Source organism: Bradyrhizobium sp. R2.2-H (assembly GCF_004346455.1).
GTDB classification, from domain to species: Bacteria; Pseudomonadota; Alphaproteobacteria; order Rhizobiales; family Xanthobacteraceae; genus Bradyrhizobium; species Bradyrhizobium diversitatis.
The window spans coordinates 110461-334090 of sequence record NZ_SMBR01000004.1 but is presented as its reverse complement, the minus strand read 5'-3'; the positions used below and the strand labels follow the sequence as shown (position 1 = coordinate 334090).

At 64.8% G+C, this 223630-nt stretch carries 222 protein-coding genes, 2 tRNA genes, 3 pseudogenes and 1 riboswitch (1 of these 228 cut by a window edge); of the genes and pseudogenes, 111 read left to right on the top strand and 116 right to left on the bottom strand.

Translation table 11 applies throughout. The features are described 5' to 3' along the window. Window positions 1-603, bottom strand: partial view of a 16S rRNA (uracil(1498)-N(3))-methyltransferase gene (locus EDE08_RS12565; RefSeq protein WP_131869143.1) — the 5' portion only. 153 nt of this gene lie to the left of the window's left edge; only the first 603 of its 756 coding nucleotides appear in the window; the start codon lies at window positions 601-603; its stop codon lies beyond the left edge, outside the window. A gap of 209 nt (window positions 604-812) precedes the next feature. Here EDE08_RS12565 and EDE08_RS12560 point away from each other — a divergent pair, with 209 nt between their 5' ends. Further along, entirely contained in the window at window positions 813-1475 is a 663-nt protein-coding gene (locus EDE08_RS12560) for a hypothetical protein (protein ID WP_131869144.1), read from the top strand. A gap of 142 nt (window positions 1476-1617) precedes the next feature. Continuing rightward, on the top strand, window positions 1618-2574 hold the full coding sequence (gene ubiA / locus EDE08_RS12555) for a 4-hydroxybenzoate octaprenyltransferase (protein WP_131869145.1): 957 nt from the start codon (window positions 1618-1620) through the stop codon (window positions 2572-2574). A gap of 100 nt (window positions 2575-2674) precedes the next feature. Here ubiA and EDE08_RS12550 read toward each other — a convergent pair whose 3' ends face one another. Further along, window positions 2675-3193, bottom strand: coding sequence for a DUF6101 family protein (locus EDE08_RS12550; protein ID WP_131869146.1), 519 nt, complete (start codon window positions 3191-3193; stop codon window positions 2675-2677). 264 nt (window positions 3194-3457) lie between these two features. Between EDE08_RS12550 and EDE08_RS12545 the strand changes: the two genes are divergently transcribed. The 6 genes from EDE08_RS12545 to lpxK all read left to right on the top strand — a co-directional run bounded on the left by EDE08_RS12545 (window position 3458) and on the right by lpxK (window position 9190). Further along, window positions 3458-4840, top strand: coding sequence for a TldD/PmbA family protein (locus EDE08_RS12545; protein ID WP_207912974.1), 1383 nt, complete (start codon window positions 3458-3460; stop codon window positions 4838-4840). Window positions 4841-5046: 206 nt separating this feature from the next. Then, window positions 5047-5853, top strand: a complete 807-nt coding sequence (locus EDE08_RS12540) for a 3'(2'),5'-bisphosphate nucleotidase CysQ (protein ID WP_131869148.1) — start codon at window positions 5047-5049, stop codon at window positions 5851-5853. Window positions 5854-5913: 60 nt separating this feature from the next. Next, window positions 5914-6156, top strand: a complete 243-nt coding sequence (locus EDE08_RS12535; protein ID WP_028179575.1) for a DUF4170 domain-containing protein — start codon at window positions 5914-5916, stop codon at window positions 6154-6156. Further along, a complete protein-coding gene (locus EDE08_RS12530; RefSeq protein ID WP_131869149.1) occupies window positions 6153-6872 on the top strand; it encodes a lysophospholipid acyltransferase family protein in 720 nt (239 codons plus the stop codon). The genes EDE08_RS12535 and EDE08_RS12530 overlap by 4 nt, the downstream gene beginning before the upstream one ends. After that, the gene (locus EDE08_RS12525) at window positions 6865-8181 is read left to right on the top strand and encodes a 3-deoxy-D-manno-octulosonic acid transferase (protein WP_131869150.1); all 1317 of its coding nucleotides are present in this window, start codon (window positions 6865-6867) and stop codon (window positions 8179-8181) included. The genes EDE08_RS12530 and EDE08_RS12525 overlap by 8 nt, the downstream gene beginning before the upstream one ends. Continuing rightward, window positions 8174-9190, top strand: a complete 1017-nt coding sequence (gene lpxK, locus EDE08_RS12520; protein WP_131869151.1) for a tetraacyldisaccharide 4'-kinase — start codon at window positions 8174-8176, stop codon at window positions 9188-9190. The genes EDE08_RS12525 and lpxK overlap by 8 nt, the downstream gene beginning before the upstream one ends. Before the next feature lie 202 nt (window positions 9191-9392). On the opposite strand, the gene EDE08_RS12515 is transcribed toward lpxK, so the two are convergent. Beyond that, entirely contained in the window at window positions 9393-9590 is a 198-nt protein-coding gene (locus EDE08_RS12515) for a hypothetical protein (protein WP_131869152.1), read from the bottom strand. Window positions 9591-9783: 193 nt separating this feature from the next. Here EDE08_RS12515 and EDE08_RS12510 point away from each other — a divergent pair, with 193 nt between their 5' ends. Continuing rightward, a complete protein-coding gene (locus EDE08_RS12510) occupies window positions 9784-10239 on the top strand; it encodes a hypothetical protein (protein ID WP_502700592.1) in 456 nt (151 codons plus the stop codon). Window positions 10240-10255: 16 nt separating this feature from the next. Here EDE08_RS12510 and EDE08_RS12505 read toward each other — a convergent pair whose 3' ends face one another. Beyond that, the gene (locus EDE08_RS12505; RefSeq protein WP_131869153.1) at window positions 10256-10483 is read right to left on the bottom strand and encodes a DUF2093 domain-containing protein; all 228 of its coding nucleotides are present in this window, start codon (window positions 10481-10483) and stop codon (window positions 10256-10258) included. A gap of 196 nt (window positions 10484-10679) precedes the next feature. Between EDE08_RS12505 and EDE08_RS12500 the strand changes: the two genes are divergently transcribed. After that, the gene (locus EDE08_RS12500) at window positions 10680-11468 is read left to right on the top strand and encodes a dienelactone hydrolase family protein (protein ID WP_165935889.1); all 789 of its coding nucleotides are present in this window, start codon (window positions 10680-10682) and stop codon (window positions 11466-11468) included. Between the two features lie 200 nt (window positions 11469-11668). Next, window positions 11669-11818, top strand: coding sequence for a hypothetical protein (locus tag EDE08_RS12495; RefSeq protein ID WP_131869154.1), 150 nt, complete (start codon window positions 11669-11671; stop codon window positions 11816-11818). Between the two features lie 185 nt (window positions 11819-12003). Here the strand turns inward: EDE08_RS12495 and xseA are convergent, their stop codons facing one another. After that, complete coding sequence (gene xseA, locus EDE08_RS12485) at window positions 12004-13626, bottom strand: exodeoxyribonuclease VII large subunit (RefSeq protein WP_165935921.1); 1623 nt, start codon at window positions 13624-13626, stop codon at window positions 12004-12006. Window positions 13627-13801: 175 nt separating this feature from the next. Between xseA and EDE08_RS12480 the strand changes: the two genes are divergently transcribed. The 5 genes from EDE08_RS12480 (at window position 13802) to EDE08_RS12460 (ending at window position 17741) form a co-directional block, all read left to right on the top strand. Further along, entirely contained in the window at window positions 13802-14602 is an 801-nt protein-coding gene (locus EDE08_RS12480; RefSeq protein ID WP_207912972.1) for an acetoacetate decarboxylase family protein, read from the top strand. A 149-nt stretch (window positions 14603-14751) separates the two neighbouring features. Continuing rightward, window positions 14752-15927, top strand: coding sequence for an ABC transporter substrate-binding protein (locus tag EDE08_RS12475; RefSeq protein WP_131869424.1), 1176 nt, complete (start codon window positions 14752-14754; stop codon window positions 15925-15927). After that, window positions 15924-16682 (top strand): SDR family NAD(P)-dependent oxidoreductase, encoded by a 759-nt coding sequence (locus EDE08_RS12470; protein WP_131869156.1) that lies wholly within the window; start codon window positions 15924-15926, stop codon window positions 16680-16682. Before EDE08_RS12475 ends, EDE08_RS12470 begins: the two co-directional genes overlap by 4 nt. A gap of 155 nt (window positions 16683-16837) precedes the next feature. Beyond that, window positions 16838-17419, top strand: a complete 582-nt coding sequence (locus EDE08_RS12465; RefSeq protein WP_131869157.1) for a DUF1349 domain-containing protein — start codon at window positions 16838-16840, stop codon at window positions 17417-17419. A gap of 133 nt (window positions 17420-17552) precedes the next feature. Continuing rightward, complete coding sequence (locus EDE08_RS12460) at window positions 17553-17741, top strand: hypothetical protein (RefSeq protein ID WP_131869158.1); 189 nt, start codon at window positions 17553-17555, stop codon at window positions 17739-17741. Between the two features lie 250 nt (window positions 17742-17991). Here EDE08_RS12460 and EDE08_RS12455 read toward each other — a convergent pair whose 3' ends face one another. After that, the gene (locus EDE08_RS12455; RefSeq protein ID WP_131869159.1) at window positions 17992-18756 is read right to left on the bottom strand and encodes an IclR family transcriptional regulator; all 765 of its coding nucleotides are present in this window, start codon (window positions 18754-18756) and stop codon (window positions 17992-17994) included. A gap of 101 nt (window positions 18757-18857) precedes the next feature. Between EDE08_RS12455 and EDE08_RS12450 the strand changes: the two are divergent. Then, window positions 18858-19144, top strand: a pseudogene (locus tag EDE08_RS12450) (transcriptional regulator); the annotation flags it as partial. Window positions 19145-19412: 268 nt separating this feature from the next. On the opposite strand, the gene EDE08_RS12445 reads toward EDE08_RS12450, so the two are convergent. Continuing rightward, window positions 19413-23333 (bottom strand): PIN domain-containing protein, encoded by a 3921-nt coding sequence (locus EDE08_RS12445; protein WP_131869160.1) that lies wholly within the window; start codon window positions 23331-23333, stop codon window positions 19413-19415. A 313-nt stretch (window positions 23334-23646) separates the two neighbouring features. Between EDE08_RS12445 and purD the strand changes: the two genes are divergently transcribed. Then, window positions 23647-24930, top strand: coding sequence for a phosphoribosylamine--glycine ligase (gene purD, locus EDE08_RS12440; protein ID WP_131869161.1), 1284 nt, complete (start codon window positions 23647-23649; stop codon window positions 24928-24930). A 205-nt stretch (window positions 24931-25135) separates the two neighbouring features. Next, complete coding sequence (locus EDE08_RS12435) at window positions 25136-26038, top strand: alpha/beta fold hydrolase (RefSeq protein WP_131869162.1); 903 nt, start codon at window positions 25136-25138, stop codon at window positions 26036-26038. Window positions 26039-26183: 145 nt separating this feature from the next. On the opposite strand, the gene EDE08_RS12425 is transcribed toward EDE08_RS12435, so the two are convergent. Continuing rightward, window positions 26184-26642 carry a nucleoside deaminase gene (locus tag EDE08_RS12425; protein WP_131869425.1) on the bottom strand — a complete coding sequence of 153 codons (459 nt, stop codon included), beginning with the start codon at window positions 26640-26642 and terminating at the stop codon, window positions 26184-26186. A gap of 122 nt (window positions 26643-26764) precedes the next feature. Between EDE08_RS12425 and EDE08_RS12420 the strand changes: the two genes are divergently transcribed. Together EDE08_RS12420 and rsmD are read left to right on the top strand one after the other, a co-directional pair. Then, window positions 26765-28804 (top strand): pseudouridine synthase, encoded by a 2040-nt coding sequence (locus EDE08_RS12420; protein WP_165935888.1) that lies wholly within the window; start codon window positions 26765-26767, stop codon window positions 28802-28804. Between the two features lie 174 nt (window positions 28805-28978). Beyond that, entirely contained in the window at window positions 28979-29536 is a 558-nt protein-coding gene (gene rsmD, locus EDE08_RS12415) for a 16S rRNA (guanine(966)-N(2))-methyltransferase RsmD (protein ID WP_131869164.1), read from the top strand. Window positions 29537-29618: 82 nt separating this feature from the next. Here rsmD and mutL read toward each other — a convergent pair whose 3' ends face one another. Next, the gene (gene mutL / locus EDE08_RS12410; RefSeq protein ID WP_131869165.1) at window positions 29619-31430 is read right to left on the bottom strand and encodes a DNA mismatch repair endonuclease MutL; all 1812 of its coding nucleotides are present in this window, start codon (window positions 31428-31430) and stop codon (window positions 29619-29621) included. 247 nt (window positions 31431-31677) lie between these two features. Here mutL and EDE08_RS12405 point away from each other — a divergent pair, with 247 nt between their 5' ends. Continuing rightward, window positions 31678-31995: a ribbon-helix-helix domain-containing protein gene (locus EDE08_RS12405; RefSeq protein WP_131869166.1), complete on the top strand. Its 318-nt coding sequence runs from the start codon at window positions 31678-31680 to the stop codon at window positions 31993-31995. Between the two features lie 208 nt (window positions 31996-32203). Here the strand turns inward: EDE08_RS12405 and EDE08_RS12400 are convergent, their stop codons facing one another. From EDE08_RS12400 to EDE08_RS12385, 4 genes are read right to left on the bottom strand one after another with little or no spacing between them, the layout of a single operon-like run. Further along, a complete protein-coding gene (locus EDE08_RS12400) occupies window positions 32204-33772 on the bottom strand; it encodes a GMC family oxidoreductase (protein ID WP_131869167.1) in 1569 nt (522 codons plus the stop codon). 31 nt (window positions 33773-33803) lie between these two features. Continuing rightward, window positions 33804-34352, bottom strand: a complete 549-nt coding sequence (locus tag EDE08_RS12395) for a gluconate 2-dehydrogenase subunit 3 family protein (RefSeq protein ID WP_131869168.1) — start codon at window positions 34350-34352, stop codon at window positions 33804-33806. A 35-nt stretch (window positions 34353-34387) separates the two neighbouring features. Further along, window positions 34388-34783, bottom strand: coding sequence for a VOC family protein (locus tag EDE08_RS12390; RefSeq protein WP_124160355.1), 396 nt, complete (start codon window positions 34781-34783; stop codon window positions 34388-34390). Further along, complete coding sequence (locus EDE08_RS12385) at window positions 34784-35170, bottom strand: c-type cytochrome (protein ID WP_165935920.1); 387 nt, start codon at window positions 35168-35170, stop codon at window positions 34784-34786. Window positions 35171-35480: 310 nt separating this feature from the next. Between EDE08_RS12385 and EDE08_RS12380 the strand changes: the two genes are divergently transcribed. Continuing rightward, window positions 35481-35789, top strand: coding sequence for a hypothetical protein (locus EDE08_RS12380; protein WP_131869170.1), 309 nt, complete (start codon window positions 35481-35483; stop codon window positions 35787-35789). A 62-nt stretch (window positions 35790-35851) separates the two neighbouring features. Here EDE08_RS12380 and arfB read toward each other — a convergent pair whose 3' ends face one another. From arfB to ileS, 6 genes are all read right to left on the bottom strand, one after another. Then, a complete protein-coding gene (gene arfB, locus EDE08_RS12375) occupies window positions 35852-36268 on the bottom strand; it encodes an alternative ribosome rescue aminoacyl-tRNA hydrolase ArfB (RefSeq protein WP_028176613.1) in 417 nt (138 codons plus the stop codon). 118 nt (window positions 36269-36386) lie between these two features. Then, window positions 36387-37751, bottom strand: a complete 1365-nt coding sequence (locus EDE08_RS12370) for a M16 family metallopeptidase (RefSeq protein ID WP_165935887.1) — start codon at window positions 37749-37751, stop codon at window positions 36387-36389. Continuing rightward, window positions 37748-39142, bottom strand: a complete 1395-nt coding sequence (locus EDE08_RS12365; protein ID WP_502700591.1) for a M16 family metallopeptidase — start codon at window positions 39140-39142, stop codon at window positions 37748-37750. The genes EDE08_RS12370 and EDE08_RS12365 overlap by 4 nt, the downstream gene beginning before the upstream one ends. 190 nt (window positions 39143-39332) lie before the next feature. Then, on the bottom strand, window positions 39333-40058 hold the full coding sequence (locus EDE08_RS12360; protein ID WP_131869172.1) for a hypothetical protein: 726 nt from the start codon (window positions 40056-40058) through the stop codon (window positions 39333-39335). A 96-nt stretch (window positions 40059-40154) separates the two neighbouring features. Next, on the bottom strand, window positions 40155-40649 hold the full coding sequence (gene lspA, locus EDE08_RS12355) for a signal peptidase II (protein WP_028176617.1): 495 nt from the start codon (window positions 40647-40649) through the stop codon (window positions 40155-40157). A gap of 10 nt (window positions 40650-40659) precedes the next feature. Next, the gene (gene ileS / locus EDE08_RS12350) at window positions 40660-43668 is read right to left on the bottom strand and encodes an isoleucine--tRNA ligase (protein WP_131869173.1); all 3009 of its coding nucleotides are present in this window, start codon (window positions 43666-43668) and stop codon (window positions 40660-40662) included. 254 nt (window positions 43669-43922) lie between these two features. Between ileS and EDE08_RS12345 the strand changes: the two genes are divergently transcribed. Together EDE08_RS12345 and EDE08_RS12340 are read left to right on the top strand one after the other, a co-directional pair. Then, window positions 43923-44270, top strand: a complete 348-nt coding sequence (locus EDE08_RS12345) for an MbcA/ParS/Xre antitoxin family protein (RefSeq protein WP_131869174.1) — start codon at window positions 43923-43925, stop codon at window positions 44268-44270. 9 nt (window positions 44271-44279) lie between these two features. Continuing rightward, window positions 44280-44720 (top strand): RES family NAD+ phosphorylase, encoded by a 441-nt coding sequence (locus tag EDE08_RS12340; RefSeq protein ID WP_131869175.1) that lies wholly within the window; start codon window positions 44280-44282, stop codon window positions 44718-44720. A 9-nt stretch (window positions 44721-44729) separates the two neighbouring features. On the opposite strand, the gene EDE08_RS12335 is transcribed toward EDE08_RS12340, so the two are convergent. Beyond that, entirely contained in the window at window positions 44730-45701 is a 972-nt protein-coding gene (locus tag EDE08_RS12335) for a bifunctional riboflavin kinase/FAD synthetase (protein ID WP_131869176.1), read from the bottom strand. Between the two features lie 230 nt (window positions 45702-45931). On the opposite strand from EDE08_RS12335, the gene EDE08_RS12330 reads away from it, so the two are divergent. Beyond that, a complete protein-coding gene (locus EDE08_RS12330) occupies window positions 45932-46327 on the top strand; it encodes a response regulator (protein ID WP_008567674.1) in 396 nt (131 codons plus the stop codon). A 139-nt stretch (window positions 46328-46466) separates the two neighbouring features. Here the strand turns inward: EDE08_RS12330 and EDE08_RS12325 are convergent, their stop codons facing one another. Both EDE08_RS12325 and EDE08_RS12320 read right to left on the bottom strand, forming a co-directional pair. Continuing rightward, window positions 46467-47321, bottom strand: coding sequence for a TIGR01459 family HAD-type hydrolase (locus tag EDE08_RS12325; RefSeq protein ID WP_131869177.1), 855 nt, complete (start codon window positions 47319-47321; stop codon window positions 46467-46469). Window positions 47322-47336: 15 nt separating this feature from the next. Further along, window positions 47337-48803 (bottom strand): EAL domain-containing protein, encoded by a 1467-nt coding sequence (locus EDE08_RS12320; RefSeq protein ID WP_131869178.1) that lies wholly within the window; start codon window positions 48801-48803, stop codon window positions 47337-47339. Window positions 48804-49076: 273 nt separating this feature from the next. Between EDE08_RS12320 and EDE08_RS12315 the strand changes: the two genes are divergently transcribed. Next, complete coding sequence (locus tag EDE08_RS12315; RefSeq protein ID WP_131869179.1) at window positions 49077-49916, top strand: class I SAM-dependent methyltransferase; 840 nt, start codon at window positions 49077-49079, stop codon at window positions 49914-49916. Between the two features lie 43 nt (window positions 49917-49959). On the opposite strand, the gene EDE08_RS12310 is transcribed toward EDE08_RS12315, so the two are convergent. From EDE08_RS12310 to uvrC, 7 genes are all read right to left on the bottom strand, one after another. Then, the gene (locus tag EDE08_RS12310; protein ID WP_131869180.1) at window positions 49960-51090 is read right to left on the bottom strand and encodes a YihY/virulence factor BrkB family protein; all 1131 of its coding nucleotides are present in this window, start codon (window positions 51088-51090) and stop codon (window positions 49960-49962) included. Next, window positions 51090-51707, bottom strand: a complete 618-nt coding sequence (locus tag EDE08_RS12305) for a phage holin family protein (RefSeq protein ID WP_131869181.1) — start codon at window positions 51705-51707, stop codon at window positions 51090-51092. The genes EDE08_RS12310 and EDE08_RS12305 overlap by 1 nt, the downstream gene beginning before the upstream one ends. Window positions 51708-51798: 91 nt before the next feature. Beyond that, window positions 51799-52758 (bottom strand): 50S ribosomal protein L3 N(5)-glutamine methyltransferase, encoded by a 960-nt coding sequence (gene prmB / locus EDE08_RS12300; RefSeq protein WP_131869182.1) that lies wholly within the window; start codon window positions 52756-52758, stop codon window positions 51799-51801. Continuing rightward, window positions 52758-53225: a molybdenum cofactor biosynthesis protein MoaE gene (locus tag EDE08_RS12295; protein ID WP_131869183.1), complete on the bottom strand. Its 468-nt coding sequence runs from the start codon at window positions 53223-53225 to the stop codon at window positions 52758-52760. The genes prmB and EDE08_RS12295 overlap by 1 nt, the downstream gene beginning before the upstream one ends. A gap of 4 nt (window positions 53226-53229) precedes the next feature. Further along, entirely contained in the window at window positions 53230-53481 is a 252-nt protein-coding gene (gene moaD, locus EDE08_RS12290; protein WP_131869184.1) for a molybdopterin converting factor subunit 1, read from the bottom strand. After that, window positions 53478-54095: a CDP-diacylglycerol--glycerol-3-phosphate 3-phosphatidyltransferase gene (gene pgsA / locus EDE08_RS12285; protein ID WP_028176628.1), complete on the bottom strand. Its 618-nt coding sequence runs from the start codon at window positions 54093-54095 to the stop codon at window positions 53478-53480. The genes moaD and pgsA overlap by 4 nt, the downstream gene beginning before the upstream one ends. A gap of 125 nt (window positions 54096-54220) precedes the next feature. Continuing rightward, window positions 54221-56308 carry an excinuclease ABC subunit UvrC gene (gene uvrC, locus EDE08_RS12280; protein ID WP_131869185.1) on the bottom strand — a complete coding sequence of 696 codons (2088 nt, stop codon included), beginning with the start codon at window positions 56306-56308 and terminating at the stop codon, window positions 54221-54223. Window positions 56309-56542: 234 nt separating this feature from the next. On the opposite strand from uvrC, the gene EDE08_RS12275 reads away from it, so the two are divergent. Further along, window positions 56543-57166 carry an outer membrane protein gene (locus EDE08_RS12275; protein ID WP_165935886.1) on the top strand — a complete coding sequence of 208 codons (624 nt, stop codon included), beginning with the start codon at window positions 56543-56545 and terminating at the stop codon, window positions 57164-57166. Between the two features lie 70 nt (window positions 57167-57236). Here the strand turns inward: EDE08_RS12275 and EDE08_RS12270 are convergent, their stop codons facing one another. The 4 genes from EDE08_RS12270 to EDE08_RS12255 all read right to left on the bottom strand — a co-directional run bounded on the left by EDE08_RS12270 (window position 57237) and on the right by EDE08_RS12255 (window position 60008). Continuing rightward, window positions 57237-57452 carry a cold-shock protein gene (locus EDE08_RS12270; RefSeq protein ID WP_028176631.1) on the bottom strand — a complete coding sequence of 72 codons (216 nt, stop codon included), beginning with the start codon at window positions 57450-57452 and terminating at the stop codon, window positions 57237-57239. Between the two features lie 264 nt (window positions 57453-57716). Beyond that, window positions 57717-58577, bottom strand: coding sequence for a 23S rRNA (adenine(2030)-N(6))-methyltransferase RlmJ (locus EDE08_RS12265; protein ID WP_131869187.1), 861 nt, complete (start codon window positions 58575-58577; stop codon window positions 57717-57719). A gap of 156 nt (window positions 58578-58733) precedes the next feature. Further along, window positions 58734-59426 (bottom strand): ribonuclease T2 family protein, encoded by a 693-nt coding sequence (locus EDE08_RS12260; protein ID WP_131869188.1) that lies wholly within the window; start codon window positions 59424-59426, stop codon window positions 58734-58736. 120 nt (window positions 59427-59546) lie between these two features. Beyond that, on the bottom strand, window positions 59547-60008 hold the full coding sequence (locus EDE08_RS12255) for a hypothetical protein (RefSeq protein ID WP_165935885.1): 462 nt from the start codon (window positions 60006-60008) through the stop codon (window positions 59547-59549). A 184-nt stretch (window positions 60009-60192) separates the two neighbouring features. On the opposite strand from EDE08_RS12255, the gene EDE08_RS12250 reads away from it, so the two are divergent. Beyond that, window positions 60193-60486 (top strand): hypothetical protein, encoded by a 294-nt coding sequence (locus tag EDE08_RS12250; protein ID WP_131869190.1) that lies wholly within the window; start codon window positions 60193-60195, stop codon window positions 60484-60486. A gap of 44 nt (window positions 60487-60530) precedes the next feature. Next, window positions 60531-61061: a DUF3617 domain-containing protein gene (locus tag EDE08_RS12245; protein ID WP_131869191.1), complete on the top strand. Its 531-nt coding sequence runs from the start codon at window positions 60531-60533 to the stop codon at window positions 61059-61061. 106 nt (window positions 61062-61167) lie between these two features. Here the strand turns inward: EDE08_RS12245 and EDE08_RS12240 are convergent, their stop codons facing one another. From EDE08_RS12240 to EDE08_RS12225, 4 genes are all read right to left on the bottom strand, one after another. Beyond that, window positions 61168-61797 (bottom strand): hypothetical protein, encoded by a 630-nt coding sequence (locus tag EDE08_RS12240; protein ID WP_131869192.1) that lies wholly within the window; start codon window positions 61795-61797, stop codon window positions 61168-61170. Between the two features lie 85 nt (window positions 61798-61882). Next, window positions 61883-63271, bottom strand: a complete 1389-nt coding sequence (locus EDE08_RS12235; protein WP_131869193.1) for an ATP-binding protein — start codon at window positions 63269-63271, stop codon at window positions 61883-61885. Between the two features lie 24 nt (window positions 63272-63295). Continuing rightward, window positions 63296-64027, bottom strand: a complete 732-nt coding sequence (locus EDE08_RS12230; protein ID WP_131869194.1) for a response regulator — start codon at window positions 64025-64027, stop codon at window positions 63296-63298. Then, complete coding sequence (locus tag EDE08_RS12225; protein ID WP_245524777.1) at window positions 64024-64563, bottom strand: MarR family winged helix-turn-helix transcriptional regulator; 540 nt, start codon at window positions 64561-64563, stop codon at window positions 64024-64026. Before EDE08_RS12225 ends, EDE08_RS12230 begins: the two co-directional genes overlap by 4 nt. 338 nt (window positions 64564-64901) lie before the next feature. Here EDE08_RS12225 and EDE08_RS12220 point away from each other — a divergent pair, with 338 nt between their 5' ends. The 5 genes and pseudogenes from EDE08_RS12220 to EDE08_RS12200 all read left to right on the top strand — a co-directional run bounded on the left by EDE08_RS12220 (window position 64902) and on the right by EDE08_RS12200 (window position 69113). Next, a complete protein-coding gene (locus tag EDE08_RS12220) occupies window positions 64902-65984 on the top strand; it encodes a branched-chain amino acid aminotransferase (RefSeq protein WP_131869196.1) in 1083 nt (360 codons plus the stop codon). 131 nt (window positions 65985-66115) lie between these two features. Next, the gene (locus EDE08_RS12215) at window positions 66116-66640 is read left to right on the top strand and encodes a YegJ family protein (RefSeq protein WP_131869197.1); all 525 of its coding nucleotides are present in this window, start codon (window positions 66116-66118) and stop codon (window positions 66638-66640) included. Window positions 66641-66689: 49 nt separating this feature from the next. Beyond that, window positions 66690-68195 carry a histidine--tRNA ligase gene (gene hisS / locus EDE08_RS12210; RefSeq protein ID WP_131869198.1) on the top strand — a complete coding sequence of 502 codons (1506 nt, stop codon included), beginning with the start codon at window positions 66690-66692 and terminating at the stop codon, window positions 68193-68195. A gap of 123 nt (window positions 68196-68318) precedes the next feature. Continuing rightward, window positions 68319-68525: pseudogene (locus EDE08_RS12205) on the top strand (tautomerase family protein); the annotation flags it as partial. A gap of 195 nt (window positions 68526-68720) precedes the next feature. Then, window positions 68721-69113 carry a thioesterase family protein gene (locus EDE08_RS12200; RefSeq protein ID WP_131869199.1) on the top strand — a complete coding sequence of 131 codons (393 nt, stop codon included), beginning with the start codon at window positions 68721-68723 and terminating at the stop codon, window positions 69111-69113. Window positions 69114-69125: 12 nt separating this feature from the next. Here the strand turns inward: EDE08_RS12200 and proC are convergent, their stop codons facing one another. Together proC and EDE08_RS12190 are read right to left on the bottom strand one after the other, a co-directional pair. After that, a complete protein-coding gene (proC, locus tag EDE08_RS12195; protein ID WP_207912992.1) occupies window positions 69126-69998 on the bottom strand; it encodes a pyrroline-5-carboxylate reductase in 873 nt (290 codons plus the stop codon). Window positions 69999-70155: 157 nt separating this feature from the next. Continuing rightward, the gene (locus EDE08_RS12190; RefSeq protein ID WP_131869201.1) at window positions 70156-70656 is read right to left on the bottom strand and encodes a type III secretion system chaperone family protein; all 501 of its coding nucleotides are present in this window, start codon (window positions 70654-70656) and stop codon (window positions 70156-70158) included. A 434-nt stretch (window positions 70657-71090) separates the two neighbouring features. Then, window positions 71091-71262, top strand: a riboswitch (FMN riboswitch). 76 nt (window positions 71263-71338) lie between these two features. Here EDE08_RS12190 and EDE08_RS12185 point away from each other — a divergent pair. Next, window positions 71339-71902, top strand: a complete 564-nt coding sequence (locus EDE08_RS12185) for a 6,7-dimethyl-8-ribityllumazine synthase (RefSeq protein ID WP_131869202.1) — start codon at window positions 71339-71341, stop codon at window positions 71900-71902. Between the two features lie 114 nt (window positions 71903-72016). Here the strand turns inward: EDE08_RS12185 and EDE08_RS12180 are convergent, their stop codons facing one another. The 5 genes from EDE08_RS12180 to lgt all read right to left on the bottom strand — a co-directional run bounded on the left by EDE08_RS12180 (window position 72017) and on the right by lgt (window position 76719). Further along, the gene (locus tag EDE08_RS12180; RefSeq protein ID WP_165935883.1) at window positions 72017-72970 is read right to left on the bottom strand and encodes a ribose-phosphate pyrophosphokinase; all 954 of its coding nucleotides are present in this window, start codon (window positions 72968-72970) and stop codon (window positions 72017-72019) included. A 194-nt stretch (window positions 72971-73164) separates the two neighbouring features. Continuing rightward, the gene (locus EDE08_RS12175) at window positions 73165-73785 is read right to left on the bottom strand and encodes a hypothetical protein (RefSeq protein ID WP_131869204.1); all 621 of its coding nucleotides are present in this window, start codon (window positions 73783-73785) and stop codon (window positions 73165-73167) included. 185 nt (window positions 73786-73970) lie between these two features. After that, complete coding sequence (pgeF, locus tag EDE08_RS12170) at window positions 73971-74738, bottom strand: peptidoglycan editing factor PgeF (RefSeq protein WP_131869205.1); 768 nt, start codon at window positions 74736-74738, stop codon at window positions 73971-73973. After that, complete coding sequence (locus EDE08_RS12165) at window positions 74735-75853, bottom strand: class I SAM-dependent methyltransferase (protein ID WP_131869206.1); 1119 nt, start codon at window positions 75851-75853, stop codon at window positions 74735-74737. Before EDE08_RS12165 ends, pgeF begins: the two co-directional genes overlap by 4 nt. A 20-nt stretch (window positions 75854-75873) precedes the next feature. Beyond that, on the bottom strand, window positions 75874-76719 hold the full coding sequence (gene lgt / locus EDE08_RS12160) for a prolipoprotein diacylglyceryl transferase (protein ID WP_131869207.1): 846 nt from the start codon (window positions 76717-76719) through the stop codon (window positions 75874-75876). 198 nt (window positions 76720-76917) lie between these two features. On the opposite strand from lgt, the gene EDE08_RS12155 reads away from it, so the two are divergent. From EDE08_RS12155 to ychF, 4 genes are all read left to right on the top strand, one after another. Then, window positions 76918-77169 (top strand): accessory factor UbiK family protein, encoded by a 252-nt coding sequence (locus EDE08_RS12155; protein WP_007596812.1) that lies wholly within the window; start codon window positions 76918-76920, stop codon window positions 77167-77169. A gap of 326 nt (window positions 77170-77495) precedes the next feature. Further along, the gene (locus EDE08_RS12150; protein WP_131869208.1) at window positions 77496-78206 is read left to right on the top strand and encodes a 50S ribosomal protein L25/general stress protein Ctc; all 711 of its coding nucleotides are present in this window, start codon (window positions 77496-77498) and stop codon (window positions 78204-78206) included. Between the two features lie 58 nt (window positions 78207-78264). Further along, window positions 78265-78870: an aminoacyl-tRNA hydrolase gene (pth, locus tag EDE08_RS12145; RefSeq protein WP_131869209.1), complete on the top strand. Its 606-nt coding sequence runs from the start codon at window positions 78265-78267 to the stop codon at window positions 78868-78870. 121 nt (window positions 78871-78991) lie between these two features. Beyond that, the gene (gene ychF, locus EDE08_RS12140; protein ID WP_131869210.1) at window positions 78992-80089 is read left to right on the top strand and encodes a redox-regulated ATPase YchF; all 1098 of its coding nucleotides are present in this window, start codon (window positions 78992-78994) and stop codon (window positions 80087-80089) included. Between the two features lie 117 nt (window positions 80090-80206). Here ychF and EDE08_RS12135 read toward each other — a convergent pair whose 3' ends face one another. After that, entirely contained in the window at window positions 80207-80503 is a 297-nt protein-coding gene (locus tag EDE08_RS12135; protein ID WP_028176656.1) for a DUF4282 domain-containing protein, read from the bottom strand. 156 nt (window positions 80504-80659) lie between these two features. Here EDE08_RS12135 and EDE08_RS12130 point away from each other — a divergent pair, with 156 nt between their 5' ends. The 3 genes from EDE08_RS12130 to EDE08_RS38400 all read left to right on the top strand — a co-directional run bounded on the left by EDE08_RS12130 (window position 80660) and on the right by EDE08_RS38400 (window position 81937). Continuing rightward, complete coding sequence (locus EDE08_RS12130) at window positions 80660-81112, top strand: MaoC family dehydratase (RefSeq protein WP_131869211.1); 453 nt, start codon at window positions 80660-80662, stop codon at window positions 81110-81112. After that, on the top strand, window positions 81112-81594 hold the full coding sequence (locus EDE08_RS12125; protein ID WP_131869212.1) for a MaoC family dehydratase: 483 nt from the start codon (window positions 81112-81114) through the stop codon (window positions 81592-81594). Before EDE08_RS12130 ends, EDE08_RS12125 begins: the two co-directional genes overlap by 1 nt. 196 nt (window positions 81595-81790) lie before the next feature. Continuing rightward, the gene (locus EDE08_RS38400) at window positions 81791-81937 is read left to right on the top strand and encodes a hypothetical protein (RefSeq protein ID WP_164934669.1); all 147 of its coding nucleotides are present in this window, start codon (window positions 81791-81793) and stop codon (window positions 81935-81937) included. A gap of 139 nt (window positions 81938-82076) precedes the next feature. Here EDE08_RS38400 and EDE08_RS38395 read toward each other — a convergent pair whose 3' ends face one another. The 9 genes from EDE08_RS38395 to EDE08_RS12085 form a co-directional block, all read right to left on the bottom strand. Then, a complete protein-coding gene (locus EDE08_RS38395; protein WP_165935882.1) occupies window positions 82077-82214 on the bottom strand; it encodes a hypothetical protein in 138 nt (45 codons plus the stop codon). A gap of 425 nt (window positions 82215-82639) precedes the next feature. After that, complete coding sequence (locus EDE08_RS12120) at window positions 82640-83062, bottom strand: hypothetical protein (RefSeq protein WP_131869213.1); 423 nt, start codon at window positions 83060-83062, stop codon at window positions 82640-82642. Between the two features lie 357 nt (window positions 83063-83419). Then, window positions 83420-84331 (bottom strand): hypothetical protein, encoded by a 912-nt coding sequence (locus EDE08_RS12115; protein ID WP_131869427.1) that lies wholly within the window; start codon window positions 84329-84331, stop codon window positions 83420-83422. A gap of 370 nt (window positions 84332-84701) precedes the next feature. Beyond that, complete coding sequence (locus EDE08_RS12110; RefSeq protein WP_131869214.1) at window positions 84702-85142, bottom strand: nuclear transport factor 2 family protein; 441 nt, start codon at window positions 85140-85142, stop codon at window positions 84702-84704. Between the two features lie 236 nt (window positions 85143-85378). Then, on the bottom strand, window positions 85379-85825 hold the full coding sequence (locus EDE08_RS12105) for a nuclear transport factor 2 family protein (protein WP_131869215.1): 447 nt from the start codon (window positions 85823-85825) through the stop codon (window positions 85379-85381). 478 nt (window positions 85826-86303) lie between these two features. After that, window positions 86304-89276, bottom strand: coding sequence for an excinuclease ABC subunit UvrB (gene uvrB, locus EDE08_RS12100; RefSeq protein WP_131869216.1), 2973 nt, complete (start codon window positions 89274-89276; stop codon window positions 86304-86306). A gap of 94 nt (window positions 89277-89370) precedes the next feature. Continuing rightward, entirely contained in the window at window positions 89371-89598 is a 228-nt protein-coding gene (locus tag EDE08_RS12095; RefSeq protein ID WP_131869217.1) for a hypothetical protein, read from the bottom strand. Window positions 89599-89652: 54 nt separating this feature from the next. Further along, window positions 89653-89877, bottom strand: coding sequence for a hypothetical protein (locus tag EDE08_RS12090; RefSeq protein WP_028176666.1), 225 nt, complete (start codon window positions 89875-89877; stop codon window positions 89653-89655). Between the two features lie 114 nt (window positions 89878-89991). Then, window positions 89992-90906 carry a LysR substrate-binding domain-containing protein gene (locus EDE08_RS12085; RefSeq protein WP_061877455.1) on the bottom strand — a complete coding sequence of 305 codons (915 nt, stop codon included), beginning with the start codon at window positions 90904-90906 and terminating at the stop codon, window positions 89992-89994. A gap of 318 nt (window positions 90907-91224) precedes the next feature. Here EDE08_RS12085 and EDE08_RS12080 point away from each other — a divergent pair, with 318 nt between their 5' ends. The 3 genes and pseudogenes from EDE08_RS12080 to EDE08_RS12070 all read left to right on the top strand — a co-directional run bounded on the left by EDE08_RS12080 (window position 91225) and on the right by EDE08_RS12070 (window position 93105). After that, window positions 91225-92004, top strand: a complete 780-nt coding sequence (locus EDE08_RS12080) for a sulfite exporter TauE/SafE family protein (RefSeq protein WP_131869218.1) — start codon at window positions 91225-91227, stop codon at window positions 92002-92004. Further along, window positions 92001-92231: a hypothetical protein gene (locus EDE08_RS12075; protein ID WP_131869219.1), complete on the top strand. Its 231-nt coding sequence runs from the start codon at window positions 92001-92003 to the stop codon at window positions 92229-92231. Before EDE08_RS12080 ends, EDE08_RS12075 begins: the two co-directional genes overlap by 4 nt. Window positions 92232-92405: 174 nt before the next feature. Next, window positions 92406-93105, top strand: a pseudogene (locus EDE08_RS12070) (glutathione S-transferase family protein). Between the two features lie 31 nt (window positions 93106-93136). Here EDE08_RS12070 and EDE08_RS12065 read toward each other — a convergent pair. The 3 genes from EDE08_RS12065 to EDE08_RS39070 all read right to left on the bottom strand — a co-directional run bounded on the left by EDE08_RS12065 (window position 93137) and on the right by EDE08_RS39070 (window position 94655). Continuing rightward, on the bottom strand, window positions 93137-93622 hold the full coding sequence (locus EDE08_RS12065; RefSeq protein WP_131869220.1) for a hypothetical protein: 486 nt from the start codon (window positions 93620-93622) through the stop codon (window positions 93137-93139). Continuing rightward, window positions 93619-94215, bottom strand: coding sequence for a hypothetical protein (locus EDE08_RS12060; RefSeq protein ID WP_131869221.1), 597 nt, complete (start codon window positions 94213-94215; stop codon window positions 93619-93621). Before EDE08_RS12060 ends, EDE08_RS12065 begins: the two co-directional genes overlap by 4 nt. A 209-nt stretch (window positions 94216-94424) precedes the next feature. Then, on the bottom strand, window positions 94425-94655 hold the full coding sequence (locus EDE08_RS39070) for a cysteine-rich CWC family protein (RefSeq protein WP_131869222.1): 231 nt from the start codon (window positions 94653-94655) through the stop codon (window positions 94425-94427). Between the two features lie 113 nt (window positions 94656-94768). Here EDE08_RS39070 and EDE08_RS12050 point away from each other — a divergent pair, with 113 nt between their 5' ends. From EDE08_RS12050 to hmuQ, 4 genes are all read left to right on the top strand, one after another. Next, on the top strand, window positions 94769-96325 hold the full coding sequence (locus EDE08_RS12050; RefSeq protein ID WP_131869223.1) for a DUF1800 domain-containing protein: 1557 nt from the start codon (window positions 94769-94771) through the stop codon (window positions 96323-96325). Between the two features lie 2 nt (window positions 96326-96327). Further along, entirely contained in the window at window positions 96328-97545 is a 1218-nt protein-coding gene (locus EDE08_RS12045; RefSeq protein WP_165935881.1) for a DUF1501 domain-containing protein, read from the top strand. A gap of 257 nt (window positions 97546-97802) precedes the next feature. Then, complete coding sequence (locus tag EDE08_RS12040) at window positions 97803-98162, top strand: endonuclease domain-containing protein (protein WP_131869225.1); 360 nt, start codon at window positions 97803-97805, stop codon at window positions 98160-98162. A gap of 273 nt (window positions 98163-98435) precedes the next feature. Then, window positions 98436-98759, top strand: a complete 324-nt coding sequence (hmuQ, locus tag EDE08_RS12035; RefSeq protein WP_024340421.1) for a heme-degrading protein HmuQ — start codon at window positions 98436-98438, stop codon at window positions 98757-98759. A gap of 13 nt (window positions 98760-98772) precedes the next feature. Here hmuQ and EDE08_RS12030 read toward each other — a convergent pair whose 3' ends face one another. From EDE08_RS12030 to EDE08_RS12010, 6 genes are all read right to left on the bottom strand, one after another. Continuing rightward, entirely contained in the window at window positions 98773-99714 is a 942-nt protein-coding gene (locus EDE08_RS12030) for an aldo/keto reductase (protein ID WP_131869226.1), read from the bottom strand. 257 nt (window positions 99715-99971) lie between these two features. After that, window positions 99972-100427, bottom strand: coding sequence for a GNAT family N-acetyltransferase (locus tag EDE08_RS12025; protein WP_131869227.1), 456 nt, complete (start codon window positions 100425-100427; stop codon window positions 99972-99974). 72 nt (window positions 100428-100499) lie between these two features. Then, window positions 100500-101312, bottom strand: coding sequence for a PAS-domain containing protein (locus tag EDE08_RS12020; protein WP_131869228.1), 813 nt, complete (start codon window positions 101310-101312; stop codon window positions 100500-100502). A gap of 128 nt (window positions 101313-101440) precedes the next feature. After that, the gene (locus tag EDE08_RS12015) at window positions 101441-101599 is read right to left on the bottom strand and encodes a hypothetical protein (protein ID WP_035672192.1); all 159 of its coding nucleotides are present in this window, start codon (window positions 101597-101599) and stop codon (window positions 101441-101443) included. A gap of 73 nt (window positions 101600-101672) precedes the next feature. Continuing rightward, entirely contained in the window at window positions 101673-101849 is a 177-nt protein-coding gene (locus EDE08_RS38390; RefSeq protein WP_162832045.1) for a hypothetical protein, read from the bottom strand. 153 nt (window positions 101850-102002) lie between these two features. Beyond that, window positions 102003-102653, bottom strand: coding sequence for a glutathione S-transferase family protein (locus tag EDE08_RS12010; protein WP_131869229.1), 651 nt, complete (start codon window positions 102651-102653; stop codon window positions 102003-102005). A gap of 64 nt (window positions 102654-102717) precedes the next feature. Here EDE08_RS12010 and EDE08_RS12005 point away from each other — a divergent pair, with 64 nt between their 5' ends. The 8 genes from EDE08_RS12005 (at window position 102718) to EDE08_RS11970 (ending at window position 111463) form a co-directional block, all read left to right on the top strand. Further along, window positions 102718-103152: a hypothetical protein gene (locus EDE08_RS12005; protein WP_165935880.1), complete on the top strand. Its 435-nt coding sequence runs from the start codon at window positions 102718-102720 to the stop codon at window positions 103150-103152. Window positions 103153-103218: 66 nt separating this feature from the next. After that, window positions 103219-104421: a pyridoxal phosphate-dependent aminotransferase gene (locus EDE08_RS12000; RefSeq protein ID WP_131869230.1), complete on the top strand. Its 1203-nt coding sequence runs from the start codon at window positions 103219-103221 to the stop codon at window positions 104419-104421. A gap of 175 nt (window positions 104422-104596) precedes the next feature. Next, window positions 104597-105076 carry a DUF992 domain-containing protein gene (locus EDE08_RS11995; protein WP_131869231.1) on the top strand — a complete coding sequence of 160 codons (480 nt, stop codon included), beginning with the start codon at window positions 104597-104599 and terminating at the stop codon, window positions 105074-105076. A 291-nt stretch (window positions 105077-105367) separates the two neighbouring features. Then, window positions 105368-107416 carry an elongation factor G gene (locus EDE08_RS11990; RefSeq protein WP_131869232.1) on the top strand — a complete coding sequence of 683 codons (2049 nt, stop codon included), beginning with the start codon at window positions 105368-105370 and terminating at the stop codon, window positions 107414-107416. Between the two features lie 340 nt (window positions 107417-107756). After that, window positions 107757-108029 (top strand): helix-turn-helix domain-containing protein, encoded by a 273-nt coding sequence (locus tag EDE08_RS11985; RefSeq protein WP_131869233.1) that lies wholly within the window; start codon window positions 107757-107759, stop codon window positions 108027-108029. A 93-nt stretch (window positions 108030-108122) separates the two neighbouring features. Further along, window positions 108123-109865 (top strand): SulP family inorganic anion transporter, encoded by a 1743-nt coding sequence (locus EDE08_RS11980; protein ID WP_131869234.1) that lies wholly within the window; start codon window positions 108123-108125, stop codon window positions 109863-109865. A gap of 66 nt (window positions 109866-109931) precedes the next feature. Continuing rightward, window positions 109932-110771, top strand: a complete 840-nt coding sequence (locus EDE08_RS11975; RefSeq protein ID WP_131869235.1) for a shikimate dehydrogenase — start codon at window positions 109932-109934, stop codon at window positions 110769-110771. A gap of 65 nt (window positions 110772-110836) precedes the next feature. Then, window positions 110837-111463 carry a hypothetical protein gene (locus tag EDE08_RS11970; protein WP_165935879.1) on the top strand — a complete coding sequence of 209 codons (627 nt, stop codon included), beginning with the start codon at window positions 110837-110839 and terminating at the stop codon, window positions 111461-111463. 257 nt (window positions 111464-111720) lie between these two features. On the opposite strand, the gene EDE08_RS11965 is transcribed toward EDE08_RS11970, so the two are convergent. Beyond that, the gene (locus EDE08_RS11965) at window positions 111721-112857 is read right to left on the bottom strand and encodes an alpha-hydroxy acid oxidase (protein WP_131869236.1); all 1137 of its coding nucleotides are present in this window, start codon (window positions 112855-112857) and stop codon (window positions 111721-111723) included. A gap of 114 nt (window positions 112858-112971) precedes the next feature. On the opposite strand from EDE08_RS11965, the gene EDE08_RS38385 reads away from it, so the two are divergent. From EDE08_RS38385 to serA, 10 genes are all read left to right on the top strand, one after another. After that, window positions 112972-113139, top strand: coding sequence for a hypothetical protein (locus EDE08_RS38385; protein ID WP_165935878.1), 168 nt, complete (start codon window positions 112972-112974; stop codon window positions 113137-113139). 224 nt (window positions 113140-113363) lie between these two features. Continuing rightward, entirely contained in the window at window positions 113364-114707 is a 1344-nt protein-coding gene (gene glmM / locus EDE08_RS11960) for a phosphoglucosamine mutase (protein ID WP_028180072.1), read from the top strand. A 287-nt stretch (window positions 114708-114994) separates the two neighbouring features. After that, window positions 114995-116245 carry an MFS transporter gene (locus EDE08_RS11955; protein ID WP_165935877.1) on the top strand — a complete coding sequence of 417 codons (1251 nt, stop codon included), beginning with the start codon at window positions 114995-114997 and terminating at the stop codon, window positions 116243-116245. Between the two features lie 226 nt (window positions 116246-116471). Continuing rightward, a complete protein-coding gene (locus EDE08_RS11950) occupies window positions 116472-117302 on the top strand; it encodes an outer membrane protein (RefSeq protein WP_131869237.1) in 831 nt (276 codons plus the stop codon). Between the two features lie 167 nt (window positions 117303-117469). Then, window positions 117470-118357: an outer membrane protein gene (locus EDE08_RS11945; RefSeq protein ID WP_131869238.1), complete on the top strand. Its 888-nt coding sequence runs from the start codon at window positions 117470-117472 to the stop codon at window positions 118355-118357. A gap of 69 nt (window positions 118358-118426) precedes the next feature. Next, window positions 118427-119017, top strand: coding sequence for a glutathione S-transferase family protein (locus EDE08_RS11940; RefSeq protein ID WP_131869239.1), 591 nt, complete (start codon window positions 118427-118429; stop codon window positions 119015-119017). A gap of 18 nt (window positions 119018-119035) precedes the next feature. Beyond that, window positions 119036-119500, top strand: coding sequence for a GNAT family N-acetyltransferase (locus EDE08_RS11935; protein WP_131869240.1), 465 nt, complete (start codon window positions 119036-119038; stop codon window positions 119498-119500). A 265-nt stretch (window positions 119501-119765) separates the two neighbouring features. After that, complete coding sequence (locus tag EDE08_RS11930; protein ID WP_245524776.1) at window positions 119766-119957, top strand: hypothetical protein; 192 nt, start codon at window positions 119766-119768, stop codon at window positions 119955-119957. 79 nt (window positions 119958-120036) lie between these two features. Continuing rightward, a complete protein-coding gene (locus EDE08_RS11925; RefSeq protein WP_131869242.1) occupies window positions 120037-121209 on the top strand; it encodes a phosphoserine transaminase in 1173 nt (390 codons plus the stop codon). 219 nt (window positions 121210-121428) lie between these two features. Continuing rightward, window positions 121429-123018 carry a phosphoglycerate dehydrogenase gene (gene serA / locus EDE08_RS11920; RefSeq protein WP_131869243.1) on the top strand — a complete coding sequence of 530 codons (1590 nt, stop codon included), beginning with the start codon at window positions 121429-121431 and terminating at the stop codon, window positions 123016-123018. A gap of 187 nt (window positions 123019-123205) precedes the next feature. Here the strand turns inward: serA and EDE08_RS11915 are convergent, their stop codons facing one another. Further along, window positions 123206-124384 (bottom strand): hypothetical protein, encoded by a 1179-nt coding sequence (locus EDE08_RS11915; protein WP_131869244.1) that lies wholly within the window; start codon window positions 124382-124384, stop codon window positions 123206-123208. Between the two features lie 51 nt (window positions 124385-124435). Here EDE08_RS11915 and EDE08_RS11910 point away from each other — a divergent pair, with 51 nt between their 5' ends. Continuing rightward, entirely contained in the window at window positions 124436-125425 is a 990-nt protein-coding gene (locus tag EDE08_RS11910; protein WP_349627648.1) for a LysR family transcriptional regulator, read from the top strand. A 203-nt stretch (window positions 125426-125628) separates the two neighbouring features. After that, window positions 125629-126801 (top strand): thiolase family protein, encoded by a 1173-nt coding sequence (locus EDE08_RS11905; RefSeq protein ID WP_131869245.1) that lies wholly within the window; start codon window positions 125629-125631, stop codon window positions 126799-126801. A 67-nt stretch (window positions 126802-126868) separates the two neighbouring features. Here EDE08_RS11905 and EDE08_RS11900 read toward each other — a convergent pair whose 3' ends face one another. Beyond that, on the bottom strand, window positions 126869-127849 hold the full coding sequence (locus EDE08_RS11900) for a LysR family transcriptional regulator (protein WP_131869246.1): 981 nt from the start codon (window positions 127847-127849) through the stop codon (window positions 126869-126871). 173 nt (window positions 127850-128022) lie between these two features. Between EDE08_RS11900 and EDE08_RS11895 the strand changes: the two genes are divergently transcribed. Further along, on the top strand, window positions 128023-128502 hold the full coding sequence (locus tag EDE08_RS11895) for a YybH family protein (RefSeq protein ID WP_245524775.1): 480 nt from the start codon (window positions 128023-128025) through the stop codon (window positions 128500-128502). A gap of 5 nt (window positions 128503-128507) precedes the next feature. On the opposite strand, the gene EDE08_RS11890 is transcribed toward EDE08_RS11895, so the two are convergent. Next, on the bottom strand, window positions 128508-132011 hold the full coding sequence (locus EDE08_RS11890) for a PAS domain-containing sensor histidine kinase (RefSeq protein ID WP_131869247.1): 3504 nt from the start codon (window positions 132009-132011) through the stop codon (window positions 128508-128510). Window positions 132012-132696: 685 nt separating this feature from the next. Here EDE08_RS11890 and EDE08_RS11885 point away from each other — a divergent pair. The 4 genes from EDE08_RS11885 (at window position 132697) to EDE08_RS39380 (ending at window position 135689) form a co-directional block, all read left to right on the top strand. Continuing rightward, window positions 132697-133131, top strand: coding sequence for a phasin (locus tag EDE08_RS11885; RefSeq protein WP_131869248.1), 435 nt, complete (start codon window positions 132697-132699; stop codon window positions 133129-133131). Between the two features lie 430 nt (window positions 133132-133561). Next, window positions 133562-133638: transfer RNA gene (locus EDE08_RS11875), tRNA-His, on the top strand. A gap of 1010 nt (window positions 133639-134648) precedes the next feature. Beyond that, complete coding sequence (gene tenA / locus EDE08_RS11870) at window positions 134649-135323, top strand: thiaminase II (RefSeq protein WP_131869250.1); 675 nt, start codon at window positions 134649-134651, stop codon at window positions 135321-135323. Between the two features lie 231 nt (window positions 135324-135554). After that, window positions 135555-135689, top strand: a complete 135-nt coding sequence (locus EDE08_RS39380) for a hypothetical protein (RefSeq protein WP_256456200.1) — start codon at window positions 135555-135557, stop codon at window positions 135687-135689. 116 nt (window positions 135690-135805) lie between these two features. On the opposite strand, the gene EDE08_RS11865 is transcribed toward EDE08_RS39380, so the two are convergent. The 3 genes from EDE08_RS11865 to EDE08_RS11855 all read right to left on the bottom strand — a co-directional run bounded on the left by EDE08_RS11865 (window position 135806) and on the right by EDE08_RS11855 (window position 138920). Further along, the gene (locus EDE08_RS11865; protein WP_131869251.1) at window positions 135806-136210 is read right to left on the bottom strand and encodes a nuclear transport factor 2 family protein; all 405 of its coding nucleotides are present in this window, start codon (window positions 136208-136210) and stop codon (window positions 135806-135808) included. Between the two features lie 617 nt (window positions 136211-136827). Then, window positions 136828-137751 (bottom strand): HpcH/HpaI aldolase/citrate lyase family protein, encoded by a 924-nt coding sequence (locus EDE08_RS11860; RefSeq protein ID WP_131869252.1) that lies wholly within the window; start codon window positions 137749-137751, stop codon window positions 136828-136830. 2 nt (window positions 137752-137753) lie between these two features. Then, complete coding sequence (locus EDE08_RS11855) at window positions 137754-138920, bottom strand: CaiB/BaiF CoA transferase family protein (RefSeq protein WP_131869253.1); 1167 nt, start codon at window positions 138918-138920, stop codon at window positions 137754-137756. A 529-nt stretch (window positions 138921-139449) separates the two neighbouring features. Between EDE08_RS11855 and EDE08_RS11850 the strand changes: the two genes are divergently transcribed. Together EDE08_RS11850 and EDE08_RS11845 are read left to right on the top strand one after the other, a co-directional pair. Then, window positions 139450-139785, top strand: coding sequence for a hypothetical protein (locus EDE08_RS11850; RefSeq protein WP_131869254.1), 336 nt, complete (start codon window positions 139450-139452; stop codon window positions 139783-139785). A gap of 339 nt (window positions 139786-140124) precedes the next feature. Further along, entirely contained in the window at window positions 140125-140802 is a 678-nt protein-coding gene (locus tag EDE08_RS11845; RefSeq protein ID WP_061880428.1) for an AAA family ATPase, read from the top strand. 77 nt (window positions 140803-140879) lie between these two features. Here EDE08_RS11845 and EDE08_RS11840 read toward each other — a convergent pair whose 3' ends face one another. The 5 genes from EDE08_RS11840 to trxB form a co-directional block, all read right to left on the bottom strand. After that, entirely contained in the window at window positions 140880-141026 is a 147-nt protein-coding gene (locus EDE08_RS11840) for a hypothetical protein (protein ID WP_162131096.1), read from the bottom strand. Window positions 141027-141154: 128 nt separating this feature from the next. Then, entirely contained in the window at window positions 141155-141304 is a 150-nt protein-coding gene (locus tag EDE08_RS38380; RefSeq protein WP_165935876.1) for a hypothetical protein, read from the bottom strand. A 170-nt stretch (window positions 141305-141474) separates the two neighbouring features. Further along, window positions 141475-142383 carry a 4-hydroxy-tetrahydrodipicolinate synthase family protein gene (locus tag EDE08_RS11835; protein ID WP_165935875.1) on the bottom strand — a complete coding sequence of 303 codons (909 nt, stop codon included), beginning with the start codon at window positions 142381-142383 and terminating at the stop codon, window positions 141475-141477. Window positions 142384-142825: 442 nt separating this feature from the next. Then, window positions 142826-143749, bottom strand: a complete 924-nt coding sequence (locus EDE08_RS11830) for a LysR family transcriptional regulator (RefSeq protein ID WP_028178742.1) — start codon at window positions 143747-143749, stop codon at window positions 142826-142828. 4 nt (window positions 143750-143753) lie between these two features. Continuing rightward, window positions 143754-144719 (bottom strand): thioredoxin-disulfide reductase, encoded by a 966-nt coding sequence (gene trxB / locus EDE08_RS11825; RefSeq protein ID WP_131869256.1) that lies wholly within the window; start codon window positions 144717-144719, stop codon window positions 143754-143756. 266 nt (window positions 144720-144985) lie between these two features. Here trxB and EDE08_RS11820 point away from each other — a divergent pair, with 266 nt between their 5' ends. After that, window positions 144986-145465, top strand: coding sequence for an Lrp/AsnC family transcriptional regulator (locus tag EDE08_RS11820; protein ID WP_028178740.1), 480 nt, complete (start codon window positions 144986-144988; stop codon window positions 145463-145465). 150 nt (window positions 145466-145615) lie between these two features. On the opposite strand, the gene greA is transcribed toward EDE08_RS11820, so the two are convergent. The 3 genes from greA to EDE08_RS11805 form a co-directional block, all read right to left on the bottom strand. Next, complete coding sequence (gene greA / locus EDE08_RS11815; protein WP_035710309.1) at window positions 145616-146089, bottom strand: transcription elongation factor GreA; 474 nt, start codon at window positions 146087-146089, stop codon at window positions 145616-145618. Window positions 146090-146303: 214 nt separating this feature from the next. Beyond that, a complete protein-coding gene (carB, locus tag EDE08_RS11810) occupies window positions 146304-149768 on the bottom strand; it encodes a carbamoyl-phosphate synthase large subunit (RefSeq protein WP_131869257.1) in 3465 nt (1154 codons plus the stop codon). A gap of 415 nt (window positions 149769-150183) precedes the next feature. Further along, window positions 150184-150885 carry a class I SAM-dependent methyltransferase gene (locus EDE08_RS11805; protein WP_131869258.1) on the bottom strand — a complete coding sequence of 234 codons (702 nt, stop codon included), beginning with the start codon at window positions 150883-150885 and terminating at the stop codon, window positions 150184-150186. 105 nt (window positions 150886-150990) lie between these two features. Between EDE08_RS11805 and EDE08_RS11800 the strand changes: the two genes are divergently transcribed. Further along, complete coding sequence (locus EDE08_RS11800; RefSeq protein WP_028178735.1) at window positions 150991-151512, top strand: Dps family protein; 522 nt, start codon at window positions 150991-150993, stop codon at window positions 151510-151512. Window positions 151513-151633: 121 nt separating this feature from the next. Here the strand turns inward: EDE08_RS11800 and EDE08_RS11795 are convergent, their stop codons facing one another. After that, window positions 151634-152155, bottom strand: coding sequence for a cupin domain-containing protein (locus tag EDE08_RS11795; RefSeq protein WP_165935874.1), 522 nt, complete (start codon window positions 152153-152155; stop codon window positions 151634-151636). Between the two features lie 146 nt (window positions 152156-152301). On the opposite strand from EDE08_RS11795, the gene EDE08_RS11790 reads away from it, so the two are divergent. Beyond that, window positions 152302-152517, top strand: a complete 216-nt coding sequence (locus tag EDE08_RS11790; RefSeq protein ID WP_131869260.1) for a hypothetical protein — start codon at window positions 152302-152304, stop codon at window positions 152515-152517. 38 nt (window positions 152518-152555) lie between these two features. Here the strand turns inward: EDE08_RS11790 and carA are convergent, their stop codons facing one another. After that, window positions 152556-153746: a glutamine-hydrolyzing carbamoyl-phosphate synthase small subunit gene (gene carA, locus EDE08_RS11785; protein WP_131869261.1), complete on the bottom strand. Its 1191-nt coding sequence runs from the start codon at window positions 153744-153746 to the stop codon at window positions 152556-152558. Window positions 153747-153892: 146 nt separating this feature from the next. On the opposite strand from carA, the gene EDE08_RS11780 reads away from it, so the two are divergent. From EDE08_RS11780 to EDE08_RS11750, 7 genes are all read left to right on the top strand, one after another. After that, window positions 153893-154603 carry an alpha/beta fold hydrolase gene (locus EDE08_RS11780; protein ID WP_131869262.1) on the top strand — a complete coding sequence of 237 codons (711 nt, stop codon included), beginning with the start codon at window positions 153893-153895 and terminating at the stop codon, window positions 154601-154603. A gap of 51 nt (window positions 154604-154654) precedes the next feature. Beyond that, window positions 154655-155110 (top strand): GatB/YqeY domain-containing protein, encoded by a 456-nt coding sequence (locus tag EDE08_RS11775; RefSeq protein ID WP_131869263.1) that lies wholly within the window; start codon window positions 154655-154657, stop codon window positions 155108-155110. A 126-nt stretch (window positions 155111-155236) separates the two neighbouring features. Next, window positions 155237-156373, top strand: coding sequence for an epoxide hydrolase family protein (locus tag EDE08_RS11770; protein WP_131869264.1), 1137 nt, complete (start codon window positions 155237-155239; stop codon window positions 156371-156373). A 129-nt stretch (window positions 156374-156502) separates the two neighbouring features. Next, a complete protein-coding gene (locus EDE08_RS11765) occupies window positions 156503-158113 on the top strand; it encodes an acyl-CoA synthetase (RefSeq protein ID WP_165935918.1) in 1611 nt (536 codons plus the stop codon). Window positions 158114-158122: 9 nt separating this feature from the next. Beyond that, complete coding sequence (locus EDE08_RS11760; RefSeq protein WP_131869265.1) at window positions 158123-158590, top strand: MarR family transcriptional regulator; 468 nt, start codon at window positions 158123-158125, stop codon at window positions 158588-158590. A 189-nt stretch (window positions 158591-158779) separates the two neighbouring features. After that, a complete protein-coding gene (locus EDE08_RS11755) occupies window positions 158780-159031 on the top strand; it encodes a hypothetical protein (protein ID WP_245524774.1) in 252 nt (83 codons plus the stop codon). 2 nt (window positions 159032-159033) lie between these two features. After that, window positions 159034-159477: a hypothetical protein gene (locus tag EDE08_RS11750; protein ID WP_131869266.1), complete on the top strand. Its 444-nt coding sequence runs from the start codon at window positions 159034-159036 to the stop codon at window positions 159475-159477. A 1-nt stretch (window position 159478) separates the two neighbouring features. Here EDE08_RS11750 and EDE08_RS11745 read toward each other — a convergent pair whose 3' ends face one another. Next, complete coding sequence (locus tag EDE08_RS11745) at window positions 159479-161710, bottom strand: ATP-binding protein (RefSeq protein WP_131869267.1); 2232 nt, start codon at window positions 161708-161710, stop codon at window positions 159479-159481. 240 nt (window positions 161711-161950) lie between these two features. Here EDE08_RS11745 and EDE08_RS11740 point away from each other — a divergent pair, with 240 nt between their 5' ends. After that, window positions 161951-162724, top strand: a complete 774-nt coding sequence (locus EDE08_RS11740; protein ID WP_131869268.1) for a DUF2189 domain-containing protein — start codon at window positions 161951-161953, stop codon at window positions 162722-162724. 99 nt (window positions 162725-162823) lie between these two features. On the opposite strand, the gene EDE08_RS11735 is transcribed toward EDE08_RS11740, so the two are convergent. Next, on the bottom strand, window positions 162824-163630 hold the full coding sequence (locus tag EDE08_RS11735) for a transglutaminase-like domain-containing protein (RefSeq protein ID WP_131869269.1): 807 nt from the start codon (window positions 163628-163630) through the stop codon (window positions 162824-162826). Between the two features lie 380 nt (window positions 163631-164010). On the opposite strand from EDE08_RS11735, the gene EDE08_RS38375 reads away from it, so the two are divergent. Continuing rightward, window positions 164011-164187 carry a hypothetical protein gene (locus EDE08_RS38375; RefSeq protein ID WP_165935873.1) on the top strand — a complete coding sequence of 59 codons (177 nt, stop codon included), beginning with the start codon at window positions 164011-164013 and terminating at the stop codon, window positions 164185-164187. Window positions 164188-164205: 18 nt separating this feature from the next. On the opposite strand, the gene EDE08_RS11730 is transcribed toward EDE08_RS38375, so the two are convergent. After that, window positions 164206-164718: an SRPBCC family protein gene (locus EDE08_RS11730; RefSeq protein ID WP_131869270.1), complete on the bottom strand. Its 513-nt coding sequence runs from the start codon at window positions 164716-164718 to the stop codon at window positions 164206-164208. Between the two features lie 28 nt (window positions 164719-164746). Continuing rightward, complete coding sequence (locus tag EDE08_RS11725) at window positions 164747-165061, bottom strand: ArsR/SmtB family transcription factor (RefSeq protein ID WP_131869271.1); 315 nt, start codon at window positions 165059-165061, stop codon at window positions 164747-164749. Between the two features lie 148 nt (window positions 165062-165209). On the opposite strand from EDE08_RS11725, the gene EDE08_RS11720 reads away from it, so the two are divergent. Further along, complete coding sequence (locus EDE08_RS11720) at window positions 165210-165830, top strand: LysE family translocator (RefSeq protein ID WP_082822079.1); 621 nt, start codon at window positions 165210-165212, stop codon at window positions 165828-165830. A 3-nt stretch (window positions 165831-165833) separates the two neighbouring features. Here EDE08_RS11720 and EDE08_RS11715 read toward each other — a convergent pair whose 3' ends face one another. Next, window positions 165834-166637, bottom strand: a complete 804-nt coding sequence (locus tag EDE08_RS11715) for an N-formylglutamate amidohydrolase (protein WP_131869272.1) — start codon at window positions 166635-166637, stop codon at window positions 165834-165836. A 76-nt stretch (window positions 166638-166713) separates the two neighbouring features. Here EDE08_RS11715 and EDE08_RS11710 point away from each other — a divergent pair, with 76 nt between their 5' ends. Beyond that, entirely contained in the window at window positions 166714-167163 is a 450-nt protein-coding gene (locus EDE08_RS11710) for a gamma-glutamylcyclotransferase family protein (RefSeq protein WP_131869273.1), read from the top strand. On the opposite strand, the gene EDE08_RS11705 is transcribed toward EDE08_RS11710, so the two are convergent. The 3 genes from EDE08_RS11705 to EDE08_RS11695 form a co-directional block, all read right to left on the bottom strand. After that, window positions 167109-167672, bottom strand: coding sequence for a chlorite dismutase family protein (locus EDE08_RS11705; protein WP_131869274.1), 564 nt, complete (start codon window positions 167670-167672; stop codon window positions 167109-167111). The genes EDE08_RS11710 and EDE08_RS11705 overlap by 55 nt on opposite strands. Before the next feature lie 86 nt (window positions 167673-167758). Beyond that, the gene (locus tag EDE08_RS11700; RefSeq protein ID WP_245524773.1) at window positions 167759-167998 is read right to left on the bottom strand and encodes a BrnA antitoxin family protein; all 240 of its coding nucleotides are present in this window, start codon (window positions 167996-167998) and stop codon (window positions 167759-167761) included. Between the two features lie 19 nt (window positions 167999-168017). After that, window positions 168018-168335 (bottom strand): BrnT family toxin, encoded by a 318-nt coding sequence (locus tag EDE08_RS11695; RefSeq protein WP_131869276.1) that lies wholly within the window; start codon window positions 168333-168335, stop codon window positions 168018-168020. 159 nt (window positions 168336-168494) lie between these two features. Between EDE08_RS11695 and dnaG the strand changes: the two genes are divergently transcribed. Beyond that, window positions 168495-170531, top strand: a complete 2037-nt coding sequence (gene dnaG, locus EDE08_RS11690) for a DNA primase (RefSeq protein ID WP_131869277.1) — start codon at window positions 168495-168497, stop codon at window positions 170529-170531. A 372-nt stretch (window positions 170532-170903) separates the two neighbouring features. Next, the gene (gene rpoD / locus EDE08_RS11685) at window positions 170904-173048 is read left to right on the top strand and encodes an RNA polymerase sigma factor RpoD (protein ID WP_131869278.1); all 2145 of its coding nucleotides are present in this window, start codon (window positions 170904-170906) and stop codon (window positions 173046-173048) included. A gap of 124 nt (window positions 173049-173172) precedes the next feature. On the opposite strand, the gene EDE08_RS11680 is transcribed toward rpoD, so the two are convergent. The 4 genes from EDE08_RS11680 to EDE08_RS11665 all read right to left on the bottom strand — a co-directional run bounded on the left by EDE08_RS11680 (window position 173173) and on the right by EDE08_RS11665 (window position 178481). Continuing rightward, on the bottom strand, window positions 173173-176430 hold the full coding sequence (locus tag EDE08_RS11680) for a hypothetical protein (RefSeq protein WP_131869279.1): 3258 nt from the start codon (window positions 176428-176430) through the stop codon (window positions 173173-173175). A 311-nt stretch (window positions 176431-176741) separates the two neighbouring features. After that, complete coding sequence (locus tag EDE08_RS11675) at window positions 176742-176978, bottom strand: hypothetical protein (protein ID WP_131869280.1); 237 nt, start codon at window positions 176976-176978, stop codon at window positions 176742-176744. Window positions 176979-177496: 518 nt separating this feature from the next. Beyond that, window positions 177497-177850: a hypothetical protein gene (locus tag EDE08_RS11670; RefSeq protein WP_502700589.1), complete on the bottom strand. Its 354-nt coding sequence runs from the start codon at window positions 177848-177850 to the stop codon at window positions 177497-177499. A gap of 100 nt (window positions 177851-177950) precedes the next feature. Then, window positions 177951-178481: a hypothetical protein gene (locus EDE08_RS11665; RefSeq protein WP_131869281.1), complete on the bottom strand. Its 531-nt coding sequence runs from the start codon at window positions 178479-178481 to the stop codon at window positions 177951-177953. Window positions 178482-178641: 160 nt separating this feature from the next. Here EDE08_RS11665 and EDE08_RS11660 point away from each other — a divergent pair, with 160 nt between their 5' ends. Continuing rightward, a complete protein-coding gene (locus EDE08_RS11660; RefSeq protein WP_131869282.1) occupies window positions 178642-179445 on the top strand; it encodes a lytic murein transglycosylase in 804 nt (267 codons plus the stop codon). A 146-nt stretch (window positions 179446-179591) separates the two neighbouring features. Here EDE08_RS11660 and EDE08_RS11655 read toward each other — a convergent pair whose 3' ends face one another. Then, entirely contained in the window at window positions 179592-180428 is an 837-nt protein-coding gene (locus tag EDE08_RS11655; RefSeq protein WP_131869283.1) for an SDR family NAD(P)-dependent oxidoreductase, read from the bottom strand. A 123-nt stretch (window positions 180429-180551) separates the two neighbouring features. On the opposite strand from EDE08_RS11655, the gene EDE08_RS11650 reads away from it, so the two are divergent. The 4 genes from EDE08_RS11650 (at window position 180552) to EDE08_RS11635 (ending at window position 184446) form a co-directional block, all read left to right on the top strand. After that, window positions 180552-180926: a response regulator gene (locus EDE08_RS11650; protein ID WP_131869284.1), complete on the top strand. Its 375-nt coding sequence runs from the start codon at window positions 180552-180554 to the stop codon at window positions 180924-180926. Window positions 180927-180982: 56 nt separating this feature from the next. Further along, window positions 180983-181594 carry a LysE family translocator gene (locus tag EDE08_RS11645; RefSeq protein WP_131869285.1) on the top strand — a complete coding sequence of 204 codons (612 nt, stop codon included), beginning with the start codon at window positions 180983-180985 and terminating at the stop codon, window positions 181592-181594. Between the two features lie 880 nt (window positions 181595-182474). Further along, window positions 182475-183683, top strand: a complete 1209-nt coding sequence (locus EDE08_RS11640) for a GGDEF domain-containing protein (protein WP_131869286.1) — start codon at window positions 182475-182477, stop codon at window positions 183681-183683. A gap of 136 nt (window positions 183684-183819) precedes the next feature. Next, on the top strand, window positions 183820-184446 hold the full coding sequence (locus EDE08_RS11635; RefSeq protein ID WP_207912968.1) for a peptidoglycan recognition protein family protein: 627 nt from the start codon (window positions 183820-183822) through the stop codon (window positions 184444-184446). Between the two features lie 279 nt (window positions 184447-184725). Here the strand turns inward: EDE08_RS11635 and rpoH are convergent, their stop codons facing one another. Beyond that, window positions 184726-185625, bottom strand: a complete 900-nt coding sequence (rpoH, locus tag EDE08_RS11630; protein ID WP_061880464.1) for an RNA polymerase sigma factor RpoH — start codon at window positions 185623-185625, stop codon at window positions 184726-184728. Window positions 185626-185844: 219 nt separating this feature from the next. Beyond that, complete coding sequence (locus EDE08_RS11625; protein ID WP_131869287.1) at window positions 185845-186852, bottom strand: RluA family pseudouridine synthase; 1008 nt, start codon at window positions 186850-186852, stop codon at window positions 185845-185847. On the opposite strand from EDE08_RS11625, the gene EDE08_RS11620 reads away from it, so the two are divergent. Next, window positions 186851-187195: a hypothetical protein gene (locus tag EDE08_RS11620; protein WP_028178477.1), complete on the top strand. Its 345-nt coding sequence runs from the start codon at window positions 186851-186853 to the stop codon at window positions 187193-187195. The two genes, EDE08_RS11625 and EDE08_RS11620, sit on opposite strands and share 2 nt — an antisense overlap. Window positions 187196-187252: 57 nt before the next feature. Continuing rightward, a tRNA-Glu gene (locus EDE08_RS11615) sits at window positions 187253-187327 on the top strand. A 135-nt stretch (window positions 187328-187462) separates the two neighbouring features. Here EDE08_RS11615 and EDE08_RS11610 read toward each other — a convergent pair. The 7 genes from EDE08_RS11610 to EDE08_RS11575 all read right to left on the bottom strand — a co-directional run bounded on the left by EDE08_RS11610 (window position 187463) and on the right by EDE08_RS11575 (window position 194776). Then, complete coding sequence (locus tag EDE08_RS11610; RefSeq protein ID WP_131869288.1) at window positions 187463-188971, bottom strand: sensor histidine kinase; 1509 nt, start codon at window positions 188969-188971, stop codon at window positions 187463-187465. After that, window positions 188968-189687 carry a response regulator gene (locus tag EDE08_RS11605; RefSeq protein ID WP_131869289.1) on the bottom strand — a complete coding sequence of 240 codons (720 nt, stop codon included), beginning with the start codon at window positions 189685-189687 and terminating at the stop codon, window positions 188968-188970. The genes EDE08_RS11610 and EDE08_RS11605 overlap by 4 nt, the downstream gene beginning before the upstream one ends. Before the next feature lie 892 nt (window positions 189688-190579). Beyond that, complete coding sequence (locus EDE08_RS11600; RefSeq protein ID WP_165935872.1) at window positions 190580-191533, bottom strand: alpha/beta hydrolase; 954 nt, start codon at window positions 191531-191533, stop codon at window positions 190580-190582. A gap of 310 nt (window positions 191534-191843) precedes the next feature. Beyond that, on the bottom strand, window positions 191844-192155 hold the full coding sequence (locus EDE08_RS11595; protein ID WP_349627649.1) for a hypothetical protein: 312 nt from the start codon (window positions 192153-192155) through the stop codon (window positions 191844-191846). 11 nt (window positions 192156-192166) lie between these two features. Next, window positions 192167-192664 carry a GNAT family N-acetyltransferase gene (locus tag EDE08_RS11590; RefSeq protein WP_131869291.1) on the bottom strand — a complete coding sequence of 166 codons (498 nt, stop codon included), beginning with the start codon at window positions 192662-192664 and terminating at the stop codon, window positions 192167-192169. 3 nt (window positions 192665-192667) lie between these two features. After that, the gene (locus tag EDE08_RS11585; RefSeq protein WP_502700596.1) at window positions 192668-193027 is read right to left on the bottom strand and encodes a type II toxin-antitoxin system TacA family antitoxin; all 360 of its coding nucleotides are present in this window, start codon (window positions 193025-193027) and stop codon (window positions 192668-192670) included. A gap of 747 nt (window positions 193028-193774) precedes the next feature. After that, complete coding sequence (locus EDE08_RS11575; protein ID WP_245524772.1) at window positions 193775-194776, bottom strand: hypothetical protein; 1002 nt, start codon at window positions 194774-194776, stop codon at window positions 193775-193777. A gap of 530 nt (window positions 194777-195306) precedes the next feature. Between EDE08_RS11575 and EDE08_RS11570 the strand changes: the two genes are divergently transcribed. Together EDE08_RS11570 and EDE08_RS11565 are read left to right on the top strand one after the other, a co-directional pair. Continuing rightward, window positions 195307-196797 carry an amidohydrolase family protein gene (locus tag EDE08_RS11570; RefSeq protein ID WP_165935871.1) on the top strand — a complete coding sequence of 497 codons (1491 nt, stop codon included), beginning with the start codon at window positions 195307-195309 and terminating at the stop codon, window positions 196795-196797. A gap of 3 nt (window positions 196798-196800) precedes the next feature. Beyond that, window positions 196801-197730 (top strand): CobW family GTP-binding protein, encoded by a 930-nt coding sequence (locus EDE08_RS11565; RefSeq protein ID WP_131869293.1) that lies wholly within the window; start codon window positions 196801-196803, stop codon window positions 197728-197730. Window positions 197731-197838: 108 nt separating this feature from the next. Here the strand turns inward: EDE08_RS11565 and EDE08_RS11560 are convergent, their stop codons facing one another. From EDE08_RS11560 to EDE08_RS11525, 8 genes are all read right to left on the bottom strand, one after another. Beyond that, a complete protein-coding gene (locus EDE08_RS11560) occupies window positions 197839-198207 on the bottom strand; it encodes a hypothetical protein (RefSeq protein ID WP_131869294.1) in 369 nt (122 codons plus the stop codon). A 238-nt stretch (window positions 198208-198445) separates the two neighbouring features. Next, on the bottom strand, window positions 198446-198919 hold the full coding sequence (locus tag EDE08_RS11555; RefSeq protein ID WP_131869295.1) for a hypothetical protein: 474 nt from the start codon (window positions 198917-198919) through the stop codon (window positions 198446-198448). A 12-nt stretch (window positions 198920-198931) separates the two neighbouring features. Beyond that, window positions 198932-199432: a hypothetical protein gene (locus EDE08_RS11550; protein ID WP_131869296.1), complete on the bottom strand. Its 501-nt coding sequence runs from the start codon at window positions 199430-199432 to the stop codon at window positions 198932-198934. A gap of 188 nt (window positions 199433-199620) precedes the next feature. Further along, window positions 199621-200520 carry a polysaccharide deacetylase family protein gene (locus EDE08_RS11545; protein ID WP_131869297.1) on the bottom strand — a complete coding sequence of 300 codons (900 nt, stop codon included), beginning with the start codon at window positions 200518-200520 and terminating at the stop codon, window positions 199621-199623. Window positions 200521-200522: 2 nt separating this feature from the next. After that, complete coding sequence (locus EDE08_RS11540) at window positions 200523-201332, bottom strand: ABC transporter permease (protein WP_131869298.1); 810 nt, start codon at window positions 201330-201332, stop codon at window positions 200523-200525. Then, complete coding sequence (locus EDE08_RS11535) at window positions 201322-202179, bottom strand: ABC transporter permease (protein ID WP_131869299.1); 858 nt, start codon at window positions 202177-202179, stop codon at window positions 201322-201324. The genes EDE08_RS11540 and EDE08_RS11535 overlap by 11 nt, the downstream gene beginning before the upstream one ends. Then, window positions 202180-203229, bottom strand: coding sequence for an ABC transporter substrate-binding protein (locus tag EDE08_RS11530; RefSeq protein WP_131869300.1), 1050 nt, complete (start codon window positions 203227-203229; stop codon window positions 202180-202182). A 1-nt stretch (window position 203230) separates the two neighbouring features. Further along, a complete protein-coding gene (locus tag EDE08_RS11525) occupies window positions 203231-204352 on the bottom strand; it encodes an ABC transporter ATP-binding protein (protein ID WP_131869301.1) in 1122 nt (373 codons plus the stop codon). Window positions 204353-204552: 200 nt separating this feature from the next. Between EDE08_RS11525 and EDE08_RS11520 the strand changes: the two genes are divergently transcribed. From EDE08_RS11520 to EDE08_RS11500, 5 genes are all read left to right on the top strand, one after another. Next, a complete protein-coding gene (locus EDE08_RS11520) occupies window positions 204553-205323 on the top strand; it encodes a GntR family transcriptional regulator (RefSeq protein WP_131869302.1) in 771 nt (256 codons plus the stop codon). Window position 205324: 1 nt separating this feature from the next. After that, entirely contained in the window at window positions 205325-205981 is a 657-nt protein-coding gene (locus EDE08_RS11515) for an aspartate/glutamate racemase family protein (protein ID WP_131869303.1), read from the top strand. A gap of 148 nt (window positions 205982-206129) precedes the next feature. Then, window positions 206130-207851, top strand: coding sequence for an AMP-binding protein (locus tag EDE08_RS11510; RefSeq protein WP_131869304.1), 1722 nt, complete (start codon window positions 206130-206132; stop codon window positions 207849-207851). Between the two features lie 12 nt (window positions 207852-207863). After that, window positions 207864-211169 carry an acetyl-CoA carboxylase family protein gene (locus tag EDE08_RS11505; protein WP_165935870.1) on the top strand — a complete coding sequence of 1102 codons (3306 nt, stop codon included), beginning with the start codon at window positions 207864-207866 and terminating at the stop codon, window positions 211167-211169. Between the two features lie 249 nt (window positions 211170-211418). Continuing rightward, a complete protein-coding gene (locus EDE08_RS11500; RefSeq protein WP_165935869.1) occupies window positions 211419-213293 on the top strand; it encodes a sigma-54-dependent Fis family transcriptional regulator in 1875 nt (624 codons plus the stop codon). Window positions 213294-213367: 74 nt separating this feature from the next. Here the strand turns inward: EDE08_RS11500 and EDE08_RS11495 are convergent, their stop codons facing one another. After that, window positions 213368-213922 (bottom strand): flavin reductase family protein, encoded by a 555-nt coding sequence (locus EDE08_RS11495; RefSeq protein ID WP_131869307.1) that lies wholly within the window; start codon window positions 213920-213922, stop codon window positions 213368-213370. 57 nt (window positions 213923-213979) lie between these two features. Then, window positions 213980-215077, bottom strand: a complete 1098-nt coding sequence (locus EDE08_RS11490; RefSeq protein ID WP_131869435.1) for an LLM class flavin-dependent oxidoreductase — start codon at window positions 215075-215077, stop codon at window positions 213980-213982. Between the two features lie 217 nt (window positions 215078-215294). Here EDE08_RS11490 and EDE08_RS11485 point away from each other — a divergent pair, with 217 nt between their 5' ends. From EDE08_RS11485 to poxB, 3 genes are all read left to right on the top strand, one after another. Continuing rightward, on the top strand, window positions 215295-216221 hold the full coding sequence (locus tag EDE08_RS11485; RefSeq protein ID WP_131869308.1) for a 2-dehydro-3-deoxygalactonokinase: 927 nt from the start codon (window positions 215295-215297) through the stop codon (window positions 216219-216221). 1 nt (window position 216222) lies between these two features. Then, the gene (locus EDE08_RS11480) at window positions 216223-216849 is read left to right on the top strand and encodes a 2-dehydro-3-deoxy-6-phosphogalactonate aldolase (protein WP_131869309.1); all 627 of its coding nucleotides are present in this window, start codon (window positions 216223-216225) and stop codon (window positions 216847-216849) included. Window positions 216850-216963: 114 nt separating this feature from the next. After that, window positions 216964-218700: a ubiquinone-dependent pyruvate dehydrogenase gene (gene poxB, locus EDE08_RS11475; protein WP_131869310.1), complete on the top strand. Its 1737-nt coding sequence runs from the start codon at window positions 216964-216966 to the stop codon at window positions 218698-218700. A gap of 64 nt (window positions 218701-218764) precedes the next feature. Here the strand turns inward: poxB and EDE08_RS11470 are convergent, their stop codons facing one another. Together EDE08_RS11470 and EDE08_RS11465 are read right to left on the bottom strand one after the other, a co-directional pair. Then, on the bottom strand, window positions 218765-219130 hold the full coding sequence (locus tag EDE08_RS11470; protein WP_165935868.1) for a hypothetical protein: 366 nt from the start codon (window positions 219128-219130) through the stop codon (window positions 218765-218767). 69 nt (window positions 219131-219199) lie between these two features. Next, the gene (locus EDE08_RS11465) at window positions 219200-220108 is read right to left on the bottom strand and encodes a PaaI family thioesterase (RefSeq protein WP_131869311.1); all 909 of its coding nucleotides are present in this window, start codon (window positions 220106-220108) and stop codon (window positions 219200-219202) included. A gap of 144 nt (window positions 220109-220252) precedes the next feature. Between EDE08_RS11465 and EDE08_RS11460 the strand changes: the two genes are divergently transcribed. Continuing rightward, window positions 220253-220573 carry a hypothetical protein gene (locus tag EDE08_RS11460; RefSeq protein ID WP_061878930.1) on the top strand — a complete coding sequence of 107 codons (321 nt, stop codon included), beginning with the start codon at window positions 220253-220255 and terminating at the stop codon, window positions 220571-220573. 166 nt (window positions 220574-220739) lie between these two features. Here the strand turns inward: EDE08_RS11460 and EDE08_RS11455 are convergent, their stop codons facing one another. Both EDE08_RS11455 and atzD read right to left on the bottom strand, forming a co-directional pair. Next, the gene (locus tag EDE08_RS11455; RefSeq protein WP_165935867.1) at window positions 220740-222209 is read right to left on the bottom strand and encodes an amidase; all 1470 of its coding nucleotides are present in this window, start codon (window positions 222207-222209) and stop codon (window positions 220740-220742) included. A gap of 129 nt (window positions 222210-222338) precedes the next feature. Next, on the bottom strand, window positions 222339-223451 hold the full coding sequence (gene atzD / locus EDE08_RS11450) for a cyanuric acid amidohydrolase (RefSeq protein ID WP_131869312.1): 1113 nt from the start codon (window positions 223449-223451) through the stop codon (window positions 222339-222341). Between the last annotated feature and the right edge of the window lie 179 nt (window positions 223452-223630).

The window sequence follows — 223630 nt, the reverse complement described above, 5'->3', positions numbered from 1 at the left end:
GCCGCCTTCGGGGCCGATCAGCACGTCAATACCTCCGCCGGCCTCACAGGTGTCTTGCAGGCTCTGAACGGGGTCCTGGACCTCCGCCGCCTCATCGCAGAAGATCAGCAACCGGCCCGCGGCGCGCTGGCTCAAAAAGCGCTCCAGCGGCACCGGCTCGGCAACGGTGGCGATGCTGAGGATGCCGCATTGCTCGGCCGCCTCGACCACGTTGGCGCGCATCCGCTCGGTATTGACCCGGGAGGCCTGGGTAAACCGTGTCAGGACCGGCTGCAGGGCGGCGGCGCCCATCTCGATCGCCTTCTGCACCATGTAATCCAGCCGGGCATGCTTGAGCGGCGCGAAGACGTAAGTGAGGTCGGGTAGTCGGTCCTGGGGCCGGGTCTGCTGGAGGATCACGAGGCCCTCCGGCCGCTTGCGGCCTTCGATCGCCGCCTGCCACTCGCCGTCACGGCCGTTGAAGGCCAGGACTTCGGCCCCCGCGGCAAGACGCAGCACGTTGCCGAGATAGTTGCTCTGGTCGCGGTCGAGCGGCACCCTGGCGTCCTGGACGAGGACGGCATCGACGAACAGGCGGGGGGCGCGAAAATCGTGGGAGGGCATCGTCAGAAGTCCGATTTGCCGCCGTTCTTAACCGAAACCAGTAGTTTTGGGGGTAAATATCGCCGGATTGGTGCGTCCCAGCGCCGCGCTCTTGCCCTATTCCACGGGTTGTTAAGGGCCGGCGGGAATCGTAGAAAAGCGAACACGCTGGTCGCGCTTCAATTGGGAAGACGCCGCCCCCGTAAGCTCCTGCCGGAGAGACCGCCTTCATGATCCGTCGTCTGATGGTTCCGATCACTGCCGCCATGGTCGCCATGGGTGCCGCGGGCGCCCAAGCGCAAAGCGCCTTCCCGGCGCCGCTGCCCGGCCAGGCTGCTACCAGCTCCCCCTTTCCGCCCGTGAACGGCTCGGCACCCGTCGCCTCCGTCGGCACGACGCCGCAATCGTCGTTTCCGGTGAACGGCGCCGCCCCGGTCGGCGGTGCCGGCGCCTTCAGCGCGGCTCCGCCGACGCAAGCCGGTCCCGGCGAGGACTGCATGAAGGCGTTCATGCCCCTGCGCGAAGAAGCCGAGAAGCGCGGCAAGCTGATCAAGGCGGCGAGCGACCGTCACGCGCCGCCGGACGAGGCCTGCAAGCTGATTCGCAATTTCAGCCAGGCCGAGACCAAGATGATCAAGTACATCGAGACCCACGCCGCCAAATGCGGAATCCCGGCGCAGGTCGGCGCGCAGATGAAGGACGGTCACAAGAACACAGAGGCGATGGCGGCGAAGGTCTGCAACGTCGCGCTGCAGATGCAGCAGCAACAGGCGCGTCCGGCCGGCCCGTCCCTGAGCGAGGTACTCGGTTCGGGCTCTGCGCCCGAGGTCAATGCCGGCAAGAAGGGCGGCAGCACCTTCGATACGCTCAACGGCAACGTCCTGACCCGATGATACACCTGCCGCCGATTTGAAGTTCCTACGATGCTTGCCGCGCTATCCTCATAGGAACTTCAAGTCGATAAGCGGCACGTGAATTATGGTTTTCTTGCTAGTGCCCTTGTAGTTTTCGAAGTTCGTACCGGAACACGCCGCGATGGAATACGAACTTCGAAAACTGGGCACTGGCACATCCGCCCGCGTTGCCGATTCCACCGGCAACTGGGTCGATACGCTCGCGCCGCATTGGGCGCGGCCTTACCTGCGCCTATCCCGCTTCGACCGTCCGATCGGCTCCTGGCTTCTCCTGATGCCATGCTGGTGGTCGGCGGCGCTCGCCGCCGGCATGGCGCATGACGTCCGCGGCCTGCCGCTCACCATCGTGCTGTTCTTCATCGGCGCCTTCGTGATGCGCGGGGCGGGCTGCACGTGGAACGACATCACCGACCGCGATCTCGACGACAAGGTCGAGCGCACGCGCTCGCGGCCGTTGCCGTCAGGGCAGGTGACCACGAAGCAGGCGCTGGCCTTCCTGGTCGCGCAGGCGCTGATCGGTCTCCTGGTGCTGCTGCAGTTCAACCGCTTCGCGATCGCGACCGGCATCGCCTCGCTTCTGATCGTCGCGATCTATCCCTTCATGAAGCGCATCACCTGGTGGCCGCAGATCGTGCTCGGGCTCGCCTTCTCATGGGGCGCCTTGATGGGATTTGCCGTCACGTTCGGACACATCGACGTCACCGCGCTCGTGCTCTATGCCGGCGCGATTTCCTGGGTGATCGGTTATGACACGATCTACGCGCATCAGGATGCCGAGGACGACGCGCTGATCGGCATCAAGTCGACCGCGCGCCTGTTCGGCGCGCACACGCACCAGGCGCTGATCCTGTTCTACGGGCTCGCGGTGATGTTGATCGGCATCGCGCTGGCCTCTGCCGATGTGCGCTGGCCGGCCTGGCTTGGGCTCGTGGCCTTCGCCCTGCATCTGGCCTCGCAGATCGTGCGCCTGAAGATCGAAGATCCCGGACTGTGTCTGCGCCTGTTCAAGTCGAACAGGGATGCTGGCCTGCTGCTTTTTGCGGGATTGCTGGTCGACGCGGTGATGCGAGCCGCGTAGGTCTCGTAGGGTGGATTAGCGAAGCGTAATCCACCTCTTCTGTTGCCGCGGAAATATAAGAGGTGGGTTACGCCTTCGGCTAACCCACCCTACGGCACCTTCAATTCCGCGCGATGATCTCGCGCTCGCCGTTATGAACGGTGAGTTCGCGCGTCATCGCAACGCGCCGGCGCATCAGGAATTTCGGGCGGCGGGCGCGGATCGCGTTGGCACGGCGACGGCGCGGCGCGGGCTTGCGGGCGCCTTCGTCGAGCTGCGGCAGCGCGAAGAGCTCGCTCCAGATCGCCCAGGCTTGCGCGATCTCGTCGGCATCGGCGCCGACCAGCAGCGGAATGGACAGCGAGGGATCGCGATGCACGAGGACGAGCGTCTGCACTTCGTCATTGCCGCGCAAGGCGACGCCGGTGAAGTCGGCAACGCGCACGTTGATCGCCATCTGCATGCCGCGGACGGCACGGCGCAGCACGACACGCTCGCGATGAAGCTCGATCTGCCTGACATGTCCGTCGGCGCGCGGGTCATGCGCATCGAAGCGGACCGGAAGGGAAAGGGGGTCGAGCCGCAAGGAGCGGCTCGACCCGGCGGGAGTGATCCCGCATGTTGCTGTTTGACGCCTCACGGCTTTAGTTCTCCCCGCCGGGATTATGTTCCCGGTCGATGCGAGGACCTTAGCGCGGCCCTTTCCGAAACCGCTTAAGAAGCCTGGTTAACCCACCGTCACCGCTGCTCATGATTGACAAGACCTTGGCGCGCATGATTGACGAGACGTTGCGCCGAAGTTGCGAATCTGAGCTTTTGGCAGGCTGAAAATGCTTGAAGTCCGCGCCGTCAGGGCACATCTGTGGGTTCCGGTCCCGAACCCCGCCCCAACAGGATTTCGTTCGTGAACTCTTCACCAAGCTCGACGACCACCCATCGCGACCTGTTCGATCAGTCCGCGCTCTCCGATCTCGCGCAGCGGCTGGTCGAGGCGGCGAGGCGCGCCGGTGCGGATGCGGCCGATGCGGTCGCGGTGCGCGGCGTCTCGCAAGGCGTCGAGGTCCGCGACGGCCGTGTCGAGGAATCCGAGCGGTCGGAGGGCGACGATGTCGGCCTGCGGGTGCTGGTCGGCCAGCGCCAGGCGGTGGTCTCGACCAACGACGTCAGCGGTGATGCCGTGACCAAGCTTGCCGAACGCGCGGTCGCGATGGCACGCGTGGCGCCCGACGACAAATATGTCGGCCTTGCCGATCCCGCCCTGCTCGCGCGCGATTTCCCCGATCTCGACCTGCTCGATCCCGATGTGCCGGCGACCGCCGAGCTCGAGCGCCGCGCGCTCGCGGCCGAAGCTGCGGCGCTCGGCGTGAAGGGTGTGACCAAGTCCGGCGGCGCGTCGGCTTCCGCCGGCATCGGCGGCATGGTGCTCGTGACTTCGACCGGCTTCCACGGCTCTTACCTCCGCTCCAGCCAGGGCATTTCCGCCACCGCCATATCGGGCGAAGGCACCGGCATGGAGCGCGATTACGACTTCACCTCGGCGCCGCACGGCGCCGATCTGTTGTCGCCGGAGACGGTCGGCCGTTCCGCCGGAGAGCGCACCGTGGCGCGCTACAATCCGCGCAAGGTCGAGACCTGCAAGGTGCCGGTCGTGTTCGATCCGCGCGTCGCGGGCTCGCTGGTCGGCCACCTCGTCGGCGCCATCAACGGCGCCTCGATCGCGCGCAAGACCAGCTTCCTGAAGGACAGGCTCGGCCAGCAGCTCTTCGCCAAGAACATCCGCATCATCGACGATCCCTTGCGCAAGCGCGGCCTGCGCTCGCAGACCTTCGATGCCGAGGGCGTCGCGGTGAAGAGGATCGCGCTGGTCGACGACGGCGTGCTGACGACCTGGCTGCTCGATTGCGCCACCGCGCGCGAGCTCGGCCTCGCCACCACCGGCCATGCCCATCGCGGCGTCTCCTCCTCGCCGTCGCCCGGGCCGTACAATCTGCATCTCGAGCCCGGAACGCCGACTCCTGCTGAATTGATCTCGGATATCAAACAGGGCTTCTACGTCACCGATTTGATCGGCTCCGGCGTCAACGGCGTCACCGGCGATTACAGCCGCGGCGCCTCCGGTTTCTGGATCGAGAACGGCGAGATCACCTATCCCGTCAGCGAAGTCACGATCGCCGGGCATCTCTTCGAGATCTTCAAGTCGATGCAGCCCGCAAACAATCTCGAGTTCCGCTATGGCATCAATGCGCCGACGGTGCGCATCGAGGGTTTGACGCTTGGCGGACGCTGATCGAGCAGAGGCGAGTTGGCCCACCTCTCCCGTAGGGAGAGGTCGGATCGCATCGCAAGATGCGATCCGGGTGAGGGGTTACTCTCTCTCGTGGGACCTGCGCCCCCTCACCCGATTTGCACTCGACGATGCTTCGCATCGCGAGGAGCAAATCGACCTCTCCCCGATGGGGAGAGGTGGTCCTCGCATGCGGCTCGGTTGACCCGATGACGCCTGTTCTCGACGAAACCATCCTGGCCCGCGACGCGGCGCTGCTGAAGGACACGGTGCGGGAGGCGGGCGCGCTCGCGCAGTCGATGTTTCGCACCGAGCTGAGGAAGTGGACCAAGGGCGCGTCCTCGCCGGTGTCGGAGGCCGACATCGCGGTCAACGATCTCCTCGAAGCGCGCCTGCGCGCGGCGACCCCGGACTATGGCTGGCTGTCGGAGGAGAGCGCCGACGATGCGGCACGGCTGTCACGGCGGCTGACATGGATCGTCGATCCCATCGACGGCACGCGCAACTATCTGGGCGGTCATGACGAGTGGTGCGTCAGCGTGGCGCTGGTGGAGGACGCCTCGCCCGTTCTCGCCGCGGTGTTTGCACCGGCGAGCGACGAGTTCTTCTTCGCGGTGCGCGGCCAGGGCACGACGCTCAACGACAAGCCGGTGCGGGCGACGTCCGGATCCGAGCTCGACTTCGCCCGCGTCGCCGGCCCGAAGCCTCTGGTCGAGCGGCTGAAGCCGTCACTCGGCGAGATCAAGCTGCATCGGCGAATCGGCTCGCTGGCGCTGCGGCTGTGCCGGGTGGCCCATGGCGCGCTGGATGCGGCTTTTGCGGGGGGCAACAGCCATGATTGGGACCTTGCGGCGGCCGATTTGATCGTGCAGGAAGCGGATGGTAGGATGAGCGACCTCTCCGGAGAACCCATCCTCTATAACCGCCGGGAAGTGGCGCACGGAGTGCTGGTGGCAGCGGGACGCGATCGTCATGCGGGCATTGTCGCGCATTTTCGCAACCGTCCCTTGGCCTGAAGCGCTTCGTCGTGCTTGTCGGACACTGCTTTGCCGGGCAGCCCGCTAGGAACAGAACTCATGCCAGATAGTGCCCCGCAACAACTGCTCCACCTCGTCATCGGCGGCGAACTCGTCGATCTCGAGCACAACATCTTCAAGAATCTGGATGACGTCGACATCGTCGGTCTCTATCCGAACTATGCCGCCGCCCACGCCGCCTGGCGGGCCAAGGCGCAGAGCACGGTCGACAACGCACAGATGCGCTATTTCATCGTCCATCTCCACCGGCTGCTCGACCCGAATCAAGAACCGGCGCGTTGAAAAGACTGCTTCGCAATACGCTGCGAAGCAGCTGGTTTCAGCGTGCCGTCGGGGTCCTGGCGGCCGAATATCTGCGCCTGGTCTGGCGGACCAACAAATTCACGTTGGATCCCTCGGACGTCTATGGACGCGTCGAGCCGCAGCTCCCCGCGATCTTCGCGTTCTGGCACGGCCAGCATTTCCTGACGCCCTTCATCAAGAATCAGGACAAGGCCTCCTATCGGGCCAAGGTCCTGATCTCGCGCCATCGCGACGGCGAGTTCAATGCGATTACGGCCGAACGGCTCGGCATCGGCACCATCCGCGGCTCCGGCGACCACGGCGGGGCGTTCCATCGCAAGGGGGGTGTGGGCGCCTTCAAGGAAATGGTGCGGACGCTCCAGGCCGGTTGTAATGTCGCGTTGACCGCCGATGTCCCCAAGCGCTCGCGCGTGGCGGGGCTCGGCATTATCATGCTGGCACGGGAATCGGGACGGCCGATCATGCCTTTCGCGATGGCGACCAGCCGCTTCGTCCGGCTCAAGAACTGGGACCGCACCACCATCAATCTGCCGTTCGGGCGCGGCGCATTGGTCGGCATCAAGGAAATCCACGTTCCCGCAGATGCCGACGCCGCCGCGATGGAGGCGTTGCGGCAGGAGCTGGAAGACACGTTGAACGAAGCGACCCGCCGCGCCTACGCCCAACTCGGCCGTCCGGGACCGGAAGATGCCTAAGTCGCTGCCCATTGCGCTGCCGATCACGCTGCGGATGTATCGGCGCCTGGCCTCCGGCCTGGTGCCGCTTGCGCCTGCACTGATCAAGCGGCGGCTGAAGCAGGGTAAGGAGGATCCCGCCCGCGTCGGTGAGCGGCGGGGGCTGTCCCGCGACGTGCGGCCGCATGGCCCGCTGGTCTGGATTCACGGCGCCAGCGTCGGCGAAGTGCTGGCCGCGGCGGCGCTGATCGGGCGCCTGCGCGATCTCAATCTGCGCATCCTGCTCACCTCGGGCACCGTCACCTCGGCGGCGGTGGCGGCAAAGCGCTTTCCGCCTGACGTGATCCATCAATACATACCGTATGACTCTCCGCGCTATGTCGCGCGTTTCCTCGATCACTGGAAGCCGTCGCTGGCGCTGTTCATCGAATCCGACCTGTGGCCGAACCTGATCCTCGCCGGCGCGGCGCGCCGGGTGCCGATGGTGCTGATCAATGGACGGATGTCGCCGCGCTCCTTCCCGCGCTGGCGGCGCATGCACGGCACCATCTCGGCGCTGTTGTCGCGGTTCGACATCTGTCTTGCGCAGTCGAAGACTGATGCCGAGCGCTTTTCCGCGCTCGGCGGCCGCGACGTCGTCACCACGGGCAATCTCAAGCTGGACGTGCCGGCGCCGCCGGCCGATCCCGCAAAGCTCGAACGGCTGATGGCGATGACGCGCGGGCGTCCGATCATCGTGGCGGCCTCGACCCATCCGGGCGAGGACGAGATGCTGATCGCCGCGCATCGCAGCCTCTCCGGTTTCTTCCCGCAGCTTCTCACCGTGATCGTGCCGCGGCATCCGGATCGCGGCTCCGCGATCGCAGGCCTGGTCACGTCCTCCGGCCTGAAGCCCGGCTTACGCTCGCGCGAGGAACTGCCGACGGCCACGACCGACGTCTATGTTGCCGACACCATGGGCGAGCTCGGCCTGTTCTATCGTCTCTCGCCGATCGTGTTCATGGGCGGATCGCTGATCCACCATGGCGGCCAGAATCCGATCGAGGCGATCAAGCTCGGCGCGGCGATCGTCCACGGTCCGCACGTCTTCAACTTCGCCGACGTCTATGAAGCGCTCGACGGCAGCGGCGGAGCGCGCCAGGCCGATACGCAGGAGGCGCTGGTCAAGCAGCTCGGCCTGCTCCTGGCCGAGCCGATGGTGCGCGACAAGATGCAACGCGCCGGCTCAGGCGTGGTCGAGCAGCTCGGCGGTGCGCTCGATCGCACCATGACCGCGCTCGAGCCGTATCTGCTGCAGTTGCGGATCGAGATGGGGGCTGCGAATGCGTGAGCCGGCCTTCTGGTACCGGCCACACTCCCCGCTATCGCATGTCCTCTTTCCGCTGGGTGCGCTCTACGGCGCCGTCACCGCATGGCGCATGCAGCGCGACGGCGTGGACGCGGGCCTTCCCGTGATCTGCGTCGGCAACTACCATGTCGGCGGCGCCGGCAAGACGCCGACCGTGCTGGCGCTGACGAAGCTGCTTCGCGAGCTCGGCGAGACGCCGGTCGTGCTCAGCCGCGGCTATGGCGGACGGCTGAAGGGTCCGGTGATGGTGGACCGCGCCCGTCATACCGCGGCCGACGTCGGCGACGAGCCCCTGATGATGGCGCGCGACGTCCCGGTCGCAGTCGCGCGCGACCGACTCGACGGCGTCGCGCTGGCGAAATCGCAGGGCGCCACCGTGATCCTGATGGATGACGGTTTCCAGAACCCGCGCCTTCTGAAGGACGCGTCGCTGATCGTGATCGACAGCGAGCGCGGCCTTGGCAACGGCCAGGTGTTTCCCGCGGGCCCCCTGCGCGCGCCGCTGCAGGCGCAACTCGCGCGCACCGACGCGCTGGTGCTGATCGGCGATGGCCGTGCCGCCAACGATGTCGCGGCCGAGCTTGCCAAGCGCGACAAGCCGGAGCTGCGGGCCCGCCTTAAGCCGGTTGCGGCCTCGCTCGCGCAGCTGTCCGGCAAGCGGGTCTTCGCGTTCGCCGGCATCGGCGACCCCGAGCGCTTCTTTCGCACCCTGCGCGCCAGCGGCATCGCGGTCGCGCGCACGCGCGCTTTCGCCGACCACCACTTGTTTTCGGAAGGCGAGATCGCGGCGCTCGCAGCGGATGCCCAGCGCGAGCAGCTCACGCTGGTGACGACCGAGAAAGACCTTGCACGCCTGCGCGGCCGCGCGGACGTGCCCGAGGGCATCGTGCCGTTCGCCGTTCAACTCGAGTTCGACGAGCCGGCAAAGCTGCGGCAATTGATCAGCGATCATCTCTACAGGGCGCGCGAGCGCAGATTTTCCAGGCGCTGATCTCGTAGGTCTCGTAGGTCTCGTAGGGTGGGTTAGCTCTGCGACTGCGCGAAGCGAAGTCGCAGGGCGTAACCCACCGACTTCGTCCCGCATTCGCCGATGCATGGTGGGTTACACTGAGCAGATGCGCTTCGCACATCTGCCCAGCCAACCCACCCTACGGCACCTGCCATGCGGGAGTGATCGCCGGTCTTGGGCCGCTTCAGTTCGGCATGCCCTGACCGGTCTTGCGGTGTGCGTCCGCTCCCTCATCGTCGCCCTGCTTCGAAGGATGATGATCCGCTTCGAGAGTTTCGGAGCGTTGAGCTGCGATCAGAAGCTGTTTGCGCATCTCGGCGAGACGGGCGCGGCAATATTCACGATAGAGCAGGTCCAGTATGGCGGGCATGATCACCCCCATCGTTTGACTCTCAATTTACAGAAATTCCACCGCGAATTTTCGCGATGATCATAGCGCGTCAGATGGCTCTTCGATATGAGCCCGTTCACAGACCGTGCCAATTCCGAAGCTCGATGGATGTTGGTGGAATTGATCGCTGCGCGCAAAATGGAACAGGGCTGATGACCTGACATGCACTTTAGCAGCGATCTGTTTGGCCGAGACTTCATCGAACAACTTGAGGGTGCCGAACGGCAAAGAAAAATCCAACCGCAGCGTGCGTCTTCTCGGTCCTGCAGGTCATTCAGGCCGCATTCATCGCAAGACTTCTATCGGTTCGGACGATCGGGAGAATGCGATGAAATTGCCGTTTGCGACTGTCGCCGCCAGCCTCGTGTGTCTGATCATTGCGCCTGTGTTTGCTGCGCAAGCGGCGCCGTCCGCTGCTCCGGCAGAGACGGTGCCGGTTCCCGCCACCAAGCGGGTCACGTGCCTGGCTACGACGCAAAGCCTGAAGGGACAGGACAGGCGCGACCAGCTGCAGCTCTGTATGGCGCAGGCGCGGGTCGATTGTCTGAAGCAGGCGATCGATCAGAAAATCGTCGGAGAGGCCCGGAAGGATTTCATCAAGACCTGCGCAGGCTCGTCGGATGGCACGGCGCAGCGATAGCCGCGCGCCGCGGACGTTACGCCTGCGGCTTCAGCGCGCCGGGGAAGTGCCGCTGCAGCACCGCGGCGGGGGTGGCGTAGGCCTCCTGCAGATCCACGCTCCAGTACTTCAACTCGTCGAGCGGGATCCGCGTGTCGGTGATCGCGCAGCGCACGAAGGTCCCCGGCGAGATCACGCGGAAATCGCCGTCGAGATACTGCACCTGCGCTTCGCCATGGCCCGAGGGGCCGAACTTGTTCAGCACGGTCGAAAGTCTCCGTGGAAGGCCCCTCCCAGGAAGAACCCTGGAGGGCGCGATGTGTTGGCTTGAATGTAGCATAGATAGGGGTGGCTTGTCCGCCCGTCAAACCCACCGGTTCGTGATGTTTTACCGCCGTTTCTGCGTGATAAGGCTTCGAGCGAAGGATCGCTGGTTCCGGCATCTTCTCCGGCAGAGTCCGATGCGCTTTCGACTGACCGCCCTGTTCCTGGCGCTGCTGATATCGGCCGCGCACGCCGCGACGGCGCCGCAGCCGGTCGACATTCCGCTCGCGTCCGGGGTCCTCCATGCGCAGCTCTACAAGCCCGACGGCGCTGGCCCGTTTCCGACCGTGATCGCGCTGCATGGCTGCGGCGGCCTCGGTGGCCATTCCGATCCGGTGCTGCCGCGCTATCGGGATTGGGCCGAGCGCCTGCTCAGGGCGGGCAATGCCGTGCTGCTGCCGGACAGCTACGGCTCGCGCGACCTCGGGCCGCAATGCCGCGTCAGGGAGATGCATGTCAAGGCGCGGCGCGATCGCGTCGCCGATATCGCGGCCTCACGCGCCTGGCTGATGAAGCAGGCCTGGGTGGCGCACGACCGCGTCAGCCTGATCGGCTGGGCCAACGGCGCGAGCGCACTGCTCTGGGCGGTGCGCCCGCAGAGCGCAGCGCGCGATCTCACCCCGGATTTCCGCGCCGCGATCGCGTTCTATCCGGATTGCCGGATCTCGGCGGGTCTGGGGTGGAGCACGCGGGTCCCGACGCTGGTGCTGATCGGCGCCGATGACGACGTGTCGTCGCCGCCGGCCTGCCGCCAGATGGTGGACGGCGCGCGCGGCCGCAGCGCGCTCGCGCGCATCGTGGTCTATCCCGGCGCCGATCACGATTTCGACCGCGCCGGCACGCAGCTGCACGCAGCAGCCGAGCATACGGACGCCGAGGCCCGCGCGGCCTCGCAGAAGGACGTTGCGCAATGGCTGGCGCGGTGAGGCGGATGAGCGGGCCTGCCGCGCCGCAGCTCGGTAGAGCGAAGGCGGGGCCGCCCGAGGAACAAATGGGGCGGGCAGCCCCGCATCGACCACCGCCCTGCACGGAGTATGGCCGACCGTTACTCTACGGACCCATGCCGCGCCGGTTTCAGCTGTGACCGTGCCATCTTTCGACCACGATAGCGGCTAAACGAATTCACATGCGCAACCGCATCGTCCTCTTCGCCGCCGCCCTGATCGTCTTCACCGTGGCGATCTTCCTGTTCGAAGCCCGCGCCGGCGCGCCAATGCTGGCGCCGGATCATTGCGGCTTCTGGACCACGATCGACGCGGGATTGTCCTGCCGCTGAGAGCCGGTGTCGGTCACCAAAACCTCGACCGTCGTCCCGGCGAAGGCCGGGACCCATACCGCGTGATCTATCAATTGCGGGCGGTCGGAGTACCGAACGACGAGTCTTCGCCAAACTCCTTCCTGTGGTTATGGGTCCCGGCCTTCGCCGGGACGACACCGAGCGAGAGGCACCGTCCTCGCTTCTCAGAACAAACTGCCCTGATCCACCTTCTTGGCCACGCGCTTCGGTGCCGGCTTCGTCTCCTGCGCGGCCGGCTTGGGTTGCGGTGGCGCGCGCGTTGCGGCGGGGTCCGCGCGATCCGCATCCGCCGTCGCGCCGACGCGGCCATCGGCGAATTCGATCTCGACGCGCGCGCCGGGGCCGATCGCCTCCGCCGCATGCACGGGATGCCCCGCCTCGTCGCGCACCAGCGCAAAGCCGCGCGCGAGCACGCTGCGGTAGGACAGCGCGGACAGCAGCTTGCCGCTGTTCTCGACCCTTGTGTCGAGCCGGTGCAGCAGCGTCGCCAGTGCGCGTTCTGCGCGTTCAGCCAGGCGATGGGTGCGCTCGCGCTGGCGCGCAATCGCGTTGCGCTGGGCCTGCGCGTTGGAGAGCTTCGAGGCGCGCAGCCGCACCTCCAGCCCGGCAAAGCGGTCGCGCCGCCGCCGCAGCAGCGAGCGCGCGGAGAGACCAAGCCGCTCGCCGCACACGGTGAGGCGGTGATCGGCCTGCGCGATCTGGCCGTGCAGCACCCGCAGCGTCAGCTTCGAACTTGCCGCAGTGAACCGGCGGAAATGCGCATGCGTGTTGGCCTTGAGGCAGCGGGGTAGCGAAGCGCCCGCCGAATCCAGCCGCTGCCGCGGAATCGCGAGCAGATCGCCGGCCGCCGGCAGGGCGCGCGCGGCGGCGCGCAGCTCGCTGCGGCGGCTCTCCTGGGCGCGCTGCCAATAGGCGCGGGTGCGCCGGCCGAGATCGGCGACCTCGACGAACAGTTCGCTGCGCACCGGCACCGCCATCTCGGCCGCCGCCGTCGGCGTCGGCGCGCGCTTGTCGGCGACGAAGTCGATCAGCGTGATGTCGGTCTCGTGCCCCACCGCCGAGATCAGCGGGATCATGCTCTCGGCCGCCGCGCGCACCACGATCTCCTCGTTGAACGACCAGAGATCCTCCAGCGAGCCGCCGCCGCGCGCGACGATCAGGACGTCGGGGCGCGGAATCTTGCCGCCCGGGGCAATCGCGTTGAAGCCGCGGATCGCGGCCGCGACCTGCTCGGCCGAGCCGTCGCCCTGCACCTTCACCGGCCACACCAGCACGCGGCGGGGGAAGCGGTCCTCCAGCCGGTGCAGGATGTCGCGGATCACGGCGCCGGTCGGCGAGGTCACGACGCCGATCACCTCCGGAAGCCAGGGCAAGAGCTGCTTGCGCGCCTCGTCGAACAGCCCTTCGGCGGCGAGCTTCTTCTTGCGCTCCTCCATCAGCGCCATCAGCGCGCCGATGCCGGCCGGCTCCAGCACCTCGATCACGATCTGGTATTTCGAGGAGCCCGGATAGGTCGTGAGCTTGCCGGTGGCGATCACCTCGAGCCCCTCCTGGGGCTTGAAGCGCATCCGGGAGTGCACGCCCTTCCAGATCACCGCCTCGATCTTGGCGCTCTCGTCCTTGAGCGCGAAATAGCAATGGCCGGAGGAGTGCGCGCCGCGAAAGCCGGATATCTCGCCGCGGACCCGGACATGGCCAAAGGCATCCTCGACCGTCCGCTTCAGGGACTGCGAGAGCTCGGAAACGGTGAATTCGGGGGCGTTGAGCAGTGGTTCCGCAGGCGGCATCGGCAAACGATTCGGCATGTTGGGGTCGAGCCCGACGTTAGGGATTTTCGCAAGCCAGCGCCAATCGATTCGGCGAGACGTGGAACCAGTCCCGTCGAGGGCTGCTTGACTCGCCCGTGCTTTCATATATGAAAGTTAAAAATCATATATGAACTCAAAGGAGGAAGCGGACCCGATGACCGTGGCCGATCCCGACGATCCAGCTCGACGCATGTTTGCGCAGTACCGGCTCAAGCCGAACAGCGGGGTCAATCCGCCCTATTCACCGGCCTATCCCGTGGAGTGGGGCTGCACCTTGCGGACCGTCGAGATCATGACCCGCGTCGCGCCGGGCAAGGTCGCCGCCCTGCTGGCCGACACGCCGTTCGAGATCGCCAGCGATCGCGTCGCCTTCCGCTTCATGCGTTCGCCCGGCCACTCCCTGGCCGTGCACGCGGGCGAGATGTTCGATCTGATGATCTCCGTGCCTGTCCGGTACAAGGGGCTGTTCACCGAGACGCATATCTTCATGTATTGCAGCGATCCCATGGGGATCTGTGCCGGACGCGAGGTGTTCGGCTACACCAAGAAGGACGCCCATTACGCCTTCGACGAGCATCCGGACGGCTCGATCACCGGGTGGGTCCGGCGCCGCGGAATTCCACTCGCCGATTTCGCCTTCACACCGGATGCATCCGCACCCGTCGTCCGCATCGTTGATGGCGACGAGCTGCCGGCCGGCGAAATCCATGTGCGTCGTTTGCCGCATCCCGAGCGCCTCGGCATCGCCTATGCGGACATCGCCTATCGCCGCACGCCGTTGAAATACTCCAAGCCGGTGCCGGGCCGTGCCGCGATGACGCTGCACGCCAGCGAGTACGATCCGATCGTCGAGCTCGAGCCAGAAATCCTCGGCGCGCATTTCATGGTGTCGGAGGTCTATGGCGGCGGATTCGAGGTCGAGGACCGGCGGCTCATCGAGCGGCTCATTCCCTGACGACAAGATCAGCCTGCGCGCGATGTACGTGCGGGCGGCGAATACCGGGAAGAAACACGCGCGAGGCAAAGGAGGGATTCGACATGGAAGGACGATTTCGGGTGAGCCGCCGCCGGCTGCTGGCCGGCGCCGGCGGATTTGCTTTGGGCATGACGGGACTCGGGGCGCGGGCGCAGGAGGCAAAGCCGCTTCGCATCGGCGTGCTGACGGACATGTCCAGCCTCTATGCCGATGTCACCGGTCCGGGCTCGCTGCTGGCGGCAAAAATGGCGGTCGAGGATTTCCAGGCTTCGGGTCCGAAGATGACCCGGCCGATCGAGATCATCAGCGGCGACCACATGAACAAGGCCGATCTCGGCGCCAACATCGCGCGCGAATGGATCGATCGGCAGAGTGTCGACGTGATCGTCGATGCGCCGAATTCGGCCGTCGCCCTCGCGGTCCGCAACGTCGTGCAGCAGAACAACAAGACTCTGCTGGTCTCCGGCGCCTCGTCGTCGGACCTGACCGGCAAGTCCTGCTCGCCCAATCTCGTGCACTGGACCTACGATACCTACGCGCTGTCGTCCGGTGTCGCGCGCGCTGTCGTCGAGAGCGGGGGCAAGAGCTGGTTCCTGCTCACCGCCGACTACGCCTTCGGCCATGCCATGGAAGGCGACATCAAGAACGTCGTGCAGAAATTCGGCGGCAAGGTTCTCGGCGGGGTCCGCACGCCGATCAACACGCAAGACTTCTCTTCCTTCCTGTTGCAGGCCCAGTCGTCGAAGGCGGAAATCATCGCGTTGATCAATGCCGGCGGCGATACCATCAACTCCATCAAGCAGGCGGTCGAGTTCGGCATTCCGCAGGGCGGCCAGCGCGTGGTGGCGACGGTGCTGTATCTCAGCGACGTGCATTCGCTCGGCTTGAAGATTGCGCAAGGGCTTCAGTTCACCGAATCCTTCTACTGGGATCTAAATGACGACACGCGCGCCTGGACGAAGCGGTTCGCGCCGCGCAACAACGGCCGCTATCCGACCGCGCTGCATGCGGGCGCCTATGCCACGACGCTGCACTACCTCAAAGCCGTCGACGCGCTCGGCGCCTCCAGCGACGGCAAGGCCGTGGTCGAGCAGATGAAGAAGCTGCCGACCGATGATCCGCTGTTCGGCAAGGGCAGCGTGCGCGCCGACGGTCGCAAGCTGCACAACATGTACCTGTTCGAGGTGAAAAAGCCCGAGGAATCAAAGCAGCCCTGGGACTACTACAAGCTGGTCAAGACCATCGCGCCATCAGAGGCCTGGCGGCCTCTGGCGGACGGCGGCTGCGAGTTCCTGAAGTCGTGACCGGGAGTGACCGGCCGCCGGTCGCGCTGGTCACCGGCGGCGGGGGCGATATCGGACGCGCCATTGCGCTGAGGCTGGCGCGGATGAGCGCTGCGGTCGCGATCGTCGATCGCGACGAAGCGGCTGCGCGCGCCACTGCGCAGCTGGTCGAGGAGGCCGGCGCGAGGGCGCTCGCCATCCGCGCAGATGTCTCGCTCGCGCAGGATACGATCGCCTTCGTCGAGGCGGCCGAAGCACGTCTGGGGCCGATCGGCATCTTCGCCAACAACGCGGGCATCGAGGGCGTCGTCGCTCCTCTTCACGAATACCCCGACGAAACCTTCGATCAATTGCTGCAGGTGAACGTCAAGGGCGTGTTCCTCGGCCTCAAGCACGTGATCGCCAGGATGATGCAGCGCGGGACTGGCGCAATCATCAACACCGCATCGACCTCAGCGATCCGGGGGCGCGCAGGCCTCGCCGGCTATGTCGCCTCCAAGCACGCCGTTCTCGGGCTGACACGCACGGCGGCGCTCGATGTCGCCGGGACCAGGATCAGGGTCAACGCCGTTCTGCCCGGACCGGTCGAGTCGCGCATGATCCGGGAACTGGAAGGCCAGGCGCGTGACACCGCCATTGCGTTGCGCCGAAACGTTGCGACCGCGCATGGGCGGCCGCAGGATGTCGCGAACGTCGTCGCTTTTCTCGCCTCCGACGAGGCTGCCCACGTGAATGGTGCCGCCTGGGTCGTGGACGGCGGGATGACGCTGGGCTAGGGCGTGCGCTCATTGAAACAATGTCGGCCTCCAGAGGGACGGCCGGAAGTCTCCTGATCGGCCAAGCATTGCCGCTTGTGACCCAAGGCGGACCTGAGGGCGGACAGCCGAGTTGTGCTCAGGAGGTGCACTGGCGTTCAAATGGAGCATGAGGAATGTTTGGCAAGTCTGGCGGCGTCTGGTTGAACGAGCCGAGAAAGTGGTCCGAAAAGGATAACTACCTCGGGCTGGAAACAGACCAGGCCACCGATTTTTGGCGCGAAACTCATTACGGCTTTATCCGCGATAGCGGACACTTCCTCGCTTTTCAGGCGGGAGACGCGTTCACGGCCGAACTTCGCGTCCGAAGTCATTTCAAAGCGCTCTACGATCAAGCGGGCCTGATGGTGCGTATAGATGAACGGCACTGGCTAAAGGCCGGAATAGAGTTTTCGGACGGGCGTGCCATGCTGTCCAGCGTGCTGACGGCCGGGCAATCGGACTGGGCAACAGCCCCCTATGAGCACGACCCCAGTGACTTTCGACTGCGCGTCACGATTGCGGATGGCGTCCTTCGCTTGCAGGCATCCAGCGATGGAAAGATATGGCCTCTGATGCGGCTTGCGCCATTCGCCAGGAACTCCTCCTATCTTGTTGGACCGATGGCCTGCACGCCGGAGCGGTCCGGACTGGAAGTCGTTTTTTCCGATTTCCGGCTGGCGCCGCCGCTCGGCAAGGAGCTTCATGATCTTGGGTGAGGAGCACCGGTCCAGGAGCGTCAACGGAACTGGGAACAATGCTTCGGCGATCCGATTGGAACGTGGATACGTCCAATCCGGGATAGACCCAGCGAGCTTCCTGGGAGGCGTCTTGATCAGGGAGGAGCCACCAATGGATGAGGAACGGAAATCATCAAAGGCAGGCGAACGGGCCGCCGAAGGCTTGCGTGAAGCGACGTCCAAGGAAGAAGCGAAGAACGAGAGCAGGATGGGGCACGATCTGGCCAAGGGCGCCGATCGTTTCGAAGAGCGCTCGAAAAGCTCCGATGGAAAGAGCGCAGAAGAGAAACAAAAAGGCTGAAGGCAGCCGAGCACGACGGGTAGATCTGCCCGCGCATCGCGCGCGCGGTTTGGCTTCGGCTGAAGCGATTGCGGCGGGCTCGGTGCAACCTCTCCCGCTTGCGGGAGAGGTCGCGCAACGCGCGGGTGAGGGCTTTCTCCTCTAGGGGGCTATCCCATCGCGAAAACACCCTCTCCCCAGCCCTCTCCCGCAAGCGGGAGAGGGAGTGCACCTCCATCGTTGCAGCAATGGAGCCTGATCCCAACATTCGTCAGGCAACGCCGCCGATCTTCTCGGAGACGATCCTGGCCGCGCTGCGCAGCTCGGCGGCGATGGTGCTGGCTTCCGCGGCTGGAATTTGATCCTGCCGCACCAGCGGGACGGTCATCGCGGCCACAGCACGGCCGGAAGCTTCGATGATCGGGCAGCTATAGGCCAGGATGCGCGTATAGCCGTCGTCGTTGGAGAAGTTTCCGCCCTCCGCCGAGATGCGGTCGAGCGCCGCAAGCGCCTTTTTCGTGCTTATCCGGTCGTTGGTCGCGATGACCTGCGCCAGCTCCTCGCGCCGGCCCTCGAGCTGGAAGGCCGCCAGGACCTTCGCCGACGCGTATTGCTGGGTGAGCGGAAACACCGCGCCGACCTTGACCGACCAGCCCATCAGCCATTCCGGCTCGATCCGGGCGATCACCATGAACTGCTCGCCGTGCAGCACCGTGAGATGACAGGACAGCTGCACACGGGAGGCGAGCTGCTCCATCACCGGCAGCGCCGCCTTCAACAGCCGCTCGGTCGGCGGGAATTGCGAGGCGATCCGGAACAGTTTTAGCGTCAACGTGTATTCGCCGGTCGCGGGGTCGCGCGCCACATAGCCCCGCCGCTCCAGCGCCACCAGCATCCGGAAGATCTCGCTGACCGAGCGCCCGACGCGTTCGGCGAGCTGCTTCTGGCTCATGCCGCGCGCCGCGCCCGCCAGCGCCTCCAGAAGGTCCAGCCCCTTTTCCAGGGCGGGCGCGCCCGGCTGCGGCTTCTCAGTCATTCCTAGGCCTTGTTGGATCAGCGCTTTGCGAGCGCACGGGGGAAATGCGATCCCGTGTAGCCGATTGCTCGCACGGCGAAAAGTCGATCGCCGGCAAGCGCCTGGCCGAGCTCGATGAGATCATCCACCAGCCGCTGCAATTGAAGATCATGGCGGCCCTCGGCGCACTGCCGGCGGTATCAGGCCTCGAAATTCGCCGTCTGAAGAAACCGGCGCAACCGACGGCAATCTCTGAGCACATATCGAGACGCTGGCGCGGGCCGGTTATGTCGCAGTGGACAAGGCGCTCGTGGGGAAGAAGCCGCAGACCACGGTGGCGGCCACGGCCGCTAGCTACGGCGCGTTTGCGCGGCATGTGGCGACGTTGCAGGAGATTATCGCCGGGGAAGCAGGTTTGGCCTCCGCCGTCATTCCGGGGCGCGCCCTCTTGGGCGCGAGCCCGGAATCCATTCCACCGCCGACGTTGCCGCTCAATGGATTCCGGGTTCGCGCTGCGCCCGCCTCGGAATGACAGCGAAAGAGCAACGACGGAATCGCGGCGACAGTGCACTAAATGGTACCAACTGATCGTCTGGATTTTGAGATTAGTGCACTGTCACCGTATTCCAACGTTAACCGCGATCCGTCGGCGGTTTTGCGGGCTCTTCAGCAGGCTGCTAGCGCTTCCGTGCTCGCCGTTCTTGCGGAACCAAAGCAGGCAACAAGAAATGCCCTTCCAGCCAATCGATCACGTAATTTGAGATCGACGGCTTCGATCCACGCCAAGGGTCTCCCTGCACGAATGTAGACATAATCGCCGACACGTCGTCAGACGATCTCTCAGCAATCAGTTGCTCAAGAAGGTACCCCAGAGCAGCTTGTTTCAATACCCACGGCAATTTTTCATTGCGCCAGATTTCAATGCTAGCTCCGAGGGCAACTTGGGTATGCGAGGCTAAGTCTGCCTTTTTGCCACCAAGACGCGATGCCAATTTTTTGAATGCGGCGGGAACGGCGAGATCATTCACGCCGTTCAGGGAAGAAGCTAACAAGTCTTGGCTAATCGAAATAAATTCAAGTCCTGAATCGATAAGTTGGACGATGGCGGCGAGGTATTCGTCTTGGGTAATAATTTTGAGGCTCAATGCTCGCATCAAGACGGGTTGCAACCACGTCCCCGGAACCTGAAAATCGAGTTGTGCGAGCTGGCGCAACAACTGATCTTCGCAGACAAGCAATCTGCCGCTGCCCTGCGCGGCACGGAGATCGTCTAAAAATCCGGCTCCGAATTGAGCTATCAGTGGCCGCCAATTCGGGGACAAGTCCGTCTTACCTTCAGCGGGCAGTATGGTGGCGTTTTGCTCAATCCAAGCGCGGTCCGCTTCTGCGACTTCGAGGGCCTGTGTCTTTTCCTCCGGTGTTATTTCGGTTCGGTAGTATTGACCATGGCGGAATGAGATCGACATATCCGCCTCGTTAAGGCGCTCGCGAAGTTCATGCGTTCGACGCTGATAGTGAAGGGCGGTCCGAGCGACAATGCCGATCGGCCCGCACACTGCGGCAACGATCTTTTCAAGGCCGAGGCGTCTTATGATGTGGAGGGTCGCCAAATCGACAACGCAACCCCGTGCAGCATTGTTATTGATCGCCGCAAAGGCCGTTGCCCGCTCCAGGTGGGTGCCGTCGCAAGAGCGGATACGTATTCCGGAGCCTGCGATGCCAACCAAAGCTTCGATCGGGTCGCAGCCAAGCGCCCTTCCGGCGAGGGCAAGCGGGAGCGTGCCTGCTTCGTAAAGTTTGTTCACCTCTTCAATGGCATCATGCCGATCTCGTACTTTAGATAGCATCGGCTCAAGCCCGCCATCCTTCCCAAAATCGACTTTGACCCGTTGGAGTCCGCGCATTTCGGGGAAGCGGTTGCCGAAATTTTCAAGGAGATCGTGCAACGCATGGAGCTGCTTCGGCTTGATCCATGCAATCTTGCCTTGCGATGAGTCAGGCATAACGATTCCGTCATCCTTACTCTTTCCGGCAAGTAGGGCGGCGACCCTATGGTCTGGTGCGATATGTTGGGGCGTCGGTCGAAGCCCGGAATCTGCTTCGATGATAAAGACGGACTTCGTACCATCGTCCAGTTCTAGTCCCACCGCCATGTCAGGGCCGACTTTCGCGGGAACTATTTCCATTCCGCGTGAGTGACCGGGCCGAAGGAAAAGGCCGACATAGCCCATTGCGACCGTCTGGCTGTTGGGATTGTCTAGGAGGGTCTTGTAACCGAGCTTATGTGCCTCGCGCCAATCTGCAAAATCATCCATGAATTGCGCGAGCTTCATGAAGTCCTCTGGTTCCCCCTTGAAGGCTGACCACGGCTTCGCTGTTTCAATCCGAAGTTCTTTGAGATTGTTTTGCCTGAACAGCGCAGCAAGCAAAAGCAGATGCAATTCAAGATCGGTGGGATCAGAGGCAAGGAACGCGCGGATCAGTTTCTCCGCAACCGGAATGTTGCCGGACCGGCTTTCCAAGGCGATGCGTGATTTCCGGTAAAATGCCTGTTGCCCGACCGCAGCAGGAACTTGGTCGAGAATTTCACGCGCTAAGACGCGGCGATCGGAATTGATTGCAGCACCCAGGAGCGCCCGAAGGGCGGGCGAGTCGATCTGCCGTGAAGTCACCTCGTTAAGCAACTCTGCAATATCGTCGAACCTTTGAGCGGAAGCTAACGCTTCTGCGATAATAAATCGGGTTGGAAAGTCCGTGTTGCTGTCAACGAGCGCCAGAGCCTCATCGAGAGCCGTCTCCGCATCGGCGTCACCTTGTGCCCGGCGCACGCGGAATAGAGCCAACGGACCTTGCGGATGCGCTGGTAAGGCAGCTTTTAGCCGTAGCGCCTCGTCTTTGGCGTCCTCATAGCGACCCTGCTTAACGAACGTCTCGATCACGACCAGAGCTGCGGGCACGATGTCGTTGATGCGGCCGAATGTCGCCCGATCCGCGAGGATCTCCCGCGCAGCGCCCGGGTCCACCTCAGCATACAGGTCCGCGCGAATGATTTTACTCATCGGGCTATCGTCGAGCTTCTCAGCAAGCTCGCGCGCCTTGTCGCGCTGACCGTTCCGCCGATACAGCATTATGCGGTTGTGACGCGATTCATTGCCGTCGAGCCCGCTTGCTATCGCTGCGTCGAGCAACTCTGCTGCGCGCTTGACCTCGCCCAAGAGACTCCATGCCAACGCGGCGTTATGCGCACAAACGGCCTTGGCAGGCGTTTCTTTCCCGGTCGAGGTACGGTAGGCCGCTTCGAGCGTTTCTGCTGCGGCCGTTAGCTCGGCTTGCGATGGCGTAACGGCGGACCGCACCCCGACGCCACCGGGATCGACGTTTTGAAAAGATTGAACGACGGCTTCGGCATGTAGAATCTTGATGCCCTCATCGTTTGGGAATGCCTTAACTGCTTCGGCGACGGCGTTAGGCCAGCGGCCATCTTGCGCTTCTCGTAACAGCGCTACGCGAATGGCATGAGCCTGCGGACTGCTTTTCGCCTGTTCTGGCAGCGTATTCCATACCGCCTCGACGTCTTCATTCTGAGCAAGAGCCTGTAACCGCTGCTGCCCGATTTCTGGATGATCCGGATGGGCGGCGATTGCGACAACTGCCGCCGCGTGTGCTTCGATCTTACGCCCTTTTATGAGTAGAGCAGCAATTTTGTTCGAGATGCCTCCGGGATCGGACGGATCAATCTCTGCGGCTTGAAGAAGCCAGTCCGCTGCGTCCTCGTATTCGCCTAGATTGAAATGTGCTGCGCCGATATTAGCCACAATGCGATAGCGAATGCGCGTTGACGCAGTCGCCCAAACTCTTTCCTTCATCCTCATCAACAAACCGAGCGCCGTGCGTGGTTTGTCGGCGCGTATCAGGTCGTCGCGGTATCCGTCAATCTGGCTGTCAAACTCTGCATCAAGGGCGTCGTTGCTGCTCGATTTGTCGCTGGCGATCGATGGAAGCAGAGCCGTGATGCTGGCAATTTGCGCTTCGAGTCCTGCGATCCTACCAAGCGTCGCATCGCCGGTCTGTTGAATTAGGCGCTGCGTTTCACGGTTAGCGTCCAGTATCTTTCCGGTAAATGGCGTTGCGTCCGGATGGAATATCTCGATCGCTTGCGGAAAGAGGTTGATCTCCTGTTGAACTCGATCCCAACCCCAGACCTGAATTGAAAGTGCCCGCCCTTTGGCTCGAAGCTCCACTTCTAAAAGCCGCGCGGCCTTTTGAATGGTTGCATCGGTTTGAACCGTCGTTATGAGAATGAATTCATCAAGGCTCGGAACAAACTTGCCGGTCTTCTCGACCTCGTCGCGCAGTTCCTTTTCGGTGACCTTTTTGCCGTAGTCGCCATTCTTGCCTTTGCATTGCACGCCGACGAGGGGACCAGCCCCGCCGCCGCGTCTTCCGAAGATGTCGACGCCGTGCTGGCGCTGACCTGATGTTCCGTTGTTCTGCACAGCAGGATCATTTAGCGATAGCTGAAAGAGCAATCGCGCGTTGCGCTCAAAGGCCTGCCAGTCAGCGGGTGGCGATATGGATACGGAAGTATGATCAGTCATGAATAGGACCGTGAGGGGCAAATCGGCGCGTCTCCCACGGAGGGGGTAATAAGGAGAGACCGGCGCCCTAGTATATAGTGCACGGACCAACTCGTTCAGCGGGAAGAGAATTACTCAACATCTTTGCGGCTTTAAGCAGGGGAAACCGGATTGCAGGGATTCCCTTTGAGCGTTGAGGCAATCAAGATGGACGATTGGGCCGTTTGCGCTCCGAAACACCGCGTCGGGCATCGCGTGCTTGAAGACCCCCTTGAGCCCCACCCCGATTCGTGCGACCTCCGCCCCCAGCAAAACCCCTCATCCTGAGCCCCTGATGCACATTCTCCTGCTCGGTTCCGGCGGCCGCGAACATGCCCTGGCGTGGAAGATCGCGGCCTCTCCCCTGGTCACCAAATTCTGGTGCGCGCCCGGCAATGCCGGCATCGCCAGGGAGGCGGAATGCGTGGCGCTGGATGTCGCCGACCACGCCGCGGTGATCGATTTCTGCAAGACGAACGCGGTCGAGCTGGTGGTGGTCGGGCCGGAGACGCCGCTGGCGGCCGGCATCGTCGATGATCTCACAGCTAGCGGCATCAAGGCGTTCGGGCCGAGCAAGATTGCCGCGCAGCTCGAAAGCTCCAAGGGGTTCACCAAGGCGCTGTGCACCGAGTTCGGCATTCCGACCGGCGCCTACCAGCGCTTCACCAACGCCAATGATGCGCTCGCCTATGTGCAGAGCCAGGGCGCGCCGATCGTGGTGAAGGCCGACGGCCTTGCCGCCGGCAAGGGCGTCGTCGTCGCCAAGACGGTGCGCGAGGCCGAGGACGCCATCGCCATGATGTTCGAGGGCGCGTTCGGCGAGGCCGGCGCCGAGGTCGTGATCGAGGAGTTTCTGCCGGGCCGCGAGATCAGCTTTTTCGCGCTGTGCGACGGCGAGACCGCCATTCCGCTGGCCTCCGCGCAGGACCACAAGCGCGTGTTCGACCACGACGTCGGCCCGAACACCGGCGGCATGGGCGCCTATTCGCCGACGCCGCTGGTGACGCCTCAGGTCCATGACGCGATCATGGCGAAGATCATTTTGCCGACGGTGGCGGGCATGAAGCAGCGCGGCACGCCGTTCCGCGGCATTCTCTATGCCGGCATCATGCTGACGACGCAGGGGCCGAAACTGTTCGAGTTCAACGTGCGCTTCGGCGATCCCGAGTGCCAGGTGCTGATGCTGCGCATGATGAGCGACATCGTGCCGGCCTTCCTTGCGGCCTGCGACGGGCAGCTGAAGAATTTCGATCTGCGCTGGCATCCGGACTCCGCGCTCACCGTGGTGATGGCGGCGAAGGGCTATCCCGGCGACTACCAGAAGGGCACGCGCATCGAGGGGCTGGACGAAGCCGCCAAGGTCGAGGCGGTCGAGATCTTCCACGCCGGCACGATCGCGAAGGACGGCGCCATCCTCGCCAATGGCGGCCGCGTGCTCAATGTCTGCGCGCTCGGCAAGACCGTGACCGAGGCGCAGAAGCGCGCCTACCAGGCCGTCGACCGCATCGATTGGCCCGAAGGCTTCTGCCGCCGCGACATCGGCTGGCAGGCGGTGGAGGCCGAGAAAGCCGGGAATTAGCTCGTCATCGCGGACGGCGCGCAAAGCGCGCCGAGCGAGGAAATCGCGGTTTGTGTCACCACCCCGCCACATCCGCATTCCAGAATATGTAACGCTCTGTTGGGGTTAGCAGCTCCCGCAAATAATACCGCTACTGTGCATGGGGTTGTTTTCGACGTTTTGTTTGTCGAGCGGCCCCGCGACCGACCAACAAGGATGCAAGAAGATGTCCGATCTCGCCGACCTCTATCCGGGCTTTGCCGCCGAATGGATCGATACCGCCTTCGGCCGCATCTTCGCCCGCGTCGGCGGCAAGGGCCCGCCGCTGCTGCTGCTGCACGGCTTCTCCGAGACGCATGTGATGTGGCACCAGGTGGCGCCTGAGCTTGCCGAGCACTTCACGCTGATCATCGCCGACCTGCCGGGCTACGGCTGGTCCGACATGCCCGCGAGCGATGCGCTGCACATGCCCTACAGCAAGCGCGCCATGGCGAAAGCCATGGTCGAGGCGATGGAGCGGCTCGGCCATGTGCATTTCGCGCTCGCCGGCCACGACCGCGGCGGCCGCGTCTCCTATCGCCTCGCGCTCGATCATCCCGGCCGGCTGTCGAAGCTCGCCGTGCTCGATATCCTGCCGACCTATAATTACTGGGAGCGGATCAACCGCGCCTATGCCCTGAAGATCTATCACTGGACCTTCCTGGCGCAGCCCTATCCGCTGCCGGAGACGCTGATTTCGAGCAATGGCGAGTTCTTCCTGCGCTTCAAGATGGCGAGCCAGACCAAGTCGAAGACGCTGGACGCCATCGACCCGCGCGCGCTCGAACACTACCTCGCCCCGTTCCGCGATCCCGCCCGGGTGCATGCGATGTGCGAGGACTACCGCGCCGGCGCCTATTTCGACTACGACCTCGACAAGGCCGATTTCGAGGCCGGCAAGAAGATCACGATCCCGATGCTGGCGCTGTGGGGCAATGCCGGCATCGCCCAGGCCGCCGCGACGCCGCTGGACACGTGGAAGCAATGGGCGACCAATTTGGACGGCATGCCCGTGGATTCCGGGCACTTCCTGACCGAGGAGAATCCGGAGGTGACAGCGAGGGCGCTGCGCGAGTTCTTCGCGGCTTAGGCATCGCCGTCCGCCACACACTCAACTGTCATCGTCCGCGAAGGCGGACGATCCAGTACTCCGAGGCGGTTGTGGTTGAACCGACGGGCCGCGGCGTACTGGATGCCCCGCCTTCGCGGGGCATGACAGGTGAGGGTGCAGGCACCTACCTCCGCTCCCGGAAGAACTCCTTGAGCAGCCGCGCCGCCTCGCTCTCGCCGACGCCGGAGTAGACGTCCGGTGCGTGGTGGCAGGTCGGCGAGGCAAAGAAGCGCACGCCGGATTCCACCGCGCCGCCCTTGGGATCGGCGGCGCCGTAATAGAGCCGCCTGATCCTTGCAAAGGAGATCGCGCCCGCACACATGGTGCAGGGCTCCAGCGTCACGTAGAGGTCGCAGTCGACGAGGCGCTCGCTGCCGATCTTCGCGGCGGCCTCGCGCAGCGCGATGATCTCGGCATGGGCGGTCGGATCATGGTCGGTCAGCGTCCGGTTGGCGGCGGTGGCGATGACCTCGTAATCGCGGACCACCACGCATCCGATCGGAACTTCGCCCGATTTTCCGGCGTTTTCGGCCGTCAGAAGCGCCAAATCCATGAAAGAAGGGGCTTTCAAGCCTCGTATCATCGCCAGAAACCTGCTACTAGCTCCGCCTTCAGCAAGAGTGGATACCGATTTTGCCTGAGCATGCGGCTCGCAGCGAGCGCGCGCAATGCTCATCGCGCTACCCCCCTTAGGTGAGATTATTCATGCCTCGCGACAGCGACAAAGACAACGATTCCCGCGGCCGGCGAGGCCCGGCAAGGGGAGGCCCGCCGAAGGGCCGGTCCGGCAAGCCGCGTGGCCCCGAGAAGAAGTTCGCCAAGCGCAGCCCTGAGGGCCGGGGCGCTGCCCGCCCGCCCCGTGGCGACCGCGACAGCCGTCCGCCTCGCGCCGACCGCGGGGATCGCCCGTTCCGCCGCCGCGAGGAGGGCGATGCCCCGCGCCGCGATTTCAGTGACCGTCCGAAATTCAAGCGTGACGACCGTGGCGGCGAGCAGCGCAGCTTCAAGCCGCGCGGCGACCGCCCGTTTTCCGACCGCTCCTCGCGCGACGGCGAGAAGCGGCCGTTCAAGCCGCGCGGTGATCGACCGTCCTATGGCCGCGACGATTCCCGTCCGGCCGGTCGTTCCGGCGAGAGGAAGTTCGGCGAGAAGCGGCCCTATGCGCCGCGTGGCGATCGTCCGGAGCGCAAGTTCGAGGGCGAGCGGAAGTTTTCGCGAGGCGGACCGGATCGCAGCGACCGCCCGCGCGATCGCGGCGAGCGCAGCGATTCAAAGCCCTGGCAGAAGCGCGACGCGGCTTCGCGCGGCGATCGGCCGCCGCGCAAGGATTTCGGCGGCCGTGACCGCAGCCAGGAGAAGCCCTGGCAAAAGCGCGACGATCGGCAAGGCGGCGAGGACCGTCCGCGCTTCTCGCGTTCGCGCGACGATCGCGCGCCGGGCGATCGTCCGTTCCGCGAGCGGCCCAAGTTCGATCGGCCGCGCGAGGATCGCCCGAAATTCGATCGGCCTCGTCGTGATGCCGAGGGCGAGCGCGGTGGGCGCGGCGGCGATCGCCCGAAATTCAACCGTCCACGCGAGCGCTCCGAGGGCCGCTCCGACTGGCACGAGCATCCGCGCAGCGAAGGCCGTTTCGGCGATCGTCCGCGCCGCGAAAACGAGGATGAGAGCAGGATTTTCGAGAAGCGCCCCGCCTTCGGCGGCCGCGGCGCCTATCGCCAGCGCGATCGCGATTTCGAGGGACGGCCGCGTCGCGAAGACGCGCCGAAGCCGAAGAAGGCCGGCGAGCGCATCGCAAAGGTGCTGGCGCGCGCGGGCCTTGCCTCGCGCCGCGATGCCGAGGAGATGGTCACGCAGGGCCGCGTCACGGTCAACGGCCGCGTGATCAACTCGCCGGCGCTCGATGTCACCAAGAACGACGTCGTCATGGTCGACGGCAAGCCGTTGCCGGAGCGCGAGCGCACGCGGCTGTTCCTCTATCACAAGCCGCGCGGCCTGATGACGACGCACGACGACCCCGAGGGACGTCCGACCGTGTTCGACAATCTGCCCGAAGGCCTGCCGCGGCTGATCAGCGTCGGCCGGCTTGACTTCAACACCGAAGGCTTGCTCCTGCTCACCAATGACGGCGGCCTCGCCCGCACGCTCGAGCTGCCCGACACCGGTTGGCTGCGCCGCTATCGCGTCCGCGCCCATGGCGACGTCACCCAGGCGCAGCTCGACGAGCTCAAGAACGGCATCGAGGTCGAGGGCGTCAAGTATGGTCCGATCGAGGCGACACTCGAGCGCGACCAGGGCGCCAATGTCTGGCTGGTGTTCGCAATCCGCGAAGGCAAGAACCGCGAGGTGCGCAATGTCTGCGCCCATCTCGGGCTCGAGGTGAACAGGCTGATCCGCGTCTCCTACGGCCCGTTCCAGCTCGGCGAGATTCCTGAAGGTCAAGTCGAGGAGGTCCGCTCGCGCGTGCTGCGCGAGCAGCTCGGCGACAAGGTGATCGAGAAGTCGGGCGCGCAGTTTGACGTACCGCAGAAATCGTCTGCGGCCGATGACGATGCGCCCCGCGAGAGCAAGCCCGCCAACAAGCGCGCCGTGATCAACGACCGCAAGGGCCGCCGCGTGCTGGTGCAGCGCACCGGCAGCGAGGAGGCGCGCGAGCGCAACGAGATGGACGCGAGCGGCTACGGCCCGCCACGCCGTCCCAAGCGCGGCTATCACGGCAAGCGCGACCTGACGCCGCGGGAGGACTGAGGTGCGGTGCGCTTCGTCACGGTGCACCCTCTCGTTCCCTCCCCCCATGTGGGGGAGGGTTAGGGAGGGGGGTATCCCACGGGAGGTCGTCGCTTGTGGCACCCCCTTCCCCAACCCTTCCCCACAAGGGGGAAGGGAGCGCACCTTCCGTGCCGCAAACATGCGGGTCTCATAATGCGCGTCGTCGGCGGTCGTTTGAAGGGGCGCAATCTGGCCTCACCGTCCTCGCGCGACATCCGCCCCACGGCGGACCGGTTGCGCGAGTCCGTGTTCAACATCCTCGTCCATGCTTACGACGATCCGATTGCGGACGCGCGCGTGCTCGATCTCTTCGCCGGCACCGGCGCGCTCGGCATCGAGGCATCCTCACGTGGGGCGAAGTTCACGCTGTTCGTCGACAACGGCGCCGAGGCGCGTGCGCTGCTCCGCAACAACGTCGAGGCACTCGGCCTCGGTGGTGTCACCAAGGTCTATCGCCGCGATGCCACCGATCTCGGCCCTGCGCATCCCGTCGAGCCGTTCTCGCTGGTGTTCCTCGATCCGCCCTATGGCAAGGGATTGGCGGAGAAGGCGCTCGCGAGCCTGCGCGACGGCGGTTGGCTGACGCCGGGCGCGCTGCTGGTGGTGGAGGAGGCGAAGGCCGCGCAGTTCGTGACGCCGGAAGGATACGAGGAGCTGGAGCGGCGGGCTTATGACGATACGGAGTTTGTGCTTCTGCGTAGGGCGGATTAGCGAAGCGTAATCCGCCATTGTCTCTCACGGCGGAAGCAGAAGAGGTGGATTACGCCTTCGGCTAATCCACCCTACGGCACCATCACCTCCGCCCGAACAGCTTCTCCACGTCACTCAGCTTCAGCTCCACATACGTCGGCCGGCCGTGATTGCACTGGCCGGAGTTCGGCGTCTCCTCCATCTCGCGGAGCAGCGCGTTCATCTCCTCCGGTCTGAGCCTGCGGCCGGCGCGCACCGAGCCGTGGCAGGCCATGGTGGCGGCGACGTGCATCAGGCGGCGCTCCAGCGGCAGCGCCTCGTCCCACTCGGCCATGTGCTCGGAGAGGTCGCGCAAGAGTCCGCCGGCATTGGTCTTGCCGAGCAGCGACGGCGTCTCGCGCACCGCGACTGCGCCGGGGCCGAAGGATTCGATGGCGAGGCCGAACGAGGCCAGCTCGTCGCTGCGCTCCAGCAGGCGCTCGACGGTCGCCTCGTCCATCTCGACGATCTCGGGGATCAGGAGGATCTGCCGCTGCACGCCGTTCGCTGCCAGCGAGGCCTTCAGCCGCTCGTAGACGATGCGCTCATGCGCGGCGTGCTGGTCGACGATGATCAGGCCGTCGCGGGTCTGCGAGACGATGTAGGTTTCGTGGATCTGCGTGCGCGCTGCGCCCAGCGGGCGATCGATGAGGTCGCCGGTTGGCTGCGATTCGAACCGCACGTCCGCGCTGGGCGCGCCGACATCGAATGCAGCCTGCACGCGCTCGGCGAAGGCGGGGGCGGCGGCGCCTTGGAAGGACGGCATCGGCGCGGCGGGGGCGGCTGGCGAGGCCCGCCAGTCCCAGCTAGCGGGACGCGGCGTGAAGGCAGGCCGGAATGAGGACAATGCGCTCTCGCTGCTGTTGGCGGCGGTGCGCCGGCCCTCGCGCGCGAGGGCCTCCTTCAGCCCGTGCACGATCAATGCGCGCACTAGGCCGGCGTTGCGGAATCGCACCTCGGTCTTCGCCGGATGCACGTTGGCATCGACCTCGCGCGGATCGAGCGTGACGAACAGCGCCAGCACCGGGTGACGATCGCGCGGCAGGTAGTCGGAATAGGCGGCGCGCACCGCCCCCAGGATCAGCTTGTCGCGGACCGGCCGGCCGTTGACGAAGAGATACTGCCCGAGCGCGTTGGCCTTGGTCAGCGCCGGCGCCGCCGCATAGCCGTCGACCACGACGCCCTCGCGCTCGGCATGAACCTCGATGGCGTGGCTGCGGAATTCGGCTCCCAGAATATCGCCGAGCCGCGTCAGCCGTCCGGCGGCGCCGGGCAGGGCGGCGGCCCAGGTCACCGGCGCGCGCTCCTCGCCCGCGAGTGTGAAGGCAACGTCGGGCCGGGCCATGGCGAGGCGCCGCACGACCTCGCGGATAGCTTCCGCCTCGGTGCGGTCGGTCTTCAAGAACTTCAGTCGCGCCGGCGTCGCGTAGAAGAGGTCGCCAACCTCGACGCGGGTGCCGTGGGCCAGCGCCGCCGGCATGATCTCGGACTTCGCGCCGCCCTCGACGGTGAGGGCCCAGGCATGCGGTTCGCTGGCATGCCGCGTGGTAATCGAGAGACGCGCCACTGAGCCGATCGAGGGCAGCGCCTCGCCGCGGAACCCGAGGGTGCGGATCTGGAGCAGGTCCTCGTCGTCGAGCTTGGAGGTGGCGTGGCGCTCGACCGCGAGCGAGAGATCCTTAGCGGTCATGCCGCTGCCATCATCGGTGATGCCGATCCGCCGCCGCCCGCCGCCATCGGTGAAGACGTCGATCCGGCTCGCGCCGGCATCAATGGCGTTCTCGACCAGCTCCTTGACCACGCTCGCGGGACGTTCGACCACTTCGCCGGCGGCGATGCGGTTGACGACCTGTTCGGGCAATTGGCGGACGGGCATGAATTCGATCGGGCTCGGTCTTGGATTCGCTGATGGTCTATTCTAGGCCGTGTTGCGTCAAAAGCATGCGTTGGGCAACAGCCGCGTGACGGGCTGGGGAAGAAGACCCTCTATCACATTGAAGACATTGGACGTTCGGGACAGTGCCGCCGTGTCGATGCGCCGGCTTTCGGCCGTGGTTGTGATTGTGAGGCGCCGGGCAGCGGTGTAGCATCGTGAAAAAACGGCAACAGGACGGGAGGACGCCATGTGCCATCTCTTCGCGCATCAGCCCCAGCGCGACTACGAATCCCAGACACGGTCTTTGCGGATCGGTGGGCACTGCACGTCGATCCGCCTGGAAATGGCGTTCTGGGACACGCTGGAGGAGATCGCGGCCAAGGAGAGCATGAGCCTCGGCAAGTTCCTGACCACGCTCTACAACGAGGTGCTCGACCATCATGGCGAGGTCAACAATTTCGCCTCGCTGCTGCGCTGCTCGTGTTTGATCTACCGCTCACGGAGCGTCACGCCGGTCCAGGATTTCAAGGCAACCGTTACGCCCATTCTCGACGCGGCCGAGTAGCCGCTCCACCCTCGGTGTCGTCCCGGCGAACGCCGGGACCCATACCGCGTGATCTATCGAGTGCGGAAGCTCGAAGTACCGAACGACCAATCTCCGCCAAACTGGGCCCTGTGGTTATGGGCACCGGCGTTCACCGGGACGACACCTTGAGTGTGGATACGCAATCCCTCCTCAATGCCGTTCCGGCGATCGCGATGGTAGCGTACGATCAAATCTCCTTCTTCTGCATCACCTCCGCAATGTAGTCCGCCTGCCGGATCGCGAGCGCGACGATGGTCAGCGTCGGGTTGCAGGCCGCGCCGCTGGTGAACTGGCTGCCATCGGAGACGAACAGGTTCTTGATGTCGTGGCTCTGCCCGAACTTGTTGACCACGCCGTCCCGGGGCTTTTCGCTCATCCTGTTGGTGCCGAGATTGTGCGTGCTCGGATAGGGCGGCGTCGGATAGGTCACGGTGGCGCCGACGGCGTCGTAGACCGCGGCGCCCTGCTTGTAGGCATGCGCGCGCATCGCGACATCGTTGGGGTGGTCGTCGAAATGCACGCTCGCGACCGGCTGACCGAACTTGTCCTTCACGACCGGATCGAGCGTGATGCGATTGGTCTCCTGCGGCATGTCCTCGCCGACCAGCCACATGCCGGCCATCCTGGGATAGCCGTCGAGCGCTGACGTGAACGAGCGTCCCCAGGCGCCGGGGTTGAGGAACGCCGCCATGAACGGGAGGCCGATCGACAGCGTCTCCATCTCGTAGCCGCCGACGAAGCCGCGCTTCGGGTTGTTGGCGGCCTCGTCGCGGATGATGCCGGCCATGGTGGTGCCGCGATACATGTGCACCGACTTCTCGAACACCGCGTAGACGCTACCGGTCATGTGCCTCATGTAGTTGCGGCCGACTTGGCCGCTGGAGTTGGCGAGGCCATCGGGGAACATCGTGGAGGCGCTGTTGAGCAGCAGCCGCGGGCTCTCGATCGAGTTGCCGGCCACCGCCACGATGCGCGCCTTCTGGCGCTGCATCGCGCCTTGCTCGTCAGCGTAGACGACGCCGGTGACCTTGCCGGTGGTATCATGCTCGATCTTCACCACCATGCTGCCGGGCCGGACCTCGAGATTGCCGGTCGCCTCGCCCTTGGGAATCTCGGTGTAGAGCGTCGACCATTTGGCGCCGGATTTGCAGCCCTGGAAGCAGAAGCCGATCTGCTGGCACGAGCCCCGTCCGTCGCGCGGCTGACTGTTGATCGCCATGTTGCCGGTATGCACGGTCTTGTAGCCGAGCTTCTTCGCGCCGGCCTCCAGCACCTTGAAGTTATTGTTGCCGGGCAGGCCGGGAATGCCGTTGGTGCGAGTCACGCCCATCTTGTTCTCGGCCTTGGCGTACCACGGCTCCATCTCGGCGAGCGTGACCGGCCAGTCCAGCAGGTTCGCGCCGGGAATGTTGCCGTAGGTGCTCTTCACCCTGAACTCGTGCTCGTCGAAGCGCAGCGAGGCGCCGGCCCAATGCACGGTCGAGCCGCCGACCGCCTTGACGATCCAGGCGGGAAGGCCCGAAAAATCCCTGGCGACGCGCCATGTGCCCGACGTGGTGCGCGCATCGGTCCAGGCGAGCTGGGAGAAGCTCTCCCATTCGTCATTGATGAAGTCGTGGTTCTCGATGCGGGGACCTGCCTCGAGGATGACGACCTTGATCCCTTTCTGCGCGAGCTCGTTGCCCAGCGTGCCGCCGCCCGCACCGGAGCCGACGATCACCACGACGCCGGAGTCGTTCAGATCGAATTTTGCCATATGCGTTCTCCTGAACCGTTGGGGTGGCGATCTAAGCCTTCGGCAGCCAGTCGATATCGGCGAAGCCGCGGTTGATGTAGCCGCCGAGCTCGGCGGAAGAGCCCTCGTAGCCGAACCGCGGCCAGACCTCTTTCTGGTTGTAGAGCGAGACGACGAGATCGCCGCGCACCTTCTGGAAAAAGGCGCTTTGCTCGATCTCCTTCAGGAGCACCACGCGGTCGGCTTCCCAGGCCACTTCGACATAAGGCACCTTGTGGCGGTCGCGCGCGTTCTGATCGAGCCGCGCAATGCCGTCGCTGATCAGCGATTTGACGGTAGGATCCTCCGCCGCCTTGCCGTCCCACGGCTTGATCGCGGTGATGTAGTAGCTGTCGCCGAGCATGTCGTGCGGATAGATGTCGCGCGCGACCTTCAGCAGCGTCTTCATCGTCGAGGGCGAGAGCGCGCTCGTCTCTTCGGCCCAGGCGTTGTCGATGCTGACTCCGACGCTGGTCGCAACGGCCGCGACCGGCACGGCGGCCGCCGCGCCCTTGATAAAGACGCGGCGGCTGTGCTTGCTTCGACGATCGACTTCTCTCATGGCATGTCCTCCGTAGATTTTTGATTTTGGTTTGGTCAGTTGAAACGGCCGCCCCGTTGGATCACCTCGATCTTGTAGCCATCGGGATCACTGACGAAGAAGAAGCGCGCCAGCGTTCGGCCGTCGTGCTTGAAATCGCGTAAGGGTCCCGGTGCGAGCTTCTCGCGCTCGAAGCGCGCATGCTCGGCATCGAGGTCTTCAACGACCACGGCGAGATGGCCGTAGCCGTCGCCGAGTTGGTACGGCTCCTTGCGATCGAAATTGACCGTCAGCTCGACCTCGAACGGCGAGGAGGGGTGACGCAGATAGATCAGGGCGAAATCCGCGAACTTCAGATGGTCGGTGACCTCCAGGCCGAAAGCACGCTTGTAGAAGTCGAGCGAGCGCGCCTCCTCCAGCACGCGGATCATGGAATGGACTGGCTTTGCCATTCAGTTCAGCTCCTTGAGGTAAGTGATGATGGCGGCGCGCGTCTCGGGCCTGGCCTGCCGATAGGCCATGATCACACCGGGGATGACGGCTTGCGGATTGGCCAGCCACGCGTCCAGCCGGGCCTCGTCCCAGGTGAAGTCAGCTTTGGCGAGACCATCTGAATAGTGAAAGCCTTCGACCTTGCCGGCGGCGCGGCCCACGATCCGGACCAGCGGCGGACCTTGTCGCATCGGGTCCGAGAGATTGGTGGTATGGCACACCGCGCATTGCTGCTTGAATAGCGTCGCGCCATCCGGCGGCCGTGCCGCCGGCAATGGCATCTGCGCGTCGGCGCCTCGCGCCATCAGCACCATCGCGGTGCACAATCCCGGCACGATCGTGCGCATCGCCAAGAGCTTGCTCATCCACGTCAAATCCAGCGTGTGCAAACTCTAATCGGCGTCAGAGATGAGGTGGTAGTAGCGGGCTGTTTCGCGGCGAACGGAAACGTGTGGGGCGCGTGTGATGTTCCGCAGCGCCTTATATGCGGAGCACAATTCCGCGAAACCGCCGTCAAATCCCTAAATGATCACCACACGATGCGCATTGCATGACGTTGCGCCGCTTGAACTCTTTACGCGATGCAATGGTCCGGTGCAGACGAGCGGCGCAAGGAGCCGCCGAGCCATTCATCGCGAAACAATCCAGGAGAAATGGATGAAGTTGGTGAAGACCTCGATGATCGCCTGCGCTCTGTCGGCCCTCATTGCGACACCTGTCCTCGCGCAAAGCGCGCCACCCACCGCCAAGCCAGGCGGCACCGTGCAAGGCAAACCCATGCAAGGCAGCACCATGGGCAGTGGCGACGAGGAGATGAATGCTCAGCCGGGCGCAGCCGGTGAGAAGACCGGCATGAAGTCGACCAAAGGCACCAGGGGCACGGTCGGCACCACGGGCAATGCTACGCACAAGGGAACAGCCGACGATGCCGCGACGGGCGGCGCAGCCCCGTCCAAACGTTACTAGTCTCGCCGGGTGAATCGGCAAAGCTCCGGTCGCGTCGCGGCCGGAGCTCTTTGCCGCGCCAGTTAGTCGTCGAAGCTCCGGCCGCGTCCCGCCTTGACGTCACTGCGGCGCTTCTTGCCCTCGAGTCGGCGCTGCTTGGAGGCGAAGGTCGGCCGCGTCGCGCGCCGCGGCGTCGGCCTGATCATCGCCTCGCGCAGCATCTCCGTGAGACGGTCGATGGCATCCTGGCGGTTGCGCTCCTGGGTGCGGAAGCGCTGCGCCTGGATCACGATGACGCCGTCCTTGGTCATGCGCTGGCCGGCAAGGCGCGCAAGCCGCAGGGCCGCGTCCTCCGGCAAGGTCAGCTTGCGCGTGTCGAAGCGCAGCTGTGCCGAGGTCGCGACCTTGTTGACGTTCTGCCCGCCCGGGCCGGAGGCGCGGACAAAACCGATCTCGATATCGTCCTCGTCGATGACGAGATTGCGGGATATCCGCAGCATGTAGGCACCATCCGTGATGTCTGGACATATCGCGGACGTTCAGGTTCGGCAATGGTGCTCATGCAAACGCAAATGGCCGGGACGAGCCCGGCCATTCAGGGAGCGTGTGGAGAACAGATCAGTTCGACTTCGGCGTCGCAGCCGCCGGTTGCGCCGCGGCCTGCGGGGCGCGGCCGACGACGACGGTGAGGAGGCCCTGGCCCCAGAGGCGTTTGGCGGCCGCCTTGGCGTCGTCCAGCGTCACGGCGTCGACGATGGCGTTGCGCTTCTCGATATAGTCGATCGGCAGCTTGTCCTGCTGATATTGCAGCAGCGCCTGTGCCAATTTGGATGAGGTGTCGAGCGCCAGCATCTGCGAGCCCTTGAGGTAGGACTTGGCCTCGTCGAGCTCCTTCTGCGTCGGGCCCTCCTCGGCCATGCGGCGCACCTCCTTCTCGATGGCGTCGATGGTGTCGCCGGCGCGGTCGGCGCGCGTGCCGGTGTTGCCGATGAAGATCGCCGAATGCTCCATCCAGAGCAGCGATTCGAACACCGAATAGGCCAGCCCACGCTTCTCGCGGACCTCGCGATAGAGCCGGGAGGACAAGCCGCCGCCGCCGAGGATGTGGTTGACGACATAGGCCGCCATGAAGTTCGGATCGCTGCGCTTCACCCCGGGACCGCCGAAGGTGATCACGGTCTGCGGCACGTCGAGCGTCACGAAGGCGCGTTGCGGGGGCTTTGCAGCCTCGACGTCGGGAACCGGAGTCAGATTGGCCTTGGCAGGCAGGCTACCGAAGGTGTGGTCGAGCAGCTTGCCCAGGGTCGCCGGATCGACGTCGCCAACGACGGCGATCTTCAGACCGTCCTTGGCGAGGACGCGGCCGACATAATCCCTCATGTCGGCGACCGTGATGGTCGGCACGCTGTCGAGGTTGCCGTTGGTCTGCCGGCCGTAGGGATGCTCGCCGAAGGCGACTTCCAGGAACTTGCGGCTCGCCAGCGAGGTCGGATTGGTGGTCTCGCGACGCAGGCCCGAGATGACCTGCGAGCGGATGCGTTCGACGTCGGCGGTGTTGAAATGCGGCGAGGTCAGCGCGCCCCTGAGCAGATCGAAGGCCTCATCCTTGTTGTCGCGCAGCATGCGCAGGCTGCCGCGAAACGTATCGCGGGTGGCGTTGAAGGAGAGCTCGATGGCGCGGCGGTCGAGCCGTTCATGGAACGACTTGGAGTCGAGATCGCCGGAGCCTTCGTCGAGGAGATCACCGACCAGATTGGCGACGCCCGGCTTGTCCTTGGGGTCCTGGGACGAGCCGCCGGCGAAGGAATATTCCATCGCGATCAGCGGCACGGTCGCGTCCTGCACGAACCAGGCTTCGATGCCGCCGGGCGAGATCAGGCGCTGGATTTTTGCAGCGGCATGTGACGGCGAGACGGCGGCGAGCGCGAGCGCCGCGCCGGTGGCAAGGGAGAATGCAACGCGTCGAAGGAAGGGATAGGTCACGAACGCTTCTCCTCGCGCTTGACGGTGGCGGTGTCCTTGATCAGATAGCCCGTCACCGAGCGCTTCTTCTCGAGCCATTTCTGCGCGACGGCGCGAACCTGCTCGGCGGTGACGGCGCGGATGCGGTCGGGCCAGCTCCTGATGTCCTCGATCGACAGGCCCGTGGTCAGCGCGCCGCCGTACCAGCGCGCCAGTACCGTCTGATTGTCCTGGGCGTAGATCGCCTCGGCAATGAGCTGGGTCTTCACGCGTTCCAGATCGTCGGCGCGGATCGGGTTCTGCGCAACGCTGGCAATGACACCGTCGACCGCCTGCTCCACTTCTGCGAAGCTGACGCCGGGCCTCGGCGCGGCCGAGATCGCGAACTGGGTCGGGTCGAGCGAGATGCTCGAATAGCTGGCGTTGGCGGAGACCGCGAGCGGCTTGTCGACGACGAGCGCGCGGTAGAGATAGGAATTGCTGCCGCTGCCCATCAGCTGCGCCAGCACGTCGAGGGCAGCGCTCTCGCCGGCTGCCGCCGTGGTCGCGGAGGGCACTAGATAGTAGCGCCGCATGCTCGGCTGCTCGACGCGCGGGTCGGCCAGCGTGACCGTGCGCGGGGCGGCGGGCTCCGGCTCCTGCGGACGGACGCGGCGTGCCGGGATGGCCGGCTGCGCCGGGATCGAGCCGAAATTGCGCTCGACCAGCGGGCGGATTTCGGCGGCGTCGACGTCACCGGCGATCACCAGGATCGCGTTGTTCGGCGCATAAAAGCGGCGATAGAAGGCGAGCGCATCCTCGCGATCGAGCTTTTCGATCTCCTGATGCCAGCCGATCACCGGACGCCCGTAGGGATGGTTGAGATAGAGCGCGGCCATGATCTGCTCGTTCAGCCGCGCATCCGGATTGTTGGCGACGCGCATATTGTACTCTTCGAGCACGACGTCGCGCTCGGGCAGCACGTTCTCGTCCTTGAGGACGAGGCCCGTCATGCGGTCGGCCTCGAACTCCATCATGGTCGGCAGCTGCTCTTTCGGCACGCGCTGGTAGTAATTGGTGTAATCGACCGAGGTCGAGGCGTTCTCGTTGCCGCCGACGCGAAGCACGGTCTGGGAGAATTCTCCGGCCGGATGCTTCGAGGTACCCTTGAACATCAGGTGCTCGAGGAAATGCGCCAGCCCGGACTTGCCGGGGGTCTCGTCCGCCGAGCCGACCTTGTACCAGATCATCTCGGTGACGACGGGCGTGCGGTGATCCGGGATCACCACGACCTGCATGCCGTTGCTGAGCGTGAAGCTGGCTGGCGGAGCCGATGTTACCGTGGTCTGGGCGAGGGACGTGCCGGCGGAGAGGACACTCGTCGAAAGCAGCGCGGCAAGGAGGCAGGCAGCCGATCGGTAAGAGGACATCATGATCCTTTTGGAAGGCCGAGCCCGGATGTCCGGCTCGGAGGCACGGCATGCTACACCGTGCGGCTGAGGCTTCGCGTCACGAAGCAGAGAACGCATCTCGCAGGCAAGTTACTGATAGGCAATTTACGGCTGCGCCGGGCGCGCAGGCGCCGGCCTCGCTCTTGTCAGGATGTCGCAGTGGACAGGAACGCTATTGTTCCTTCTCCTTGCCGGACATGATGTCGTAATACATCCGCCGCGACTTGTCCGGCCCGGCGCCATAGGCGTAGTTCGGCGACGGCGTCTGGTAGCCCGGCGGCGGCTCGACCAGCGACTGGCGCGGCGGCTCCGACGTGAACTCCTTGGACTCGGAGCTGGCGCCGCCCTTCATCATGTTCCACAGACCGCCGGTGAAACCGAGCTCGGCGGGGCTCATCGACGGGTTGCCGTTGGTGCCCGGCTGAATCGGATCGTTGCTCGTGCGGGGTGCTGCGGCGACCTGGCCGGCCTTCATCTCGGCAGGCGTCAGCGGCTGGGCGGCCTGCCAGCTCTCCGTTGCCTTGGTGGCCTTCTTGCGCGCGGCGATGGCTTCCTTGCGGCGCTTTTCTTCGGGGTCCTTGGGCCAGTTCGGCGCAGCCTTGGCTTCGGTCGCAGGCGGCGGCAGGTCGAGCTTGGGCGGCACCACCAGCGGCGAGCGCTCGCGGTATTCGATGCCCTTCTTTTCCATGCTCTTGGCGCCGATGCCGGACATCAGATTGTCGATGAGCCTCTCTTCGAAGGTCATATCGTCTTCCTCGTCGTCGTCGTCACCGGCGCGGGCCGCGCCGGTCGACATGACGAGACCGATGCCAAGTGCGACAGCGGACAATTTCAATGCCCGCCAGAGCCCCCACCGGAGGTCTCGCACCATCGAATCGCTGGTCATCGCGCTGCGCATTGCTGTACCTGTTCCATATTGTGGCAGATCGCCGCGCGCACGCGGCTCTCATCCTCGCAAAGGCCGGGTTCCACCGCCGGTCCGTATCGGCCGGGATCAGGGCGCTTTTGCGGCGGGTACCCCCAGGAAGGAATCATACAATAGCGCCGCCACCCCAGCAACGATGGCCACGTCCGCGAGGTTAAACACATACCAATTATAGGTTTTTCCGGCGATCTCGATGTGGAGCAGGGCGAAATCCACCACCGCGCCATAGGCCAGGCGGTCGATGCCGTTACCGATGGCGCCGCCGATGATCAGGCCGAGCGCGATCGTAGCAAGCATGGTGTGCGAGCGGGCCATCCAGATCGCCAGCGCGACCACCGCGATACCTTTGACGGCCATCAGCGCGAGCTGCGCCGCCTGGCTGTCGTTCTGAAGCCAGCCGAAGCTGATTCCGATGTTCCAGGCCAGCACCAGGTCGAAGAAGGGCGTCACCCGCACCGCGCCGCGACCGGCGAGGTCGAACACGTTCAGGAGCCAGAGCTTCGAGGCCTGGTCGGCCACCAGCGTGACCATTGCCGCGAGGATGCCGGCGCGGAGCGGGGTCATGGTCGACCGATCAGACGCTCACCCCAAGCGCCTTCCATTCGCGCAGCGCCTTCGCATCGCGCGGGGTGACGTCGGGGTATTCAGGGTCCTCGCCGACCATCGGCGAAATCTTCCAGGAGCGGGCGCATTTGGTGCCGACCGCCTTCTCCACCACGACCGCAACGCCGGGCACGGCATCGAGACGGAACGCCGAAGCCGGCGCCTCACCCTCCCGCACCTCGTAGTTCGACGTGATGCAGATCTCGGCAAGATCGGTGTCGAACAGCGTCATCAGCATGTCGCGGTCGGCGACATAGATCACCGGCGACGCCTCGAGCGAGGAGCCGATGTTCTTGGCGGCGCGTTCGAGCTCGAGCGCCCCGGTGACGACGCGGCGGACGTTGCGGATCGTCTCCCATTTTGCGGCGAGCCTGTCGTCGCGCAGGTCTTCCAGGTCGGTCGGGAACAGCGTCAGATGCACGGACGGCTCGGCGTCGGGCCGGTACATGCGCCAGCCTTCTTCTGCGGTGAAGCTGAGGATCGGCGCCAGCCATTTCAGGATCGAGGCGCACAACAGGTCGATGGTCGTCAGCGCCGCCTTGCGCGTCAGCGAAGAGGGCGGATCGCAATAAAGCGTGTCCTTGCGGATGTCGAAGTAGAACGCCGAGAGCTCGCTGTTCAGGAAGGCGGACAGGATCGCGACCACGGTCTTGTAGTCGAACTCCCGATAGGCCTTGCCGATCGCGCTGGCGCGCACCGCGAGCTCGTGCAGCATCAGGCGCTCCAGCTCGGGCATCTCGGCGGGCGCGACTGCGTCGGCCGGCTTGTAGTGGTGCAGCGTGCCCAGCATCCAGCGTACGGTGTTGCGCAGTTTGCGATAGGTCTCGACGGTGTTCTTCAGGATCTCGGGGCCGATGCGCTGGTCGTCGGTGTAGTCGCTGGATGCGACCCAGAGTCTCAGGATGTCGGCGCCGGAGTCCTTGATGACGGACTGCGGCTCGATGGTGTTGCCGAGCGATTTCGACATCTTGCGGCCGTCCTCGGCCTGGGTGAAGCCGTGGGTCAGCACGATGTCGTAAGGCGCGCGGCCGCGCGTGCCGCAGCTTTCCAGCAGCGAGGAGTGGAACCAGCCGCGATGCTGGTCCGAGCCTTCCAGGTACATCACCGTGTCGGTGCCGCCGTCGACCTTGCGCTTGATGCCTGACAACCCCGGGAAATGCACGGGGTCTTCCAGCACGAAGGCGTGGGTCGAGCCTGAATCGAACCAGACGTCGAGGATGTCGTCGACCTTCTGCCAGTCCTCGCTCGCGCGTGATCCGAGGAAGCGCTCGCGCGCGCCCGTCGCGTACCAGGCGTCGGCGCCTTCCTTCTCGAAGGCTTCGCCGATGCGTGCATTGACGGCCTCGTCCTGGAGGATCTCGGCGGAGCCGTCACCCTTCTCGCGCACGAACACGGCGATCGGTACGCCCCAGGCGCGCTGGCGCGAGATCACCCAATCCGGCCGCGCCTCGATCATGCCGTTGATCCGATTCTCGCCCGACGGCGGCACCCACTGCGTCACCGAGATCGCGTGCAGCGCGCGGGCGCGCAGCGTGTCGCCGGCCTTGGTCTTGCCGCCCACCGCGATGTCCTTATCCATGGCGATGAACCATTGCGGCGTGTTGCGGAAGATCACCGGCTTCTTGGAGCGCCAGGAGTGCGGATATTGATGCTTCAGCCGGCCGCGCGCGAGCAGCATGCCTCTGTCGACGAGCGCCTTGATCACGGCCTCGTTGGCATCGCCCTTCTCGCCCTTGTCGGTGATGACGCGCTTGCCGGCAAAGCCGGGCGCATGATCGGTGTAGGCGCCGTTCTCGTCGACGGTGTAGGGGATCGCGGTGTTGATGCCGCGCGCGTCGAGATCGCGCGCCTGCGCCGTCCAGACATCGAAGTCCTCGCGGCCGTGGCCGGGCGCCGTGTGCACGAAGCCGGTGCCGGTGTCATCGGTGACATGGTCGCCGGGCAGCAGCGGCACGACGAAGTCATAGCCGCCGCCAAGGCCCTTCAGCGGATGGGCACATTCGATCGCGTCCATGGTGTCGCCGGGGACGTCGCGGACTTTCTCAAAAGCCGTCACGCGCGCCTGCTTGAACACCTCTTCCGCGAGCGCGTTGGCAAGGATGAGGAGGTCGCCGGTCTTGGCCCAATTGTCGGCGGGCGCGTCCGTCACCTTGTAGAGGCCGTAGGCGATCTTCGGCGAGAACGAGATGGCGCGGTTGCCGGGCAGGGTCCAGGGCGTGGTGGTCCAGATCACGACGCTTGCGGAGGCGAGCGCGCCGTGCGCGGGCGAGGTCACCGGGAATTTCACCCAAACCGTATCGGAGGTGTGGTCCTCGTACTCAACCTCGGCTTCGGCCAGCGCGGTCTTCTCGACCACGCTCCACATCACCGGCTTGGAGCCGCGATAGAGCGTGCCGTTGGCCGCGAACTTCATCAGCTCGCGTGCGATCTGGGCTTCGGCGGGATAGCTCATGGTGGCGTAGGGATGGTCCCAGTCGCCGATCACCCCCAGGCGCTTGAACTCCTCACGCTGCACGCCAAGCCAGTGCGTGGCATAGGCGCGGCACTCCTTGCGGAAATCGATCATGGCGGCAGAGTCGCGGAAGTCGGGCTTCTGCTTGCCCTTCTTGCGATAATGCTCCTCCTCGACCTTCCACTCGATCGGCAGGCCGTGGCAGTCCCAGCCGGGCACGTAGTTGGAATCGAAGCCGAGCATCTGCTGGCTCTTGGTGACGAGATCCTTCAGGATCTTGTTCAGCGCCGTGCCGATATGGATGTTGCCGTTGGCATAGGGCGGCCCGTCATGCAGCACGAACTTGGCGCGGCCCTTCGCAGCTTGGCGCAGCTTCTCGTAGAGCCCGATCTCGTACCAGCGCTTGAGGATCTCAGGCTCGCGCTGCGGCAGGCCGGCGCGCATCGGGAATTCGGTCTGCGGCAGGAACAGGGTTTTCGAATAGTCTTTGGCTTCAGGCTTTTGGGACTTCTGCGGCTTTTCGGACATGAGGCTGACTGGCTCGGAAGGGCGCGGGAAGGGATCGCGATGCGGAATCGCGGGAGTGAAACGACAAAATCCCGGTCTTGCGCCGAGCCAAAGGCTCAGGCGGAAGCCGGGCCGCTAATCCCTATGATGCGCCGCGCAAACATGGGCTCTCCATAGCAGGGGGGCGGAGGAAGCGCAAAGGGTGAGATGCCGGACAGGGTGCAGTTGCGGTTTTCCTCAAAGACGCTAATTTATTGAAGCAAGGAGAGAATTTCATGAACGCCGCGCCGCTTGCCGAGGTGTTGGAAGAGCTGAAGGAGCTACGGAGGCACGGGGGAGCCGATAACGGCGTACTCTCCAAGGCTGAGCAACGTCTACGGGTCTTTTCGACTGAAATGGCTTCCGCCGTGGGCGGTCCGGGGCGCGAGGCACTGGTCCGGCTACTCGATATCAGCACGCTCGCGACCCGAGTTTTCGGTGACGCGGAGAGAGCCGAAGCCTGGCTGACCAGGCCAAATACCTCCCTCTCGAGTCAAAGGCCGCTCGATCTGGTGAAGGATGAGCTTGGCGCCGCGGTCGTGCGGGAAATGCTGGAACAGATCGATCACGGAATCTTTGCCTGAGCCCGCCATATGGAGCTCTGGCGAATTTCGAACTACGTCGATCTGTCCGGGATTGGCGGACTGAGGGCCGCTGGCCGGTGGCATTCGCAGGGCCGGCGGATCGTTTATCTTGCCGATCACCCGTCAAGCGCATTGCTGGAGATGCTAGTCCATATGGACCGGGATCTCATCCCGCCCACCTATCAGTTGCTGCGCATCGCAGTGCCCGACGAAATCGTCGTCGAGACCGTCAAATCTGAGTTGCCAACGGATTGGCGGACCCAAACGATGGTCAGCCGAGAGATTGGGGATGGCTGGCTCGACCGGTCGGTTAGTGCGCTCTTGCAAGTGCCCTCCGCGATCAGTGCACGGGGAGACAATTTTCTCCTAAACCCCGCGCATCCGGATGCCGCGCATGTCAGCATTAGCGAAGTGATCCACGCGCCGTTCGATCCACGCCTGCTCGCGTGATCGGAATGCTTAATCGATCACGCCCAGCCGCGGAAACGCATCCGGGGCGGCGGCGAGCATGGCGCGGGCGCGGGCGGAATCGTCGTCCATCTGGCGGATAAGGGCCTCCAGGCTGTCGAATTTCAGCTCTTCGCGGATGAAGCCGATGAAGGCGCAGTCGAGGAGCTGCCCGTAGAGGTCGCCCTTGAAGTCGAACAGGAAGATCTCCAGGAGCGGGGCGCCATTGTCGAAGGTCGGACGGCGGCCGAAGCTGGCCACGCCGTCGAGCCGCTCGGCACCGCGGCCGACCCGCACCGCGTAGATGCCGTGCTTGAGCCCGCAATTGGCGTCCAGGCGGATGTTGGCGGTGGGATAGCCGAGATCGCGGCCGCGCTTTTCGCCATGGATGACCTCGCCCGTAATGAACCAGGGCCCGCCCAGCATGGTGGTCGCGTCGTCGAGCTGGCCCTCGGCGAGGGCGATCCGGATCGCGCTGGAGGAGACGGGCCGCTCGTCGATATCGACGTGCGGTTGCACGTCGACCTCGATGCCGAGCCGGGGCGCCTCGTTGACGAGAAGGCTCGGCGAGCCGACCCGGCCCTTGCCGAAATGGAAGTCGTAACCGACCGCGATGCCGCTGACGCCGAGGCGCCCGATCAGGTCATGGTGAATGAAATCTTGCGCGCCGGTTCCGGCACGCGCCTTGTCGAAGGTCATGACCACGGCGCCGGCCAGCCCGGTGCCGGCCAACAGCCGCAGCTTGGCCCGCTCGTCCGTCAGGCGGAACTGCGGGGTGTTGGGGCTGAAAAACCGCCGCGGATGCGGCTCGAAGGTCAATGCCAGCGCAGGGCGGCCATGCGTCCGGCCCATCTCCAGCGCTGCCGCGATCACTGCGCGATGGCCAAGATGAACGCCGTCGAAATTGCCCATGGCAACCACGGCGCCCCTCGGAATCGCGGAATCCGGCGTTGTATCGCGAATGACGGTAAAAGGCGGAGCCATCAGGGGAATTCTCGAACCGGGCAGGACCGGCCCGGACCGTGGCGCGACCGGCCGTGCGAAGTCAAGCGGCGGGGCGGGCAGACATTGAACACGATTTCAGTCCTTTGGCGATGTCCGCAATTAACGCGCTGTTTAACGCCTTGATGCTAGTCCTTGAGGCGTGGAACTGCCGGGCTCCGGCCTGGCAGGTCCGATCCTAATATTCCTGGGTTTGCGTTGGGGGAGTCGAGATGGCGGTTGATTTGTCGATGCCGGTTCTGGTGGTGGATGACTACAGCACCATGATCCGTATCATCCGGAATCTGCTGAAGCAGCTTGGCTTCGAGAACATCGATGATGCCAGCGACGGTTCGGCAGCGCTGAACAAGATGCGTGGCAAGAAGTACGGGCTCGTGATCTCCGACTGGAACATGGAGCCGATGACGGGCTACGACCTGCTGCGCGAAGTCCGCGCGGATCCGAACCTCGCCACCACGCCTTTCATCATGATCACGGCGGAATCCAAGACCGAGAACGTGATCGCGGCCAAGAAGGCCGGCGTGAACAACTACATCGTCAAGCCGTTCAATGCGGCGACGCTGAAGACCAAGATCGAAGCGGTCTTCCCGGACATGGCGAGCGCGTAAGCGCGATCGTGTCCCGGACAAGGCGCGGCACGTCAGTGACGCGACGCCGAGCCGGGATCCAGTCTATCCACGATATCGCTTGCGGCTTATGGGCCCCGGCTCTGCAGCTCTTCGAGCTGCGTCCGGGGCACGACATTTTCTACCACTTCAATTCGCGCATCAGCGCCTTCGGCGGGTGGCCGAACAATTCCACGACCGATGTCGGGTCGAGCTGGTCAAGTCCCTCGAACTCCTCGGCATGGATGCCGCGGGTCACGAACAGGCAGTCGATGCCGAATTCGCGCGCGCCGGTCAGGTCGGTGCGGACAGAATCCCCGATCGCCAGCACCTTCCTGCGGTCGATCTGGTTGCCCTGGCGTTCCCCGGCGAGTGACATGGCGCGCTCGTAGATCGGCCGGTGCGGCTTGCCATAGAAGATCACCTCGCCGCCGAGCTCACGGTAGAGCTCCGCGATCGCGCCGGCGCAATAGATCAGCCGGTCGCCACGCTCCACCACGATGTCGGGGTTGGCGCAGACCAGCGTCAGCTTGCGCTCGCGCGCCTTCAGCATCATGCCGCGATAGTCTTCCGCCGTCTCGGTCTCGTCGTCATAGAGGCCGGTGCAGACAATGTAGTCGGCTTCCTCCAGCGGCGCGGTCACCGCATCGAGGCCGCGGTAGATCGAGTTGTCGCGCTCGGGGCCGAGCCAGAACATCTTGCGGCCGGGATGCTCGGCGACATAGAGCCTGGTCAGGTCGCCTGAAGATACGATCGCGTCATAGGTCTCATCGGGGACACCGAGCTTGCGCAATTGCCGCTGGACGGAGTCGGCCGGGCGCGGCGCGTTGGTGATCAGGATCACCGTACCGCCGCGGCTGCGATAGGTGTGCAGCGCCTCGCAGGCTTCGGGGAAGGATTCCAGCCCGTTATGGACCACGCCCCAGATGTCGCTGAGCACGACGTCCACACCGCCCACGAGCTCGCGCAGGCCTTCGGCAAAATGTAGCGTAGTCATGATCTGCGTGGCCGATCAGATGCGGCGCGCGAGCGCCGCGTTGCCGGTGATGCGCTGTGGCGGAGGCGCAGAAGACGTCGCGCCTGAGCTGGGTGTGCCGGAGCCATGAGGTCCCTGAATGTCTTTCGTCTGGTTCGGCGAGGCCCCGGCGGTAGCAGATGGCCCCTCCGGCCGCAATGGCCGCGGCGGCGCGAACAGGAACCCCTGTCCGAAGCGCACATCGTAGTCGAGCAGGTCGACCACCGCGCGCTCGCCCTCGATCCGCTCGGCGATCAGGTCGATGCCGAAGCGGCCGAGCAGGTCGGAGAGATCGGAGGGGTGGATGTCCGAGGTCGAGGCCTGCCTGGGATCGAGCAGCAGCGTGGCCGGCACCTTGATGAAGCGTACCCCGCGATCGGCCAGTTCGCGCGGCTCGATGCGCAGATCCGTGACATGGTCGATCGAGAAACGGAAGCCGCGCTGGGCGAGCGCCGCGAGATTCTCGGTCTCGGCGGGGCCGAGATTGCGGAACGTCGACTGCTTGAACTCCAGCACCAGGGAGGGCGCCAGCGCCCGGTTGGCTTCGAGGAAGTCGAGGCATTGCGCGAAGGTGGTGGAATTGCCGAGCGTGGAGGCTGCGAGGTTGCAGAACACGCCGACGTCCTTGTTGCGCACCATCAGGCGCCGCAGCACCTGCACGCAGCGCAACATCACCATGTTGTCGATGCGGCCGATCAAGCCCGAAGCTTCCGCGATGCTGATGAACTCCTCGGCGGCGATCAGCTGGTCGCGCTCGTCGCGCAGGCGCGTCACCGCCTCGTAGAACCGCACCTTGCGCTGCGGCAGCGTCACCATCGGCTGCAGGAATATGTCGATGCGGTTCTCGTCGATTGCATTGCGCAGCGTCGCCAGCATCTGGGTCTGGCTGCGTCCATTGCCGCTCTGAACCGGGGTGGCGGGCTGGGCCTGGACCGCCGACGCCGGCCGGGGCGGCACGGGAAGTGGGGGAGCGGCGACCGGCTTCTCCTCGAAGGGGGCAGCCAGATCGATCGGCGTCTCCGGCTCGGGCCTCATGACCGGGGCGGGGGCCGGCGCGTGGCCGGCCAGCAGATCCTCATGGGCCGACACGGTGGTGGCAAGCTGCCTGACCAATCCGCCGAGTTCGTTGATCTCGCCGATCACCGACTGGACGCGGTCGGAGTTGGCCGAATTGGACGAGGCGATGCGGCCCTCGATCGCGGCAAGCCGGCGGCCGAACTCGGCCACCTGTCGGGCGAGGTCGGCGGTGCCCCGCGAGAGGTCGGCGATCTGCCCGCCGACGTCGCTGCGGTCGCGCAGCCGCATCGACACCGCGTTGTAGAGGATCAGGAACGTCAGCGCGGTCAGCGCGACGATGGCCGATTCCGTTCCGCTGATGCCGGCGACCGAATAGAGCACGAGCCCGAGCGAGGCCGCGACCAGGACCATGCAGATGGCGATGAAGATCGTCGAAATGCGAATCATGCCGCGCGTTATGCCTCAAGAGCTGACTGCTTCACCGGGAAAACACGGGTCGCGCTCCAACCCGTCACGGCTCATGCTCCCCCAAGCAATGCATGACCCTAACATCATTGTTGATTCGAGGGGATAGTGACTGTCCGGCAGCCTGCATCAGGTCCGCCGCCGGCTCCCGTCCGGAAATCAAGGCGTTCTCAGCGCAAAATAACGCTGCTCTCAAGGCCAGCGGGCCGCATGCGCCCTATCGTCCCGGCGTTTTCAACCCCAGGAGATTTGCCCATGTCGACATCCGCAGCCCTCAAGCAGCCCACATCCCAGCCTGACCTTGGCGCCGTCAAGCAGCGCCAGCACGGCGCCTGGTCGTCGGGCGACTATGCCGTTGTCGGCACCACCTTGCAGATCGTCGGCGAACAGCTCTGCGAGGCAGCCGACTTGCGCGCCGGCAGCAAGGTGCTCGACGTCGCCGCCGGCAACGGCAATGCCACGCTGGCCGCGGCGCGGCGCTGGTGTGACGTCACATCCACCGACTACGTGCCGGCATTGCTCAAGCGCGGGCAGGAGCGCGCGGCGGCCGAACATCTCAAGGTCGAGTTCCGCGAGGCGGATGCCGAAGCGTTGCCGTTTGCCGATGCCACCTTCGACGTCGTGCTCTCGACCTTCGGCGTGATGTTCACGCCGGATCAGGACAAGGCCGCCTCCGAGCTCGCGCGGGTCTGCAGGTCCGGCGGCAAAATCGGCCTCGCCAACTGGACGCCGGAAGGTTTCATCGGCCAGCTGTTCAAGACCATCGGCAGGCATTTGCCGCCGCCGGCGGGGGTGAAGTCACCGGCGCTGTGGGGCACGGCTGCGCGGCTGGAAGAGATGTTCGGAACCCAGGCTTCCGAGATTGCCGCCGAGCCGCGCATGTTCGTGTTCCGCTACCGCTCGCCGGACCACTGGCTCGACATCTTCAAGACCTTCTACGGGCCTACGCTGAAGGCGTTTGCCGCGCTCGACGCGAGCGGCCAGGCTGCACTGAAGCGCGACCTGCTGGCGCTGCTCGGGGAGTTCAACCACGCCGACGACGGCACGATCGTGGTGCACAGCGAATATCTGGAAGCCGTGATCACCAGGCGCTGAGGCCCAGGATGCGGTCGGGCCGGCTCCGGCCTGACCGCACTGATCAGAATGGCGCGGTGGCGCCGACCGTGTCGGCCGAGACGGCTTCGCGGGTGCCGAGCGGTTTCGGCCGCCCGGTGGTCGTGTCGCGCAGCGTCTGCCGCTCGATCTCCGAATTCAGCTCGGCGCCGAACATGATGACGATCGCCGACATCCACATCCACATCATCAGGCCGATCGCAGCGCCCAGAGAGCCGTACGTCGCGTTGTAATTGGCGAATTCCGAGAGGTACCAGGAGAGCAGGGCAGAACCGGCGATCCAGAGGATCGCGGCCGTCACGGCGCCGAGGCTCAGCCATTGCCAGCGCGGCGCGTCACGGCTGGGAGCGAAGCGGTAGAGGATGGCGAGTGCGACGAGCAGGATCAGGAACAGCAGCGGCCATCGTGCCAGCGCCACGATCAGCCTGCTTTCAGGCGCCAGGCCGAGATGATTGAGCGCAAGCGGGAAGGCGACGACGGCCCCCACCATCAACAGCAGCGCCACGATGCCGCCGACGGTAAAGGCCAGCGAGACCATGTTCAGCTGGATGAAGCTGCGCTTCTCGCGTTCCTCGTAGGCGACGTTGAGGGCGTCGAAGATCGCCTTGACACCGGCATTGGCACTCCAGATCGCAAGCAGCAGGCCGAACAGGAACGTGACACCCAACGTGGCGGTGCCGTTCGATACCACGCGCGCAATCTGTTCCTCGACGATCTGGAACGAGCCCTCGGGCAGCATGGTTGCAAGCGTGTGGAGGTTGGCGCTGATCGTCGCCGGGTTCGCGAACAGGCCATAAGAGGAAACGAGCGCCGTGACTGCGGGGAAGATGGCGAGCAGCCCGAAGAAGACGACGCCGCCCGCCGTCGCGAGCAGGCGATCCTCGTCGATGCGCTGGTAGGTCCGCCAGAAGATATCCTTCCAACCCGCCCAGGGGATCGTGAACGGGCTCTTCGCCTGGCGGCCCCGGCCGGGCTGCGTCGCCGCGCCGGCCGGGTGCGTTTCCGGTGAGTTCGCTTCGCGCTTACGGTGGTCTTGCGGGGGCCCCGGCCGGATCAGTCCCGAATCCTGAAAGTAGCGCTCCGCCGTCAGCACGAAAACGGCCGTCGCCGCCACCAGCAGCCAGGAGTCGATCTGCTCGGAGCGCCGCGCCGGCATCATGCATCCAGACTGTGCCTGTGGCGCCGCCGGCGGGCGGCCGTCAGCCCGACCAAACCGACGGCTGCGAGCATCAGGCCGAGCTGCACGGGGCGGTTGGCGCGGACCGGCCAGGCTTTGCCGTGATAAGCCTTGCCGTCACCAGCCTTGCTGTCGTGACCACGTTCACCCGGCGCAAGCGGCACGAGGGGAATCGTCGTTGCGACCTCCTTTACCGCCTGCTTGACCGTTCCACGTGGGATCCGCGGCGTCGCGACCGCCACGCGCAGACGGCTCGCAAGCGGCACGATCGGCTTGGCCTTGCGTTTCATCTGCGCCATTGCCACCCCGGCACAGACCGCAGCCAGCACCAGCAGCAGGGCGCCGACGGCACCAAATCCCCAGAATTGGCCGTAAGTGATCGCGATCCAGCGGTACAGGGCGATCAGTCCGACGAAAAATGCTGCGACAACGAACAGGCCCGCGACCGCGAACAGTCCGCCGGCCACCGCGTAAGATGTCACCCTGCCGGTTGCGCGGCCGGTGTGGTCACGCAAATAGGATTGAGCGGCGCGTTTGACGTGATTGAGCTTGAGCGCCATGCCGGCGCGCAGCAATTCGCCCGATGGCGCGAGCATGCGGACATCCTCCGAGAGCGAGAAAATTCCTCGGGGGATGAACGTGGCGGTATTTGACTTGTTCCGACGGAGCGGGATCCGCCGTGCTGAATCAGCCGAGATCGGCGGCTGCGATCCAGAACACCTCGCCTTCGGAATCCTCGGTGTCCAGCCAGAGCAGCGGCAGCTCCGGAAAGGCTTCGTCGACCAGCTCGCGGCCGCGGCCGATCTCGCAGATCAACCCGCCATCCGGCGTCAGGTGATCGGGCGCATCGCGCAGGATGCGGCGCACCACGTCGAGACCGTCGGCGCCGCCATCGAAGGCGAGCTTCGGCTCGGCCCGGCACTCCGGCGGCAACGCCGCCATGCCCTCCGCGTCGACGTAGGGCGGGTTGGTGATGATCAGGTCGTATCTGTTGTCGCCGAGCGGGGTGAACAGGTCGCCGCGATAGAGGTTGATCCGATCCTCCAGCCCGTATTCGCCGACATTGCGCGCGGCGACTTCAAGCGCCCCCTTGGAGATGTCGACGGCATCGATGGTGGCGTTCGGGAAATGATGCGCGGCGAGGATCGCGAGGCATCCCGATCCCGTGCAGAGGTCGAGCACGCGCGCGACCGCCGTGGGGTCGTCGATCAGCGAGCCGGCCTCGCCCTCGCTGCCGAAATGCGAATCCAGGAGCTCGCCGATGAAGGAGCGCGGAACGATGACGCGCTCGTCGACATAGAAGGGCAGGCCGCGCATATAGATCTTGTTGACGAGATAGGCGGCCGGTTTGCGCGTGGTGACGCGCTTGTGGATCAGGTCGAGCAGCATCTTGCTCTCGGCGGCGGTGACGCGGGCATTGGCGAAGACCTCGAACTGTTCGGGATTGAGATGCAGCGCCTCGCAGACCAGGAAGGCGGCTTCCGCGACCGGATCGGTGGTGCCGTGGGCAAAAGCGAGCCTGGCTTCGACGAAGCGGCTGACCGCATAGCGGACGAAGTCGAGCAGCGTGAGAAGCTCGCCGCGCCCGACTTTCGCAAGCCTCGGCGCGGCGCGGCCGCGCGGGGGTCTCTTGGAGGCTTTTGCCATCAGGATTTGGTCCAGCGCGCGGCGGCTTCGTCGTCGCGGGTGTGGGCCTCGACCCAGCCCGTGCCGGTCGCGCTCTCTTCCTTCTTCCAGAACGGCGCACTGGTCTTGAGATAGTCCATCAGGAACTCGGCCGCCTGGAACGCGGCCTGTCGGTGCTGCGAGGCGGTCAGCACCAGCACGATGTTCTGGCCCGGCATGAAGCGGCCGACGCGGTGAATCACCGTGACGCCGTTCAGCGGCCACCGCGAGGTCGCCTCGTCGACATGGCGCCCGATCTCTTCTTCCGCCATGCCCGGATAATGTTCGAGCGTCAGCGCGGCGACCTTGGCGCTGTCCTCGTCGGCGCGGCAGATGCCGGAGAAGCTCACGACCGCGCCGATGTCAGTGCGGCTGTCCGTCAGGAGCGCGATCTCGCGCGCGATGTCGAAATCGCCCTCCTGGATGCGGATGGTGACGGGGCAGGTCATGAGCCTAGCCGCCGGTCATCGGCGGGAAGAACGCGATCTCGCGGGCGCCCGCGATCGCGGCGTCTGATTTGACGTGGGCGTGGTCGATCGCGGTGCGGATCACCTTTGGCTTCTCGAACGCATACGCATAGGCCTCGCCCCGGCCGGACAGCCAGGCGATCAGCTCCTCGACGGTGCGCACGTTCGGGGGCGGCTCGATCGTCTCCTCGGCCTTGCCGACGCGCTCGCGCACCCAGGCGAAATACTTCACCTTCATCCCTCGTCCTCCTTGATGAGGTGATGGATGCCCGCACGGAAATAATCGTAGCCGGTGTAGATGGTGAGGATCGCCGAGGCCCACAACAGCGCCAGCCCGATCATCGAGACGATGGGCAGCACCTCGTCGCCAGCCGGGCCGGCGAGCAGGAAGCCGATCGCAACCAGCTGGACCGTGGTCTTCCACTTCGCAAGCTTGGTCACGGGCACGCTGACGCGGAGCGCAGCGAGGTATTCGCGCAGGCCCGAGACCAGGATCTCGCGGCACAGGATCACGATGGCGGCCCACAGCGACCAGCCGTGGATGATGCCGTCGGCGGCGAGCATCAGCAGGCAGGAGGCGACCAGCAGCTTGTCGGCGATCGGATCGAGCATCCGGCCGAATGCCGATTGCTGATTCCAGATCCGCGCGTAATAGCCGTCGAGGTAGTCGGTGACCGCGGCCGCAATGAAGATGGCGACCGCAACCCAGCGCAGCCACAGCGGCTGATCCAGGATGGACTGCGCGTAAATGCATCCGACCACGACCGGAATCGCGGCGATCCGGCCATAGGTCAGGATGTTCGGGAGGGACATCGCGCGCCTGGTCGTCCCTCGTGTCGTGGCGATGTTCATCCGTCCTACCAATACCGCTCGGGCCTGAAGGTCAACCGTTCCGCTTCCCAGATGGGTGCGGGATACGACGACCATATGACCAAGGCTCCCTTTATGACCAAGGCTCCCTTTGGGTCCCCTTTAGTTCATCCCGGCTGGGGATGGAAATACTCGAAAATCCTGCGGGCGCTCTCGGCGCTCACCCCCGGAACCTTGCCGAGATCGGCGATCGAGGCCCGCTCGATCTCCTTCAAGGTCCCGAAATGATGCAGCAAGGCACGTTTGCGGGACGGGCCGATGCCCGGAATCTCCTGCAAGCCGGCCTCGCGGATGTCCTTCTTGCGCAGCTTGCGGTGCGAACCGATGACGAAGCGGTGAGCCTCGTCGCGCAGGCGCTGAATGAAATAGAGCACGGGATCGCGCGGCTCGAGCTTGATGGCCTCGCGGTCCGGCATGAACAGCGTCTCACGGCCGGCATCCCGGTCCGGCCCCTTGGCAACCGACATCAGCGACACCTGGGTCAGGCCGAGATTGGCGAAGATCTCGCGGACGGCATTGAGCTGGCCGCGGCCGCCATCGATGATGACGAGATCGGGCCATTGCGGGAAATCGTCGTCCTTCGCCTTGATGTTTTTCTTGGCCGCGCCCTCCTCGGGCGGGTTGATCAGGCGTTTGAAGCGCCGCTCGAGTACCTCGCGCATCATGGCGAAGTCGTCGCCGGGCGTGATCCCTTCCGACCTGATATTGAACTTGCGGTACTGGTTCTTCACGAAACCATCGGGGCCGGCGACGATCATGGCCCCGACCGCATTGGTGCCCTGGATGTGACTGTTGTCGTAGACCTCGATGCGCTTGGGCGCATGCGGCAGGCCCAGCGTCGTCGCGATGGCGTCGAGCAGGCGGCTTTGCGTGGCGGTATCCGCAAGCTTGCGGCCGAGCGCCTCGCGCGCATTGGTCAGCGCATGGGTGACGAGTTCCTTCTTCTCGCCGCGCTTGGGCGTGGTGACCTCGATCTTGTGGCCGGCCTTGATCGACAGCGCATTGGCGAGCAGCTCGCTCTCCTCGATCTCGTGCGAGACCAGGATGTTCCTCGGCGGCGGCTTGTCGTCGTAGAACTGGGCGAGGAACGAGCCGAGCACTTCCTCCGGCGTAAAGGTCTTTTCCGCGCGCGGGAAATAGGCGCGGTTGCCCCAGTTCTGGCCGGTGCGGAAGAAGAACACCTCGACGCAGGAGAAGCCGCCCTCCTGATGGATGGCGAACACGTCGGCTTCTTCCACCGTGCGCGGATTGATGCCCTGCTGCGACTGGATCGCCGAGAGCGCAGCAAGGCGGTCGCGGTAGAGCGCGGCGCGCTCGAATTCGAGCTCACCCGCCGCCTTCTCCATCTCACCGGCAAGCTCCTGCTTCACCGCATGGCTTTTGCCGGAGAGGAAGTCGGTCGCCTCGCGCACGAGCGTCGTATAGCCGGGAAAATCGATCTCGCGGGTGCAGGGGCCGGCGCAGCGGCGGATCTGGTAGAGCAGGCAGGGCCGGGTACGGCTCTCGAAGAAGGAATCGGTGCAGGAGCGGATCAGGAATGCGCGCTGCAGCGCCGTGATGGTTCGGTTGACCGCGCCCGCGGAGGCGAACGGGCCGAAATAGCGCCCGGGCCGGGTCTGCGCGCCGCGATGTTTCAGGATCTGCGGCGCCCAATGGTCGCCGGTGATCAGGATATAGGGAAACGACTTGTCGTCGCGCAGCTGAACGTTGAAGCGCGGCCGCAGCTGCTTGATGAGGTTTGCCTCGAGCAGCAGCGCTTCGGTCTCGGTGTTGGTCGAGACGATCTCCACCGTCACGGTGGCGGCGATCATGCGCAGGATGCGCGCCGGCTGCGGCGCGCTTTGGCGCGCATAGTTCGACAGGCGCTTTTTGACGTTCTTGGCCTTGCCGACATAGAGCACGTCGGCATTCCCGTTGAGCATGCGATAGACGCCGGGCGAGGTCGGGGCGAGGCGGACGGCGCGCTCGATCGCCTCGTGGCCGGTCGCCAGCGGCTCCTCGCCGACCGCGCCGCTCTCCTCCAGGATATCGGGCAGCCGCGCATCGTCCTCGTCGTCGCCGCTTGCGCTGGCGGGATCGAGGTCCGGCGGCGCCGTCTCCTGTTGGATCTCCTGGGGCGGGCCATCCGGTGCCATGCCGCGCCGGGATTTGCGCGCGCGTGCGTCGTCCGGATTGTCGGTGGAATCGTGAACCATGGGGACGAATTTAGGCGCTGGGGGTGTCGATTTGAAGTTCCGGCCCTGCCGCACGCACAGGTCCCGGTAACGCTTCCTTAAGTCTGTTAACAACGCAGTAACCCGACTTAACAGCCCTTTAACTTAAAACTCTCGATAAATCCTACGCGAAAAGTTCTTGGTTCCGTAACCATGCAGGGCCGGCGCGGCGGCGCAGGCATCGCGCGGGTTGCGACAGTTGCGTTGGAGTGAGTGATGAAGGGGCTCGTTGTGGGCGCGGCCGCGTTGGTTGCGGCCGGCTGGACGGCTTCGGCAGAAGCCGCCGATCTCAGTTATGGGCAACGTGCGCCCTATACCGTCAACCAGCCGCTCAATGCCTATAGCTGGGCAGGTCCCTATCTCGGCGGCAACGTCGGCTATGAATGGGGTTCGGTGGACAACAACCCCTCGAAGCCGTCGGGCTTCGTCGGCGGTGTGCAAGCCGGCTACAATTTCCAGAACGGACCATGGGTGTTCGGTGTCGAGGGCGACATCCAGGCCGCCGGCGCCGACGACACCTTCGCGCCGTGGAAGTTCTCCAATCCGTGGTTCGGCACCCTGCGCGGCCGCGCGGGATATGCGTTCAGCAACGTGCTGTTCTACGGCACCGCCGGCCTTGCGTTCGGGGAGCTGCGTGGGCAGACCTTCGGCTGGACGGAGTCGCACACCACCGCGGGCTGGACCATCGGTGCCGGCGCGGAAGTGGGCCTCGCGCCGAACTGGAGCGTCAAGCTCGAATATCTCTACATCGATCTGTCCACGAGTCAGTTCGCGATTACGGGCGTGTCCAACGGCTATAGCGCCAGCGTTGTCCGCGCAGGCGTGAACTATCACTTCTGACGTCTCAAGAAGAAAATACCGGACCAGCCTCCCGGCCGCTCGCGGTCGGGATTTTTTTGCGCCAGGCTCGCTAGGCGAGGATCACTAAATTGACCGCCTTCGGGCCTTTCCCCTTCTTGTCCGGTTCGACTTCGAAAGTGATACGCTGTCCTTCGGCAAGGTCCTTCAGTCCCGCCCGCTCCACAGCGGTAATGTGAACGAAGACATCGCGACCGCCGTCGTCAGGCTTGATGAAGCCGTAGCCGCGCTCGCCGTTGAAGAACTTGACCGTTCCCGTCATGGCCATCGGGAAACTCCCCCTCATTGCTCCTCCGCCGCGACGCAGACTCACGTCACGACATGACCGGGCCTTACGGAGCCCGGGAGCTGGCCATCCTTGGACGGACCTCATCGGTCCGGCCGGATCTTTCTTAGGCCTTCACTCCGCCGCAACCATTCGCGGAAGCGGAACGTAAAGCCAGTCACGAAAACAGCATAATACGGTTCGTTGCAGATTGACTACGGGTCCTGCATATTTTTCCCAAGAATGCCGGAGTGTTACGGCTTGGCTTTAAGGCTTGGGCACCTCCAATCGGAATCTGGCAGCTCCGCCTTGGCCGAGCGGCATTTCCAGTTCAGGCAGGATGGTCTTGAGCTCGCCGTGCAGCGTATAGGGCGGATTTACGATCAAGAGCCCGGTGGAGGTGAGGGCGGCGCCGTCGGCCTGCGGCGCGACGCTGAATTCGAGGCGCAGGCATTTCCCGGGGGGCTTTGCTGCAGCTGCGAGCCGCGCGACCGTCTGGGCCAGCGCGTCGGTGGCGCGCCTGTTCTTGGCCGGGTACCAAATTACATAGATACCGGTTGGCCATTTCGCGAAAGCCGCCGAGAAGGCTTCGCCCAGCCGCTCGAACTCGTCCTTGGCCTCGAAGGGCGGATCGATCAGCACGAGGCCGCGCCGCTCCTTCGGCGGCACGAAGGCCGGCAGTGCCACCCAGCCGTCGAGATCGACCACGCGGGCCTGCTCGTCGCGGCGCAGCACGTCGATCAGCGCTTTCCGCGCCTTCGGTTCGAGCTCGCATGCGACGAGCCGGTCCTGCGGCCTGAGCAGGCCGCGCGCGATCAGCGGCGAGCCCGGATAGGCCTTGAGCTCACCCTTCGGATTGAAGGCGCGGACGATGTCGAGATAGGGCTTGGTCAGCGCCGCGGTCTCGTTCGACAGGCGCGCCTGCAGCAGCCGCGCAATGCCGGTCAGCCATTCGCCGCCGCGGCGTGCCTCGTCGCTGTCGAGATCGTAGAGGCCGGCGCCGGCATGGGTGTCGATGACGCGGAACGCCGCCGGCTTGTCCTGCAGATAAGTGAGGATGCGCGCCAGCACGATGTGCTTGATGACGTCGGCGAAGCTGCCGGCGTGGAAGGCGTGTCGGTAGTTCATGGCGGACAGTTACGACATCGCGCGATGAAAGTAACGGCCGTCATTCCGGGGCGGTGCGCCAGCACCGAACCCGGAATCCATTTTTGCTACCGGTAACGCCGAGAGATGGATTCTGGGTTCACGCTCCGCGCGCCCCGGCATGACGGCGAACCAATCCTACCCGCCCCTGATCGGCGGCATCGTCACCTGGTCGCGGCGGCAGGCGCGGCGCTCGATCTCGTCGCAGGCGCGGAATTGCAGGTCCTTGCTGAGGCAGATGCGGACCTCGGACAGCCGTGTCCGGTTGCAGGTGACCGAGATGCTGGCAGTGCTGAGGCCCGGATTGGCCTTGATGAAGGCCTCCTCGACCTCCGCCGGCGCCACGGTCTTGGCCTGCGACAGATCGAGATAGTCGGCCGGGATCTTGATCGCGGCGCGCGCTTTCCGGATCGTCTCGAAATAGCTGCGGCCCTCGAGCCCGGAGCAGGTGCCATGCTTGTCCCATTCGTTGAAGATCAGGCCCGGCGCCGGCATCAAATCGAGCATCGAGGACACGATGTTGCGGTTCAGCCGCGGCGCCGGACGCTTGCAATATTCCGGGAAGCCGTTCTCATATTGCGGCCACAGCCCATGCACGACGAAGGCGTAGGGCCGTCCGCCACATTGGATCTGGGAGCGACCGCCGCGCTCGGCCGCCTCTTCGCAGAACGAGGGCGACCACGACAGCGCGAGCACGTAGAAGTCGAACTCGCCCGGTGCGTTCTGCCGCTTGTCCTGGGCCTTCGCGCCGCCGGCGAGCGTTGCCAGCCCGGCGGCGAGGGTCAGCGAGATCATCAGACGGGACAACGAACGCAATCTGGGATGAAACATGGCAACGCCCCTCAACTAGACTGTGCGTGCAGCCTAGCAGGCAAAGAGAACATTTCAAGAACAAAATTCGAGTCGGCTGTCGTCCGCCGGTTGATCAGCCCGAATCAGACGCTCTTCGGATCAGGGCTTGGCGGAGCGGCAGGCCGGATTGTAGGCCCAGTTGCGATCGAGCCCGACCACGCACCATTCGACGCCATCGCCATAGCCGGCGAAGCCGCCATCCTCCATGATCGAGAAGTGCACCTTGCGCACCTTGCCGTCATTGAGCAGGGCCTCGCCGGTGCAAAAGCGGCGCGGAATGTTGTCGGACTGCCAGGGTCGGAACGCGACCTCGCGAACGGCGGAGAAGCTGGTGATCTTCAACGAGGAATTCCAGAACGAGCTCTCTTTTTCCCAGAACTGGGTGGCGATCGTCGGCAGGGCCTTGTCGCAATCGACGACGGCGCCGTCGTAGCGCGGTCCGCTCAGCCAGAAATTCAGCTCGAGCGGATTGGCGGCCCTGGCCTCGCCGAGCGACAGCGCCCCGAACATGAGGCCGAGCAGAGCAGCAAAGCGAAGCGATTTCGGGGAGGGGGCGCGCATGGTCAATCCAGACAGCTCAGGTCTTGCGAAGCTCAGACGGTGCCGCGAAGGCCGGGGCAGGTCAAGTGCAGCGCGGCAACACTTGGCGAGGAGTTGACCGGAACGTCGCGGCCAACCGGGCTTCTGTTCTTTTCACTTCCATCCCGGCACCGTAGACTGGCGCCAGCCAATTGGAGTGACGGGAATGCGAATCATTGCGGCCGCTGGCCTTCTTGCCCTGGGTATGATGGCGAGCCAGTCGGCGCGGGCCGACATTCTTCCGGTGCCGCCGTTCAAGGGTAACGACACCGGCGGGATCATCGCCTATTCGATGGCGACCCAGGTCGACGCGCGTCAGGTCGCGGTCGATCATTGCGCACGCTACGGCAAGGTCGCCAAATTCCTCGCGGTGCAGGGCTATGAGGGCGGCTACATCTCGTTCGCCTGCCGCTGGGTGCCCTATGGTGCCGCCGATCGCCCGATCCGCACGCTCTACTGAGGCGCTGTCGTAACGCCGCACTTTCTCGGCCGGGAGCCTCCCACATGACGCGCAAACTCGCTTTGCTCGGCCCGACGCTTTGCCTCGCGTTGTCGGCAGGCAGCGCCAGCGCCGACGACCTGCCGGTGCGCAAGGCCGGTCTTTGGGAAATGAAGCTGATCACGACCGGCTCGCCGGTGCCCGAGATGACCATGCAGCACTGCACCGACGAGACCGTCGACAAGGAGATGAACAACAACGTCTCGCCGATGGCCAGGCAGATCTGCGCCAAGCAGGAGATCAAGAAGACTGCGACCGGCTATGTCAGCGATTCCGAGTGCAACGTCGCCGGCGTCAGCACGACGTCGCATGCCGAGATCACGGGCGATTTCAACTCGGCCTACACGGTGAAGACCACCTCGCATGCGCAAGGCGGCGTCGCCGGTGCGGCCGGCCGCGATAGCACCATGACGCTGCAAGCCAAGTGGCTGGGCGCCTGCAAGCCGGACCAGAAGCCCGGCGACATCGTGATGCCCGGCGGCTTCAAGATGAACGTGCGCGACATGGACAAGCTGAAGGCACTGCTGCCGAAGTAGGCGGGATCGTAGCCCTGATGGAGGGGCAAGCGAAATCCGGGACCAACTCGTCGCCGTGGGTATAGGGTTGCGCTCTATCCTGCTGGCTTCTAGCCCTTCGGTAAACTCATACTTCGGCGTCGAGGCTCGCAACGAATCGTTTGAAGTCTTGCAAGCCAGCATCCTTCGTGCCTTCGAGCAGCTCAACGCTTTCCCTCGCTCTCGCTGATAGCTCATCCATTCGGCCAAGAAGCTTGGCCAGCGCCACGATGTGCTTTGCGCGAGAAAGGTGGATTGGGCTGTGCAGGGCCGCGCTACGTCCCGGAATTGTCAGTAGTTCATAGGCGCCTTCCAAGGTCGACGCGCTGTTGAGATACGGAATGCCAATTTCCTTGAATGCTGCGACAAGACGATCAGCCACTGGCTCAAGGTCCGCGGACGATGTCACATTCCAGCGCATCTGCCCCTGTCCCGAGATGTTTCCCAGTTCTGCGCCCAAAGAGTATGTTTGAAGCTTTTCTGCCTTGCTGAGCATTGTGTTGTTTGCATTGATCATAACTTCAAGTTCATCAAACCTGACGGCAACATCGGCAACGACATCAAAGTCATCGCGATGATCAATGAACGCCAGGTGTAGGCTCGATCTTCCTTGGGAGAATGGGCGCCAGTATGCCTGCTGCTTCGGCTTATATTTGTATCCAAGCTCGCCAACGCGGACACCGACGGCTTCCAGCAGTGCGCGTCTCAACTCTTTCATCAACACACCTGCTCGGGAGAAGACATGCTTACCGGAAGACGTAGAATAGACAGAACGAAGCAAAACTCATCCTGCGAATCCCCTACTACACCGGTATCCGCACACTCGCTCTTAATCCCCCCATCGGGCTGTCGCCGAGCGTGATGTCGCCGCCATGCGAGCGGGCGATGTCGCGGGCGATGGCGAGGCCGAGGCCGGTGCCGCCTTCGTCCTGGTTGCGGGCGTTGTCCAGCCGCAGGAACGGCTTGAACACCTCTTCGCGCAAGTGAGCGGGAATGCCCGGGCCGTCGTCGTCGATCGTGACGGTCAAATAACGGTGATCGCGCTGGCCGGCAATGGCGATGTTCTTGCCGTAGCGCGCCGCGTTGGTGATGAGGTTGGCGAGGCAGCGCTTGAACGAGGCGGGCTTCACCGTCACCACGGGCAGGCCGTGGAACGCGACGGTCGCGATGTGGCCGTGGCGTTCGGCATCGCTGCGCAGCTCCTCGAGCGCCTGCGCCATGTCGGTCGGCTGCGACTGCTCGCCGGAATCGCCGCGCGCGAAGGCGAGGTAATCCTCCAGCATCATCGACATCTCGTCGACGTCCTTGCGCATGCCCTCGAGCTCCGGACTGTCGCCGATCAGCGCCAGCTCGAGCTTGAAGCGGGTCAGGATGGTGCGCAGATCGTGGCTGACGCCGGCGAGCATCGCGGTGCGCTGCTCCATCGTGCGCTCGATGCGCGACTTCATTTCCAGGAAGGCGACTGCCGCGCGCCGCACCTCGCGCGCGCCTCTCGGGCGGAAATTCGGCGCCTCGCGGCCCTTGCCGAAGCTTTCGGCGGCATCCGCAAGCCGCAGGATCGGCTTGATCTGGTTGCGCAGGAACAGCACGGCGACGATCAACAGGATCGAGGACGTGCCGACCATCCAGAACAGGAAGATCTCCGAGTTCGAGGCATAGGCGGCGCTGCGCTGCGCGAACACGCGCATCACGGCATCGTCGAGCTGGATGCGGATCTCGACCAGGTTGGAACGGCCGACGGTGTCGATCCAGAACGAGCGGCCGATCTGGCGGCCGAGCTGCACCGACAGCGTCTGGTCGAGCAGCGAGAAGAACGGCTTTGGCCCCGGCGGCGGCATGTCGCCGGCGGGCAGGAAGTCGACGACGAGGCCAAGGCGCTGCTGCGCGATGCGGCGGATCTGGTCGCGGTCCTTGTCCTGCGGATAGCCCTTGTAGACGTCGATCAGCGCGGCGATGTCCTGCACCACCGCAGCCGACAATCTGCGCGTCACCGTGTTCCAGTGCCGCTCCATGAACACGAAAGCGACGACCGATTGCAGCACCACCATCGGCACGATCATGATGAGGAGCGCGCGGGCGTAGAGGCCGGTCGGCATCCAGCCTTTGAACGCGTTGCCCATCCAGCCATTGGCGGCGGAGACGCGGCCGGCGGCGCTTCGCAGCAGCGTCAGGCCGGTATCGATCGTGCTCATCGGTCGCGCTTCACTGCTCTGGTCTCAAGGCGAGGCCACCAGCCGGTAGCCGATGCCGCGCACCGCCTGTAGAAATAGCGGATTGGCGGGGTCGGTCTCGATCTTGCGCCTGAGGCGGTTGATCTGCACGTCGACGGCGCGCTCGTTGACACTGCCGTTGCCGGTCAGCGCGCTGCGCGGCACGGTCTCTCCCGGTGTTTCCGAGAGAATCCGCAGCATCTCGCGCTCGCGGTCGGTGAGATGGATGACCTCCTCGCCCTGGCGCAATTCGCCGCGCTCGAGATGGTAGACGTAGGGACCGAAGGCAATTTTCTCTGCGATCGCGACCTGTGGCGGCGGGGCGGCGCGCTTGAGGATGTTGTTGATGCGCAGTGCCAGCTCGCGCGGCTCGAACGGCTTTGCCACGTAATCGTCGGCGCCGATCTGCAAGCCCTCGATGCGGGATTCCGGTTCGTGGCGCGCCGTCAGCATCACGATCGGCACCGAGGAGGAGGTCCGGATGAAGCGGGCGAGATCGAACCCGGTTTCGCCCGGCATCATGACGTCGAGGATCAGCAGGTCGAAATGCAGGCCCAGCAGTTTCGAGCGTGCATCGCCGGCGCTCGCTGCGGTGGTGACGCGGTAGCCTTCACTGGCGAGAAAGCGCGAGAGCAGATCGCGGATGCGGCGGTCGTCGTCGACCAGCAGCAGATGTGGGGCGTCGTCGGCGGGTTGCACCGGCGGGCGGGCGAGCGTGGCAGCGAGCGGCACGGTCACTCCTTGTCGTGGTTGACGGAAGCGAAGATCGTCTCGAGCACCTTGTCCGGGTCGTCGCGGTCGATCATCGCGCGCAGGAAGCGCTTCACGGTCTCGGCGTCCTGCGGAGCCATCTCCGCGAGCGCCCTGTTGATCCGTGTGGTCTGGAGGCCGGCGAGCTTCTGCACCAGCGCCTCGCCCTTCGGCGTCGCGTAGAGCAGGCGCTGGCGGCGATCATTGTCGCCGGTCTTCTGCACGATGTAGCCCTCGTCCAGCAGCTGCTTGAGCACGCGGCCAAGCGACTGCTTGGTGATGCGCAGGACGTCGAGGAGGTCGGCGACCTTGAGGCCGGGATAACGATAGACGAAATGCAGGACGCGGTGGTGGGCCCGGCCGAAGCCGAACGCCTCCAGCTCCTGGTCGGGATCGCCGACGAAGTCGCGGTAGGCGAAGAACAGCAGCTCGATGATATCCCAGCGCAAATTGCCTCCACCGTCTGCGGCCGGCCCGGGCTCGGCGGCGTCGTGAGAGGAAGTCGCGAAATTTATGTCAGGCATATTGACGTATCTTGGGTTCAATGTTACAAAACGATCGACCCGCACGAAATTTTAGATCGCTTCGCGTCGGGTAGCATCGGAGCAAGGCGCCGGAGAGAGCCGGACAGGCGACGACGGCCGGATCAGATCTACCGTGCGATTGTCGAGCGGCATTTCGGCAAAACATACTGGACTTCCGCCTTCCGCAAAAGCATGTCCTCGGCGACATGCTGTCCACGGAAACCGGCCGTAAAAAGGCTGGCGGTGGTCCGGCAGAAACCAATCAAAGCCAGCCGGGCCCCGAAAGCGGGCAGGCGGGCGCCAGAACAGCGCCGCCACCGGCAGCGGGAGGCAAGGACATGAGCATGAAATTCGACATCCAGCCCGCATCCAATCCAACCCCTGAGAAGGACCGCGTCGCCAAGCTGGTGGACCCCGGCTTCGGACGGGTCTTCACCGATCACATGGCGATCGTCCGCTACAGCCAGGCCAAGGGCGGCTGGTACGAGGCGCGGATTGAGGCGCGTGCCAACTTCCAGCTCGATCCGGCCGGCGCGGTGCTGCACTACGCGCAGGAGATCTTTGAGGGTCTCAAGGCTTACAAGCGCGATGATGGCGGCGTGAACCTGTTCCGCCCCGATGCCAATGCACGACGCTTCAAGGACTCGGCGGATCGCATGGCGATGGCCCAACTGCCTGAGGACGTCTTCCTCGAGGCGGTCGAGCAGGTCGTGCGCATCGACCGCGCCTGGATTCCGGGCGGCGAGGGCAGCCTTTACCTGCGCCCCTTCATGATCGCGAGTGAGAACTTCCTCGGCGTCAAGCCGTCGTCCGATTACATATTTGCTGTCATCGCTTCGCCGGTCGGCTCCTACTTCAAGGGCGGGCCTGCGCCGGTCTCGATCTGGGTGTCCGAGAATTACACCCGCGCCGCTGTCGGCGGCACGGGCGCCGTCAAATGCGGCGGCAATTATGCCGCGAGCCTGCGCGCCCAGGCCGAAGCGATCCAGCACGGTTGCGACCAGGTCGTGTTCCTCGACGCGGTCGAGCGCCGCTATGTCGAGGAGCTCGGCGGCATGAACGTGTTCTTCGTGTTCGACGACGGCTCGCTCTCCACGCCGCCGCTCGGCACCATTCTGCCGGGCATCACCCGCGACTCCATCATCACGCTGGCCCGCGATGCCGGCAAGACCGTGCGCGAGGAGCCGTATTCACTCGAGCAGTGGCGTAAGGACGCGGCCTCGGGCCGCCTGAAGGAGGCCTTCGCCTGCGGCACCGCCGCTGTGATCTCCCCGATCGGCAAGGTGCGCTCGGTGAGTGGCGACTTCGAGATCTCGGGCGGCGGCGCCGGCCCTGTCGCCATGGGTCTGCGCAAGCAGCTCATCGACATCCAGTACGGCCGCACCAACGATCCCCACAACTGGATCCGCAAGGTGCTTTGATCGGCGGTGAGACGTTTTCCCTCTCTCACAAGGAGAGGGGAAACACGCAATGTTCGTGGTCTATTGCGCACTGAACGTGCCGTTGCCGACATGCGACAAAGGACACATCGCGACATCAGGACCTTGTAGTCATGGCAACCAAGCTCTCGCAGCCCATCAAGTGGGTCGTTCTCGCCGCAATCACCGGGGTCTCCGTCTTCGGCATCCTGACCATCGGCCCCACGCACGAAGTGGTCGCGCAAGACCGCTCGCCCATCGTGACCGTGCAGACCGCCGATCCCGAGATGAATGCGGCTATCGAGCGGGGTCGCGCTACGCTCCCGACCTTCTGGGCCTCCTACGTATCGCCGAAGCCGTCGGAGACCGGGCATGCCTTGAAGGTGCGCTTCTCGACCCGCAAGGGCGGCGAGCACATCTGGGTTGGCGAGGTGAAGAAGCAGCCTGACGGGACCTTTACCGGGCTCTTGGCAAACGAGCCGCGCGATCTACCGGGCAAGCACGCCGGCGACAAAGTCTCGTTTGGCGAAGCCGACGTCTCGGACTGGATGTTCACGCGCAACGGCAAGATCGTCGGTGGTGAAACCATCAAGCCGACCCTGAAGTCGCTGCCGAAGGCGGATGCGGACGCCATCCGGGCCCGGATGGAGCAGCCGTAGCGGCAAGGCGGCGGTTGCCGCATTCCCCGTCGGCTGGTAAACGCCGCGCATGGCCGAGAAACCCAAAAAACCCCAGAAACTGAAGGCGCGCCTGCCGCGCGGGCTCGAGGATCGCGATCCCGCTGCGATCCGGGCGACGCGCGAGATGGTCGAGAAGATCCGCGCCGTCTACGAGCTCTATGGTTTCGAGCCGGTGGAGACGCCGGCGATGGAATACACCGACGCGCTCGGCAAATTCCTGCCCGACCAGGACCGCCCGAACGAGGGCGTGTTCTCGTTCCAGGACGACGACGAGCAGTGGATCAGCCTGCGCTACGACCTGACCGCGCCACTGGCGCGCTACGTCGGCGAGCGCTACGGTACCGACGGTCTGGTCCTGCCCTACCGCAGCTACCGCGTAGGCTACGTCTTCCGCAACGAGAAGCCCGGCCCGGGCCGCTTCCGCCAGTTCATGCAGTTCGATGCCGACACGGTCGGCTCGGCGACGCCGGCCGCGGATGCCGAGATCTGCATGATGGCGGCCGACACGATGGAAGCGCTGGGCATTGCGCGCGGCCAGTACGTGGTGAAGGTGAACAACCGAAAAGTGCTCGACGGGGTATTGGAGAGTATTGATCTCGGCGGTAGTGAGAACGCGGGACGTCGCCTAGTTGTTCTTCGAGCGATCGATAAGTTTGATCGACTCGGAGAGGATGGAGTTCGCGCGCTGCTCGGTGATGGCCGTAAGGATGAAAGCGGCGACTTCACCAAGGGGGCGGGTCTGGCGCCCGAAGCGGCGGAGCGCGTGCTCAACTCAACATGCCCACAAGAGGGCACGAATGCTGAGGTTATCGCTAAGCTGAAAGAATTATCGAACACACCGATTGGCAATGAAGGCATCGCAGAACTCGAAGCGATTGCCAGCCTTGTGGCCGCTGGTGGTTACGAAGGTCGTGTTCGTATCGATCCCACCGTCGTCCGCGGCCTCGAATATTACACCGGCCCCGTCTACGAGGTCGAACTTCTGCTCGACACCAAGGACGAGAAGGGCCGCCCAGTGCGCTTCGGCTCGGTCGGTGGCGGCGGGCGTTACGACGGTCTCGTCTCGCGCTTCCGCGGCGAGCCGGTGCCGGCGACCGGCTTCTCGATCGGCGTGTCGCGGCTTCAGGCCGCGCTGACGCTGCTCGGCAAGCTCGACACGCGGCCGGAATTCGGCCCTGTCGTCGTCACCGTGTTCGACCGCGACCGTGTCGCCGACTACCAGAAGATGGTGGCAAGCTTGCGCGCCGCCGACATCCGCGCCGAGCTCTATCTCGGCAATCCCAAGAACATGGGCAACCAACTGAAGTACGCTGATCGCCGCAACTCGCCTTGCGTGATCATCCAGGGATCGGACGAAAAGGCGCGCGGCGAAGTGCAGGTCAAGGATCTGATCGAGGGTGCGAAGGCCGCCGCCGCGATCGCCTCCAACCAGGAATGGCGCGAAAGCCGGCCGGCGCAGTTCTCGTGCAGCGAAGCCGATCTCGTCGCAAAAGTGCGCGAGGTGCTGGCGCGCCATGACGTGAGCTGGGGCTAGCTATTCGCAGGCCGCGTCATGCCCGGGCTTGTCCCGGGCATCCACGTCTTGTTTGATAGAAGTGAACGTGGATGGCCGGGACAAGCCCGGCCATGACGACAGCAGCAGAGCAGCAGGGAGAGAAAAATGCCTGAGATCACCATCAGCATGGCCGAAGGCCGCACCGACGAGCAGAAGGCCGGCATGATGCGCGACATCACCCAGGCGCTGGTGAAGAATCTCGGCGTCGATGCCGACGCCGTCGTCATCCAGATCAACGAAGCCCCGCTACGCCACAAGATGAAGGGCGGCAAGACGTTTGTTGAGCGCGCGGCGGCGGCGAAGAAATAGTTTCGGCTGGCGCGGCAACCACCGCCGTCGTCCCGGACAAGCGTAAGCGCAGATCCGGGACCCATAGCCACAGGCAGTGGTTATCTGACGAAGCGCTAACTCCGAATCCCCGCAACCACGACGTCTTGTGGTTATGGATCCCGGATCGGCGCGCGCTTAGGGCGCGCTTGTCCGGGACGATATCGAGCAAGCACCATGGATGCACGCGACTTCATCAAGGCCGGCATGAGTGCCGAGCGCACGTTGGTGGTCCCGGCCGAGCGCACGGTCGGGCATTTCGTGCCCGGCATGCCGTTTGTTTATGCGACCCCGATGATGATCCTGGAGATGGAGATGACGGCGGGCGATGCGATCCGCTCGGCGCTTCAGCCGGGCTGGGTCACGGTCGGCACCGAGGTCGACATCCGCCATTTGGCCGCGGCGCTGGTCGGCGCGACGGTGCGGACCACGGCGAAGGTGGTTGCGGTCGAGCGCCGCGTCATCCGCTTCGAGGTCGAGGCTTTCGAGGGCACGCGCAAGCTCGGCGAGGGCCGCCATGCCCGCGGTCTCGTCAATGTCGAGATGTTCAACAAGCGGCTGGGGGCGTAGCGCGCCACCTGTTTACTTCGCGAGCTCCCTCGACCGCTGCGTCGCCGCCGCGACCGCGCGGATCATGAGATCGCGCAGGCCGGGCTCACCCATGAGCACGCCGAGGGCCGCGGCGGTGGTGCCGCCGGGCGAGGTGACGTTCTGGCGCAGCGTGGCCGAGGGAAGCTCCGACTGGTGCAGCAGCTCGCCGGAGCCGGCGACGGTCTCGCGGGCGAGCTTCGTCGCCAGCGCTTCGGGCAGGCCCGCTTCCACACCGGCGCGAGCGAGCTCCTCGGCGAGCAGGAACACATAGGCCGGCCCCGAGCCCGACACGGCGGTGACCGCGTCCATCAGGCCTTCGTCCTCGACCCATTCCACCGCGCCGGTGGCGCGCAGCAGCGCATCGGCCACGGCACGCTGGGCGGCGCTGACGTCCTGGGCTGCGACCGCAACGGTGATGCCGCGGCCGATCGCAGCCGGCGTGTTCGGCATCGCGCGCACCACGGCGCCGCCGCAGACTTCGGCAAGCGAGGCGATCGTGGTGCCTGCCATGATCGAGACCACCGAGGTCCTGTCCGAGACGAACGGTTTCAGCTTGGCGCCGGCCTCGCGGAACATCTGCGGCTTCACCGCGACGACCAGCGTCTCGACGGGGCCGGCGGTCTTCACATCGGGATTGAGCACGACGCCCTTGGCGGCGAGCGCGGATATTTCGGGCGCAATGTGCGGATCGATCACCGCGACGCGACGCGGATCGAGCCCGCCTGCCAGCCATCCCGTCAGCATCGCGCCACCCATCTTGCCGGCGCCGGCGAGCAGGATGGTGTCGGTGATGTTTTGGAGAGGATTGTTTGCCACTGTGATGACCCAAGCAGAGGTGTCGTCCCTGCGAACGCAGGGACCCATAACCACAGGCGGTTCTAGTGGATCGAGGTGTCGGCAACAAGCCGCGTGCCACAAGAGACATCACGCGGTATGGATCCCGGATCGGCGCGCGCTTTGGGCGCGCTTGTCCGGGATGACGTAGGGGAGGGAGCTGCGGCTCCCCGACGCATTGCGCGCCTTACGCCTCGCCCACGGTGTCGAACATCGCCGCGTCCATGGCTTGCGCGGTGGTTTTGCCGGCCCACACCACGAACTGGAACGCCGGGAAGTAGCGCTCGCAGGCGTGGATGGCGCCGGCGAGCATGGCTTCGCACTGCGCGGTCGAGGCGATGAGGCCGCCCGGCAGCACCAGGGCCTGGCGATGCATCACCATGCCGGTGTTGGTCCACAGGTCGAAATGGCCGACCCACAGCTGCTCGTTCACCGCTGCGACGAGCCGCTGCACCTCGCTCCGCCGCGGCAATGGAATCTTCATGTCGAAGGCGCAGGCCAGATGCAGCGCCTCGATCTCGCCCATCCAGGTGAAGGAGAGCTGGTAGTCGGTCCATTGTCCCTTGGAGACAATCGTGAGTTCGTCTTCGCCGGAGCGTTCGAACGGCCAGTTGTTGCTGGCGGCGATGTCCTCGACCACCGCGAGCGGATGGTTTCTGGAATCGATGGTGCCTTCGAGCAGGGACATGCCGTCTCGACCTCTTGCCTTCTTGTTGTCTTTGATACGCACGCGGTTGGGTCCGGCGCGCGCTCCCTAAACGTCGCTGCGGCGATCCCTGGGGTCGCTCTCGCGAGCCCCTCGGATCAGCGCGGGCCTGTCGCGGATCAAGTGATGTGATTTGCGGAATCTGCGCAACGGGGTCGCGAGTCCGTCCACAAGCCAGGACTCGTTCGTCCACAGCTCATCTCCGCCACAATTCTTAACGATGGAAGCCTCCCATCCGGATGGAAGAGAACAAACCGGAATCAAATCGCGGGCAGGGACCGCCATTGTTAATTCCGCCCTGCGAGGGCCGAACCGCCGCCGCGGCATGGGACCATGCGATTTGCCCATGCCGAACGCGCTTGCCGCGCCGGCCTGCCGGCGGCATATTTCTGGGCAGGCCGTTCATCCCGAGCGGCCGATGTTCTCAGGGCGGGGTGAAAGTCCCCACCGGCGGTAAGGGCCGACAGGCCTAAGCCCGCGAGCGCCTTCCCCCAGGTATCCTGACAAGGATCTTGCCGAAGGGAAGGGTCAGCAGATTCGGTGCAACTCCGAAGCCGACGGTTAAAGTCCGGATGAAAGAGAACGGTCGGTGGCAGACGCATCGCAAGGTGCGGCTGTTCGTCGTTCCGTGTGCCCTGATTCTGGTCCTTAACTGAGGAAAGCCATGAATCAGATGTTGCAAGATCCCCAAAACGAAACGTCCCAGACGACCCAGCCGCCGATTCCCGTGGACCCGCCGGCCATCGAGCATCCGCGTTTTGCCAAGCCGCAGCGGGTGGCCTTCGTGCAGGCCTGCTGGCACCGCGACGTGGTCGCGGAAGCCCGCATCGCCTTCATGAAGGAGGCGGAAGCCCGTCACCTCACCCATGTCGACGTGTTCGAGGTGCCGGGCTCGTTCGAGATCCCGCTGCACGCGCAGGTCCTCGCCAAGACGCGGCGCTACACCGCGATCGTCGCCGCCGGCCTCGTCGTCGACGGCGGCATCTACCGGCACGAATTCGTCGCCGACACCGTGATCAAGGCGCTGATGGATGTGCAGCTCCGCACCGAGGTGCCGGTGTTCTCGGCCGTGCTGACGCCGCAGCAGTTCCACGAGACCGAGGTGCACTACGACTTCTTCCGCAAGCATTTTGCCATCAAGGGCGTCGAGGTTGCGGCAGCCTGCGCGGAGACGTTGCACGGCCTGGAGCGACTGCGCGGCCAGGTCGCGGCGGGGATCGTGGGGTAGGCAATGGTCATTCCGGGGCGCGCGTAGCGCGAGCCCGGAATCCATTTATCGACACGGAATGCTGCAAGATGGATTCCGGGTTCGGCGCTGACGCGCCGCCCCGGAATGACGGAGTCAGTCGAACAGGCTCGACACCGACTCTTCCGCCGCGGTGCGCGCGATCGCGTCCGAGATCAGGCTGGCGATCGGCAGCGTGCGGATGTTCGGCGCCTTGGTCACCGCCTCGGTCGGCAGGATCGAGTCGGTAATCACGAGCTCCTTCAGCCTGGAGTTGGTGATGCGGGCGGCCGCCCCGCCGGAGAGCACGCCATGGGTGATGTAGGCGTAGACGTCCTTGGCGCCCTTGGCGATCAGCGCGTCGGCCGCATTCACCAGCGTGCCGCCGGAGTCGACGATGTCGTCGACCAGGATACAGCTGTAGCCGGAGACGTCGCCGATCACGTTCATGACCTCGGACTCGCCGGGACGCTCGCGGCGCTTGTCGACGATCGCGAGCGGGGTGTTGATGCGCTTGGCGAGCCCGCGGGCGCGGGCGACGCCGCCGACGTCGGGCGAGACCACCATCACCTTGCCGAGGTCGAAGCGTTCGCGGATGTCGCGCACCATCAGGGGGGCAGCGAACAGATTGTCGGTCGGGATGTCGAAGAAGCCCTGGATCTGGCCGGCATGCAGGTCGAGCGTCATGACGCGGTCGACGCCGGCATGGGTGATCAGATTGGCGACGAGCTTGGCCGAGATCGGCGTGCGCGAGCCGGAGCGGCGGTCCTGCCTGGCATAGCCGAAATAGGGGATCACTGCGGTGATGCGGCGCGCCGAGGAGCGGCGCAGCGCGTCGGTGATGATCAGCAGCTCCATCAGGTTGTCGTTCGCCGGAAACGAGGTCGACTGAATGATGAAGGCATCCGAACCGCGGATGTTCTCCTGGACCTCGACGAAGATCTCCATGTCGGCGAAGCGCCGCACCACCGCCTTGGTCAGCGGCATGTGGAGCCCTTGCGCGATGGCCTGTGCGAGAGCCGGATTGGAGTTGCCGGCGACGAGCTTGATGGAGCCGTTCTTGCCCGACATGGACGCTTCCTCCCGCGCTTTGCTGGATACGACGTTCAACATCAGAAAATACCCACTGGAAGCACGGTTACGACGGGCGAGGAAATATCAGGCTGGAGGCTGCAATGGCAACCCGGGATGCTACGTTTTCCCTTTGAAAATCCAGAGTCGGGTCAACGGCTTGGCCGCAACTTGAGGCCGTGGTTTAGCGGGGGTTATTGCTCGGCATAGCCGAGGGCCGAGGTCGGCATGTCCGACCGCGGAGCGTCCCTGATGACGCTCGCCACCGCCGGTCCGCGCAAAGCCGGAGCCGCACCCGGTGCATCCGGCGTTCCGTTGATCATGTTGGAAAGTCCGCTGAATCCGGCCTGGGCGATCTTCCGCAGCACGAGGTCGTCGGCAGCCGCCCAAGCATCACGTGTCGCGTCGCGGCCGCCCTTGGCCGAGGTCGGTTCCTCGCCGGAGAGGCGCAGCGCCCGCTGCTGGTTGGCGTCGTAGACGTCCCAGACCCAGGCGATCACCGTCTTGCCGCGCACCACCTGGGCGGAGAGGTAGCTGCGCACGCGGTAGGCGGCCGTGCCCTCGCGGGAGACCACGGACAGGCTGCGCAGCTTGGATTCGCTGTCGAGCACCACGACCATGCGGTCGAACACCTGCGGCGGCGGTCCGTCGATGGATTCGAACGCCACCGTGGCCCCGCCACCGCCGCTCGGCGCCATCGCATAGGAATTGCCCGGCGCGTTGCCGCCGGCGCAGCCGCCAAGCGCAGCTGCCAGCAGCATGACCGCCAGCACGCGCGAGCCCGCGCGGCGCAGAAAAGATGACGCGTCCCTCATTATGGAGGGCAGCGATATCGTTAAAATCGATTAACGTCTAGGGCGGCGGCGCCACAAGCTGCCGTCATTCCGGGGCGCGCCACTCGGCGCGAGCCCGGAATCCATTCCTCCCCGTACATTGCTGCACGATGGATTCCGGGTTCTCGCTTCGCGAGCCCCGGAATGACGCGGAGTTGCCTCTGTGTTCACCCTTCCAGCGCGATGGCGTGCACGTGCCGGCCGTAGTCCGGCTCCTTGCGATGCACCGAGCGGCGATAGCTGAAGAAGCGCTCGTCGGCATAGGTGTCGAGGCCGAGATCGTCGATCATCAGGATGCCCGCCATGTCCAGCCGCTTGCGGATGAAGCCGGCGAGATCGAACATCGCGTGGCCCTCGCGCACCGACGGGATGAAGAACATTGCGTTCTCGGCGTCAGCCTCGATGAAACGCGTCACGAACTCGTTGCCGACTTCGTAGCTGTCCTGCCGGATCAGGGGGCCGATCGCGGCGATGATGCCGCCGCGCGTTGCGCCCAGCTTCTCCATTGCCGAGATCGTCGCTTCGAGCACGCCGGTCAGTGCGCCCTTCCAGCCGGCATGCGCGCCGCCGATCACGCGCGCATTGGGATCGACGAACAGCACCGGCCCGCAATCGGCAGTGGAGACGCCGAGCGCAACCCCTGGCGTCCTGGTCACCAGCGCGTCGCCCCTGGGCCGCGGCCCGTTCGGCCACGGCGCATCGGCCACGAGCACGTCGGGCGAATGGATCTGGTGCAGGCTGAGGAAGCGATCGGGCGCGACGCCGACATGCTCGGCCATGCGGCGGCGGTTCTCGGCGACGAGGGCCTGGTCGTCATGGGAGCCGAGCCCGCCGTTCAGCGCGGAATAGATGCCGCCGGAGACGCCGCCTTCGCGGGTGAAGAAGGCATGGCGCAGGCCGGGCACGGCGGACAGCAGCGAGGAAGCAAGCGTCATGAGCTCTCTCCGGCCTTTTCGAGATCGCTGAGGCCGGCAAGGCCCGTCAGCCGCGGCTCGGAGATGCCGAGCACCTTGAACATCGAGCCCATGCCGCCGCGCCCGGTATCGGTCAGGCGCTTGAGCGCGACCGAAATGTCGGTGGCGACTTCGGGTGTCGCCTTCTGCATCAAGGCCGCGGCGCGGGTGTCGATGCCGACACGCTTGAGGAAGTCGCCTTGCGTTACCGGGCCGTGCACGCGGGCGCCGACATCCTCGGCGGCGCGCGCCAGCGCCTGGAAGTCGACATGGGCGGTGACGTCGGCCTGGCCCGGGGCTTTCAATGGATCGGCGAAGCTGTGGCGCACGATGGCCTGGAAGGTGTCGCCGGCATCGCTGCGCAGATGGCCGTAGTCGATGATGAGCGCCGCGCCGTCCTGGTCGCGCACGCGCGTGGCGAGCTTCATGATCTCGCCGTCGGGCCGCCACTCGTAGACCGCCCCGATGGGGGCCGCGCGCACCAGAGGCGGCAGCAGCACCTCGAAGCGCGGTGTCGGCTCCGGTGCCGCGCCGAACTGAAGCTTGCCGTTGGGGTCGATCTCGATCACACGCTCGTGCCAGCCGTTCTCGAGCCTGACCATCTGGCGGACCGGCAGCACGTCGAAATATTCGTTGGCGAGGATGATGCTTGGGCCGTCCGGTACGTCGTCGATGCTGTTGTGCCAGGTGATGTTGCGCACGGCGGACAGCGTCGCCGCCTGTCGTTCGCGCAGCACCGGATTGACCTCGACCATGTGGATATGGAGCGCCTGGTAGAGCGGTGGCAGCACGCGAAGTGCGCGCAGCGCGTCCGCCATCATGGTGCCGCGGCCGGGGCCGAGCTCGATCAGTCGCAAGAATTGCGGCGAGCCCATGTGCTTCCAGACCGAGGCGGTCCACAACCCCAGGAGCTCGCCGAACATCTGGCTGATCTCGGGGGCGGTGGTGAAGTCGCCCTCGCGCCCGAGCGGATCGCGCGAGACGTAATAGCCGTAGCGCGGATGCATCAGACACAATTCCATGTACCGCCAGACCGGCATCGGGCCTGAGGATTTGATCAGCGCCTTGATCTCGTTGAGGAGCGGCGAGTCGGTCACGGCTGTCTTCTCGAAATGAACTAACGAATGGCCTGGAGGGGCTTAGCCGCCCCCCGCCTGACAGCCAATACAATAAGTAGCGCGCCGACGATAAGCATCGGGATCGACAACAGCATGCCCATGGTTAACCCGCCCCAGAGGAAACCGAGCTGCGCGTCCGGCTCTCGGAAATGCTCGCCGGCGATGCGAGTCAGGCCGTAGATCAGGATGAAGGCGCCGAGGATCATGCCGGGGCGCTTCAGCGCGCCGAAGCGGATCATGATCGCGAGCACCGTGAACAGCAGGATGCCCTCCATGCCCGCTTCGTAAAGCTGGCTCGGATGGCGCGGCAGCTGCGTTGGGTCGTTGGGGAAGACCATCGCCCAGGGCAGGCTCGGGTCCGTGGCGCGGCCCCACAATTCGCCGTTGATGAAGTTGGCGATTCGTCCGAGCAGCAGCCCGACCGGGGCGACGGCGGTGGTGATGTCGCCGAGCGACAGGATCGGGATGCCGTTGCGATAGGCGAACCACATCACCGCCACGACGCAGCCGAGGAAGCCGCCATGGAACGACATGCCGCCCTCCCACAATCTGAAGATCGCGGCGGGATGATCGACGAAGAAGGGCAGATTGTAGAACAGCACGTAGCCGGTGCGGCCGCCGAGGATGATGCCGAGCGTGACCCACAGGATGAAGTCGTCGACCTGCACCAGCGAGATCGGCGCCGGTCCGCCCCACAGGCGCTCGTTCTTCAGGAGCGAGCGCGCATAGAGCCAGCCGAACACGATGCCGCAGATATAGGCCAGGGCATACCAGCGGATCGCGAAGGGACCGATCTCGATCGCGATCGGCTTGAAGGCGGGAAAGTCGATCAGCAGAAAGGGCATCGCGCCTTCTATGTCTGGACGAGATTGCGGCGAAGGAGCACCAGCGGACGCCGTATGATTCTTCTTATGCAGGCACGGTGAATACGATTGCAAGGAAACCGGTTCATGACAAGGATGACCGCGATCGGCTCTTGAACCGTTCCCTGCGGATTGCCATTGTCTTTTCGAGAGTTCGCGCAAAGTTTATCGGAGGCCGAAATGACCCAGACCAACAACCGGTTTTTCGACGAGATCGGCCGCCTGATGAACGACGCCGCCGGTGCCGCCCAGGGCGTCAAGCGCGAGTTCGACACCGTGATGCGCACCCAGGCGGAAAAATTCCTGCGCGACATGGACCTCGTCAAGCGCGAGGAGTTCGAGGCGGTCAAGGACATGGCGCGCCTCGCGCGCGAGGAGAACGAGGCGCTGAAGGCAAGGATTGCAGCGCTGGAGGCCAAGCTCGGCGGATAGGGTACTCCGACCGTCCCCTGGAGGGGGAGGGTCGCTGGGCATTCAGCGAAGCGGAATGCGCAGCGGGGTGGGGTGATCTCTCCACGCGGGCACCGTCTCAATGGAAAGACTGTCACCCCACCCCGCTCGCGCTACGCGCGATCGACCCTCCCTCCAGGGGAGGGTAGGAACCCGTTCCTGCCAGCCCATTCTCCTTGTCATTTCCGCATCTTCCGGGTAAAAGCCCGCCACGTTCGCGGCCCCCGCACCCCTGGAGGCTTGCTGCGGATGATGCCATGGGCCGCGCTGCGGCCCATTAACTTTTGCAAAAACAAGGACTTAACGACATGGCGACGACCGTCAAGGAATTGAAGGCGACCGCACGTCCGAAGAGCGGCAAGGGGGCCGCCCGGGCTGAGCGTCGCGCCGGCAGAGTGCCCGGAGTGATCTACGGCAACAACCAGCCCCCGCTGACGATCTCGATCGAAGATCGTGAACTGCGCCAGCGCATCCTCGCCGGCCGGTTCCTGACCACGCTGGTCGACATCGACCTCGAGGGCAAGAAGCACCGCGTGATTCCGCGCGACTATCACCTCGATCCGGTCAAGGACTTCCCGATCCATGTCGACTTCATGCGGCTCGGCGAAGGCGCCACCATCCGCATCAGCGTGCCCTTGCACGTGGTGAAGGCGGAAGGCTCGCCGGGTGTGAAGCGCGGCGGCACCGTCAACATCGTCGCCCACGCGATCGAGCTCGAATGCGGCGTCGAGAGCATTCCGCAGTACATCGAGGCCGATGTCGGCTCGCTCGAAATCGGACACTCGCTGCATCTGTCGGACGTCAAGTTGCCGGCCGGCGTGAAGGCGCTGACCCGCGAGGACGCGACCCTCGTCACCATCGTGCCGCCGTCCGGCTACGCGGAAGAGCAGAAGGCCGCGGCTGCGGCGGCTGCCGGTGGCGCGGCTCCGGGTGCTGCGGCGGCTCCGGCGGCTGCTCCGGCTGCTGCTGCTCCGGCGGCGGCTGCCAAGGCTCCCGCTGGCGGCGACAAGAAGAAGTAATCTCTCAAGGCTGGCGCGCGGTCCTTGATCGCGCGCCGAGCGAGGGGCGCGCCGCGTCATGCGACTCTTTGTTGGGCTCGGCAATCCCGGCGCGAAATACGCACGCAACCGGCACAATATCGGCTTCATGGCCGTCGACGAGATCGCGCGGCGTCATGGCTTTGCGCCATGGCGCCGTCGTTTTCAGGGCGAGACCTCCGAGGGCTTGCTGGGCACTGAGCGCGTGATCCTGCTCAAGCCCATGACCTACATGAACGAGTCCGGCCGCAGCGTTCAGGAAGCGGCAGGCTTCTTCAAGATCGCGCCGGGCGACGTCACCGTGTTCCACGACGAGCTCGAACTGCCGCCGGGCAAGGTGCGGGTGAAGATCGGCGGCGGCATCGCCGGCCACAACGGCCTGCGCTCCATCTCGGCCCATATCGGCAACGACTACCGCCGGGTGCGGCTCGGCATCGGTCATCCCGGTGTCAAGGAACTGGTGCACGGCCACGTGCTGTCGGACTTCGCCAAGGCCGACAACGAATGGGTGGCGACTCTCTGCGACGCCGTCGCCGAGCACGCTGCGCTGCTTGCCAAGGGCACGGACGCGACCTTCGCCAACAGGGTGCATCTCGCCATGCAGGCGAAGGGATTTTTGACCAAGGACGACAACGGCAAGGAATAGGGTCGCCGTTTTCTCCGTCATGCCCGGACTTGTTCCGGGCATCCACGTTCTTCATTCCGCGCGTCAAGGCGTGGATGGCCGGGACGAAGCCCGGCCATGACGAATACGGATAGAGGATACTATGGGATTCAAATGCGGGATCGTCGGATTGCCCAATGTCGGCAAGTCGACCTTGTTCAATGCGCTGACCGAGACGGCCGCGGCGCAGGCCGCGAACTATCCGTTCTGCACCATCGAGCCGAATGTCGGCGAGGTCGCCGTGCCCGATCCGCGGCTGGAGAAGCTCGCCGCCATCGCCAAGTCCGGACAGATCATCCCGACGCGGCTGACCTTCGTCGACATCGCCGGCCTCGTGCGCGGCGCTTCCAAGGGCGAAGGCCTCGGCAACCAGTTCCTCGCCAATATCCGCGAGGTCGATGCCATCGCGCATGTGGTGCGCTGCTTTGAAGATTCCGACATCACCCATGTCGAGGGCAAGATCGCCCCGCTCGCCGACATCGAGACCATCGAGACCGAGCTGATGCTCGCCGATCTCGACAGCCTTGAGAAGCGTGTCGACAATCTCACCAAAAAAGCCAAGGGCAACGACAAGGACGCCAAGGAGCAGCTCGATCTCGTCAACCGCACCCTGGTGCTGCTGCGCGAGGGCAAGCCCGCGCGCCTCGTCGAGCGCAAGCCCGAGGAGGAACGCGCCTTCTCCATGCTCGGCCTGCTGTCGTCCAAGCCCGTGCTCTATGTCTGCAACGTCGAGGAAGGCTCGGCCGCGACGGGCAATTCGTTCTCGAAGGCCGTGCAGGAGCAGGCCGCCAAGGAAGGCGCAGTCGCCGTCGTCATCTCGGCGAAGATCGAATCCGAGATCGCCACCATTTCCCGCGAGGAGCGTGCCGAGTTCCTGGAGACGTTGGGGCTGGAGGAAGCCGGCCTCGATCGCCTGATCCGCGCCGGCTACACACTGCTCGATCTCATCACCTACTTCACCATCGGCCCGAAGGAAGCGCGCGCCTGGACCATCCATCGCGGCACCAAGGCGCCGGCCGCGGCCGGCGTGATCCATACCGACTTCGAAAAAGGCTTCATCCGCGCCGAGACCATTGCGTATGAGGACTATGTCGCGTTCGGCGGCGAAGCCGGCGCGCGCGATGCCGGCAAGCTCCGCCTCGAAGGCAAGGAATACGTCGTCGCCGACGGCGACGTGATGCATTTCAGGTTCAATACGTAGGGCACAGCTGTCATTCCGGGGCGCGCCTCTTGGCGCGAACCCGGAATCCATTCATCCACTTGTTCTGGAGGCCCGATGGATTCCGGGTTCGCGCTTTGCGCGCCCCGGAATGACGAACTACCGTATCCCGCCGCCCTGGTCCCTGATCGCGCCGAGATGCTCGTTGATGCGGAAGACGATCAGGATCAGCTCCGCGACGATGCGCGAGAACACGATGCCGACCACGACGCTGGCGATCGAGGAGAGCAGCACCAGGAAGCCGCCGAACGGGCTGATCGCCATCGCAGCAAGGCCTGAGAAGATGCCGGAGAGGCCGAACAGGCAGATCAGCGCGATCACCAGCCAGTAGAAGGTCTTGATGATCGTCGGCGTGATGAAGCGGTCCCATTGAAACAGGTCGCTGAATGAAAACATCGCTCTCCCCAGGGGCAAATCAGGCCTCGGCCGTCGGTAGATCCGACTCAGGATCAACGCCGACACCCCATATGTAGCACGAGCCATGCGGGCCGGCGGGTTGAGATTGCCGCAAAGTGCGGCCACAATCTGTCATTTCCGCCAACCCATCCCAAGATGACCCTGACCTTCGAAGATTTCCTGCCCGGCCGGTTCGGAACGTTCGGCCCGCGCCATGTCACCCGCGACGAGATATTGGCCTTTGCCGCCGAGTTCGATCCGCAGCCGATGCACCTCGACGAGGCGGCGGCGGCGAAAAGCATGCTGCGCGGCCTGTCCGGCTCGGGCTGGCACCTGTGCTCGCTGATGATGCGGATGATGGCCGACGGCTTCATCACCCGCGCCGCGTCGCTCGGCTCGCCCGGCGTGGACGAGGTGCGCTGGCTGTCGCCACTTCGACCCGGCGACGATCTCATGCTCGACGTCGACGTCGTGGAGGCGCGCACCTCGAAGAGCCGACCGGAGCTCGGCATCGTCAAGTTCAAATGCACCGTGCGCAACGCGGCGGGGCAGGCGCTCGCCGAGATGACCTCGCCGATCCTGATCAAGCGGCGCGAGGGAGCGGTCTGATGCGGTTCTTCGACGACATCGCGATCGGACAGCGCCGCGAGATCGGCAGCTATACGTTCACGGCCGAGGCCATCAAGACATTCGCCGCCAAATTCGATCCGCAGCGCTTTCACCTCGACGAGGAGGAGGGCAAGAACTCGCTGTTCGGCGGGCTCGCCGCCTCCGGCTGGCATGTCGGCTCGGCCTGCATGAGCCTGCTTGTCGCCGACGGCAAGCGTCTGGCGCGGGAAGCCGCTTCGCGCGGCGAGGAGGTCGCGGTGTGGGGCCCGTCGCCGGGCTTTCGCGACCTGCGCTGGATCAGGCCCGTGCTCGCCGGCGACACCGTTGCTTTCGTCAACGTCGTCGTCGACAAGCGCACCTCCGCCTCGCGCCCCGGCTGGGGCATTCTGACGGCCCGGACCACCGGCACCAACCAGCGCGGCGAGGAAGTCTATTCCATCACCGCCAGCGCGTTCGTGCCGACGCGTGCGAACAGCGCTTAGACTCGTTCCAGAATGAACGTGCAAATGAGTGCGCGAGTGTTGCCCGCGCGCTATGGACGCGATTCCGGGTGGCTGCCATAAGCCTGCGCAACATGGTTACCGCGCGCAGCCTAGCGGAACCAGTGAGTTGCTAACTAATTATGAACCTGTCGCTGTCTATTTGAAACGAATTGGCAGAGGACAGGGGACGAGGACCATGGCAGACCGCGGCGCACTCAAATTCGTTGGATTCATCTTCGCGACCGCGACGCTCGCCGTGATGCTGGTCGCCGGCATGGTGGTGAAGGGCTATGCCGATGGCGGCTACACCCTTGAAGCCTCGACCGTGGAGGCCGCCCGATAAGGGGGCGCTGATTTCTGAAGCATGATCCGGAAGAGCGCGCAGCGGTTTCAGGAACGATCTGCTCAAACGACAATCTGGATCGCGATGACGCTTCATCCGAATCGCATCGCACTTTAGGAGGGCGGAGTCCGGCCCTCTGTCAGCGGCTGTAGACGAACGCCAGCACCGCGATCGCAGCCGCCAGCAATCCGACAAAGCGCAGCATGATCGTGCCGAGCTGATTCGGCGCGGGCTGTAGCGATATAGGGTCCGTGTTGTCGGGCCGAATGCTTTCCATGACCTGTCCCCAAGGCTCGGCCAAAACGGCCACGAGCGCTTGGCGTTTGTCGCCGGAGAGGGGTGGAGGGTTCAAAGGTGGGGCTGTGCTGGGCCGCGTGAGTGTGTGACCGCGTGTTCACTGCCGCGCTGCCATGTCCTTCAGCCATCCCCTCCACCAGCCATCCCCTCCACGGTCATGCCCCGGCTTGCCGCCTTCGCTAAAGCTTCGGCGGCCGAGCACCCGCGTGGCCCGGCGTAGCCTTCGCGGAGACGGGACCGGGGCATCCAGTACGCCGCGGCCTCTCGGCTCCTGCCTCACCGTCTCGGAGTACTGGATCGCCCGATCAGGTCGGGCGATGACTTCTTCGTTGGGGAGATCGCCCCCCAACAAAAACCGCCGCGCCCCTTCCGGAACGCGGCGGCCGGTGATGCGGTGCTTTGCGATCAGCTGTTGCGCAGGCCGTCGGCGGCGCGCTTCCACTGTGCGACGTTGTCGGCGATCATGCGGGTCGACTTCATCGCGGCCTGGCTGAGCTGGGCGTAGCCCGAGATCTCGCGCTGGACGCGCTGGCCTTCGGCGTGGAGCAGGTCGCGCAGGCTCTCGAGTTCGGAGATCAGGTTTTCGATCTCGGCGAGCGATGTGCCGGCGACGCGCTGGATCAGCGAGTTCACGTTGTTGACGGTGGCTTCCGCGCTCGGGTCGAGCGGCGGCGCGTCGGTCGTGGTCGCGGCCGGGCGGCGCAGATAGGCGATGTCGTTGCGGACGAAATCGCGGATGCCGGCTTCGACCTCGGTCACGGCGGCAAGGTTGGTGTCGACCGCTTCGGTCTCGGTGGCTTCGATCTTTTCGGGACGGGTGGCGTTCATCGTTGTTCCCCTGTTCGCGTTGAGCGCAGCGCGAGTGTCCCCGCACGACGACGTCTGTGAGGCTGCCTCATCAAGGCGTCCGAATTTGGCCGCAAATGGGCCGAGATGCGGCAAGGGGGGACGATTCAGGGGTTTTGCCGTGGCGCATGGTTAGGAGAGTGTGAATGCTGTCGCGGCGACGTGGAACGCTCAGCCAAGTCGGCGGTCTTCTCCCTCGCCCCGCTTGCGGGGAGAGGGTGGGGTGAGGGGGACTCTCCGCAAGGACGGAGACAGTTGGACTCGCGGAGAGTCCCCCTCACCCGGAATTTGCTTGCGCAAATTCCGGCCTCTCCCCGCAGGCGGGGAGAGGCGAAAGAGTCACCAGCTCTTCTTGAACCCTGCCGTCACGCTCTTGTTGATCGCGCCTTGCGAGGTCTCGCCGACCGAGCCGGAGACGGTGACGTTGTCGAACAGCTTCTGCTCGGCGCCGATTCTGCGCAGCCATTTGTCGTCTGTGGTCGACAGCGTCTGGCCGGCGGTGATGCTGGTGCCGGTGTCGGTGAGGGTGACCTTGGCGGTCTGGTCGGTCTCGTAGTTGCGCGTGACATGTCCGCCGATGCCGGGGACTGCGGTGGTGCCCTGCTGGTTGACGCTGTAGCCGTTCTGCAGTGTCAGCGACGTGTCGCCCGCCAGCGGCACCGACTTGGTCAGCAATGCCCCGATCTTGCTCTGCTCGGCGCCGGGATCGACCCGGGCTTCCACCGCGGTCTTGTCCCAGAGCGAGCCCGCGCCCGGCGCGGTCGCGGTTGCCCAGGCACTGCCGGAGGATTGCGGCAGGCTGCCGCCATTGGTGGCCTTCTGCGCCAGCAGCTCGGACATCGTCCGCGGCTCGCTCGTCACCGTCATGTCGGCGCCGATCCGCGTATCCCAGAACGAGAACACGGACTGCTTCACGGTCACGGCCGAGGAGCCGTTCGCATTGGGGTTCGAGGACCAGTCCAGGCCGTCCCTGGCTGCGGCCTGGGCGCGCTTCTTGGCGGCCATGGGGTCGATACCGGTCCCGGCATCGACCGCGAGCTGGCTCCAATCGAGCTTGTCGACGTCGATGTCCTTGAGCACGTCGGGGTCGTTGACGTCGGGGGTCTCGGCGGCCTCGGTCCCGGCCTCCTCGTCGGGCACTGCTGCGACCGGCGGAATGATCTGCGCCTGTAACGTCAGCACCGAGCCCAGAATGAATGCGGCCGCCAGCACCGGCAGCCTGGTCCAGCCAAACCCTGTCGAGAATTCCATCGTCCTGCCCGCGAACCCCAGCGCATGCTTGCCGACAATATACATCGGCGTTCGGCCATGCGCCATTCCGCTCACAGGATGCTGATCCAACGTTGCGGAATTGTGGCGGTTCTCCAAGGGGACGCGAACCAACGGGCCGCGCGAACCGCGCGCGCCCGACGACGAGCTTTTGATGCGACGGCATCCGGCGGGGCTGGAGGCCAGGACGTCGCGGTAGCCTTGTCGTCGGTCCCGACAAGCGGGGCCCGTTGGCGTCCCCCCTGAAGCGCGATGATCATCATCGCGCTTCAGGTTGTTGTTTGCGCATGACCTTTTCGGAAAACCGCTTCGCACTTTGCGCTAACGCGGCCCTTCGGGTCCGGATCATGCGTCAGCCGACGCTGGTCATCTTCGGCAGATGAATGGCGCGGCCGAGTGCCTGCTCGACCAGATCGAAGGTGTCGATCAGCACGCGCATGCTGACGAGCCTGCCCGCCCTGAACTGGGCGAACTGCGCCACGCGCAAGCTGATCGGCTTGTTGGAATCCAGTGCGGTCAGCGAATAGCGCAGCATCGAGGCGGCGGAATCGACGCCGAGCATGATGCTCTCGCGGTCGAAGCGACGAACGTGGAAATTGTCTGCGAGCTGGCGGATGACGTCGAGCACGGCTTCCTTGCCCTGGCGCGCGCCGAGGAACGGAAACATGTCGATCGGGCCGTAGAGCGCCCACTCGACGTCCTCGTCGATGAGCGCTTCGATGTCCTCGAAATGCCGGTCGTTGATCGCGCGGTGCAACGCGCGCGAGAAACGCCAGAGGCTGTGCTCTGTCATTTTGGGCAGTCCTGAAGCTGGCTTGCGAAAGAAACGGAAAACAACCCCATGCACGGTCTGGTGCCGGGGCTCAACTCGTTTGTATACGAATAAAATAAGCGGTTTCGGCCAAAACGCAAATCACATTTTTGCAATGCACCATTGAACGGAATTTGTAAGATTTACAACAGAACCCCGTAATCTTCCGGGTCTGTACGCAAGCCCCGGATGCGGGTTCCAGGCGAGGAGGAGACGCATCAATTCCCCCGCGCTCCCGTGATCAGCGGCCCGATCTCCCGCTCCAGCACCTGCTGTACCAGGTCGTAGGAATCGATGATTTCGCGGATCTCCGCCACCAGCCCGCCGCGGAAGGTGTAGAACACCGCCATGTCGAACTGCACGATGCGGTCGTTGCTGCGCTTCCTGAAATAGGTGTGCAGGTAGGTCGCGACCGCCTCGCCCTCGGCGAGGATGTGCGGCGCCTTGTAGCGGATGTCCGAATAGCGCGACCAGACCGTCTGCCAGAGCTCGCGCAGCTCGGCCTTGCCGTGGCGCGGCACCATGTGCGGCAGCACGTCGATCGGCGCGTGGGTGAGGAAGTCGACGTCCTCGGTGCAGCAGGACAGCGCCGCCTCGATATCGCCGCGCGCGAAGGCCTCGAGCAGATGCACGATGCGTTGGCGATTCAGCTTCTCGACCGTCATCCTGCCCGTCCTCGTCTGGCCCGTGCCGCCGCGCAGCGCCAAGGCGCGGTCGCGCGCACCGGCAATCCGCTAGGTCACAGCGACGTTGCAGACGATATGACGCGCGAGCGCCATGCCTGGTTCATGGCATGCAATTGCGGGTTGAATTGCGGTATGCAGCAATTCCCGCCCATCCGGTTGCGTGGCGCGCATGGCGCAATGCGCGCGGAGCAGGCGGAGGCGGCGCAAGCGCCGTCTCGAAGGACGTGGCGCGCGCTCTGGCGCCGCCAGAGTCATGTGAGATGGCGCTACTTGGCGCACCCAGCCCGTCGCCTCGCTCCAGCCTCGTGACGATCGTGTTGCTGCTGGCAGTGATGACGGCGAGCGTGGGGTGAGGAGAGCAAATCTCTCCTCGGCATTCCGGGGCGCTGCGAAGCAGCGAGCTATGATGCGCAATTGCGCATCTGAGAATCCATAGCCACCACTCGCGCGGTTGCGCCTACCTCCTCTTCCACCCACCCCGTCGCCCCGGCATTCCGCCCGTCGACTTCGGCGCGGGCCCGAACTCAGGTCCGGACTGCCGTGAATCCGTCGGCTGGATGATCCGGCTGGTGCTGCCGAACGGCTTTGACGGCAGCGCGCGGTTTTCGCGGTAGGGCAGCGACTCCGGGCCGTGCATTTCGTCGAGATGCGGCTTGTGCACCTTCGAGCCGCTGCCGCCGCCGCTGGCCTTCAGCGCGGAGCTCACGGTCTTCTTCTTCATCGCGCTGACCGGCAAATTTGCGGCGTCGCCGTACTTCTTCGTTCCCGCATAGGCGCCGGCCTTGCCCTGCACGGTGCGCTGCTTCGCAGTGGGGTCGTCGACCACCGCGAGCTCTGTCGCGCGCAGGCGCTTGACCTCGTCGCGCAGGCGGGCGGCTTCCTCGAAGTTCAGGTCGGCGGCGGCCTCGCGCATGCGGGTTTCGAGATCGGCGAGCACGGCTTCGAAATTGTGGCCGATCGAGATGACGTCGTCGGTCATGTCGTGGCCGCCGACCTCGACCAGCACGTGGTCGCGTTCGTAGACCGAGTTGAGGATGTCGCCGATCTGCTTCTTCACGCTCTCCGGCGTGATGCCGTTGGCGGTGTTGTACTCGACCTGCTTCTCGCGGCGGCGGTTGGTCTCGGCGATGGCGCGCTCCATCGACCCGGTCATCTGGTCGGCATAGAGGATCACCTTGCCGTCGACGTTGCGCGCGGCGCGGCCGATGGTCTGGATCAGCGAGGTCTCGCTGCGCAAAAAACCTTCCTTGTCGGCGTCGAGGATCGCGACCAGGGCGCATTCGGGAATGTCGAGGCCTTCGCGCAGCAGGTTGATGCCGACCAGCGCGTCGAACGCGCCGAGCCGCAGGTCGCGGATGATCTCGATACGCTCGATGGTGTCGATATCGCTGTGCATGTAGCGGACGCGGATGCCCTGCTCGTGCAGATATTCGGTGAGGTCCTCCGCCATGCGCTTCGTCAGCACCGTGATCAGCGAGCGATAGCCGGCCTGCGCGGTGGCGCGCACCTCGCCGACGAGATCGTCCACCTGCGTGCGGGCGGGGCGAATATCGACGGGCGGATCGATCAGCCCGGTCGGGCGAATGACCTGCTCGACGAACACGCCGCCGCTCTCGTTCAGCTCCCAGCTGCCGGGCGTCGCCGATACCGCGACGGTCTGCGGCCGCATCATGTCCCACTCCTCGAAGCGCAAGGGGCGGTTGTCCATGCAGGAGGGCAGGCGGAAGCCGTATTCGGCCAGCGTCGCCTTGCGGCGGAAGTCGCCGCGGAACATGGCGCCGATCTGCGGGATGGTGACGTGGCTCTCGTCGGCGAAGATCAGCGCGTTGTCGGGGACGTATTCGAACAGCGTCGGCGGCGGCTCGCCGGGGCGGCGTCCCGTGAGATAGCGCGAATAGTTCTCGATGCCGGCGCAGCTTCCGGTCGCTTCCATCATCTCGAGATCGAAGGTGGTGCGCTGCTCCAGCCGCTGCGCCTCCAGTAGGCGGCCCTGGTCGTGCAACTGGTCGAGCCGCTGCTTCAGCTCGAACTTGATCGACTTGATCGCCTGCACCAGCGTCGGGCGCGGCGTCACATAGTGCGAATTGGCGTACATCTTGATGAATTCGAGCTCGTCCTGCTTGTGGCCGGTGAGCGGATCGAACTCCTCGATGGTCTCGATGGTGTCGCCGAACAGGTTCACGCGCCAGGCGCGGTCTTCATAGTGCGCCGGGAAGATGTCGATGACGTCGCCGCGGACACGGAAGGTGCCGCGGGTGAAATCCGCCTGGGTGCGCTTGTATTGCAGCGCGACGAGGTCGGCGATGAGCTGGCGCTGGTCGATGCGCTCGCCCTTCTTCAGCGCGAACGTCATCGCGGTGTAGGTCTCGACCGAACCGATACCGTAGATGCAGGACACCGACGCCACGATGATGACGTCGTCGCGCTCCAGCAGCGCGCGCGTCGCCGAGTGGCGCATGCGGTCGATCTGCTCGTTGATCGAGGAATCCTTCTCGATATAGGTGTCGGTGCGCGGGACGTAGGCCTCCGGCTGGTAATAGTCGTAATAGGAGACGAAATACTCGACCGCGTTGTCCGGGAAGAAATTCTTGAACTCGCCATAGAGCTGGGCGGCCAGCGTCTTGTTCGGCGCCAGGATCAGGGCCGGGCGCTGCGTCGCTTCGATCACCTTGGCCATGGTGTAGGTCTTGCCCGAGCCGGTGACGCCGAGCAGCACTTGGCTGCGGTCGTTGCGGTTGATGCCCTCGACCAGCTCGGCGATCGCGGTCGGCTGGTCGCCCTTGGGCTCGTAGGACGACTTGATCTCGAAACGCACGCCGCCTTCGGACTTCTCCGGGCGCGGCGGCCGGTGTGGCGTCCACACCTTCATGGAGCCGTCGCCCTTGCGGAACTCCGGCCGGCCCTCGCGGATCAACGATTCCAGCGCGTCCGCGGTGGCCTTGACGCCGAGCGCCTCCATCTTGCTGCGCGGCGGCCGGGCCAGCGCTTCAGCATCGTCCTCCTCGGTCGGCAGTCCGAGCTGCCGCGCCAGTTCCGGATCGAGTGTCGGGATGGTGGCCGCGGTCCCGTAATTGGCCTGCGGCGCTTCCTCCAACCCACCGATCTCTCCGCTCCCTCCCCCCTTGTGGGGGAGGGTAGGGGAGGGGGGTAAGCCACGAGTCGCGCTGCCAGTGTCCTGCGGGAACTCCTTCGGCGTCGAAGCCCGCGCCCGATGCGCGGCGGCCTCGCCTCCGGCGCGGCGGTCGCGCGAATTGTCCGGCGGCGGCTGAAGGCCGGTGCCCGACCCCAAGCCCGCATCGCCGCGATTGATCGCGGGATTGAGCAACTCGGCCAGCGCCGGCCCGATCGGCTGCACGTCGGGGCGGTGTGCCTTCGAGTTCGGAGCCTTGGTTTTCGGGGATTTTGCGGGGGGAGCAGGTTTCTTCGCCATCAGCCGAATATGGGACGAGTCCGCCCCGCAATAAAGGGCGAATGGCCGCCTCCATGCAGGCTGCTGACAGCAGCCTGGCAGCAGGCCGGGACCTTCAGGCCGCCGGCAGCGGCCCGCCGTCGTCTTCGGCCGGGACATGCGGCTCGAGGATGTCGAGATGGATGCCGCCGCAATCGCTGCAGCGCATGGCCCAGTACTCGCACCCGGCGCGGCCGGGGATCACGCGGAGCACCGCGAGATCGCCGTCGCATTCCGGGCAGTTGGACAGCACCGCACGGGTGTAGATCCGCGGCCGCGCTGCGTCGGTTTCGATGATGGACATGACCGGTGTTCCCCCTGCGCGCTTTTTCTCTGGTCCGCCCGCGGACCCGCTGGGCTATTCGTCGTCGCCTTCGGCCCGCCGGCGGAAGCGATCGATGTGGTGCTTGGCATCGGCGATCGCCGCATCGGGATCGGGCCAGGCGAAGCCGACTTCCATGGCAGGAAACAGCACGCCGTCGATGGCTACCGGGCTGAAATCGGCCCGGCGGATCCGCGCGTGCCACAGCCCCTTGCCAGCTTCGAAGGATTCGATGTCAAAGCCGTCGTAAAGGGTCGTCATGAGTGTAGGTCCCACTTTTTTTCGGAGGGTCAGGGGACCACGATTACGGGTTTCAGAATGTGAAGCGGTTCACAAGCGACGTGGCTTTTTTTGCTCAAGCTTGTCGAAAAGACTTCAGTTCCGCGCGCCGGCGCGGCCGATCCGGCGGGGGCGGGCGGCGGGTTCCGAGGCCGCGCGCATGATCCAGCGGCGGAAGGCGGCAAAGTCGCGCTGCTCGGTCTGGAAGCTGCGATAGAGCAGGTACCAGCGCATGCCCTTGGGCACCGAGAGGTCGAGAGGCGCCACCAGCCGGCCGGCCGCGAGATCGTCGTCGATATAGGGCCGGATGCCCATGGCGATGCCGAGCCCGTCGGCGGCGGCCTGCAGCGCCTGGCCGTAAAACTGGAACTCGGGTCCGCGCGCGTTGATCCGCGCAACGCCCGCGGCCTTCAGCCAGATCGGCCAGTCCTCGGGCGAGTGCGCGACGCGGATCAGGCTCGGTCCCTTCAGGTCGGCCGGACGCTTCAGCCCGCCGGCGAGGCGTGGCACGCAGACCGGCGTCAGGTCGCCGGCAAACAGCGGCTCGGCGACGAGGCCGGGCCAGTCGCCGGTGCCGAGCTTGATGCCGCAGCTCCAGTCCTCGCCGAACGGCACCGACGCGCCGCCGGTGGTGAAGCGCACCTCGATGTCGGGCTCCTCGTTGCGAAACTCGGACAGGCGCGGGATCAGCCAGCGCATCGCAAAGGTGTGGCCGACGCCGATGGTGAGCACGCGCACGCTCGAGGGCGCCGTCACCTGCGCGGTGAGGCTCGCCAGCGCATCGAAGATCGGGGTCAGCCCGCTCTGATAGGCGCGGCCGGCCTGCGTCAGCACCAGGCGGTTGGCCTTGCGCTCGAACAACGCGACACCGAGCCGCTCTTCGAGCAGATGCACCATGCGGCTGACGGCGGCCGCCGACACGCTCAGCTCCAGCCCGGCCGCAGCAAAGCTGCCGGTCCGCGCCGCCGCCTCGAACGCCTTGATGCCGTTGAGAAACAGCAACCGCCGCAAATGCCCGACCCTCAGGAAAGCTGATGCCAGGGCAAGATAACTCAGTTTGCGGAGAGGCGGCAAGCAAGGCACAACTTGCAGCGTAGTCCTAGGCTGATTTGTTCGGGAGCGCCGCGGCTTCTTCACCTCTCCCCGCCTGCGGGGAGAGGTCGGAATTTGCGAGAGCAAATTCCGGGTGAGGGGGACTCTCCGCGAGTCCAACTCTCACCGTCCCCGCGGAGGCTTCCCCTCACCCCCACCCTCTCCCCGCAAGCGGGGCGAGGGAGTGAAACTGCGTGCCTCCCTGACTATCCGTGCCGATTTAGGAGATTTGCCAACGTGACGCCCCTCATGATCGCGGCCCTTGGATTGCTGATGGTCGCCACCGCGTTCCTGTCGGGGCTGTTCGGCATGGCGGGCGGGCTGGTCCTGATCGGCGTGCTGCTGGCCCTGATGCCGCTGCCGACCGCGATGGTGCTGCATGCGATCACGCAGATGGCCTCGAACGGCTGGCGCGCTTTCCTGTGGCGGGCGCATATCCGCTGGCGGCCGGTCGCGAACTATATGGTTGGCGCTGCTGTCGCGCTCGCGGCCTGGTCGCTCACCCGCTATGTGCCGGACAAGCCGGTCGCGCTGCTGATGCTGGGTGCCACGCCGTTCATGGCGCGACTCCTGCCGGCGAACATCAAGCCCGATCCCGACCGTCTCTGGCAGGGCACGGTCTATGGCACGATCTGCATGGGCCTGATGCTGATGACCGGCGTCTCCGGCCCGCTGCTCGACACCTTCTTCCTCGGCGGCAATTTCGGCCGGCGCGAGAAAGTCGCGACCAAGGCGATGTGCCAGCTGGTCAGCCATTTCACCAAGCTCCTCTATTTCGGCGGCATCATCGACCAGGCGGCGAGCCTCGATCCCGTTCTCGCCGGCGTTGCGATTGCCGCCTCGATGCTCGGCACCACGCTGGCGCGGCGCATCCTCGAAGCCATGACCGACCAGCAATTCCTGGCATGGTCGAACAAGCTGATCACCACCATTGCCTGCTACTACATCGCCTATGGCGGCTGGCTCCTGGTTCGTACCCCGGTGCTGGCCGCCTTCGACAAGGGAGGTTTGCAATGAGCGAGGCGGCCGATCCGCTGGTGCTGGACTTCGTCGAATGGGTCGCCCGCGAGCCGCGCGCCTATGCCGAGGTGATCGCGACCTGGAAAACCTCGTGCCCGCGCCTCACCATCTGGGAAGACGCCGCGGATCGCGGCTACGTCGCCCGCGAGACGATAGCCGGCCTCGGGCTGGTCATCGCGGTGACGGAGGACGGCGAGAGGCTGCTGCGCACCAACGGGCGGTGATCTTTCCACATCGTCATTGCGAGCGCCAACGAAGCAATCCAGAATGGGAGACCCTCACCCTGAGGAGCGCGCATCTTGCGCGCGTCTCGAAGGGCGAGGCCGAGATCGGGCCTTCATCCTTCGAGACGCGCGTTCCGCGCTCCTCAGGATGAGGGTCTGGCAGAAAGACCCGTCATGTCACTCAAACTCTACGAACTCGTCGGCACCGATGCTTCGCGCCCCTTCAGCCCGTTTTGCTGGCGCACGCGGATGGCGCTGGCGCACAAGGGTCTTGCGGCGGAGGCCCTGCCCTGGCGCTTCACCGAGAAGAGCGCGATCGCGCCGCACGGCTCGGAGAAGGTGCCGGTGCTGTTGCACGACGACAAGCCCGTGGTCGATTCCTGGACCATCGCGAATTATCTGGAGGACAAGTTTCCCGATCGTCCGTCGTTGTTCGGCGGTGAGGGCGGTCGCGCCATGGCGCGCATGATCAATGCCTTCGGCGACATCGCCATCGTCGGCGGCATCTTTCCGCTGATCGTCGCCGACATCCCCAACAACCTCGCCGAGGTCGACGCCGCCTATTTCCGCAAGTCTCGCGAGGCGCGCTTCGGCGGCAAGAGCCTGGAAGAGGTCATGGCGAGCCGCGACACCGGCGTGGTCGCGTTCCGCAAGTCGCTGGAGGTGATGCGGCAGACACTGAAGAAGCAGCCCTAATCTCGGCGGCAACGCGCCGAACTACGCCGACTACATCGTGTTCGGCGGATTTCAATGGGCGCGCGTGGTCAGCCCGTTCAAGCTGCTGGAGGCGGACGATCCGGTCCATGCGTGGCGCGAAAGACTGCTCGATGCGTTCGACGGCATGGCGCGGACATCGCCAGGGTACAAAGTGTAGCGGATGACGCGCTGCTCGCTCCTGGACGCGTTCAACCCGCGCAGGCATGTCCTGTTACGCGTTCGCCCTTGACGACGATTGCGATCAACTTGCTGGCGACGCCATTGAAGTCCGACGGTTTGAAGTAGCCCCTCACGTAGGCTTCCTGTGTGAGCCGCTCGATGCGCTTGTCCTCTCCCGTCGACCATTGCTTGGCTATGTAATCAGCGCCTGCCGGGCCGAAGATCTCGGGATAGCGCTCTGTCTGATTCTGGCGGTGATAGTAATACTCGTTGAGGCCCTCGATGAAGTGTTTGCGCGTGTCCCCGATGCAGCGCCCACTCCAGGGAAGCTCGAGCGCGGCCATCGCGCCGCGACGCTGGCTGATGCGCGATTCGACCGCATATTTTTCGGTGTCTCCGTAGCCTTTGCCGTCACCCGCAAAGACCTGTGGCCGAGCCTTGGGCTCCGGCGCAAAGGCCCAGACCGCGACTTGCCAGGCCACGATCGCCCAGATCACGAACCAGATGCGGTTCATTTGCCGCTCGCTGCGGCGCGCATCCGCGGCAGGCAAACCGGGGAGGGCTCGGACCACAGGCCGGGGCCGGCAAATTGCTTGACCGTGAGGCGGAGTTCCTCCGGAAAGTCGGTCTCGACGACGCCCTTCTGCTCAAAAGCTTCGGCAAGCGCGGCCTGGACGCGCATGTCGAGCGGCGTAGAGAACGCCGCGTTGGCCTCGTCCCGCTTCTTCTCGCTGCAGAACATTGCCATCATGGGGTTCGGGCAGTCGAAGATCTTCATGTACGCGCGGGCATAGGCCGTCGTGGCGGCGATGAGGTTGGCCTTCATCGTGTCGTCGCATGGCGACATCGCGTAGGCAGTGCCTGCCTGCAACGCGTCGAGCCGCAGTGCGTCGCGTTTCGGATCCTTGTCGCTTTGCGAGGTGTGTGCGGCTTCCCACATTTTGCGATCGTAAGCCTTGGCGCTCTCGTCGCCGAATGTCGTGGTGAGCGTCGGCTGCAATGCGCTGATCGGCGAAACCGTGTAGGCGGGAAATCCCCGCATCGCCCAGAACACGCCGACGAAGGCGGTCGTGAAAGCCATACAGGTGAACAGTACGAAACGGATCATTGGCGCCACACTTGCATTTGCGGGGCACAACCTAGCCGTGTTTGATTAAGAGATGTCTGAAAACGCGGGATGCTGGCAGTATTAGGTAAACGGATCTGCAAGGCCGCAACGACAATTGTCCCGAGCGCCGCAACTCCGTGACGCCGTGTTCGGATGGCGTCTCGAACGACGGGAGCGTCCTGCTTCAAGACGCGTATTCCGCGCTCCCTTCAGGATCGTGAGCTCGGGTCGTCGCTGTCCGCGGAGGACAACGCAACGGCCGCAGCCTTCCGCAAACAATCCCGGCACAGACAATCCTCGCCCGCGAGCGGCATTGGCAGTTTTGCCGTCTCCTCCGCGCACCAGCACGTGCCCGAGAGGTCGCAGCCGAACTCGGCGCCGCAGCGGGAGCAGGCGAGGCGGCGCGGTTCCTGCAACGCGGATTCTTTCGGATTTGTCATGATCTACGCCGAAGCTTCGCCGTCATTTTCATGTCGGGTTCATTTGTCGCTACGGTATATTACGCGCCGCGCACGTATCGGGAAAGCGGCTCCAACGCGCGAAGGACAGATCGATGGCCCGCGATACGCAAGCTGCTCTCGTCGCGCTCAACCGCTTTGGCTTCGGCGCCCGCGGCGGCGCGTCGGGCGATCTCATCAACGCAAGCTCCGACCCGCGCGGCTTCGTGAAGGCCGAGCTTGCACGTCCCAACGGCGTGCTGCTGGAAGCGCCGGGACTGCAATCGACGCCGCGACTCGGGCAGGCCGTCTTTGCCTATCAGGACCAGGTCAAGCAGGCGCGCGAGGCTGCGAAGGCTGCCGCGCCCGCTGAGACGCCGCCGGCAGCGCCGACCGAACGGAACGCCGGGCTCCGCCGCAATCCCTCGCTGAATGCGGCGGCGACGGAGATCGCCAGCCAGATGGCGGAGGCGAAGCCTGCGGACAATGCGGCAAAGCCGGACGCCATGCAGCCCAACGCGGCGGCACCGCCGGCCGCAAAGCCCGCGCCGCAGCCGCTCAACGTGATTCAGAAGACCTTTCGCGCCGAAGCGCTGGCGCGGTTGCAGCGCGCCACGCTCGCCGAGTGCGGCTTCACCGAGCGCCTCGTCGCGTTCTGGTCCAACCATTTCTGCATCTCCGCCAGCAAGGGCGAGCTGACACGGATCTGGGCCGGTGCGTTCGAGCGCGAGGCGATCAGGCCGCACGTGCTCGGGCGCTTCGCCGACATGCTGAGGGCGGTCGAGCAGCATCCCGCGATGCTGTTCTTTCTCGACAACCAGCAATCGCTCGGGCCGGATTCGCGCGCCGGGCAGAACCGCAAGCGCGGGCTGAACGAAAATCTCGCGCGCGAGATCATGGAGCTGCATACGCTCGGCGTCGGCGGCGGCTACACGCAAGGCGACGTCACCTCGCTGGCGCGCATCATCACCGGCTGGACTTTCGCCGGCCGGCAGGGGCAGCTGGGGCCCCCCGGCTCCTTCGTCTTCAACGTCAATGCGCATCAGCCCGGGCCGCAAGTCCTGCTCGGCAGGAGCTACGAGGCCACCGGGCTCGCACAGGGCGAAGCCGCGCTCGCCGACCTCGCCCGGCATCCGTCGACCGCGAATTTTATCGCCACCAAATTCGTCCGTCACTTCGTCGCCGATGATCCGCCGCCGGCGCTCGTCGGGCGCCTGCGCGATCTCTTCGTCAAGTCCGACGGCGATCTCAAGGCGCTTGCCCTGGCGCTGGTCGATTCCGATGAGGCGTGGAGGGCGCCGCTGACCAAGATGCGCTCGCCTTACGATTTCCTGGTCGCGAGCGGCCGGCTGCTCGCGCAGGTGCCGGAGGACCCGGGCCGCTATCTCAACGGCCTCAACCTGCTCGGTCAGCCGCTCTGGTCGCCGCCGGGCCCCAACGGCTTTCCCGACACCAATGCCGCCTGGGCCGCGCCCGAAGGCATCAAGCTCAGGCTCGATATCGCGGTGCAGATCGGCGCGCGGCTCGGCAACAACATCGATCCGATCGACCTGCTGGAGTTCGGAGCCGCCGACGCGGCCTCGATCGAAACGCGCAAAACCATCGAGCGCGCGGAGTCGCGACAGCAGGCGCTAGCGCTGCTGTTGCTGTCGCCGGAAATGCAGCGGAGATGAAGATGATCGACTGCGTCGAAAACCGGCTCCTCACCTCGCGCCGCGGCCTGCTGCTCGGCGGCGCTTCCTTCGCGGCCTGGGCCTACCTGCCGAAATTCGCCCGCGCCGCCGATGGGCGCGATCCACGCTTGATCGTGGTGATCCTGCGCGGCGCGCTCGACGGTCTCTCCACGGTCGGGCCGATCGGCGACCCCGACTATGCCGGCCTGCACGGCTCGATCGCGCTCACCGCGGATGGCGCGCATCCCGCGGTCATGCTCGATTCCTTCTTCGCGCTGCATCCGGCGATGCCGGAATTCGCGCGCATGTATCGCGACAAGCATGCGGCAGTTGTTCACGCGGTGGCGACGCCCTACCGCGACCGCTCGCATTTCGACGGCCAGGACGTGCTCGAAAGCGGCTTTGCCGGCCCGGGCCGCGTGCAGTCCGGCTGGCTCAACCGCGCGCTGGAAGCGCTGCCGCGCGGCGAACGCGTGTCGAGCGGTCTCGCCATCGGGCCGACCACGCCGCTGGTGCTGCGTGGCAACGCGCCCACCGTCGGCTGGGCGCCACTGGCGCTGCCGCAGGCCGACGACGACACCGCGATGCGCCTCATGGAGCTCTACCGTCACCGCGATCCCGCACTGGCCTCGGCGTTGTCGCAAGGCCTCCAGCTCGACAAGGCTGCGAGTGGCGACGACATGAAAGCGACGCGCGGCAACGCCGTCGCACAGATGCGGCAGGTCGCGCGCGGCGCGGCGAAGCTGATGGCGGCTGACGATGGCCCGCGCATCGCCGCGCTCGCCTTCGACGGCTGGGACACGCATGCAAATGAAGGCGGCCCTGTGGGGCGTCTCGCCTTCCTGCTCGGCGGCCTCGACGGCGCGCTCGCCGAGTTCGAAGGCGGCCTGGGGGATCGCTGGCGCGAGACCGTCATCGTCATCGCCACCGAATTCGGCCGCACCGCGCGCATCAACGGCACCGACGGCACCGATCACGGCACGGGAACGATCGCGCTGCTCGCCGGCGGCGCGGTGAAAGGCGGCCGCGTCATCGCCGACTGGCCTGGCCTCAAGCTCGCCAACCTCCACGAGGCCCGCGACCTCAAGCCGACGACGGACCTGCGCTCCGTGATCAAGGGCGTGCTGCAGGACCGGTTCGGCCTGTCCGACCGCGTGCTGGCGGAGACGGTGTTTCCGGATAGCGCAAGCGCACGGCCGATGAAGGGGCTGGTGGCTTAACCTCTCCCCGCTCTTCTGCGGGGAGAGGTCGGATTGCTCAGGCGCGCAATGCGCGCCTGAGCAATCCGGGTGAGGGGCATGGCACTCTATTGCCATGAACCAAATCTCTCCGACTCGAAAGACGATTGCGATTCAGCGCACTGAATCTACAATTCACACCGAACTCGCGGAGACGGCCCCTCACCCCACCCTCTCCCCGTAAGAACGGGGCGAGGGAGCGATAGAACGGTGCGTCCATCACGGGTCAGGGCAGGGCAATGCGTGGCCACAACGAAAAACCCATCCGGCTCGCGCGACGCTTGCGTGCCAATCAAACGGATGCAGAGACGGTTCTCTGGAATCGTATTCGCAATCGACGGATCGATGGCAACAAGTTCGTCAGGCAAGAGCCGATCATCGGCTACATCTGCGATTTCGTATGTCGCGAGAAGCGGATCGTCATAGAAGTCGACGGCGGGCAGCACAATGAATCTGCATCAGATGCGGTTCGAGACGAGCGCTTGGCAGAGAAGGGGTACAGGGTGCTGCGCTTCTGGAACAACGATGTCCTCGGGAACACCGAAGGAGTTCTCACCGTAATTCAGGCTGAACTCGCGACGGCGGGAGGTGTGACTTAACCTCTCCCCGCCCTTCTGATGGGAGAGGTCGGATCGCTATGGCGCGCAATTCCGCGCCTGAGCGATCCTGGTGAGGGGCAGGGCACACTGTTGCCAAGAGGGCAGCATATCCGGCTCCCACATTGACCGTGCGTGCATCGCGCACATCGCCTACAATCGAGACCAAGCTCGCGGAAGCAGCCCCTCACCCCGCCCTCTCCCCGTAAGAACGGGGCGAGGGAGCGAGAGGGCGATGCGTCCCTTACCCTTCTCGCCTACAGGAGAGACCGCCCAATGTACATCGCCATGAACCGCTTCCGCGTCGCCAAGGGCTCCGAGGCTGCTTTCGAGCAGGTCTGGCTTTCGCGCGACACCCATCTCGACAAGGTGCCGGGCTTCGTCGAATTCCATCTGCTGAGGGGGCCCGAGCTCGAGGACCACACGCTCTACGCCTCCCACACCGTGTGGGCGAACCACGCCGCGTTCGAGGCCTGGACCAAGTCGGAGGCGTTTCGCGCGGCGCATCACAAGGCGGGTGACAACAAGCCGCTTTATCTCGGCCATCCCCAGTTCGAGGGCTTCGAGGTGGTACAGACGGTCGGGCGCGGCGCGAAGTAGCGCGCCGCAGAGCTCAGCCCAGAGTGATCTTGTCGATCTCCGCCATCTCATCCACGCTGAGTTTCCAGGCGATCGCCTTCACGTTCTCCTCGATCTGCTCGACGCGCGTGGCGCCTGCGATCACGCTCGACACCTGCGGGCGCGCGGCGAGCCAGGAGAAGGCGAGCTCCAGCATCGAGCGGCCGCGCGACTTGGCGAAGGCCTGGAGCTTCTCGACCATGTCCTCGTTGCGCGGCGTGACGTAGCGGTCGCGCAGCGCCGGCGCCTTGGCAAAGCGCGTGTCGGCGGGGGCCGCCGCGCCGCGCTGGTACTTGCCCGTCAGCAGGCCGCTCGCGAGCGGGAAGAACGGCAGCAGGCCTAGCCTGTACTCTTGGGCCGCCGGCAGCAGGTCCTTCTCGATGTCGCGAACCAGCAGGGAGTATTCGTCCTGGCAGGAGACGAAGCGGCTGACATTCATCGCGCGTGCGGTGAACTCGGCTTCCGCGATCCGCCAGGCCGGGAAGTTGGAGTTGCCGATGTAGCGCACCTTGCCTTGCCGGATGAGATCGTCGAGCGCACGCAAGGTCTCCTCCATCGGCGTCAGCGGATCGTAATCGTGCTGCTGGTAGAGGTCGATGTAGTCGGTCTTGAGCCGCCTCAGGCTCGCCTCGACCGCATCCATGATGTAGCGGCGCGAGGCGCCCTGCCTGGTGCCGTCGGTCGCCATCGGCTTGGCATATTTGGTGGCGAGCACGATGTCCTTGCGGCGATCGCCGAGCACGGTGCCGAGCACCGTCTCCGAGCCGCCCATCCCGGCATAGATGTCGGCGGTGTCGAACAGCGTGATGCCGAGATCGAGCGCGCGATGGATCACCTTGCGCGAGGTCTCCAGATCCGTGCGCTGGCCGAAATTGTTGCAGCCGAGCCCGACCGCAGACACGCGAAGGCCGGAGGCGCCGAGATTACGAATTTCCATGGGGGATCCTGTCAGATGAGCAGCGGCACATTGTGACCACCGTGCGCCGCATCAGCAAGCCGATGCCTGCGCTGCTGCCATGCAGACGATCCCGGACAAAAAAATGCGGCCCCTGTCAGACGCGGCGACTGACGGGGGCCGCTTTGGGGCGCTTGATCGGTGACGGGGGCCTGACCAGACGCAGGCGCAGCGTAGTCTTGCTGTGTTACGCCCGGGTGACAGGCGGAGTTATCCACAGGGCTCTAGGGACGCAGCGCTTAGAAGATCTTGCGATAGACGATGAAGCCGGACCGCTCCGCGACCTTGTCGTACAGGCGCTGTGCCGTCAGATTGGTCTCGTGCGTCTGCCAGTACACGCGCGGCGATCCCGCGAGCTTTGCCCGCTCATAGACGCCTTGGATCAGCGCCGAGGCGACGCCCTTGCCGCGCGCGGATTCGAGCGTGAACAGGTCCTGCAAATAGCAGGACGGCTCGATCGCGGTGGTGCTGCGATGAAACAGATAATGCGTCAGCCCGAGCAGGCGGCCGTCCTCCTCGGCCACCAGCGCATGCATCGGCTCGTAAGCATCGAAGAAGCGCTGCCACGTCATCTTCGTAATCTCGGGCGAAAGGGCGGTCGGGCCCGAGCGGCCGTAGAAGGCGTTGTAGCCGTCCCACAGCGGCAGCCATTGTTCGTAGTCCTGCCTCGTGACGGCGCGAATGGTGAGCGACATGTGAAATTCCCGCGATCGATGAAGCGTCCTTCATACGTGATGGTCGCACTGCCGATCAATCGCGCCGTCGCGTCACTCCGCGATGCGCAGGTAGCGGGTCAGCTTGCGGTTTGCGGGGTCGCGCAGCGAGCGGTAGTAGTCGGCGCGTGATGGCTCGTCGGTGTGGCGCACGAGGTCGGTCACCGGGGTGTAGCTCAGCATGCGTCCACCGTCGGGCAGCGCGGTGCAGACGAAGCGCAGCACCTCGCCGTTGCTCAATTTGATGTTGATCGGCGTGGCATCGCCGCCCCGCACCATCTCCATGCGTCGCGCGATGAAGGTGCCGAGCTCGTCCTCCGGCAGCTCGAACGCGCCCGTGTCGCGGCCGTGATACATCAGCGCGATGAAGGGCGGCTTGCTTTCGGCGATCACGTCCGGCACCGCAAAATAATCGCGGAACGCGCGGTTGATGAATTCGGCCCGGGTCTCGGCATCGAGCAGCACGATGCCGATATCGACCTGGTCGAGCGCGGCCGACAGCCGCGCGGCCGTGGCGTGGCTCCGGCGCTCGGCCGCGACCGTGCCGAGGAGCCGCTCGCGCATCAGGCCGGTGATGCCGGCGGTGCCGACAGCCGTGACGGTCAGGAGACCGAGCCGGACCAGATCGGCGGCGCCATAGCCGGAAACGCCGTGGCGATTGAGGAAGAACAGTGCCGCGCCGATCACTGCGACAACGGCCGTCGTCATGGCGGAGGCGAGCCCCGCGAGCGCGCCGGCGAGAGCCACGATGCAGACCAACAGCGGCGCGGGCGAGGGGGTGGGGAAAAGGCGATCGAACAGCATTGCCAGCAGCAGGGCCGCTGCCGTCAGCGCCGGACCGGAGATCGCACGCCATCCGAACCGCATGGACCAGTCTCGCTCCTCACGAACGAGGTCAGGCGGCAACACTGACTGATTGTTGCGTGACTGCGATGCGGTTTCGTGCGGCGTGCTTAAGGCGCGCTTGCGTGCAAGCCTCAAGCTTTCCGATGATTTTAGACCATGTGCGCGTGCTTGACGCGTTGTTGCAGTGCGGGCGCATTCAGCGTCGACGTCCCCACGCCCTTGCGCGTGCCGACGATGATCAACAGCGACGCCGCGACCAGGATGGCCGCGGTCAGGGTGATTGCAACGACTACCACAGGTGATTTCATCGACGTCCTGTCGCGATGCCGGTCGGCGCGGGCCGCGCGGCGCCCTGAAGGCAGGTCCAGGATGAAACGGGAATCAGACCGGCAGGCCCATCGCCATGGTCGCCTTGGTCGACAGCACCGTCAGGGTGACGATCAGGCACAGCGAGAGCGCGGCGACGGCGAGCGAGGCCGCGACCGCATGGGTAAGCCGGGAAGACGCGACGGTAGCGGATGGGCTCTGAAAGCCTGCCGTGCCGGACGCCCGCATCATGGTCTAAATCCTTCAACACGCGAGCGAATCACCCGCGACTTTCCGAAATCTCCCAGTTTCAACCGGCAATATTGCGGCGGCCATCGCGCCAAAAATGGCGACATTGCGGCAAAGGGAGCCCTTGTGCCCGCTATTCGCGCAGGTATGGCGCCGTCAGGCGCCCGCCGCGATGCTGGCGGGGTCGTCGATGTCGGCCGGGCGCCAGTCCATGGTCACGAAGCCGGGCGCGGCTTCGACGCGCGCGAGCCAGTCCCGGATCGCCGGGAAGGTGGAAAGATCGAAGTCGCAACGGTCGGCGAGGTGGGTGTAGCCATACAGCGCGATGTCGGCGACCGTGAGTTGGCGCGCGGCGAAATAGGCGTTGGTCTTGAGATGGTTCTCCATCACCTGGAGCGCGCCATAGCCGCGCTCCATCCAGTCCTCCAGCGAATGGGTCTGGAGATCGCGGCCGCCCTTAACCAGCGATAGCCAGAAATAGGCGGCGCCGATGTTCGGCTCGAGCGCGTGCTGCTCGAAGAACATCCATTGCAGCGCCTCGGCGCGATCGATGCGGTTTTCCGGCGCCAGCGGCGTGCCGACGGCGACGTACCAGAGGATGGCATTGGACTCGGCGAGATAGCGGCCCTCGCCGACCTCGAGCAGCGGCACCTGTCCCGACGGGTTCTTGCCGAGAAAGTCCGGCGTGCGGCTCTCGCCGCGCAGGATGTCCACCTCCACCGCTTCGTAAGGCAGGTTGAGCAGCGCCAGCGCAAGGCGGACCTTGTAGCTGTTGCCCGAGCGTTGCATCGAATAGAGCTTGTACATTCTGCAGTTCGAATCCGAGGACGTGAAGACGCGGCGATCGTGGCCCCCGCGAGGCGGCTAAACAATGATGCCGATGCGAATCCGCCGCAAGAGCCGGCCAATAGAAAAACTCGAAAACCCTGCCGCACTGCAACGTCGCGGAAGATCATTTCCGCGCGAGCATGCAATTCAGCTCACGCTTGCGTCAACGCGGGCATTGCTCGGCGAGATCATCAAGTGGGTAGGGATCGTATCCTACGATCGGACGGACCAGTGCCTGCGCATCGCCATGGCCGGGCTTGTCCCGGCCATTCACATTGCCACATCGCAAGAAGTACGTGACTGGCCGGACAAGCCCGGGCATGCAAAATTGCTCCGAGGACAGGCCTTGCCGGATATGAGGAATTTGGCCGGCAAAGTTACGGAACATTGCGGTCGGGGCGCTTCGAAACGCCGGAAATCCGCAAACTTTTCCGAGATCGGGACGAAGTTTCTTGCGGCGCAGCGGCACACGTCTTAGGGTGGCTCATTCCCACAATTGGAGTCGTGAGGCGAAAGGCTTCACGACGCTCGCCAGGAGATGATGATGTCCTTCCTTGCCGCTGCGCTCGACCGTGTGAAGCCGTCCGCGACCATCGCGGTCACGGATAAAGCACGCGCGCTGAAAGCGGCTGGCCGCAACGTCATCGGCCTCGGCGCTGGCGAGCCCGACTTCGACACGCCCGCCAACATCAAGCTGGCGGCGATCCACGCCATCGAGGCCGGCAAGACCAAGTACACCGCGGTGGACGGCATCCCCGAGCTGAAGGAAGCCATCATCGCCAAGTTTCAGCGCGAGAACGGCGTCGCCTACAAGCCGAACCAGATCATCGTCGGCACCGGCGGCAAGCAGGTGCTCTACAACGCGCTGATGGCGACCATCAATCCGGGCGACGAGGTGATCATTCCCGCGCCCTATTGGGTCAGCTATCCCGAGATGGTCGCGCTTGCCGGCGGCGAGCCGGTGCCGGTGGTCTGCACCGCGGCGACCGGCTTCAAGCTCCAGGCAGAGGCGCTCGAGCGTGCGATCACGCCGAAGACCAAATGGGTCATCCTGTGCTCGCCGTCGAACCCGACGGGAGCTGCCTACACGCGCTCGGAACTGAAAGCGCTCACCGACGTGCTGGTGAAGCATCCCCATGTCTGGGTGATGACCGACGACATGTACGAGCATCTCGTCTATGACGACTTCCAGTTCACCACCGTCGCGCAGGTCGAGCCTGGTCTCTACGACCGCACGCTCACCGTGAACGGCGTCTCCAAGGCCTATTGCATGACCGGCTGGCGTATCGGCTATGCCGGCGGTCCGGCGCATCTCATCAAGGCGATGGCGACGATCCAGTCGCAATCGACCTCGAACCCGTGCTCGATCGCGCAATGGGCCTCGGTCGAGGCGCTGAACGGTCCGCAGGAGTTCATTCCCGCCAACAACAAGGTCTTTAAGGAGCGGCGTGACCTCGTCGTTTCCATGCTCAACCAGGCGAGCGGCATCGAGTGCCCGCGCCCCGAAGGCGCGTTCTACGTCTATCCGTCCTGCGCCGGCACCATCGGCAAGAAAGCGCCGTCGGGCAATGTGATCGCCAACGACGAGCAGTTCGTCACGGAGCTGCTGGAGACCGAAGGCGTCGCCGTGGTGCAGGGTTCGGCCTTCGGCCTGGGACCTGCGTTCCGCATCTCCTATGCGACCAAGACCTCGGATCTCGAAGACGCCTGCAAGCGCATCCAGCGCTTCTGCGGCAATCTGCGCTGAGGCTCAGTCGCGACAAGACATCGAAAAGGCCCGCCTCTGGCGGGCCTTTTTTAATTGTTTGCACGCTTATCCTCATGCGCGATCTGGCACCACCACGGCTGTTGTGGCATAGACCATCACGCAACACGGGTGGGGCGCTCTCTCTGCTCGCATCACATCATCGCCGGAGACATTCATGCGTCGTTCATTCCTCCTCGCAGGGCTCGCCGCCGCCAGCCTTCTTGCCTCCGTCGCGAGCGGCAGCGCGCAGCAGCGGATGACGCGGATCGGCGTGCTCGAGTGCCGCGGCGGCGCCAGTGTCGGCTTCATCGTGGGATCGGTAACCCATCTCGGCTGTGTGCTGCGCGCCGACGGCGTGCCCGACGACCGCTACGTCGCGACCATCCAAAAGGTCGGCCTAGACATCGGCATCACCCAGGAGACGGCCTTGGCCTGGGGTGTGTTCGCACCGGTCGACCGGCTCGGCCCCGGCGACCTCTCCGGCAATTACGTGGGCGCGCAGGGCAGCGCCTCGGTCGGTGTCGGACTTGGCGGCAACGTTCTGGTCGGCGGCTCCAACAACTCGATCGCGCTCCAGCCGCTCAGCGTGCAGGGCCAGGTCGGCCTCAACGTCGCTGCCGGACTCGCAAGCCTGGAACTGCGTCCGGGGCGTTGACATTCGGCCCCGCGGCGCTCCGTTCACCTCTCCCCGGCGGGGAGAGGTCGGATTGCGCTCGGCAATGCGAAGCATCGTCCGCAGCAATCCGGGTGAGGGGCCGCAGTGTGTAGTGATAGCCCCTCACCCGGATCGCATCGATCGATGCGATCCGACCTCTCCCTCCGGGAGAGGTGAACACTGACGACGCACCGCAGCGACGTTTGATGCTTGCCAAATCTAAGGGACGGGCAGAGCATCGGCGCTTGCCGACCCAATCATGGGCCGAGCTCCACACCAAGGAGGCGGCGAATGGGACAAGACGTCAGAAGTCCCCGAGGTCCACGGTGCATCGCGCTGGTGGGCCCTTTCCAAAGCGGTAAAACCACACTTTTAGAAGCAATCCTGGCGCGAACGGGCGCAATCCCGCGTGCCGGCAGCGTCGATGCCGGAACCTCCGTCGGCGACGCCACGCCAGAGGCCCGTCAGCACAAGATGACCGTCGGGCTGACCGCCGCGACCACGAATTTCATGGGCGACAGCTACACCTTCCTCGATTGTCCCGGTTCCGTCGAGTTTGCCCACGACATGCGCGCTGCGCTTCCCGCGGTCGATGCCGCAATCGTGGTCTGTGAGGCCGACGAGAAGAAGCTGCCGCAGCTTCAGATCATCCTGCGCGAGCTGGAGGAGCTAAAGATCCCGCGTTTCCTGTTCCTGAACAAGATCGATCGCGCAAGCCAGCGCATCCGCGAGACGCTTGCCATGCTGCAGCCCGCCTCGCGCGTGCCGCTGGTGCTGCGCCAGATCCCGATCTGGAAGAACGAGTTGATCGAGGGCTTCGTCGATCTCGCGCTGGAACGCGCCTTCATCTATCGCGAGCACAAGGCCTCCGAGGTGATCGCGCTGAAAGGCGGCGATCTCGATCGCGAGAAGGAAGCCCGCTTCTCGATGCTGGAGAAGCTTGCCGATCACGACGATGCGCTGATGGAGCAATTGCTCGAGGACATCCAGCCGCCGCGCGATGCCGTGTTCGACGATCTCGCCCGCGAATTGCGCGAAGGCTTGATCTGCCCGGTGCTGCTGGGCTCGGCTGCGCGCGAAAACGGCGTGCTGCGCCTGATGAAGGCGCTGCGCCACGAGGCGCCCGGCATCGCGGAGACGGCGAAACGTCTCGGCGTTCCCGAGACCAGGGACGCGCTTGGCTACGTCTTCAAGACAATGCATTCGCAGCATGGCGGCAAGCTGTCGCTGACGCGCCTGCTTGCCGGCCATCTCGACGACGGAGCGACGATGCAATCCGCCTCCGGGGGCTTGGGGCGCATCTCCGGCATCCTCGCCGTCAACGGTGCCTACGATACCAAGCGTGCCTCGGCCGAAGCCGGCGACACGGTGGCGCTGGCGAAGCTCGAGGCGATCAAGACCGGCGACACGGTGTCGAACGGCAAGACGCCGCCCGCGGCCTTGATCACGAGCGAGCCGACGGCGCCGGTGCTCGCGATCTCGATCGCGGCCGTCGATCGCAAGGACGACGTCAAGCTCGGCCAGGCGATGGCGCGGCTGCATGAGGAGGATCCGTCACTCGTCGTCGTGCAGAACGCCAAGACCCATGACACCGTGCTGTGGGGGCAGGGCGAGATGCACCTGCGCGTGGCCGGCGAGCGGCTGCGCGATCGCTTCGGCGTCAAGGTCACCTCGCATCCGCCGGGGATCGGCTACCAGGAGACCATCCGCAAGCCGATCACCCAGCGCGGGCGGCACAAGAAGCAGTCCGGCGGTCACGGTCAGTTCGGCGACGTCGTGCTCGACATCAGGCCGCTGCCGCGCGGCGACGGCTTCAGGTTCGGCGAGAAGGTCGTGGGCGGCGCGGTGCCGCGCAACTACATCCCGGCGGTGGAAGAAGGCGTCGTCGACGGATTGGCCCGCGGCCCGCTCGGCTTCCCCGTCACCGACGTGGAGGTGACGCTGACCGACGGCTCCTTTCACAGCGTCGACTCCTCCGATCTCGCCTTCCGTACGGCGGCGCGGATCGGGCTCAACGAAGGCTTGCCGCAATGCCAGCCGGTCTTGCTGGAGCCGATCCACATGGTCGAGATCGTCTGCCCGACCGACGCCACTGCCAAGATCAACGCGATCCTGTCGGCGCGGCGCGGACAGATTCTCGGCTTCGACACCCGCGAGGGCTGGAGCGGCTGGGACTGTGTCCGCGCCATGATGCCCGAAGCCGAAATCGGGGAACTGATCGTCGAGCTGCGCTCGGCCACCGCCGGCGCCGGCAGCTTCACCCGCCAGTTCGACCACATGGCCGAGGTCACCGGCCGCGCCGCCGACCAGATCATCGCCGCGCATCAGCACGCGGCGTAAGACACGTTAGGGGGTCTCCGCTCTCTCACACCCTCTCGCCGCTCTTCGCGGCGAGAGGGTGGGGTCAGGGGCTGCTTCCGCGGGTGCGGCAAAAGTTGGACTCTCCCGTTCTCCTCCCACCGTCATTGCGAGCCAACGGGTCCACGCGACGCGCGGCCCCGTTGGCTCGCAGTGACGATGTGGATGCGGACCTGCCTCAGGCTGACGCGAGGATTCGCAGAACCTCTCCCCGCGGAAGAACCGGGAGAGGTTAGCTCTTCTGTTCGATTTTGCTTGATGCATTTTACATCATTGTATATGTTCTAGATATCATTTATAGGGGCTGATAAGTGAGGCCAAGGTGATCACGGCATTCCAGATGCGGGCAGCCCGCGCGCTGCTCGGCATTGACCAGAAAACCTTGGCCGAGCTCGCCGGCGTTTCGCTGCCGACCATCCAGCGGATGGAGGCCAGCACCGGCAATGTTCGTGGCGTGGTCGAAACCCTGATCAAGGTGGTCGAGGCGTTCGACCGGGCCGGCGTCGAGCTGATCGGCGAGCAGGCCCGCAGCGACGGCGGTGGGCGTGGCGTTCGCCTGAAGGAGCCGGGGCAGCCGCGCCGCGTCGGAGCATGATCGCGCGTTGATCGTGCCCGGAATCAGGATGGGCTAGCGCATCGTCGCACCTCGGCAACGAAGGGGCGCATGGTGCTTTGGAGCATTGTGGGCATGAGCATCACGACCGATCAGGCAAGCCGGCTGCACCAGCTGCGTCAGCCGACCTTTGCCGAACTGTATTTGCCGAAGCTCGTCACCGTCTGGCGCGAAGGCTACGGCATCGCGGATTTCCGTGCCGACGTCTTCGCCGGCCTGACCGTTGCGATCGTCGCGCTGCCGCTGTCGATGGCGATCGCGATCGCCTCGGGCGTGACGCCGGACCGCGGTCTCTATACCGCCGTCGTCGGCGGCTTCATCGCCTCCCTGCTCGGCGGCAGCCGCTTCCAGATCGGCGGGCCTGCGGGCGCGTTCATCGTATTGGTCGCAGCGACCGCGGAGCGGCACGGCGTCGATGGCGTCATCCTCGCCACCATGATGGCGGGCCTGTTCCTGGTCGCCGCGGGCCTGCTACGGGTCGGCACCTACATCAAGTTCATCCCCTATCCGGTGACGGTCGGCTTCACCGCCGGCATCGCCGTGATCATCTTCGCCAGCCAGCTCCGCGATCTCTCAGGCATCACGCTCGCAGGGAAAGAACCCAGCGAGTTCGTGCCAAAGCTCGTTGCGCTCGCCGGCGGCCTCAACACCATCAATCCGTCTGCCGTCGCTGTCGCCATCGTCAGCATCGCCATCATCGCCGGCTTGCGCCGCTGGCGGCCGTCCTGGCCCGGCATCCTGATCGCGGTCGTGTTTGCGGCGGTCGCGACTGCAATGCTGTCGCTCCCGGTCGAGACCATCGGCTCGCGCTTCGGCGGTATTCCGCGCGAATTGCCCTCGCCCACGCTGCCCGCGTTCTCGCTGGAGAAGGCAAGGGCGGTGCTGCCGGATGCGATCGCCTTCGCGCTGCTGGCCGCCATCGAATCGCTGCTGTCGGCGGTGGTCGCGGACGGCATGACCGGCCGCCGTCACCGCTCCAATTGCGAACTGGTGGCGCAAGGCGCGGCCAATATCGGCTCGGCGCTGTTCGGCGGCATCTGCGTCACCGGCCTGATCGCACGCACCGCCACCAACATCCGCGCCGGCGCGCGCGGACCGCTCGCGGGCATGCTGCATTCGGTGTTCCTGCTGCTGTTCATGCTGATCGCGGCGCCGCTGGCGAGCTACATTCCGCTGGCCGCGCTCGCCTCCGTGCTGGTCGTGGTGGCCTGGACCATGGCGGAGAAGCACGAATTCGCCACGCTCCTGCGTTCGTCATGGGGCGATGCCGTGGTGCTGCTGGCGACCTTCCTGCTCACGGTCTTCCGCGATCTCACCGAGGGCATCCTGGTCGGCTTCGCGCTCGGCGCGGTGCTGTTCATCCATCGCATGGCGGAGATGACGGGCATCGAGGAACGCACGCCGCTGGTGGCGGCCGATCGCCCTGACGATGGCAATGGCGATCGCGTTCCCTACGATTCCGCCCTCGCGGTCGACCGCGACGTGCTGGTCTATCGCATCACCGGTGCGTTCTTCTTCGGCGCGGCCTCGGCGATCGGCGGCGTGCTCGATGGCATCGCCGACGAGCGCAAGGCCTTCGTGGTCGATTTCGCCGCGGTGCCGTTCCTGGATTCGACCGCGGCCAACGTGCTCGGCCGCGTCGCCGCCAAGGCGCACCGCCAGGGCATCAAGCTGTTCATCACGGGAGCCTCGCCCACGGTCCGCCGCGCGCTGCTCACCCATGGCGTGACGCCGCCGCGCGCACGCTATCGCACGAGCCTCGAGCGCGCCATCGCCGACATCAAGAGCCGGGCTGCCGACGAGCCCGCTGCGAGCTGACGACGTACGCTTGACAGAGCGGGCGCGACGCGAAATGGATCGCCTCGGAAACGACCCGAGGGAAAGATGACCGCGCCAAGAACTCCCGCAGCCTGTCTGATCGGATGGCCGGCCGCGCATTCGCGCTCGCCGCTGATCCATCATTACTGGCTGCGCACGCTCGGCATTGCAGGCGGCTACGTCATCGAGGCGGTGCCGCCCGAGAATCTGCGCGATTTCGTGTTGCGGCTGTCGCTCCGCGGCTTCGTCGGGGCCAACGTCACCATCCCGCACAAGGAAGCCGTGCTGGCGCTGTCGACGCCTGACGCCCGCGCAAAGGCGGTCGGCGCCGCGAACACGTTGTGGTTTGCCGACGGCGAGCTGCGTTCGACCAACACCGATGTCGAAGGTTTCATTGGCAATCTCGACGCCAGCGCGCCCGGCTGGGGCGCGGCCGAGCAGGCGCTGGTGCTGGGCGCCGGAGGCTCCGCGCGCGCGGTCGTGTTCGGCCTGCTGGAACGCGGCATTAAGAGCGTGCATGTCGCCAATCGCACCGTCGCGCGGGCTGAGACGCTGGCAACGCAGTTCGGGCCGAACGTGCGTCCGCTGCCGTGGGACGCGATCAACGATGTGCTGCCGCGCGTGAAACTTCTCGTGAACACGACTTCGCTCGGCATGCACGGCCAGCCTTCGCTCGATGTTGACGTCGCGCGCCTGCCGCAGGCGGCGGTCGTCGTCGACCTCGTCTATGTTCCCTTGGTGACGCCGCTGCTGGCCGCAGCAACGTCGCGCGGCCTGAAGACCGCCGACGGGCTCGGCATGCTGCTGCATCAGGCGGTGCGCGGCTTCGAGCTGTGGTTCGGCCGCCGGCCCGAGGTCACGGCCGAACTGCGCGCATTGGTCGAGGCCGATCTCACAAAGACTTGAGTGGGGCGCGGCGAATAGCACACCATCTCCGGAGTTCTACCGTCGTGGGGCAATCGGAGACCGTCATGTCTGTTCAACGTGCAACTTTCACACGTCCGCTGATCGCCGTCGCGATGGTGGCCGTCTCGACCTACTGCGCCTTTGCCCAGCGGGCGCCGGTGCCGACGCGCGTGCGCGGCACGATCGAGAGCGTCAATGGCGACACCATGCAGGTCAAGTCGCGCAGCGGTGAAGACGTCAAGCTTCATATCGCCTCCGACGTGAACGTGTCGGGGATCACCAGGATTTCACTCGCGGACATCAAGCCGGGTTCGTTCATCGGTGCGACCACCGTGCCGGGACCGGACGGCAGCCAGAACGCGGTCGAGGTTCACGTGTTTCCGGAGAGCATGCGCGGCACCGGCGAGGGCTCCCGGCCCTGGGACCTCAAGCCGAACTCCAGCATGACCAATGCGACCGTGGCCGAAAGCGTCGTCGGCAATGATGGTCACACGCTGCTGGTCAAGTACAAGGACGGCGAGAAGAAGGTGTTCGTCGCCGACAACACGCCGGTGGTGACCTTCGTGCCGAGCGACAAATCCGAGTTGAAGCCGGGTGCGAAGGTCATCGCCTTCATGAAGCAATTGCCCGACGGCTCGTTCGAGACCAACCGCGTCAGCGTCGGCCGCGACGGCCTGGCGCCGCCGATGTGAGGGGCGGATACCGTCACCACAATCTCGGCTGTCGTCCCGGACAAGCGCGCCCTCAAGGCGCGCGCCGATCCGGGACCCATAACCCCAGGGAGAGGTTGTTGCGCAAGACGGATAACTCCGAGTCCCCGTAACCACGTCCGCCTGTGGTTATGGGTCCCGGATCAGCGCTCCGCTCCTGACAAACTCTGCGTTGCCAGAAGCTACGCTTGTCCGGGACGACAGCCGTGATTCGAGGCCCGCTTCTTGCGCCTCGGTGCTCACATCGCAATGATATGATCGTCGATCTCGTCGATCCGGTTGACGCCGCACAGGCCCATGGTGGTGAGCAGCTCCTTCTGGATGATGTCGATCGCCTTGGCGACGCCGGCCTGGCCGCCGGCACCGAGGCCGTAGGCATAGGCGCGGCCGATCATGCAGGATTTTGCGCCGAGCGCGAGCGCGCGCATCACGTCCTGGCCGGAGCGGATGCCGCCGTCGAACATGATCTCCATCTTGTCACCGACGGTGTCGACGATTTCGGGCAGGACCTCGATCGAGGACGGTGCACCGTCGAGCTGACGGCCGCCGTGGTTGGAGACCACGATCGCCTGCGCACCGGTCTTTGCGGCGAGCTCGGCATCCTCGACGTCGAGGATGCCCTTCAGGATCAGCTTGCCCGGCCAGATCGAGCGGATCCAGTCGATGTCGTTCCAGTTCAGCGAGGTGTCGAATTGCGAGCTGATCCAGGTCGATAGCGAGGTGATGTCGTCGCTGACCTTCAGATGACCGGCGAGATTACCGAAGGTGCGGCGCTTGCCTTGCAGCACGCCGGAGACCCAGGCGGGCTTGCTGGCGAAGTCCAGCAGCTTCGACAGCGACCATTCCGGCGGCACCGTCATGCCGTTCTTGATGTCGGCATGGCGTTGGCCGATCACCTGCAGGTCGACGGTCAGCACCAATGCGCTGCACTTGGCCGCGATCGCGCGCTCGATCAACGCCTTGATGAAGCCGCGGTCCTTCATCACGTAGAGCTGGAACCAGAACGGCTTCTCGACATTGGCGGCGATGTCCTCGATCGAGCAGATCGACATGGTCGATTGCGTGAACGGGATGCCGGCGGCCTGTGCGGCGCGGCAGGCGTGGATCTCGCCGTCGCCGTGCTGCATGCCGAGAAGGCCGACGGGCGCGAGCATCAGCGGCATGGTCGCGGGCTCGCCCAGGATCGTGGTCGAGGTGTCGCGCTTGGAGACGTCGACCAGGATGCGCTGGCGGAATTTGATCGCCTGCATGTCCTCGCGGTTGGCGCGCAGCGTTTCCTCCGCATAGGAGCCGCGGTCGCAATAATCGAAGAACGCCTTCGGCACGCGGCGCTGATGCAGCGCGCGAAGATCATCGATACAGGTGATGTGCTTCATGTCTTTTCCCCGGCCCGTCTTGCTTGGAAGTCTTGCATCGGAAGATTTCGGGGTCATCTAGCATGGTTGGATGCATAGCCAAATCGTTTGCAGGACGTTTTGCAGGAGGGCGCGATGACGAGGCCGCACGCTGGACCTTCGCCGGAAGAGATCAAGGAGAAGCACGATCTCGAGGAGGCGCTGGAAGAGGGATTGGAAGAGACCTTTCCGGGCTCGGATCCCGTCAATGTCACCCAGCCGGCGCCGAGCCGCGAGGATGGCCATGTGAAGCGCACCCGCTAGGGGCGGGTTCCGCCTCGGCGCCGTGTTCCGGCCGGAAATATAGTGTTAACAAGATCTTACTGAGCCGGCGCCGCGCCCGGTTCCGTAATGATTCATCATATTTCTTGAAGCCAAGTTAGCCGCGATAGCATTATAAGACCCCCAGCAAATCAGGGATGCGGGGCCCTTTCGGGCATCCCGTGGTTGTAGAGGGGATCCCCTGGTTGTTGCCTTTGGGGGACGATATGAGCCGCAAATATTTCGGGACGGACGGGATTCGGGGCCGCGCCAACGGACTGATCACGCCGGAGCTCGCGCTCAAGGTCGGCCAGGCCGCGGGCCTTGCGTTTCAGCGCGGCGACCACCGCCACAGGGTCGTGATCGGCAAGGACACCCGCCTGTCCGGCTACATGATCGAATACGCGATGGTCGCAGGCTTCACCTCGGTCGGCATGGACGTGCTGCTGGTCGGCCCGATGCCGACGCCGGCGGTCGCGATGCTGACCAAGTCGATGCGCGCCGATCTCGGCGTGATGATCTCGGCCTCGCACAATCTGTTCGAGGACAATGGCATCAAGCTGTTCGGCCCGCAGGGCTTCAAGCTTTCCGACGACGTCGAGAAGCAGATCGAGCAGCTGCTCGACGAATCTCTCGACAGGAGGCTGGCACAAAGTGCGAGCCTGGGCCGCGCCCGCCGCATCGACGGTGTGCACGACCGCTACATCGAATTCGCCAAGCGCACGCTGCCGCGCGATCTGTCGCTCGACGGCCTGCGCGTCGTGATCGATTGCGCCAACGGTGCCGCCTACAAGGTGGTGCCGGAGGCGCTGTGGGAGCTGGGCGCCGACGTGGTGGCGATCGGCGTCGAGCCCGACGGCTTCAACATCAACAAGGAATGCGGCTCGACCTCGCCGGAAGCGCTGTCGAAGAAAGTGCGCGAGATGCGCGCCGATATCGGCATCGCGCTCGACGGCGACGCCGATCGCGTCATCCTGGTCGACGAGCGCGGCCACATCGTCGACGGCGACCAGCTGCTCGCGGTGATCGCGCAGAGCTGGAAGGAGGACGGACGCCTGTCGCGCCCGGGCATCGTCGCCACCGTGATGTCTAATCTCGGCCTGGAGCGCTTCCTGAAAGGGCAGGGGCTCGATCTCGTGCGTACGCCGGTCGGCGATCGCTACGTGCTCGAGCAGATGCTGAACGGCGGCTACAATCTCGGCGGCGAGCAGTCCGGCCACATCATCCTCTCCGACTACGCCACCACCGGCGACGGCTTCGTGGCTGCCTTGCAGGTGCTGGCCGTGGTGCAGAAGCTGCGCCGGCCGGTCTCGGAGGTCTGCCACCGCTTCGACCCGCTGCCGCAGATCCTCAAGAACGTCCGTCACAAGGGCGGCAAGCCGCTCGACGATTCCGACGTCAAGTCGGCGATCTCCGACGGAGAGATGCGCCTCAACGGCCACGGCCGTCTGCTGATCCGTTCTTCCGGCACCGAGCCCGTGATCCGCGTCATGGGCGAGGGCGAGGACCGCATCCTGGTCGAGGACGTCGTCGACACCATCGTCCTGGCGCTGGGGCAAGCGGCGGCGTGAGTCGCTTCTTACCCTCCCCTGGAGGGGGAGGGTCGATCGCGCATAGCGCGAGCGGGGTGGGGTGATCTCTCCACTCGGGCACTGTTCGATGCGGAGAGACTGTCACCCCACCCCGTCTCGCATTTCGCTGCGCTCAATGCGAGACGACCCTCCCCCTCCAGGGGAGGGTGAGCAGTCCCGATCGGCCAGACCCACGCATCCCAGCCATTTGCGATTGGCGGTGGTTCCTCCACGCCCTGCATCGTAATCAGCGCGTCGCGGCAATCTGCCGCGCCGGGACCGCTGCATTGAACAAGCCTGTCGTCGTCTCAGAGGAAACGCTGACCGAGCCCGTTGTCGTCAGCGACGTGTCGCCCGCTGCCGCCAAGGCGGCGGGGCCGGCTTACATCGTGCTCGCCGGCATCAGCTTCTCGCACTTCCTCAACGACACCATGCAGTCGCTGATCGCCTCGGTCTATCCGATCCTGAAGGACACCTACGCGCTCGACTTCGCGCAGATCGGCATGATCACGCTGGCCTTCCAGTTCACGGCCTCGCTGCTCCAGCCGGTGGTCGGGCACTACACCGACAAGAAGGCACAGCCCTATTCGCTGGCGATCGGCATGGCCTCGACCTTCTTCGGCCTGCTGCTGCTCAGCGCCGCGCACCAGTATCTCGTCATCCTCGTCGCTGCCGCGCTGGTCGGCCTCGGCTCGGCCGTGTTTCACCCCGAGTCGGCGCGCATCGCGCGACTCGCATCCGGCGGCCGCTACGGTTTTGCGCAGTCGGTGTTCCAGCTCGGCGGCAGCTTCGGCACCTCGATGGGGCCGGTGCTCGCCGCGCTGATCGTGGTGCCGTTCGGTCAGGGCAGCATCGCCTGGTTCTCCTCGATCGCGTTCCTCGCGATCCTCATCCTCTGGCGCATCGGTCGCTGGTATGCGCCGCAGATCAAGGCGAAGAAGACGGCCTCGGTTCAGGCCCATCCCGACGCGCCGAGCTCGCGCCGCGTCGCAGTGGCGCTGGCGGTGCTGGTCGCGCTGCTGTTCTCGAAGCAGCTCTACGTCTCGAGCCTGTCGAGCTACTACATCTTCTACCTGATCGATCGTTTCGGCGTGTCGACGCAGGCAGCCCAGATCTATCTCTTCATCTTCCTCGCCGCGAACGCCGTGGGTGCGTTTCTCGGCGGCCCCCTGGGCGACCGCTTCGGCCGCAAGATCGTGATCTGGATCTCGATCCTGGGCGCGCTGCCGTTCACGCTGGCGCTGCCCTACGCCGGGCTGGTTGCCAGTGCCGTGCTCAGCGTCGTCATCGGCCTGATCATCTCCTCGACGACCTCGTCGATCATCGTGTTCGCACAGGAGCTGGTGCCGCACCGCTTCGGCATGATCTCCGGCGTGTTCTTCGGCGTCGCCTTCGGCATCGGCGGCCTCGGCGCGGCCGCGCTCGGCAAGCTCGCCGACCACACCTCGATCGAGTTCGTCTACCAGGTCTGCGCATATTTGCCGGCGATTGGCTTGCTTGCGGTGTTCCTGCCCAAGCTGCCGCGGCACGTGCGTTAACGCATTACTATTCGCTGCGTTGCAGCTTCATACATCGTTAGGAAATGCGCCCGCCCCGCGCTGCATTTTTGCAACGCTGCCGCCGCATCGGCGTGTAGGTAGAGAAAAAATCAACCTTAAAAATTAGGGTTAAGTGGCGCTTAAACATTTGCTGCCATCGTCCGGGTCGTGAGTTTCCAGAACGTGGGGCGCCCGTCTTTGCCTCACCGGCCAAAAGGACGAAGCAATGCGTAGCGTTAAGTCTCTGCTTGCCGCGGGTGCGGCAACCCTGATCTCGTCGATGGCGTTCGCCGCCGATATGCCGATCGCGGCGCCCCCTCCCATGTACGCGCCGCCCGCCCCGCCCGCCGATTTCGGCGGCTGGTATCTGCGCGGCGACATCGGCATGACCAATCAGCGCGCCAAGAGCATCGACGCCGCCTTGCCGGCTGGGTATCAGAAGACGACGGAGGGGTTCGGCTTCGACTCGTCGCCGCTGTTCGGTCTCGGCGTCGGCTATCGCTTCAACAACTGGTTCCGTGCGGACGTGATCGGCCAGTACCGGGGCAAGGCCACCCTGCATGGTGCAGACAACGTCATTGGGCCAGGCTTCGTCGGCTCCAACAATTACAGCGGCAGCAAGTCCGAGTGGGTCGTCATGGCCAACGCCTATGTCGATCTCGGCACCTGGTGGTGCATTACGCCGTTCATCGGTGCCGGCGTCGGCGGCTCCTACAACAAGATCAGCGGCTTCCGGGACGACGGCGTCTCGTACAGCCCGGGGCTCAACAACAGCGTCGCCTATTTCGCCGACAACGGAAAGTGGAACTTCGCCTGGGCCGCTCACGCCGGTCTCGCCTACAAGGTCAACCCCGGCTTCACGGTCGAACTGGCCTACAGCTACATGGACCTCGGCGACGCCGCGCCCGGCAACTATCGCCTGTTCGACAACAGTGCCTCCGGCCCGACCTCGATCAAGATCAAGGACATCACCTCGCACGACATCAAGCTCGGCGTGCGCTGGGATCTCAGCAGCCCGCCGGCCTACATGCCGCCGCCGCTCGTCACCAAGGGCTGATCGTCAGCCTCATCGCTTAACGTCTCTTAACGGCGCGGGATCATCCCGCGCCGTTTTGCTTTGCGTATTTTTCACGGCTCGCACTGACGAAATTGCCTACCGCAACCATTGGTTAAGGTTAACGAGCCATGATCACGGGCGAAAGTTCGAGTCGATGGAGCGTTGCGATGCGTGGGCTTTTGTTGGGGGCGGCGATGTTGGGGACGGTGTCTGCCGCGCACGCGGCCGACATGCCGGATCTGCCCGTCCTGCGCGGCGGCTACACCGAGGGCCTGTCGAAGACGACCCAGAATTGGGATGGCTTCTATGTCGGCGGTCACTTCGGCTACACGACCGACTCGTCCGATTTCGGCCAGAGCGTGGTCGGCCTGACCAACTACATCTTCCGCGACAGCGTGCTTCAGCAGCCGACCTCGTCGTGGTCGCTGCTGTCCAAGAACACCGCGCAAGGCACGAATTTCGGCGGCTTCGTCGGCCGCAACTGGCAATGGTACGATGCCATTCTCAGTCTCGAAGGCACCTACACCTATTTCAACAACCTCAAGGCGTCGTCGATCGGCGTCAACTCGCTCGACATCATCAACCCGCCCGGCGACGTGGTGCCTGAAGGCGCCACCAACCATTGGGGCGTGACGTTGACCGGAGCTGCCGCAGCGCAGGTCAAGGACATGGTCACGCTGCGCGGGCGTGTGGGCTGGGACGGCGGCGACTTCATGCCTTACATCTTTGCCGGTGCCGTCGTCGGGCGCATGGATGTCTCTCGCACGGTGACGAGCAATGTCACGTTCCGCCAGGATACGACCGTTACGGATGCGTTCGGCAACACGGCGATCGTGACGGGAGCGACGCGCGCCGTCCCGACGCAATCGCAGACGCAGAGCCAGCACAAGAGCAACGCCTTCGTGCCCGGCTGGACCGCCGGCATCGGGTTGGAATATTGCCTGTGGGCCGGCCTGTTCGCGCGCGTCGAATACGAGTACGTGCAATTCTCTCCGGTCATGAACACATCGGTGGTTCTGAACAGCGCGCGCGTCGGGCTCGGCTACAAGTTCTGAGCCGTCCGCTTCCTGTTGACAGATTCCCTCTGTCCTGATGCTCTGTCGCCCGAAGGCGGGGCGGCAGCGATGAAGATCTACGGCGACGGCAATTCCGGAAACTGTCTGAAGGTGAAGTGGGTCTGCGACAAGCTCGCAGTGCCCTACCAGTGGATCGAGATCGACACGCGCAAGGGCGAGACGCGCACGCCGCAATTCCTCAGGATGAACGGCGCCGGCCAGGTGCCGACCATTGAATTCGACGACGGCCGCACGCTCGCACAGTCCAACGCCATCATCCGCTATCTCGCCCGCGACAGTACGCTCATTCCGCGCGACGCCTTTGCCGCGGCCAAGATGGACGAATGGCTGTTCTGGGAGCAGTACAGCCACGAGCCCTATGTCGCGGTGTGCCGCTTCCTCCTGGTCTACCTGGGCAAGGACGCATCCGAGCTCGATCCCGAGAAGGTCATGCGTGGCTATGCGGCGCTCGACCGCATGGAGCAGCATCTCTCCGGCAGCCGCTTCTTCGCCGGCGATGAGGTTTCGCTCGCCGACGTGTCGCTGCTCGCCTATACGCGCCTCGCGCATGAAGGCGGCTTCGATCTCGGCCGCCATGCGTCCGTCCGCCGCTGGATCGGCGAAGTCGAAGCGTTTCTCGGCCTTGCGCCGGCGCGCTGAGGTGCGGAGTTGTCTGACATGAATGCCGAAGCCGTTTCCATCCGTCCCGCGCGCCGCGAGGACGTCGCCGCGATCGTGGCGATGCTCGCCGACGATCATCTCGGCCGCGCGCGCGAGCGCGTGGAGGATCCGTTGCCCGCCTCCTATTACGACGCATTCGCGCGGGTCGAGCGCGATCCGAATCTCACGCTCGTCGTTGCCGAGAGCGCGGGCAGGGTGGTCGGCTGCCTGCAACTCGCGATCCTGCCGGGACTGAGTTCGCAAGGCGGCGTGCGCGGCCTGCTCGAGGACGTTCGCGTTGCTTCCGATTGTCGCAGCCGCGGCATCGGCGAGCAATTGGTGCAATGGGCGGTCGCGGAAGCGAAGGCGCGCAATTGCAATCTCGTCGAACTGCTGACGCATCAGACCCGCGTCGACGCGCAGCGCTTCTACAAGCGGCTCGGATTTGCCGCGAGTCATGTGGGCATGACTGTCCGCTTTTGAGGCAGCGGAAGCGTTTTCGAGCGAAGTGGGTTCGCGTCAAGAAAACGCGTCAATACGAGAATCCAGAGTCCCGTTCCAATTGTATCGGAATGGGGCTCTGGCCGCGAGCCTTGCGCGATCAGCAAATTCGGATCGCGCATTCGTTCATCTTAATGGGCGGTAAACTACCCGTCCGTCGTTCACGTTGAATCGGGAACGAACAGTGCTACGGCAGCTTTTGGCACCGGGCTCGGTTGGTTCGGGGATTTCGATGACAAGCTATTCAATGATCAAGGTCGGCAACGACTACGTCGTGCAGGCCCATGACAAATGCATTTTGAAGGTCGGCAGCCGCCGCAGGGCCGCGCAATTGATCAGCGATGCCACGGACTTGCTGAATGCGCTCGCCGTCGTCGAATCCCCGGAGATCGCACCCGAGGCGCCATCACTCGCACGTGAGGCCCCGGAACTTCCTTGACTGCTCTTCCCGATTCCCGTATCAGCCGCGGCGGGACACCTCCCCCCAACGGGAGGCTTACTATCTGGAAGGGTAGATCATGACTGTAGCGAAGCCCGCTTCGCGGCCGACCGTGCCGCATTTCTCCTCCGGTCCCTGCGCCAAGCGCCCCGGCTGGAACGCCCAAAATCTCAAGGACGCAGCGCTCGGCCGCTCGCATCGCGCGAAGATCGGCAAGACAAAGCTCAAGCTCGCCATCGACCTGACGCGCGAAGTGCTCGAGGTCCCCGCCGATTACCGCATCGGAATCGTGCCGGCCTCCGATACTGGCGCGGTCGAGATGGCGCTGTGGTCGCTGCTCGGTGCGCGCCCCGTCACCACGCTCGCCTGGGAATCCTTCGGCGAGGGCTGGGTCAGCGACATCGTCAAGGAATTGAAGCTCAAGGACGTCACCAAGCTGAACGCGGCCTACGGTGAGATTCCCGATCTGTCGAAGGTCGATCCCAAGAGCGACGTCGTCTTCACCTGGAACGGCACCACCTCAGGCGTGCGCGTGCCCAACGCCGACTGGATCAGCGCGAGCCGCGAAGGCCTGACCATTTGCGACGCGACGTCCGCCGCATTCGCGCAGGCTCTCGACTGGCCGAAGCTCGACGTCGTCACCTTCTCCTGGCAGAAGGCGCTCGGCGGCGAGGCCGCGCATGGCATGCTGATCCTGTCGCCCCGCGCGGTGGAGCGGCTCGAGACCTACAAGCCGGCTTGGCCGCTGCCGAAGATCTTCCGCATGACCAAGGGCGGCAAGATCAACGAAGGCATTTTCGTCGGCGAGACCATCAACACGCCCTCGATGCTCTGCGTCGAGGACTATCTCGACGCGCTGAACTGGGCCAAGTCGATCGGCGGCCTCAAGGCGCTGATCGCGCGTGCGGACGCAAACACCAAAGTGCTCGCCGACTGGAAGGCGAAGACGCCCTGGATCGACTTCCTCGCCAAGGATGCTTCGATCCGCTCCAACACTTCGGTGTGCCTCAAGTTCACGGATCCCGCGATCACCTCGCTCTCGGAGGACGCGCAGGCCGACTTCAGCAAGAAGCTGGTCGCGCTGGTCGAGAAGGAAGGCGCCGGCTTCGACTTCGCCTATTACCGCGATGCGCCGGCCGGCCTGCGCATCTGGTGCGGCGCCACGGTGGAAGCGAAGGACGTCGAATTGCTGACGCAGTGGATCGACTGGGCCTTCGCCGAGACCAAGGCCGCTCTGCCCAAGGCAGCGTGATTGCTTTCTTCGCCTCTCCCCGTTCTTACGGGGAGAGGCCGGGTCGCGCAGCGATCCGGGTGAGGGGCTCTCTCCACGGGCACCTCTCCTGTGGTTGCCCCTCACCCCAACCCTCTCCCCGTAAGAACGGGGAGAGGGAGAGCAAAGTGCTTCTGCGCAATTCCTCGTTCCGGCCCTCGGGGCCGATCCTCCCTCAGGGACGGTGAAGGACACATCCCCATGACCAAACCCAAAGTTCTCATTTCCGACGCGCTCTCGCCCGCCGCCGTACAGATCTTCAGGGATCGCGGCATCGAGGTCGACTTTCAGCCCAACCTCGGCAAGGACAAGGACAAGCTGGCCGAGATCATCGGCAATTACGACGGTCTTGCGATCCGCTCGGCGACCAAGGCAACCGCCAAGATCCTGGAGAAGGCTGCGAAGCTGAAGGTGATCGGCCGCGCCGGCATCGGCGTCGACAATGTCGAGATTCCCGCCGCCACGGCCAAGGGCATCATCGTGATGAACACGCCGTTCGGCAATTCGATCACGACCGCCGAGCACGCCATCACCCTGATGCTGGCGCTTGCGCGCGAGATCCCGCAGGCCGACGCCTCGACCCAGGCCGGCAAGTGGGAGAAGAACCGCTTCATGGGCGTCGAGATCACCGGCAAGGTGCTCGGTGTCGTCGGCTGCGGCAATATCGGCTCGATCGTCGCCGACCGTGCGCTCGGCCTGCGCATGAAGGTGATCGCGTTCGACCCGTTCCTGTCGCCGGAGCGCGCCAAGGACATCGGTGTCGAGAAGGTCGAGCTCGACGACCTGCTGAAGCGCTCCGACTTCATCACGCTGCACACCCCGCTCACCGACAAGACCAGGAACATCATCGACGCGGCCGCGATCGCCAGGATGAAGAAGGGCGTGCGCCTGATCAACTGCGCCCGCGGCGGCCTCGTCGACGAGCAGGCGGTGGTCGATGCGCTCAATTCCAAGCACATCGCCGGCGCCGCCTTCGACGTGTTCGTCGAGGAGCCCGCGACCAAGAACGCGCTGTTCGGCCATCCCAACGTGATCTGCACGCCGCATCTCGGCGCTTCCACCACCGAAGCGCAGGAGAACGTCGCGCTCCAGGTCGCCGAGCAGATGTCGGATTACCTGCTCACCGGAGCGATCTCGAACGCCGTCAACTTCCCCTCGATCACGGCCGAAGAAGCGCCGAAGCTGAAGCCGTTCATCGCGCTTGCCGAGAAGCTCGGCTCCTTCGCCGGCCAGCTCACCGAGACCGGCATCCTCAAGGTGGAGATCACCTATGAGGGCCACGTCGCCGAGATGAAGATCAAGGCGATCACCTCCGCCGTGCTGTCCGGCCTACTGCGGCCGATGCTGGGCGAGGTCAATGTCGTCTCCGCGCCGGTCGTCGCCAAGGAGCGCGGCATGGTGGTGGACGAGATCGTGCGCGCCGCCCAGAGCGACTATGAGAGCCTGATCACCGTCACCGTCGCGACCGAACGCCAGGAGCGCTCGGTCTCCGGCACCGTCTATCATGACGGCAAGCCGCGCCTCGTCGATGTCAAGGGCATCCGCGTCGATGCCGAGTTCGGCAAGTCGATGATCTACGTCACCAACGAGGACAAGCCGGGCTTTATCGGCAAGTTCGCAAGCCTGCTCGGCGACGCCAAGATCAACATCGCCACCTTCCATCTCGGCCGCGTCGCGCCCGGCAGCGATGCCATTGCGCTGGTCGAGGTCGACGGCGCGGTGCCGGCGGACCTGCTCGCCAAGGTGCAGGCCCTGCCGCAGGTCAAGCAGGCCAAGGCGCTGACGTTCTGAGTGCGGGAGATTCCACCGGATCTTCGTCGCGGTTGTAGCGCTCATTGGTAGGATCGGTTCGGCGGCCTCACATAGAGCCATCGCACTGAGCCGCCGCTGCGTTCCGAAGCGACCTTTGCGCCGGTCGGGCGAACCTCCATCAGTCAGAGGTTCGCCCGGCGGCATCGGTCGGTCTCTTGATGGACCGTTAGTTCACGTGCGGCTTCGACGGATAGAACCGATCCCTCGCTCGAGCGGCATGGGCCTGCGCCATAGGCGGGAGCCTGGCTTCGCCAACACTCGGCCGCGATGGCAGAGCTTTGGGGATCGGCCGTGCTTCGCTGGGGAAGGCGCGACCCGGCAGTCGCTTGTCCGAGGGATTGGGCGTACCGGCGAAGCCGCCGCCGCCCGCGCCGGTGCAGTCGAGCGACACCTGCTTCCATCCCGTCGACTGCCCGATCGGGTTGGTCTTGTCCTCGGCCATCGCCTGCACGCTCGTCGTCTTCGACACCGAGATCTTCTTGGTGAAGACCGCCTCGTACTTGCCTGGCGAAACGAACGAGGACCAGGCCTCCACGAACTGGCTCTGCATCGGCTCGTTACCGACCTTGGTCCAGAGCTTGAACTTGACCCCACCGGCCTTGCTGGTGCCGACCCGGACGCGGGCGTGGGTCATCTGGCACTTCGCCCCGGGATTGGGACTCGTCACATGGCCGGCAGAGGTCATGAAGCGGAGGTGGATGTCCTTGACGCTGAAGTTCGGCTCCTTGGCGGCGACGTCATCGGCCTTGCCATGCTTGCCCTCGCATTTCACCGGCACGGCCACGTTGGCGGTGTGCTTGAGCGGCGCTCCCAGCCCGCCCGAAGGAAGCGGACCGACATCCTTGCTCGGCATCAGGAACGAGGTGATCAGCTCGACGCCAACCGAACCGAACATGCTGTGGCTTTCGCGAATACCCTTTCCTTCGTCGAGCTTCTTGTTGCAGGTCGCAATGATGGCCTGCTTTTCCGCGGTCGTCATGAAGTCGGTCGAGCCTTCATAGGTGGCCGAGAAGTTCACCCCATCATCGTGCTTCTTGTCGGGAGACACGTTGACGAAATACATGCCTTCGGGGTGGCCGAGTTGACGCACCTTGTAGTTCACGATCGGGTACGACGGAGTCGTGATGAGGACCTTGATGGGCAGACTGATGGTGCTGCCCTCGATCTTGGTCCACGAGGTGCCGTTCTCGGAAACGACCTTCAGGACGGTCGAGCTGAAGCCGTTGCCGGCGATCGTGCCGTTCGCGCGTGACGCATGAGCGCCGGTGCTACCGGCCATCAACAGGAGGATCGAGGCCGCTGCACTGCGCAGGAGCCATGGCGGGAGAGGGGTGGCAAAAGGCATCGAAAATCTCCGTAAGGGTTTGAATTAACAATTGATTTTCACGAGCAGCGCTTGTTTGGGGCTGCACGAAGGTTGGTCGTTGTTGGCGCAAAATCAGTTTGCCGATATAATTTCACGAACATCATGAATGACATTCAGCTTAATCGAGTCGACCTGAACCTGCTTCCGGTGTTCGAGGCCGTGCTCGCCGAGGGGAACGTCGCCAGAGCTGCGGCGCGTCTGCATGTGACGCCGTCGGCTGTCAGCCATGGACTTGGCCGGCTCCGGCAGCAGTTCAACGACCCCTTGTTTCTCAAGACGCCGAAAGGCGTCGTTCCCACCGAGCGCGCTCTCCAACTCGCCGATGCCATTGCAGACGTCCTGGCACGTGCACGGCGAGTCGTAGCGACGGCGGAGCCGTTCGATCCGGCTTGCTCGCGGCGCCGCTTCACGGTCGGTGCGCCCGACGCGATCGCCGCCGTCATGATGCCTCGATTGCTGAAGGTCGTTCAGCAAGAGGCGCCCTTCATCGACATGGCACTGCGATACGTGCTGCGCGAACAAGCCTTCGCGGTGCTGGACGCGCGAACAGCCGACATCGCGGTGGTTCCGATCGACGACGTTCCAGCGCGCTATGTGTCCAAGATCGTTTTTGAAGACAGGTTCCAGATCGCCGTCCGTCGCGGCCATGCTTTCGCGGATGAACCGACGTTGCAACGCTTTTGCGAGATGCAGCACGTCATCGTCTCCTCCGCAGGCGATCCCCGCGGCTATGTCGACGATGTCCTTGCCAGCAGAGGGCTGTCCCGCCGCGTCGCCATGACCGTTCCGAGCTTCATGCTCTTGATGGCGGTTGTCGCTGAAACCGACCTGATCGCCGCCCTGCCGAAAGGGCTTCTCGATGTTCACGGTGCCCGCTTTGGCTTGCTCGGCATCGATTCACCGTTGTCGATGCGAAGCTTTCAGCTTCGTGCCATCGTCCCGAAGGTCGCGCTGATGGATGCCGGCATCGAATGGCTGTTCAAGCTGCTGGACAGGCCATCTCCGCAGGCGTCGGTTTGAACGTCGGCTTGCGAACTCCGCGCCTGCTCGGACTCGTCGAAGCTTCGAAGCCGACGGCACGTAGATATTCCGAGCTGCGGAACGGTCTAGGCTCCTGCTCGGCTGCTTTTTATTTCCCGCGCACATCAAACTTTGTGTACCAATGGCGCCCAGAACGCGTCGTAACTACGCTCCGTTCAGATCGTTCGACAAGGGAGAAACACATGCGTGAAGCCGTCATCGTTTCCTATGCGCGCACGGGCCTGGCAAAATCCGGCCGCGGCGGGTTCAACATCACGCCGCCGATGTCGCTCGCGGCCCACGCCATCCAGCACGCGGTCGATCGCGCCGGCGTCGAGAAGGATTATGTCGAGGACTGCTATCTCGGCAATTGCGCCCATGGCGCGCCGAACATCGGCCGCCAGGCCGCGCTGCTCGCCGGCCTACCGAAGACCACCGCCGGCGTCTCGGTGAACCGCTTCTGCTCCTCGGGACTGCAGACCATCGCGATGGCCGCCAACTCGATCCGCTCGGATGGCGCCGACTGCATCGTCGCCGGCGGCGTCGAGAGCATCTCGATCCCTGGCGGCGCCACGCCGAAGGAATCGGTCGACCCGGAACTGCTCAAGGTCGCGCCCGACATCTTCATGGCCATGATCGATACCGCCGACATCGTCGCCGAGCGCTACAAGCTCAGCCGCGAATATCAGGATGAGTTCTCGCTGGAATCGCAGCGCCGCATGGCCTCCGCGCAGCAGGCGGGCAAGTTCAAGGACGAGATCGTCCCGATGAAGACCAAGATGAAGGTCGTCGACAAGCAGACCAAGGCGGAGAGCATCGTCGATTACGTCGTCGATCGCGACGAGTGCAACCGTCCTGACACCACGATGGAAGGATTGGCAAAACTCGAGCCGGTGAAGGGTCCCGGCAAATACGTAACCGCCGGCAATGCCAGCCAGCTCTCCGACGGCGCCGCCGCCGTGGTGCTGATGGAAGCCAAGGACGCGGAGAAGCGCGGCCTGAAGCCGCTCGGCCGCTTCGTTGCCTGGGCGACCGCCGGCTGCGAGCCCGACGAGATGGGCATCGGCCCGGTGTTCGCGATTCCGAAGCTGCTCAAGCGCACGGGCCTCAAGATCGACGACATCGATCTGTGGGAGCTCAACGAAGCCTTCGCCAGCCAGTGCCTGTACTGCCGCGACCAGCTCGGCATCGATCCCGCCAAGTACAACGTCAACGGCGGTTCGATCGCGATCGGCCATCCCTTCGGCATGACCGGCGCCCGCCTCACCGGCCACCTCTTGCAGGAAGGCGCCCGCCGCAAGGCGAAGTGGGGCGTGGTGACGATGTGCATCGGCGGCGGCCAGGGCGGCGCCGGCCTGTTCGAGATCTACAGCTGAGGCCAGGCGACAGGAATGCGAAAGGGCACGGCGCCGCAAGCGCCGTGCCCTTTTTGTTATTCGGTCATCAGGCGGAGACGCGACGTCTGGGCGCCGTCGGCGTCGGCGGACCCAGGCAGCGCGCCACCGTCTCGAACAGCCAGGCGACACCGGCATCCGCCATCGCAGCTTGTGAGGCGACGACACGCACCGGGTCGGGCGTCCACGGAAACGGCACGGGACGCATCACTAGGTCGAAACGCGCGGCATGGCGTTCGACCAGATGGCGCGGCAAGGTCGCAACGAAATCGCTCTCGGCGAGCTGCGCCAGCGCCAACATGAAGTTGGGCACGGTCAGCGCCACGCGCCGGGAATGGCCCCGTCCGGCAAGCCTGACGTCGACGATCCCGAGCGCATCACCGGTCGCCGACACCAGCATGTGCCGTGCTGCCAGATAGGTCGCGAGCGTGACCTTGCGGGCCATGGTGTGGCCCTTGCGCATGGCGACGACGAATTCCTCCTCGAACAGCAACCGTTCGGCGTAACGTGACGGCAGCGGACCGACCGGCAGCACGGCGAGGTCGAGCCGGTGCGAATCAAGCTCGGAGAGCGTGTCCTGCCAGACCTGGCTCGACGCCTTGCCATGACGTTGCGGCATCAGCTGCAGCAGCCGGATGTCGATCCCCGGACCCTCTCGGGCCAGGGTCTCGAGGAGAGACGCGAGAAACACCGCGGCCAGCGCATCCGGTGTGCCGATCGTGAACGATCGCCTCGCCGTTCGCGCGTCAAAGGGCTCGGCGGCCGACACGATCGCATCGAGGCGCGACAGGAGTTCGGCGACGGGACCTGCAAGCGCGAGCGCACGCTCCGTCGGCTTCACGCCGCTCGGCGTCTTCAGGAACAACGGATCGTGGAAGATGCGCCGCAGCCGGGCCAATCCGTGGCTCACCGCCGAGGGCGTGAGCTTGAGCTTGTCCGCCGCGCGCGAAACCTGGCGCTCCTCCAGCACGGTGCTGAACACGACGAGGAGGCTGACGTCGATCCGGGCAAGCTGAGCAGGATTCAGCATGATCCTGAGATCTTATCACTGGCTTCATCACGGTCAAAGCGGCATCCAGCGTCTCGTGCAACCGCATGAACCCTCAACACCGGAGCCCTCGCATGAAGAACGACCAAGATCTGCATCGCGCAGCCGCGCCCTCGGCGGTGTCTAGGCGTCGCGCGCTCGCAGGGATGGCATGCATGCCGCTCGTCGTCGCCGAGGCGGCCACGGCCGACGACGTCATCGCGAAACTGATCGACCATACCCAGCAGGCGAACGCGGCGCTGATGCGCGGCGACGCCGGCACCTACCGGCAGATGGTCTCCCTCACCGACGACTTCGTGCTGATGTCTCCCTTCGGCGGGGTGCCGTCAAAGGCCGCGGAGTACACGCCGGAAAGGTGGGAGCGGATGGGCCGGTTCTTCAGGAACGGCACGCACAGGCAGGAGGTCGTGCAGACCTATGGCTCGCAAGACATGGTCGTCCTGGCGCTGATCGAGCGGGACAGCGTCGAGGTCGGAGGGCTGCCGGCCCAGGAATGGGCCTTGCGCGTGACGCTCGTCTACCGGCGCGTGGGCACCGAGTGGCACCTGGCGCATCGCCATGCCGATCCGCTGGCCAACGGCATCAGCCTGCAGCAGGCGGCAGCGCTGGCGCGCGGCCTGCCCGCAAGCCAGTGAGCCCCTCACGCCCCCGCCAGCACTGGCGCGAACACCACCTCGATCAGCGTGCCGTGGCCGGCGCTCTTGATGTTGAAGCGGGCGCGGTTGGCTTCGACCAGCGCCTTGGTCAGCGACAGGCTCAGCGCCGAGCTGTCCGCGGCATCGCCGGGCGGCGGGGTGCGGAAAGGCTCCATCGCGGCGGCGACCTCGCGCTCGGTGAGGCCGTGGCCGGTGTCGCGGATGCGCAAGGCGATCTCGCCGCGGTCGGTCAGCGCGGTCGAGACGATGACCTGGCCGCCGGCGCTGGCGAGCCGGATCGAGTTCGAGATCAGGTTCATGGTGATCTGCCGCATCGCGCGCGCATCCACGTTCACCTGCGGCAGCGCATGGGCGAGCGAGGTGCGGATGATGATGCGCTCGCGGTTGGCCTGCGGCTGCATCACCGCGACGCAGGCTTCAACGAGGTCGTTGAGGTTGAGATTGTCGAAGGTGAGGTCGAGCTTGCCGGTCTCGATCCGCGACAGCTCCAGCAGGTCGTCGATGATGGCGATGACGCGTTCGCCGGAGGCGCGGATGTCCTTCATGTATTCGCCATAGCGCTCGTTGCCGAGCGCGCCGAAGCGTTCGGAGATCATCACCTCGGCAAAGCCGATGATGGCGTTGAGCGGCGTGCGGATCTCGTGGCTGATCCGCGCCAGCATGTCGGCCTTGGCATTGGCCGCGCCGTCGACGAGGCGGCGGGCCTGCGTCAGCTCGCTCTCGCCCTTCTTGCTCTGCGAGAGGTCGCGGAACACGGCGAAGAAGTTCGGGCCGTCGGGCCGCGTGCGGCCCATGATCATCGCGAGCGGAATGACGCCGCCCTTCTTCTCGCGTCCCAGCACCTCGCGGCCGTGGTCGAGCAGGCTCGCAATGTCCTGGCTCTTCAGGCTTTCGAGATAATCGGCGACGATCTGCTGGCTCTCCGGCGCGAACAGCGTCGAGAGATTCTGCTCGAGCAGCGCTTCGCCGTCATAACCGAACAGCGCCTCGGCGCTGCGGTTGCAGGCGTGGATGTTGCCTTCGGCATCGAACATGACGATGCCCTCGGCCGTGGTGTCGAGGATGGCGGCGAGATCCTCGGCCTCGGCTTCGCCGGCCGCGGACTCGGGTTCGTAGGTGTAGGACGCTGCGACGACGGACTCGGTGACGACGGATTCGGCAATCACGGCGTCTGCGATGACAGGCGCCGCGGCGACCGGTGTCGCCTGCGGCAGCGCGCAGATCAGCGCGTGCGCGCTCTCGCCGTCCCAGTCGATCGTGTGCAGATGCGCGTCGGTCGTCGCAAGCGGAGCTTCGCCGTTCGCGACCGTCGCGCTGATCGTGACGGGTGTGCCGCCTTGCGAGGTGCTGCTCGCCGACGACACGCCGGGCTCGACATAGAGCGCATCGAGCCCGCCGGCATTCTCCAGCGCGCCGAGGCTGGCATAGCCCATGCGCGCGAGGAAGGCGGGATTGGCGTAGAGCAGGCGGTCGAGCCGGTAGATCAGGATTCCCGTCGGCAACAGATCGAGCAGCGTGCGGTCGCGCGCGCTGATGCCGCGCGCCGGGGCTGCGGGCTCGCTCAGCCATCCGGCCGCGGTGTGCGGCACCTCGGGCTCCGGCGCCGATGGTTCGGCCGCGATCTCTGCCGCCGGCTCCGCCGCATCGGCCGCGATCGTCTCGCGATCGCGTTCGAGCCGCTCGGACAATTGCCGCGCGAGCTCGTTGAATGCGCTGTTCTCGACCGGCGTCAGCGTCGGCGGTCGTGCGTCGCCGGCCGGTCGGAACGGCACGACATTGGGAGGCGTTTCCACGGGCGTTTCCAGATCGGTTGAGTGTGAATTCGCGCCGGCTGTGGCGGCTGCCGGTTCAGGCTCGGGTGTCGCCTCAGGCTCGGGCGGCTCGATCGGCGGAGGCGCTGCCGTTGCTTCCGGCTCGGCTGCGGGCTCTGCTTCGAGCTTGGCTTCGGGCTCGACTTCGGGCTCGGCCTCCGGCTCCGGGGCGGGCTCGGCGGCGTCAGCGGCGATGTCCTGCTGCGCCGGCGGCGCGGTGAACAGCTCGAAGCGGCGCAGCGCCTCGAGCCGGTTGAGGCCGTCGAGATCGCGGCAGACGCCGAATCCCCTGAAGCCGGCAAAGTTACGCTCGTGGTCGTAGACCGGCAGGCCCGCGAGCTCGACCGGAAGACGCTCGCCGCCGTCGGCCGGCCAGTTCACGGTGATGCCGGCCCAGGTGTCGTGGCTCGCAAGCGCCTGCGCGACGCGCCCGTCCGGGTCGAGCGAGAATGTTTCGGCGATCTCGCGCCAGGGGCGGCCGAAGCCGGCGGCCGTGTGCGCGCCGATCAGGCCGATGAACTCATCGGAGAGAAGCACAAAGCGGCCCTCTGCATCCATCTGCCAGAGGAAGCGCAGCGGATGCTGACGCGGTGCGGGCGGCTCCTGCTGGCCCGAGGACTCCGACTCCGGCTCGACCATGCCTCGAGTGATCGGCACAACCTGCGGCGACACAATGGCCTCTGCCGGGTTTTCAACCGGAGTCTTAACCGGAGTCTTGTGCGTGGCTTCGGGCGCGGCGGGGACGATCGGCTCTTCAATGGCCTCGACGGGTCCGACGTCCGGTGTCGCCTCGCAGCCGGGCTGCCCGGGCGTGTGTGCAGTCTCGGCTGGCGCAGCTGTTTCGCCCGGTTCGGTGAAGGCATCGAACAGTGCGAACGCGGACGGCGCCGCGTTCGACGGCGCAGGCTCCTCCGGCCCTGTGGCCGCAGGCTCGACCGGAGGGACTTGGGGCGCGGGCGGAGCCGGCTGGTCGCGTGCGATATTGGGCGCCACCTCCGGCGCGGCCTCGCGCGCCGCCTCTGTCCGGGCGGCAGGCTCGATCAGCGCGACCAGGCCGACATCGGCCCCCGTGCCGACCCGTTGCAGCACCATCTGGCCGATGCCGATCGGCGTCGCGGCGCGGCCGGTCGCCAGCGCATCGCCGCGTGCCTGGTCGAGGCCGGCCTCGAAGAGATCGCGGAAGCCGAGCAGGGAGCGGGCGGCCTCGCTGGCGCCGACGAACAATCCGTCCGGCGCGAACGCGGCCATCGGCACCTTGGCGCCCGCGACCAGGCGAGACAGCCGCTCGACCAGCGGCATCGGGCGCGACGTGGGATCCATGGCGGTGACCAGCACCGCATGGCCGCCATCGGCAAAGTCGAGCCGCGCGCAGGCGCAGGTCATCAGCGTGCCGAGCCGGGCCCCGAAGCCGCGCAGCCGTTCGAGCCGCACGGTGCCGTTCGCCGGCAATTGGCCCGCGAGCCGGGCGACCTGGCGGCGATGGCTGTCCGCCGGGCCGAACACCTTGTCGGCGAGGCCGGCGCTGGTCGCCGCGCCGAACAGGTTTGCGCCGACCGGATTGGCCCACAGCACGCGCGAGCCGTCGACCGACCACAGCCAGGTGGCCAGCGGCGAGGTCGCATGCACGGCCAGCCGCGGATCGCCCACACCTCGCAACTGGAAATCCGAACGCTTCATGAGGCCGGCTGTCGTTCACGCATCAGGTGGCGGCTGCCGGAATGGCAGCCTTAAGAAAGAGTTATCGCCCGAGAGGCGCGGGCAGGTCCACGGCCGCAAGCCCGGAAGGGCGCCCCAAGCGGCGATAACCTTAATGGTGCCAACCCCGCAAGCCGCAGCGCCGTTGCATCCAAGGGATTCGCGGGTGGGTGCGGTTCAAAGCCCGTGCCGCACAAAAAGTGCCCATCCTCCCCTGAAGGGGTCCGGGACGAGCGTAGCTCGCCCGTAGATCGGTCCGCATGGAGCGAAGCGAAATGCGAACCGAGGTGGGGCGATCTCTCCACGCAGGCGGTGCCCGAGTGGAAAGATCACCCCACCCCGCTCGCGCTGCGCGCGATCGACCCTCCCCCTCCAGGGGAGGATAAGAAAGTCGCCGCGGCGCCCCGCACCCAATTACCTCAACCCCCGGTTCCCCCGGCCGGGAACCTCACCCTTACCTAGATTAAATTTCGCAGCGCACCCGTCTGCCGCGTTGCGATGCACAATGTTGACATGATAGGCACATATGGTGCTGGGCGCTGGGCGAGCCATCTCATTCGTTTCGCGTTTCCAGACTTCGTACCCGCTGAATGCGAGGGCCCGCGATCGGGGCCGGCGGGCGCGCCAGAAGGCTCACTCGATTTTTTCATTAGCGTGAGGGACAACCATGACAGGTGCGACTGATCCGTTTTCTGCCTCGATCATCCCGTTCGAGGTTCCCGAGCAGATGCGTGCGTTCGCCGAAAAGGGCGCTGCGCAGGCCCGCGAGAACTACGCCAAGTTCAAGGACGCCGCCGAGACCCACAACGGCACCGTCGAGGCCGTGTTCACTTGCGCCTCCAAGGGCGCGAGCGAATACACCGCCAAGTTGGTCGAGTTCATGAAGGCCAACACCAGCGCCCAGCTCGACTTCGCCCAGCAGCTGTTCGGCCTGAAGTCGCCGGCCGAAGCCTTGGAGCTGTGGACCGGCCACACCCGCAAGCAGTTCGAGACCTTCCAGGCCCAGGCCAAGGAGCTGGCCGAGCTCAGCCAGCGCGTCGCCGCCGAGACCGCCGAGCCGATCAAGGCGAGTGCCTCGAAGTACTATCCGTCCGCCGCCTGAGCGGTGAGGCCGGTTCGAGCTGAAGGAAACCCGGGCCAGGTGCCCGGGTTTTTTCTTCGCCTCTCCCGCGCGCGCATGTGGGAATCGAGGGCGGTCGTCATGCCCGGGCTTGTCCCGGGCATCCACGTTCTTGGGTAGCTCGGGCAAAGGCGTGGATGGCCGGGACAAGCCCGGCCATGACGCTGTGGAAGCTTAAGCGCCCGGACCGCCGGCGTCATATGCGGTGGCCTGCCGCAATCGGAAGAAGGGAGCGCAACACCTCGATGCCCGCCATCAAGCCCGAACTCCGCGCACTGACGGTGAATTCCGCAGGTTTTTCGCCCCTCTGCGGCCTTGCCAAACCGGGCCGTTGCACCTAGTTTCCGCCCGGTCCAGCCCCCTCGGCACCGGCCCTTTTTTGAGGGCGTCCCAAGGCGCGGCTCGCCAGGATGCAGTTGTAGCTCAGTTGGTTAGAGCGCCTGTCTGTGGAACAGGAGGTCGGTGGTTCGAGCCCACCCAACTGTACCAGCGGGACTAACCAGTTAAGGGTGCTCCGGCGTGGTGACACAACTCGATGCAGACGAGATATTCTAGATCCAGTTGCCACTTGTTTCCGCGGAAATGAAGGATGCCATCCTTCTCAGATCCATGGACTCCTGTTTCACCGCGGCACGCTCTGGCTAAATCTCACCCGCCTCCGAGCATCCCCAATTTCGCTGATTACGGCTTACAGATCTCGGGAACCAAATGGGATCACATCCCTGGTTTTCGTCATGCCGGAAGCTGATCTTTTCCCGAATCCACCTCAAGAGTGTCGGCGACAAACTGCCCAGCTAGAATGCCGCTCGGCGAACTATGACACCTTGAGGAGTGGAACGGCGGCCGTCCACCAGATCGAGGACTAAACCTCGATCACGAATACCCTTGAACCTTGGACAACGACTTTGAACATTCGTCTGTCTGCCTCGATTTGGAAAAAATGAATTGTGGCGTCCTGAACATGGTCCAATGGCGGCTCGACTGTTGACAGCTGACTACGATCGGCTTGCCATTCTTCGGGAGGGTCATTGAGCCGGTTTAGAATGGAGTCGGTCTTGTATCCGACAAGACGTACGTAGTCGGGCAACTTGTCTACTGGCGAGCTCATTACGGGTGCAACACGTTCTTGTTGCTCTTGGGTACCCTGAGTCTGAAGGAGAGCTACAAAATCTGTTGCCTCTATCTTCACAAAAACGGGCGAGGCTCTCTCCGAGAAAGTCTCGTCGCTTATAACGGACGTCCCAGCAAGCTCTATGTTGATCGATTCTTCAAAAACCTAATTCTCGTCAATAGGGCTCTGCGATGTCCTCGCGGAGCGGATTACGCTGACAGTGCACTAATCTGCACGGCGCGCCATCTGAAGCGCTGGTCAGGCCCTATTTTGTGCACTGTCAACGTAATTAGCTTTGTGCGCGGTCACCGTAGCTCCTCGGTTCGCAATGCGCTATCGGTAGCGGGCCACGGACGTTCCTGGACAAGCAAGCTAGGCGAAAAACATCGTGAGTTTCTTCGAGCGTCTCAAGACAGAAGCATCCGTTGAGTGGCGGGCTTATACCGAGCATCCCTTCACGAACGGATTGGCAGACGGCTCGCTCCCCGAAGCGGCGTTTCGTCACTATCTCGTTCAGGACTATTTGTTCCTGATCGAGTTTGCGCGCGCCTACGCGCTCGCGGTCTACAAGTCGCCCAGACTTGCCGACATGCGTGAAGCCGCGGCCGGCCTTTCGGCCATCCTCGATGTCGAGATGAATCTGCATGTGAAGCTCTGTGCCGAATGGGGTCTGTCCCCGAGCGACCTTGAACAAGCCCCTCCGGCGGCCGAGATGCTGGCCTATACGCGCTACGTGTTAGATGCGGGAATGCGCGGCGATCTGCTGGCGCTCAAGGTGGCGCTCGCGCCTTGCGTGATCGGGTACGCGGAGATCGCAACGCGGCTCGCTTCGCGCCCCGATGCTGACACCGCGAGGAACGCCTATCGCGTCTGGATCGCCGAGTACGCCGGCGCGCCGTACCAGGAGGTCGCTGCCAAGGCTCTAGTGCATATGGAGCAGCTCGCCGATCTCTACGCCACGCCGGCCCGCGAGGCCGAGCTGATTGCGATCTTCAAGGAAGCCACCCGCCTCGAGGCAGACTTCTGGGAGATGGCCTGGCGCGCGGGCCAACGTGTTGAATAGCGGGGTCGGCAATCGTCAGGCGCCCCTACTTCCGCCCGCCACCATCAACACCACCACCGCAATAAGTCTCCATGCGCTCTCCTGAACGTTTATATCCAAGCCGCGTGAGCGAATTGTGGGCCTGCGTTCGGCTGGACAAATTCGCCATTTGGAGTAGCCTTTTCGGACACAGCAACATGTTAGCGGAGGTTCTCCGTGGAACATCGCGGCGTAAGCTTCTCGATCGTTGAAATGAGCTACCCGGCTGGTTGGAAGTGGACTGTCGGAAAGGGCCGAACAGTGTCGGTCGGTGTCTGTGCGACGAGGCTCGACGCGATCCGCCAGGCTCAGACCTTCATCGACGCGATCATGGACTGGGCTGCCTAGGCTAAAGTCAAAATGCTCGCCTTCGATTGGTCATGCCGAGCACCGTAAACCCAGCAGCTGAGCTTCTGTCGGCGCGAGATTACCGCGACAGTGCACTGAACTTTACGAAGTCGTCCTCACGAAATCATCATCTTGACCTGCGCCGTATCCGCAAACTCGATCAGCTCGACGATCTTGCCGTCCTGAAGCCTGAACAGGTCCAGGATCTCGGTGCTGGAAACCTGGCCGGTCGGACGATATCGAACGTCGACGCGGGAATGGATGGCGACTCTATCTCCGTCAACCAGCTCAGCCAGGATCTCGCGGCCTTCGAAACCGAAGTCTTCGATCAATTTGCTGAAGGCCCCACGCAGGCTTGGGTGTCCCTCCACGCTTCCTGTCAATTCGAGTGCGGTCTTGTCGCCCATCAAGGCGAACAGACCCTTGGGATGAAAAGCGGCGACCAGACTCTCGGCGTCATCGTTGTCGCGTGCGGCATAGGCGCGCCGGACCAGTGCGAGCATCTCTTCGCGTTGTGCCATGCTACCCTCCCTGAACGTATCAGGAGAGACTAGCGACCTTTGCGTGCAAAGGCAAAATCATCTGGAGGTGGCACGGGCCCCGGCGCGGCGGAGCAGATGGCGCGTTTTCGTTCCCCGCTTTGGACAGAAAATGGCGAGTTTTACCGGCGAACCTTTTCGGGCCCCCGGCTGTTTGTAGCAGCGGCAGGACGGACAACGCTGAGGAGCTGAGCTATGAACGGTATCATCTATATCATCGGGCTGGTTGTCGTGATTGGTGCGGTGCTCTCGTTCCTGGGTCTGCGCTGATCGAGGCAATGATATCCGAGGCCGCGCGGCATCGCCCGCGCCTTGGTCGCGTTACTTCGTAACGATCAGCGCTGTTACCTTCGCGCGGCGTGCCCAGCGCCTCGCCCTTCGAGATGACCGCGGAGCCTGTCATCGGGCCGCGCTTCGCGGACCCGGTGGCGGCCTCCTCAGGGTGAGGCTAAGCGGCAGTGCGCCCGCGAAATTGCCGCCGCGCACTCCGCCCTCATCCTGAGTCGCCAGCGCCGAAAGCGGACGCTGCACATGGAAAGGGCCCGTGCGAGCGGGCGTCTCGAAGGATGCGCCGCAAGGGACTCAACCTCCTATTAGCCTTACGCCCCCAACTCAATAATCCTCCGCGCCATGCGCACATTGGCATAGTCGATCATCTTGCCGTCCAGCGTCACCGCGCCCTGTCCCTGCGCCTCGGCTTGCTCCATCGCCTCGACGACCCGCCTTGCCTGTACCAGCTCCTCGGCCGACGGCGTGAAGGCGCGCAGCGTCGGCTCGATCTGGTCGGGATGGATCACCTGCTTGCCGTCAAAGCCCATCGCGGCGGCCTTCTGCGCGCTGGCCTCAGTCAGCCTGCCATCGCGGAAGGCGCCGCAGGGGCCGTCGATGGCGCGCAGGCCGAAGGCGCGCGCGGCGACCAAAAGGCGCATCATGGGATAGGCGAACAGGTCGAGCGGGGCGGAGGCGTAGCCGCTTTGCGCCGATCCGACATGGCGATAGCCGTCCGGCGAGATTCCGATGTCGGAGGTGCGGGCGCCGAGCGAGGCCGCGAAGTCGCCGACGCCGAGATGAAGCGCGGCCACGCTTGTATGTGCGGCGGCGAGCGCGTCGACATTGACGAGGCCGAGCGCGGTCTCGATCAGCAGTTCGAGCGCGACTGGTTCGGCGCGATCCGGCGCGGCCGCACGGAGCTGGTCGGCGATGGCGGCGATGTCGCTCACGCGCTCCGCCTTCGGCACGATCACCGCATCCAGCCGGGGCAGAGCCGCCAGCGTGCGGATCTCCTCTGCGATGAACGGGCTGTCGACGGCGTTGAGCCTGACCGCGACGCGCTTGTTGCCCCAGTCGAGCGAGGACAGCGCGCCGGCGGCTTCCCCCAGCGCAAGACCCTTCTCGGATGGCGGCACGGCGTCTTCGAGATCCATGAACACGGCATCCGCGCCTGACGCCGCCGCCTTGGCGACGAGGCGGGCGCGATGCGCGGGAACAGCCAGATAGGCCCGGCTCGGGCGCTGCAAAGCCATCGTCACGTCTCCCTGGCCAGGCCGAGTTCGGCGAGGATGGCCTCGTTGTGCTCGCCGACATCGGGCACCGGATCCATCCGCGGCGTCACGCCGGGAAGGGTGAGCGCCGGCAGGAAGCTCATCACCGGGCCGCTCGGCGATCCCACGCTCTGCACGCGCCCGCGCGCGTGAAGCTGCTCGTGCTTCAGGAAGGCCTCGACCGAGTTCAGATGCGCATTGGCGATCGCGGCTTCGTCCAGCAGCCGCAGCACCTCTTCGCTAGTCATGGATGCAAAGCGTTGCTCGATATGCGCCTGCAGATCGTCGCGGTTCTGCATGCGCAGCGGATTGGTGCGGAACTTCGGATGGTCGGCAAAGCCGACATCGCCGAGGACGATGCGGCACAGCGACCGCCATTCCCGGTCGTTCTGGATGCCGAAGAAGACGGTCGTTCCGTCGCCGACGCGAAACGGGCCGTAAGGCGCGATCGTCGCATGTTTCGCGCCGGTGCGCGGCAGCGGTCGGCCCGTGCTCTCGGTGTAGAACGCGGGATAGCTCATCCAGTCCGTGATGGAATCGAACAGCGAGGCCTGGAAGGCCGTGCCCTTGCCGGTCCGCTCGCGGGCGTACAGCGCCATCAGCACGCCGTTGAGGATGTACATGCCGGTGGCGATATCGACCACCGATAACCCGACCTTGGCGGGCTCCGCCTCGGTGCCGTTGACCGCAAGCACGCCTGCCTCGCACTGCACCAGGAGATCATAGGCCTTCTTGTCGCTGTAGGGGCCGCCGGTGCCATAGCCCGAAACGTCGCAGGCGATGAGGCGCGGAAATTTTCGCACGAGCGATGCGGCATCGAGGCCGATCCGCTCTGCCGCGCCGGGCGCGAGGTTCTGGATGAACACATCCGCCTTCGGCAGCAGGGCGTCGAGCACCTCGCGCCCCTCGGCGCTCTTGATGTCGATGGCAAGGCTCTCCTTGGAGCGATTGGTCCAGACGAACTGGCTCGACATGCCGTTCATGACATGATCGTAGTCCCGGCAGAAATCGCCGCTTCCGGGCCGCTCGATCTTGATGACGCGCGCGCCCCAGTCCGCCAGGTGCCGGCTGGCCAGCGGCGCGGCGATGGCCTGCTCGAGCGAGACCACCGTCACCCCCGCGAGCGGAAGTTCCGCCTCATTCCCATCCATGCGATCGCCTCCACTCCCGCCAACGCTTTCGACCGGCGCAGGAGACAGGCCGACCACCCCACGCGCATCCTTTTTTGATGATGCCATCATGCCCCTGTTTTGCCCGACAAGTCAAATTCGACTTCGTGAAATCCTAAGAACGGAAATGCCGAGGGATTGCCGTCACTTGGCTACTGTGCATGGGGTTGTTTTCGCAGTTTTGTGTTTGGCGGGCTCGGAAACTGGTCGAGGTGACCCACGCTCTCTTTCCGGCGCACGACTGTCATCCTCCGCGAAAGCGGGGGATCCAGTACGCCGCGGCGTCTCGTGGAACATTCGGTGTCTCTGGAATACTGGATCCCCGCCTTCGCGGGGATGACGCCGATGGGCGGAAACGACTCCGCATCACACGGAGTCCTTGCCCTCTCTGGTGCCAGAGCCCGGCCCCTGTTGCCGAGACCGCACACGTCGCGGCTTTCGCATCTGCCCTCGTTGCCAACGCACCGCCGTTCACCCACTATTCCCAAGGACTCATCACGTGGGGACATCGATGCCGGCATTTCGCTTCAAGAAATCATTGGCCGCTGCAAGCCTCTCGCTTGCCCTGGCCGTCCTGGCCCTGCCGCGCCCCGGCTTCGCCTACACCCAGGAGGAGCAGCAGGCCTGCTCGCCGGATGCGATGCGGCTGTGCAGCGAGTTCGTTCCGAACGTCGATGCCATCACCGCCTGCATGATCAAGAAGAAGTCGCAGCTCTCGCCGCAATGCCGGGTGTTTTTCCGCTCCGGTCCCGAGCCGGGCGAGGCCCGCGCCGGCAAGCCGACCAACATCGCGCCCAAGAAGAAGCCGGCGCCGAAGGTGGCCAGAAAAAAATCCAGCGAAGGCTGAGCGCGGACGCCGGCTTCGCGACAGCCACTGGACTCCTTTTGTTCACGCGAGGCCGCGCGAGGCCTGCGGCCATGTCAGTCCCTGGCGGCGGAGAAGAGTCGCCCGCAGGTTTGCGCGGCAAGGTTGCGTTGCCCCGCTTGTTGCTCAAAAAACGCACAAATGCCCGCGCAAGCGGTGTTTCGGCTGGGTCCGCGTCTCCGTCCGGAGATGCAGTGTGACTCAAAAGCCAACACGCCTTGTTATTTCGTGGCCGTAACGCAACCCCTGATAAATTTTTCTTTCCCGAATCAGCGCGCTGATTCATTTTCGCGGCCTGGGGTCAATCTGGAGGCCGAAGGTATGAACGTTATTGTTTTTGCATCGCGTAAGGGCGGCTCGGGCAAGAGTACCCTGGCTGCACATCTCGCCGCGCAGATCAAGGCGAGCAAGCAGGTCATGCTCGTGGATGCGGATCCGCAGGGCTCGCTCACGCTGTGGCACAAGCTGCGTGGCACCAACGAGCCGCCGATCAAGGCTGCCGTGAACTCCGTCAGCGGCATCGTCTCCGCCGCCAAGCGCGACGGCTATGAATGGGTCTTGATCGACACGCCGCCGAACCTGTCGGCCGTCGTCGACGACGCGATCAAGAACGCCACCATGGTGGTGATCCCCGCCCGTCCCGGCGTGTTCGACGTCAACGCGGTGCAGGAGACCATCCAGATGTGCCGCGCCGCGCGCAAGCCCTATGCGGTCGTGCTCAACGGTGCGCCGGCCAAGCGCGACGAATCCGAAAGCCCCATCGTCACCATCGCCCGCGAAGCGCTGGCCAAATTCCGTGCTCCGGTGTGGGGCGGCCAGATCACCAATCGTTCGGACCTGCTGATGGCGCTGAGCCACGGCGAGGGTGCGCGCGAGTATCAGGCCGAGAGCCGTGCAGCCCAGGAGATTGCAAGGCTGTGGGCGGCGATCGAGCGTTCGGTCAAGGCTATTCGCGGCACGGCGTCGGCTTCCGGCGCAATGCACAAGCAGGCAGCTTAATTTTCATTGTTCATTCCCCGGACGACAAACGCGCGGACAAGCCGCGCGTTTTGCGTTTCTGCACCGGTGAAGACGAGCTACGCCACCATCAGCATGTAGAACACGATGACCGGCGACAGGGTCAGGATCACCGACCAGATGCCGGCGGCCCAGAGAATGTCCTCGGTGGTGAAGCCCTGCTGTCCGGCGTCGTAATGCGACGCCATTTCATTCTGACTATTCACAAACGCCTCCGCGATTTCTTCGCTTATGGGCGTCAGTGTTAGCGGGGATGTTTTAAGATCCGGATCGCAGCTGCCCCGGTATTTTGAACGCAGGTGCTACCGCGGATTAACCATCCCGCGCGCGTCCGTCAGCCGACCAGCCAGAGGCGAAACAGCAGCACCGGCATCAGGCCGAGCATCACCGCCCAGAATCCGAACGACGACACCACCAGAATTCCCTGCAAGAGATCGGCCGGCGCGAATTGCCGCGCGGCCGTAGGCCGGATGCGATGTCCCATGGTCATTCCCCCTCTGTAGGTCCCGGAGGGTAGGCGCGATTGTGTAAACGGGCCGTGGATGCGCGATGCGGCAACAGCGAAGGCCGTTGATGCGCGGTTAACCACAGTCTCCTCTTGCCCTCTCCAACAAGCGGAGAGGGCAGCGCAGCGAGCGCGTTGAGAGAGAGCCGCTACGCCGCGACCTTCGTCCGCCGCTCGATCTCGCGATCGATCGCGGCTGCGAGCTCGCTACTCACTTCAACCATCGGCAGGCGCACTTCGGGGCTGTCGATCAGGCCGCTGCGCCACAGCCAGTACTTCGCCGGCGCGGGGCTCGGCTCGGTGAACAATAGCCGCGTCAGCTCGGCGACCTCGTCCCAGCGCGCCAGCGCAGCATCATGATTGCCGCGCTTCAGCTCGGCATGGACGGCTGCGAACGTCGCGGTCTCGACATGAGCCGACAGCACGATGCCGCCGTCGGCGCCGTCGCTGAGCGCCTCGAAATAGTTGGCATCCTCGCCGGTGAGCACGCGGAATGCCTTCGGCCGGTCGCGCAGCAGCGCGATCGACTGCTCGCGGCTCGCGCCGCAATCCTTCAGGCCGACGATGTTCCTGTGCTCGGCGAGCCGCAGCAGCGTCTGGTTGGTGATGTTCACGGCGGTGCGATAGGGGATGTTGTAGAGCACAATCGGCCATGCCGCGTGGTCGGCAAGCGCCTCGAAATGCGCCAGCAGGCCGCGCTGCGACGGCCGCACGTAATAGGGGCTCGCGATCAGGTAGCCGTCGATCGGCCAGTCCGCGGTTTCGTCGAGGCGCTCCTTCAGCCGCGCGGTGTCGGCACCCGAGAGCCCGAGGCAGATCGGCATGGTGCGGCCGCCGGCCGCCATCTCGTCGCGCACCACGGCGACGAGACGTTCGAGCTCGGCCTCGCGCAGCGTCATGCCTTCGCCGGAGGTCGCGCCGAGGATGAAGCCGTCGACGGCACCCGCGCCGTAGTGCCGCGTCAGCCGCCGCAGCGATCTCTCGTCCAGCGCGTCGCCGTGAAATGGCGTCACCAGCGGCAGCCACAGCCCGTGCAAGTGATCTTCAAGTCCGGTCATGTTCCATCTCCTTCTCGGGAAACCTGAGACGGAGGGCACATGAAAAAACCCCGTCCAGGCGGCGGGGTTTTCGGGATTTGCAGCGATGACGAAGTCAGCTAGTGCGCGCAAAAATCCGAGGTCCCCGGATGGGGACCTTTTTTCGAGACGACTGCGCACGACTTCGTGATCATGCGCAAATGATGCGGGGTATGCCTGGAACTGTCAATACACGCGGAGGGCGAAGGCCGGATGCGACAGAAAAAAAGCCGGACCCGAAGGGCCCGGCTTAGGTATTGGCCACGTGAGGCCGACACAATCACCTTCCAAGAGGGATTACTGAACACCCGCGCCACTGGAGGAGGGGGACAAATGCGCAACGCGAAGGCTCAGCGTGCAAACATTATGGGCTTGGCCAGCGTCATGCAGCAACAGCCGAGGCCGCATGTCAGTCATGCGGAAATCAGGACGGCCAGCGCTGCGCCTTGCTCACCACGAAGTCGCGGAACACCTGCACGCGCGCGACCGTCTTCAATTCCTCGGGATAGACGAAGTAGGTGTCGAGCTGGATCGAATCCGACTCGCCGAACAGTTGCACGAGTTTGTTCTGTTCCTCGACGAGATAGTCCGGCAGCGCAGCGATGCCGAGGCCCTGCTGACAGGCGCGCACGAGACCGAGGATGTTGTTGACCTTGAAATAGGCTTCGCGCGGGCCGGAGCCGTTGCGTCCGGCTTCGATCAGCCAATTGCGATTCTGAAGATGCGGCGCGAAGCTGCCGTCGCTCAGCGTGATGATGCGGTGGGAGTCGAGCTCCTCCAGCGTGCGCGGCGTTCCGAAGCGCTTGATGTATTCCGGCGAGCAATAGGCGTGGAAGCCCATCGCGAACAGCTTGCGCTGGATCAGGTCCGGCTGCGTCGGCTTGCGGGTGCGGATCGCGACATCGGCCTCGCGCATCGACAGGTCGAGCTCCTCGTCGGTGACGATCAGCGAGATGCGGATCTCCGGATAGAGCGCGGTGAACTCGCCGAGCCGCGGGATCAGCCAGTTGATGCCGACGCCGGGCGTGGTGGTGATCTTGAGGTCGCCGCTCGGCCGCTCGCGGCTGTCGGTCAGCTTGGCGCGCGCCGCCTGCAGCTGCATGAACACGTCATGCGCGGTGCGGAAGAGCAGGTCGCCCTGCTCGGTGAGGATCAGGCCGCGGGCGTGGCGGTGAAACAGCGAGACCGAGAGCTCCTGCTCCAGCGCCGAGACCTGGCGCGAGACCGCCGATTGCGACAGGCCGAGCTGCTCGCCCGCATGCGTGAAGCTGCCCGCTTCCGCCGCCGCGTGAAACACCTTCAGCTTGTCCCAATCCATATCCGTAAATCCGTCGCGTGTTCGAGGCATGATGTTATTCCGCTGCCGCGCGCTCGCTGGCGCGAAGGGCCAAGAAACGTTCGGCTTCGAGTGCGGCCATGCAGCCGAGGCCGGCGGCCGTCACGGCCTGGCGAAAGGTCTCGTCGGCGACGTCGCCAGCGGCGAACAGGCCGGGCACCGAGGTGGCGGTCGAGTTCGGGGCGACCTCGACATAGCCCGACGGTTTCAGCTTGACCTGGTCCTTGACCAGCTCCGTCGCCGGCGCGTGGCCGATGGCGATGAAGACGCCGTCGGCCTTCACGTCCGTGAGCGCGCCGGTCTTGACGTTCTTGAGCCGGACATGGGTAACCTTGTTCGGGTTCTCGGTGCCGCAGATCTCGTCGACGGCCGAGTCCCAGATCACCTTGATCTTCGGGTGGTTGAACAGGCGCTCCTGCAGGATGCGCTCGGCGCGGAAGTGATCGCGACGATGCACGATGGTGACCTGCGAGGCATGGTTGGTGAGGTACAGGGCCTCCTCGACCGCGGTGTTGCCTCCGCCGACCACGATCACGTCCTTGCCCCGGTAGAAGAAGCCGTCGCAGGTGGCGCAGGCCGACACACCGCCGCCCTGGAACTTGGCTTCGGACGGCAGCCCGAGCCAGCGCGCTTGCGCGCCTGTGGCGAGGATCACGGTGTCGGCGAGATAGACGTCGCCGCTGTCGCAGGTGAGGCGGAACGGCCGCTGCGCCGTCTCCAGCCTGGTGACCAGATCGGTGACGATCCGGGTGCCGACATGAACCGCCTGCTTCTCCATCTGCTCCATCAGCCAGGGCCCCTGGATCACGTCGGCGAAGCCCGGATAATTCTCGACATCGGTGGTGATGGTGAGCTGGCCGCCGGGCTGGATGCCCTGGATCAGGATCGGCTCGAGCATCGCCCGCGCGGCATAGATCGCCGCCGTGTAGCCAGCAGGGCCGGAGCCGATAATAACGACCTTTGCATGAACGGGAGCGGACATTTCGATGGACGCCTTTCACGGGGGATTTGCAGCGCGGGCGCGGAAGGTGCCGGGAGGCCTCGCGGAGGCGCTGAAATATCAGAGCTAATCTAAGCCTTCTGGTGAGCTATGCAAGAATTGCATTCCCTCTCGGCGGTTTTTTCCAACAGGGAACAAAAGTCGATTGCGTTGCACGCGCAATAAAATTGCGCTGCCCGTGCCGACTGGGCTATGAGGATTTCGACAAACCATCCAATACCGCTGCAAAGGGCAGGAGTTCCAATCACGTGTCGCGGAACCTAGACGAGATCGACCTGAAGATTCTCACCGAGATTCAGGCCGACGGTCGAATCACGAATGTCGAACTGGCCAAGCGCGTCGGCATCTCGCCGCCCCCCTGCCTGCGCCGTGTCCGGGCGCTGGAGGAGGAGGGCTACATCCACGGCTATCGGGGCCTGCTCGACGCCCGCAAACTCGGCTTCGACGTCACCGTGTTCGCGGCCGTGCACCTGTCCAGCCAGGCCGAGGCGGATTTGCGCGCTTTCGAGGATTTCGTCCGCGCCGAGCCCCTGGTGCGGGAATGCTGGATGCTGTCGGGCGAGGTCGATTTCATCCTCAAATGCGTTGCGCCTGACATGGCGACTTTCCAGGATTTCGTCACGCACCTGACTGCCGCGCCACATGTCCGCAACGTGCGGACCTCGCTGGTGCTGCACAATTCGAAGTACGAGGCGGCCGTGCCGCTGGATGTGAAGGGAAGAAGGTAGGCTTCCCGTTCTCGTGCCCCGGACGCAGCGCTTCGGGACACGAGAGATGCTGCTGCTCCACGCTCCGTCATAGAAGCTACACGCAGATACGAAAGAGGCCGCGCATCGCGCGGCCTCTTGAAAACATCGTCACACGCAGGCGGCAAATCCTTACCGCCACTCCACCTTGGTGATCTCATACGCCTTGGCGCCGCCGGGTGCGTTGACTTCGACGGTCGATCCCTTCTTCTTGCCGATCAACGCGCGCGCGAGCGGCGAGGTGATGGAGATGCGGCCCTTCTTGGCGTCGGCCTCGACCTCGCCGACGATCTGCCACACCGTCTTCTTCTCGGTGTCCTCGTCGACCAGCGTCACGGTGGCGCCGAACTTGATGGTGTCGCCGGAGAGCTTGGAAATGTCGATGATGTCGGCGCGCGCGAGCTTGTCCTCGAGCTCGGCGATGCGGCCTTCATTGTGGGACTGCTCTTCCTTCGCGGCATGATATTCCGCGTTTTCCGACAGGTCTCCGTGCGAGCGCGCCTCCGCGATATGCTCGATGATCCGCGGACGATCCACGGACTGGCGCTGCTTCAATTCTTCCCCGAGCGCGACAAAGCCGGCCTGGGTCATCGGAACCTTTTCCATCGTCTCTCTCGTCCTTCGATCGTGCGCCCCAAACGCGGGTGGGCGCCGCAACCTTGATTCGTCAGTGTTTCCGGAGCCCAACGCGGGGACTGCCGGACGTTGACAGATATGGGCTTTTAGCGCCGGAACAGAACCACCACCTGGCCGGACAGTTCCTCCGGCCATTGTGGCTTCATCGCCAATCACTTAGCAGCGGCTTCGCCGGAGCTAGCGATCAGGTTTCCGAAAAGTAGCTCTGCAGGGTACGAACCTCAAGATCCCCGCCCAAATAGGCGCGGATGCCCTGCGCGGCCGCCACGGCCCCGGAAAGAGTGGTGTAATACGGCACTTTATGCAAGAGGGCCGCGCGCCGCAGCGAACGGCTGTCGGCCAGGGCCTGCGGGCCTTCGGTGGTGTTGAAGACGAGCTGGACATCCCCGTTGGTGATGGCGTCGACGATGTGCGGCCTCCCCTCCAGCACCTTGTTCACCTTTTCGGTCGGGATGCCCTGGTCGGTCAGGAAGCGCTGGGTGCCCGATGTCGCCAGCACCTTGAAGCCGAGCGAGTGCAATTCGCGAACGGCTTCGGCGATGCGCGTTTTGTCGCTTTCGCGCACCGACACGAACACCGTGCCCTTTCGCGGCACCCGCGTGCCGCCGCCGAGCTGGCTCTTGGCGAAGGCCACCGCAAACGAACGGTCGATGCCCATGACCTCGCCGGTCGAGCGCATCTCGGGACCGAGCACCGTGTCGACGCCGGGGAAGCGCGCGAACGGGAAGACCGATTCCTTGACGCCGACGTGCTTGAGCCTGGCCTTCTTCAGCTTGAAATCGGCGAGCTTCTCGCCCGCCATGATGCGCGCGGCGATCTTGGCGACCGGCGTGCCGACCACCTTGGCGACGAACGGCACCGTGCGCGAAGCGCGCGGATTGACCTCGAGCACGTAGATCTCGCCGTCCTTGATGGCATATTGCACGTTCATCAGGCCGATGACGTCGAGGCCGAGCGCGAGCTCGCGGGTCTGCCGCTCCAGCTCCTCGATCATCTCAGGCTCGAGCGAGTGCGGCGGCAGCGAGCAGGCGCTGTCGCCGGAATGGATGCCGGCTTCCTCGATGTGCTCCATGATACCGACGATGAACGTGTCCTTGCCGTCGGAGAGGCAGTCGACGTCGATCTCGGTCGCGTCCGACAGATAGCGGTCGAACAGCAGCGGGTTCTTGCCGAGCACCGTGTTGATCTGCCCGGTCTTGTCGTTCGGATAGCGCGCCTTGACGTCGGCCGGCACCAGCTCCGGCAGCGTGCCGAGCAGATAGTCGTTCAGCTGGTTCTCCTCGCGGATGATCTGCATGGCGCGGCCGCCGAGCACGTAGGACGGGCGGACCACCAGCGGCAGGCCGAGGTCGGCGGAGACGAGCCTCGCCTGTTCGACCGAATAGGCGATGCCGTTCTTCGGCTGCTTGAGACGAAGCTTGTCGAGCACGCGCTTGAAGCGGTCGCGGTCCTCGGCGAGGTCGATGGCGTCCGGCGAGGTGCCGAGGATCGGCACTTCGGCGGCCTCCAGCGCGCGCGCCAGCTTCAGAGGCGTCTGGCCGCCGAACTGCACGATCACGCCGTGCAGCGTGCCCTTGCTGCGCTCCTTCGCGATGATCTCCAACACGTCCTCGGCGGTGAGCGGCTCGAAATACAGCCGGTCGGCGGTGTCGTAGTCGGTCGACACCGTCTCCGGATTGCAGTTGACCATGATGGATTCGTAGCCGGCGTCATGCAGCGCGAAGCAGGCGTGACAGCAGCAATAGTCGAACTCGATGCCCTGGCCGATGCGGTTGGGACCGCCGCCGAGAATGATGACCTTCTTCTTGTCGGACGGCGTGCTCTCGTCCGCCGGCGCGCCCGCAAACGGCGCCTCATAGGTCGAATACATGTAGGCGGTGGGGGAGGCGAATTCAGCCGCGCAGGTGTCGATGCGCTTGTAGACGGGGCGAACGCCGAGCGCGTGGCGCTTCGCCGTCACCTCCGCTTCCGTCGTCTCGGCGAGCACGGCGAGGCGTGCATCGGAGAAGCCCATGGCCTTGAGCGTGCGCATGCCGAAGGCGTTGCCCGGCAGGCCGTTCTTCCTGACCTTCTCCTCCATGTCGACGATGCCGCGCATCTCGCCGAGGAACCAGGGATCGATCTTGCAGGACTTGAAGATGTCCTCGTTCGACCAGCCGAGCCGCATGGCCTGGGCGACCTGGAGCAGACGGTTCGGCGTCGGCGTGCCGAGCGCGGCGCGGATGGCATTCTTGTCGTCGTCGCGGCCGAGGCCCTCGATTTCGATCTCGTCGAGGCCGGTCAACCCGGTCTCGAGCCCGCGCAGCGCCTTTTGCAGGCTTTCCTGGAAGGTGCGCCCGATCGCCATGACTTCGCCGACCGACTTCATCGACGTGGTCAGCGTGGTCGAGGCGCCCGGGAATTTCTCGAAGGCGAAGCGGGGCACCTTGGTGACGACGTAGTCGATGGTCGGCTCGAACGAGGCCGGCGTGGCGCCGCCCGTGATGTCGTTGGCGATCTCGTCCAGGGTGTAGCCGACGGCGAGCTTGGCGGCGACCTTGGCGATCGGAAAACCGGTGGCCTTCGAGGCCAGCGCGGAGGAGCGCGACACGCGCGGATTCATCTCGATGACGACCATGCGGCCGTCTTCGGGATTGACGCCGAACTGCACGTTGGAGCCGCCGGTCTCGACGCCGATCTCGCGCAGCACCGCCAGCGAGGCGTCGCGCATGATCTGGTATTCCTTGTCGGTCAGCGTCAGCGCCGGCGCCACCGTGATGGAATCGCCGGTGTGCACGCCCATCGGATCGAGGTTCTCGATCGAGCAGACGATGATGCAATTGTCGTTCTTGTCGCGCACGACCTCCATCTCGTACTCTTTCCAGCCGAGCACGGATTCTTCGATCAGCACTTCGTTGGTGGGAGACGCATCGAGGCCGCGTTCGATGATGTCGAGGAACTCTTCCTTGTTGTAGGCGATGCCGCCGCCGGTGCCGCCCATGGTGAAGGAGGGGCGGATGATCGCGGGCAGGCCGATCTCGGACAGTGCCATCATCGCCTGTCCGAGCGCATATTCCTGATAGCGCTTGCGGCGGTCGCCTTCGCCGAGTGTCCATTGCCGGTCGAGCTCTTCGAGCGCCGCGCCCGACAGCTTCTCGCGTTCGGCATGGTATTTGTCGCGGAACGACTTCTTCAGCTCGGACGCGTTGGCGAGCCGCGACTTCGGCGTCTGCAGCCCGATCTTCTCCATGGCGTTGCGGAACAGCTGGCGGTCTTCGGCCTTGTCGATCGCGTCGGCGGTGGCGCCGATCATCTCGACGTCGAACTTCTCCAGTGTGCCCTGGCGGCGCAGCGACAGCGCGCAGTTCAGCGCGGTCTGTCCGCCCATGGTCGGCAGCAGCGCGAAGCCGCCGGGAACGACGTGACGTTCCTTCTCGATGATCTTGGCGACGATCTCGGGCGTGATCGGCTCGATATAGGTCGCATCGGCCAATTCCGGGTCGGTCATGATCGTGGCCGGGTTGGAATTGACGAGGACGATGCGATAGCCCTCTTCCTTCAGCGTCTTCACCGCCTGCGTGCCCGAATAGTCGAACTCGCAGGCCTGGCCGATCACGATGGGACCGGCGCCGATGATCAGGATGGTCGAGATGTCGGTTCGTTTGGGCATCACCGCTCACGGGCTGGAATCTGGGCACAAAAAAAGGGCGCGCTTGCCGCGCGTCCCCATTTGGCGAGAGCGCGGGGTCTCCCTCGCGCGCGGGTGGGTCTTAGACCAGTTTTAGGGGCGGCGAAACCCCGAAAAATGCCCATCAACCGCCAATTTTGCAGGGGTTTGGGGGGTGCCAGCCGGCAGTCCGTCTTCGCTTGCGCTTCGCTCCAGCTACGCCGGACACGCTTGGCCCCTACGGGCCTTGCGTGGCTGCGCCACGCGTAGCCCCGCAGGGGCCAAGCGTGGAGACCCGGCCTGGATTTGAACCAGGATGAAGAGCGATGCACCGCCCCCGCGTAGACACTTCCGCCACCGGGCCATCAGGATTATTCCCGATCGGCGTGTGACAAGCTACCATGGCTGGTTTTTATGCTTAACGGACCAGAGATGGCCGGGCGATGAAGGTCATGCGCCAGCGATTGTGGCCGATATTGCCTTGGGCGCGCTGGACCGCGAATCCGGCCGCCTTCAGCTTGGCGGTGATCTCGTCCTCGCTGTAGCGCTGCAGCCCGATTTTCGAACGCAGCTGCCGGTAATCCGACAGCGCGGTGCTGATCAGCCCGATCAGCGCGTCCTTCAGGAAGCCGTGGCGCAGGCCGAAGCCGAGCAGGGCCATGACGTCCCTGCCCATGCCGACATTGGGCTGGAGAATGTCGCCGAGCACCAGCTTGCCGGAGGGCTTCAGGATACGGCGGATGTTGAGGAGGGCGGCGTCGAGCTCCTCCGGCGTCATGTATTGCGCGACCGAGTTCATCACCACGAGGTCGATCGACTGGTCCTGCATCTTGCGGATGTCGTCGAGCGAGCGGACGCGGATCTTGGTGTTCGGGGCAAACCGCGCGATCAGCCGCCCACGCACGCCCGGCGCAGGCTCGGCCAGGATCAGCTTGCCGCAGGCGGCCGCCACCTCGTTCGCCGACAGCGCTTCCCCACAGGCATAGTCCAGCACCGTCGCATCGGGCGAGGGGATGTAGCCGATGATGTCCCGCGCAATGATCTGGAAGTGCAGGTCGCGATGCAGCTTGCTGACATAGATCGTATGCGTCGAGTCGTAATAATCGATCCAATCGTCCATGGTATCCCGCCCAGCGGTTCCTATCTAGGAACCGGCGCTGCCCGCCTTGCGTTAGGGGTGCGACGGCGCGCCGTCAATGTCCGCGTCCTAACAGGAAGGTCTCCCGTGAGCAAAACCAGCAAGGTCTCGCCCGATCTCGATACACCCACTGACCTGTCGTCCGATGGGGTCAAGAAGGTCTCGGAGGCGCTCAACGTGCTTCTGGCCGACGCGTTCGCGCTTTACCTCAAGACCAAGAATTTCCACTGGCACATCAGCGGCCGGCATTTCCGCGATTACCACCTGCTGCTCGACGAGCAGTCCGACCAGATCTTCGCCACCACCGACCAGCTCGCCGAGCGCGTCCGCAAGATCGGCGGCACCACGCTGAAGTCGATCGGCCAGGTCGCAAAGCTCCAGACCATCAAGGACAACAACGAGGACTACGTCCCGCCGCGCGAGATGCTGCGCGAGCTGATGCAGGACAACAAGCACGTCGCCGCCGCGATGCGCAAGGCGCACGAGGTCTGCGACGAGGCCGGCGACGTCGCCAGCGCCAGCATCCTCGAAAACTTCATCGACGAGACCGAGCGCCGCACCTGGTTCCTGTTCGAGGCGACCCGGCAGGAAGGCGCGAACGAGGCGTAGGCCACAGGCTGCAAGGGTGGGTTAGATTAGCCGAAGGCGTAACCCACCTCTTCTGCTTCCGCGGATATTGACAGTGGTGGGTTACGCTTCGCTAACCCACCCTGCTGGACCGTGCTTGTGGCTACCGCCACAACCGCATCAATGCGCCGTCCTTCCCCGTCACGGGATCGGCCGGCGGCAACGCAACTTGTGGAATCGTCTTCAGCGCTTCCGCATGGTTTTCCGGCGTCGCCCGCGTGATCTCCATCTTTGCGCCCGGCGGATAGGCGCCGATGACGCAGAAATCGTCGCTTGCCTGGATGCATTGATGACCGGTACCGGCGGGCAGGATCGCGACGTCGCCGGCCTTGATCTTAAGCTCCCGGCCATGATCGCCGCCGAAGCGGACGCTTGCACTGCCGCGTGCAACTCCGAGCACCTCATGCACCGTCGCGTGATAATGCAGATAATCGTAGACGCCGTTGCGCCATGTCCCGCCCCAGCCGTTCGCTTCGAACAGGTTTTCGATGGTCGCTTCCGGGCGCTTCGGGTCGAGCTTCACTGCGCCCTGGTAGACCAGGAACGGAAGGATGTTGTTCGGCACGAGGCCATCGTCTTCGAACACGATGGCGAGCGGCTCGGCATTGTCGCGGACGACGGACATGGGGGCCCCTAACTGGCAACGGACCGGAATCAAGAGAGCGTAGGCCCTCTTGTTCCTCACGACACTCCATATGCCGGCTTGACCGAGATCAAGGCGCTGGCGGCCAATGGCGGGCACGCAGATCGAAGCGAAGGAGGGGGAACGCCATGTACGCATCCGACGTTGCGCAGCGTCATTTCTCGGCGGCCGTCGACGAGGCGGAGACGGCCGGCCTCGGGCACGAAGCCGTCTGCCGGGCGTTGCTCGGTTTGGTGATTTCGAAATATCTGGAGACGAGGTCGGTCGCCGACATCCAGGCGGAGCTGCGCTTCATCGCCGAGAACTGCGATCCCGACACGGATTTGATGTTCATGCGTCCGTGACGGTCGGGCCCGGCGGACTCATCCGCCGGGTGGTCGCCTTATGCGCTCTTCCTCTGCCGCATCAGGTCGGCGAAGCGCTGGAACAGGTAGTGCGAGTCGCGCGGGCCAGGTGAGGCCTCGGGGTGGTACTGCACCGAGAACACCGGCTTGCCGTCGAGCTGGATGCCGCAATTGGACCCATCAAACAAGGAAATGTGGGTCTGCGTCGCGCCCTTCGGCAGCGTCGTCTCGTCGACGGCAAAGCCGTGGTTCATCGAGGTGATCTCGACCTTGCCGGTGGTCTCGTCCTTGACGGGGTGATTGGCGCCATGATGGCCCTGGTGCATCTTCTTCGTCTTCGCGCCGACGGCGAGGCCCAGCATCTGGTGGCCGAGGCAGATCCCGAAGGTCGGCGTGCCCGACTTGATCACGTCCCGGATCACGGGCACGGCATATTTGCCGGTCGCAGCCGGATCGCCCGGACCATTGGACAGGAACACGCCGTCCGGCTTCATCGCCAGAATGTCCTCGGCTGAGGTCGTTGCCGGCACCACCGTCACCTTGCAGCCGACCCCGGCGAGCAGGCGCAGGATGTTGCGCTTGATGCCGTAGTCGATCGCGACGACGTTGAATTCCGGATTCTCCTGCCGGCCGAAGCCTTTGTCCCACAGCCAGGGCGTCTCGTCCCAGCTGAAGCGCTGGCCGGAGGTGACCAGCGGCACGAGATCCATGCCCTCGAGGCCCGGCCATTCCCGCGCTTCCTCCTTCAGGCCATGCAGGTCGAACTCGCCGGTCCTGGAATGCGCGATCACTGCGTTGGGCATGCCCTTGGAGCGGATCAGCGCGGTCAGCGCGCGGGTGTCGATGCCGGAGAGGCCGATGATGCCGCGCGCCTTCAGCCAGCCGTCGAGATGCTTGGTGGCGCGGTAGTTCGAAGGATCGGTGATCGCGGTGCGCAGGATCACGCCGCGCGCGCCCGGCGTCGCCGCCATGTTCACCGTCTCGATGTCGTCCTCGTTGGTGCCGACATTGCCGATATGCGGGAAGGTGAAGGTGATGAGCTGTCCGGCATAGGAAGGATCGGTGAGGATCTCTTCATAGCCGGTCATCGCGGTGTTGAAGCAGACTTCACCGACGGCGTGGCCTTCGGCGCCGAGACCGAAGCCCTCGAGCACCGTGCCGTCGGCAAGCACGAGGAGCGCGGTCGGTTTGTGGTCCGGCCAGGCGGTATCGTTGTCATGTTGTGTCATGAGCCCGCTTCATAGTCCCCGCAGGCGCCGGCGTCAAAGCGGAGAAGCGCCGATTCACATGCGTTTTTGCATATTTGACAGCCCGTCTCGGGCACTTAAGCTCGGCCGCACAATTTCCGGCAATTTCCTGGGCTTGCGAGGCAACAATGGACCAGACCACCCCGATTCTGCTGGTTCCGGGGCTGGCCTCCTCGGCCAGGATCTACGCCCCGGTGATCCCGCCGCTATGGCGGTTTGGCCCCGTGATGATCGCCAACCACATCCGCGACGACAGCATCGCGGCGATCGCCCGCCGCATTCTCGCCGAGGCGCCGCCGCGCTTCGCCCTCGCCGGCCATTCCATGGGCGGCTACATCGCCTTCGAGATCATGCGCCAGGCGGGCGAGCGCGTGACCAGGCTCGCGCTGATCAACACGCAGGCGCGGCCCGACACGCCAGAGGCGACCGCGCGCCGATATGCCCAGATGGAGCGCGCCAGGCGCGGCGAGCTCCGCGCCGTCTGCGAGGAGAGTTTTCCGGAGCTCGTGCATCCGTCGCGGCGCGATGATGCCGATATTCTCGCGCTCGTGCATGCGCAGGACGAGGACGTTGGCGTCGAAGGCTATCTGCGGCAGCAGACCGCAATCATCGCACGGGCGGATTCGCGCCCGACGCTTTTAGCCATCAAATGTCCGACGCTGGTGTTGACTGGCGATACCGACAACACCATTCCGAACGCTTTCTCCAAGGAGATGGCCGAAGGCATCGCCGGCGCCAGGCTCGTGATCCTCGATCGCTGCGGGCACCTGCCGCAAGCCGAACAGCCGGAAGCGACAGTGCGGGCTCTTACCGAATGGCTCGGAACCGAGGTTGTCTGAAGGCCACGAACGGCCTAGATCAGACGTCGGATATTCGAAGGGATCACGATCATGCTGCGCGACGACATCAACAATGCGGTCAAGGAGGCCATGAAGGCCAAGGACGAGCGCAAGCTGTCCACGCTGCGCATGGTCAACTCGACCATCAAGAATGCCGACATCGATGCCCGCGGCAACGGCAAGCCGCCGCTGTCGGACGCCGACATTCTCGCCGTGCTGCAGAAGATGATCAAGCAGCGCCAGGAGGCGGTCGAGCTCTACGACAAGGGCGGCCGCGCGGAGCTTGCCGCGCAGGAGCGCGAGGAGATCGCGGTGATCTCGGCATATCTGCCCAAGCAGATGTCCGAGGACGACGTGAAGAAGGCGATCGCGGACGCGATCGCCGAGACCGGCGCTAGCGGCATGAAGGACATGGGCAAGGTCATCGCCGTGCTGCGCGCGAAATACGCCGGCCAGATGGATTTCGGCAAGGCGTCGGGCCTGGTGAAGGCCGCGTTGTCGGGCTAGCCGTCATTCCGGGGCGTGCGAAGCACGAGCCCGGAATCCATCGGGCCGCCAACTCTGTTGATCAATGGATTCCGGGCTCGCGCTACGCGCGCCCCGGAATGACAAGAAGAACAAGGGAGGCAACCGATGACCGCCATCAAACCGTTCCGCATCGACATCAGCGACGATATCCTCTTCGATCTCAAGTCACGCCTCGCTCGCACGCGCTGGCCGGATGCGGAGCTGGTCGACGACTGGAGCCAGGGTGCGCCGCTGAAATGGATCCGGGAGATCTGCGCCTATTGGGCCGACGGTTACGACTGGCGAGACCGCGAGGCAAAACTCAACCGCTTCGAGCAGTTCGCCACCGAGATCGACGGGCTCGACATTCACTTCATCCATGCGCGCTCGAAGGAGCGGTCCGCGCTGCCGCTGATCATCACCCATGGCTGGCCGGGCTCGATCGTCGAGTTCCAGAAAGTGATCGCGCCGCTCACCGATCCCGCCGCGCATGGCGGCAATCCTGCCGATGCCTTCCACGTGATCTGTCCGTCGCTGCCGGGCTTCGGCTTCTCCGCCAGGCCGAAGACCACCGGCTGGGGCGTCGACCGCATCGCCGCGGCCTGGGCGAAGCTGATGGACCGGCTCGGCTATGCGCGCTACGGCGCGCAAGGCGGCGATTGGGGTTCGGCGGTGACGACATCGCTCGGCGCCCAGGACCCCACGCATTGCGCCGGCATCCACATCACGCTCGCCTTCAATGCGGCGCCCAAGGTCGAGGGCGAGCCGACGGCTGAGGAGAAGCGCGCTCTCGCCGGCCTCAAGCACTATGTCGATCTCGACTCCGGCTACTCCAAGCAGCAGTCCACGCGCCCGCAGACGCTCGGCTATGGCCTCACGGATTCACCGAGCGGGCAGGCGGCCTGGATCCTGGAAAAGTTCTGGGCCTGGACCGACTGCAACGGGCACCCTGAGAACATCTTCAGCAAGGACGAACTGCTCGACAACGTCATGCTGTATTGGGCGACGCAGACGGCGACCTCCTCGGCGCGGCTCTACTGGGAGAGCTTTGGCAAGCGCCGCACCACGCCGGTGGTGAAGGTGCCGACGGGCGTCGCGGTGTTTCCCAAGGAGATCGTCACGCCGGTGCGGCGCTGGATGGAGCCGAACTTCCCGGACATCACCCACTGGAGCGAGATAGAGAAGGGCGGTCATTTCGCCGCCTTCGAGCAGCCGGAGCTGTTCGTGCGCGATGTCAGGAAGTTCTTCGCGACGGTGCGGTGAGCTGCGTCCCCAATCGTCATGCCCGGGCTTGTCCCGGGCATCCACGGCCTTAAACTGATTGCCAAGAAGAGCGTGGATGGCCGGAACAAGTCCGGCCATGACGCCGAGACGGTGGAAACGACCAGGCCCATGCTCACCGAAGCCGCAACCTACGACGAGCTCTACCGCAATTTCCGCTGGGACATCCCCGCGCGCTTCAACATTGCGGAAGCGTGCTGCGATCGCCATGCCGACGGCACGGGGCGACTTGCGCTGATCTATGTCGACGAGAACGGCGCTACCAGCCGCACCTCCTTCGACGAGATCGCCGAGATGTCGCGCCGCTTCGCCAATGTGCTGAAGGCGGACGGGCTTTCCCGTGGCGACCGCGTCGCGGTGTTCCTGTCGCAGTCCCGGGAATTGCCGATCGCACACATGGCGGCGTTCCGCTCCGGCATGATTTCGATCCCGCTGTTCGCGCTGTTCGGCGAGGACGCGCTGGAATTCCGGCTGTCGAATTCGGAGGCGAAAGCCATCGTCACCGACGAAGGCGGCTGGGAGAAGCTCGCAAAAATTCGCGATCGCCTGCCCGAGCTGAAGACGATCTATGTGGTTGGCGAGCGCGCACCGGCGGGAACGACGTCGTTCCGGGATGCGGTGAAGGCCGCATCGGCCGACTTCGCGTGGATCGACACCTCGTGCGATGATCCCGCGCTGATCATCTACACCTCGGGCACGACGGGCAATCCGAAGGGGGCGCTGCACGCGCACCGCGTCGTGCTCGGTCATCTGCCGAACGTGGAGATGTGTCACAACTTCCTGCCGAGGCCCGGCGATCTCATGTGGACGCCGGCCGACTGGGCCTGGATCGGCGGGCTCATCAACGGCCTGTTCGCGTTCTGGTATCACGGCATTCCCCTCGTCGGTCACCGCGCGCGAAAATTCGAGCCGCAGGCGGCGATGCAGATGATGGCCGATCTTTCCGTGCGCAACGTCTTCCTGCCGCCGACCGCGCTGAAGCTGATGCGGCAAGCCGGCGTGAAGCACGCGGGCGTCAAGCTGCGCAGCATCTTTACGGGCGGGGAGTCGCTCGGCGGCGAATTGCTCGGCTGGGTGCGCGAGACGTTCGGCATCGACGCGCATGAAGTGTTCGGCCAGACCGAGTGCAATCTCGTGATCGGCAGCAATTCGAACCTGTTTCCGATCCGCCCCGGTTCGATGGGCAAGGCGACGCCGGGCTTCGACGTCCGCATCGTCGACGACAGGGGCGAGGAATTGCCGCGCGGGCAGCGCGGCATCATCGGCGTGCGCCAGCCATGCCCCGTGACCATGCTCGAATATTGGCGCAATCCGGAGGCGACGGCGAAGAAATATGCCGGCGAGTTCCTGCTGACCGGCGATCTCGGCATGCAGGACGAGGACGGCTATTTCTGGTACGTCAGCCGTGAGGACGACGTCATCACCACCGCCGGCTATCGCGTCGGCCCATCCGAGATCGAGCACACGCTGATGAAGCATCCGTCGGTCGCGATGGCCGCCGTCGTCGGCATCCCCGATCCGATCCGCACCGAATCGATCAAGGCCTGGATCGTGCTGCGGCCCGGCTTTGCCGGCAGCGATGCGCTCGCGCGCGAGATCCAGGAGTTCGTCAAAGTGCAGCTCGCAGCCCACGAATATCCGCGTTTCGTCGAGTTTGCCGAGACGCTGCCGATGACGGCGACGGGCAAGGTGCTGCGGCGTGAGCTGCGGGCAAAAGGTTAGCTTCCTGCAATGGCAAGGGCGCCTCAAGCCGCGGGACTCCACCGCGCCTCACTGACGAAGCTGCACGATCTGGATGCGGCGCTCGAGCTCATGTATTACGGCTGGCGCGGGATGACGCTGGAGGCCGACGCATATCTTGCGAAGCAGGGGCTGTCGCGTCCGCACCATCGTATCCTCTACGTGGTGGCGCGCCGGCCCGATATCGCGATCGGCGCGCTGATCGAGATCCTCGGCATTTCCAAGCAAGCCCTCAACCGGCCGCTCAATCTGCTCTTGGAGCGCAAGCTCCTGACCTCGAAGCGTTCGCCCGAACAGCACCGTTCGAAACTGCTGCGCCTGACGGAATCGGGGCGGCGCATCGAGCAGCGGGCCTCGGATCACGAGCGCAAGGTGCTGCGCGAGGCGTTCGATCGCGTCGGGGCATCGGGTGCGGCCGGGTGGATGGGCGTGATGGAGGCGATCGCCGACAACAACTGACGGAATTCTCAAGTCAACATGATTGACATGAGGCGCGGGCTTTGCCACTTTCCCTGCCAGGGAGGATCCGTGTCATGAGCGGACAGGCAATGAGCCGCGCGACTGCCGAAGGCTTTGTCGCGGCGTGGTGCGCGAATTGGTGCAGGGTCGATCGACGCGGTCGTCGCCCATTTCGCCGAGGATGCGCAGATGCGCAGCCCTCTCGCCCTCACACTGACGGGTTCTCCTGTGGTCACCGGCGCCGAGAACATCCGTGCCTACTGGCGGAAGGCCTATGGCCACGTCGAAAGCGCCGACCTGAAGATCCTGAGCTGGAGCTGGGACGAGGCGATCGCGCGCCTGACGGTGTGGTGGCAGCTGGGCGACACGCGCGCCAGCGAATTCATGGATTTCGACGAAACGGGGCGCGTCGCGCGCAGCGAAGCCTTCTATGGAAAATGACGATGCATGTTTCTGATCTCGTCCTGCTTCTCAACACGCTCTGGTTCGTCGGTGCCTTCATCCAGTTCAGCATCGCGCAAGCCAACACGTTGAAGATCCTGCTGCCGCGGGAAGAGCGCAGCAATCCGATCGCGCCGACCCTGGCGGCCAGCGTGGCGTTCCTGGGCGGGATGAATCTGCCGATCGGGCTCCTGTCGCTCTATCTTCTGGCCGCCCGTCCATCGTTCTTCCAGCCGAGCGAAGCGCAGCTCGCGCTGTTCCTGTTCTTCGCCGCCTGCCATTTCAGCCAGTTCGCCTATAACGTTCCGGTGCTGATGCGCGGCGGCCGCGTCGGGGTGGCCTACTGGCCCGTGTTGAAGGGCCCGATGCTCCGGATCTTCGTCATCGACGCGGTCCTGTTCGCGGCCAATCTCGGCGTGGCGCTCCAGCTCGCGATCGGCTCCTGATCTACCGCGACGGCTCCGAGAGGGCGGCCCGCAGCATTGCAGCAATATCCTTGCGCCGGAACGGCTTGGTCAGAATGCGGGCGTCGCCGATCTGGTCGGGCGTCCTGACGGGACTCTGGCTGTAGCCGGAGGTGAAGAGAACCTTGAGACCAGGTCGCAGGCCTGTTGCCTGCCTCGCCAGCTCCGGTCCGAACATGCCGCCGGGCATCACGACATCAGTGAACAGCAACTGGATGTCTCCGGGCTGGCGCAGCACATCCAGCGCCGCCGGCCCGTTCGATGTCGCGATGACGCGGTAGCCGAGCGCCTTCAGCTCGCTCTCGACATAGGCGCGCACCATGTCGTCGTCCTCGACGACGAGGATCGTCTCGTGTCCATCGGGTGCGGCGACCTGCTCTGCCGGCAGCGGTTCCTCATTCGGCGGCGTCGCGAGGCGGGGAAAGAACAGCCTGACGACGCTGCCTTGACCCGGTTCGGATTGCATTTGCACCAGCCCGCCGGATTGTCGCGCAAACCCGTAGACCATGCTGAGGCCGAGGCCGGTTCCCTTGCCGACCTCCTTGGTGGTGAAGAATGGTTCGAACGCGCGCCCCAACACCTCGCGGCTCATGCCGGTCCCCGTATCCTGCACGGCCAGCATCACATAGTCGCCCGGCCGCGGCTCGCCGTTGACGTCGAGGTCGGATTCACCGAGCGAGATGTTTCGTACCTCGACCATCAGCTTGCCGCCGTCGGGCATCGCATCGCGCGCGTTGAGCACGAGGTTGAGCACGGCCGTCGCCAATTGGCTGGGATCGACGCTGGCGAGCCATAGATCCGGCGCGAGCGTGAAGCTGCAGTCGATGTGCTCGCCCAGGGTCCGCCGCAGAAACTGCTTCATGCCGCTCACCTGCTCGGCGATGTCGATCTCTCGCGGTTGCAGCGGTTGCTTGCGCGCGAAGGCGAGCAGGCTCCTCGTCAGGTCGGAACCGCGCTCGGCGGCGGTCGCAATGTCGTCAGCGATCCGCTGCAATTCCTTGTTGCCCGCAAGCCTGTCGGCGAGGTGCTCCGAGTTGCCGAGAATGACGGTCAGGAGATTGTTGAAATCGTGCGCCACGCCGCCGGTGAGCTGGCCCATGGCTTCCATCTTCTGGGACTGGCTGAGCTTGTGGCTGAGATCCGCGATGGCGGCGCGCTGCTGCTCGAGCGATTCGGCCGTGCCGTTGAGCAGGGTCATCAATCCGCCGAGTTCGCCGCCCGGGTGGGGCTCCGGAATGCGCGCGCTGAGATCGCCGCGCCCGAGGCTCTTGGCCATGGCGGCGAGCCGTCCGACTTGGCGCCCGACGCTCACGGTCGCGAGGATCCAGACACCGGCGAGCAACAGAAGCGAAGCCACCGCAAGGATTGCCGTGTCCTCCAACAGCCGGCGATTGGCCACCGCCAGCAGCCCGTCCTTGGATCGGCCGACCAGGATGGTGAGGCCGGCCTTGCGGATCGAAGGTGAGCGGGCAACGGCCCAGATCTGTGTATGGCCCGCGCCGTCGCTCACCTCGCGAAACGGCTCGCGATCGGGCGCTGCCGCAAAGCGGAACAGGTCGGAATCTGCAATGGATCCGCCGACGGGCACACTCCAGCCGCCGCCCTTGGGGGCGACCAGCACCGTACCTTTGGCGTCGATCAGCAGGATGTCCTTCTCGGCGAGCAGCCGCTTGTCGTGAAATTCTGCGAACTTGTTGAGGTTGAACGACGCGAGCAGCACGAATTTCAGTGCACCCGCCTCCGATCGCACGGGATAGGCGATCTGCAGCACCGATAGCCCGGTGAGCCGGCCGAACACCGGCTCCACTGCGACGACGCCATGAAGACCTTTCACCTGCTTGAAATAGCCGCGGTCATTCAGGTCGAGCGTGCGGTTGGTCCGCAGCGAGTCGCAGAACAGACTTCCGTCGGGATCGATGGTCAGGATGCCCGTGAACTGCGGGTATTCTTCGCGGACATCAGACAGAAATGCCGAGCACGCCGCCTTGTCGCGCGTGTCGAGATCGCGGGCACGGGCGAGCCCATAATGAAGCTGGGCGGTGCCCTTGATCTTCTCGTCCAAATCGCCCGCGATGTCGTCGGCGGATGCGACCAGATTGGCCAGTGCCGCGTCGATCTCACTGGCCCGGTTCTGCACGAAACGGAGTCCGATCAGGATCGCCGGCACGAGCATGGCCGCGATGACGAGGATCAGTAACCGGGTACGCAGGCTCATCGGTGGGCGATCGGCTCTCAGGCGAGGGGTGCTCGGAGGTACAATTTGAGGCACGATCATCTGCCCCGTCCATAGTCATCGTCGCGAATATCGCACCAAAGGCCAAGATTTCGCATTGGGATCATCGTCTCGTCGCCGCTCTCTTCGCGCCGGCCGGCATCAAGTTGCGCCTCGGCGTGGCGGCGCTAATATCGCGGCAAGCGCGCAACGAAAAAACGCGCCGGTTTGCGGAGGAAGCTGATGTCCATCTCGGGCAAGGTCGATCCGGTGGTGCGTCCCGTGGCGGCGACCGACATCGCCGAGGCGCTGGTCGAAGGCCTGCGCGACTTCCAGGCGCTACCTCTTTACGGTGTCTGCTTCGGCACGCTCTACGCCGCCGGCGGCATCGCCATCATGCTCTGCCTCACTGCCTTCGGCATGGTCTATCTGGTCTATCCCCTTGCCGCCGGTTTCGCGCTGATCGGGCCGTTCGTGGCGATCGGCCTCTACGAAATCAGCCGCCGCCGCGAGCGCGGCGAGCCGGTCTCATTCGGTGCGATCTGGTCGGCGATCCGTTCGCGCAGCGAGATCGGGTGGATGGCCTTCGTGACGCTGTTCGTGTTCGTGGTCTGGATGTACCAGGTGCGGCTCCTGATCGCGCTGCTGCTGGGCCTCAATGCCTCGTTCTCGAGCTTGCAGGAGTTCATGACGGTGGTGCTGACGACCAACGAAGGCCTGCTGTTCCTTGGTATCGGCAACGCGGTCGGTGCCGTGCTGTCGCTGATCCTGTTCTCGCTGACCGTGGTGTCGTTTCCGCTGCTGCTCGATCGCGACGTCGATTTCGTCACGGCCATGGTGACGAGCGTGCGCGCGGTGGTGACGAGCCCGCTGCCGATGATCTCGTGGGCCGCGCTGATCGTGATGCTGCTGATCGTTTCGGCGCTGCCCTACTTTCTCGGGCTGATCGTGACGCTGCCGGTGCTTGGGCATGCGACCTGGCATCTCTACCGGCGGCTGGTGGCGCCGGTCGCCTGAGAGGGAGCCGGTCGCAACGGTCAGGCGCTCACCCGCTTGCGGAATTTCGCCTGGCGCGTCTTGTCCCGGCCAAGCAGAGCGGAGCGGGTGCGTCCGCCATCAGGGAACCTCGTCGGTCCAGACCTTGAAATTGACCAGAGTATTCGGACCGAAGGTCTGGGTGATCGGGACGTCTGCGGCATCGCGTCCCTGCGCGATCAGCACGCGGCCGATCCGCGGTGTGTTGTTGCGGGGATCGAACATGCGCCAGCTTCCGCCGATGAACGCCTCGAACCAGGCAGCGAAGTCTCCTGGAGGCCATGGCTGCGGCGTGCCGATGTCACTGAGATAACCGGTGCAGTAACGCGCCGGGATGTTCATGCAGCGGCAGAGCGCGATGGCGAGATGGGCATAGTCGCGGCAAACGCCCCTGCCTTCCTCGTAGGCCTCCCGGGCCGTCCTGGTTGCGCGCGCGTGCTCATAGCCGAATGTGATGTGATGATGAACGAAATCGCAGATCGCCTGGACCCGCGCCGAGCCCGGTGGCGTCTTCTCGAACAACTTCCATGCGATATTCGTCAGGTGATCGGTGTCGCAGTAGCGACTGCCGAGCAGATAGACGAGCGTGTCGGTCGGCAGCGCTTCGACGGCATGTTGAACCGCGTCAGGGAACGCGGGGTCGGGCAAGCCGCTGTCGCGAATGATGCCGTCGGCGGCAAGGCGGAAGGCGCCCGGCGGAGCCACGATGCGGCTGCACCAATTGCCGAAGAGGTCGCGATAGGGAGTAATGGTCACCGGGGGGCTGGTGGTGAGCAAGTCGGGCACGATGACATCGGAGGCGCGCGTGAAATGCGTGCCCAACACCATCATCATAGGCGTCGGCTGCGGGAATTCGTACAGCATCTCGAACCCGACGCGGAGCTTCATGCGGTACGTTCCCTTGGCTGCGCCTTTAACATGGCTACGAAGCTGTCGAGCACAAGACTTCGCTGGCATTGTTTCGATCGGGCGATGCATCTGGCGCTCAAAGGCGCGTGCGGGCGAGAAATAGATGGCCAATTGCCGTGAATGCGCGCACGGTGCGGCAACGTTCGAAAGGCTGTCGCTTCTGCGGACACGCAGCTCCTCGACCGTGCGCGGGCGACCTGAGATGGCTCAGTCCCCGCACCGTGGACCGAGCACATCGCGACGCCGTAGGGCGGTCGTTTTGTGCATTGCCCGTTTCGGCGGGGGAACGGGCGCCTGCTGCATTGCCTGAAACGTCACCGCGATTCGATTTGAGGTCGAACGCCAACCGAAAGCACCAGATGCAAATTCTTTCTCCACGGCAGGTCAAGACGGACGAAGCGCTTCGGCTCGGAGTTGAGTCCGGCTGGTACGCGATCAAGGTCAGCGGGACCTTTGTCTCGGGCCCGCACGAGTCGGAAGCGGATTGCCGTCGCAAGATCGACGAGATTTACCCGCCGCTGACCAAGAAGCGATGAGCAGGCGGAGTCCGGCCGCTACGGTATCTTGATCCCCATCGCCTTCAATGCTTCCAGCATCTTGACTGGCGGCGACATCTTGATCTGCGGCGCCTTACCCGTCTCCAGCAGGCTCTTCAGCCCCGACAGGATCGCGGGCCAACCGGTGCGGCCGCCTGAGAGGATATCCTCGCTGAGTTGACGATCATGACGCTGGCTCAGGGTGAGACGGACGGCCTCGCCGGCGGGCTCGATCTCGTAGGTGACGAGCGTGGTGCCGAGTTTCTCGACGAGGTCGGGCCAGTTGACGTTCCAGGTCACCGTGAGCCTCTTGGGCGGATCGTATTCGAAGACTTTGCCCGAGATGTGCTTCGATCCGTCCGGCGCGCGCACGATGAACGTGCCGCCGAGCCGGGGCTCCATCTCCACTGCGAACCCGGAAAAGTACTCCCGGCTGAACTCGGCCGACGTCAGAGCCTGCCACACCTTCTCCGGCGTGGAGGCGATGTAGATTGTGTAGACGGTGAGCGGCTTGAACTGGTCGAGATCCATCGCGCATCAAATCCTTTGTTGAGCAGGCTTATTCCTCGCGCTTCTCCAACTGACGTTTCAATTCACTGAGCGCAGCGAGCTTGCCGCGTTCGAATTTCTTGATCCAGCGTTCGCCGACCTGATGGATGGGCACGGGGTTGAGGTAGTGCAGCTTCTCGCGGCCATGTCTGATGGTCGAGACCAGATTGGCCTTCTCCAGAATGACAAGGTGCTTGGCAACGGCCTGACGCGTCATCGCGAGGCCCTCGCAGAGTTCGTTCAGTGTCTGGCCGTTCCTGGCGTGAAGCCTGTCCAGCAGCGACCGTCGTGACCCATCGGCGAGCGCTCTGAAGACTTCATCCATGGTTGCGCATGATAGGCAACCAAATAGTTGCATGTCAAGATACCGTTCGTGGCGCGCCTGATCGGCTGCGAGCGGGGAGAGGAACGAGCAAGCTTCCGTTCCCGCCTCCGCCATGCATTAATGCGCGCAAACCGCAGCGAGTCCTCCCATGATGTCCATGCAAGCCTATCTCGCCTTCGTCGCCGCCTGCATTGCGCTGGCGCTGCTGCCAGGGCCGATCGTCACCCTCGTCATCGCCAATGGCTTGCGCCACGGCACGCGTGCGGCGCTCATCAACGTGGTCGGCGCGCAAGCGGGCCTTGCCATCGTGATCGGCATCGTCGCGGTCGGCCTGACCTCGCTGATGGCAACCATGGGCTATTGGTTCGACTGGGTGCGCTTTGCCGGCGCCGCTTATCTCGTCTGGCTCGGCATCAAGCTGATCTGGGCGCCGGTCGAAGGCGTCGACATCGACGCGCCGCCACCGCCGCCGCGCGGCGGCTTCTTCCTGCAGGGATTCCTGGTGCTGCTGTCGAACCCCAAGGTGCTGGTGTTCTTCGGCGCCTTCATTCCGCAGTTCATGGACATGAACCAGCCGCACTTTCCGCAGGTCGCGCTGCTGGGCGCCACCTTCATGGTGACGGCGGTCATGACAGATGCGCTCTACGCCATCGCCGCCGGCCGCGCCCGAAAATTCTTCTCGGCACGCCGCACGCGGATGATGTCGCGCATCTCCGGCGGCTTCATGATCGGCGGCGGCATCTGGCTGGCGCTGACACGGGCGAAGTGAGTATCACGCCATTCCGTCCTTGCGCAGCGTTGCTGCGATCTCGCGCAGGATCCGCGCCAGCCGCTCGGCCCATTGCTGCTGGCCGGTCTCGTCGGTGATCAGGTCCTGGCGAATTTCGAGGCCGGTGTTCATCAGACCGCGGGCCTCGCCGTGGACCGGGATGGTGTAGTCGGTGACGTCGCTCACCGCATAAGGCTGGTTGTCGCCGACGACGAGGCCGCTCTCGCCCCGCAGGTGCTGCAGCATCAGCCGCGGCAGCACGGTGTCGCGGTGATAGAGCGTGCCGATGTGCCAGGGCCGCGGATCGCCGTGATAGACGGGCGTGAAGCTGTGCAACGCCACCAGCACCGTCGGCTTGCCCGCCCGCCCGCGCGCATCGATCGTCGCGCCGATCCGGCCGTGGTAGGGATCGAAGATCTCGCGCCGGCGCATCTCCTTGGCCGCGGCCGATAGATTCTCGTTGCCGGGGATCGCGGTCGCCTCGGAGATCACAGGGATCGAGCTCGCAGCGCCCGGCGGGCGATTGCAGTCGATCACGAGGCGCGAATAGCGCTGCGCGATCAGATGCGCATCCAGCATGCGCGCGAGCCGCTCGGCGACACCGGCGATGCCGACGTCCCAGGCGATGTGCCTGACAAGCTCGCCTTCCGCGAGGCCGAGATCGCCGAGCGCGCGCGGCAGCACCCGTCCATAATGATCCGCGGTGAGCAGGAAGGGCGATGCGCCTGCCGCATTCACCTCATGCACGGGCGGAATGTCGCCCTCGCCGAGCAATTGGTCGGTCGCCTCGGCTGTGTCGAAAGCCATCCTGATTTGCCTATGGAGGAACAATTTGTGTAAACGGATTAGCGGTATCGCGCCGTCGTCGCAATGTTGGAACACCATGAGCTCCGATCGCCTCTTCGTCTACGGCACCCTGATGCGGGGCTTCGACCATCCGATGGCGCGGCTGCTCGCGGGCCACGCGGAATTCCTGTGTGAAGCGACCTGCCGCGGCCGGCTCGTTCTGGTGAAACACTATCCGGGATTGCTGCTCTCCGAGGCGCCGACGGACATCGTCCATGGCGAGCTCTTCCGCCTGCGCGTGGCGGGCGAGCTCCTGCGCGAGCTCGACATGTACGAGGCCTGCGGCGAGGGGTTTCCGGAGCCGACCGAATATCTGCGCCAGTTGGTCGATGTGGCGCGCGCCGACGGCGCCCCCGAGAAGGCCTGGACCTACGTCTACAACTGGCCCGTCACCGGTCTGCCGCGCATCGCTTCGGGCCGCTTCCTCGAGCGTCAGGCCGACAGCACTTCCTTCACCATGCGCACGTCGACCTCGCGCTCGACATAGGTCCATTCCTCGGTCTGCCTGAGCATTGCCACCAGTTCCTCGAACAGTGCGGCGTCCGCGGGAGCGAATTCGAACCAGGTGAGAAAGTCGAAGGGCCCGCCGAGGTCGCGGCAGTGATAGAGCTGTCGCGCAATCGCAGGCAGGAAGCGCAGGCTGCTGGCAATGTGGTGCGACTTGTCCTCGAAGATCCTGCGGCGCTCTTCCTGCGTCAGCTCCCACCAGGCCTGCGACTTGCGGATCGGAATCAGCGCCGCGCTGGTCGCTTCGATGCGGCCGAGGCCGGCCTGCACGGCGACGAGCTGCTGCTTCTCAGACCGCTCGGTGTAGCGCAGGCTGCTCGCAACGCCGACCAGCCGCCAGGCCGTGCGCGAGGGGACCAGCGGCAACGAGATGGCCTCGCTGTCGGTGACCGACAGCGCCGGCACGAAGGGTAGGGGCTCGCCCGTCACAGGCGAAATCGAGGTCACCCGCCAGCCCCCGCTCTGGCCGCCTCGAAAGGTCCTGAACATGGGGGTATGGAAGCGTGGAACCGGGCGCGGTTCAAGCTTTCTCGTGGGCCGGAATGAACAATTTGGTGCGGGGCCGCGGCTCCGGCTCAGGCCCGCTTCTTCGGCTTGGACTTCTGCTGCATGTAGGAGCGCAGCACCGCATTGATGCGCCGCTGGTAGCCCTCGCCCTCGCGCTTGAAGAAGTCGAGGACATCCTCGTCGACTCGGATCGAGATGGCTTTCTTCTTGGGCGGCATCATCAGCACGGCATCCGACCAGTCGATGTCCTTGAACTCCGCCCAGTCAGGATCGTTTGCGATCGAGGCTTCCAGTTCCTCTTCCGTCATCGCATCGACGCGGGCCCAATCAGTGTTTCCCTTGCGACGATCGCCCCATCGCCGCTTCACGATATGCTCTTTTTTCATCTGGCCTCGGCCGTCGCGCTGAAATGATGCGGATCGCTTTGTCACGCCTTGTGAAGATCACGGTCAGGATTCGACCGTCGTATTCTCCCAGTGCGATCCACCGCTCTTCGTTATTGCGATCCGATCGCTTGACGACGACCGGTCCGTAGAAGATCTGACTGGCGTCGTCGAAACTGATGCCGTGCTTGATCAGGTTCGCCTGGTTCTTCTCCTCGTCCCATTCAAACCCGGCGGATGCAAGCGAGTTGAAATCAGGCATGCGATTCCATGTATATACAATTGTATTTTTGTAGGTTCAAGCCTGTGGATATGGATGGAACATATGGCGAACACTAAATAAGCGATTGAAGCAAGGCAAGCGTTTGCCTTTCTGAGATTGGCGCGTCGTGCGGCCAAACTGATCGAGTTCCATCACCCCATGCGCTTCACGCCCCAGTTTCTCGACGAGCTTCGTGCCCGGCTTTCGGTCTCCGAAGTCGTGGGCAAGCGCGTCAAGCTGAAGAAGGCGGGGCGGGAGTGGAAGGGGCTGTCGCCGTTCCAGCAGGAGAAGACGCCGTCCTTCTACGTCAACGACCAGAAGGGTTTTTACCACGACTTCTCCTCGGGCAAGCACGGCGACATCATCACCTTCGTGATGGAGACCGACGGCCTGCCGTTCGCCGAGGCCGTGGAACGGCTCGCCAACATGGCGGGCCTGCCGCTGCCGGCGGTGACTCCCGATGCCGCGCGGCACGAGCAGCGGCGCAAGTCGCTGCACGACGTCATGGATCTCGCGGCGAAGTTTTTCGCGGAGACGCTGGCCTCGCGGCTCGGCGCCAAGGTGCGCGGCTACCTTGCCGACCGTGCCATCTCGCCGGCGACGCAATTGCAGTTCCGCCTCGGCTATGCCCCGCCCGACCGCTTCGCGCTGAAGGAGCATCTCGGCAAGCTCGGCGTCTCCGTCGACGACATGGTCGAGACCGGCCTGTTGATCGGCGGCGACGACATCCCCGTGCCGTACGACCGCTTCCGCGATCGCGTGATGTTTCCGATCACGGATCTGCGCGGCCGCGTCATCGCGTTCGGCGGACGGGCGCTGGAGAAGGACGTTCCGGCAAAATACCTGAACTCGCCGGAGACGCCGCTCTTCCACAAGGGCGATAATCTCTACAATCACCAGACCGCGCGCAAAGCCACGTATGACGGCAGCGCTCTGATCGTGGTCGAAGGCTATGTCGACGTCATAGCCATGGTCACCGCGGGCTTTGCGGGTGCGGTGGCGCCGCTCGGCACCGCGCTGACCGAAAGCCAGCTCGCGCTGCTCTGGAAGATGGCGGACGAGCCGATCCTCTGCTTCGACGGCGACCGCGCCGGGCAGAAGGCGGCCTACCGCGCCGCCGATCTCGCGCTGCCGTTCCTCAGCCCCGGCAAGAGCCTGCGCTTTGCGCTGCTGCCTGAGGGGCAGGACCCCGACGATCTCGTGCGCTCCGGCGGGCGCGGAGCGATCGAGGAGGTGATCGGAGCTGCCCGTCCGCTCGCCGACATGATCTGGTCGCGCGAGCTCGAAGGCGGCAATTTCGCCACGCCCGAGCGCCGTGCTGCGCTGGAAGCGCGCATCAAGGAGCTCACGAACGGCATCCGCGACGAGGTGGTGCGGCGCTATTATCGCGACGAGTTCGTCGAGCGGCTGCAGCGCACCTTCGCGCCGGAAGGTGGGCGCGGCTTTGGCGGCCGGGGCAATTTCCGCTCCGGCGGCGGCCGGCCGTTCCAGCCGCGGGCAGGGGGAAGCGCGAATCGATTCGGCGGCCAGGGGTTTGGCGGCCAAGGGTTCGGCGGCCAGGGATTTGGCGGCGGCCGCCGGGGCGCCCCCGGCCCGGCTCCGCTCCCGTCCGGCCCCTACCAGGCGGCGAGCCCCCAGCTGGCGTCAAGTCCGATCATGAAGGGCCAGCGCAGCGCCATGTCCCGCCGGGAAGCCCTGATCCTGCAATGCCTGATCAACCACCCCTGGCTGCTGCACGACCACCTCGAGGAGGTCGCCGCCCTGGAACTGGCCCATCCCGAGGCCCACAAGCTCCGGGCCGGCATCATCGCCGCCTTCGCCAACGACCACCACCACTTGCCGGAACCCGGCGAGCTGGCCGAAAAGATGCGCAGCGATCTCGAACGTGGCGGATTTTCCCAAGCTCTTCAAAGGGTTGAGAACGGCATCACGACCCAGGCGGTGTGGGGTGCCCGCGAAGGCGCGGCGCGGGATGACGTTCTTGCGACCTGGCACCAGCTCGTTGTCTTGCATCGGCAATGGCATTCACTACTTAGGGAGCTGAAGGACGCCGAGCTGGCCTTGGGGGAGGACCCCAGCGAGGCCAATTTGGCGTGGCTGCGTGACGTCAAGGCCCGGATGGCCGAGGTCGACGGCACCGAGGCCCTGATCGAGGGTTTCGGCGAATTGTCGGGCCGGCTTCAGAAGAGTGTGTGAAAGAATCATGCGGACGGCCGGGGCCGGAACCGCTAAAAGACTCGCCAAATCCAAGGTTTGGCGGCAGAAACAGGGTTAATCGAGGCTTAACGGTCTTGTAGCACTTTGGCCCAGAGGCGGCCGCAGGCAGAACAGACGCGTCAGGAATGAATCCGCGCAATCGCTGTTGGCACTACACCTGCATCCGCCGCGACAAAGAGGCTGACGAAGCGTTAGGCAATTCCGGCGAGAGAAAGTTGGGGGTGGCGAGAGGTTTGTGCGCCGCCCTTTCCGTGTCGAGAGCTGCCGAAGCGAGAGCGTCGAGCAACAGGTTCAAGTGAATTCAGGCAGGCGCGGCGGGCGTCTCGCATGAAGCGCGTTTAGGAGCAATGGATGGCCACCAAGGCAAAGACGCTGCAGGCGAAGGACAAGGAAAAGGACGACAAGGCAGCGGACGCGCCGGAGAAGGACTCCCAGGACGCGCCCTCGCCCTTGCTCGACCTGTCCGACGCCGCCGTGAAGAAGATGATCAAGCAGGCCAAGAAGCGCGGCTTCGTGACCTTCGATCAGCTCAACGAAGTCTTGCCGTCCGACCAGACCTCGCCCGAACAGATCGAGGACATCATGTCGATGCTCTCGGACATGGGCATCAACGTCACCGAAGCCGACGACACAGAAGGCGAGGAGGAGAAGGACGAGGCCGACGACGAGACCGATAACGAGCTCGTCGAGGTCACCCAGAAGGCCGTCACCGAGGTCAAGAAGAGCGAGCCGGGCGAGCGCACCGACGATCCGGTGCGCATGTATCTGCGCGAGATGGGCACGGTCGAGCTGCTCTCCCGCGAAGGCGAAATCGCGATCGCCAAGCGCATCGAGGCCGGCCGCGAGGCGATGATCGCAGGGCTGTGCGAAAGCCCGCTGACCTTCCAGGCCATCATCATCTGGCGCGACGAGCTCAACGAAGGCAAGATCTTCCTGCGCGACATCATCGATCTCGAAGCGACCTATGCCGGCCCGGACGCCAAGGGCGGCATGAACACCGCGATGATCGCAGGTCCGAGCGGCGAGGCCGGTGAAGCCTCGGCCGAGGGCGGCGAGGCCGCCGCCGTCTCCACCGCTGCGCCCGCGCATGTGGCGCCGCCTGCGGCGCCGCCGGCGCCGACCCCGTTCCGTGCCGCGCCTGCCGCCCCTGGCGCCGAGGCCGGCGAGGAGAAGGATCCGGGCGAGGCCGCCGCCGAAGCCGACATGGACGACGACGAGTTCGAGAACCAGATGTCGCTCGCGGCGATCGAGGCCGAGCTCAAGCCGAAGGTGGTCGAGATCTTCGACAAGATCGCCGACAGCTACAAGAAGCTGCGCAAGCTTCAGGAGCAGGACATCCAGAACCAGCTCCAGAACGAGTCGCTCTCGCCGCACCAGGAGCGCAAGTACAAGAAGCTCAAGGACGAGATCATCGTCGAAGTGAAGTCGCTGCGCCTCAACCAGGCGCGCATCGACTCGCTCGTCGAGCAGCTCTACGACATCAACAAGCGCCTCGTCTCCCACGAGGGCCGCCTGATGCGCCTTGCCGACAGCCACGGCGTCGCGCGCGAGGACTTCCTGCGCAACTACACCGGCTCGGAGCTCGATCCGCGCTGGCTCAACCGCGTCTCGAAACTTTCCGCAAAAGGCTGGAAGAATTTCGTCCACCACGAGAAGGACCGCATCAAGGACCTTCGCCACGAGGTGCATCAGCTCGCCGCGCTCACCGGCCTCGAGATCGTCGAGTTCCGCAAGATCGTGCACTCCGTGCAGAAGGGCGAGCGCGAGGCCCGTCAGGCCAAGAAGGAGATGGTGGAAGCCAACCTCCGTCTCGTGATCTCGATCGCCAAGAAGTACACCAACCGCGGCCTGCAGTTCCTCGACCTGATCCAGGAAGGCAACATCGGCCTGATGAAGGCGGTCGACAAGTTCGAGTACCGCCGCGGCTACAAGTTCTCGACCTACGCGACGTGGTGGATCCGGCAGGCGATCACCCGCTCGATCGCCGACCAGGCCCGCACCATCCGCATCCCCGTGCACATGATCGAGACGATCAACAAGATCGTGCGCACGTCCCGCCAGATGCTCAACGAGATCGGCCGCGAGCCGACCCCCGAAGAGCTCGCCGAAAAGCTCGGCATGCCCCTGGAGAAGGTCCGCAAGGTCCTCAAGATCGCCAAGGAGCCGCTGTCGTTGGAGACGCCCGTCGGTGACGAGGAGGATTCGCATCTCGGCGATTTCATCGAGGACAAGAACGCGATCCTGCCGATCGACGCCGCGATCCAGTCCAACCTGCGAGAGACCACGACGCGCGTGCTGGCCTCGCTCACCCCGCGCGAAGAACGCGTCCTGCGCATGCGCTTCGGCATCGGCATGAACACCGACCACACGCTGGAAGAAGTCGGCCAGCAGTTCAGCGTGACGCGCGAGCGCATCCGCCAGATCGAAGCGAAGGCGCTGCGGAAGCTGAAGCATCCGTCAAGGTCAAGGAAGCTGCGGAGCTTCTTGGATAATTAGAGCCTGCTTTGTCGGGCGTCTCGGCCTCGCAGGAAGAGCACGGAAGAGCGGGCGCAAGCCCGCTTTTTTGTCACCTACGCTAGGCAAAGTATCGTTGGCATCTACTCGCTGGAATTGACATAATTCAAGGTTGAATGTCTGGACATGCTTCGTTCTGAGGTGTGGCGAATTGCATATCGCGACTGAGTCCCAGTGGCTCGATCAACGAGGCCAGCTGATTTTGACTTAGAATTTTAGCTGTAGCATCGGGACTATTCCATAAGGGCGTTCGTACCACCGGCTGTTGCGCGCGGGATTTGATTTGACTCAGCCTCACTAGGGTATCGAGCGGGAAGCCATCCCCAAACGTTCCGTCGAGAGCCAAGCGGAAAAACCGCTGAAGGACGGCGAACTCACGCAAATCGACCATTGTTTTTTCAGTTTGCAGTGGTGACCGATCGGCGGCGATTCCTTTCGAGACACGATCGGAAATCCAAGCCTTCACGTTGGGATATTCGAACGGTGTCTCGTCAAAGCTCAGTGTGCTACGCTCCTCCGCAAAATAACGGGGCGTCTCGAAAGTGACCTGGAGCATGAACTCGAATGGCCAAGTAGCACCCTTGGCGCTTCGCAGATCGAGGAAACTCAGTTGGTCGTCCAGCACATAGTTCGTCTCGCGGACACCGCTTTCGGAAAAGAGGGATGGTGGACCGGCCGTCCATTTTCCGGACCGGATGAACGCCACGTCGATTGGCGTCATTGCAACGCATTGGCGAAACGCGGCAGGAGAGCCTGATGTTCCGAGGCAGCTGCTGATGGTCTTGACCAGCCCGGCTTCAAAGTAGTCTGTCTTCAGGGTGACAGGCGAAAGTCTCTTGTCGGCCCACTCCTTTGGCGACTTGATTGTTGTCGCGACGGATTTTGATATCTCTTCAGACGACAGGACTTTCGTGGAGAATTCCTTGACGGGTTCGAGAGATTGCAGTTCGTCTTTCGACAAAACATCGGCCGTTGTTGCCATGATCTGTTGGAATTGAGCGGCCCACGCAAATCTGTAAGTGTCGAGATGTTGGTCGACCCTCTGTGTGGCTGAGGTGCGTTCGGGCGAGCGGCTGGTGAACGCGTCGACGAATTGATCCAAGTGGCGGGCTTTGCACCCGAGGGATGTGTCGACGAGTGCTGGGTGCAACAGAACTCCTCTGCCGATACCCGCAGCCGGCAGCGTAACAGTAACGGGGCGGCCGTCTGCAGCATATGCAAGTGCAAGTCGGACAATCTCGGCGCGGAACGGTCCAAAACTGAGTATCCGCTGATCAGCGCGTCTTAACGCAAATTGTAGTCCCCTATCGCTTTCGCTCCAACTCAGGTCGATGATTATCGGTGCCTCGCCGCCGTTCGGCTTGAGACCTATCAGGACTCCGCCAACCTTCGCGAAGCCTCGCAATGCACCGTAGCTTCGAGCCCGGGCGAAATTTTCTGCCGTCGCAATGGCTCGACCCTCGACCGCGGCGTTGAAGGCTGGCGTAGATTTTATGAGTTTGGCGCGATGTGTGCGCGTTTCCTCGCCGATTTGGCCCGGAAAATAGTCTGCGTAAGTTGCTAGCGAATTTGGCAGTTCGCGCGCAAGATTCGGGGGTACAGACTTGCTTGCCATCAACTTCTCGATCTGTTGGCGAGCAGCATTCAAATCTTGGCCGTCCCCACTAAAGCGTTCGATTGTAGGAGGTGAATCTCGCCAGAGCCTGTCGGCGCCAGCCAACTGGGTCTCCATTCTTCCAGCCATGCGCTTGATGGTTTCCTCGAGGGCTGGATTTTGGACTGCAATATTGGTTCCTGGAACAAGAGGTGAATGAGGCGATCCAAACGCGGAATGCGCTGATATCTCATTTAGAAACCGATCTCGATTCAATTTTCGCAGCTCGTTCGCTCGCTCGGCGGTGTCCCCTGGCTTCCCCAAGCCGGAAGCGATGTGACTAAGCGCCTTGGATGCATCGTCGGTGTTGATCACTGTTTGGCTCAGCGTATTGAGAGCTTCGGCAAAGAGCTTCGAAGCGATCTCACTAGATTCCAAGGGTGCGCGCGCCGAGCGCAATGCCTGCGCGGCCTTTGCTCGGAAGGCTTCCCAGGCCTGCGGTTTCGCTGCCTTCGCTTGCTCGGTGAGCTCATTCTTGAATTGCTCACGCAAGTTGGTGCCACCTAGTCGCTCATTGGAGTTCGTCTTCACTATCTCCTTGGCGATCTCCGATTCGACTCCTTGCTGGGTTGCCGCGCCCTTCACGATGGTACTCGGTTTGGAGGCAGCAAAATTCTGGAGGATGCGTTCGCGTGCGGCGTTCTGAGCAAGTCGGCGGCCAACCTCGATGGAGCCGCGCATCAGGCCGGAGTTTTGCTGTTGAACGTAGGCTTGGAATTGTCCGGCGAGTTGATCGATCAGAGCATCGTCAGCCTTAGTCAGCTCCCGCTTTTGCGATTGCAACTCAAGAGCCCGGGACCATGTGTCCTCTGCCTCCTTAATCGTCTGCTTGAGGATCAAATCGTGAATTCGCACGATCGCGCTTTGGGCTGCTTCAGATATTTCGCCACTGGCGATGGCAACAAGCGCCGGAATGAGCAGAGTGAGGCTTGCAATCGTCAGTGCCCGAGATGAAAATGAAATGATCTTGAAAAATCCGGCGCTGAGAAGCCAAGGATGTGATTTCTCGGATTTTTTCTTTTGTGGCTGGACTATATCCGCTATCGCGCTACCGACATCGAGTCTGCGTGTAATATCGAGATGCGTGTGCCAATTGTCGAGCGCTTCAATCTCGCTATTCAGCTTCGCTAGCTCGGAATTCTGCTGGCTGTCGGTTTCCGCAGAGCTGTGCTGATCGGTAGCCGAAGAAATCTCGGCAACTCGCGACCGCCTCTTTTCTATCTCGATCTCCAAGGCCCGCATTTCTGGCGTCGGCGGCAGTGGCGCCAGTCCGGTCTTCTCGATGTCGGATTTCAACTTTTCGAAAGCCGCCTCGATTGCATCGCTTGCCCGGCGCTTTGCCTCATGTCGACCCGCAATCAGAAGTGCCAGCCCTAGTACGCCAATTGTGGCGATGCCCCACCATTTGTCGATATGCTCAATCTGCTCCCGAATATGTCGGAGGAACTCGAATGTTTGTGCCCAGTGCTTCTGCGATCCATATGACGTGATCTTCGGCACAAGCCAAAGAGATCCGAGGATTAAGCCAAGAGACGCTGTAATTATCAGGGTGGCCGCTCGTGCCAGTTCGGCGACCAGCATCGTGGCGATTAGCGCGAACGCATTGGTTGCTTTGGCCCCTAACATTCGCGCGTGGAGCTTTGGAATTACGGCGATCTGTAAAAGGAGATAGAGCCCGAAACTGGCCACCGCCGCCTGTAATAAACTCATAGCAGCCCCCGAAAGAGCGATAAAAGCTAGGCGATCAAATCCAAGTGCACTTTAAAAGAGCGACAAAATATTCCTGCAATGGCTGGTTGTCAAACTCAATTTGGGATGTTTGGTTGGGCCGTGGTCGAGTGCGTCAATGACACGGACATAGAGGGCTGCGCGGGATCGCTGCGCGCTTTGCTTAGCCAGCTCGAGGGGCGCGTGCCGATGCGCGTTGAGATGTGAAAATCCAGCATACGCTTTGAAACTAGGACAGCGCCCGCAAGGCCGCCGTCCTCATTGGGGTTGTCGCTTCGCGCTTGCCGCGGAACCTATTTCTTCTTCGCCCCCGCCCTTTCGAGCCGCTTGATCTCCAGCGGCGGGCGGCCGCTCTTTTCGGCGATCTCGCGGTCCTGCTCCATGATGAAGCCGCGCGCGGGTTCGTCGCCGTCGAGGCCGCCGAGGAGTTCTGCGGGCACGCGGCGGTTGGAGCGTTGGGAATCGTCTTCATAGACGACGTTGAAGAAGGCGAATTCGCCTTTGGGATTGGTTCCGGGTTTCTTGGCCATGGCGGCTTGTCGTCGATAGCCGCGCCGCAGTCAAATGACTTTGGCGCCGATCGACCACCGCCGCGTCCGAACGCAGCGGGCTTGACGCGGCTGTGAAGGTACCTGATGCGGGGAGCGGGGAGGAGCCAGAGATCTGCTGCGACCCTTCGAGGAGACCTTCGCCTCCAATAAACGGCGGGCCAGAAGCCCGCCGTTTATCTTGGTCTCACCGTCGCCCGGGGCTGGCAGGGCGACAACTTAAAATAGAAGATTATAGAAGGCGCGCTGCGATGGCAAGGCAAATCGTGGTGGTGTCGATGTCGCAGCGAGCGCATCAGATATGCGTTTGTTCGATGTGCGACGTGGCCATACATCGAGACATGCTTTGGGCTGCCAAATCATTTTGTTCATCTCGCTTGCTCTTGCGACCCAGCGAGAGCGACGCGCTCTGTAGGAACGTGCGTTGGCCTGCACGCATTCCCGCCAACGGGCTCTGTGATCGCAAAGCAAGGCCGGTGCCATCCTCCTCGGCGCGTATCTCAATGCGTGTGTGTGCGTTGCGGCAATTCCTGCAGGGCGAGTCGCGACCCGTGCCCACCACCCTTGTCGGTGTCCTCCTTGCGCCCCTGCGCCATGATCGCGCTGCCCATCGCGGCCGAGCCGAAGGTGATGAGGAAGGAGGCGAGCAGCAGGAGAAGCGCCACGCCGGGCGCGCGGTCGGCGAAGATCAGCTCGCGCAGATGTCCGGGATTGAGCCAGAGCAGGCCGCCGACCAGCAGCGCGGCCGCGCAGGCGCCGATCGCAAGGTTGATGGCGAGCAGGCGGAACAGCGGAATGCGGAGGAGGGCGCGGGTTGATTGAGGCTGGTGGTCGGCCATGGATGATCGCTTCATGCTGACTCGATGCAGTGCTGACGGTTGCTCAGGCATCGGCATTGTAGCGCCAACTCTCTCCCCGGAATGACGAGCAGTGGTCTTGGCGATACCATCCACCTCACGCCGCCGGCGCCACCCGGCTGCCTGACTCGCTCGCCTGCGCCGCTTGCTGCCGCTCCGTCATGGTCTGCCACAGCGTTGCGATGCTCACCTGCGTCTGCGGCGCGATCAGGCAGTGCCCCTCATTGTCGAAGCCGCAGAACCGAACCGATGGGTCCTTCTTCACCTCGGTCAGCGCCTGGTTGATCATCTCAAGGCATGTCATCACCTGCCCGACATCCTGCAGGCGCGTGTGATGCAGGATGTCCATCAGGCGGAACGTCATCACTGCGGGGCGGCCGAAGCTGATGCCGGGGCGGCCGAGCTCGAACAGCACGTTCACCGCAGGAAGCACGCCGCGGATGTGCTCGAGCACGCCGGCCATCTCTTCCACGCTGCAGGCGACGAGATGGGCCGCCTGTGGTGGCGGCGCGGCCTCCGGTGTCCGTGGCGCCAGCCCGAGTGTGGCGATCACCTCCTGCTCGATCCATTGCCGCACCGGGGCGGGGGCATTGCGGATCTGCTCGGCGGTCAAGGTGATTCCGGTCATGTGCGGTTCTCCTGTTTGCCTCAATCTAGAAAGCACGGCGTGAGACGGTTTGATGCGGATCAAGCCTTGCGCTTCAAGGTCTTGCGCTTTGACGCTCGCGGCGTTCCCGGGCATGATCGGCAGCCTGCTTCGCGCAAGGAATTTTGGGGAACTGCTGCACATGCTGAGACCGCTTCTCGCCGCCGTCGTCGTTTGTCTGACCGGCGGGTCGGCGCAGGCCGCCCGCTGCGGCGGCGATTTCGACAGTTTCGTCGCCAGCATGGCGCAGGAAGCCCAGGCCGCCGGCGTCTCGGCGGGCGTGACCAATGCGGCGCTCGGCGGCGTGACCCAGGACGCTGCCGTGCTCGCCTTCGACCGGCGTCAGCGCTACACCTTCAAGAAGAGCTTCGAGCAGTACGTCTCGACACGTGTCGGCCCCGGCCGCATCAATGGCGGCCGCGCGATGCTCCAGCGTCACGCTGCGCTGCTCTCCCGCATCGAGCAGCAGTTCGGCGTGCCCCGCCATATCCTGGTCGCGATCTGGGGGCTGGAGAGCGATTTCGGCAAGGGCGACACCGGCAAGCTGCCGGTGGTCCGCACGCTGGCGACGCTCGCGCATGATTGCCGCCGCACCGACCTGTTCCAGGGCGAGCTGCTCGCCGCGCTCAAGATCGTGCAGCGCGGCGACCTGCCGCTGCGCGACCTCATCGGCGCCTATGCCGGCGAGATCGGCCAGACCCAGTTCCTGCCGTCATCCTACATCAAGTACGGCGTCGATTTCGACGGCGACGGCCACGTCGATCTCCGCCACAGCGTCCCCGATGTGCTCGCCTCGACCGCGAACCTCCTGCACACCAACGGCTTCAAGATGGGCCAGCCCTATGGCGAAGGCACGCCGAATTTCGAGGCGATGCGGGAGTGGAACAGGGCGGTGGTCTATCGCAAGACGATCGGGTATTTCGCCGATCGGCTGGCGGGGCAGTGACCACATATTCGGTGTCATCACCCGCGAAGGCGGGTGATCCAGTATTCCAGAGACGGTGCGGCTAAAGCCGATAAGCTGCGGCGTACTGGATTCCCCGCCTTCGCGGGGAATGACGACGGCGGGTGTGGAGGCGGTTGCCTGCCTGGCTACTTTTCTATCCCCTTCGCCATCTTCTCCAGCCGCCGCTGTAGCGGCGCCCAGTACGTTCCCGGGCGGAAGCGCTGCAACAGGTCCATGAAGCGGGCGTCGTTGCCGATCAGGATGCGCGGCTCGTTCTTCTCGATGCCCCTGATGATGCGCAGCGCGGCATCCTTGGGCGTGGTCTTCGCTGCGTTCTCGAACCGCTCGATCGATTGCGCGCGGCGGGCATTGTCGGTGACGCCGACCCCGGTGCGCGCGTTGCGCGCGATCGCGGTGGCGACGCCGCCGGGATGGACCACCGACAGCTTCACCGGGCTTCCTGCCGCCGAAAGCTCATGCCGCAGGCTCTCCGAGAAGCCGCGCACCGCGAATTTTGCCGCCGCATAGGCCGCTTGCCCCGGCGGCGCGATGATGCCGAAGATCGAGGAGAGATTGACGATGTGCGCCTCTGGCCTCGTCTTCAGATGCGGCAGGAAGGCACGCGTGCCGTGCACCACGCCCCAGAAATTGATGTCGAACAACCAGTCCATCTGCGCTTGGTCGATCTCCTCGAACGAGCCCATCAGCGCCACGCCGGCATTGTTGACGACGATGCCGAGGGCGGGATGCGCGGTGGTTGCTTCGCTCGCGAACTGCGTGATGTCGGCGGGTTCGCCGACGTCGACGCGATGGACGCTGACCTTGCGGGCCGGGCCGATCTCCGCAGCCAGCGTCTTCAGCCCGGCCTCGTCGCGATCGGCCAGCGCGAGATCGCAGCCGCGCTGCGCCAGCTCGATGGCCAGCGCCCTGCCGATGCCGCTCGCCGCTCCCGTGATGGCGGCGGCGCCCCGAATCGTCGTCATGAAACTCCCCCGTCAAGTCCCCCGATCGTGGAACTATGAGTTACTTTTTTTTGAAATGAAACCGAACCGTTGCCGGCCTCGGTTTTTAACATGCGTCATGGAGGCATGCATTGGGAGCCGCCGATGGGACAAGCAGAGCCGTTTCGCGCGACAGCGCTGATCGTTGAAGACGACGTCATGCAGCGGGAGATGCTTTGCGTTCTCCTGGAAGAGAGCGGCTACCGGGTCATCCAGTGCGAAAGCGCGGAGGCCGCCGAGCGCGTCCTCGACAAGAGCGCCGGCGTGCTGTGTCTGATGCTGACCGACGTCCAGCTTGCCGGCCGCATGAACGGCGTCGAGCTCGCGCATGTCGCCAAGCACCGCAATCCGAACCTCGACGTCGTCGTCACCTCCGGCCGCCCCTTGAAGCAGCCCTTGCCCGATGGCGCCAAGTTCTGGGCCAAACCCTGGGCGCCGCTCGACGTGCTGCGCGAGGCGGAGATCGCTCAGCTGGCCTGACGGCTCCCCGCGCGGGCTCGCTTTCTCGCCGCGAGCCGCGGTGGTAAGGTCCGCTCATGACCTTGTCCTTCCTGCTCACCTCGCTCATCGTCGTCGCTTCCCCGGGCACCGGTGTGCTCTACACGCTCGCCTCGGCGCTGACCCGCGGCTCGCGGGCCAGCATGGCCGCCGCCTTCGGCTGCACGCTCGGCATCGTGCCGCACATGGTGGCGGCGATGCTCGGCCTTGCCGCCGTGCTCCACACCAGCGCGCTCGCCTTCGCCGTGTTGAAATGGTGCGGCGTCGCCTATCTGCTCTATATGTCCTGGCAGGCGCTGCGCGAGACGGGGACGCTCGCGGTTGACGGCGAGGTCAAGGAGCGGTCGAGCGGCCGCGTCATCGTCACCGGCTTCCTGATCAACATCCTCAATCCGAAACTGTCGATCTTCTTCCTCGCCTTCCTGCCGCAGTTCATCGCGGCGGACGAGGCCCATGTGCTGGCGCGCATGCTGGAATTGAGCGGCGCCTTCATGGCGATGACGTTCGCCGTGTTCGTCCTCTACGGCCTCTGCGCCGCCTCGGTGCGCGAGCGCGTCATCTCCCGCCCCCGCGTCATGGCCTGGCTGCGGCGGAGCTTTGCTGCAGGATTTGCCACGCTCGGCGCCAAGTTGGCGTTTTCGGAAAGGTAGCTTGCTTCTGCCCCGCTGCCTTCACCTCTCCCCGCTTGCGGCAAGGCAATCGCATACGGGCTTTTTGAAAGACTTGAGCGCACGCCTCGCCCTTCGAGACGACCGCTTCGCGGTCCCTCAGGGTGAGGCTGAGTGGCACCGGTGCCCATTGAAACTTGCGCTACACACTCGGTCCTCATCCTGAGGGCCCGCCAAGGGCGGGCGTCTCGAAGGATGGCCACAAGCAACATCGCACCCATATACAATCGCCTGCCGCTAGCGGGGGAGAGGTCGCATCCCATCGGAGCTTCGCGCGGCAATAAAAAAGCGGGCCTTGCGCCCGCTACCTTCAAACTCTTCGGCCCGACGCCCGGGCGGAGCGAGACTCCACCCGGGCAAAGAAACAGAAGCCTCGTTACTTCTTCTTCGCCTTCTTGGCCTTTTTCGCCTTCTTCTTCACCGCCTTCTTCGCTTTCTTAGCCATAGTATCCTCTCAAGGGTTTAATGGTGGAACGCGACACGAGGGATGCTCGGCGGAGGGCCAGCCTCGCAATATCCTCGAGACAAACTCAGCAGATTCGGAGCCGGCTGCCCCGCTCTGTCACATCTCCGTCATTGCGTTATCCACAGCTCAGATGCATTTTCGGGTGATTTTTGGCCGCGAATCCGCCTTGCCGCGCTCCCGTGGCGCCGCCTGCTCCTCCGCAGCAAGGTTTGATTAACGATGCCGCAATCCGTTTCGCGGATTCATCAATCCAAAACCAATGCCCGACTTTGCACGATCGCGGTGAGACTCCATTAAGCGCGCCGCGCACATGATCGCCCGCAAGAACACGGGGGCGGGTATGTACGGGCAGTTGCCAAACGAAGAGGGCGGGACCATGCGCGTCCCGCAGTCGCCATGCTGAGCGTGCCGACACTCTGGACCGTCATCGTCATCAACTTCCTGGCGCTCGGCCTGGTCTGGGCCTATGTGGCGCGCGCCTATCCCAAATTCGAGGCGGCGCGGTACTGGACGGCGGCGGCGGTGCTGGCTGCGGCAGGTGCGGCGATCTCGATGCTGCGCGACGTGATGGATCCGCGCTTTCCGCTGATCGGCGGCGGCGGCCTGATGATCTTCTCCTCTTGGCTCGCCTGCATGGGGGTGATCCGGTTCTATCACCGGCCGGTGTCCTGGCCGGCGGCGATCGTCCATTCGCTGCTCTGCAGCGCCGGCCTCGCCTTCTTCCTGGTCGTCACCGACGACATGCCGATGCGGGTCGTGATCTACTCGCTGGCGCAATCGACGCCGATCCTGCTGACGCTGCCGCTGCTCCTCGGCGAGCAGAACGGGCGGGAAAATCCCGGCGCTCGCCTCGCTGCGATCGTGGGATTGCTGCTCCTGTCCATTCACGTCGTCCGCTCCGGCGCGGCGCTGCTCGGCTATGGCGGCGCCATCACCGCGGTCAATTTCAACGGCCTGCAGGCCGTGATGATCCTGCTCCTGGTGTTCCTGGCCATGGGTTGGAATTTCGCCTGTCTGCTGATGGCGATCGAGCGGTTGCGCAACGAGGTTGCCGACCTCGCCCTGCTCGACGATCTCACCGGCGTGGCCAACCGGCGGCATCTGCTGCAGCGCCTGACCGAGGAATGCGCCCGCTCGGAGCGAAGCGGCGCGCCGTTCTCTCTGTTGCTGATCGATCTCGACGGCTTCAAGACCATCAACGACACCCATGGCCACGCCGCCGGCGATGCCTGCCTGAAGCACTTCACCCTGATGGCGCAGACGCGCCTCCGGCCCGGCGACATGCTCGCCCGCACCGGCGGCGACGAGTTCTGCATCGTGCTGCCGTCCTCGTCCCTGCGCGAGGCTGCCGCGATCGCCCGCCGCGTGATCGAGGTCTGCCGTCAGGATGCCGCCACCTGCACCGGAAGCGACATTCCGATCGCGATCTCGATCGGGGTCGCGCAGTGGGACCGCGACATCGGGGAGTTCCCGGATCGCCTGATGGCCAATGCCGACCATGCCCTTTATGCCGCCAAGAAGAACGGCAAGAACGATTTCGCAATCCATGATCCCGCCCCGCCGCTTTCGCCGGAGTTGATCGAGGCGTTGAGGAAATTCGCGTAAAGCCTGCCAAGGCGCGACGCGATCAGGATGAATCGCCATCGCGCTTCAGGTTGTTTGTTTGTGCATGATCTTTGGCGGAAAACCGCTGCACACTTTTCCGGATCATGCTGTAGCCTCGGGTCGCATTGGACCTCGCATGATGATGTTTCGCCTGCCCGCGGCCGTTTTCGCCGCTCTCCTTCTGATCCCTCCTGCCGCCGCCGCGGACGCCGGGCTCGCAAAGTTCGCGCGCACCTCCGGTACGCCCGAAATTCCCGGCTTGAAGATCGTCTGGCTGGCGCCATGGGGCGATGTCCGCAACGCAAAGCCATGGCGCAACATCATCGTGCACCAGACCGAGGGACCTGCGGGCTCGGCGCGCGGCGGCGCGCAGGCGCAGGCGAAGAACCCGACACGACGCGGCGTCACGGTCTGGGTCGAGACCGACGGCACGGTCTATTGGGCGGTCGCCGAGAATCTGGTGCCGACCCACGGCGACGGTGCCAACCGCAACGACAACAAGTACATCGACAACAGCTCGACCTACCGCCAGGTGGTGCGTGACAACTCGATCGGCGTCGAGTTCGCCGGCAACTATCCCGACGTGACGAGGGGCCCGACCGAAGCGCAGGTCGCGGCGTGGAAGATCCTCGTGCAGGTGCTGCGCGCGCGCTATGGCATCCCGCTTGATCGCGTCTATGCGCACAACTGGATCGACTACAAGGACGCGCGCTATTGCGAAGGCTGCACGCTCGCGACGATGGCGAGGGAGTGGGGGGAGTGAGACGGCGTCATTCCGGGGCGCGCGCAGCGCGAGCCCGGAATCCATCGTGCTGCGGAGTTGGTGGATGAATAGATTCCGGGCTCGCGCCAAGAGGCGCGCCCCGGAATGACGGGAGCATCTGCACCGCCCCGACCAAGCCGGGAGCATGGCGTCGAAGCTTCGAGTTGCGCTTTAGAGCTCATCACTCAAGCAGGCCTCATGCGTGCAACAAAAAAGCCGGCGTCACCGCCGGCTTTCTGTCTTTCGATCCGCCAATCTGTCGCCGCGGCGAAAGCCCGCTTAATGCGCGGCTTCCAGCGCGGCCTGTTCCTGCCTTGCGATCGTGCCCTTGACCGCGGACTGCACCTTCTCGAAGGCGCGGACCTCGATCTGGCGGACGCGCTCGCGCGACACGCCGAACTCGGCGGCAAGGTCTTCCAGCGTCATCGGCTCATCGGCGAGGCGGCGCGCCTCGAAGATGCGGCGTTCGCGCGGGTTGAGCACGCCCATGGCGCCGTTCAGCGCGTCACGGCGGTGATCATACTCCTCGTGCTCCGCCATCATGGCTTCCTGGTTGGGCGTGTTGTCGACCAGCCAGTCCTGCCATTCGCCGGCTTCGCCGTCGTCGCGGATCGGAGCGTTGAGCGACGCGTCGCCACCGAGGCGGCGGTTCATGTCGATCACGTCCTGGTCGGTGACGCCGAGGCGCTTGGCAATCATCTTCACCTGGTCGGGGCGGAGATCGCCTTCGTCCAGCGCGTTGATCTTGCTCTTCGCCTTGCGCAGGTTGAAGAACAGCTTCTTCTGGTTCGCGGTGGTGCCCATCTTCACGAGCGACCAGGAACGCAGGATGTACTCTTGAATCGACGCCTTGATCCACCACATGGCGTAAGTGGCGAGACGGAACCCCTTCTCGGGTTCGAAACGCTTCACCGCCTGCATCAGGCCGACATTGCCTTCCGAGACGACCTCGGAGATCGGCAGGCCGTAGCCGCGATAGCCCATGGCGATCTTGGCCACGAGGCGGAGGTGGCTGGTAACGAGTTGGTGCGCCGCGTCGCGATCGTCGTGCTCGCGCCAACGCTTGGCGAGCATGTATTCCTGCTGGGGCTCCAGCATCGGAAACTTGCGGATCTCGGCGAGGTAGCGAGAAAGGCCGGATTCTCCATTAAGGACCGGCAAAGCAGCGGTACGGGCCATAGTGCGCCCTCCAAAAAGGTTCAGGCCCCCGATAGCGGCGGGCCAGGCAGACGACCGCTGTGTTAAAGCCGGCCGTAGCTGCGATGTTCCGCGTTGGTCATTTCAACGCAGACGCAATATACCTCATCGGAGGTCGAAAAGGGAAGGATTGCTGACGTCACGTCCCCGTGTGGCAGCTATAACTTTTTGTAATGTAAAGCCTTTCTGAAGCGGCCTGCGTCATAGCGCCGCTTTGAGGGCGCGTTGCAGGAGAAGCAAATCCTCCGGCAGAGGCGCCTCCCAGTGAAGTAATTCTCCTGTCCTCGGGTGCTCTAATACCAGCAGGTAAGCATGTAGGGCCTGCCGCCCCAGCGTCGCCAAAGCGGCCTGCGCCTCGGGGCCGAGCTGGTTGGCCTTGGTCTTGAAATGCGGGCCATAAACCGCATCCCCCATCAGCGGATGGCCGATATGGGCAAGGTGGACGCGGATCTGATGGGTGCGGCCGGTCTCAAGTTCGCAGGCGAGCAGGGCGGCGACGCCCTTGCCGTCGCGGCCGGCAAAGCTCTCCAGGATGTCCCAATGCGTCACCGCCTCGCGGCCGCCCTGGCGCACGGCCATCTTCTCGCGCGCATGCGGATGGCGGTCGATCGGCGCATCGACGGTGCCGCGATGCCGGTTCGGCACTCCCCAGGCGAACGCCATGTAGCCGCGCCGCATCTCGCCGGTACGGCCGTGGTCGGCGAATTGCGCCGACAGCGAGGCATGGGCGAGGTCGTTCTTGGCGACCACCATCAGCCCCGTCGTGTCCTTGTCGAGCCGGTGCACGATGCCGGGGCGGCGGACCCCGCCGATGCCCGACAGCGAGGAGCCGCAATGGGCGATCAGCGCATTCACCAGCGTGCCGGTCTCGTGGCCGGCCGCGGGGTGCACCACCAGCCCCTTGGGCTTGTTGATGACGATGATGTCGTCGTCCTCGAACACGATATCGAGGGCTATCTCCTCCCCCTTGGGCTCGGCTGGCGCCGCCTCCGGCACGTCGATTATGATCGTATCGCCGGGACTGACGTGATAAGCGGGGTCGCGGACCGCGGAGGCCTTCAGGTGCACCGCGCCCGCCAGGATCAGGGCCTTCAGCCTCGATCGCGACAGCTCCGGCCGGCGCGCCGCCAGCACGCGGTCGAGCCGGGCCGAGCCCTCGTCGCCGCCGACCACGACCTCCAACCTTTGCGCTGACCCAGGGCTTTCCATGACGACGTCTGATACCGCTGTTCCCGAACCGACCCCCGAGCAGGCCGCGCTGTTCGCGCGGGTGCGGCGGATGATGCTGATCGCGGGGTTGACCACGGCGCTGGCGATCTGCGCCGTTCTGATCGCGGTGGGCTACCGCCTTTTCAAGTCGGAGGGAAGGGCGCCCGAACCGGTGGGCGACGTCACCGCCACCCTGCCGAAGGGCGCCAGGATCGTCGCGACCGGCGTCGCCGGGGACCGGCTCGTGGTCACGCTGGACGTCGGCGGCATCACCGAGATCCGCACCTTCGACGCCCACACCCTGAAGCCCGCCGGAAAGCTGAAATTCGCCAATGAGCCGTAAAAGGCCCGTCGGGGTCCTTGCGGCGGACAAATTTCGAGGTTATTGGCTAGCCCTCACGCTCCCTTCGTCTAGCGGTTAGGACGCGGCCCTCTCAAGGCTGAAACAGGGGTTCGATTCCCCTAGGGAGCGCCATTCGCCAGCGATTCCGCCTGGTTTTTGCCATGCGCCTCTCGCTCGCCGCGACCTTCGAGGGTGAGTTCTCCGATGTCGCGCGCTCCGGCAAAGGCATGGCGCGTTACCGGTGGCGAGAGCGGCGCGGGCCGGGTTTCAAACAGAAATGCCGCGCGATGCCGGTTCGAGATCGTTGATGACGTCCTTCGCTGCCGCGGCCGTGATCGGGCGGCTGTCGAGAGGCGGCGCGCCCTCCTGCGCCGGCAGGCTGATGACCGCGTGCAGTCCCCTCGGCCCGTTTGTCAGGACGATGTCTCCGCCGTGGTGGCGGACAATGGTCCGGGCAATGGAAAGACCGAGGCCCACGCCTCCTGTTTCGCGATTTCGCGAATTCTCGATCCGGAAGAATGGCACAAAAACCTGCTCGCGGGCGCTGTCGGGAATGCCGGGTCCATCATCCGAGACGGTGATTTCGATGTTGTCTGCGCCTCGCTCCACGGTAACGCGCGCCCGCTCGCCATAGCGGATGGCGTTCTCAATCAGGTTACGGCACGCGCGGCGGAGTGCGTCTGGCCGGCAGCTGTAGCCGATCTTCTGTCCGTTCGAGAAAGACACCTCATGACCGAGTTCGGCGAGATCGTCGCAGAGACTTTCCACGAGAGCCGAGAGATCCAGGGTGCGCGTATTTTCCGCGGTCGCATCTTCGCGGGCGAATGCGAGGGTCGCCTCTGTCATCGTCTGTATTTCGGCAATGGTGGACAGCATCTTCTCGCGGACCTCCTCGTCGCGGACGAATTCCGCACGCAAACGGAGCGAGGTCAGAGGTGTGCGCAGGTCATGACCGATGGCGGCCAGCATTTTGGTGCGGTCGTCGACGAAACGATGCAGCCGCGCTTGCATGCGATTGAATGCCTCGGCGGTGCGTCGGATGTCGTCGGGGCCGGTTTCCGGCAGCGGCACGACCTCCTGGCCACGGCCGAGCGCCTCGGCCGCTACGGCGAGGCGGCGCAAGGGTTGCGCAATGCCGCGTGCGGCAAACACGGCGATAATGGACAACGACAACGCTGAAAGGCCGAGCGCCAGGGTGGATTTGGAGGTCCAGAAGCCGTCTTGTGCGGGTTTGGCAAAGGCAGTGTTCAGCCATGCCCCATTCGCCAACTGAACGGCCAACCCCATGCCGGTGGTGTCATCGAGATAAAGGAACTTCGCCGGCCGGGAGAGTGGCCAGGCTTCCGGTTTCAGGTCGACCCACTGGGAGGAGGTGGCGCCGCTGCTTTCGGCTGTGTTTCTGGTGAAGTCCGGTCTCACCTCTGCGGGCACGTTGTGACCGGGAAAGGAGACGCGCGGCAATGGCTGCGCCAGGCGCTCCCATGCCTCCTCTCGCCACTCCGAAGCATCCTTCAGGCCGTTGGTCGATATCCAATATCTCGCCGAGCTCGTGTTGCTGGCATTGAGGATATCGGTCTGCAGCGATTGAGGCGTCGCTTCCAGGACCCGGGCCAGCGAGGCACACCTGCTGAGTATCTCGCCCTTGGCGGCCTTCCGGATCGATTGTCCGTGCTCGTCCCAGGAAATGAAGAACACGATTGCCTGCGACAGCACGAGAGACAGCAGCGTGAAGCAGATGAAACGGGCCGCGAGGCTGCGCGTCCACAAGCTCGTCATGGTTGCCCGATCTCCGCGACCAGGCTGTATCCGCCACCCCAGTGGGTCTTGATCAAGGCTGGTACTTTCGGGTCGGCCTCGATCTTCTTCCGCAAGCGGCTGACCTGATTGTCGATGCTCCGGTCGAACGGATCCGCATCCCGGCCGACCGTCAGGTCGAGGAGCTGGTTGCGGCTGAGCACCAGGCCCGGATGATCGAGAAATGCGCACAGGAGACGAAACTCGGCCGTGCTGAGCGGCACGGCAACGCCGTCGTTTCCCAGCAATTCCCGCCGGTTGACGTCAAAGGTCCATCGGTCGAAGCGTACGATCTTGCTCGCCAGCCGGCCTCTTTGCGGCGGCAGGCTTTGCACTCGCCGAAGCACCGCCTTGATGCGGGCGAGCAGTTCGCGGGGATTGAATGGCTTGGACAGATAGTCGTCGGCGCCCACTTCCAGGCCGACGATGCGGTCGGTCTCCTCCGCCATGGCGGTCAAAAGGATCACGGGAAGCTCGGTGGTGCTGCGCAGATGGCGGCAGAGGGACAATCCGTCCTCGCCCGGCATCATGATGTCGAGAACGATCAGGTCCGGAGCACTTCGTTCGAGCAAGCGGCGCAGTGCGATCGCGCTCTCCGCGAGGCTGATCCGGTAGCCATGCTGCATCAAGTATTTGCCGACCAGGTCGCGGATGTCACGGTGGTCGTCCACGACGGCGATGTGCGGTGCCGAGTCCATCCGATTGCTCCGTTCCGCATCAAAATGAATTCCAGTAGCCAGCCCATTGGAAGAGCGCAAAAGAATGTACCGGCCGGGTACGATCGGCTGAAATCACATCCTTGCGGGATGGCATCCCTGAAAGGAACGTGGCGTCGAATCGCGATCGCTAGGGCCGGCTTGTTCCGGGGAACTGCCCTCATCTGCAACGATTTCCAAGCGTTGACCGAAACAACATCTTGGCCACTAGCTGTCGCAAAACTTTGTCCCGGCAGCCCGTTTCTGTCGCAAATTGTCGCAAGCTCGCATGTCCATCAGGTCTTGATGCGATCTCGAAAAGCCGCACTGAAAGCAACGTGATCGACGAAGGGCAGATGAGGGGAGCCGGCAGGTAGAGAGGGGCCAAGTTGTCGCGAACTATGCAATGCAGCATGCCTGAGACAGATCGCGACAATTCCCGGTAGCCGTCGGCAAAGTTCTGCGACAACCGGATTCCATCGTGCGCATGTTCAACCGAGCAGGAGCGCTGCATGTGCGCGATGGACGCCGTTTCTCACGGAGCAGTTCGGGCAATCCCGAAAGGCTCAACGGTCGGGAACGATGATGGCGACGCCACGAGGGGACGGCTTCTTCGCAGGGCCGCATTTCGGATCACCTGCCTGCTCGTTCTCGTCCTGCGAAATACGTCGTCATCGGCCGCGCTCGTTGATTTGACGCAGGGCACGAGCCGCATGGCCATTTCGCGCCTCGTCGCGGATAGCGACCGTTTGACGCCCGAGCCGTATCTCAGGGTAGGCGGAGAGCTCAAGGAAGCCGTTCTCTCGGTCCGAAAAGATCTGTGCCCACAATATCGTACTTCTGGGGACCGAACGACGCGAACGTCGTGATGGCGAAGTTCAGTATCGTGCGCTGCTCACGCCGTCGTGCCGTCGATCGAGCGGCGGATCACCCGCTGCACTTCCGCATTCGACAGGAACAGGTCGTGGTTGATGATGCCCCAGCCTTCCTGTGAGGCATCGACCACGCGCACGCCGAGCCGCGCGATGGCGGCTTTCTCGGCGGCGCCGACTCTCGTCATTCCGCCTGCGATCTGTCCGGACAGCGCCAGTGCGCGATCGTTCGTCGAGGCGATCACGGTGATCTTGCCGGCCAGCGGGCCGATGCGCTGGACCGCCGACGAGAACACGTCCATGTCGATGTCGGGCGCGGCAAACACCACCGCGCCGATCTTGCTCGTGACCGTATCGCCGTATCGCCCATAGAGCTGACGCAGGCTTTCGAGCGTCAGCATGGTTCCCATGCTGTGCGCGACGATGTGCACGCGGCCGCTGCCTGGGGCCGATACGAGCGCTGAGAGCACGCGTTCGAAATCGTCGCGAGACCACATCGCGCTGTCGCGGTCATAGGCGTAGTCGAACAATCCTGCCCTGGAGGGCCAGGAAAACGCCATGGTCCGGCCGCGGAACTTGATCCCATCGGAGAGATGAGCGGCGTCCAGCACCGCGGTCTCGAATGTCTGCTTGAAGCCGTGCACATAGATCAGCACGTCTCCTCCGCCGGCCTGCGCGGTGAGATCGCCGGCGTCGGCCGACACCGGTTCGATCCGATCAAGACGCCAATCCCCGAGTCCGACGGAGGCGAGAGAAAGACGGCTCTCGTCGGGCGCCACCAGCTTGGCCCGCGCGACCGTCATGCTCGTCGCGCGCTCCGGACCGAACCACGGCTTGGCGCGAGCCCCATTCACGGGCTTGCGCGTGGTGGCGACAAGCAATGTGGAGTCGACCGAGAGCGACGAGGCATCGAAGCGCGCGCCGGTCGCGCCCAGGCCGGCGCATCCCCCGAGCGCGAGGGCACTGCCTGCCGACATGAATCCGCCGAGGAAAGCGCGGCGCGAAATGGAATGATTTGTTTGTAGAGGACGTCGACGTATCACAAGGAACCCATGGGAACTTTGCCCCCGACGGCGCCGCCCCATCTGCTCTCTGAACGACAATGGGGGCGAGATAGCGGCGGAGCCGCGTCGCGGACCTCGTGGCATTCAGTGAATGCCAAGATCAGTCGACGATCTCGATGGTATGGACCTCGCACCAATCGCGCAATGCCCGCTCTGTCGCCTTGTTCCGGTAGTCATGCCAAGCATCGATCGCTCCCCGTCGGGAGAGCAGGGCCTTGAACTTCTAATAGGCGCCGCGCTTGCTGAAGAAATAACGAACCTCGTCCAAATCATCAGGCAGGAACTCGCGGACAAAGGCGATCACAAGAGGCTTGCCGAGGTCGAGATCTCGAGAGTTCGGGATCTGCAAATACTTGGTCCCGTCTTCGATATCGTCAGGCAGTTCCTCGTCCTCGAGCTCCTGCAGGGTGTCATCGTCGAACTGGTAGTAGATCTTTCCTGTCTGCCTGCAGACGAAGGTGTGGCACTCCCCCATGCCGCCGCTGACGTCGGCGAACTCGAAAGCCTGGAGAATGTCTCCGAATTTTACGGGCATTGGATACCCCGCTAGCGAAACGACGCCGCAATGTCTGCGATCGACCTGAAGAGTACAAGAAGATCATCCTTCGAGGCAATGAACCCTCGCCGCGTCCAGAAGGCAGCAGCCTTGGCATCGACCGCATTGACGATCAGCGCGCGGCCTCCAATCAGGCCCGCTGCCGTGACGCAGCGCTGGAGCGCATGCTTGACCAAGCCAGTGCCGATACCTTTGCCAATCCAACTCTGGTCGGTCGCAAGCTGCCCCAGCAGCAGACAGGGCACAGGATCAGGCGGCTGGCCGGTCCGGATGGAACGCGGCAGGGAGGAGGGGATGATCGCCGTCGGCGCAAGACCGTAATAGCCGACGACACGATTCACCTCATGAACGACCATGACTGCCGTGAAGCCCTTCTGCTGCTTGGACAGTGCGCGCGTTTTGAGCCATCGGTCGAGCGATGGCTTGCCGCAGGAGAACTCGTCGAGATGGTGAACCGGCGTCAGCGGTTCTGGGGCTGAAATCGCCAAGCTTCAGCGCCTCTTGCCTGCACGGGTCTTTCGTTTGGACGCAGCTACTGCAGGCGGACCGGCGTCAACCTCACCCAGAGATGCATTGCTCTCCCATGGCGCAGCGCGATTGAAGAGCGCGACCATTTCCGGCACCGGGGCGGCCGGTCCTGATAGTGTCGCCATGAACGTCTTGAAGCCGGCCGGACTCATGCGAATGGGAGCCGTCTCCATCAGCACGTCCTCGGCGGCGCGCACGGCTGCGTCCCGCACGAAGTCCGTACGCGAGCGCCCGCGCAGCGCCGCGGCCCGGTCGATGATGGCAATGTCGGTTTCCGGCATCCGCATCGAAAGCGGATGCTCCTTGCGTTCTGCTCGCGACATGATGAACACCTCCACAGGCACCCATATAGGCTTCGTAGTGCATTTTGCAATACGTCGGATACAAACAGGTTCATTGCCCATTTCAGCGAAACACCCCAATCCGCTGTCAACCCCTTCCTGTAGAAATATTTCGCTTTACCGAAATTCGGATTTGGCGTATGTGTCGCCCATCTCAGCCCACCTAAGGGGCGGTCGTACGTCGTTTCGAGCGCGGGCTGGGAGTTGCGGTGGACGCGGGCGGCGTTAAAGGCGGGGCTTGCGCGGTGCAGGGCGAGATGAACCTCGTGAGCATGGCGCTTCCTGCGAAGACGAACGGCGCTCAATGTCTTGCGAAGCCTCTTGGCGACGCAGGATCGCCTGCGTGCGGCGAAACCGTGTGGTCCTGACCGTCGTTGCTACGGTCAAGCCTCGGCGAAGGCGTCACTCGCCAACCGGCGCGGGCAGCGTGAATTTCGCGGAGGTGACGGAGGCCAGAAGGAATTCGGCTCCGGGGAGAGCGCGGCATAGGCCGTCAGACCATCGCGCAGGGAAGGCCTGGTTTCGGCTGCCCTGTGTCTCCCCTGTGCATTGCGTGTGCATTCGTTCAGCGCAGGGGTCTTATGGGTGCCAGCCGGTGCCCGGCCTTCCCTGCGCCCTTTCCTTGGAGGGGTGGTGAAGCGAAGCACAACTCGGGCAGATCATGCCGCGAGGACGCGAGCGCGTGTCTGCGAGTTATCGCAATCAATTTGGGAGAGCGTCATTTCCGGCTCACAGCAACTCAAGCGCCGTGCGCGACGGCGCGACCGGCAGCCAATGCGGGATGCGCCGCTTGGCGAGCCAGTACGGCCGCCAAAGCGATGTCCAACTTTCGCGGTCGATCGGTGCTGTACCCCAGTCAAATTGCCTCATGTCGATCTGCGACAGATCGTGTTTGTGCAGCCATTGGCGAGCGACCCACCACAATTCGCGCGATACTTCAATGTTGCCGGGGCCTTGGAGCTCGATGAGGTTCGGCAGCGGATCGCGATAGCGGCGGGAAATCCGCAACGTCGCGATCCGCTCGCCGTCTTTCCGGATGCTCCAGAGTCGCGAATGATTGTGTGCGAGGCTGCTGCCAAGGGTTCTGAGGCAATTCCGCATCGCTTTAGCCTCTTCGACGACGGTGGCAATCGAATCCAGCGGCATGAATTCGTAGCCGGCCATCCGGCCGGGCCGCAGCCACATGTCGGCGATCGGCATGCGGCCGAGATTGGCATGCAAGGCAACGACCGTTCGCCACTCGCGCGCGGCCGAACATGCGGCATCGATGCGCATGTCCGACGTCCATGGCTTCTCGATCAGATCGTGCCCCAATGTCGTGGGCTGAGAGGAGAACCACGCCCAGAGACAGATGAGCCGCACCCGCGCAGTCGTTACACGCCGCGGCTCTCGGACGAACTCACGCGCGATCCACGCAGCCATCGGCTCATGCGTAAGCTCGGCGGCTTCGGCGACGAGTTGAAGCCAGCACGGCGCGAGCTTGAGCGAGCGCGGAAGGTGGTTCGCGATTTGTCGGCGAAACAGCTCGCCGTCAGGCAAGCGCGGGATCGGACGCACGAATGCCTCCGGCGGCAGCTTGCGCAGCCACAGGGGCAGATCGGCAGGTGCGGCGGCTTGCGCGAGGGGAGCGCCGTCGACCACGCATGCTATCGCGCGTGCTGGATCGAGCCGTGTCCGCGGAACAGCCAGCGCGAAGAGGAGCGCGGGAAAGCTCGCGGCGAGGTCGGCCAAGCGCGGGTGCCGCGCGGCCAGGGCACGTACGGCGTCCTGGAAGCGCGGATGATATCGCCGAAGCCGCCGTTCGAGCAGCTCGGAACGTCCGGCCACCTGACAAGGGGCCGGCAGGACATTGAGTGTCATGACACAAGTTCACAATCGCGCGCCGACAGGCCGCGGAAAATTCGATCTGATATGGGGTTTTGTGATCTCACCCGGGAATCAATCCCGGGGGACGCGCTAGGTATCGCGCGGCGAACCCGGGAAGCGTGCAGTCGTAGACACGGTCGCCTCCAGAAATTGAAATTGCGTGCATCCCATAGCTTGGCATTGGCGAAGATGCAACCCGAGACTGCATCCTGCCTGCACGCTTTCGCGATCGCTGCGCGGCAATACGCATGCAGCATCGGCATCCGCAGCGGTGGTCGTTCCCTCCAGAATCTGCATCATGCGCGCCGGAACGGTCCCGCGACGTAGCCGGTTTCATCCTCCGAAGCTGCCGGGACTTCGGGGGCCTTTGGCCTTCAGCTTTTCGGAGTGACGATATGAGCGGTTTGGTGATCAGCGGCGGCCGGGTGGTGGATCCCGCGAGCGGGATGGATGCCGTTGGTGATGTAGCGGTGGCGGATGGCAAGATCGCCGCTGTCGGCACGGGTCTCGGCGGCGCCGAGCGGGTGATCGACGCGACCGGGCTTGTGGTGGCGCCCGGCTTCATCGATCTGCATGCGCATGGCCAGTCGGTCTCGGCCGACCGCATGCAGGCGTTCGACGGCGTCACGACGACGCTCGATCTCGAGGCCGGCGTGCTGCCGGTCGCATCCTGGTACGAGCGCCAGGCGCGGAAAGGCCGCGTGCTGAACTACGGCGCCGCCACCAACTGGGCCTTTGCCCGCATCGGCGCGATGACGGGCTCCAATGCGGAGAGCTCGCTGGAGGCATTCGGCAATGCCATGCGCGATCGGCGCTGGATGGACAACGTGGCGACCGATGCGGAGGTATCGGGCATTCTCGAGCGCCTCACCCGCGGTCTGAACGAGGGCGGCATCGGTATCGGCATCCTGAACGCCTATGCGCCGGGCGCCGGCGTGCAGGAGCTGACGGCGGTCTGCCAGTTGGCTGCGGCCAAGGACGTGCCGACCTTCACCCACGTCGCCTTCATGTCGCGCATCGACCCCGAGAGCGCGGCGGAAGCCTATATCCGCCTGATCGGCTATGCCGGCGCCACCGGTGCGCACATGCACATCTGCCATTTCAACTCGTCGAGCAAGACCGACGTCGAGCGCTGCCGCGTGCTGATCGAGAAGGCGCAGGCGCAGGGGCTGCCGATCACGGTCGAGGCCTATCCCTACGGCACTGGCTCCACCGTGCTGGCCGCCGCGTTCTTCAGCGATCCCGAGTTCGTCGAGCGCAACGGCACCGGCTATGATTCCGTGCAGCGCGTGACCGACGGCTATCGCTTCCACGATCGCGAGGAGCTGCTCAAGGCGCAGGCCGAGGAGCCGTCGTCGCTGGTGCTCTGGCACATCCTCGACACCGAGAACAATGCGCATCACCGCGACCTGCTCGACATGTCGGTGCTGTATCCGGGCGGTGCGATCGCCTCCGACGCGATGCCGTGGACGCTGTCCGACGGCAGCACCTATACCGGCGATGCCTGGCCGCTGCCGGATGATGCCACCTCGCATCCGCGCTCGGCTGGCTGCTTCACGAAATTCATCCGCGAATGGGTGCGCGAGCGCAAGACCGTGTCGCTGCTGGAAGGCGTGCGCAAATGCGCACTGATCCCGGCGGAGATCCTGTCGCAGAGCACGCCCGCGATGCGCGCCAAGGGCCGGCTCGCGAAAGACGCGGATGCCGACATCGTCGTGTTCGACTATGAGAAGCTCTCGGATCGGGCGACCTTCACCGCGATGAACCGTCCCTCGGAGGGCGTGCGGCATCTCGTGGTCAGCGGCCAGCCGCTGATTTCCGACGGCGTGCTGGACGTGGCGGCGCGGCCCGGTAAGCCGGTGCGCCGCCCCGTCGTCGAGGGCTGACCCATGCCGGTCCCCATTCTCCTGGTGACGGGCTTTTTGGGGGCGGGCAAGACTACGGTCGTCAACCATCTGCTGGCGCATGCGGAGGGGCGGCGCATCGCCGCCGTGGTCAACGATTTCGGCGCGATCAACATCGATGCTGAGCTGATCGCGGGCGCCAGCGACGGCGTGGTCAGCCTTGCCAATGGCTGCATCTGCTGCTCGCTCGAAGGCGATCTGTTGCGCACGCTCTCGACGCTGCTGCGGCGTGATCCCAAACCTGAGTATATCGTCATCGAGACCAGCGGCGTCGCCGATCCCGCCGACATCGTCCGCAATCTGATGGATCCGGTGATCCTGCGCGAGGCGCGGCTGGAGACGGTGCTCTGCGTGATGGACGCGACGGCGCCGCCCGCCGCACTTGAAGATGCGCTGCATCGATCGCAGCTGCGCGTCGCCGATATCGTGGCGCTCAGCAAGCTGGATCTGGCCGACGCGGGCGCGGGAACACGCATGCGCGCGGCGATCCGCGCGCTGCGTGTTCCCGCCGTCGTGGTCGATGCGCAGCATGGCGAGATTCCTGCCGCGCTGCTGTTTCTCGCGGAAATCGATCGCCCGGCCGCGCCGCGTGACGTGGGCCCGCGGCGGCCGGCAGAGGAGCGCTTCGAGACGCTGAGCTGGACCTCGGACAAGCCGGTCTCGCTGCCGCGTTTGCAGCAGGCCATCAACCGCCTGGCGCCGAAGCTCGCGCGCGCAAAAGGCTTGTTCGAGACGATCGAGCAGCCCGGTCGCGTGATGGTGTTTCAGTTCGCCGGCGGTCGCGCCACGCTCGCACCCGGCGATGTGCCGGCAGCGGGCGCGCCGCGGACGCGGATCGTCTTCATCGCCGAGCTTGGGGTGCTCTCGAAGGCGGAGCTCGACGGCATCATGGAAGCGTGCGTTGCGGGCGGGTAGCGCGATCTGCAACGATCGCACGCGCATCATCAAATCGGGCGCCCCCTTTAATCCTCGACCGGCAGCGCATCCCCATGCGCGTACCAGCTCCCGCGGAATGCGGCCATGTCACTCCCCCTCCGGCTCGACCGGCTTCTCGGCCGCCTCTTCGTGGACCGGCGCAGCACCGTGCGCGCCGCGCAGCCGGATCATGGTGTCGATCACGTCGACGTCGATCTTCAGCATGTCGAGATCGCGCGTCATCTCGCGTACCTCCTGACCCTTGCGCGCCAGTTCTTCCGACACGTCGACCGCCATCTTGCGTTCGGTCACGTTGCCCTGTGTGTTGACGAACAGTTTTGCGCGCATCCATTCCAGCCGCGCCCGCTGCGTGTCGCGCTCGAACTTCTTCTCGGCGTAGCGGCGTCGTGCCTCGGCATAGGCGCCGATCAGCGCGGTCTCCGGCAGGCTCCACAATTGCTCGACCGACATGGTCATGCCGCTCAGGTCCCGGGTTGCATTGGCGGGAATCCTCTCCCGCACCCCATCAGACCTTTCCGGCGGTCAATTCTCAAGAGGGGACCGCCCCGATCGTGCGCGGCGATCCAGAACGACGATCCCAGCGGTGGTTGCGCTGGGATCGCCTGGAGGTTTCATGGAGGGCATCGAGCACTGCCCTCCATGGCGACATGATAGCGCAAGGATGCTCCAGATGCGACTGGAACCCGTCAAAGCATCAGCAGAACGCCAGCGCGTTGACCGCCCGCGTGGTCGCAATCTCGTTCTCGTTGCCGACGAACTGGCAGACGACGGATTCGAGCTCACCCGGCTGCTTGCGGCGGGCCGCCGCCAGCAGCCGCATCAACTCGGTTTCGTCCTTCGACAGGCGCCGGCAGGACGGCGGCATGAAGCACAGCTCGCACGGCCGGCCGCTGCGCAGGATCCTAACGAGTGCGGCAGCCCGTGCGACCAGCAGCGGGCTGTCGGCAACGCCGGGGGTCTCGTCCGCGAAGCGATAGGCTGCTTCCCAGCAATCGGAAGCGCCGGTGGTGTAGGCCGCTCCGATGAACCGGCACAGCGACAGCGCGACACGGCAGAAGTCATCGTAGCCTTCGACGCTTCGTGGCGCCGCAAGCGCAGCCTGAAGCGGACAGAGCTGCGACCGGCCGGCGTCCGGGACTGCAAGGGAATCGCATGCATCCTGCATCATGAATGTTCCCGTTCAGTGCAGCGTGGGGCTACCGACCAGCCAGGTCTTCATCGCCATCATCTGGTCTTGGTCGAAAGACCGCAAGTGCCGGTCGGGCAGGATGAGACCGGCCATGCGGAAGATCGTTGCAAGCCCCTGGACCGGCGCAAGCGCCCAATCGGCGCCGACGGGCGGCAGCCAGCACTCGAACTGCTCGCGGGCGACCTCGATACGTTCCTGCTGCGCAGCGGCGATGGCACGCAGAAGTCCGTGCTCGCTGTCCGACATGCGCGGACACGTCGGGCAATGCACTTCGATGGCCGTATGGGCCGTGCAGGCGAAGATCTCGATGATGGACTCCAGCGAGGGCACGGCGTCGCCGACGCGGAAATGGTCGTACACCTCCTTGATGTCGGCCGCGGTCGGAACGGCGCCTCCGCGGCGTGCCTTCGCCCTGAAACCCCAGATGAAGAGCCGCTCCGCTGCGCTCAGCGCGGGAAGATCGAGCGGCCTGGTATGTGTCGATTGATGCATTGAGCCTCTGGCCTTTGGCTGCGCGCGCGGCAGAGCTGGCGCGGATGATCTGCGCCGATCGTTCCGCCAGAGACCCTTCCAAGTCAACGCTCGGGAAGGCGATGTCGAGGCGTTCTAGATTGGAAGCACTCGTATCTCGGAAGCAGCGATCGCTGCAGGACGAGGTCAGCACGCTCGTTGCGGGCGGCCTAGCGCACGACTCTGCGAAAATGCGCCGCGATTTCGGCGCGTGTTGCGACCCAGACCCGGCCCTCCAGCCGCGCCAGTTCGGCCAGAATGGTCTTCACCGCGCGGAAGCGCGCCGGTCGGCCGCAAATGCGCAGATGAAATCCGACCGACAGCATCGCGGAGCGGCCGCGCTCCGCCTCCTCGACCAGTGTGGCGAGTGCGGCGCTGACATAGTTTGAGAAATCCTCCGGCTGCACAAAGCCGTTCGGATGGAAGAACTTCATGTCGTTGGTGTCGAAGCCATAGGGCAGGACCAGCATCGCTCCCTGTGGCGACCGGCTCCAATAGGGCAGATCGTCGTCGAGTGCGTTGGAATCGTAGGCGAAGCCGAGCCCGATCAGAACATCGCGCGTCCATGCGCTCTGGCTGCCGCGCGACATGAAGCCGACCGGCGTGAGGCCGGTCGCGCGGGCGATGACGTCGCGCGTCTTCTCAATGTCGCGGCGTTCCGTCTCGGCATGCCCATAGAGCGCGTGCGGCAGCCAGCGCCAGCCATGCACCGCCGGTTCGTGGCCGGCCTCGACCACGGTGCGGGCAAGGTCCGGCACACGCTCGACGGCGCGGCCGCACATCATGAAGGTGGAGCGGATTCCGGCCTCGGTGAAGGCGTCGAGGAATCGCCACAGGCCGGCGCGCATGCCATAGTCGAACACCTGTTCCTGCACGAGATCGCGCACGCCCGGCGGCGATGTCGAGGCGACCTCACCATAGTGCTCCGTCTCCGCATCGCCTTGCTCGACAGCGAGCTCGGCGCCCTCCTCGAAATTCACCACCAGCGACACCGCGACGCGGGCGCCGTTCGGCCAGACGATATCGGGACGGGCCCTTCCATACCCGCGAAGATCGCGTTCGATCGGCATGATCAGCGGCTGCCGATCTGGCGGCTGACGCCGCCGAAGATTTCGGCGCAGACGAGGCCGGCAAGGGTCAGCAGCACGATCACGCCGGAGACGGCGGCGACGCGCACGTCCAGGCTGCCTTCGAGGATCGCCCACAGCTTGATCGGCAGGACTTCGGTGCGGGCATCGGCGAGGAACAGCGACACCGGAACATTGTCGAAGGAGGTGAGGAACGCGACGAAGCAGCTCGCGACCATGCCACGGCGGATCAGCGGCAGCGTGATGCGCCGGAAGGTGTACCAGCGGCTGGCGCCCAGGCTGAGCGAGCAGGTGATCAGCACCGGATTGAGCTGCTGCACCGAGGCGCTGACCATCCGGATCACGAATGGCACGCAGATGATGGTGTGGCCGAGCACCAGCGTCGCCGCCGACAGGCGGACGCCGAGCAGGTTGAAGACCAGCAGCAGCGACAGGCCGAAGGCCATCGCCGGCAGGACCATCGGCGACATGAACAGGGCGTCAAGGACGCGCGCGATCTTCAATCGGCTCCGTGCCAGTCCGAGTGCGGCCGCGCCGCCCAGCACTGCAGAAAGAATCGTCGCCGCCGCTGCGACCTTGAGACTCGTCAACGCGGGCTCGACGATTTCCTGCGATTGCAGCAGCTCGACATACCAGCGCAGTGACCAGCTCGGCGGCGGGAATTTCAGCGTGATGCCGCCGGTGAAGGAAATGATCAGCACGACCAGCGTCGGTGCCAGCAGCAGCAGCATCCCGCAGCCGGTGATGGCACCAATGATGCCGGAATAGGCACGATCAATGAGGCTACGCTGCATCGACGCCTCGCACATAGCGGCGCGACAGCGCACCGGTGGCAAAGACGATGCCGGTCACGGCCAGCGTGAAGATCAGCGACAGCGCCGCCGAGAACGGCCAGTCCTGCACGCCGACCGCCTGTTGGTAGATATAGGAGGGCATCAGGATAATGCGCCCGCCGCCGATCAGCGTCTGGGTGATGAAGGCGGTCGCAGCGGCAGCGAAGACGAGCAGCCAGCCGGCGATGGCGCCCGGCAGTGTCAGCGGCAGGATGATGGTGATGAAGACGCGGGCACGGCTTGCGCCCAAACCTTCAGCCGCTCGCGTCAGATTGCCGTCGAGCCGCAGCAGGCTGTTGATGACAGGCAACGCCATCAGAGGGAGCTGGATCTGGGTCAGCGCCAGAACCATGCCCTCCCAGGTGTAAAGCAAGCGAGCCGGGGTCTGCCAGAGCCCGAGCGACAGCATCGTCGTGTTGATGATGCCGTCGCGGCCGAGGAGCACGATCCAGGCGAAGGTGCGCACCACCGTACTGGTCAGGAGCGGCAGCATGATCAGGAACGTGATCAGGGTACGCATGAGCTGGCCGCTCGCGGCGTAAACAAGTGCGAGAGGGTAGGCGAGGATCAGCGTCGCCAATGCGACCTCCGTCCCTAGCCAAAGCGTGTCCGTCAGCACCTTGATGCTGAACGGCTCCGAGAAGAAGCGCAGATATTGCGCCAGCGACAGCTCTGCGAACTGCGGCGTGCGGAACAGACTGATCGCGACAAGTGCGATCAGTGGCAGCACGAAGGCGGCCAGGAACAACGCCGCCAGTGGGATCACCGGCAGCATTTGTCGTGATGCAGTCGTGCTCGCCGGCGTCATTTAGATCTTCACCTCCTTGCTGAAGCGGGTTATCCATTCGCCGCGCAGCGGCTGGAACTTGGTCCAGTCGAGCAGCACATTGCTGGCAATGAGGTCGTCGAGGCTCTTGGCGACGGTGAGATTGGCGCCGGTCAGCGCCACCTTGCCGTTGGTCGGCATCATCATCCAGGGCGCCGCCTCGAGGCCTTTCTGGGTTTCGGCCGACATCACCGTGTCGAGATAGTCCAGCACCGCCTTCGGATCCTGGTTGTTCTTGACGATCTGGGCGCTGGTGCGGATCACGACCGCGCCGGATTTCGGCTTGGCGAAGGCGATGTCGACGCCCTTGGCGGCGAGCAGCGCCACGTTGTTCCAGAAATTGAAGGCGATATCGATCTCGCCCTGCTGGAACAGCGCAGCCAGCGCGCCGGGCGACGCCGCGATCGCACCGACGTTGGGCAGCAGCTTCTTCATGGCCTCGAAGGCCGGCTCGATATTGGTCTCGGAACCGCCGTTGAGCTTCGCGATCTCGACCATGAAGGCGGTGCCGAGGCTCGACCCCAGACCGGTGATGCCGACGCGGCCCTTGTATTCCGGTTTCCACAGATCCTCCCACGAGGTCGGCGGCGTCGTGATCTTCTTCGGATTGTAGGCGATGCCGATCAATTGCGCGGTGATGACAGGGGCGTAGCCGTCGGGATGGCGGAATACGCTGGGGATATCGGCATATGACTTCGACTGCTCGACCGGAAATTTCTCCAGCACGCCGCTCGCGATCGCCGGGATCAGCGGCCCCTCGTCGAACAGCACGACGTCGAAGGGGGGCGTGTTGCGCGATGCCTGGATCTTGCCGATCTGATCGACGCCGAGCAGGGGCGTAAAGGTGACGCCGCCGTCGCTGGACTTCTTGAAGGCCGGCCCGACCACCGCGCGGAAGGCTTCGTCGAAACTGCCGGGATAGGTCGTCGCCACGATCGAGGGCGCCGCGCGCGATGATGTCGGCCATCCGAGACCAGCTGCCGCAAGCGCGGCCGAACCTGTGGTGAGCAGCGATCTCCGGGATAGGCTCATGTCAAACACTCCTTTGCTGATGCTTGGAAACGTCGTCGACTGGCGTGCTGAAGATGCTGACGCGCGACACATCGGAGATCGCGAGCCAGGCCGTCTCACCCGCCTGCGCCTTCGCGAGGCCGGCGGCGCGGGCCTGGCTGACCTTCACGGCTTCGCCGCTCGCGGTGACGCCCTCGGTGACGCTGACGGCGCCGAGCGGCACGGTGGCGCGGATCGTGACGGGGATGGCGCCGGGCCGTTCGGCGCCGAACGTGATGTTTTCAGGCCGGACCGAGATCGTCACCAGCGTGCCGCGCCTGCGCTGAGCCGAACGGCCGAGATCGATCTCGGGCCCGGCGTCCAGCTGCACGCGATCGGCGTCGGTGACGGTGCCGCGCAGGAGATTGGTGTGGCCGATGAAGCTCGATATGAACAGGCTTGCCGGTCGGTCGTAGAGCGCGTCCGGGCTGTCGATCTGCTCGATGCGTCCCTTGTTCAGTACGACGATGCGGTCGGCCATCGAAAGCGCCTCCTCCTGGTCGTGCGTGACGATGATGGAGGTGACGCCAAAGGACTTCAGCAGGCTCTTGATCTCGATCTGCATGTCGAGGCGCAGATTTTTGTCGAGCGCCGAGAACGGCTCGTCGAGCAGGACGAGGCCCGGATCGATCGCAAGCGCCCGCGCCAGCGCGACGCGTTGCTGCTGTCCGCCGGAGAGCTCTCCGGGCAGCCTTCGCGCGAACGACGCCATCTGGGCCAGGCCGAGCATCTGTTCGACCTTCGCCGCCACCACGTCCTTCGCCGTCTTGCGCGCCCGCAGGCCGTAGGCGACGTTTTCGAACACGGTCAGATGCGGAAACAGCGCATAGTTCTGAAACACCATGCCGATGCGGCGGCGGTTGGCCGGAATATGCTCGACCCGCGCGCCGTCGAAGCGCACCTCGCCCCGCGACGGGCGCAGGAAGCCCGCGATGATCTGGAGCATCGTGGTCTTGCCGCAGCCGGACGGACCGAGGAGGGCGATCAACTCACCGGCTGCAACGGTGAGATCGATCTCGTCCAGCGCAACGGTCGCGCCGAAGGCGTGGCCGATGCCTTTCAAATCCAGCGAGAGTCCGCGTCCATCGCTCAACGCCAGCTCCATCCTTCGCGTTGTCCTGCGCGAGGGGAGTTAGCAATCGCCGTGCCAGCGCGCCTCATTCGCTAAGGCCTTGCCAGCGTTGTGATAATTTTTAGGCGCCAAATATTGGCGCCAATTGCACGGCTATATTGTAAACAGAATATCCGACAGTTTGTATAAAAAATGGGCTCCGGCAGCATTCCAGAATCCTGTAAAAGCGACGCATGAAGCGAACCCGTCCCCCCAAGCGCAAGCTGAAGCGGTCCGAGCCGAAACTCAGGGAGCCGGAGGCCGCGGATCCGCGCAGCATCGACGACGATCCGGTGGTCCAGGGCATCCTGACCGCGATCAGCCAGAAGCGGCTCAAACCGGGCGCCAAGCTCGGCGAGGACAAGCTCGCCGCGGCCTTCGGTACCACGCGGATTCACATCCGCCAGGCCTTGTCCCATCTCGCCTCGCGCAAGGTGGTGATGCAGATCCCCAACCGCGGCGCCTTCGTGTACCGGCCGAGCTGGGCGGAGGCTCAGGACATCTTTGCCGCGCGCCGGATCATCGAGACCGCAGCGGTCAGCGCCGCGGTCGACCGGCTGGACAAAGCCGGCAAGGCGGAGCTGAAGGCGCATATGGAGCGCGAGGCGCGTCACGATCGCAATGACCGCTGGGCCTCGCTGTCGCTGACGGCCGAGTTCCATATCCTGGTCGCCAGGCTCGCCGGCAACCGCGTGTTGCTGGAAATGTCGCGCGAGCTGATGCTGCGGACATCGCTGGCGATCGCGACCTTCGAGCAGCCGGGCGAGCCGGATTGCTCGCCCGATGCCCATCCCGACATCGGCGCGCTGATCCTCGCCCGCGACAAGGCCGGCGCGGTCCATGCCATGCGTCATCACATCGAGGAGATGGAGCAGCGCATCCGGCCGAAGGAAGGCGAGGACGAGGTTGACGAGCTCACCGCGATCTTCCTGGAGATCGGCGCGCGGGCGCGGGCGGGCGGATAGCATGGCGGGCCGCCGCATCCTTCTGATCAATCCGAACAGCAATGAGGCGACCACCGCGATGATGGTGGCGATTGCCAAGTCTGCAGCCGCGGATGGCTTCGACATTGTCGGTACCACGGCAACGCGTGCGCCCGCGATGATCGTCTCGGCGGATGCACTGGAGGCAGCAGCGCCGGAGGTCGAGGAGATCGCGCGTGCCCGCAGCGGCGAGTGCGACGGCATGATCGTCGCGGCATTCGGCGATCCCGGTCTCGCCGGGATCAAGGTGACGACGAAATTGCCCGCCGTCGGCATCGGCGAGTCCTCGATGCTGGAAGCGGCGGAGAACGGCCGACGCTTCGGCGTGGCGACCACGACGCCACTGCTGAAGGCGAAGATCGATGCACTGCCTGATACGCTGGGATTGCGATCGCACTATACCGGCACACGCTTTGCCGAAGGCGATCCGCATGAGTTGATGCGTGATCCATCGCTGTTGCGCATCGCTCTGGCCGGCGCGGTCGAGGCTTGCATTGCGCAGGACGGCGCGGAGGCGGTGATCATCGGCGGCGGTCCGCTCGGTGAAACAGCAGGCGCGCTTCAGCCGATCTTCACCGTGCCGGTCATCGCACCGATCACGTCAGCCGTGCGGCGGATCATTCGCCTCGTCGGGGCGTAACGTCTGGTTTTTCCGCGCCGCGGCATCGGCCGTGCTGCGGAAAACTGTTTTCCTTGACATGAACTCTGCCGTGCTCGACGTGTAACGTGGTCGCGTGACGGCACGTTGCGTCTCTCGCGACAAGAAAAAGCAGCAGGGGAAAGACGCCATGAGTGCAGGCCTCGACGAAAAGGACTACCTCGCCGCCTTGCGCGGGTTGTGGGACAAGGCCTGGCCGAAGGGCATGCCGCGCTCGCCCAACTATCTGCACGGCGAAGTTCCCCTAACGGAATATCTGCGCGCCTGGGCGAAGCGGAGTCCGGAGCGTCCAGCGGTGATCTTCTACGGTCACGTCACCACCTATGCGGAGCTCGACCGGCAGAGCGACCGCTTCGCGGCGCTGTTGCAGGCCAAGGGCGTGCGCAAGGGCGACCGCGTCGCCGTCTTCCTGCCGAACTGCCCGCAATTCCACATCGTGTTTTTCGGTATCCTGAAGCTCGGCGCGATCCACGTTCCAGTCAGCCCGCTCTCGCGCGCGTTCGAGCTGTCCTACGAGCTGAACGATACCCAAGTGGAAGTGATCGTCGCGCTGGACCAGCTCATGCCGGTCGTCGGGCAGGTCAGGGGCGAGGTGCGGCTGCGCGAGATCATCGTCACCAGCTTTGCCGATGTCATGCCGCCAACGCCGGCATTTCCAGCGCCAGACTCGATCCGTGCGCCGCGCGTCGCCGTCCCGGGCGCGACCGATCTGTTGCCGGCGCTCGCTGCGTTGTCGACTCCTGTGCCGCTACCGCCGCCCGGCCTCGATGATGTCGCCGCGCTCAATTACACCGGCGGCACCACCGGCATGCCCAAGGGCTGCGTCCACACCCATCGCGACATGGTCTACACGGCCGCGGCCAATTACGGCATCTCGGTCCTGTCCGACGAGAGCAGCGTGTTCCTGTCGTTCTTCCCGGAATTCTGGATCGCGGGCGAGAATTTCGGTTTGATCTTCCCGCTGTTCTCCGGCGCGACGCTGGTGCTGCTCGCACGCTGGGACGCCGTCGGCGCGATGGCCGCGATCGACAAGTACAAGGTCACGATCATCGCGATGCCGGTCGACGGCGCCGTTGAGCTGATGGACCATCCGCGCTGGAGCGAGTTCGACCTGTCGTCCTTGAAGCAGGTGCGCGTGGTCTCCTTCGTCAAGAAGCTCAATGCCGACTATCGCAAGCGCTGGAAGGATCTCACCGGCACGATCCTGATGGAGGCGGCCTGGGGAATGACGGAAACCCATACCTCCAACACCTTCACGGCCGGCTTCCAGGACGACGATTTCGACCTCAACAACCAGCCGATCTTCGTCGGGCTGCCGGTCCCCGGTGCCGAGTTCAAGGTCACCGATTTCGAGACCGGTGCGCTGTTGCCTCTGGGTGCGGAAGGCGAGATCCGCGTACGCACGCCGTCGCTGCTCAAGAGCTACTGGAACAAGCCGGAGGCGACCGCGGAGTCTCTGATCGATGGCTGGTTGCGCACCGGCGACATCGGCACCATCGACAAGGATGGTTTCCTGCACTTCCTCGGCCGCCGCAAGGAAATGCTGAAGGTCAAGGGCATGAGCGTGTTTCCGCCGGAGATCGAGGCACTGCTCGGGCAGCATCCGAAGGTGCTGGGCTCGGGCGTGGTTGGCCGCGACGATCCCGACAAGGGGCAGGTGCCGGTTGCCTTTGTCCAGCTCAAGCCGGACGCGGCCGGCACCGTCTCTGCGGAAGACCTGCGCAGCTGGTGCGCCGAGCGCATGGCCGTCTACAAGGTCCCCGAGATACGCATTATCGAAGCGCTGCCGCTGACGGCTACGGGTAAAGTGAAGAAGCAGGACCTTAATCCAAGCCTGCCTGCTGCTGTCTGAGTGAGAGAGATCATGTCGTTCAAGAAGCTCCTGATCGCCAATCGCGGCGAGATCGCCATTCGCATCGCGCGCGCGGCAGCCGATGCCGGCATCGCGACGGTCGCGATCCATCCTGCGGACGATGCGCTGTCGCTGCATGTGCGCGTTGCCGACGAGGCGATCGAAATTCCCGGCCGGGGGGCGCGGGCCTATCTCGATATCGACGCCGTGGTGAAGGCGGCCAAAGCGGTGGACTGTGATGCCGTGCATCCCGGCTATGGCTTTCTCAGCGAGAACGCGGCCTTCGCAAGGGCCTGCTCCGACGCAGGGATCACTTTCGTCGGCCCCAAGGCGACAGCGCTCGAACTGTTCGGCGACAAGGTCGCGGCGCGGCAACTGGCAAAGCGTTGCGGCGTCCCCATCATCGCCGGCACCAGCGGCCCGTCGAGTCTCGAGGAGATCACGGCCTTTCTCGCGTCGCTCGGCAGCAACGCGGCGATCGTGATCAAGGCGATGGCCGGCGGCGGCGGTCGCGGCATGCGCGTGGTGGAGAACGCGCCCGATCTCGCGGAAGCCTATGCGCGCTGCCAGTCCGAGGCCAGGGCGGCGTTCGGCTTCGACGGCGTCTATGCCGAGCGGCTGATCCGGCAGGCGCGCCACATCGAGGTGCAGATCATCGGCGACCGCCATGGTGCGATCTCCCATCTCTGGGAGCGCGAATGCACCATCCAGCGCCGTCACCAGAAGCTGATCGAGGTGGCGCCGAGCCCCTCGCTGAGCGACGCCTTGCGCGGCCGCATCATCGAAGCGGCGAAGCAGCTTGCGGCGGCGGCTTCTTACGACAATCTCGGCACCTTCGAGTTCCTGGTCGACGGCACGGCCGAGGACAGCTTTGCCTTCATCGAGGCCAATCCCCGGCTCCAGGTCGAGCACACCGTGACCGAAGAGGTGCTCGGGCTCGACCTCGTCCGCGCCCAGCTCGCGGTCGCCGCGGGCAGCACGCTGGCCGCGCTTGGGTTTGCGCAGGGATCGATCCCGAAGCCGCGCGGCTATGCCATGCAGCTTCGCGTCAACATGGAGACCCTGGACGAGACGGGGGCGACCCATCCGACCGGCGGCGTGCTTGCCGTGTTCGAGCCGCCGTCGGGCCCGGGCGTGCGCGTCGATAGCTTTGGCTATGCCGGCTACAAGACCAGCGCGGCCTTCGATTCGCTGCTGGCCAAGGTCATCGTCCATACCCCGGGCGAGGCCTGGCACGACGTGGTCGCGAAAGCTTCGCGGGCCCTGCGCGAATTCCGGATCGACGGCGTCGTCACCAACATCGCTTTCCTCCAGGCGGTGCTCGCGCATCCCGATTTCAGGATCAACCGCATCGCGACCGATTTCATCGACCGCAACATCGGCAAGCTCGTCGGGGCGGCCGAAGGCGCGGCAAAGCCGCTCTATTTCGCTGCGACCGAGCGAAGTGGCGTTCCCGGCGCGGAGTCGCACGTCACGCAAGCCGTACCCGAAGGGGCGGTGATGGTGGCAGCGCCCCTGCAAGGAACCATCGTCACCATCCGGGTGAAGGAAGGCGAGATCGTGCGCCCCGGCCAGCAGCTGGCCGTGATCGAGTCCATGAAGATGGAGCATCTGGTCATGGCCGAGCAGGGCGGCCGGGTCACGAAGCTTCTTGCCGGTGACGGGGCCACGCTGATGCATGGCGAGCCGATCCTCTATCTCGAGCCGCTTGATGTTGCGGCTGACAGCACGGCGGCGGAAGCCGATGTCGATCTCGACCACATCCGTCCCGATCTCGCCGAGCTGATCGCGCGCCAGGCCAATACGCTCGACGAGAACCGTCCGGCCTCGGTCGAGCGCCGCCGCAACACCAACCAGCGCACCGCGCGCGAGAACGTTGCCCAGCTCGTCGACGACGGCTCGTTCATGGAGTACGGCAGCCTTGCGATTGCGGCACAGCGCCGCCGGCGCAAGCTCGACGACCTCATCAAGAATACGCCGGCCGACGGCCTCGTCATGGGCGTCGCCACCGTGAATGCCGGGAAATTCGGCCCCGAGGGCGGCCGCTGCATCGTCCTGGCCTATGATTACACCGTGCTCGCGGGCACGCAGGGCCACATGAACCACAAGAAGATCGACCGCATGCTGACGCTGGCGGAAGATTGGCGCGTGCCGCTGGTGTTCTATGCCGAAGGCGGCGGCGGCCGGCCCGGCGATACCGACCGGCTCGGCATGACCGGGCTCGACGGTCCGTCCTTCGTGCAGTTCGCGAGGCTATCCGGCCTCGTGCCGGTGGTTGGCGTGGTCTCCGGCTATTGCTTCGCCGGCAATGCCGCGATGCTCGGCTGCTGCGACGTCATCATCGCCACCAAGAACGCCTCGATCGGCATGGGCGGCCCGGCCATGATCGAGGGCGGCGGGCTCGGCGTCTATCATCCGGCCGAGGTCGGCCCTGTGTCGTTCCAGTCACCGAACGGCGTGATCGACATCCTGGTCGAGGACGAGGAGGAAGCGACGTCCGTCGCGCAGAAGTACCTGTCCTATTTCCAGGGGGCGGTTACGGATTGGGAAGCCGCCGACCAGCGCCTGCTCCGCCGCGCGATCCCCGAGAACCGGCTGCGCGTCTACGACATCCGCAGCGTGATCGACCTCGTCGCCGACAAGGATTCCGTGCTGGAGCTGCGCCGCGACTACGGCGTCGGCATGATCACCGCGCTAATCCGTATCGAGGGCAAGCCGTTCGGCCTGATCGCCAACAATCCGCGCCATCTCGGCGGCGCGATCGATGCCGATGCCGGCGACAAGGCCGCGCGCTTCCTCCAGCTCTGCGACGCCTTCGATCTGCCGATCGTCTCGCTCTGCGACACGCCCGGCTTCATGGTCGGTCCGGAGGCCGAGAAGACCGCGATCGTGCGCCACGTCTCGCGCATGTTCGTCACGGGCGCGAGCCTCACCGTGCCGCTGTTCGGCATCGTGCTGCGCAAGGGCTATGGGCTCGGGGCGCAGTCCATGATCGGCGGTGGCTTCCATGCCTCGTTCTTCACCGCGGCCTGGCCGACCGGCGAGTTCGGCGGCATGGGCCTCGAAGGCTATGTCCGCCTCGGCTTCCGCAAGGAGATGGAAGCGATCGCCGACCCCGGGGAGCGCGAGACCTACTACCGCAACAAGGTCGCCGAGCTCTATGCCAATGGCAAGGCGGTCTCGATCGCCTCCGTGTTCGAGATCGACAACGTCATCGACCCCGCCGAGACCCGGCGATGGATCATGGCGGGCCTGCGATCGGTGCCGAAGCCCGAGCCGAGGACGGCGAAGAAGCGGCCGTGCATCGACACGTGGTGAGGGCGGTGCAGCAATTTTGAGTCGCCTGAGGCAATCTATATCCACGTCGTCATGCGCGGGCTTGTCCTGGCTTGTCCCGGGCATCCACGTTCTTTCGCAGTCGCGGCAATACGTGGATGGCCGGGACGAAGCCCGGCCATGACGGCGTCGAGGCAGTGTGCCTCCTCCATTCCCGTTCCCGGTTCCCGATTGACATCCCGCCCCGTGGTGCCAGACTTTGCACAATAATACAGGGTGGAGACGTCCGCGATGGCCAGCCTTTCGGCCTCGAACCATGTCGCCCGTGTCTTGTCCGTCGCCAATCAGGTCACAGACCGCTTGGCCGACGTCGATGCCTCGTCGCGGATCGCCAGTTCCTGGCGGCGCTGCCTGGTCAGTCACAAGCTCGATCCGGCCCGCCAGGGTCCGCCACAGACGCTGACCGAAGCCGAGATCCGGCACGCCGCCGAGCCGATGGAGCAGATGATCAGGCTCGCAATGCCCGAGCTCGACGATCTCGCCCGTGTGCTGCGTGACGCCGGCTACTGCGTCAATCTCGCGGATGCGAACGCGACCATGCTGTTCAGCCGGCTCCCGGGCGAAGCCGATGCCAAGATGTTTCTGGACTGGAAGATCTACACCGGCTCGAACTTCGCCGAGACCTTCGAGGGCACCAATGGGCTGGGGACCGCGCTCGCGGAGGAGAAGCCGATCCTGGTGCATCGCGACGAGCATTTTCGCGCGCAGTGGCACATGTTCTCCTGTGCCGTGGCGCCGCTGTTCGACCAGGCCGGGCGTCTGGCAGGTGCGGTGAACATCACTTCCTGCCGGGAGGATCTCGAACGTACCGCGCACCAGCTTGCGCTGGCTGTGACCATGGAGGCGACGCGGCGGATGGAGGGCGCGATCTTCCGTGGCCATTTCCACAACGCCTGGATCGCCACCGTGCCCGGCGACGGCGGCAGCGGCCTCATCGCCTATGACGACGACCGTCGCATCATCGGTGCCTGCCGTTCCGCGCGTGCACTGCTGGGCCTCACCGACGGCATGATCGCCGCCGGTATTGATCTGTCGCGCTACATCGAGTTCGAGCATCAGGCCGAAGGTGGCGCGGAGGATGTCGTTCGGCTGCGCCGTGCCGACGGCAGCGCCCTGGGCCAGGGCCATGTCGCGCCGCCGCTGCGCAGGAGGGGGCGTCCGCTCGCGCCGCGCCGCGACGCGCCAGTCGATCGCTTCGATGCGCTGCAGCGGCTCGCCGGCCGCGATCCCGGCCTGATCAAGAGCGTGAACCGGCTCAGGCGCATCGGGGATCACAATCTGCCGGTGCTGCTGCATGGCGAGACCGGCGTCGGCAAGGACGTCTTCGCGCGCGCCATTCATGCGGCGAGCCACCGTGCGCGCAACAATTACGTCGCGCTGAATTGCGCGGCGATGCCGGAGAGTCTGATCGACGCCGAACTGTTCGGCTACGAGGCCGGCGCCTTCACCGGCGCCCGGCGCGACGGTTCGAAGGGTCTGATCGTGCAGGCCGATCGCGGCACGCTGTTCCTCGACGAGATCGGCGACATGCCGATCGGCTTGCAGACGCGCCTGTTGCGCGTTCTGGAAAACCGCGAGGTCTGGCCGCTCGGCGCGCTCAAGCCCGTCGCCGTCGACATCCGCCTGATCAGCGCCACACATCGCGACCTCGGCCGCATGGCGGAGCAGGGCGCCTTCCGCGCCGATCTCTATTTCCGCCTGCGCGGCATCGAGGTGCGGCTGCCGGCGCTGCGCGAGCGCGCCGACCGCGACGATGTCATTTGCCAGATCGCGCGCGAGGAGGCGCCGAATTGTCGTCTGTCGGACGAGGCCTGGTCGCAGCTCGCGGCCTATCCGTTCCCCGGCAACATGCGCCAGCTTCGCCACGTGCTGCGGCTCGCCGGCTGCACCGCGGAAGACGGTGTCATCACGGATGCAGATCTCGATCTGCCGCCGTTCGGTGGACGGGCGGCGGAGGCCGATCTCGCGGCCGCCGAACGTGGGACGATCTTGGAAGCTTTGCGCAAGCATGGCGGTCGCGTGACGGAAGCAGCGCGCGCGTTGCAGCTGAGCCGTGCGACGCTGTATCGGAAGATCAAGCAGCTGAAGATCGAGACAGCGCAGTAACGGAACGAGCCGCTGGCTTCATCTACCCGCTTGCGGGCCAGGGAGACATATCGCGTTGCCGGTGCATCGACTACCTAGGAGAAATCCGTCCAGCTCAGATGCCGCGCGTCGAGGTCGCCGATCGTCACGCCCTCGCGCATCTCCCGCGGCGTATGGAAGTTGCTGCGCAAGTACACGAGCGGCGTCGCCATGGCCGAATGCGAGACGTCACGCACCTCGCCCACGAAGATCGAATGCGTCCTGGTCTCGAATTCCTGCGCCAACGTGCAGTCGAACGCGGCGACCGCGTCGGTCAGGACCGGTGCGCCCGTCACGCCCCGCCTCCACTGCCCGAAGGCGAAACGGTCGTCGCCGTTGACGCCCTTCTGGCCGCTGAAGGTGAGCGCGAGCAGCGCATGATCCTCGTGCAGGAAGTTGATCGCAAACGCGCCTTCCTCGCGGATGCGCGCGTGGGCGCTGGCGTTGCGGTTGACGCAGACGATCAGCGAGGGTGGCGTGTCCGACAGCGAGCAGGCCGAGGTCACCGTCAGGCCCGTGCGCTTGCCGTGCTCGGCGCCCACCGTCACCAAAGCGACGGCGCCGGCGCATTGGCGCATCGCCTGCTTGAAGTCCTTGGCATCGACCGTCACGCCGAAATCTCCGAAATGAATGCGGGTGCGGCACGATCGCGCCGCACCCGCTGAGCGTCAAGCCGCCTTCTTCGCCGAGCCGAGATGCGCAAGACGCGGCATCACCTCGTTCTTCAGCAGCGAGAGCGAATGGTGCCAGGCCTCGGCCTTGTGCTTGTAGTCGAAGCCGAACACCAGGAGCACGCCGAAGCCGCCGACCTCGTCGTAGATCTTTTCGATCTTCTCGGCGACCGTCGCCGGCGAGCCGACGATCCAGTTCCGCTTGGCGCAATATTCGACCGTGACGTCGCTGTCGGGCACGTCGGGCGTGTGCTTCAGATAGTCCTTGAAGCCGAAATGGCCGAGCAGCGGCAGGAAGTACTCGCTCATCATCCGGCCCATCATGTCGCCGGTCGAGAGCTTCCAGGCCTCTTCATCGGTGTCGGCAACGAACACCTCGCGCACCAGCCGCCAGTCCTGCCGGTTCGGCTTACGGCCGGTCTTGGCAGCACCGAGCTCGACGGAGTCCCAATGGCTGGAGACATAGGCCGGGTTGAGATTGAGGCTCATCGGGATGAAGCCGCGCTCACCGGCGAGCTTCAGCGTGTCCGAGTTCTTCGACAGCCCGGCGACGCCGATCGGCGGATGCGGCGCCTGCAACGGTTTGATGTGGGGTTTCAGGAAGTCGAACATCGTGTCCGGCTTGGTCACCGTCCAGAACTTGCCCTTGTAGGTGAATGGCGCGGGATCGGACCACAGCTTCAGGATGATCTCCAGAGCCTCGCGCGTCATGTCGCGGTTCTGCCCGCTCATGCCGTCGACGTTGAACATCGCCCAGTCGCTCGGGAGCCCCGAAGCCGCGACGCCGAAATTCAGCCGGCCCTCGGAGAGATGGTCCAGCATGGCGACGCGGTTGGCGAGCTCGGCCGGATGATGATAGGGCAAGAGAAAGCCGCCCGGCCCGATGCGAAGCTTTTTCGTCTGCATCAGCGCCTGCGCGATCAGGAGGTCGGGCGTGGGATTGGGTTCCCAAGGCGCGGTGTGGTGCTCGCCGACCCAGGCTTCCTGATAGCCGAGCTCGTCGAGCCAACGCATGACTTGCAGGTCCCAGTCGTTCCCTTCCTTCAGGCCGCACTCCGGCGGATGCGAAGGCATCGTGAAATAGCCGATCTCCATGGGTTTCCTCATCTGATGTTGACGCGTCTTGTCGCGCGTTGACGGCGTTGAACGACCAGTCTTCAGCAAGCGGTGTGCCAGCGCGGCGGGACTTCGAATCGAAGAGAAAGCGCTGGTTTGCCTGCGCAATAGCCGGTATCTCGACGGGAGCCTGCAAGACATCGTCTCATTTGTCGCGAGACGGCGTCTCAGCCGTGAGACGAGAACGAGACCTGACATGACCGAACCCGCTTATGTCGCGGTGGACTGGGGCACCAGCAGCTTCCGGCTCTGGCTGATCGATGGCGCCGGCCAGGTGCTGGCCGAGCGCCGCAGCGGCGAGGGCATGCTGGCCGCGGCGAAGGCCGGGTTCCCGGCGGTGCTGCGATCGCATCTCGCGGCGGTCGAGGCGCCGGATCATCTGCCGGTGCTCGTCTGCGGCATGGCCGGTGCCCGCACCGGCTGGGTCGAGGCCGGCTATGTCGACACGCCGGCTCCGCTCTCTGCCGTTCTGAAGCAGGCCGTCCGCGTGCCAGGCGAGACGCGCGACATCCGGATCCTGCCGGGCGTCGCGCAGCGCGACCCGAAGGCGCCGGACGTCATGCGCGGCGAGGAGACGCAGCTGCTCGGCGCGCTCGGCCTCGATGCCGCGGGCGAGACGCTGGTCTGCATGCCCGGCACGCATTCGAAATGGGTTCGCGTGAAGGACGGCACGGTCGCGCATTTCTCCACCTTCATGACCGGGGAGCTGTTCAGTGCTGTCTCGCGCGAGACGATCCTGTCGCTCGCGGTCGCCGGCGCAGACGACGCCGAGGATGTCGCAAGCTTCAGAGCGGCAGTGAAGGCCGCGTACGAGGCGCCGGCCTTCGCGGCCAATCTCCTGTTCGGCGCGCGGTCGCGACAACTTCTGTTCGGCGGCACGCCGGCCGCGGCGCGCGAGACGCTGTCGGGCACGTTGATCGGTGTCGAGCTGGCGGCAGGGCTCTCCGGCACCATGCCGCAAGCGGGTGTCATGCTGATTGCCGCGGGACGGCTCGCGGTGTTGTACCGGCTGGCTTTCGAGGCGCTGTCGATGACCGCAAGGCCGGTCGATGCGGATGAAGCGGTCCGCCGCGGTTTGTCGATGGCGGCTGCCGCGATCTGGACGAAGCAGAAGGATTCTTGAGATGAGCGTTGCTTTTCCGCCGATGAAGCGGCCGCTGGTCGCGATCCTGCGCGGCGTCAAGCCCGAGGAGACCGAAGCCATTGTCGGCGTGCTGATCGAGGCCGGCATGACCGCGATCGAGATTCCCCTGAACTCGCCCGATCCGTTCCGCTCCATTGCGATGGCGGTCAAGCAGGCGCCATCAGGTGTATTGATCGGCGCCGGTACGGTGCTGACCGCGGCAGATGTCGATCGTCTCAACGACGTCGGCGGCAAGCTCATGGTCTCGCCCAATGTCGACAACGAGGTGCTCGCGCGCGCGCATCAGCATGGCATGGTGACGATGCCCGGTGTGTTCTCGCCGACCGAGGCGCTGCTTGCCGCGCGCTCGGGTGCGTCGAGCCTGAAATTCTTCCCGGCGAGCGTGCTCGGCGCCTCCGGCATCGCCGCGATCAGGGCCGTGCTGCCATCAGGCGTGATGATCGCCGCCGTCGGCGGCGTCTCCGACCAGAACTTCGCGGAGTACATCAGGGGCGGTGTGACCGCGTTCGGGCTCGGCTCCAGCCTCTACAAGCCCGGCATGACGGCAGCGGATGTCGCAGCTCGTGCGAAGGTGACGGTCGCGGCCTACGATCGGGCGATTGCGTAAAATTGAGCAGGAACAGACAAGCCGTGATCGTGTCATAGCTTATTGTCCCTCGCGGTGTCGCAACCGATGTTTGCGCATCGTGCACATGTGACTGGCTGAAGCAGGAGACCGACAATGGCGATCAACAACGTAGCCGATCTTTTCGTGGCAACGCTCGAACAAGCGGGCGTCAAGCGCATCTACGGCATCGTCGGCGACAGTCTTAATGCGCTCACCGAAGCGCTGCGCCGTCGCGGCACCATCGAGTGGATCCACGTCCGGCACGAGGAGGTTGCAGCGTTTGCAGCGGCCGGCGAAGCGGAGATGACCGGGAGCCTCGCAGTCTGCGCCGGCTCCTGCGGCCCGGGCAATCTGCATCTGATCAACGGGCTGTTCGACGCTCACCGCAGCCGCGTTCCGGTGCTGGCGATTGCGGCGCAAATCCCAACCGCCGAGATCGGCGGTGGCTATTTCCAGGAGACCCATCCGCAGAACCTGTTCCGCGAATGCAGCCATTATTGCGAGCTGGTCTCGGATTCGAGCCAGCTTCCCTACGTGCTGGAGAACGCGATTCGCGCCGCCGTCGGCCTGCGCGGCGTTGCCGTCGTTGCCATGCCCGGCGACGTCGCCTTCCGCAGTCCCCCGAAGCGTGAGCTGTCGACGGCGCGCGGCCTAGCCTTGTCGGCGCCGAAGGTCGTGCCGGAGGCCGATGAACTGAAGGCGCTGGCGGACCTCCTCAACGCCGCCGAGCGTATCACTCTGTTCTGTGGCCGAGGCTGCGCCGGCGCGCATGCGCCGCTGATGCAGCTGGCGGAAGCTCTGAAGAGCCCGATCGTTCATGCGCTCGGCGGCAAGGAGCACGTCGAGTACGACAACCCTTACGACGTCGGCATGACCGGATTCATCGGCTTCTCCTCGGGCTATGCCGCCATGCACGCCTGCGACGCGCTGGTGATGCTCGGCACCGATTTTCCCTACAAGCAGTTCTTCCCGGCCAACTGCCAGATCGCGCAGATCGACATCCGCCCGGAAAATCTCGGCCGGCGTTGCAAGATCGATCTCGGCCTCGTCGGCGACGTCAAGCTCACCATCGAGGCGCTGCTGCCGCTGCTCGAGACCAAGACGCAGCGCAAGCATCTCGACGACGCCGTCGCGCACTACAAGAAGGCTCGCGAAGGGCTCGATTCGCTCGCCAGGGGCACGCCGGGAACCAAGCCGATCCATCCGCAATATCTCGCCAAGGTCATCAGTGACCATGCGTCCGAGGATGCCGTATTCACCGCCGATGTCGGCACGCCGACCGTGTGGGCCGCGCGCTATCTCGACATGAACGGCCGCCGCCGGCTGATCGGCTCCTTCGTGCACGGCTCGATGGCCAATGCGATGCCGCAGGCGATCGGCGCGCAGGCCGCGCAGCCCGGCCGCCAGGTCATCTCGCTCTCCGGCGACGGCGGCTTCACCATGCTGATGGGCGACCTCATCACGCTGACGCAGATGAAGCTGCCGGTGAAGGTCGTCGTGTTCAACAACGGCGTGCTGGGCTTCGTCGCGCTGGAGATGAAGGCGGCGGGCTTCGTCGACACCGGTGTCGATCTGGAGAACCCCGATTTCGCTGCGATGGCGCGCGCGATGGGTATCTTCGCGAAACGCGTCGAGGATCCCGGCGAGCTCCCGGGCGCGATGAAGGAGATGCTGGCGCACAATGGGCCGGCGTTGCTCGACGTCGTCACCGCCAAGCAGGAGCTGTCGATGCCGCCGACCATCACGGCCGAGCAGGTCAAGGGTTTCAGCCTCTGGGTCCTGCGCGCGGTGATGAACGGCCGCGGCGACGAGGTGCTCGATCTCGCAAAAACGAACCTCTTGCCGCGCTGATTTCGGCTGACGCGGTTCGGTTCACCTCTTCCCGACGGGGGAGGTGAACACCGAGCGCGCGGCCTCAGCCGCGCTTCACCGATGGCGTGGCCAGCCGATCATGGCGGTTCTGGAAGCGTCGCCAGTGCAGCACGGCGCCGACCAGCAGAGCCGGCAAAAAGCCGAGCCCGATCAGGAAAGGCGGCAACTGCTTCGCTGCGACAAAGGCGATGGCGATGTCCGAGATCAGCCACAGCGCGGCAAACACCACGGCAAAATCCAGGCGCGGGCAGCGCAAATGGTAGAACACGGCCGTGATGACGATCGCGGGTCCGATCGCGACTGCGATCGACACCGCCGTCAGATCTTTCGGAGTCAGCGCGTCGAGCATCATCGACGCCAGCAGCCAGAGCGCGGCGAACATGGCGACGATGTCGAGCGGATGCCGCAATCCAATACCTCTCGCGGGGACGTGTGCTATCGTTGTGGCCGGAACTTCGGCCGTCAAGTCAAAATGCGCTTATTCGTCGTCACTTCCCGGCGTCGGGCGCAGCATGAAGTGACCGAAAGCGGTGGCGATCGGCTTGGTGGCATCATCCTGCCAGGCCCGCGCCTCGAAGGCCACGATTCGCCGGCCCTGCTTCACGATCGAGACGTCGGCGAATGTGTCGAGGGCACGGCCGGAGCGCAGATAGTTGACGGTGAGGCCGATCGGCTTGGGCGGCTCCGCAGCGCCGAGCTCGCGCGCCACGCCGACGATCGCGGTGGTCTCCAGGAAGGCGCCGGTCATGCCGCCATGGATCGCGGGCAGGATCGGATTACCGATGATCTTCGGCGAGAACGGCATCGTCAGCGTGCCGTCGTCGTTGACGCGGATGCCGAGACAGCGAGCGAACGGGCTGCGCGCAAACGGTCCATCCGGATCCTCAGGAGCCTCCAGCAACGGGATGCTGCGCGCATCCATACGGTGGTCGGCAAGCATGTTGGTGCGGTTGGCGCCGATCATGAAGCAGGCGGTGGCGGTCGCGACCGGATCGTCCTCCGACTCCTGATAGGCGGTGGAGCGCACGAAGGCAATCGAGCGTGTGGTGCGGTAGCAGACCGAATGCGCCTTGATGTCGAGGCCCGGCGTCGCCGGCTTCTGGTAGTCGATGCGCAAGTCCAGGGTTGCGATCGCGCGCGTGCCGTCGAGTGCAAGCTGCACGGCCATGCCGCAGCTCTCGTCCAGCATTGCCGTGACGACGCCGCCGTGCAGCACGCCGGTCTCGGTGTCGCCGACGAAGACGGGCCGGTAGGGCAGGCTGGACCAGGCCTCGGCTGGCGCGAAGCGGTCGAGCTGGAGCCCGCTGATATGGCCGTAATCGGAGCGGCGGCCCTTGATGGCTTCGGCGAGTTCCTCGAATGGGAGCGTGACAGGTACAGTGGACATGGCGATGTTCTAAACCAGTGCCGAGCGCCGCGCAAAACCCCGATTGTGCCTTGCTCCCTGCCGTGGGCGGTTTGGCCTCGACAGGGCGGGCCAAAGCAACGATGGTGGGCGCTTCGTTCGTACCATGCCCGCAAGGAGCGCCCCATGACCGACCCCGAGACACCCGGCACCAATCAGGGGCCCGTCACGATTTCCACCTCGAGTTCGGAGCGGGCGCCGATCATCTATTTCGACGGCGCATCCTGCTTCGGTCACCACAACGGCGCGATCCAGATCGAGCTCGCCGCGAACCTGTTGATGCCGGTCGGCGCCGCCGTCAGGGTCGACGTGGTCCAGACCGCGCACCTGCGTTGCAGCGTGGCCGCGGCGCTGGCGCTGCGCGAAGCGCTCGACAAGGCGCTCGCGATGTACCAGCAGGGCCAGCAGCAGCCGCGGCCGGAGGAAATTCCGGCGGTGAAGAACTGAGGTCGCCCTACGGCCTGCATGGTTCGAGATGCGCCGCGAGGCGGCGCTCCTCACCATGAGGGTCTAGGAGATGGCCAAGAAATCAGACCTCATCCTAAGGGCCCGCCAACGGCGGGCGTCTCGAAGGACGGCCGCAAGCGCGGGGTCTACGAGAAATAGGCCTGCCTCAGCAGACATGCACCTTCGGCTTCCTGCCGCCGTTCCACTTGCCATCGAGCGCGCGCTCGATCTGGGCAGCGAGTTGCAGCAAGAGGCCGTCATTGGCCTGCTTGGCGATGGCCTGGATGCCGAGCGGCAGGCCGTGCTCCTGGGTTGCCATCGGCATCGAGATCGCCGGCATGCCGCAGAGATTGGCGAGCGGCGTGAAGGCGAAGTTGCGCCAGAGATTGCCGAACCAGTCGAGCACGTCGGGATTGTCGGAGATGGTGAGGTATTCCCTGGTGCCGACCTTCGGCGTCGGCAGCGCCGTGATCGGCGTCAGGATCACGTCCCACTGCTCGAAGAAGGCGCCGAAGCCGCGCGAGGTCGTGTTGAACACGCCCTGCATCTTCGCCCGCTCGGCGAAGCTCGTGTGCCGGCCGGCTTCCCAGATGCGGATGTTCATGGGTTCGATCAGATCTTCCGGCGGTTTTTCCAGCCCGCGCGCAGCGAGCATATTGGAGATCACCACCGCGAAATTCGAGATGTAGCAGGTGGTCTGCGCCGCGAACGCGGCACGGAAATCGACCTCGGGCAACGCGTAGTCGACGTGATGGCCGAGGCCTTCGAGGAAGCGGCCGGCCTTCTCCAGCTCGGCGGCGATTTCCGGCGTGGCGGTATAGTCGCCCCATGTGTGCGACACCGCGATGCGAAGCTTTGACGGGTCGCGCTTGATCATCTCGCAATAGGGCTGCGCCGTGGTCCAGAACGGCATGAATTCGCCAGGTGCCGGTCCGCGGGCATGGTCGACGAAGGCGGCGGTGTCGCGCACCGAGCGCGACTGGCAGCCCTGGATCGAGACGAGGCCGGTGAGATCGGACATGTGCGGGGCGAGCGAGAACACGCCGCGCGAGACCTTCAGCCCGATATTGCCATTGACGCCGGCGGGAATGCGGATCGAGCCGCCACCGTCGGTCGCATGCGCGATCGGCACCACGCCCGCGGCGACCATCGCCGCGCTGCCTGCGGACGAGCCGCAGGTGGTGTAGTCGGTATTCCAGGGATTGCGCGTGACGTAGACGGCGGGATTGTCGGCGGAACTGCACACGCCGAATTCCGGCGTCGTGGTGCGTCCGATCAGGTTCAGTCCTGCCTGGCGGAATTTTCCGGTCAGGAACGTGTCCGCGCCGGCGCGATTGCCGCGCATCAGCAGCGAACCCATCTCCTGGAGCCGTCCCTTCATGGTCGGCCCGAGGTCCTTCATCAGGAAAGGCAGGCCGGCGAACGGGCCGGCGAGATTGGCGCCGTCCTTGGCGGGGTCGGCGATCACGTCCTCGAACAACTCGACCACGCCCGACAGTGCCGGATTGACCTTGGCAACGCCGGCCGCGGCCTGCCGCGCCAATTCCTTCGCCGTCAGCTCGCCCTTGCGGACGCGCCCTGCCAGCGCGACTCCGTCGTGCTGCGCCCATTCATTCCAGCTCATCGGCAAAGTCATGACGTCAAAATCCTCTTGGATAGCGGTTATCTTCCTTTCGCAAGCAACGGTCCGAATCAAGCGAGCCGGCGCGAGGGGCAGGGTTGCGTGGGGCGGACAGGTCGCAAGTCCCGGAGATGCCGGCTCGTATCAATCCGACAGTCGTGCAATCGCTGCAACCGGCCCGCCGCCCGGCGGACCCTGGTGCTCGGCGCCGCCGGACACGTAGATCGCCCCGGTGCCGGCAAGGCCAGCGATCAGGCCGCCGACCGCTGCGCGGGCGTGGCGTGTCGAGCTGATGTCGGTGTCTTCCAGCATGGTATGGCGAAAGCCGCGCACGCTGCCATCAGGCGAGGCCTCCGCCTTGGCGAAGACGTTGACGAGCTCGCGGCCCTTCGTTGCCTGCGGCGCGATGCGCAGTCCGACGCTTTCCAGCGCCGCGATCACGGCGGCGGAGTCGATCGCGTCCCTCATCACGGCATGCCCGATCTCGAACTCGCTCACTGATGCCGCCGAGTTGCCGAGCACGATGACGACGTTGTGCATCAGCTCGATGCCTGATGAGGTGGAGGCCACGGACGAGAACAGATCGTAGCGCCGCAGCACGTCCTCATCGCGGAGATCGGCTGCAATCTCGCCGAGCGCGACGGCGACGCCGAGCGCGGAGGCGCCGCGGGAATAGGCCATCGAGGCGTAGGCACTGGTCGTCGCTGTCTTGTTGCCGCGCGCCGTTGCCGCCGCAACGCGCTCGCTGGTGAGCAGCGGGCACTTGATCTGCACGAAATGGATGTCGGTGGGATCGTTGATGCCGGCATCCACCATGGCGGCCTTCACGGCGGTCGCCGTCTCCGTGATCTGCGCGGAGCGGCCGAGCTCCTCGGGCAGGAAATCCCGCGTCTGCGCCATGCCGATGCTCAGCCGCTTGCCGGTGGGGCCTGCCGGACGGGCGTCGACGTTTCGGCGCGTGAACACCGTGATGTGCGGACTGAGCACGCCCTCGGTGCCGCCGGACATCACGAAGGCGATGCGCTGCTCGACCTCGTGCGGCGGCAGGTCGAGGTGGGGTGCCAGCGCCGCGCACAGCGCGCTGACGGCGTATTCCCGCGTGAAATCGTTGACGCCGCCGTTGCCCTCGGTCTTGCCGAGGATCGCCAGGATCTCGCGCGGGTCGATCGCGCCCGAACCGATCATGGCCATGAGACCGGAGACGTCGCCGGGGCCCGTGGTGGCGATCCTGAAGACGCCGACCGATGTTGTACGCATGAATGGTCCTCGTGTGGAGTTCAGGAGTCCGGCAACTAGAACAGCCGCTGAACCGCGGCACCTGTCAAGCTCGGCGCCCTCGTGCGCCGGACGCAGCGCGGCGCCCGTCGGGCGATGCGCTGCCGAGCCGGGGCCTATCTCGCGGCATACGGCGCCGCCATATGGGTCCCGGCTCAGCA

Bases quoted from the DNA above. Each gene is read 5' to 3' on its own strand.
- EDE08_RS12560 (WP_131869144.1), top strand. From the start codon at position 813: ATGATCCGTCGTCTGATGGTTCCGATCACTGCCGCCATGGTCGCCATG.
- ubiA (WP_131869145.1), top strand. From the start codon at position 1,618: ATGGAATACGAACTTCGAAAACTGGGCACTGGCACATCCGCCCGCGTT.
- EDE08_RS12540 (WP_131869148.1), top strand. From the start codon at position 5,047: ATGACGCCTGTTCTCGACGAAACCATCCTGGCCCGCGACGCGGCGCTG.
- EDE08_RS12535 (WP_028179575.1), top strand. From the start codon at position 5,914: ATGCCAGATAGTGCCCCGCAACAACTGCTCCACCTCGTCATCGGCGGC.
- EDE08_RS12525 (WP_131869150.1), top strand. From the start codon at position 6,865: ATGCCTAAGTCGCTGCCCATTGCGCTGCCGATCACGCTGCGGATGTAT.
- lpxK (WP_131869151.1), top strand. From the start codon at position 8,174: ATGCGTGAGCCGGCCTTCTGGTACCGGCCACACTCCCCGCTATCGCAT.
- EDE08_RS12515 (WP_131869152.1), bottom strand. From the start codon at position 9,590: ATGGGGGTGATCATGCCCGCCATACTGGACCTGCTCTATCGTGAATAT.
- EDE08_RS12500 (WP_165935889.1), top strand. From the start codon at position 10,680: ATGCGCTTTCGACTGACCGCCCTGTTCCTGGCGCTGCTGATATCGGCC.
- EDE08_RS12495 (WP_131869154.1), top strand. From the start codon at position 11,669: ATGCGCAACCGCATCGTCCTCTTCGCCGCCGCCCTGATCGTCTTCACC.
- xseA (WP_165935921.1), bottom strand. From the start codon at position 13,626: ATGCCGCCTGCGGAACCACTGCTCAACGCCCCCGAATTCACCGTTTCC.
- EDE08_RS12480 (WP_207912972.1), top strand. From the start codon at position 13,802: ATGACCGTGGCCGATCCCGACGATCCAGCTCGACGCATGTTTGCGCAG.
- EDE08_RS12475 (WP_131869424.1), top strand. From the start codon at position 14,752: ATGACGGGACTCGGGGCGCGGGCGCAGGAGGCAAAGCCGCTTCGCATC.
- EDE08_RS12465 (WP_131869157.1), top strand. From the start codon at position 16,838: ATGTTTGGCAAGTCTGGCGGCGTCTGGTTGAACGAGCCGAGAAAGTGG.
- EDE08_RS12460 (WP_131869158.1), top strand. From the start codon at position 17,553: ATGGATGAGGAACGGAAATCATCAAAGGCAGGCGAACGGGCCGCCGAA.
- EDE08_RS12455 (WP_131869159.1), bottom strand. From the start codon at position 18,756: ATGACTGAGAAGCCGCAGCCGGGCGCGCCCGCCCTGGAAAAGGGGCTG.
- EDE08_RS12445 (WP_131869160.1), bottom strand. From the start codon at position 23,333: ATGACTGATCATACTTCCGTATCCATATCGCCACCCGCTGACTGGCAG.
- purD (WP_131869161.1), top strand. From the start codon at position 23,647: ATGCACATTCTCCTGCTCGGTTCCGGCGGCCGCGAACATGCCCTGGCG.
- EDE08_RS12435 (WP_131869162.1), top strand. From the start codon at position 25,136: ATGTCCGATCTCGCCGACCTCTATCCGGGCTTTGCCGCCGAATGGATC.
- EDE08_RS12425 (WP_131869425.1), bottom strand. From the start codon at position 26,642: ATGATACGAGGCTTGAAAGCCCCTTCTTTCATGGATTTGGCGCTTCTG.
- EDE08_RS12420 (WP_165935888.1), top strand. From the start codon at position 26,765: ATGCCTCGCGACAGCGACAAAGACAACGATTCCCGCGGCCGGCGAGGC.
- rsmD (WP_131869164.1), top strand. From the start codon at position 28,979: ATGCGCGTCGTCGGCGGTCGTTTGAAGGGGCGCAATCTGGCCTCACCG.
- mutL (WP_131869165.1), bottom strand. From the start codon at position 31,430: ATGCCCGTCCGCCAATTGCCCGAACAGGTCGTCAACCGCATCGCCGCC.
- EDE08_RS12405 (WP_131869166.1), top strand. From the start codon at position 31,678: ATGTGCCATCTCTTCGCGCATCAGCCCCAGCGCGACTACGAATCCCAG.
- EDE08_RS12400 (WP_131869167.1), bottom strand. From the start codon at position 33,772: ATGGCAAAATTCGATCTGAACGACTCCGGCGTCGTGGTGATCGTCGGC.
- EDE08_RS12395 (WP_131869168.1), bottom strand. From the start codon at position 34,352: ATGAGAGAAGTCGATCGTCGAAGCAAGCACAGCCGCCGCGTCTTTATC.
- EDE08_RS12390 (WP_124160355.1), bottom strand. From the start codon at position 34,783: ATGGCAAAGCCAGTCCATTCCATGATCCGCGTGCTGGAGGAGGCGCGC.
- EDE08_RS12385 (WP_165935920.1), bottom strand. From the start codon at position 35,170: ATGCGCACGATCGTGCCGGGATTGTGCACCGCGATGGTGCTGATGGCG.
- EDE08_RS12380 (WP_131869170.1), top strand. From the start codon at position 35,481: ATGAAGTTGGTGAAGACCTCGATGATCGCCTGCGCTCTGTCGGCCCTC.
- arfB (WP_028176613.1), bottom strand. From the start codon at position 36,268: ATGCTGCGGATATCCCGCAATCTCGTCATCGACGAGGACGATATCGAG.
- EDE08_RS12365 (WP_502700591.1), bottom strand. From the start codon at position 39,142: ATGATGTCCTCTTACCGATCGGCTGCCTGCCTCCTTGCCGCGCTGCTT.
- EDE08_RS12360 (WP_131869172.1), bottom strand. From the start codon at position 40,058: ATGCGCAGCGCGATGACCAGCGATTCGATGGTGCGAGACCTCCGGTGG.
- lspA (WP_028176617.1), bottom strand. From the start codon at position 40,649: ATGACCCCGCTCCGCGCCGGCATCCTCGCGGCAATGGTCACGCTGGTG.
- ileS (WP_131869173.1), bottom strand. From the start codon at position 43,668: ATGTCCGAAAAGCCGCAGAAGTCCCAAAAGCCTGAAGCCAAAGACTAT.
- EDE08_RS12345 (WP_131869174.1), top strand. From the start codon at position 43,923: ATGAACGCCGCGCCGCTTGCCGAGGTGTTGGAAGAGCTGAAGGAGCTA.
- EDE08_RS12340 (WP_131869175.1), top strand. From the start codon at position 44,280: ATGGAGCTCTGGCGAATTTCGAACTACGTCGATCTGTCCGGGATTGGC.
- EDE08_RS12335 (WP_131869176.1), bottom strand. From the start codon at position 45,701: ATGGCTCCGCCTTTTACCGTCATTCGCGATACAACGCCGGATTCCGCG.
- EDE08_RS12330 (WP_008567674.1), top strand. From the start codon at position 45,932: ATGGCGGTTGATTTGTCGATGCCGGTTCTGGTGGTGGATGACTACAGC.
- EDE08_RS12325 (WP_131869177.1), bottom strand. From the start codon at position 47,321: ATGACTACGCTACATTTTGCCGAAGGCCTGCGCGAGCTCGTGGGCGGT.
- EDE08_RS12320 (WP_131869178.1), bottom strand. From the start codon at position 48,803: ATGATTCGCATTTCGACGATCTTCATCGCCATCTGCATGGTCCTGGTC.
- EDE08_RS12315 (WP_131869179.1), top strand. From the start codon at position 49,077: ATGTCGACATCCGCAGCCCTCAAGCAGCCCACATCCCAGCCTGACCTT.
- EDE08_RS12310 (WP_131869180.1), bottom strand. From the start codon at position 51,090: ATGCCGGCGCGGCGCTCCGAGCAGATCGACTCCTGGCTGCTGGTGGCG.
- EDE08_RS12305 (WP_131869181.1), bottom strand. From the start codon at position 51,707: ATGCTCGCGCCATCGGGCGAATTGCTGCGCGCCGGCATGGCGCTCAAG.
- prmB (WP_131869182.1), bottom strand. From the start codon at position 52,758: ATGGCAAAAGCCTCCAAGAGACCCCCGCGCGGCCGCGCCGCGCCGAGG.
- EDE08_RS12295 (WP_131869183.1), bottom strand. From the start codon at position 53,225: ATGACCTGCCCCGTCACCATCCGCATCCAGGAGGGCGATTTCGACATC.
- moaD (WP_131869184.1), bottom strand. From the start codon at position 53,481: ATGAAGGTGAAGTATTTCGCCTGGGTGCGCGAGCGCGTCGGCAAGGCC.
- pgsA (WP_028176628.1), bottom strand. From the start codon at position 54,095: ATGAACATCGCCACGACACGAGGGACGACCAGGCGCGCGATGTCCCTC.
- uvrC (WP_131869185.1), bottom strand. From the start codon at position 56,308: ATGGTTCACGATTCCACCGACAATCCGGACGACGCACGCGCGCGCAAA.
- EDE08_RS12275 (WP_165935886.1), top strand. From the start codon at position 56,543: ATGAAGGGGCTCGTTGTGGGCGCGGCCGCGTTGGTTGCGGCCGGCTGG.
- EDE08_RS12270 (WP_028176631.1), bottom strand. From the start codon at position 57,452: ATGGCCATGACGGGAACGGTCAAGTTCTTCAACGGCGAGCGCGGCTAC.
- EDE08_RS12265 (WP_131869187.1), bottom strand. From the start codon at position 58,577: ATGAACTACCGACACGCCTTCCACGCCGGCAGCTTCGCCGACGTCATC.
- EDE08_RS12260 (WP_131869188.1), bottom strand. From the start codon at position 59,426: ATGTTTCATCCCAGATTGCGTTCGTTGTCCCGTCTGATGATCTCGCTG.
- EDE08_RS12255 (WP_165935885.1), bottom strand. From the start codon at position 60,008: ATGCGCGCCCCCTCCCCGAAATCGCTTCGCTTTGCTGCTCTGCTCGGC.
- EDE08_RS12250 (WP_131869190.1), top strand. From the start codon at position 60,193: ATGCGAATCATTGCGGCCGCTGGCCTTCTTGCCCTGGGTATGATGGCG.
- EDE08_RS12245 (WP_131869191.1), top strand. From the start codon at position 60,531: ATGACGCGCAAACTCGCTTTGCTCGGCCCGACGCTTTGCCTCGCGTTG.
- EDE08_RS12240 (WP_131869192.1), bottom strand. From the start codon at position 61,797: ATGAAAGAGTTGAGACGCGCACTGCTGGAAGCCGTCGGTGTCCGCGTT.
- EDE08_RS12235 (WP_131869193.1), bottom strand. From the start codon at position 63,271: ATGAGCACGATCGATACCGGCCTGACGCTGCTGCGAAGCGCCGCCGGC.
- EDE08_RS12225 (WP_245524777.1), bottom strand. From the start codon at position 64,563: ATGCCTGACATAAATTTCGCGACTTCCTCTCACGACGCCGCCGAGCCC.
- EDE08_RS12220 (WP_131869196.1), top strand. From the start codon at position 64,902: ATGAGCATGAAATTCGACATCCAGCCCGCATCCAATCCAACCCCTGAG.
- EDE08_RS12215 (WP_131869197.1), top strand. From the start codon at position 66,116: ATGGCAACCAAGCTCTCGCAGCCCATCAAGTGGGTCGTTCTCGCCGCA.
- hisS (WP_131869198.1), top strand. From the start codon at position 66,690: ATGGCCGAGAAACCCAAAAAACCCCAGAAACTGAAGGCGCGCCTGCCG.
- EDE08_RS12200 (WP_131869199.1), top strand. From the start codon at position 68,721: ATGGATGCACGCGACTTCATCAAGGCCGGCATGAGTGCCGAGCGCACG.
- proC (WP_207912992.1), bottom strand. From the start codon at position 69,998: ATGGGTCCCTGCGTTCGCAGGGACGACACCTCTGCTTGGGTCATCACA.
- EDE08_RS12190 (WP_131869201.1), bottom strand. From the start codon at position 70,656: ATGTCCCTGCTCGAAGGCACCATCGATTCCAGAAACCATCCGCTCGCG.
- EDE08_RS12185 (WP_131869202.1), top strand. From the start codon at position 71,339: ATGAATCAGATGTTGCAAGATCCCCAAAACGAAACGTCCCAGACGACC.
- EDE08_RS12180 (WP_165935883.1), bottom strand. From the start codon at position 72,970: ATGTCGGGCAAGAACGGCTCCATCAAGCTCGTCGCCGGCAACTCCAAT.
- EDE08_RS12175 (WP_131869204.1), bottom strand. From the start codon at position 73,785: ATGAGGGACGCGTCATCTTTTCTGCGCCGCGCGGGCTCGCGCGTGCTG.
- pgeF (WP_131869205.1), bottom strand. From the start codon at position 74,738: ATGACGCTTGCTTCCTCGCTGCTGTCCGCCGTGCCCGGCCTGCGCCAT.
- lgt (WP_131869207.1), bottom strand. From the start codon at position 76,719: ATGCCCTTTCTGCTGATCGACTTTCCCGCCTTCAAGCCGATCGCGATC.
- EDE08_RS12155 (WP_007596812.1), top strand. From the start codon at position 76,918: ATGACCCAGACCAACAACCGGTTTTTCGACGAGATCGGCCGCCTGATG.
- EDE08_RS12150 (WP_131869208.1), top strand. From the start codon at position 77,496: ATGGCGACGACCGTCAAGGAATTGAAGGCGACCGCACGTCCGAAGAGC.
- pth (WP_131869209.1), top strand. From the start codon at position 78,265: ATGCGACTCTTTGTTGGGCTCGGCAATCCCGGCGCGAAATACGCACGC.
- ychF (WP_131869210.1), top strand. From the start codon at position 78,992: ATGGGATTCAAATGCGGGATCGTCGGATTGCCCAATGTCGGCAAGTCG.
- EDE08_RS12135 (WP_028176656.1), bottom strand. From the start codon at position 80,503: ATGTTTTCATTCAGCGACCTGTTTCAATGGGACCGCTTCATCACGCCG.
- EDE08_RS12130 (WP_131869211.1), top strand. From the start codon at position 80,660: ATGACCCTGACCTTCGAAGATTTCCTGCCCGGCCGGTTCGGAACGTTC.
- EDE08_RS12125 (WP_131869212.1), top strand. From the start codon at position 81,112: ATGCGGTTCTTCGACGACATCGCGATCGGACAGCGCCGCGAGATCGGC.
- EDE08_RS38400 (WP_164934669.1), top strand. From the start codon at position 81,791: ATGGCAGACCGCGGCGCACTCAAATTCGTTGGATTCATCTTCGCGACC.
- EDE08_RS38395 (WP_165935882.1), bottom strand. From the start codon at position 82,214: ATGGAAAGCATTCGGCCCGACAACACGGACCCTATATCGCTACAGCCC.
- EDE08_RS12120 (WP_131869213.1), bottom strand. From the start codon at position 83,062: ATGAACGCCACCCGTCCCGAAAAGATCGAAGCCACCGAGACCGAAGCG.
- EDE08_RS12115 (WP_131869427.1), bottom strand. From the start codon at position 84,331: ATGGAATTCTCGACAGGGTTTGGCTGGACCAGGCTGCCGGTGCTGGCG.
- EDE08_RS12110 (WP_131869214.1), bottom strand. From the start codon at position 85,142: ATGACAGAGCACAGCCTCTGGCGTTTCTCGCGCGCGTTGCACCGCGCG.
- EDE08_RS12105 (WP_131869215.1), bottom strand. From the start codon at position 85,825: ATGACGGTCGAGAAGCTGAATCGCCAACGCATCGTGCATCTGCTCGAG.
- uvrB (WP_131869216.1), bottom strand. From the start codon at position 89,276: ATGGCGAAGAAACCTGCTCCCCCCGCAAAATCCCCGAAAACCAAGGCT.
- EDE08_RS12095 (WP_131869217.1), bottom strand. From the start codon at position 89,598: ATGTCCATCATCGAAACCGACGCAGCGCGGCCGCGGATCTACACCCGT.
- EDE08_RS12090 (WP_028176666.1), bottom strand. From the start codon at position 89,877: ATGACGACCCTTTACGACGGCTTTGACATCGAATCCTTCGAAGCTGGC.
- EDE08_RS12075 (WP_131869219.1), top strand. From the start codon at position 92,001: ATGAGCGAGGCGGCCGATCCGCTGGTGCTGGACTTCGTCGAATGGGTC.
- EDE08_RS12065 (WP_131869220.1), bottom strand. From the start codon at position 93,622: ATGAACCGCATCTGGTTCGTGATCTGGGCGATCGTGGCCTGGCAAGTC.
- EDE08_RS12060 (WP_131869221.1), bottom strand. From the start codon at position 94,215: ATGATCCGTTTCGTACTGTTCACCTGTATGGCTTTCACGACCGCCTTC.
- EDE08_RS39070 (WP_131869222.1), bottom strand. From the start codon at position 94,655: ATGACAAATCCGAAAGAATCCGCGTTGCAGGAACCGCGCCGCCTCGCC.
- EDE08_RS12050 (WP_131869223.1), top strand. From the start codon at position 94,769: ATGGCCCGCGATACGCAAGCTGCTCTCGTCGCGCTCAACCGCTTTGGC.
- EDE08_RS12045 (WP_165935881.1), top strand. From the start codon at position 96,328: ATGATCGACTGCGTCGAAAACCGGCTCCTCACCTCGCGCCGCGGCCTG.
- EDE08_RS12040 (WP_131869225.1), top strand. From the start codon at position 97,803: ATGCGTGGCCACAACGAAAAACCCATCCGGCTCGCGCGACGCTTGCGT.
- hmuQ (WP_024340421.1), top strand. From the start codon at position 98,436: ATGTACATCGCCATGAACCGCTTCCGCGTCGCCAAGGGCTCCGAGGCT.
- EDE08_RS12030 (WP_131869226.1), bottom strand. From the start codon at position 99,714: ATGGAAATTCGTAATCTCGGCGCCTCCGGCCTTCGCGTGTCTGCGGTC.
- EDE08_RS12025 (WP_131869227.1), bottom strand. From the start codon at position 100,427: ATGTCGCTCACCATTCGCGCCGTCACGAGGCAGGACTACGAACAATGG.
- EDE08_RS12020 (WP_131869228.1), bottom strand. From the start codon at position 101,312: ATGCGGTTCGGATGGCGTGCGATCTCCGGTCCGGCGCTGACGGCAGCG.
- EDE08_RS12015 (WP_035672192.1), bottom strand. From the start codon at position 101,599: ATGAAATCACCTGTGGTAGTCGTTGCAATCACCCTGACCGCGGCCATC.
- EDE08_RS38390 (WP_162832045.1), bottom strand. From the start codon at position 101,849: ATGATGCGGGCGTCCGGCACGGCAGGCTTTCAGAGCCCATCCGCTACC.
- EDE08_RS12010 (WP_131869229.1), bottom strand. From the start codon at position 102,653: ATGTACAAGCTCTATTCGATGCAACGCTCGGGCAACAGCTACAAGGTC.
- EDE08_RS12005 (WP_165935880.1), top strand. From the start codon at position 102,718: ATGATGCCGATGCGAATCCGCCGCAAGAGCCGGCCAATAGAAAAACTC.
- EDE08_RS12000 (WP_131869230.1), top strand. From the start codon at position 103,219: ATGTCCTTCCTTGCCGCTGCGCTCGACCGTGTGAAGCCGTCCGCGACC.
- EDE08_RS11995 (WP_131869231.1), top strand. From the start codon at position 104,597: ATGCGTCGTTCATTCCTCCTCGCAGGGCTCGCCGCCGCCAGCCTTCTT.
- EDE08_RS11990 (WP_131869232.1), top strand. From the start codon at position 105,368: ATGGGACAAGACGTCAGAAGTCCCCGAGGTCCACGGTGCATCGCGCTG.
- EDE08_RS11980 (WP_131869234.1), top strand. From the start codon at position 108,123: ATGAGCATCACGACCGATCAGGCAAGCCGGCTGCACCAGCTGCGTCAG.
- EDE08_RS11975 (WP_131869235.1), top strand. From the start codon at position 109,932: ATGACCGCGCCAAGAACTCCCGCAGCCTGTCTGATCGGATGGCCGGCC.
- EDE08_RS11970 (WP_165935879.1), top strand. From the start codon at position 110,837: ATGTCTGTTCAACGTGCAACTTTCACACGTCCGCTGATCGCCGTCGCG.
- EDE08_RS11965 (WP_131869236.1), bottom strand. From the start codon at position 112,857: ATGAAGCACATCACCTGTATCGATGATCTTCGCGCGCTGCATCAGCGC.
- EDE08_RS38385 (WP_165935878.1), top strand. From the start codon at position 112,972: ATGACGAGGCCGCACGCTGGACCTTCGCCGGAAGAGATCAAGGAGAAG.
- glmM (WP_028180072.1), top strand. From the start codon at position 113,364: ATGAGCCGCAAATATTTCGGGACGGACGGGATTCGGGGCCGCGCCAAC.
- EDE08_RS11950 (WP_131869237.1), top strand. From the start codon at position 116,472: ATGCGTAGCGTTAAGTCTCTGCTTGCCGCGGGTGCGGCAACCCTGATC.
- EDE08_RS11945 (WP_131869238.1), top strand. From the start codon at position 117,470: ATGCGTGGGCTTTTGTTGGGGGCGGCGATGTTGGGGACGGTGTCTGCC.
- EDE08_RS11940 (WP_131869239.1), top strand. From the start codon at position 118,427: ATGAAGATCTACGGCGACGGCAATTCCGGAAACTGTCTGAAGGTGAAG.
- EDE08_RS11935 (WP_131869240.1), top strand. From the start codon at position 119,036: ATGAATGCCGAAGCCGTTTCCATCCGTCCCGCGCGCCGCGAGGACGTC.
- EDE08_RS11930 (WP_245524776.1), top strand. From the start codon at position 119,766: ATGATCAAGGTCGGCAACGACTACGTCGTGCAGGCCCATGACAAATGC.
- EDE08_RS11925 (WP_131869242.1), top strand. From the start codon at position 120,037: ATGACTGTAGCGAAGCCCGCTTCGCGGCCGACCGTGCCGCATTTCTCC.
- serA (WP_131869243.1), top strand. From the start codon at position 121,429: ATGACCAAACCCAAAGTTCTCATTTCCGACGCGCTCTCGCCCGCCGCC.
- EDE08_RS11915 (WP_131869244.1), bottom strand. From the start codon at position 124,384: ATGCCTTTTGCCACCCCTCTCCCGCCATGGCTCCTGCGCAGTGCAGCG.
- EDE08_RS11905 (WP_131869245.1), top strand. From the start codon at position 125,629: ATGCGTGAAGCCGTCATCGTTTCCTATGCGCGCACGGGCCTGGCAAAA.
- EDE08_RS11900 (WP_131869246.1), bottom strand. From the start codon at position 127,849: ATGCTGAATCCTGCTCAGCTTGCCCGGATCGACGTCAGCCTCCTCGTC.
- EDE08_RS11895 (WP_245524775.1), top strand. From the start codon at position 128,023: ATGCCGCTCGTCGTCGCCGAGGCGGCCACGGCCGACGACGTCATCGCG.
- EDE08_RS11890 (WP_131869247.1), bottom strand. From the start codon at position 132,011: ATGAAGCGTTCGGATTTCCAGTTGCGAGGTGTGGGCGATCCGCGGCTG.
- EDE08_RS11885 (WP_131869248.1), top strand. From the start codon at position 132,697: ATGACAGGTGCGACTGATCCGTTTTCTGCCTCGATCATCCCGTTCGAG.
- EDE08_RS39380 (WP_256456200.1), top strand. From the start codon at position 135,555: ATGAGCTACCCGGCTGGTTGGAAGTGGACTGTCGGAAAGGGCCGAACA.
- EDE08_RS11865 (WP_131869251.1), bottom strand. From the start codon at position 136,210: ATGGCACAACGCGAAGAGATGCTCGCACTGGTCCGGCGCGCCTATGCC.
- EDE08_RS11860 (WP_131869252.1), bottom strand. From the start codon at position 137,751: ATGGCTTTGCAGCGCCCGAGCCGGGCCTATCTGGCTGTTCCCGCGCAT.
- EDE08_RS11855 (WP_131869253.1), bottom strand. From the start codon at position 138,920: ATGGATGGGAATGAGGCGGAACTTCCGCTCGCGGGGGTGACGGTGGTC.
- EDE08_RS11850 (WP_131869254.1), top strand. From the start codon at position 139,450: ATGCCGGCATTTCGCTTCAAGAAATCATTGGCCGCTGCAAGCCTCTCG.
- EDE08_RS11845 (WP_061880428.1), top strand. From the start codon at position 140,125: ATGAACGTTATTGTTTTTGCATCGCGTAAGGGCGGCTCGGGCAAGAGT.
- EDE08_RS38380 (WP_165935876.1), bottom strand. From the start codon at position 141,304: ATGGGACATCGCATCCGGCCTACGGCCGCGCGGCAATTCGCGCCGGCC.
- EDE08_RS11835 (WP_165935875.1), bottom strand. From the start codon at position 142,383: ATGACCGGACTTGAAGATCACTTGCACGGGCTGTGGCTGCCGCTGGTG.
- EDE08_RS11830 (WP_028178742.1), bottom strand. From the start codon at position 143,749: ATGCCTCGAACACGCGACGGATTTACGGATATGGATTGGGACAAGCTG.
- trxB (WP_131869256.1), bottom strand. From the start codon at position 144,719: ATGTCCGCTCCCGTTCATGCAAAGGTCGTTATTATCGGCTCCGGCCCT.
- greA (WP_035710309.1), bottom strand. From the start codon at position 146,089: ATGGAAAAGGTTCCGATGACCCAGGCCGGCTTTGTCGCGCTCGGGGAA.
- carB (WP_131869257.1), bottom strand. From the start codon at position 149,768: ATGCCCAAACGAACCGACATCTCGACCATCCTGATCATCGGCGCCGGT.
- EDE08_RS11805 (WP_131869258.1), bottom strand. From the start codon at position 150,885: ATGGACGATTGGATCGATTATTACGACTCGACGCATACGATCTATGTC.
- EDE08_RS11795 (WP_165935874.1), bottom strand. From the start codon at position 152,155: ATGTCCGTCGTCCGCGACAATGCCGAGCCGCTCGCCATCGTGTTCGAA.
- EDE08_RS11790 (WP_131869260.1), top strand. From the start codon at position 152,302: ATGTACGCATCCGACGTTGCGCAGCGTCATTTCTCGGCGGCCGTCGAC.
- carA (WP_131869261.1), bottom strand. From the start codon at position 153,746: ATGACACAACATGACAACGATACCGCCTGGCCGGACCACAAACCGACC.
- EDE08_RS11780 (WP_131869262.1), top strand. From the start codon at position 153,893: ATGGACCAGACCACCCCGATTCTGCTGGTTCCGGGGCTGGCCTCCTCG.
- EDE08_RS11775 (WP_131869263.1), top strand. From the start codon at position 154,655: ATGCTGCGCGACGACATCAACAATGCGGTCAAGGAGGCCATGAAGGCC.
- EDE08_RS11770 (WP_131869264.1), top strand. From the start codon at position 155,237: ATGACCGCCATCAAACCGTTCCGCATCGACATCAGCGACGATATCCTC.
- EDE08_RS11765 (WP_165935918.1), top strand. From the start codon at position 156,503: ATGCTCACCGAAGCCGCAACCTACGACGAGCTCTACCGCAATTTCCGC.
- EDE08_RS11760 (WP_131869265.1), top strand. From the start codon at position 158,123: ATGGCAAGGGCGCCTCAAGCCGCGGGACTCCACCGCGCCTCACTGACG.
- EDE08_RS11755 (WP_245524774.1), top strand. From the start codon at position 158,780: ATGCGCAGCCCTCTCGCCCTCACACTGACGGGTTCTCCTGTGGTCACC.
- EDE08_RS11750 (WP_131869266.1), top strand. From the start codon at position 159,034: ATGCATGTTTCTGATCTCGTCCTGCTTCTCAACACGCTCTGGTTCGTC.
- EDE08_RS11745 (WP_131869267.1), bottom strand. From the start codon at position 161,710: ATGAGCCTGCGTACCCGGTTACTGATCCTCGTCATCGCGGCCATGCTC.
- EDE08_RS11740 (WP_131869268.1), top strand. From the start codon at position 161,951: ATGTCCATCTCGGGCAAGGTCGATCCGGTGGTGCGTCCCGTGGCGGCG.
- EDE08_RS11735 (WP_131869269.1), bottom strand. From the start codon at position 163,630: ATGAAGCTCCGCGTCGGGTTCGAGATGCTGTACGAATTCCCGCAGCCG.
- EDE08_RS38375 (WP_165935873.1), top strand. From the start codon at position 164,011: ATGCAAATTCTTTCTCCACGGCAGGTCAAGACGGACGAAGCGCTTCGG.
- EDE08_RS11730 (WP_131869270.1), bottom strand. From the start codon at position 164,718: ATGGATCTCGACCAGTTCAAGCCGCTCACCGTCTACACAATCTACATC.
- EDE08_RS11725 (WP_131869271.1), bottom strand. From the start codon at position 165,061: ATGGATGAAGTCTTCAGAGCGCTCGCCGATGGGTCACGACGGTCGCTG.
- EDE08_RS11720 (WP_082822079.1), top strand. From the start codon at position 165,210: ATGATGTCCATGCAAGCCTATCTCGCCTTCGTCGCCGCCTGCATTGCG.
- EDE08_RS11715 (WP_131869272.1), bottom strand. From the start codon at position 166,637: ATGGCTTTCGACACAGCCGAGGCGACCGACCAATTGCTCGGCGAGGGC.
- EDE08_RS11710 (WP_131869273.1), top strand. From the start codon at position 166,714: ATGAGCTCCGATCGCCTCTTCGTCTACGGCACCCTGATGCGGGGCTTC.
- EDE08_RS11705 (WP_131869274.1), bottom strand. From the start codon at position 167,672: ATGTTCAGGACCTTTCGAGGCGGCCAGAGCGGGGGCTGGCGGGTGACC.
- EDE08_RS11700 (WP_245524773.1), bottom strand. From the start codon at position 167,998: ATGACGGAAGAGGAACTGGAAGCCTCGATCGCAAACGATCCTGACTGG.
- EDE08_RS11695 (WP_131869276.1), bottom strand. From the start codon at position 168,335: ATGCCTGATTTCAACTCGCTTGCATCCGCCGGGTTTGAATGGGACGAG.
- dnaG (WP_131869277.1), top strand. From the start codon at position 168,495: ATGCGCTTCACGCCCCAGTTTCTCGACGAGCTTCGTGCCCGGCTTTCG.
- rpoD (WP_131869278.1), top strand. From the start codon at position 170,904: ATGGCCACCAAGGCAAAGACGCTGCAGGCGAAGGACAAGGAAAAGGAC.
- EDE08_RS11680 (WP_131869279.1), bottom strand. From the start codon at position 176,430: ATGAGTTTATTACAGGCGGCGGTGGCCAGTTTCGGGCTCTATCTCCTT.
- EDE08_RS11675 (WP_131869280.1), bottom strand. From the start codon at position 176,978: ATGGCCAAGAAACCCGGAACCAATCCCAAAGGCGAATTCGCCTTCTTC.
- EDE08_RS11670 (WP_502700589.1), bottom strand. From the start codon at position 177,850: ATGAAGCGATCATCCATGGCCGACCACCAGCCTCAATCAACCCGCGCC.
- EDE08_RS11665 (WP_131869281.1), bottom strand. From the start codon at position 178,481: ATGACCGGAATCACCTTGACCGCCGAGCAGATCCGCAATGCCCCCGCC.
- EDE08_RS11660 (WP_131869282.1), top strand. From the start codon at position 178,642: ATGCTGAGACCGCTTCTCGCCGCCGTCGTCGTTTGTCTGACCGGCGGG.
- EDE08_RS11655 (WP_131869283.1), bottom strand. From the start codon at position 180,428: ATGACGACGATTCGGGGCGCCGCCGCCATCACGGGAGCGGCGAGCGGC.
- EDE08_RS11650 (WP_131869284.1), top strand. From the start codon at position 180,552: ATGGGACAAGCAGAGCCGTTTCGCGCGACAGCGCTGATCGTTGAAGAC.
- EDE08_RS11645 (WP_131869285.1), top strand. From the start codon at position 180,983: ATGACCTTGTCCTTCCTGCTCACCTCGCTCATCGTCGTCGCTTCCCCG.
- EDE08_RS11640 (WP_131869286.1), top strand. From the start codon at position 182,475: ATGCTGAGCGTGCCGACACTCTGGACCGTCATCGTCATCAACTTCCTG.
- EDE08_RS11635 (WP_207912968.1), top strand. From the start codon at position 183,820: ATGATGATGTTTCGCCTGCCCGCGGCCGTTTTCGCCGCTCTCCTTCTG.
- rpoH (WP_061880464.1), bottom strand. From the start codon at position 185,625: ATGGCCCGTACCGCTGCTTTGCCGGTCCTTAATGGAGAATCCGGCCTT.
- EDE08_RS11620 (WP_028178477.1), top strand. From the start codon at position 186,851: ATGACGACGTCTGATACCGCTGTTCCCGAACCGACCCCCGAGCAGGCC.
- EDE08_RS11625 (WP_131869287.1), bottom strand. From the start codon at position 186,852: ATGGAAAGCCCTGGGTCAGCGCAAAGGTTGGAGGTCGTGGTCGGCGGC.
- EDE08_RS11610 (WP_131869288.1), bottom strand. From the start codon at position 188,971: ATGACGAGCTTGTGGACGCGCAGCCTCGCGGCCCGTTTCATCTGCTTC.
- EDE08_RS11605 (WP_131869289.1), bottom strand. From the start codon at position 189,687: ATGGACTCGGCACCGCACATCGCCGTCGTGGACGACCACCGTGACATC.
- EDE08_RS11600 (WP_165935872.1), bottom strand. From the start codon at position 191,533: ATGTCGGCAGGCAGTGCCCTCGCGCTCGGGGGATGCGCCGGCCTGGGC.
- EDE08_RS11595 (WP_349627649.1), bottom strand. From the start codon at position 192,155: ATGCCCGTAAAATTCGGAGACATTCTCCAGGCTTTCGAGTTCGCCGAC.
- EDE08_RS11585 (WP_502700596.1), bottom strand. From the start codon at position 193,027: ATGTCGCGAGCAGAACGCAAGGAGCATCCGCTTTCGATGCGGATGCCG.
- EDE08_RS11570 (WP_165935871.1), top strand. From the start codon at position 195,307: ATGAGCGGTTTGGTGATCAGCGGCGGCCGGGTGGTGGATCCCGCGAGC.
- EDE08_RS11565 (WP_131869293.1), top strand. From the start codon at position 196,801: ATGCCGGTCCCCATTCTCCTGGTGACGGGCTTTTTGGGGGCGGGCAAG.
- EDE08_RS11560 (WP_131869294.1), bottom strand. From the start codon at position 198,207: ATGACCATGTCGGTCGAGCAATTGTGGAGCCTGCCGGAGACCGCGCTG.
- EDE08_RS11555 (WP_131869295.1), bottom strand. From the start codon at position 198,919: ATGATGCAGGATGCATGCGATTCCCTTGCAGTCCCGGACGCCGGCCGG.
- EDE08_RS11550 (WP_131869296.1), bottom strand. From the start codon at position 199,432: ATGCATCAATCGACACATACCAGGCCGCTCGATCTTCCCGCGCTGAGC.
- EDE08_RS11545 (WP_131869297.1), bottom strand. From the start codon at position 200,520: ATGCCGATCGAACGCGATCTTCGCGGGTATGGAAGGGCCCGTCCCGAT.
- EDE08_RS11540 (WP_131869298.1), bottom strand. From the start codon at position 201,332: ATGCAGCGTAGCCTCATTGATCGTGCCTATTCCGGCATCATTGGTGCC.
- EDE08_RS11535 (WP_131869299.1), bottom strand. From the start codon at position 202,179: ATGACGCCGGCGAGCACGACTGCATCACGACAAATGCTGCCGGTGATC.
- EDE08_RS11530 (WP_131869300.1), bottom strand. From the start codon at position 203,229: ATGAGCCTATCCCGGAGATCGCTGCTCACCACAGGTTCGGCCGCGCTT.
- EDE08_RS11525 (WP_131869301.1), bottom strand. From the start codon at position 204,352: ATGGAGCTGGCGTTGAGCGATGGACGCGGACTCTCGCTGGATTTGAAA.
- EDE08_RS11520 (WP_131869302.1), top strand. From the start codon at position 204,553: ATGAAGCGAACCCGTCCCCCCAAGCGCAAGCTGAAGCGGTCCGAGCCG.
- EDE08_RS11515 (WP_131869303.1), top strand. From the start codon at position 205,325: ATGGCGGGCCGCCGCATCCTTCTGATCAATCCGAACAGCAATGAGGCG.
- EDE08_RS11510 (WP_131869304.1), top strand. From the start codon at position 206,130: ATGAGTGCAGGCCTCGACGAAAAGGACTACCTCGCCGCCTTGCGCGGG.
- EDE08_RS11505 (WP_165935870.1), top strand. From the start codon at position 207,864: ATGTCGTTCAAGAAGCTCCTGATCGCCAATCGCGGCGAGATCGCCATT.
- EDE08_RS11500 (WP_165935869.1), top strand. From the start codon at position 211,419: ATGGCCAGCCTTTCGGCCTCGAACCATGTCGCCCGTGTCTTGTCCGTC.
- EDE08_RS11490 (WP_131869435.1), bottom strand. From the start codon at position 215,077: ATGGAGATCGGCTATTTCACGATGCCTTCGCATCCGCCGGAGTGCGGC.
- EDE08_RS11485 (WP_131869308.1), top strand. From the start codon at position 215,295: ATGACCGAACCCGCTTATGTCGCGGTGGACTGGGGCACCAGCAGCTTC.
- EDE08_RS11480 (WP_131869309.1), top strand. From the start codon at position 216,223: ATGAGCGTTGCTTTTCCGCCGATGAAGCGGCCGCTGGTCGCGATCCTG.
- poxB (WP_131869310.1), top strand. From the start codon at position 216,964: ATGGCGATCAACAACGTAGCCGATCTTTTCGTGGCAACGCTCGAACAA.
- EDE08_RS11465 (WP_131869311.1), bottom strand. From the start codon at position 220,108: ATGTCCACTGTACCTGTCACGCTCCCATTCGAGGAACTCGCCGAAGCC.
- EDE08_RS11460 (WP_061878930.1), top strand. From the start codon at position 220,253: ATGACCGACCCCGAGACACCCGGCACCAATCAGGGGCCCGTCACGATT.
- EDE08_RS11455 (WP_165935867.1), bottom strand. From the start codon at position 222,209: ATGACTTTGCCGATGAGCTGGAATGAATGGGCGCAGCACGACGGAGTC.
- atzD (WP_131869312.1), bottom strand. From the start codon at position 223,451: ATGCGTACAACATCGGTCGGCGTCTTCAGGATCGCCACCACGGGCCCC.